The organism is Nocardioides aquiterrae (assembly GCF_039526625.1).
Lineage (GTDB): Bacteria > Actinomycetota > Actinomycetes > Propionibacteriales > Nocardioidaceae > Nocardioides > Nocardioides aquiterrae.
On sequence record NZ_BAAAJE010000006.1, the window covers coordinates 154575 to 382808 of the forward strand.

At 71.6% G+C, this 228234-nt stretch carries 222 protein-coding genes and 4 tRNA genes (1 of these 226 cut by a window edge); 138 read left to right on the plus strand and 88 right to left on the minus strand.

Translation table 11 applies throughout. The features are described 5' to 3' along the window. Positions 1-209: 209 nt before the first annotated feature. The 16 genes from ABD086_RS07415 (at position 210) to ABD086_RS07490 (ending at position 17195) form a co-directional block, all read left to right on the plus strand. Positions 210-569, plus strand: a complete 360-nt coding sequence (locus ABD086_RS07415) for an NADH-quinone oxidoreductase subunit A (RefSeq protein WP_343906846.1) — start codon at positions 210-212, stop codon at positions 567-569. Positions 570-583: 14 nt separating this feature from the next. Further along, positions 584-1138: a NuoB/complex I 20 kDa subunit family protein gene (locus ABD086_RS07420; RefSeq protein WP_343906847.1), complete on the plus strand. Its 555-nt coding sequence runs from the start codon at positions 584-586 to the stop codon at positions 1136-1138. 67 nt (positions 1139-1205) lie between these two features. Beyond that, a complete protein-coding gene (locus tag ABD086_RS07425; protein ID WP_343906848.1) occupies positions 1206-1919 on the plus strand; it encodes an NADH-quinone oxidoreductase subunit C in 714 nt (237 codons plus the stop codon). Further along, a complete protein-coding gene (locus ABD086_RS07430; RefSeq protein ID WP_343906849.1) occupies positions 1916-3256 on the plus strand; it encodes an NADH-quinone oxidoreductase subunit D in 1341 nt (446 codons plus the stop codon). Before ABD086_RS07425 ends, ABD086_RS07430 begins: the two co-directional genes overlap by 4 nt. After that, a complete protein-coding gene (gene nuoE / locus ABD086_RS07435; RefSeq protein WP_343906850.1) occupies positions 3253-4002 on the plus strand; it encodes an NADH-quinone oxidoreductase subunit NuoE in 750 nt (249 codons plus the stop codon). The genes ABD086_RS07430 and nuoE overlap by 4 nt, the downstream gene beginning before the upstream one ends. Further along, on the plus strand, positions 3995-5305 hold the full coding sequence (gene nuoF / locus ABD086_RS07440; protein ID WP_343906851.1) for an NADH-quinone oxidoreductase subunit NuoF: 1311 nt from the start codon (positions 3995-3997) through the stop codon (positions 5303-5305). The genes nuoE and nuoF overlap by 8 nt, the downstream gene beginning before the upstream one ends. Beyond that, complete coding sequence (locus tag ABD086_RS07445) at positions 5302-7716, plus strand: NADH-quinone oxidoreductase subunit G (RefSeq protein WP_343906852.1); 2415 nt, start codon at positions 5302-5304, stop codon at positions 7714-7716. Before nuoF ends, ABD086_RS07445 begins: the two co-directional genes overlap by 4 nt. Further along, positions 7716-9008 (plus strand): NADH-quinone oxidoreductase subunit NuoH, encoded by a 1293-nt coding sequence (gene nuoH, locus ABD086_RS07450; protein WP_343906853.1) that lies wholly within the window; start codon positions 7716-7718, stop codon positions 9006-9008. The genes ABD086_RS07445 and nuoH overlap by 1 nt, the downstream gene beginning before the upstream one ends. Then, positions 9008-9583, plus strand: a complete 576-nt coding sequence (gene nuoI / locus ABD086_RS07455) for an NADH-quinone oxidoreductase subunit NuoI (protein ID WP_343906854.1) — start codon at positions 9008-9010, stop codon at positions 9581-9583. Before nuoH ends, nuoI begins: the two co-directional genes overlap by 1 nt. Positions 9584-9609: 26 nt before the next feature. After that, positions 9610-10404 (plus strand): NADH-quinone oxidoreductase subunit J, encoded by a 795-nt coding sequence (locus ABD086_RS07460; protein WP_425571590.1) that lies wholly within the window; start codon positions 9610-9612, stop codon positions 10402-10404. Then, a complete protein-coding gene (gene nuoK, locus ABD086_RS07465) occupies positions 10404-10703 on the plus strand; it encodes an NADH-quinone oxidoreductase subunit NuoK (RefSeq protein ID WP_343906856.1) in 300 nt (99 codons plus the stop codon). Before ABD086_RS07460 ends, nuoK begins: the two co-directional genes overlap by 1 nt. Positions 10704-10716: 13 nt before the next feature. After that, positions 10717-12648 (plus strand): NADH-quinone oxidoreductase subunit L, encoded by a 1932-nt coding sequence (nuoL, locus tag ABD086_RS07470; protein WP_343906857.1) that lies wholly within the window; start codon positions 10717-10719, stop codon positions 12646-12648. Beyond that, positions 12645-14186 carry an NADH-quinone oxidoreductase subunit M gene (locus tag ABD086_RS07475; RefSeq protein WP_343906858.1) on the plus strand — a complete coding sequence of 514 codons (1542 nt, stop codon included), beginning with the start codon at positions 12645-12647 and terminating at the stop codon, positions 14184-14186. Before nuoL ends, ABD086_RS07475 begins: the two co-directional genes overlap by 4 nt. Further along, positions 14186-15784 (plus strand): NADH-quinone oxidoreductase subunit NuoN, encoded by a 1599-nt coding sequence (gene nuoN, locus ABD086_RS07480; RefSeq protein ID WP_343906859.1) that lies wholly within the window; start codon positions 14186-14188, stop codon positions 15782-15784. The genes ABD086_RS07475 and nuoN overlap by 1 nt, the downstream gene beginning before the upstream one ends. Next, positions 15781-16785, plus strand: a complete 1005-nt coding sequence (locus tag ABD086_RS07485; protein ID WP_343906860.1) for a polyprenyl synthetase family protein — start codon at positions 15781-15783, stop codon at positions 16783-16785. Before nuoN ends, ABD086_RS07485 begins: the two co-directional genes overlap by 4 nt. A gap of 104 nt (positions 16786-16889) precedes the next feature. Next, on the plus strand, positions 16890-17195 hold the full coding sequence (locus ABD086_RS07490; RefSeq protein WP_343906861.1) for a hypothetical protein: 306 nt from the start codon (positions 16890-16892) through the stop codon (positions 17193-17195). A 3-nt stretch (positions 17196-17198) separates the two neighbouring features. Here ABD086_RS07490 and rarD read toward each other — a convergent pair whose 3' ends face one another. After that, positions 17199-18110 carry an EamA family transporter RarD gene (rarD, locus tag ABD086_RS07495; protein ID WP_343906862.1) on the minus strand — a complete coding sequence of 304 codons (912 nt, stop codon included), beginning with the start codon at positions 18108-18110 and terminating at the stop codon, positions 17199-17201. 112 nt (positions 18111-18222) lie between these two features. Between rarD and ABD086_RS07500 the strand changes: the two genes are divergently transcribed. Further along, positions 18223-18603 (plus strand): hypothetical protein, encoded by a 381-nt coding sequence (locus tag ABD086_RS07500; RefSeq protein ID WP_343906863.1) that lies wholly within the window; start codon positions 18223-18225, stop codon positions 18601-18603. 7 nt (positions 18604-18610) lie between these two features. Here ABD086_RS07500 and ABD086_RS07505 read toward each other — a convergent pair whose 3' ends face one another. Further along, positions 18611-19696, minus strand: coding sequence for a 2-oxoacid:ferredoxin oxidoreductase subunit beta (locus ABD086_RS07505; RefSeq protein WP_343906864.1), 1086 nt, complete (start codon positions 19694-19696; stop codon positions 18611-18613). After that, the gene (locus ABD086_RS07510) at positions 19693-21639 is read right to left on the minus strand and encodes a 2-oxoacid:acceptor oxidoreductase subunit alpha (RefSeq protein ID WP_343906865.1); all 1947 of its coding nucleotides are present in this window, start codon (positions 21637-21639) and stop codon (positions 19693-19695) included. Before ABD086_RS07510 ends, ABD086_RS07505 begins: the two co-directional genes overlap by 4 nt. A gap of 284 nt (positions 21640-21923) precedes the next feature. Here ABD086_RS07510 and ABD086_RS07515 point away from each other — a divergent pair, with 284 nt between their 5' ends. The 4 genes from ABD086_RS07515 to ABD086_RS07530 are packed head-to-tail and all read left to right on the plus strand — an operon-like array spanning position 21924 to position 25610. Continuing rightward, a complete protein-coding gene (locus ABD086_RS07515) occupies positions 21924-22949 on the plus strand; it encodes a sulfate ABC transporter substrate-binding protein (RefSeq protein ID WP_343906866.1) in 1026 nt (341 codons plus the stop codon). 3 nt (positions 22950-22952) lie between these two features. After that, complete coding sequence (gene cysT / locus ABD086_RS07520) at positions 22953-23801, plus strand: sulfate ABC transporter permease subunit CysT (RefSeq protein ID WP_425571568.1); 849 nt, start codon at positions 22953-22955, stop codon at positions 23799-23801. Beyond that, positions 23794-24633, plus strand: coding sequence for a sulfate ABC transporter permease (locus tag ABD086_RS07525; RefSeq protein ID WP_343906867.1), 840 nt, complete (start codon positions 23794-23796; stop codon positions 24631-24633). The genes cysT and ABD086_RS07525 overlap by 8 nt, the downstream gene beginning before the upstream one ends. Next, positions 24630-25610, plus strand: coding sequence for a sulfate/molybdate ABC transporter ATP-binding protein (locus tag ABD086_RS07530; protein WP_343906868.1), 981 nt, complete (start codon positions 24630-24632; stop codon positions 25608-25610). The genes ABD086_RS07525 and ABD086_RS07530 overlap by 4 nt, the downstream gene beginning before the upstream one ends. A gap of 104 nt (positions 25611-25714) precedes the next feature. On the opposite strand, the gene ABD086_RS07535 is transcribed toward ABD086_RS07530, so the two are convergent. Continuing rightward, complete coding sequence (locus ABD086_RS07535; protein WP_343906869.1) at positions 25715-26206, minus strand: YajQ family cyclic di-GMP-binding protein; 492 nt, start codon at positions 26204-26206, stop codon at positions 25715-25717. 90 nt (positions 26207-26296) lie between these two features. Between ABD086_RS07535 and ABD086_RS07540 the strand changes: the two genes are divergently transcribed. Further along, positions 26297-26378: transfer RNA gene (locus ABD086_RS07540), tRNA-Tyr, on the plus strand. Positions 26379-26520: 142 nt separating this feature from the next. On the opposite strand, the gene ABD086_RS07545 is transcribed toward ABD086_RS07540, so the two are convergent. Further along, a complete protein-coding gene (locus ABD086_RS07545) occupies positions 26521-27273 on the minus strand; it encodes an IclR family transcriptional regulator (RefSeq protein WP_343906870.1) in 753 nt (250 codons plus the stop codon). An 80-nt stretch (positions 27274-27353) separates the two neighbouring features. On the opposite strand from ABD086_RS07545, the gene ABD086_RS07550 reads away from it, so the two are divergent. The 12 genes from ABD086_RS07550 (at position 27354) to ABD086_RS07605 (ending at position 40637) form a co-directional block, all read left to right on the plus strand. Beyond that, the gene (locus ABD086_RS07550; RefSeq protein WP_343906871.1) at positions 27354-28160 is read left to right on the plus strand and encodes a 2-keto-4-pentenoate hydratase; all 807 of its coding nucleotides are present in this window, start codon (positions 27354-27356) and stop codon (positions 28158-28160) included. A 59-nt stretch (positions 28161-28219) separates the two neighbouring features. Beyond that, positions 28220-29200 carry an acetaldehyde dehydrogenase (acetylating) gene (locus ABD086_RS07555; protein WP_343906872.1) on the plus strand — a complete coding sequence of 327 codons (981 nt, stop codon included), beginning with the start codon at positions 28220-28222 and terminating at the stop codon, positions 29198-29200. Continuing rightward, the gene (gene dmpG / locus ABD086_RS07560) at positions 29197-30222 is read left to right on the plus strand and encodes a 4-hydroxy-2-oxovalerate aldolase (RefSeq protein WP_343906873.1); all 1026 of its coding nucleotides are present in this window, start codon (positions 29197-29199) and stop codon (positions 30220-30222) included. Before ABD086_RS07555 ends, dmpG begins: the two co-directional genes overlap by 4 nt. A 231-nt stretch (positions 30223-30453) precedes the next feature. After that, a complete protein-coding gene (locus ABD086_RS07565) occupies positions 30454-31179 on the plus strand; it encodes an IclR family transcriptional regulator (protein WP_343906874.1) in 726 nt (241 codons plus the stop codon). A 106-nt stretch (positions 31180-31285) separates the two neighbouring features. Continuing rightward, positions 31286-33679 (plus strand): xanthine dehydrogenase family protein molybdopterin-binding subunit, encoded by a 2394-nt coding sequence (locus tag ABD086_RS07570; protein ID WP_343906875.1) that lies wholly within the window; start codon positions 31286-31288, stop codon positions 33677-33679. Continuing rightward, a complete protein-coding gene (locus ABD086_RS07575; protein WP_343906876.1) occupies positions 33676-34542 on the plus strand; it encodes an FAD binding domain-containing protein in 867 nt (288 codons plus the stop codon). Before ABD086_RS07570 ends, ABD086_RS07575 begins: the two co-directional genes overlap by 4 nt. Next, on the plus strand, positions 34539-35051 hold the full coding sequence (locus tag ABD086_RS07580) for a (2Fe-2S)-binding protein (protein WP_343906877.1): 513 nt from the start codon (positions 34539-34541) through the stop codon (positions 35049-35051). Before ABD086_RS07575 ends, ABD086_RS07580 begins: the two co-directional genes overlap by 4 nt. 159 nt (positions 35052-35210) lie before the next feature. Beyond that, the gene (locus ABD086_RS07585) at positions 35211-36257 is read left to right on the plus strand and encodes a sugar ABC transporter substrate-binding protein (protein ID WP_343906878.1); all 1047 of its coding nucleotides are present in this window, start codon (positions 35211-35213) and stop codon (positions 36255-36257) included. Beyond that, positions 36254-37789: a sugar ABC transporter ATP-binding protein gene (locus tag ABD086_RS07590; protein ID WP_343906879.1), complete on the plus strand. Its 1536-nt coding sequence runs from the start codon at positions 36254-36256 to the stop codon at positions 37787-37789. The genes ABD086_RS07585 and ABD086_RS07590 overlap by 4 nt, the downstream gene beginning before the upstream one ends. Further along, positions 37783-38808, plus strand: a complete 1026-nt coding sequence (locus ABD086_RS07595; RefSeq protein WP_343906880.1) for an ABC transporter permease — start codon at positions 37783-37785, stop codon at positions 38806-38808. The genes ABD086_RS07590 and ABD086_RS07595 overlap by 7 nt, the downstream gene beginning before the upstream one ends. 85 nt (positions 38809-38893) lie before the next feature. Next, positions 38894-40000, plus strand: a complete 1107-nt coding sequence (locus ABD086_RS07600) for an alcohol dehydrogenase catalytic domain-containing protein (RefSeq protein WP_343907380.1) — start codon at positions 38894-38896, stop codon at positions 39998-40000. Positions 40001-40034: 34 nt separating this feature from the next. Then, positions 40035-40637, plus strand: a complete 603-nt coding sequence (locus ABD086_RS07605; RefSeq protein ID WP_343906881.1) for a cysteine hydrolase family protein — start codon at positions 40035-40037, stop codon at positions 40635-40637. Positions 40638-40686: 49 nt separating this feature from the next. Here the strand turns inward: ABD086_RS07605 and ABD086_RS07610 are convergent, their stop codons facing one another. Continuing rightward, positions 40687-41298 (minus strand): PadR family transcriptional regulator, encoded by a 612-nt coding sequence (locus tag ABD086_RS07610; RefSeq protein WP_343906882.1) that lies wholly within the window; start codon positions 41296-41298, stop codon positions 40687-40689. Positions 41299-41388: 90 nt separating this feature from the next. Here ABD086_RS07610 and ABD086_RS07615 point away from each other — a divergent pair, with 90 nt between their 5' ends. The 4 genes from ABD086_RS07615 (at position 41389) to ABD086_RS07630 (ending at position 44581) form a co-directional block, all read left to right on the plus strand. After that, complete coding sequence (locus ABD086_RS07615) at positions 41389-42126, plus strand: SDR family NAD(P)-dependent oxidoreductase (protein ID WP_343906883.1); 738 nt, start codon at positions 41389-41391, stop codon at positions 42124-42126. Between the two features lie 25 nt (positions 42127-42151). Beyond that, positions 42152-42694 (plus strand): cupin domain-containing protein, encoded by a 543-nt coding sequence (locus ABD086_RS07620; RefSeq protein WP_343906884.1) that lies wholly within the window; start codon positions 42152-42154, stop codon positions 42692-42694. A gap of 11 nt (positions 42695-42705) precedes the next feature. Then, complete coding sequence (locus tag ABD086_RS07625) at positions 42706-43653, plus strand: DODA-type extradiol aromatic ring-opening family dioxygenase (protein ID WP_343906885.1); 948 nt, start codon at positions 42706-42708, stop codon at positions 43651-43653. Between the two features lie 67 nt (positions 43654-43720). Then, positions 43721-44581 carry an alpha/beta fold hydrolase gene (locus ABD086_RS07630; RefSeq protein WP_343906886.1) on the plus strand — a complete coding sequence of 287 codons (861 nt, stop codon included), beginning with the start codon at positions 43721-43723 and terminating at the stop codon, positions 44579-44581. Positions 44582-44851: 270 nt separating this feature from the next. Here the strand turns inward: ABD086_RS07630 and ABD086_RS07635 are convergent, their stop codons facing one another. From ABD086_RS07635 to ABD086_RS07650, 4 genes are all read right to left on the minus strand, one after another. Next, entirely contained in the window at positions 44852-45502 is a 651-nt protein-coding gene (locus ABD086_RS07635) for a histidine phosphatase family protein (RefSeq protein WP_343906887.1), read from the minus strand. After that, positions 45493-45804: a hypothetical protein gene (locus tag ABD086_RS07640; protein WP_343906888.1), complete on the minus strand. Its 312-nt coding sequence runs from the start codon at positions 45802-45804 to the stop codon at positions 45493-45495. Before ABD086_RS07640 ends, ABD086_RS07635 begins: the two co-directional genes overlap by 10 nt. 537 nt (positions 45805-46341) lie before the next feature. Continuing rightward, positions 46342-47373 (minus strand): thiamine pyrophosphate-dependent enzyme, encoded by a 1032-nt coding sequence (locus tag ABD086_RS07645; RefSeq protein WP_343906889.1) that lies wholly within the window; start codon positions 47371-47373, stop codon positions 46342-46344. Between the two features lie 5 nt (positions 47374-47378). Beyond that, positions 47379-48368 carry an alpha-ketoacid dehydrogenase subunit beta gene (locus ABD086_RS07650; protein WP_343906890.1) on the minus strand — a complete coding sequence of 330 codons (990 nt, stop codon included), beginning with the start codon at positions 48366-48368 and terminating at the stop codon, positions 47379-47381. A 146-nt stretch (positions 48369-48514) separates the two neighbouring features. Between ABD086_RS07650 and ABD086_RS07655 the strand changes: the two genes are divergently transcribed. The 4 genes from ABD086_RS07655 to ABD086_RS07670 are packed head-to-tail and all read left to right on the plus strand — an operon-like array spanning position 48515 to position 52172. Further along, positions 48515-49033 (plus strand): pyridoxamine 5'-phosphate oxidase family protein, encoded by a 519-nt coding sequence (locus ABD086_RS07655; RefSeq protein ID WP_343906891.1) that lies wholly within the window; start codon positions 48515-48517, stop codon positions 49031-49033. A gap of 42 nt (positions 49034-49075) precedes the next feature. Further along, positions 49076-50251 (plus strand): FAD binding domain-containing protein, encoded by a 1176-nt coding sequence (locus ABD086_RS07660; protein ID WP_343907381.1) that lies wholly within the window; start codon positions 49076-49078, stop codon positions 50249-50251. A gap of 20 nt (positions 50252-50271) precedes the next feature. Next, a complete protein-coding gene (locus ABD086_RS07665; RefSeq protein ID WP_343906892.1) occupies positions 50272-51021 on the plus strand; it encodes a GntR family transcriptional regulator in 750 nt (249 codons plus the stop codon). Between the two features lie 17 nt (positions 51022-51038). Then, a complete protein-coding gene (locus ABD086_RS07670) occupies positions 51039-52172 on the plus strand; it encodes a DUF3500 domain-containing protein (RefSeq protein WP_343906893.1) in 1134 nt (377 codons plus the stop codon). Between the two features lie 108 nt (positions 52173-52280). On the opposite strand, the gene ABD086_RS07675 is transcribed toward ABD086_RS07670, so the two are convergent. Continuing rightward, on the minus strand, positions 52281-54500 hold the full coding sequence (locus ABD086_RS07675) for a (Fe-S)-binding protein (protein ID WP_343906894.1): 2220 nt from the start codon (positions 54498-54500) through the stop codon (positions 52281-52283). Continuing rightward, on the minus strand, positions 54497-54958 hold the full coding sequence (locus ABD086_RS07680; protein ID WP_343906895.1) for a hypothetical protein: 462 nt from the start codon (positions 54956-54958) through the stop codon (positions 54497-54499). Before ABD086_RS07680 ends, ABD086_RS07675 begins: the two co-directional genes overlap by 4 nt. Before the next feature lie 383 nt (positions 54959-55341). Between ABD086_RS07680 and ABD086_RS07685 the strand changes: the two genes are divergently transcribed. The 8 genes from ABD086_RS07685 (at position 55342) to ABD086_RS07720 (ending at position 63934) form a co-directional block, all read left to right on the plus strand. Then, positions 55342-56505: a substrate-binding domain-containing protein gene (locus ABD086_RS07685; RefSeq protein ID WP_343906896.1), complete on the plus strand. Its 1164-nt coding sequence runs from the start codon at positions 55342-55344 to the stop codon at positions 56503-56505. 152 nt (positions 56506-56657) lie between these two features. Next, on the plus strand, positions 56658-57374 hold the full coding sequence (locus ABD086_RS07690; RefSeq protein WP_343906897.1) for an SDR family NAD(P)-dependent oxidoreductase: 717 nt from the start codon (positions 56658-56660) through the stop codon (positions 57372-57374). A gap of 93 nt (positions 57375-57467) precedes the next feature. Then, positions 57468-58859, plus strand: a complete 1392-nt coding sequence (locus tag ABD086_RS07695; RefSeq protein ID WP_343906898.1) for a YhfT family protein — start codon at positions 57468-57470, stop codon at positions 58857-58859. A gap of 126 nt (positions 58860-58985) precedes the next feature. Beyond that, positions 58986-60614: a GMC family oxidoreductase gene (locus ABD086_RS07700; RefSeq protein WP_343906899.1), complete on the plus strand. Its 1629-nt coding sequence runs from the start codon at positions 58986-58988 to the stop codon at positions 60612-60614. Next, positions 60611-61072: a hypothetical protein gene (locus ABD086_RS07705; protein ID WP_343906900.1), complete on the plus strand. Its 462-nt coding sequence runs from the start codon at positions 60611-60613 to the stop codon at positions 61070-61072. Before ABD086_RS07700 ends, ABD086_RS07705 begins: the two co-directional genes overlap by 4 nt. Next, positions 61069-62169 carry an Ldh family oxidoreductase gene (locus tag ABD086_RS07710; protein WP_343906901.1) on the plus strand — a complete coding sequence of 367 codons (1101 nt, stop codon included), beginning with the start codon at positions 61069-61071 and terminating at the stop codon, positions 62167-62169. The genes ABD086_RS07705 and ABD086_RS07710 overlap by 4 nt, the downstream gene beginning before the upstream one ends. Beyond that, entirely contained in the window at positions 62166-63254 is a 1089-nt protein-coding gene (locus ABD086_RS07715; RefSeq protein ID WP_343906902.1) for a mandelate racemase/muconate lactonizing enzyme family protein, read from the plus strand. The genes ABD086_RS07710 and ABD086_RS07715 overlap by 4 nt, the downstream gene beginning before the upstream one ends. After that, a complete protein-coding gene (locus tag ABD086_RS07720) occupies positions 63251-63934 on the plus strand; it encodes an HAD family hydrolase (protein WP_343906903.1) in 684 nt (227 codons plus the stop codon). Before ABD086_RS07715 ends, ABD086_RS07720 begins: the two co-directional genes overlap by 4 nt. Before the next feature lie 10 nt (positions 63935-63944). Here the strand turns inward: ABD086_RS07720 and ABD086_RS07725 are convergent, their stop codons facing one another. From ABD086_RS07725 to ABD086_RS07750, 6 genes are read right to left on the minus strand one after another with little or no spacing between them, the layout of a single operon-like run. Next, positions 63945-64346, minus strand: coding sequence for a thioesterase family protein (locus tag ABD086_RS07725; RefSeq protein WP_343906904.1), 402 nt, complete (start codon positions 64344-64346; stop codon positions 63945-63947). A gap of 41 nt (positions 64347-64387) precedes the next feature. Next, complete coding sequence (locus ABD086_RS07730; protein ID WP_343906905.1) at positions 64388-65299, minus strand: cyclase family protein; 912 nt, start codon at positions 65297-65299, stop codon at positions 64388-64390. A 2-nt stretch (positions 65300-65301) separates the two neighbouring features. Further along, a complete protein-coding gene (locus ABD086_RS07735) occupies positions 65302-65730 on the minus strand; it encodes a MaoC family dehydratase (RefSeq protein WP_343906906.1) in 429 nt (142 codons plus the stop codon). Continuing rightward, positions 65727-67373 carry an AMP-binding protein gene (locus ABD086_RS07740; protein ID WP_343906907.1) on the minus strand — a complete coding sequence of 549 codons (1647 nt, stop codon included), beginning with the start codon at positions 67371-67373 and terminating at the stop codon, positions 65727-65729. Before ABD086_RS07740 ends, ABD086_RS07735 begins: the two co-directional genes overlap by 4 nt. Continuing rightward, positions 67370-68350 (minus strand): aldo/keto reductase, encoded by a 981-nt coding sequence (locus ABD086_RS07745; RefSeq protein ID WP_343906908.1) that lies wholly within the window; start codon positions 68348-68350, stop codon positions 67370-67372. The genes ABD086_RS07740 and ABD086_RS07745 overlap by 4 nt, the downstream gene beginning before the upstream one ends. A gap of 8 nt (positions 68351-68358) precedes the next feature. After that, complete coding sequence (locus ABD086_RS07750) at positions 68359-68667, minus strand: NIPSNAP family protein (protein ID WP_343906909.1); 309 nt, start codon at positions 68665-68667, stop codon at positions 68359-68361. A gap of 194 nt (positions 68668-68861) precedes the next feature. On the opposite strand from ABD086_RS07750, the gene ABD086_RS07755 reads away from it, so the two are divergent. The 7 genes from ABD086_RS07755 to ABD086_RS07785 all read left to right on the plus strand — a co-directional run bounded on the left by ABD086_RS07755 (position 68862) and on the right by ABD086_RS07785 (position 75292). Next, positions 68862-69830, plus strand: a complete 969-nt coding sequence (locus ABD086_RS07755) for a sugar kinase (RefSeq protein WP_343906910.1) — start codon at positions 68862-68864, stop codon at positions 69828-69830. Continuing rightward, the gene (locus tag ABD086_RS07760; RefSeq protein ID WP_343906911.1) at positions 69827-70567 is read left to right on the plus strand and encodes an IclR family transcriptional regulator; all 741 of its coding nucleotides are present in this window, start codon (positions 69827-69829) and stop codon (positions 70565-70567) included. Before ABD086_RS07755 ends, ABD086_RS07760 begins: the two co-directional genes overlap by 4 nt. Further along, positions 70567-71193, plus strand: a complete 627-nt coding sequence (locus ABD086_RS07765) for a bifunctional 4-hydroxy-2-oxoglutarate aldolase/2-dehydro-3-deoxy-phosphogluconate aldolase (RefSeq protein ID WP_343906912.1) — start codon at positions 70567-70569, stop codon at positions 71191-71193. The genes ABD086_RS07760 and ABD086_RS07765 overlap by 1 nt, the downstream gene beginning before the upstream one ends. Positions 71194-71488: 295 nt before the next feature. Then, on the plus strand, positions 71489-72229 hold the full coding sequence (locus ABD086_RS07770) for an electron transfer flavoprotein subunit beta/FixA family protein (protein ID WP_343906913.1): 741 nt from the start codon (positions 71489-71491) through the stop codon (positions 72227-72229). Next, a complete protein-coding gene (locus tag ABD086_RS07775; protein WP_343906914.1) occupies positions 72229-73167 on the plus strand; it encodes an electron transfer flavoprotein subunit alpha/FixB family protein in 939 nt (312 codons plus the stop codon). The genes ABD086_RS07770 and ABD086_RS07775 overlap by 1 nt, the downstream gene beginning before the upstream one ends. Before the next feature lie 41 nt (positions 73168-73208). Continuing rightward, entirely contained in the window at positions 73209-74837 is a 1629-nt protein-coding gene (locus ABD086_RS07780; protein ID WP_343906915.1) for a GMC family oxidoreductase, read from the plus strand. Then, positions 74834-75292 carry a hypothetical protein gene (locus ABD086_RS07785; protein ID WP_343906916.1) on the plus strand — a complete coding sequence of 153 codons (459 nt, stop codon included), beginning with the start codon at positions 74834-74836 and terminating at the stop codon, positions 75290-75292. Before ABD086_RS07780 ends, ABD086_RS07785 begins: the two co-directional genes overlap by 4 nt. Positions 75293-75344: 52 nt before the next feature. Here the strand turns inward: ABD086_RS07785 and ABD086_RS07790 are convergent, their stop codons facing one another. Next, the gene (locus ABD086_RS07790; protein WP_343906917.1) at positions 75345-76286 is read right to left on the minus strand and encodes a phosphotriesterase family protein; all 942 of its coding nucleotides are present in this window, start codon (positions 76284-76286) and stop codon (positions 75345-75347) included. Positions 76287-76336: 50 nt separating this feature from the next. Here ABD086_RS07790 and ABD086_RS07795 point away from each other — a divergent pair, with 50 nt between their 5' ends. Continuing rightward, positions 76337-77269, plus strand: coding sequence for a shikimate dehydrogenase family protein (locus tag ABD086_RS07795; protein ID WP_343906918.1), 933 nt, complete (start codon positions 76337-76339; stop codon positions 77267-77269). A 14-nt stretch (positions 77270-77283) separates the two neighbouring features. Here the strand turns inward: ABD086_RS07795 and ABD086_RS07800 are convergent, their stop codons facing one another. Next, entirely contained in the window at positions 77284-78096 is an 813-nt protein-coding gene (locus tag ABD086_RS07800) for a GntR family transcriptional regulator (protein WP_343906919.1), read from the minus strand. Positions 78097-78222: 126 nt separating this feature from the next. Between ABD086_RS07800 and ABD086_RS07805 the strand changes: the two genes are divergently transcribed. From ABD086_RS07805 to ABD086_RS07835, 7 genes are all read left to right on the plus strand, one after another. Further along, on the plus strand, positions 78223-78615 hold the full coding sequence (locus ABD086_RS07805; RefSeq protein WP_343906920.1) for a DUF2620 family protein: 393 nt from the start codon (positions 78223-78225) through the stop codon (positions 78613-78615). Positions 78616-78619: 4 nt separating this feature from the next. Beyond that, on the plus strand, positions 78620-79051 hold the full coding sequence (locus ABD086_RS07810) for a PRD domain-containing protein (protein ID WP_343906921.1): 432 nt from the start codon (positions 78620-78622) through the stop codon (positions 79049-79051). A 14-nt stretch (positions 79052-79065) separates the two neighbouring features. Next, positions 79066-80250 (plus strand): phosphopentomutase, encoded by a 1185-nt coding sequence (locus ABD086_RS07815; protein ID WP_343906922.1) that lies wholly within the window; start codon positions 79066-79068, stop codon positions 80248-80250. Then, entirely contained in the window at positions 80235-81446 is a 1212-nt protein-coding gene (locus tag ABD086_RS07820) for an alanine racemase (protein WP_343906923.1), read from the plus strand. The genes ABD086_RS07815 and ABD086_RS07820 overlap by 16 nt, the downstream gene beginning before the upstream one ends. Then, on the plus strand, positions 81443-81721 hold the full coding sequence (locus tag ABD086_RS07825) for an HPr family phosphocarrier protein (protein WP_343906924.1): 279 nt from the start codon (positions 81443-81445) through the stop codon (positions 81719-81721). Before ABD086_RS07820 ends, ABD086_RS07825 begins: the two co-directional genes overlap by 4 nt. After that, positions 81718-83400, plus strand: coding sequence for a phosphoenolpyruvate--protein phosphotransferase (gene ptsP, locus ABD086_RS07830; RefSeq protein WP_343906925.1), 1683 nt, complete (start codon positions 81718-81720; stop codon positions 83398-83400). Before ABD086_RS07825 ends, ptsP begins: the two co-directional genes overlap by 4 nt. Positions 83401-83534: 134 nt before the next feature. Continuing rightward, positions 83535-84413, plus strand: a complete 879-nt coding sequence (locus ABD086_RS07835) for a DUF3626 domain-containing protein (protein WP_343906926.1) — start codon at positions 83535-83537, stop codon at positions 84411-84413. 257 nt (positions 84414-84670) lie between these two features. Here the strand turns inward: ABD086_RS07835 and ABD086_RS07840 are convergent, their stop codons facing one another. Genes ABD086_RS07840 through ABD086_RS07855 form a run of 4 tightly spaced genes read right to left on the minus strand, consistent with a single transcriptional unit; the run spans position 84671 to position 88833 of the window. Beyond that, positions 84671-85615, minus strand: coding sequence for a phosphoglycerate dehydrogenase (locus tag ABD086_RS07840; RefSeq protein WP_343906927.1), 945 nt, complete (start codon positions 85613-85615; stop codon positions 84671-84673). After that, positions 85612-86193 carry a glucose-6-phosphate isomerase family protein gene (locus ABD086_RS07845; protein WP_343906928.1) on the minus strand — a complete coding sequence of 194 codons (582 nt, stop codon included), beginning with the start codon at positions 86191-86193 and terminating at the stop codon, positions 85612-85614. The genes ABD086_RS07840 and ABD086_RS07845 overlap by 4 nt, the downstream gene beginning before the upstream one ends. Positions 86194-86219: 26 nt before the next feature. Beyond that, entirely contained in the window at positions 86220-87455 is a 1236-nt protein-coding gene (locus tag ABD086_RS07850) for an aminotransferase class V-fold PLP-dependent enzyme (protein ID WP_343906929.1), read from the minus strand. Continuing rightward, on the minus strand, positions 87445-88833 hold the full coding sequence (locus ABD086_RS07855) for an aminotransferase family protein (RefSeq protein WP_343906930.1): 1389 nt from the start codon (positions 88831-88833) through the stop codon (positions 87445-87447). The genes ABD086_RS07850 and ABD086_RS07855 overlap by 11 nt, the downstream gene beginning before the upstream one ends. A gap of 133 nt (positions 88834-88966) precedes the next feature. On the opposite strand from ABD086_RS07855, the gene ABD086_RS07860 reads away from it, so the two are divergent. From ABD086_RS07860 to ABD086_RS07890, 7 genes are all read left to right on the plus strand, one after another. Then, positions 88967-90031, plus strand: a complete 1065-nt coding sequence (locus ABD086_RS07860) for an SIS domain-containing protein (RefSeq protein ID WP_343906931.1) — start codon at positions 88967-88969, stop codon at positions 90029-90031. 94 nt (positions 90032-90125) lie between these two features. Continuing rightward, entirely contained in the window at positions 90126-91676 is a 1551-nt protein-coding gene (locus ABD086_RS07865; RefSeq protein WP_343906932.1) for a sugar ABC transporter ATP-binding protein, read from the plus strand. Continuing rightward, entirely contained in the window at positions 91673-92665 is a 993-nt protein-coding gene (locus ABD086_RS07870; RefSeq protein WP_343906934.1) for an ABC transporter permease, read from the plus strand. Before ABD086_RS07865 ends, ABD086_RS07870 begins: the two co-directional genes overlap by 4 nt. Before the next feature lie 94 nt (positions 92666-92759). Next, on the plus strand, positions 92760-93545 hold the full coding sequence (locus ABD086_RS07875) for an SDR family NAD(P)-dependent oxidoreductase (RefSeq protein WP_343906935.1): 786 nt from the start codon (positions 92760-92762) through the stop codon (positions 93543-93545). Between the two features lies 1 nt (position 93546). After that, positions 93547-95604 (plus strand): oxidoreductase, encoded by a 2058-nt coding sequence (locus tag ABD086_RS07880; RefSeq protein WP_343906936.1) that lies wholly within the window; start codon positions 93547-93549, stop codon positions 95602-95604. A 5-nt stretch (positions 95605-95609) separates the two neighbouring features. Then, the gene (locus ABD086_RS07885) at positions 95610-96374 is read left to right on the plus strand and encodes an electron transfer flavoprotein subunit beta/FixA family protein (protein ID WP_343906937.1); all 765 of its coding nucleotides are present in this window, start codon (positions 95610-95612) and stop codon (positions 96372-96374) included. Continuing rightward, complete coding sequence (locus tag ABD086_RS07890; RefSeq protein WP_343906938.1) at positions 96371-97345, plus strand: electron transfer flavoprotein subunit alpha/FixB family protein; 975 nt, start codon at positions 96371-96373, stop codon at positions 97343-97345. The genes ABD086_RS07885 and ABD086_RS07890 overlap by 4 nt, the downstream gene beginning before the upstream one ends. 13 nt (positions 97346-97358) lie before the next feature. Here the strand turns inward: ABD086_RS07890 and ABD086_RS07895 are convergent, their stop codons facing one another. The 3 genes from ABD086_RS07895 to ABD086_RS07905 are packed head-to-tail and all read right to left on the minus strand — an operon-like array spanning position 97359 to position 100468. Continuing rightward, positions 97359-98450: a Gfo/Idh/MocA family protein gene (locus ABD086_RS07895; protein ID WP_343906939.1), complete on the minus strand. Its 1092-nt coding sequence runs from the start codon at positions 98448-98450 to the stop codon at positions 97359-97361. Further along, entirely contained in the window at positions 98443-99603 is a 1161-nt protein-coding gene (locus ABD086_RS07900; RefSeq protein ID WP_343906940.1) for a levoglucosan dehydrogenase, read from the minus strand. The genes ABD086_RS07895 and ABD086_RS07900 overlap by 8 nt, the downstream gene beginning before the upstream one ends. 31 nt (positions 99604-99634) lie before the next feature. Then, entirely contained in the window at positions 99635-100468 is an 834-nt protein-coding gene (locus ABD086_RS07905; protein ID WP_343906941.1) for a sugar phosphate isomerase/epimerase family protein, read from the minus strand. Between the two features lie 294 nt (positions 100469-100762). On the opposite strand from ABD086_RS07905, the gene ABD086_RS07910 reads away from it, so the two are divergent. Together ABD086_RS07910 and ABD086_RS07915 are read left to right on the plus strand one after the other, a co-directional pair. Continuing rightward, complete coding sequence (locus ABD086_RS07910) at positions 100763-102016, plus strand: ROK family protein (RefSeq protein ID WP_343906942.1); 1254 nt, start codon at positions 100763-100765, stop codon at positions 102014-102016. Next, complete coding sequence (locus tag ABD086_RS07915) at positions 102013-102300, plus strand: putative quinol monooxygenase (RefSeq protein WP_343906943.1); 288 nt, start codon at positions 102013-102015, stop codon at positions 102298-102300. The genes ABD086_RS07910 and ABD086_RS07915 overlap by 4 nt, the downstream gene beginning before the upstream one ends. A 16-nt stretch (positions 102301-102316) precedes the next feature. Here ABD086_RS07915 and ABD086_RS07920 read toward each other — a convergent pair whose 3' ends face one another. From ABD086_RS07920 to ABD086_RS07940, 5 genes are all read right to left on the minus strand, one after another. After that, a complete protein-coding gene (locus ABD086_RS07920; RefSeq protein ID WP_343906944.1) occupies positions 102317-103564 on the minus strand; it encodes an ROK family protein in 1248 nt (415 codons plus the stop codon). Between the two features lie 69 nt (positions 103565-103633). After that, positions 103634-104260 (minus strand): bifunctional 4-hydroxy-2-oxoglutarate aldolase/2-dehydro-3-deoxy-phosphogluconate aldolase, encoded by a 627-nt coding sequence (eda, locus tag ABD086_RS07925; RefSeq protein WP_343906945.1) that lies wholly within the window; start codon positions 104258-104260, stop codon positions 103634-103636. Positions 104261-104354: 94 nt separating this feature from the next. Then, positions 104355-104549 carry a ferredoxin gene (locus ABD086_RS07930; protein ID WP_343906946.1) on the minus strand — a complete coding sequence of 65 codons (195 nt, stop codon included), beginning with the start codon at positions 104547-104549 and terminating at the stop codon, positions 104355-104357. Next, positions 104546-105517 (minus strand): alpha/beta hydrolase, encoded by a 972-nt coding sequence (locus ABD086_RS07935; protein WP_343906947.1) that lies wholly within the window; start codon positions 105515-105517, stop codon positions 104546-104548. The genes ABD086_RS07930 and ABD086_RS07935 overlap by 4 nt, the downstream gene beginning before the upstream one ends. A gap of 12 nt (positions 105518-105529) precedes the next feature. After that, positions 105530-107014: a fatty acid desaturase gene (locus tag ABD086_RS07940; RefSeq protein ID WP_343906948.1), complete on the minus strand. Its 1485-nt coding sequence runs from the start codon at positions 107012-107014 to the stop codon at positions 105530-105532. 179 nt (positions 107015-107193) lie between these two features. On the opposite strand from ABD086_RS07940, the gene ABD086_RS07945 reads away from it, so the two are divergent. After that, positions 107194-107649, plus strand: coding sequence for a TY-Chap domain-containing protein (locus ABD086_RS07945; RefSeq protein ID WP_343906949.1), 456 nt, complete (start codon positions 107194-107196; stop codon positions 107647-107649). Here the strand turns inward: ABD086_RS07945 and ABD086_RS07950 are convergent. From ABD086_RS07950 to ABD086_RS07985, 8 genes are read right to left on the minus strand one after another with little or no spacing between them, the layout of a single operon-like run. After that, positions 107640-108281, minus strand: coding sequence for a hypothetical protein (locus ABD086_RS07950; protein ID WP_343906950.1), 642 nt, complete (start codon positions 108279-108281; stop codon positions 107640-107642). The two genes, ABD086_RS07945 and ABD086_RS07950, sit on opposite strands and share 10 nt — an antisense overlap. Then, on the minus strand, positions 108271-108750 hold the full coding sequence (locus tag ABD086_RS07955) for a hypothetical protein (protein ID WP_343906951.1): 480 nt from the start codon (positions 108748-108750) through the stop codon (positions 108271-108273). The genes ABD086_RS07950 and ABD086_RS07955 overlap by 11 nt, the downstream gene beginning before the upstream one ends. Next, positions 108728-109066 carry a hypothetical protein gene (locus ABD086_RS07960; RefSeq protein WP_343906952.1) on the minus strand — a complete coding sequence of 113 codons (339 nt, stop codon included), beginning with the start codon at positions 109064-109066 and terminating at the stop codon, positions 108728-108730. The genes ABD086_RS07955 and ABD086_RS07960 overlap by 23 nt, the downstream gene beginning before the upstream one ends. Positions 109067-109074: 8 nt before the next feature. Further along, a complete protein-coding gene (locus ABD086_RS07965; RefSeq protein WP_343906953.1) occupies positions 109075-110289 on the minus strand; it encodes a hypothetical protein in 1215 nt (404 codons plus the stop codon). Beyond that, positions 110286-110585 carry a hypothetical protein gene (locus ABD086_RS07970; protein WP_343906954.1) on the minus strand — a complete coding sequence of 100 codons (300 nt, stop codon included), beginning with the start codon at positions 110583-110585 and terminating at the stop codon, positions 110286-110288. Before ABD086_RS07970 ends, ABD086_RS07965 begins: the two co-directional genes overlap by 4 nt. Before the next feature lie 41 nt (positions 110586-110626). Next, complete coding sequence (gene uvrA, locus ABD086_RS07975) at positions 110627-112990, minus strand: excinuclease ABC subunit UvrA (protein ID WP_343906955.1); 2364 nt, start codon at positions 112988-112990, stop codon at positions 110627-110629. A 20-nt stretch (positions 112991-113010) separates the two neighbouring features. Continuing rightward, positions 113011-114624: an FMN-binding glutamate synthase family protein gene (locus ABD086_RS07980; RefSeq protein ID WP_343906956.1), complete on the minus strand. Its 1614-nt coding sequence runs from the start codon at positions 114622-114624 to the stop codon at positions 113011-113013. Positions 114625-114648: 24 nt separating this feature from the next. Then, positions 114649-115974 carry a wax ester/triacylglycerol synthase family O-acyltransferase gene (locus tag ABD086_RS07985; RefSeq protein ID WP_343906957.1) on the minus strand — a complete coding sequence of 442 codons (1326 nt, stop codon included), beginning with the start codon at positions 115972-115974 and terminating at the stop codon, positions 114649-114651. A gap of 122 nt (positions 115975-116096) precedes the next feature. Between ABD086_RS07985 and ABD086_RS07990 the strand changes: the two genes are divergently transcribed. Genes ABD086_RS07990 through ABD086_RS08000 form a run of 3 tightly spaced genes read left to right on the plus strand, consistent with a single transcriptional unit; the run spans position 116097 to position 118516 of the window. Continuing rightward, positions 116097-117416, plus strand: a complete 1320-nt coding sequence (locus tag ABD086_RS07990; protein ID WP_343906958.1) for a wax ester/triacylglycerol synthase family O-acyltransferase — start codon at positions 116097-116099, stop codon at positions 117414-117416. After that, positions 117413-117784 carry a hypothetical protein gene (locus ABD086_RS07995; RefSeq protein WP_343906959.1) on the plus strand — a complete coding sequence of 124 codons (372 nt, stop codon included), beginning with the start codon at positions 117413-117415 and terminating at the stop codon, positions 117782-117784. Before ABD086_RS07990 ends, ABD086_RS07995 begins: the two co-directional genes overlap by 4 nt. A gap of 24 nt (positions 117785-117808) precedes the next feature. Continuing rightward, positions 117809-118516: an acyltransferase gene (locus ABD086_RS08000; protein WP_343907382.1), complete on the plus strand. Its 708-nt coding sequence runs from the start codon at positions 117809-117811 to the stop codon at positions 118514-118516. Here the strand turns inward: ABD086_RS08000 and ABD086_RS08005 are convergent. Genes ABD086_RS08005 through ABD086_RS08015 form a run of 3 tightly spaced genes read right to left on the minus strand, consistent with a single transcriptional unit; the run spans position 118467 to position 120565 of the window. After that, complete coding sequence (locus tag ABD086_RS08005; RefSeq protein WP_343906960.1) at positions 118467-119150, minus strand: ZIP family metal transporter; 684 nt, start codon at positions 119148-119150, stop codon at positions 118467-118469. The two genes, ABD086_RS08000 and ABD086_RS08005, sit on opposite strands and share 50 nt — an antisense overlap. 7 nt (positions 119151-119157) lie before the next feature. Then, on the minus strand, positions 119158-120087 hold the full coding sequence (locus ABD086_RS08010) for a metallophosphoesterase (protein WP_343906961.1): 930 nt from the start codon (positions 120085-120087) through the stop codon (positions 119158-119160). 4 nt (positions 120088-120091) lie between these two features. After that, a complete protein-coding gene (locus ABD086_RS08015) occupies positions 120092-120565 on the minus strand; it encodes a nitroreductase family deazaflavin-dependent oxidoreductase (protein ID WP_343906962.1) in 474 nt (157 codons plus the stop codon). Positions 120566-120664: 99 nt separating this feature from the next. On the opposite strand from ABD086_RS08015, the gene aceB reads away from it, so the two are divergent. Genes aceB through ABD086_RS08040 form a run of 5 tightly spaced genes read left to right on the plus strand, consistent with a single transcriptional unit; the run spans position 120665 to position 127741 of the window. Beyond that, positions 120665-122263, plus strand: a complete 1599-nt coding sequence (gene aceB / locus ABD086_RS08020) for a malate synthase A (protein WP_343906963.1) — start codon at positions 120665-120667, stop codon at positions 122261-122263. After that, entirely contained in the window at positions 122260-123717 is a 1458-nt protein-coding gene (locus tag ABD086_RS08025) for an FAD-linked oxidase C-terminal domain-containing protein (protein WP_343906964.1), read from the plus strand. Before aceB ends, ABD086_RS08025 begins: the two co-directional genes overlap by 4 nt. After that, the gene (locus ABD086_RS08030; protein WP_343906965.1) at positions 123717-124799 is read left to right on the plus strand and encodes an FAD-binding oxidoreductase; all 1083 of its coding nucleotides are present in this window, start codon (positions 123717-123719) and stop codon (positions 124797-124799) included. The genes ABD086_RS08025 and ABD086_RS08030 overlap by 1 nt, the downstream gene beginning before the upstream one ends. Beyond that, positions 124799-126049 (plus strand): (Fe-S)-binding protein, encoded by a 1251-nt coding sequence (locus ABD086_RS08035; RefSeq protein ID WP_343906966.1) that lies wholly within the window; start codon positions 124799-124801, stop codon positions 126047-126049. Before ABD086_RS08030 ends, ABD086_RS08035 begins: the two co-directional genes overlap by 1 nt. Before the next feature lie 24 nt (positions 126050-126073). Then, entirely contained in the window at positions 126074-127741 is a 1668-nt protein-coding gene (locus tag ABD086_RS08040) for an L-lactate permease (RefSeq protein ID WP_343906967.1), read from the plus strand. Here the strand turns inward: ABD086_RS08040 and ABD086_RS08045 are convergent. The 5 genes from ABD086_RS08045 to ABD086_RS08065 all read right to left on the minus strand — a co-directional run bounded on the left by ABD086_RS08045 (position 127738) and on the right by ABD086_RS08065 (position 133461). After that, positions 127738-128985 carry a GNAT family N-acetyltransferase gene (locus ABD086_RS08045; RefSeq protein ID WP_343906968.1) on the minus strand — a complete coding sequence of 416 codons (1248 nt, stop codon included), beginning with the start codon at positions 128983-128985 and terminating at the stop codon, positions 127738-127740. The genes ABD086_RS08040 and ABD086_RS08045 overlap by 4 nt on opposite strands. Beyond that, on the minus strand, positions 128978-130291 hold the full coding sequence (locus tag ABD086_RS08050) for an FAD-dependent monooxygenase (protein WP_343906969.1): 1314 nt from the start codon (positions 130289-130291) through the stop codon (positions 128978-128980). Before ABD086_RS08050 ends, ABD086_RS08045 begins: the two co-directional genes overlap by 8 nt. Positions 130292-130635: 344 nt before the next feature. Continuing rightward, positions 130636-131406, minus strand: coding sequence for a phosphotransferase (locus tag ABD086_RS08055; protein ID WP_343906970.1), 771 nt, complete (start codon positions 131404-131406; stop codon positions 130636-130638). A gap of 34 nt (positions 131407-131440) precedes the next feature. Next, positions 131441-132619 carry a fumarylacetoacetase gene (gene fahA, locus ABD086_RS08060; protein ID WP_343906971.1) on the minus strand — a complete coding sequence of 393 codons (1179 nt, stop codon included), beginning with the start codon at positions 132617-132619 and terminating at the stop codon, positions 131441-131443. After that, positions 132616-133461, minus strand: a complete 846-nt coding sequence (locus tag ABD086_RS08065) for a hypothetical protein (protein ID WP_343906972.1) — start codon at positions 133459-133461, stop codon at positions 132616-132618. Before ABD086_RS08065 ends, fahA begins: the two co-directional genes overlap by 4 nt. A 65-nt stretch (positions 133462-133526) precedes the next feature. Between ABD086_RS08065 and ABD086_RS08070 the strand changes: the two genes are divergently transcribed. Further along, the gene (locus ABD086_RS08070) at positions 133527-134726 is read left to right on the plus strand and encodes a homogentisate 1,2-dioxygenase (RefSeq protein WP_343907383.1); all 1200 of its coding nucleotides are present in this window, start codon (positions 133527-133529) and stop codon (positions 134724-134726) included. Positions 134727-134733: 7 nt separating this feature from the next. Continuing rightward, on the plus strand, positions 134734-135600 hold the full coding sequence (locus ABD086_RS08075) for an aldo/keto reductase (protein ID WP_343906973.1): 867 nt from the start codon (positions 134734-134736) through the stop codon (positions 135598-135600). A 9-nt stretch (positions 135601-135609) separates the two neighbouring features. On the opposite strand, the gene ABD086_RS08080 is transcribed toward ABD086_RS08075, so the two are convergent. Beyond that, on the minus strand, positions 135610-136140 hold the full coding sequence (locus tag ABD086_RS08080) for an RDD family protein (protein ID WP_343906974.1): 531 nt from the start codon (positions 136138-136140) through the stop codon (positions 135610-135612). Between the two features lie 98 nt (positions 136141-136238). Here ABD086_RS08080 and ABD086_RS08085 point away from each other — a divergent pair, with 98 nt between their 5' ends. Continuing rightward, positions 136239-137210, plus strand: coding sequence for a pirin family protein (locus tag ABD086_RS08085; RefSeq protein WP_343906975.1), 972 nt, complete (start codon positions 136239-136241; stop codon positions 137208-137210). Between the two features lie 3 nt (positions 137211-137213). Here the strand turns inward: ABD086_RS08085 and ABD086_RS08090 are convergent, their stop codons facing one another. Continuing rightward, entirely contained in the window at positions 137214-137654 is a 441-nt protein-coding gene (locus ABD086_RS08090; protein WP_343906976.1) for a CHRD domain-containing protein, read from the minus strand. 67 nt (positions 137655-137721) lie between these two features. Here ABD086_RS08090 and ABD086_RS08095 point away from each other — a divergent pair, with 67 nt between their 5' ends. Then, a complete protein-coding gene (locus ABD086_RS08095; protein WP_343906977.1) occupies positions 137722-138279 on the plus strand; it encodes a DNA-3-methyladenine glycosylase I in 558 nt (185 codons plus the stop codon). Here the strand turns inward: ABD086_RS08095 and ABD086_RS08100 are convergent. Genes ABD086_RS08100 through zwf form a run of 3 tightly spaced genes read right to left on the minus strand, consistent with a single transcriptional unit; the run spans position 138263 to position 142526 of the window. After that, positions 138263-139108, minus strand: a complete 846-nt coding sequence (locus ABD086_RS08100) for an alpha/beta fold hydrolase (RefSeq protein ID WP_343906978.1) — start codon at positions 139106-139108, stop codon at positions 138263-138265. The two genes, ABD086_RS08095 and ABD086_RS08100, sit on opposite strands and share 17 nt — an antisense overlap. 56 nt (positions 139109-139164) lie before the next feature. Continuing rightward, positions 139165-141033: a phosphogluconate dehydratase gene (edd, locus tag ABD086_RS08105; RefSeq protein ID WP_343906979.1), complete on the minus strand. Its 1869-nt coding sequence runs from the start codon at positions 141031-141033 to the stop codon at positions 139165-139167. Then, positions 141030-142526: a glucose-6-phosphate dehydrogenase gene (gene zwf, locus ABD086_RS08110; RefSeq protein ID WP_343906980.1), complete on the minus strand. Its 1497-nt coding sequence runs from the start codon at positions 142524-142526 to the stop codon at positions 141030-141032. The genes edd and zwf overlap by 4 nt, the downstream gene beginning before the upstream one ends. 88 nt (positions 142527-142614) lie before the next feature. On the opposite strand from zwf, the gene ABD086_RS08115 reads away from it, so the two are divergent. From ABD086_RS08115 to rpmG, 6 genes are all read left to right on the plus strand, one after another. Next, complete coding sequence (locus ABD086_RS08115; RefSeq protein WP_343906981.1) at positions 142615-143826, plus strand: ROK family protein; 1212 nt, start codon at positions 142615-142617, stop codon at positions 143824-143826. Positions 143827-143835: 9 nt separating this feature from the next. Beyond that, on the plus strand, positions 143836-144198 hold the full coding sequence (locus ABD086_RS08120; RefSeq protein WP_343906982.1) for a DoxX family protein: 363 nt from the start codon (positions 143836-143838) through the stop codon (positions 144196-144198). A gap of 19 nt (positions 144199-144217) precedes the next feature. Then, positions 144218-145618 (plus strand): amidase, encoded by a 1401-nt coding sequence (locus tag ABD086_RS08125; RefSeq protein ID WP_343906983.1) that lies wholly within the window; start codon positions 144218-144220, stop codon positions 145616-145618. 106 nt (positions 145619-145724) lie between these two features. Then, positions 145725-145797, plus strand: a tRNA-Thr gene (locus ABD086_RS08130). 53 nt (positions 145798-145850) lie between these two features. Continuing rightward, positions 145851-145924, plus strand: a tRNA-Met gene (locus ABD086_RS08135). Between the two features lie 42 nt (positions 145925-145966). Beyond that, positions 145967-146137 carry a 50S ribosomal protein L33 gene (rpmG, locus tag ABD086_RS08140; RefSeq protein ID WP_343906984.1) on the plus strand — a complete coding sequence of 57 codons (171 nt, stop codon included), beginning with the start codon at positions 145967-145969 and terminating at the stop codon, positions 146135-146137. A 176-nt stretch (positions 146138-146313) separates the two neighbouring features. Here the strand turns inward: rpmG and ABD086_RS08145 are convergent, their stop codons facing one another. Then, complete coding sequence (locus ABD086_RS08145) at positions 146314-147258, minus strand: hypothetical protein (RefSeq protein ID WP_343906985.1); 945 nt, start codon at positions 147256-147258, stop codon at positions 146314-146316. Between the two features lie 32 nt (positions 147259-147290). On the opposite strand from ABD086_RS08145, the gene ABD086_RS08150 reads away from it, so the two are divergent. From ABD086_RS08150 to ABD086_RS08160, 3 genes are read left to right on the plus strand one after another with little or no spacing between them, the layout of a single operon-like run. Beyond that, complete coding sequence (locus ABD086_RS08150) at positions 147291-147689, plus strand: FAS1-like dehydratase domain-containing protein (protein WP_343906986.1); 399 nt, start codon at positions 147291-147293, stop codon at positions 147687-147689. Then, positions 147686-148084 carry a MaoC/PaaZ C-terminal domain-containing protein gene (locus ABD086_RS08155; protein ID WP_343906987.1) on the plus strand — a complete coding sequence of 133 codons (399 nt, stop codon included), beginning with the start codon at positions 147686-147688 and terminating at the stop codon, positions 148082-148084. Before ABD086_RS08150 ends, ABD086_RS08155 begins: the two co-directional genes overlap by 4 nt. Beyond that, complete coding sequence (locus ABD086_RS08160) at positions 148077-149102, plus strand: UDP-N-acetylmuramate dehydrogenase (protein ID WP_343906988.1); 1026 nt, start codon at positions 148077-148079, stop codon at positions 149100-149102. The genes ABD086_RS08155 and ABD086_RS08160 overlap by 8 nt, the downstream gene beginning before the upstream one ends. Positions 149103-149112: 10 nt before the next feature. Here ABD086_RS08160 and ABD086_RS08165 read toward each other — a convergent pair whose 3' ends face one another. Genes ABD086_RS08165 through ABD086_RS08175 form a run of 3 tightly spaced genes read right to left on the minus strand, consistent with a single transcriptional unit; the run spans position 149113 to position 151864 of the window. Continuing rightward, positions 149113-149598: a DUF4190 domain-containing protein gene (locus ABD086_RS08165; protein ID WP_343906989.1), complete on the minus strand. Its 486-nt coding sequence runs from the start codon at positions 149596-149598 to the stop codon at positions 149113-149115. Next, on the minus strand, positions 149595-150641 hold the full coding sequence (locus ABD086_RS08170; RefSeq protein WP_343906990.1) for an adenosine deaminase: 1047 nt from the start codon (positions 150639-150641) through the stop codon (positions 149595-149597). Before ABD086_RS08170 ends, ABD086_RS08165 begins: the two co-directional genes overlap by 4 nt. A gap of 5 nt (positions 150642-150646) precedes the next feature. Further along, positions 150647-151864 (minus strand): pyridoxal phosphate-dependent aminotransferase, encoded by a 1218-nt coding sequence (locus ABD086_RS08175; RefSeq protein ID WP_343906991.1) that lies wholly within the window; start codon positions 151862-151864, stop codon positions 150647-150649. Positions 151865-152004: 140 nt separating this feature from the next. On the opposite strand from ABD086_RS08175, the gene ABD086_RS08180 reads away from it, so the two are divergent. The 25 genes from ABD086_RS08180 to ABD086_RS08300 all read left to right on the plus strand — a co-directional run bounded on the left by ABD086_RS08180 (position 152005) and on the right by ABD086_RS08300 (position 180067). Beyond that, positions 152005-152077: transfer RNA gene (locus ABD086_RS08180), tRNA-Trp, on the plus strand. A gap of 46 nt (positions 152078-152123) precedes the next feature. Then, complete coding sequence (gene secE, locus ABD086_RS08185; RefSeq protein WP_343906992.1) at positions 152124-152360, plus strand: preprotein translocase subunit SecE; 237 nt, start codon at positions 152124-152126, stop codon at positions 152358-152360. A gap of 28 nt (positions 152361-152388) precedes the next feature. Then, the gene (nusG, locus tag ABD086_RS08190; protein WP_425571575.1) at positions 152389-153309 is read left to right on the plus strand and encodes a transcription termination/antitermination protein NusG; all 921 of its coding nucleotides are present in this window, start codon (positions 152389-152391) and stop codon (positions 153307-153309) included. A gap of 190 nt (positions 153310-153499) precedes the next feature. Beyond that, positions 153500-153928, plus strand: a complete 429-nt coding sequence (gene rplK, locus ABD086_RS08195; RefSeq protein ID WP_343906993.1) for a 50S ribosomal protein L11 — start codon at positions 153500-153502, stop codon at positions 153926-153928. 60 nt (positions 153929-153988) lie between these two features. After that, positions 153989-154711 carry a 50S ribosomal protein L1 gene (gene rplA, locus ABD086_RS08200; protein ID WP_343906994.1) on the plus strand — a complete coding sequence of 241 codons (723 nt, stop codon included), beginning with the start codon at positions 153989-153991 and terminating at the stop codon, positions 154709-154711. Positions 154712-155276: 565 nt separating this feature from the next. Continuing rightward, positions 155277-155972 (plus strand): 50S ribosomal protein L10, encoded by a 696-nt coding sequence (gene rplJ / locus ABD086_RS08205; protein ID WP_343906995.1) that lies wholly within the window; start codon positions 155277-155279, stop codon positions 155970-155972. Positions 155973-156052: 80 nt separating this feature from the next. After that, a complete protein-coding gene (rplL, locus tag ABD086_RS08210) occupies positions 156053-156445 on the plus strand; it encodes a 50S ribosomal protein L7/L12 (RefSeq protein ID WP_343906996.1) in 393 nt (130 codons plus the stop codon). Positions 156446-156712: 267 nt separating this feature from the next. After that, positions 156713-157666 (plus strand): ABC transporter ATP-binding protein, encoded by a 954-nt coding sequence (locus ABD086_RS08215; protein WP_343906998.1) that lies wholly within the window; start codon positions 156713-156715, stop codon positions 157664-157666. 8 nt (positions 157667-157674) lie between these two features. Next, a complete protein-coding gene (locus ABD086_RS08220; RefSeq protein ID WP_343907000.1) occupies positions 157675-158460 on the plus strand; it encodes an MlaE family ABC transporter permease in 786 nt (261 codons plus the stop codon). Positions 158461-158465: 5 nt separating this feature from the next. Then, the gene (locus ABD086_RS08225; RefSeq protein WP_343907001.1) at positions 158466-159293 is read left to right on the plus strand and encodes an MlaE family ABC transporter permease; all 828 of its coding nucleotides are present in this window, start codon (positions 158466-158468) and stop codon (positions 159291-159293) included. A 15-nt stretch (positions 159294-159308) separates the two neighbouring features. Beyond that, positions 159309-160586, plus strand: a complete 1278-nt coding sequence (locus tag ABD086_RS08230; RefSeq protein ID WP_343907002.1) for an MCE family protein — start codon at positions 159309-159311, stop codon at positions 160584-160586. Then, positions 160583-161617 carry an MCE family protein gene (locus ABD086_RS08235; protein WP_343907003.1) on the plus strand — a complete coding sequence of 345 codons (1035 nt, stop codon included), beginning with the start codon at positions 160583-160585 and terminating at the stop codon, positions 161615-161617. The genes ABD086_RS08230 and ABD086_RS08235 overlap by 4 nt, the downstream gene beginning before the upstream one ends. Further along, the gene (locus ABD086_RS08240; RefSeq protein WP_343907004.1) at positions 161614-162597 is read left to right on the plus strand and encodes an MCE family protein; all 984 of its coding nucleotides are present in this window, start codon (positions 161614-161616) and stop codon (positions 162595-162597) included. The genes ABD086_RS08235 and ABD086_RS08240 overlap by 4 nt, the downstream gene beginning before the upstream one ends. A gap of 61 nt (positions 162598-162658) precedes the next feature. Beyond that, positions 162659-163795: an MCE family protein gene (locus ABD086_RS08245; protein ID WP_343907005.1), complete on the plus strand. Its 1137-nt coding sequence runs from the start codon at positions 162659-162661 to the stop codon at positions 163793-163795. Further along, entirely contained in the window at positions 163792-165201 is a 1410-nt protein-coding gene (locus tag ABD086_RS08250; RefSeq protein WP_343907006.1) for an MCE family protein, read from the plus strand. Before ABD086_RS08245 ends, ABD086_RS08250 begins: the two co-directional genes overlap by 4 nt. Continuing rightward, positions 165198-166472 carry an MCE family protein gene (locus tag ABD086_RS08255; protein ID WP_343907007.1) on the plus strand — a complete coding sequence of 425 codons (1275 nt, stop codon included), beginning with the start codon at positions 165198-165200 and terminating at the stop codon, positions 166470-166472. Before ABD086_RS08250 ends, ABD086_RS08255 begins: the two co-directional genes overlap by 4 nt. Beyond that, on the plus strand, positions 166469-167047 hold the full coding sequence (locus ABD086_RS08260) for a hypothetical protein (protein ID WP_343907008.1): 579 nt from the start codon (positions 166469-166471) through the stop codon (positions 167045-167047). The genes ABD086_RS08255 and ABD086_RS08260 overlap by 4 nt, the downstream gene beginning before the upstream one ends. Beyond that, complete coding sequence (locus ABD086_RS08265; protein ID WP_343907009.1) at positions 167044-167778, plus strand: DnaJ domain-containing protein; 735 nt, start codon at positions 167044-167046, stop codon at positions 167776-167778. The genes ABD086_RS08260 and ABD086_RS08265 overlap by 4 nt, the downstream gene beginning before the upstream one ends. Before the next feature lie 231 nt (positions 167779-168009). Beyond that, positions 168010-171474, plus strand: coding sequence for a DNA-directed RNA polymerase subunit beta (gene rpoB, locus ABD086_RS08270; RefSeq protein WP_343907010.1), 3465 nt, complete (start codon positions 168010-168012; stop codon positions 171472-171474). A gap of 115 nt (positions 171475-171589) precedes the next feature. After that, positions 171590-175462 (plus strand): DNA-directed RNA polymerase subunit beta', encoded by a 3873-nt coding sequence (locus ABD086_RS08275; protein ID WP_343907011.1) that lies wholly within the window; start codon positions 171590-171592, stop codon positions 175460-175462. A gap of 317 nt (positions 175463-175779) precedes the next feature. Further along, positions 175780-177096 carry a phospholipase D-like domain-containing protein gene (locus tag ABD086_RS08280; RefSeq protein ID WP_343907012.1) on the plus strand — a complete coding sequence of 439 codons (1317 nt, stop codon included), beginning with the start codon at positions 175780-175782 and terminating at the stop codon, positions 177094-177096. Between the two features lie 89 nt (positions 177097-177185). Continuing rightward, positions 177186-177689, plus strand: a complete 504-nt coding sequence (locus ABD086_RS08285) for a DUF4232 domain-containing protein (protein WP_343907013.1) — start codon at positions 177186-177188, stop codon at positions 177687-177689. Next, positions 177686-177907, plus strand: a complete 222-nt coding sequence (locus tag ABD086_RS08290; protein WP_343907014.1) for a hypothetical protein — start codon at positions 177686-177688, stop codon at positions 177905-177907. Before ABD086_RS08285 ends, ABD086_RS08290 begins: the two co-directional genes overlap by 4 nt. Positions 177908-177944: 37 nt before the next feature. After that, positions 177945-179195, plus strand: a complete 1251-nt coding sequence (locus tag ABD086_RS08295; protein ID WP_343907015.1) for a geranylgeranyl reductase family protein — start codon at positions 177945-177947, stop codon at positions 179193-179195. Next, the gene (locus ABD086_RS08300; RefSeq protein ID WP_343907016.1) at positions 179195-180067 is read left to right on the plus strand and encodes an NUDIX hydrolase; all 873 of its coding nucleotides are present in this window, start codon (positions 179195-179197) and stop codon (positions 180065-180067) included. The genes ABD086_RS08295 and ABD086_RS08300 overlap by 1 nt, the downstream gene beginning before the upstream one ends. A 3-nt stretch (positions 180068-180070) precedes the next feature. Here ABD086_RS08300 and ABD086_RS08305 read toward each other — a convergent pair whose 3' ends face one another. The 9 genes from ABD086_RS08305 to ABD086_RS08345 all read right to left on the minus strand — a co-directional run bounded on the left by ABD086_RS08305 (position 180071) and on the right by ABD086_RS08345 (position 191414). Then, the gene (locus tag ABD086_RS08305) at positions 180071-181348 is read right to left on the minus strand and encodes an SIR2 family protein (RefSeq protein WP_343907017.1); all 1278 of its coding nucleotides are present in this window, start codon (positions 181346-181348) and stop codon (positions 180071-180073) included. A 44-nt stretch (positions 181349-181392) separates the two neighbouring features. Next, on the minus strand, positions 181393-182409 hold the full coding sequence (locus ABD086_RS08310; protein WP_343907018.1) for a hypothetical protein: 1017 nt from the start codon (positions 182407-182409) through the stop codon (positions 181393-181395). Further along, on the minus strand, positions 182406-183845 hold the full coding sequence (locus ABD086_RS08315) for a substrate-binding domain-containing protein (protein WP_343907019.1): 1440 nt from the start codon (positions 183843-183845) through the stop codon (positions 182406-182408). The genes ABD086_RS08310 and ABD086_RS08315 overlap by 4 nt, the downstream gene beginning before the upstream one ends. Beyond that, positions 183842-185065 (minus strand): hypothetical protein, encoded by a 1224-nt coding sequence (locus ABD086_RS08320; protein WP_343907020.1) that lies wholly within the window; start codon positions 185063-185065, stop codon positions 183842-183844. The genes ABD086_RS08315 and ABD086_RS08320 overlap by 4 nt, the downstream gene beginning before the upstream one ends. Continuing rightward, the gene (locus ABD086_RS08325; RefSeq protein WP_343907021.1) at positions 185062-185988 is read right to left on the minus strand and encodes a hypothetical protein; all 927 of its coding nucleotides are present in this window, start codon (positions 185986-185988) and stop codon (positions 185062-185064) included. Before ABD086_RS08325 ends, ABD086_RS08320 begins: the two co-directional genes overlap by 4 nt. Continuing rightward, a complete protein-coding gene (locus ABD086_RS08330) occupies positions 185985-187652 on the minus strand; it encodes a hypothetical protein (RefSeq protein WP_343907022.1) in 1668 nt (555 codons plus the stop codon). The genes ABD086_RS08325 and ABD086_RS08330 overlap by 4 nt, the downstream gene beginning before the upstream one ends. Next, positions 187649-189796: a glycosyltransferase gene (locus ABD086_RS08335; RefSeq protein ID WP_343907023.1), complete on the minus strand. Its 2148-nt coding sequence runs from the start codon at positions 189794-189796 to the stop codon at positions 187649-187651. The genes ABD086_RS08330 and ABD086_RS08335 overlap by 4 nt, the downstream gene beginning before the upstream one ends. Then, a complete protein-coding gene (locus ABD086_RS08340; protein ID WP_343907024.1) occupies positions 189793-189999 on the minus strand; it encodes a hypothetical protein in 207 nt (68 codons plus the stop codon). Before ABD086_RS08340 ends, ABD086_RS08335 begins: the two co-directional genes overlap by 4 nt. 236 nt (positions 190000-190235) lie before the next feature. Further along, positions 190236-191414 carry a cellulase family glycosylhydrolase gene (locus tag ABD086_RS08345; protein ID WP_343907025.1) on the minus strand — a complete coding sequence of 393 codons (1179 nt, stop codon included), beginning with the start codon at positions 191412-191414 and terminating at the stop codon, positions 190236-190238. Between the two features lie 46 nt (positions 191415-191460). On the opposite strand from ABD086_RS08345, the gene ABD086_RS08350 reads away from it, so the two are divergent. From ABD086_RS08350 to ABD086_RS08385, 8 genes are all read left to right on the plus strand, one after another. Continuing rightward, entirely contained in the window at positions 191461-192687 is a 1227-nt protein-coding gene (locus ABD086_RS08350) for a hydroxyacid-oxoacid transhydrogenase (protein WP_343907026.1), read from the plus strand. 1 nt (position 192688) lies between these two features. After that, positions 192689-195373: an FAD-binding and (Fe-S)-binding domain-containing protein gene (locus ABD086_RS08355; protein ID WP_343907027.1), complete on the plus strand. Its 2685-nt coding sequence runs from the start codon at positions 192689-192691 to the stop codon at positions 195371-195373. Positions 195374-195458: 85 nt separating this feature from the next. Further along, entirely contained in the window at positions 195459-196655 is a 1197-nt protein-coding gene (locus ABD086_RS08360; RefSeq protein WP_343907028.1) for a class I SAM-dependent methyltransferase, read from the plus strand. After that, positions 196655-197428: a hypothetical protein gene (locus tag ABD086_RS08365; RefSeq protein ID WP_343907029.1), complete on the plus strand. Its 774-nt coding sequence runs from the start codon at positions 196655-196657 to the stop codon at positions 197426-197428. Before ABD086_RS08360 ends, ABD086_RS08365 begins: the two co-directional genes overlap by 1 nt. After that, positions 197412-198416, plus strand: coding sequence for a DNA topoisomerase IB (locus tag ABD086_RS08370; protein ID WP_343907030.1), 1005 nt, complete (start codon positions 197412-197414; stop codon positions 198414-198416). The genes ABD086_RS08365 and ABD086_RS08370 overlap by 17 nt, the downstream gene beginning before the upstream one ends. A gap of 4 nt (positions 198417-198420) precedes the next feature. Next, complete coding sequence (locus ABD086_RS08375) at positions 198421-198912, plus strand: macro domain-containing protein (protein ID WP_343907031.1); 492 nt, start codon at positions 198421-198423, stop codon at positions 198910-198912. Continuing rightward, a complete protein-coding gene (locus tag ABD086_RS08380; RefSeq protein ID WP_343907032.1) occupies positions 198909-199355 on the plus strand; it encodes a hypothetical protein in 447 nt (148 codons plus the stop codon). The genes ABD086_RS08375 and ABD086_RS08380 overlap by 4 nt, the downstream gene beginning before the upstream one ends. A 55-nt stretch (positions 199356-199410) precedes the next feature. Continuing rightward, positions 199411-199821, plus strand: coding sequence for a P-loop nucleotide/nucleoside kinase family protein (locus tag ABD086_RS08385; protein ID WP_343907033.1), 411 nt, complete (start codon positions 199411-199413; stop codon positions 199819-199821). 30 nt (positions 199822-199851) lie between these two features. Here ABD086_RS08385 and ABD086_RS08390 read toward each other — a convergent pair whose 3' ends face one another. The 7 genes from ABD086_RS08390 to ABD086_RS08420 all read right to left on the minus strand — a co-directional run bounded on the left by ABD086_RS08390 (position 199852) and on the right by ABD086_RS08420 (position 208744). Next, complete coding sequence (locus ABD086_RS08390) at positions 199852-201018, minus strand: HNH endonuclease signature motif containing protein (protein WP_343907034.1); 1167 nt, start codon at positions 201016-201018, stop codon at positions 199852-199854. Positions 201019-201236: 218 nt separating this feature from the next. Beyond that, positions 201237-202181, minus strand: a complete 945-nt coding sequence (locus tag ABD086_RS08395) for a formylglycine-generating enzyme family protein (protein ID WP_343907035.1) — start codon at positions 202179-202181, stop codon at positions 201237-201239. Further along, positions 202178-202729, minus strand: a complete 552-nt coding sequence (gene ribA, locus ABD086_RS08400) for a GTP cyclohydrolase II RibA (RefSeq protein ID WP_343907036.1) — start codon at positions 202727-202729, stop codon at positions 202178-202180. The genes ABD086_RS08395 and ribA overlap by 4 nt, the downstream gene beginning before the upstream one ends. A 65-nt stretch (positions 202730-202794) precedes the next feature. Next, positions 202795-204630 (minus strand): WD40 repeat domain-containing protein, encoded by a 1836-nt coding sequence (locus ABD086_RS08405; RefSeq protein ID WP_343907037.1) that lies wholly within the window; start codon positions 204628-204630, stop codon positions 202795-202797. Continuing rightward, a complete protein-coding gene (locus tag ABD086_RS08410; RefSeq protein WP_343907038.1) occupies positions 204611-205888 on the minus strand; it encodes an MFS transporter in 1278 nt (425 codons plus the stop codon). The genes ABD086_RS08405 and ABD086_RS08410 overlap by 20 nt, the downstream gene beginning before the upstream one ends. Then, positions 205878-207782, minus strand: a complete 1905-nt coding sequence (locus tag ABD086_RS08415; protein ID WP_343907039.1) for a hypothetical protein — start codon at positions 207780-207782, stop codon at positions 205878-205880. Before ABD086_RS08415 ends, ABD086_RS08410 begins: the two co-directional genes overlap by 11 nt. 185 nt (positions 207783-207967) lie before the next feature. Continuing rightward, a complete protein-coding gene (locus tag ABD086_RS08420; protein WP_343907040.1) occupies positions 207968-208744 on the minus strand; it encodes a flavin reductase family protein in 777 nt (258 codons plus the stop codon). Between the two features lie 130 nt (positions 208745-208874). On the opposite strand from ABD086_RS08420, the gene ABD086_RS08425 reads away from it, so the two are divergent. Next, positions 208875-209009 carry a hypothetical protein gene (locus ABD086_RS08425; RefSeq protein WP_343907041.1) on the plus strand — a complete coding sequence of 45 codons (135 nt, stop codon included), beginning with the start codon at positions 208875-208877 and terminating at the stop codon, positions 209007-209009. Here ABD086_RS08425 and serC read toward each other — a convergent pair whose 3' ends face one another. Continuing rightward, on the minus strand, positions 209010-210131 hold the full coding sequence (gene serC / locus ABD086_RS08430; RefSeq protein WP_343907042.1) for a phosphoserine transaminase: 1122 nt from the start codon (positions 210129-210131) through the stop codon (positions 209010-209012). 97 nt (positions 210132-210228) lie between these two features. On the opposite strand from serC, the gene ABD086_RS08435 reads away from it, so the two are divergent. Both ABD086_RS08435 and ABD086_RS08440 read left to right on the plus strand, forming a co-directional pair. Beyond that, positions 210229-210510 carry a hypothetical protein gene (locus tag ABD086_RS08435; protein WP_343907043.1) on the plus strand — a complete coding sequence of 94 codons (282 nt, stop codon included), beginning with the start codon at positions 210229-210231 and terminating at the stop codon, positions 210508-210510. Next, positions 210503-210991, plus strand: a complete 489-nt coding sequence (locus tag ABD086_RS08440) for a GNAT family N-acetyltransferase (protein ID WP_343907044.1) — start codon at positions 210503-210505, stop codon at positions 210989-210991. The genes ABD086_RS08435 and ABD086_RS08440 overlap by 8 nt, the downstream gene beginning before the upstream one ends. On the opposite strand, the gene ABD086_RS08445 is transcribed toward ABD086_RS08440, so the two are convergent. Then, positions 210961-211557: a class I SAM-dependent methyltransferase gene (locus ABD086_RS08445; protein WP_343907045.1), complete on the minus strand. Its 597-nt coding sequence runs from the start codon at positions 211555-211557 to the stop codon at positions 210961-210963. The genes ABD086_RS08440 and ABD086_RS08445 overlap by 31 nt on opposite strands. A 67-nt stretch (positions 211558-211624) precedes the next feature. Here ABD086_RS08445 and ABD086_RS08450 point away from each other — a divergent pair, with 67 nt between their 5' ends. Both ABD086_RS08450 and ABD086_RS08455 read left to right on the plus strand, forming a co-directional pair. Continuing rightward, a complete protein-coding gene (locus ABD086_RS08450; protein WP_343907046.1) occupies positions 211625-212191 on the plus strand; it encodes a hypothetical protein in 567 nt (188 codons plus the stop codon). Positions 212192-212208: 17 nt separating this feature from the next. Next, positions 212209-212757: a VldE C-terminal domain-containing protein gene (locus tag ABD086_RS08455; protein ID WP_343907047.1), complete on the plus strand. Its 549-nt coding sequence runs from the start codon at positions 212209-212211 to the stop codon at positions 212755-212757. A 12-nt stretch (positions 212758-212769) separates the two neighbouring features. Here the strand turns inward: ABD086_RS08455 and ABD086_RS08460 are convergent, their stop codons facing one another. Then, positions 212770-213876, minus strand: coding sequence for a citrate synthase 2 (locus ABD086_RS08460; RefSeq protein ID WP_343907048.1), 1107 nt, complete (start codon positions 213874-213876; stop codon positions 212770-212772). A gap of 130 nt (positions 213877-214006) precedes the next feature. Here ABD086_RS08460 and pdxH point away from each other — a divergent pair, with 130 nt between their 5' ends. From pdxH to ABD086_RS08480, 4 genes are all read left to right on the plus strand, one after another. Next, the gene (gene pdxH / locus ABD086_RS08465) at positions 214007-214645 is read left to right on the plus strand and encodes a pyridoxamine 5'-phosphate oxidase (RefSeq protein ID WP_343907049.1); all 639 of its coding nucleotides are present in this window, start codon (positions 214007-214009) and stop codon (positions 214643-214645) included. Positions 214646-214710: 65 nt separating this feature from the next. Continuing rightward, the gene (locus ABD086_RS08470) at positions 214711-215295 is read left to right on the plus strand and encodes a TetR/AcrR family transcriptional regulator (protein WP_343907050.1); all 585 of its coding nucleotides are present in this window, start codon (positions 214711-214713) and stop codon (positions 215293-215295) included. Then, the gene (locus ABD086_RS08475; protein WP_343907051.1) at positions 215295-217031 is read left to right on the plus strand and encodes an ABC transporter ATP-binding protein; all 1737 of its coding nucleotides are present in this window, start codon (positions 215295-215297) and stop codon (positions 217029-217031) included. The genes ABD086_RS08470 and ABD086_RS08475 overlap by 1 nt, the downstream gene beginning before the upstream one ends. Further along, entirely contained in the window at positions 217028-218986 is a 1959-nt protein-coding gene (locus ABD086_RS08480) for an ABC transporter ATP-binding protein (RefSeq protein ID WP_425571577.1), read from the plus strand. The genes ABD086_RS08475 and ABD086_RS08480 overlap by 4 nt, the downstream gene beginning before the upstream one ends. Before the next feature lie 342 nt (positions 218987-219328). Here the strand turns inward: ABD086_RS08480 and ABD086_RS08485 are convergent, their stop codons facing one another. The 12 genes from ABD086_RS08485 to ABD086_RS08540 all read right to left on the minus strand — a co-directional run. Next, positions 219329-219571, minus strand: coding sequence for a hypothetical protein (locus ABD086_RS08485; protein ID WP_343907052.1), 243 nt, complete (start codon positions 219569-219571; stop codon positions 219329-219331). 1 nt (position 219572) lies between these two features. Next, on the minus strand, positions 219573-221624 hold the full coding sequence (gene flhA, locus ABD086_RS08490) for a flagellar biosynthesis protein FlhA (RefSeq protein WP_343907053.1): 2052 nt from the start codon (positions 221622-221624) through the stop codon (positions 219573-219575). Between the two features lie 7 nt (positions 221625-221631). Continuing rightward, positions 221632-222780, minus strand: coding sequence for an EscU/YscU/HrcU family type III secretion system export apparatus switch protein (locus ABD086_RS08495; protein WP_343907054.1), 1149 nt, complete (start codon positions 222778-222780; stop codon positions 221632-221634). 7 nt (positions 222781-222787) lie between these two features. Beyond that, positions 222788-223549 carry a flagellar biosynthetic protein FliR gene (locus ABD086_RS08500; protein WP_343907055.1) on the minus strand — a complete coding sequence of 254 codons (762 nt, stop codon included), beginning with the start codon at positions 223547-223549 and terminating at the stop codon, positions 222788-222790. Between the two features lie 13 nt (positions 223550-223562). After that, entirely contained in the window at positions 223563-223832 is a 270-nt protein-coding gene (fliQ, locus tag ABD086_RS08505) for a flagellar biosynthesis protein FliQ (protein ID WP_343907057.1), read from the minus strand. After that, positions 223829-224569 carry a flagellar type III secretion system pore protein FliP gene (gene fliP, locus ABD086_RS08510; RefSeq protein WP_343907058.1) on the minus strand — a complete coding sequence of 247 codons (741 nt, stop codon included), beginning with the start codon at positions 224567-224569 and terminating at the stop codon, positions 223829-223831. Before fliP ends, fliQ begins: the two co-directional genes overlap by 4 nt. Continuing rightward, entirely contained in the window at positions 224566-224982 is a 417-nt protein-coding gene (locus ABD086_RS08515; RefSeq protein WP_343907059.1) for a FliO/MopB family protein, read from the minus strand. Before ABD086_RS08515 ends, fliP begins: the two co-directional genes overlap by 4 nt. A gap of 2 nt (positions 224983-224984) precedes the next feature. Further along, entirely contained in the window at positions 224985-225770 is a 786-nt protein-coding gene (gene fliN / locus ABD086_RS08520; protein WP_343907060.1) for a flagellar motor switch protein FliN, read from the minus strand. After that, positions 225767-226720 (minus strand): flagellar motor switch protein FliM, encoded by a 954-nt coding sequence (locus ABD086_RS08525; RefSeq protein WP_343907061.1) that lies wholly within the window; start codon positions 226718-226720, stop codon positions 225767-225769. The genes fliN and ABD086_RS08525 overlap by 4 nt, the downstream gene beginning before the upstream one ends. A 69-nt stretch (positions 226721-226789) precedes the next feature. Beyond that, entirely contained in the window at positions 226790-227233 is a 444-nt protein-coding gene (locus tag ABD086_RS08530; protein ID WP_343907062.1) for a flagellar basal body-associated FliL family protein, read from the minus strand. Further along, entirely contained in the window at positions 227230-228069 is an 840-nt protein-coding gene (locus ABD086_RS08535) for an OmpA/MotB family protein (protein ID WP_343907063.1), read from the minus strand. Before ABD086_RS08535 ends, ABD086_RS08530 begins: the two co-directional genes overlap by 4 nt. A gap of 2 nt (positions 228070-228071) precedes the next feature. Next, positions 228072-228234 carry the final stretch of a motility protein A gene (locus ABD086_RS08540; protein WP_343907064.1) on the minus strand. The gene runs 602 nt beyond the window's last position, so only the last 163 of its 765 coding nucleotides appear in the window; its start codon lies beyond the right edge, outside the window; its stop codon occupies positions 228072-228074.

Sequence of the window (228234 nt, forward strand, 5' to 3'; positions counted from 1 at the left end):
CCGCACGCACCCGAATTACGGCACGCTGGCGTCGCGGAAATGCCCAGGTCAGGCGTGACTTCCGGGCCGGGCGGAGCTCGGTGCCGACAACGGCCACCCCCGGGTGCGAGCCTGTTCCGGGAGTGGTTAGATGTGTCCTGGACCACTTAGTGATTCAGTTCACAAAGTCACAAAGCAGCTCTCGAGTTCGCTCGGAAGAGAGGCGAGGCATGGAGCTCTACACGCCGGTTCTGGTGCTGACGGCCCTGGCCGCGGCGTTCGCGGGGTTCTCCGTGATCATGAGCACCGCCGTCGGGCCGCGGCGCTACAACCGGGCCCGGCTCGACTCCTACGAGTGCGGCATCGAGCCGACGCCGCAGCCGGTCGGCGGCGGCCGGTTCCCGGTGAAGTACTACATCACCGCGATGCTCTTCATCATCTTCGACATCGAGACCATCTTCTTGTACCCGTGGGCCGTCCATTTCGACGCGCTCAAGATGTTCGGCCTGGCCGAGATGGTCGTGTTCATCGCCACCCTGTTCGTCGCCTACGCCTATGTATGGCGCCGCGGCGGCCTCGAATGGGATTGAGAGGAAACGCCTAGATGGGCATCGAGGAGAAGCTCCCGAGCGGCGTCCTGCTGACCACGGTCGAGGGCGTCGCCGGCTACATGCGCAAGGCGTCGTTCTGGCCCGCCACGTTCGGCCTCGCCTGCTGCGCGATCGAGATGATGACGACCGGCGGTCCGAAGTACGACCTGGCCCGGTTCGGCATGGAGGTCTTCCGCGCCAGCCCGCGGCAGGCGGACCTGATGATCGTCGCCGGCCGGGTCAGCCAGAAGATGGCCCCGGTGCTGCGCCAGATCTACGACCAGATGCCGAACCCGAAGTGGGTGCTGGCGATGGGCGTGTGCGCGAGCAGCGGCGGCATGTTCAACAACTACGCGATCGTGCAGGGCGTGGACCACGTCGTGCCCGTCGACATGTACCTCCCCGGCTGCCCGCCGCGCCCCGAGATGCTGATCGACGCGATCCTCAAGCTCCACGACCAGGTGCAGCACGCCAAGCTCGGCAGCCACCGCGAGGCCGAGATCGTCGAGCAGGAGGCCGCGGCCCTCAAGGGCCTGCCCACCTCGAACATGATGGGCCAACTGCGTTGAGCACCCCACGAAATTCTGCGACTCCTCCGCTGCGCTCCTCCGTCGAACAATTCCGAGGGGACCCCGCATGACCGAGAACGACCACACCGACAAGACCCCCGAGAACGTCCCGTCCCCGACCGGCGAGGTGCACCAGGTCGGGGTCCGGCAGGGCATGTTCGGCGTCCACGGCACCGGCGACACCAGCGGGTACGGCGGCCTGACCCAGGCGATCGCCTACCCCGGCGACGCCCGGCGCCCCTACGGCGGCTGGTACGACGAGGTCGCGGACGCGCTGGAGTCCGCGCTGCAGGGCGGCGAGCTCGAGGTCGCCGTGCCGCGGGTGGTGATCCACCGCGGCGAGATCACCTTCCACGTCCGCCGCGAGGACCTGCCGGCCGTGGCCAAGGTGCTCCGCGACGACGAGCGGCTGCGCTTCGAGTTCTGCTCGGGCGTCAGCGGCGTGCACTACCCGGAGGACACCGGGCGCGAGCTGCACGCGGTCTACCACCTGCTCTCGATGACCCACAACCGCCGGATCCGCCTCGAGGTCACCGCGCCCGACGCCGACCCGCACATCCCGTCGATCGTCCCGGTCTACCCCACGAACGACTGGCACGAGCGCGAGACGTTCGACATGTTCGGCATCGTCTTCGACGGCCACCCCGCGCTCACCCGCATCCTGATGCCCGACGACTGGCCGGGCCACCCCCAGCGGAAGGACTACCCGCTCGGCGGCATCCCCGTCGAGTACAAGGGCGCCGACGTCCCGCCGCCCGACCAGCGGAGGTCGTACTCATGACAACCGACCAGGATCTCTACGCCGGCAGCACCGAGACCACCGAGGGCCGGGTCTTCACGGTCTCCGGCCAGGACTGGGACTCCGTCGTCGACGGCCTCGCCGAGGACGCCGACGAGCGCATCGTCGTCAACATGGGCCCGCAGCACCCGTCGACCCACGGCGTGCTCCGCCTGATCCTCGAGCTCGAGGGCGAGACGGTCACCGAGGCCCGCTGCGGCATCGGCTACCTGCACACGGGCATCGAGAAGAACATGGAGTACCGCTCCTGGACGCAGGGCGTCACGTTCTGCACCCGGATGGACTACCTCTCGCCGTTCTACAACGAGATGACCTACGTGCTCGGCGTCGAGCGCCTGCTCGACATCGAGGACGACATCCCCGAGAAGGCCCAGGTCATGCGGGTCCTCCTCATGGAGCTGAACCGCATCTCCTCGCACCTGGTCTGCATCGCCACGGGCGGCATGGAGATCGGCGCGCTGACCGTGATGACGATCGGGTTCCGCGAGCGCGAGCTCGTGCTCGACCTGTTCGAGCTGATCACCGGCCTGCGCATGAACCACGCGTTCATCCGCCCCGGCGGCGTCGCGCAGGACCTGCCGCCCGGCGCGCTCGACGAGATCCGCGGCTTCATCTCGCTGATGCGCAAGCGGCTCCCGGAGTACGCCGACCTCTGCAACGCGAACCCGATCTTCAAGGCCCGGCTCGAGGGCGTCGGCCACCTCGACCTCCAGGGCTGCCTGGCGCTCGGCCTGTCCGGCCCGGTGCTGCGCGCCACCGGCTACCCGTGGGACCTGCGCAAGACCCAGCCGTACTCCGGCTACGAGACCTACGACTTCGACGTCCAGACCTGGGACACCGCCGACGCCTACGGCCGGTTCCGGATCCGGCTCAACGAGATGTGGGAGTCCCTGCGGATCGTCGAGCAGGCCGCCGACCGGCTCGCGAAGCTGGACGGCGCCCCGGTCATGATCGGCGACAAGAAGATCGCCTGGCCGAGCCAGCTCGCGATCGGCAGCGACGGCATGGGCAACTCCCTGGACCACATCCGCCACATCATGGGCGAGTCGATGGAGGCGCTGATCCACCACTTCAAGCTGGTCACCGAGGGTTTCCGGGTCCCGGCGGGCCAGGCGTACGTGCCGGTCGAGTCGCCGCGCGGCGAACTGGGGGCGCACGTCGTCTCCGACGGCGGCACCCGCCCGTTCCGGGCGCACTTCCGCGACCCGTCGTTCACCAACCTCCAGGCCACGAGCGTGATGAGCGAGGGCGGCATGGTCGCCGACGTCATCGTCGCGATCGCGTCCATCGACCCGGTGATGGGAGGGGTCGATCGATGACCCTCACTCAGGAGACGTACGGCGAGCTGCGCGAGATCGCGGCCCGCTACCCGGAGCCGCGCTCCGGCCTGCTGCCGATGCTGCACCTGGTGCAGTCGGTCGAGGGCCGGGTCACGCCCGAGGGGATCGAGGCGTGCGCGGAGATCCTCGGCCTCACGGCCGCGGACGTCAGCGGCGTCGCGACCTTCTACACGATGTACAAGCGCCGCCCGGTGGGCGACTACCACGTCGGCGTCTGCACCAACACGCTGTGCGCGGTGATGGGCGGCGACGCGATCTTCGAGCGGCTCAAGAGCCACCTCGACGTCGGCAACGACGAGACCACCGAGGACGGCAAGGTCACCCTCGAGCACGTCGAGTGCAACGCGGCCTGCGACTTCGCGCCGGTGATGATGGTCAACTGGGAGTTCATGGACAACATGACCCCCGAGTCGGCCGTCCAGCTCGTCGACGACCTGCGGGAGGGCAAGGAGGTCCGCTCCACCCGCGGCCCGCGCGTCGTCACCTGGCGCGAGGCGGAGCGGGTGCTCGCCGGGTTCCCCGACGGGCTCGCGGACGAGGGGCCGGCCGCGGGGCCGGCCTCGCTCGTCGGGCTCGGGATCGCCCGCGAGCGCGGCTGGACCGCGCCGCCGGACGAGGCGGACGCCGGCAGCGGCCGTACCGCCGACACCAAGCGGGAAGCGGTGGAGCAGGCCGACACGGCCCGCGCCGAGACGGAGACCGAGCAGGAGGAGAGCGATGCCTGACGTCCTCACCCCCGTCCTCACCGACAACTGGGGCGACGAGCGCAGCTGGACACTCGCGGCGTACCAGGCCCGCGGCGGCTACCGGGCGCTGGACAAGGCCCTCGCGATGACGCCCGACGCGATCATCGAGGAGGTCAAGGAGTCCGGCCTCCGCGGCCGCGGAGGCGCCGGCTTCCCGACCGGCATGAAGTGGGGCTTCATCCCGCAGGACAACCCCAAGCCCAAGTACCTCGTCGTCAACGCCGACGAGTCCGAGCCGGGCACCTGCAAGGACATCCCGCTGATGATGGCCAGCCCCCACACGCTCCTCGAGGGCGTGATCATCAGCAGCTACGCCATCCGCGCGAACAAGGCGTTCATCTACGTCCGCGGCGAGGTCCTGCACGTCATCCGGCGGGTGCAGCGCGCCGTCGAGGAGGCCTACGAGGCCGGGCTCCTCGGCACGGACATCCACGGCTCCGGGTTCGACCTCGACGTGGTCGTGCACGCCGGCGCCGGCGCGTACATCTGCGGCGAGGAGACCGCGCTGCTCGAGGGCCTCGAGGGCCGTCGCGGCCAGCCCCGCCTGCGGCCGCCGTTCCCGGCCGTCGCGGGCCTGTACGCGAGCCCGACGGTGATCAACAACGTCGAGTCGATCGCGTCGGTGCCGAGCATCATCGAGCACGGCCACCAGTGGTTCGCCTCGATGGGCACCGAGAAGTCCAAGGGCTTCGGGATCTTCTCGCTCTCCGGCCACGTCCAGCGGCCCGGCCAGTACGAGGCGCCGCTCGGCACCACCCTGCGGACGCTCATCGACCTCGCGGGCGGCGTCCGCGAGGGCCACGAGCTGAAGTTCTGGACGCCCGGCGGCTCGAGCACCCCGATGCTGACCGCCGAGCACCTCGACGTGCCGCTCGACTTCGAGGGCGTCGGCGCGGCCGGCTCGATGCTCGGCACCCGTGCGCTGCAGATCTTCGACGACACCACCTGCGTGGTGCGGGCGACGCTGCGGTGGACCGAGTTCTACAAGCACGAGTCCTGCGGCAAGTGCACGCCGTGCCGCGAGGGCACCTGGTGGCTGGTCCAGGTCCTCACCGCGCTCGAGAAGGGCCAGGGCAGCGAGGCCGACCTCGACCTGCTGCTCGACCAGTGCGACAACATCCTCGGCCGGTCGTTCTGCGCCCTGGCCGACGGTGCGGTCAGCCCGATCGCGAGCTCGATCCAGTACTTCCGCGACGAGTACCTCGCGCACCTCACGAACGGCGGGTGCCCCTTCGACCCGGCCGCTTCCACCCTCTTCGCCCCCGAGGGAGCCACGGCATGACGACCACCCCGGAGAAGACCGACCTGGTCACGCTGACCATCGACGGCGTGCAGGTCAGCGTCCCCAAGGACACGCTGGTGATCCGGGCCGCCGAGCAGGTCGGCGTGCAGATCCCGCGGTTCTGCGACCACCCGCTGCTCGCGCCGGTCGGCGCCTGCCGCCAGTGCCTGGTCGACATCCCCGACGCCGGCAACGGTCGCGGCTTCCCCAAGCCGCAGGCCTCCTGCACGCTGCCGGTCGCCGAGGGCATGGTCGTCAACACCCAGGCCACCAGCCCGGTCGCCGACAAGGCGCAGCAGGGGATCATGGAGTTCCTGCTGATCAACCACCCGCTGGACTGCCCGGTCTGCGACAAGGGCGGCGAGTGCCCGCTGCAGAACCAGGCGATGTCCAACGGCCGCGGCGAGACCCGCTTCCACGGGATGAAGCGGACCTATCCCAAGCCGATCAGCATCTCCGCCCAGGTGCTGCTGGACCGCGAGCGGTGCGTGCTGTGCGCGCGCTGCACCCGGTTCTCCGAGCAGATCGCCGGCGACCCGTTCATCGCGCTGGTCGAGCGCGGTGCGCTCCAGCAGGTCGGGATCTACGAGCGCGAGCCGTTCGACTCCTACTTCTCCGGCAACACCATCCAGATCTGCCCGGTGGGCGCGCTGACCAGCGCCGACTACCGGTTCCGGTCCCGCCCGTTCGACCTGGTCTCGACGCCCGGCGTCGCCGAGCACGACGCCTGCGGCTCCGCGATCCGCGTCGACCACCGGCGCGGCAAGGTGATGCGCCGCCTGGCCGGCAACGACCCCGAGGTCAACGAGGAGTGGATCACCGACAAGGACCGGTTCGCGTTCCACTACGCCAGCCAGTCCGACCGGCTGACCTACCCCCAGGTCCGCGACGCCGACGGGTCGCTCCGGCCCGCGTCGTGGCCCGAGGCGTTCGAGGTCGCGGCGCGCGGGCTGCGGGCGGCCGGTCCGGCCGCCGTGCTCACCGGCGGCCGGGTGACGGCCGAGGACGCCTACGCGTACAGCAAGTTCGCCCGCGTCGCGCTCGGCACCAACGACATCGACTTCCGGGCCCGGCCGCACTCCGCCGAGGAGGCGTCGTTCCTCGCGAGCGAGGTCGTGCTCCGGATGCCGGTCACGTACGCCGACCTCGAGCGGGCGTCGACCGTGCTGCTGGCGGGCCTGGAGCCCGAGGACGAGGCGGCCACGATCTTCCTGCGGCTCCGCAAGGCGTCCGGCTCTGCTCGTCCCGGGGGAGGCACCCGCGTCGTGTCGATCGCGCCGTACGCCTCCCGTGGTTTGGAGAAGATGCACGGCCGGCTGGTCCGCACCGCTCCCGGCGACGAGGCCGCGGCGCTGGAGGCCCTGGTCGACCACGCCGAGCACGGCATCGACGAGAACGCCGTGATCCTCGTCGGTGAGCGGCTCGCGACCGTCCCGGGTGCGCTCACCGCCGCCGCCGGACTGGCCGCGAAGACCGGCGCCCGGCTGGCCTGGGTGCCGCGCCGCGCCGGTGACCGCGGCGCGGTCGAGGCCGGCTGCCTGCCGAACCTGCTGCCCGGCGGCCGCCCGGTCGCCGACCCGGCCGCCCGGGTCGACGCCGCCACCACCTGGGGCGTCGACGGCCTGCCGGCCGCACCTGGCCGCGACGCGGACGCGATCGTGGCCGCGCTGGCCGCCGGCGAGCTCGGTGGCCTGGTGATCGGCGGCGTCGACCCCGACGACACCAGTGACCCCGCCGCGACCCGTGCCGCGATCGAGGCGGCGTCGTTCATCGTCGCCCTCGAGCTCCGCGAGACCGAGGTGACGCGGGCCGCGGACGTGGTCTTCCCGGTCGCGCCGGTGGTCGACAAGGCCGGCACGTTCGTGACCTGGGAGGGCCGGCCGCGACCGTTCGAGGCGACGTTCGTGAGCACCACGTCCCTGCCCGACCTGCGGGTGCTCGCCGGCATCGCCGAGGAGATGGCGCTGCTCGGGCAGGGGCGCGCGCTCGGCTTCCGCACCGTCGCCGAGGCGCGGGCGCAGATGGAGGAGATGGGTCCGTGGGACGGCGAGCGTGCCACCCACGGTGGTTTCGAGACGGTTGCCGGGGCCACCTCCTCAGCCACCGACGGGACGTTCGCCCTGGCGACGTGGAAGCTGCTGATCGACAACGGCTCGATGCAGGACGGCGAGAAGCACTACCGGGCCACCGGCCGGGTGCCGGTCGCGCGGATGAGCCAGGCGATGTACGACGCCCACGGCCCGACCGTCACCCTCACCGGTGACCGCGGGTCGGTCACGCTGCCCGCACAGGTGGCCGACCTCGCCGACGACGTGGTGTGGGTGCCGGCCAACTCGTTCGGCAACGGGGTGCTGGCCGACCTGGCCTCGCCCGGCAGCCGGGTGACCGTGACGAAGGGAGCGGACCGGTGATGTCCCCCGTGGTCCCGATGGTCGACGACCTCTCGGAGTTCGGCCAGGACGCCTGGTGGGTGATCGGGCTCAAGACCCTCTTCATCTTCCTGATCCTCGTCCTGCTCACGCTGTTCAACATCTGGTGGGAGCGCCGCGTGGTGGCCCGGATGCAGCACCGCATCGGCCCCAACGTGCACGGCCCGTTCGGGCTGCTCCAGTCGCTCGCCGACGGCGTGAAGCTGGCGCTGAAGGAGGACATCGTCCCGAAGGCCGCCGACCGCGTGGTCTTCATCCTCGCGCCGGTGATCTCCGCGACCACGGCGTTCGTGACGTTCGCGGTGATCCCGTTCGGGCCGGTCGTGAACTTCTTCGGCGAGCGGACGCCCCTGCAGCTCACCGACATGCCGGTCGCCGTGCTGTTCGTGATGGCGATCGCGTCGGTCGGCATCTACGGCATCGTGCTGGGCGGCTGGTCGAGCGGCTCGACGTACTCCCTGCTCGGCGGCCTGCGCTCCAGCGCCCAGATGATCTCCTACGAGGTCGCGATGGGCCTCGCCCTGGTCGCGGTGTTCCTGTACGCCGGCTCGATGTCGACGTCGGAGATCGTCGCGGCGCAGGGCGACCTGTGGTTCGGCCTGATCCTGGTGCCGTCGTTCGTGATCTACCTGATCGCGATGGTCGGCGAGACCAACCGGGCGCCGTTCGACCTCCCCGAGGCCGAGGGCGAGCTGGTCGGCGGCTTCCACACCGAGTACAGCTCGCTGAAGTTCGCGCTGTTCTTCCTCGCCGAGTACATCAACATGGCGACGGTTTCCGCGCTTGCGACCACGCTGTTCCTCGGCGGCTGGCACGCCCCGTTCTGGATCGACCACGTGTGGGCGGGCGCCAACCAGGGCTACTGGCCGCTGCTGTGGTTCTTCGGCAAGATCATGTTCTTCGTCTTCATCTTCATCTGGCTGCGCGGCACGCTGCCCCGGCTCCGCTACGACCAGTTCATGGCGTTCGGCTGGAAGCGGCTGATCCCGGTCGCGCTGGTCTGGATCGTCGCGGTCGCCACGATCCGGGCGATCTCGCTCGACGGTGGCCTCGACCGTCGGTACCTGCTGATCGGCATCGGCATCCTCGCCGTGCTGTTCCTGGTGCTGTTCTTCGTCGGTGACAACGCCGAGCCCGAGGAGACCGCCGAGCCGGCCGCCGGCACCCCGGGCGGCTTCCCGGTGCCCCCGATGCCGGCCGGCGGGCCGGTCCGTGGCGCCGCGCAGCCGCTCACGTTCCACACCAGCTCCACCGTCACGGGAGGCGACGCCTGATGGCCGACGACCAGTCCAAGAGCCTCAAGGAGCAGTTCTGGGACCCCGTCGCCGGCTTCGGCGTCACGTTCCGGACCATGTTCAAGAAGGTCGTGACCGAGCAGTACCCCTTCGAGAAGAACCCGACGGCGCCGCGCTTCCACGGCCGGCACCAGCTGAACCGCTGGCCGGACGGCCTCGAGAAGTGCGTGGGCTGCGAGCTGTGCGCCTGGGCCTGCCCGGCCGACGCGATCTACGTGGAGGGCGCCTCCAACACCGAGGAGGAGCGGTTCAGCCCCGGTGAGCGGTACGGCCGCGTCTACCAGATCAACTACCTGCGCTGCATCCTCTGCGGGCTGTGCATCGAGGCCTGCCCGACCCGGGCGCTCACGATGACCAACGAGTACGAGCTGGCCGACGACAACCGCGCCGACCTGATCTACGAGAAGCAGGACCTGCTGGCCCCGCTGCTGCCGGGCATGGAGCAGCCGCCGCACCCGATGCGGCTCGGCGACGACGAGGGTGCGTACTACCGCGGCGAGTTCGCCGCTCCCGCCCCGGCGAGCGCCTCGGACCGCAAGGAGGCCACGTCGTGATCGCGTTCTGGATCCTCGCGCCGATCATGACGATCGCCGCGCTCGGCATCCTGTTCGTCCGCAAGGCGGTGCACGCCGCGCTGCTGCTGGCCGTGGTGATGATCAGCCTGGCGATCCTGTACGCCGTGCTGGACGCGCCGTTCCTGTTCGCGGTGCAGATCATCGTCTACACCGGCGCGATCCTGATGCTCTTCCTGTTCGTGCTGATGCTCGTCGGCGTCGACTCCTCCGACTCGCTCGTCGAGACCATCCGCGGCCAGCGGGTCGCCGCGATGCTCGGCGGCCTGGCGCTCGGCCTGGTGCTGGTCGTCGGCCTCGGCCAGATCTCGCTGGGCACCGCCGTCGGGCTCGACGTCGCCAACGACAAGGGCAACATCCAGGCGCTCGCGAGCATCCTGTTCTCCCGCTACGTCTTCGGGTTCGAGGTCACCAGCGCGCTGCTGATCACCGCGGCGGTCGGCGCCATGGTGCTCGCGCACCGCGAGCGGCTCACGCCGAAGCCGGGCCAGGCCGAGCAGGCGGCGCAGCGGGTGCGTGACTTCGCCGAGAAGGGCACCCACCTCGGGCCCCTGCCGCCCCCCGGCGTCTACGCCCGCCACAACGCCGTCGACACCCCGGCGCTGCTGCCCGACGGCACGCCGGCCGAGGCGTCGGTCTCCCGGGTGCTCGCCGCGCGGGGCACGGTGCGCTCGGCGCCGGCCCTCGCCGACGACATCACCGAGATCGAGAGCCAGATCGGCGGCGCGACCCACGCCGGCCGCGAGAGCGAGGCGCCGGCCAGCACCACCGAGCAGACGCCCCCGACGGGAGGTTCCCACTGATGAACATCACGGCGTACGTCGTGCTGTCCGGCATCCTGTTCACGATCGGCTGCGTAGGGGTGCTCACCCGTCGCAACGCGATCGTCGTGTTCATGTGCGTCGAGCTGATGCTCAACGCCACGAACCTCGCGCTGGTCGCCTTCGCCAAGCAGCACGGCAACCTCGACGGGCAGATCGCCGCCTTCTTCGTGATGGTGGTGGCCGCGGCCGAGGTGGTCGTCGGGCTCGCGATCATCATGACCATCTTCCGGACCCGTCGCTCGGCCTCGGTCGACGACGCCAGCCTCCTGAAGTACTGAGAGGTACACGCAGATGTACGCACTCCACGGAGGCGAGTCGATCCCGGTCGTCGACCCGACGGCGGCCGACGGGGTCTTCTCCCTGCTCTGGCTGGTGATCGCGCTGCCGCTGGCGGGCGCGGCGATCCTGCTCGTCGGCGGCCGGTACACCGACAAGTGGGGACACCTGCTCGGCACGCTGCTGCCGATCGGCTCGTTCGTGCTGTCGCTGATCATGTTCGTCACGGTGCTCGGCCGCGACGAGAGCGACCGCCAGGTGATGCAGCACCTCTACACCTGGATCGAGGCCGGCCACCTGAACGTCGGCATGGACCTGCTGTACGACCCGCTGTCCGCGCTGTTCCTGCTGCTGATCACCGGCGTCGGCTCGCTGATCCACATCTACTCGATCGGCTACATGGCGCACGACCCGCGCCGGCGCCGGTTCTTCGGCTACCTCAACCTGTTCGTGGCCGCGATGCTGATGCTGGTGCTGTCCGAGAACTACCTCGGCCTGTTCCTCGGGTGGGAGGGCGTCGGCCTGGCGTCGTACCTGCTGATCGGCTTCTGGCAGCACAAGCCGTCCGCGGCGGCCGCCGCGAAGAAGGCGTTCGTCATCAACCGGGTCGGTGACATGGGCCTGTCGCTGGCGATCATGATGTTCTTCGTCCTCTTCGGGTCGACCAGCTTCTCGGTGATCAGCGCCGCGGCCGGCAACGCGTCCGAGACCCAGATGACGATCCTCGGCCTGCTCCTCCTGCTCGGTGCGTGCGGCAAGTCCGCCCAGTTCCCGCTGCAGGCCTGGCTGCTCGACGCGATGGAGGGCCCGACCCCGGTGTCGGCCCTGATCCACGCGGCGACGATGGTGACCGCCGGTGTCTACCTGGTCGTGCGGTCGAACTTCGTCTTCGAGCTCGCGCCGGACGCCCAGACCGTGGTGGTCGTCGTCGCGGTGATCTCGCTGCTCTGGGGCGCCTGGATCGGCTGCGCCAAGGACGACATCAAGAAGGCGCTGGCCGGCTCCACGATGAGCCAGATCGGCTACATGATGCTCGGCGCGGGCCTCGGTGTCGCGGGCTACGCCTTCGCGATCTTCCACCTGCTCACGCACGGCTTCTTCAAGGCCAACCTGTTCCTCGGCGCCGGCTCGGTCATGCACGGCATGAACGACGACGTCGACATGCGCCACTACGGGGCCCTCCGCAAGGCCATGCCCGTCACGTTCCTGACCTTCGCGATGGGCTACCTCGCGATCATCGGGTTCCCCGGGTTCTCCGGCTTCTGGTCGAAGGACAAGATCATCGAGGTCGCGCTGACCCAGAGCCCGGTGGTCGGCATCCTCGCGCTGCTGGGCGCCGGCATCACCGGCTTCTACATGACCCGGATGATGCTGATGACGTTCTTCACCGAGAAGCGCTGGGAGAAGGGCGTGCACCCGCACGAGTCGCCGGCCGTGATGACCGGTCCTCTCGTCGTCCTCGCGGCGCTCTCGGTGCTCGGCGGCGTCATGCTGGCCGGCAACTGGATCGTCGGCTTCCTCGAGCCGGTCACCGGCGTCGCGGAGCACGAGGACCCGCCGATCCCGGTGCTCGCGGTCAGCGCGCTCACCGTCGCGGTGGTGGCCGTCGGCGTCGCGCTCGCCTGGTTCCTGGTCGGCAAGCGCGAGGTCCCGCGGACCGCCCCGCAGGACGTGTCGTTCGTGACCCGTGCCGGTCGCGAGGAGGTGTACGGCAACAAGATCAACGACACGCTCGTCGTGAACCCGAGCCGGCGCCTCACCGCCGCGCTGCTCGTCACCGACCGGCGCGTCGTCGACGGCGTCCTCACCGGCGGTCCGGTCGCGATCGGCGCGATCGCCTCGGTCGCCCGGCGCGCGCAGAACGGGTTCGTCCGCTCCTACGCCCTGTCCCTCCTCGGCGGTGTCCTCATCGTCGTCCTGGCCCTCCTGGCGGTGAATCTGGCATGAGCGAGTTCCCCTGGCTCACCGTCCTCTGGGCGGTCCCGATGGTCGGCGCGGTGGTCACCGCGTTCGTGCCGAAGGCCCGCGGCGAGGTGCTGCCCAAGCAGGTCGCGCTCGCGTTCTCGGTGCTGACGCTCGCGGTCGGCGTCGCGATCGCCGCGCAGTTCGACGCCGGCGACGGCATGCAGCTGACCGAGACCCACGACTGGATCTCGGCCTTCGGCGTCCACTACGCGCTCGGCGTCGACGGCCTCGGCCTGCTGCTGATCCTGCTGACCGTGGTGCTGGTGCCGATCGTGTTCGTCGCCTCGTGGCACGAGGCCGACGGCCGCCACCCCGCGGCGTTCTTCGCCTGGGCGCTGGCGCTCGAGGCGTTCGCGCTCGCCGTCTTCGCCGCCACCGACGTGTTCCTCTTCTACGTGGTCTTCGAGGCCACGCTGATCCCGGCGTACTTCCTGATCGGCCGGTTCGGCCGGGAGGGCCGGGCGTACGCCGCGCTCAAGTTCCTCATGTACCAGCTCGGCGGCGGCCTGGTGCTGCTGGCCGCGGTGATCGGCCTGTACGTCGTGTCCGCCGACGCCGGCACCCCGTCGTACCTGCTCTCCGACCTGCAGAACCTCGACATGAGCACGACCTGGGAGCGCTGGCTGTTCGTCGGCTTCATGATCGCGTTCGCTGTGAAGGCGCCGCTGTTCCCGCTGCACACCTGGCTCGCCGACACCACCGAGAAGGCCACGCCCGGCACGTCGGTGCTGCTGGTCTGCATCCTCGACAAGATCGGCACCTTCGGGATGCTGCGGTTCTGCCTCGGGCTCTTCCCGGAGGCCTCGCAATGGGCGACGCCGGTCGTGGTGACGCTCGCGCTGATCTCGATCGTGTACGGCGCGTTCCTCGCGATCGGCCAGGACGACATCCTGCGGCTGATCGGCCTCACGTCGCTCAGCCACTTCGGCTTCATCACCCTCGGGATCTTCGCGCTGACCACGCAGGGCGGCTCCGGCTCGATCCTCTACATGGTCAACCACGGCGTCGGGACGGCCGCGCTGTTCCTCATCGCCGGGTACCTGATCCGGCGCAAGGGCACCTCGCTGATCAGCCAGATCACCGGCGTCGAGAGCAGGGCGCCGGTGCTGGCCGGGCTGTTCCTGGTCGCCGGCCTGGCCACGCTCGGCCTGCCCGGCCTGAGCCAGTTCGTCTCCGAGATCATGGTGATGATCGCGGCGTTCGACTACCACTGGTGGGTCGGCGCCGTCGCGGTCACCGGCATCGTGCTGGCCGCGGTCTACGTGCTCTGGCTCTACGAGCGCACGATGACCGGTCCGCCCGTCCCCGGTGACGAGGCCCTGGTCGACCTGAACCGGCGCGAGCTGGTCGCCGTCGTCCCGCTGGTCGCCGCGCTGCTCCTGTTCGGCTTCTGGCCGATGCCGATGCTGGACGCGGCGAACCCGACCGTCGACTCCCTGCTCCAGCACGTCGGCGTCACCGACGACGAGCCGATGGTGCCCGCGGAACCCGGTCTCGACTTCCACGAGGAAGGTCACTGATGGACTTCGTGAAGCCCACCATCGAGTACAGCCAGATCTGGCCGATGCTGGTCGTGTTCGGCGTCGCGTGCGTCGGCGTGGTGATCGAGGCGTTCGTGCCGCGCGGGCTGCGGTTCCGGGTCCAGGCCGTCCTCGCCGCGCTGGGCCTGCTGGTCGCCCTCGGCGGCACCATCTGGGTGGCGTCCCGGCTCGACGAGCTCGGCGGCGGCGTCGCCCGGGGCTCCATCGACGTCGAGGGCTCCCTGGTCGTCGACGGGCCGGCGGTGTTCCTGTGGGGCATCATCCTGCTGTTCGCGATCGGCGGCGTGCTGCTGTTCGCCGAGCGCCGGCTCGAGGGCGGCGTCTCGGCGTTCGCCGGCCAGGCGGCGGCGCTGCCCGGCACCGAGGCCGAGCGCCAGGCGTCGACCCAGGGCCTGGAGCACACCGAGGTCTACCCGCTGCTGATGTTCTCGGTCGGCGGCATGCTGCTGTTCCCCGCCGCGAACGACCTGATCACGTTGTTCGTCGCGCTCGAGGTCCTCTCGCTGCCGCTGTACCTGCTGTGCGGCCTGTCCCGCCGGCGCCGGCTGCTGAGCCAGGAGGCGGCGCTCAAGTACTTCCTGCTCGGTGCGTTCTCCTCCGCGTTCTTCGCCTACGGCGTCGCGCTGACCTACGGCTTCGCCGGGTCGATGGGCTTCGCCGAGATCAACGAGGCGGTCCGCAACGACACCGCGAACGGCACGCTGCTGCTGATCGGCCTCGGCATGGTGTCGGTCGGCCTGCTGTTCAAGATCGGCGCCGCGCCGTTCCACTCCTGGACCCCGGACGTCTACCAGGGCGCCCCGACCGCGGTCACGGCCTTCATGGCGGCCGGCACCAAGATCGCCGCGTTCGGCGCGATGCTGCGGCTCTACTACGTCGCGTTCGGCTCCGAGCGGTGGTCCTGGCAGCCGATGCTCTGGGTGATCGCGATCCTGACGATGGTCGTCGGCGCGGTGCTGGCGGTCGTGCAGACCGACATGAAGCGGATGCTGGCCTACTCCTCGGTCGCGCACACCGGCTTCCTGCTGACCGGCATCCTCGGCGTGCAGCAGGCCTCGGAGCTCTCCGACGGCCAGGTCACGTCGCTCCAGGCGGTGCTCTTCTACCTGGCGACGTACGGCTTCGCAATCGTCGGCGCGTTCGCCGTGGTCACGCTGGTGCGCGACTCCGGCGGCGAGGCCACGACCTTCGCGCGCTGGCAGGGGCTGGGCCGGCGCTCGCCGCTGGTCGCCGGCCTGTTCGCGTTCTTCCTGCTGTCGATGGCGGGCATCCCGCTGACCGCGGGCTTCGTCGGCAAGTGGGCGGTCTTCACCGTCGCGCTGTCGGCCGGCGCGTGGCCCGTGGTGATCGCCGCGATCGCGTGCAGCATCATCGCGGTGTTCTTCTACGTGCGGGTCATCGTGCTGATGTTCTTCGTCGACGGCGACGCCGGAGAGGGCGAGGTCGCGGTGGTCACCAAGCCGTCGCTGCTGACCTCCGGCACCATCCTCGTCGGGGTGGCCGCGACCCTCGTCCTGGGCATCGTGCCCGGCCCGGTGCTCGATCTCGCGGCGAATGCGGGACAATTCGTCAGGTGACCACGAGTACACCGGCTCTGGCCCTCCCCGTCACGGACGAGGCGTTGGCCTCGCGCCTGCGCGAACGGCTCGCCGTGGTGGAGGAGGCGCTGGCCGGGCACGTGGTGAGCAGGGCGGGTTTCGTGACCGAGACCGCCAGCCACCTGATGTCGGCCGGGGGCAAGCGGTTCCGGCCCCTCCTGGTGCTGCTCGCCGCCGAGACCGGTGACCGCGCGGACTCCGACGAGGTCGTCACGGCGGCATGCGTCGTCGAGCTGACCCACCTGGCGTCGCTGTACCACGACGACGTCATGGACGAGGCCGAGCTGCGCCGCGGCGCCGACGCCGCCCACTCCCGCTGGGGCAACCACGTCGCGATCCTGACCGGCGACTGGCTGTTCTCCCGGTCCTCCGAGCTCACCGCCCGCCTCGGTCCCGAGGCGGTCCGCATCCAGGCGGAGACGTTCACCCGGCTGGTCGAGGGACAGATCCTCGAGACCGTCACGCCGGGACCGGGGGAGGACCCGCTCGCGCACTACCTCGAGGTCGTGGCGGGCAAGACCGGCTCGCTGATCGCGACCTCCGCCCGGTACGGCGCCCGGTTCGGCGGGGCGACACCGGAGGTCGAGGAGGCACTCACGGCGTACGGCGAGATCGTCGGCTCGGCGTTCCAGCTCTCCGACGACATCCTCGACATCGCGTCCGACTCGGGGGAGTCGGGCAAGACCCCCGGCACCGACCTGCGGGAGGGCGTCCCCACGCTCCCGGTGCTGATGGCCCGCGCGGCGAACGACCCCGCCGACGCCCGCCTGATCGAGCTGCTCGACGGCGACCTCACCGACGACGACCGGCACGCCGAGGTGCTCGACCTGCTGCGCAAGCACCCCGCCCTCGACGAGGCCCGCGCGTACGTCGTCACCCGCGCCCAGGAGGCCAAGGCCCAGCTCGCGGTCGTCCCGCCGGGCCCGGTCCGCGACGCCCTCGAGGCGTTCGCCGACATCGTCGCCGTCCGCTCCACCTGACGGTCGACTCGGCTGACGAAAGTCTCGATTCAACGGCGAGTGGCATAGGACACACCCCCAGGGGGTACGTCGGCGGCATCGTCGTCGGGTTCCGGGAGGTCGTCATGGTGTCGGTGTCGTTCAACGCGCGGGAGCGACGGCTCGTCCTGGACGGGACCTGCTGGCCCACGGATGCGGAAGGCGTCTCCGACGCGATCCGCGCGGCAGCCGACCCGAGCCGCGGGCTGGTGCTCGACCTGACCCGGCTCACCAGCCTGCCGCACGAGGTCGCGGCCGCGACCACCGCGGCGTGCTGCGCGGCCGAGGCCGACGGCTGCCGGATCCGCGTCTGGACGCTCCCGGGCTCGGCCACCGAGCTCGCCCTGGCGGCGGCGTCGCGCGGCGAGGCCGCGCTCGCGCCGACCTCCTGAGCCTCAGGCCGCGGTGGTCGCCTCCACCGTGAGCCGCAGCTGGCGGCGCCGGTGGTTGACCGCCTCGACGGTGAAGATCGCCAGCGCGATCCAGACGAGCACGAAGCCCACCCAGCGGCCGGCCGGCATGTCCTCGTGGAAGTACAGGACGCCGAGCCCGAACTGGATGATCGGCGCGAGGTACTGGAGCAGGCCGAGGGTGACCATCGAGACCCGCGTCGCCGCCGCGCCGAAGCAGATCAGGGGGATGGCGGTCACGATGCCCGTGCTCACGAACAGCAGCGCGTGCCCGGCGCCGTGGCTGGCGAAGTTCGACTCGCCGGCCTGTCCGAGCCAGAGCAGGTAGCCCGCAGCGAACGGCGCGATCACCACCGTCTCGTACGACAGGCTCTCGGTGGCGCCGACGTTCGCGGTCTTCTTGCACAGCCCGTAGCTGCCGAACGAGAACGCGAGCACGAGCGCGACCCACGGCAGGTGACCGTAGTCCAGGGTCAGCACGACGACCGCGCCGAACGCGAGCCCGAGCGCCATCCACTGCAGCGGGCGCAGCTGCTCGTGCAGGATGACCACGCCCATCAGCACCGTCACCAGCGGGTTGATGAAGTAGCCCAGCGACGTCTCGACCACGTGGCCGTTGTTCACGCCCCAGATGTAGGTCGTCCAGTTCACCGTGATGACCACGGCGGCCAGCGTCAGGAGCAGCCGCACCCGCCGGTCGCGCCAGATCGCGCGGAGCTGCGCCCGACGGCGGAGCGCGACGATGAGCACGCCCATCGTGAGGCACGACCAGAGCACCCGGTGGGCGAGGATCTCGAAGGCGCCGGCCGGCTCGAGGAGCGGCCAGTAGAGAGGGAACGCGCCCCACATCGCGTACGCCGCGACGCCCAGCAGGAACCCCCGGCGAGCATCTGGCACCTCGACATTCTAGGAGGGGGTTTCACCCAGCCGTCGCCGGGGGATGGTCCGGCGCAACGGGGTCGCTCCGACGCCCGCGTTCTCGGAGGGAGACCGGCGGATGCGCCGTACCATGTCCACCCTGATCGCCGCCCTCGCCCTGCTGCTCGCGAGCCTGCTCGGACCGGCGACGGCCCACGCCCAGACCGCCGGCGACAAGCCGACGCGGCACCTGCACGACGCCATCGTCAAGAAGCACGGGAAGCTCTTCTTCCAGGGTCGCGTCGAGCCCGGCCACGGGCCGGTCTACGTCCAGAAGAAGGACTGCGCCAAGCAGCGCTGCAGGTGGCACAGCTTCAAGCGGGTGCGCACGCACGGGCCCCAGGAGAGGTGGAGCGTCCGGGTCTACGCTCCCAAGCACGGCAACTGGTACTGGCGTGGGTACGTGAAGGCGTCGGGCGACTACGCCACGTCGTGGACGCACGTCTGGAAGACGTACACCCGCCGCTACTGACCCGCGATCAGGCCACGGTCCAGGTGTCCCCGCCGCCGATGAGCGCCGCGAGGCGGTCGGAGCGGTCACCGGGCGCGGCCGTCTGGGCGGTGACGACCTGGCCCCGCGCCTGGTCGTCGTACGTCGGCCGCTCGACCTGCCGGAAGATGCCGATCGGCGCCTGGTGCAGGTAGTCGGCGGCGGTGAGCCGCGAGAGCGCGAACGCCGTGGTCGGGTCGGGGTTGTGGGCGTCGTGGACGAGGATCGCGTCCTCACCGACATCGGCCACCTCGACCACCTTCACGCCCCCGGTGTCCCGGTCGCGGACGACGCCCTTGGCCCCGCCGGCACCGAAGCGGATCGGCTCGCCGTGCACCAGCGGGATGATCGCGTCGGCCTTGGTGTCGTTGTTCTTGATCGCGTCGAACGCGCCGTCGTTGAAGATCGGGCAGTTCTGGTAGATCTCGACCAGCGAGGTGCCCCGGTGCGCCGCGGCGGCGGACAGCACCGAGGTGAGGTGCTTGCGGTCGGAGTCGATGGTCCGCGCGACGAACGAGCCCTCGGCGCCCAGCGCCAGCGACACCGGGTTGAAGGGGTGGTCGACCGAGCCCATCGGCGTCGACTTGGTGACCTTACCCGCCTCCGACGTGGGGGAGTACTGACCCTTGGTGAGCCCGTAGATCCGGTTGTTGAACAGCAGGATCGTCATGTTCACGTTGCGGCGCAGCGCGTGGATCAGGTGGTTGCCGCCGATCGAGAGCGCGTCGCCGTCGCCGGTGACGACCCACACCGACAGGTCCTCGCGCGCGGTCGCGAGCCCGGTGGCGATCGACGGGGCCCGGCCGTGGATGGAGTGCATCCCGTAGGTGTCGAGGTAGTACGGGAACCGCGAGGAGCACCCGATGCCCGAGACGAACACGATGTTCTCCCGGCGCAGGCCGAGATCGGGCAGGAAGCCCTGCACGGCCTTGAGCACCGCGTAGTCACCGCAGCCGGGGCACCAGCGGACCTCCTGGTCGCTGGTGAAGTCCTTGCCGGTCTGCGTCTGGTCGGTGGTCGGGACGAGCTCGACTCCGGAGTGGAGGCCCGGGAACGGCAGCTCGGTGGCGGTCACGTGTTCGCCTCCTCGGCGATCGGGGTGGTGGTCAGGTCGACGTTGACCTGGTGCGGGGAGATCCCCTCGGCGTCGGCGACCAGGCCGCCGATGGCCTCGGCCAGCTCGGCCGCCTTGAGGGGAAGGCCCCGGACCTGGTTGTAGCCGACGGCGTCGACCAGGTACTTGGCGCGGATCAGCAGGGAGAGCTGGCCGAGGTTCATCTCCGGGACCAGCACCTTGTCGTAGCGCTGCAGGATCTCGCCGAGGTCGCGGGGGAACGGGTTGAGGTGGCGCAGGTGGACCTGCGCGACGTGGTAGCCGGCCTTGCGGACCCGGCGCACGCCGGCGCCGATCGGGCCGTACGTCGAGCCCCAGCCGAGCACGACGACCTTGGCCTGGCCGGACGGGTCGTCGACGTTCAGCGGGGGCAGCGACTCGGCGATCCGGTCCACCTTCGCCTGGCGGGTGCGCACCATCAGGTCGTGGTTGGCGGGGTCGTAGGAGATGTTGCCGGTGATGTCGGCCTTCTCAAGGCCGCCGATCCGGTGCTCCAGGCCGGCGACGCCGGGTGGCGCCCACGGGCGGGCGAGTGTCTCGGGGTCGCGCGCGTACGGCTCGAACGCTGGGGTCTTTCCATCGGGGCCCTCGGCCAGCGGCTGCGCGAAGGCGGGGTCGATGGTGGGCAGGTCGGCGATCTCCGGGATCCGCCACGGCTCGGAGCCGTTGGCCAGGTAGCCGTCGGACAGCAGCATCACCGGGGTCCGGTACGTGATCGCGATGCGCGCGGCCTCGAGCGCGGCGTCGAAGCAGTCGCCCGGCGACTGCGGGGCGACGATCGGGACCGGCGCCTCGCCGTTGCGGCCGAACATCGCCTGCAGCAGGTCGGCCTGCTCGGTCTTGGTCGGCAGGCCGGTGGACGGGCCGCCGCGCTGGACGTCGACGACGATCAGCGGCAGCTCGGTCATCACCGCCAGCCCGATGGCCTCGGACTTCAGCGCGATGCCCGGGCCGGACGTCGTGGTGACGCCGAGGGCGCCGCCGAAGGAGGCGCCGATCGCGGAGCCGATGCCCGCGATCTCGTCCTCGGCCTGGAACGTCGTCACGCCGAACGCCTTGTGCTTGCTCAGCTCGTGGAGGATGTCCGACGCGGGGGTGATCGGGTAGGAGCCGAGGAACACGGGGAGCCCGGACTGCACGCCCCCGGCGACCAGGCCGTAGGCGAGCGCGAGGTTGCCGGTGATGTTGCGGTAGGTGCCGGGGGCCATCGGCGCCGGCTTGATCTCGTACTGGACCACGAAGGTCTCGGTGGTCTCGCCGAAGTTCCAGCCGGCCTTGAACGCGGCGATGTTGGCGTCGCGGATGTCCGGGATCTTCGCGAACCGCTTCTCCAGGAAGGCGATCGTCGGCTCGGTCGGCCGGCCGTACATCCACGAGAGCAGCCCGAGGGCGAACATGTTCTTGGCCCGCGCCGCGTCCTTGCGCGACAGCCCGAACTCCTTGACCGCCTCCACGGTCATCCCGGTCAGGTCCACCGGCTGCACGTTGAACTCGCCCAGCGCGTCGTTCGCGTCGCCCAGCGAGTCCAGCGGGTTGGCGTCGTACCCGGCCTTGGCGAGGTTGCGCGGGGTGAAGTCGTGGGTGTCGACGATGATCGTGGCGCCGCGCGGCAGGTCCGGCAGGTTCGCCTTCAGCGCGGCCGGGTTCATCGCGACCAGCACGTCGGGGGCGTCGCCCGCGGTGAGGATGTCGTGGTCGGCGAAGTGCACCTGGAACGATGAGACACCGGGCAGCGTGCCCTGGGGCGCCCGGATCTCCGCGGGGAAGTTCGGCAGGGTCACCAGGTCGTTGCCGAAGACCGCCGACTCCTGCGTGAACCGGTCGCCGGTGAGCTGCATGCCGTCACCGGAGTCGCCCGCGAACCGGATGATCACCCGGTCGAGCTGCTTGACCTGCTTGGACACGCCCACTCCCTCGTCCGTGTAGTGCGCACCGGAATCGTAGGTGCGGGACGGCCAGCACTGGAACACGTTCCAGTTTGCCGGACCGGACCACCGGCGCGGTTCTCCACGATAGTCCGGCGTGCCGGGGCGCCGAAGCCGTCTCTCCCTCCGGATGTGTGACGCGAGACACGACCCGATTTTGCTGTGTTGATTAGCCATTGACTTACTAAAGTCGAGTAGTCTGCTAAGCATTACGTAGATAGGCGTCCCCCGACCGGGGCGGCGCGCGAACAGGAAGAGGCACGATGAACAGGACGCTCAAGGTTGCGGCGGCTGTGTCGGTCGCTGGGGTGCTGGCCTTGACGGGATGCTCCGGCGACTCGTCCGCGAACAGTGGTGACACCGTCAACGTCGTCGGCTACTCGGTGCTCGAACAGGCCAACAAGAACGAGATCTTGGCCTTCAACGACACCGACGCCGGCAAGGACGTCGACATCAAGGGGACCTACGGCGCCTCGGGCGACCAGAGCCGCGCGGTCGCGGCCGGTCTCGACGCCGACGAGGTCCACCTCTCGCTCGAGCCCGACGTCACCCGGCTGGTCGACGCCGGCATCGTGCCCAAGGACTGGAAGGACAACGACACCAACGGCATCTGCACGCAGTCCGTGGTCGTCTTCGTCGTCCAGAAGGGCAACCCGAAGGGCATCTCGACCTGGTCCGACCTGGTCGAGCCGGGCATCGGCATCGTGACCCCGAACCCCGCCTCCTCGGGGTCCGCCAAGTGGAACCTGCTGGCGGCGTACGGCTCGGTCATCGCCGACGGCGGCGACGAGGCGGCCGCGAAGGACTACATGACGAAGTTCTTCGGCAACGTCGCCGCGCTCCCCGACAGCGGCCGGGACGCCACCACGGCGTTCACCGGCGGCACCGGCGACGTCCTGCTCTCCTACGAGAACGAGGCGATCCTCGCGCGCCAGAGCGGCCAGGACTTCGACTACATCGTCCCGGACACCACGCTGCGCATCGACAACCCGTGCGCGCTCTCCACGGACGCCTCGAAGCCCGCCCAGGACTTCCTCGACTTCCAGAAGTCCGAGGAGGGCCAGAAGCTGTACGCCGAGACCGGCTACCGCCCGCTGGTCGACGTGGGCGACGTGACCGTCGAGGGCGCCAACGACCCCGCCAACGCGTTCCCGGAGCCGCAGACGCTCCTCACCATCGACGACGACTTCGGTGGCTGGGACGAGGCGAACGGGAAGTTCTTCGGTGACGGCACCGACGGGGAGCCGATGGGCATCCTGACCCAGGTCCAGGCCGACGCGGGCCAGTAATCCATGGCCACCGCATCGCTTGCGGTCGAGAGCCGGCCGGCGCGCACGCGCCGGTCGGCTTCGGCCGGCGCACTGACACCCGCGTCCGGGCTCGGCCTGGGCGTGGCCATGGTCTGGTTCAGCCTGCTGGTCCTGATCCCCCTGTCCGCGATCATCGTCAAGGCGAGCGGCGGCGGCTGGTCGACGTACGAGGCCGTGCTCACCAGCCCGAACACCCGGGCCGCCCTGCAGCTCACGATCGTCTCGGCGCTGATCATCACCGCGCTCAACATGGTGATGGGCACGGTCATCGCCTGGGTCCTGGTCCGCGACCGGTTCCCCGGGAAGGCCGTCCTCGACCTGGTCATCGACATCCCGTTCGCGATGCCGACGATCGTCGCCGGCCTGGTGCTGCTGTCGCTCTACGGGCCGCAGAGCCCGATCGGCGTCACGGTGAACGGGACCCGCTGGTCGGTCCTGCTCGCGATGGCGTTCGTGACGCTGCCGTTCGTGGTGCGCACCGTGCAACCGGTCCTCGAGGAGCTCGACACCGACGTCGAGGACGCCGCCGCGTCGCTGGGCGCGAGCCGGTTCACGACGTTCCGGCGGGTCGTCCTGCCCGCGCTGGTGCCGGCGATCTTCGCCGGCGCGGCGCTGGCCTTCGCCCGCGGCATCAGCGAGTACGGCGCCCTCGTGCTGATCTCCGGCAACCTGCCGCGCAAGACCGAGGTCGTCTCGGTCCGGCTCTTCTCGTTCCTCGAGGGCGGCAACACCGAGGCGGCCGCGGCCGTGGCGACGATCATGCTGGCCGTCGCGCTGCTGGCGATCGTCGCGCTCGACGTGATCCAGAGGCGGGTGGCCCGCCGTGGCTAGCACCAGCAGCACCGCCGTGGGCACCGGCTCACCGGTCGTGAAGTGGGCGCTGCGACTCGTGGTCGTCGGCTACCTGCTGATGCTGGTCGCCTGGCCGACGGCGTACGTCGTGAGGCACACGTTCGCCGACGGCCTGACCGGCATCCAGGAGGCGCTGGCCGACCCCGACGTCGTGCACGCGCTGAAGCTCACCGCCGAGGTCGCCGTGATCTCGGTGCTGATCAACACGGTGTTCGGCATCGGCATGTCGCTGCTGCTGGTCCGGCACAGCTTCCCGGGGAAGCGGGCGCTGTCGGTCCTGATCGACCTGCCGCTGTCCGTCTCGCCGGTCGTCGTCGGCCTCGCGCTGGTGCTCGTCTACAACGGCCGGTTCGGCTGGTTCGGGCCGTGGCTCGAGGACCACGGCCTCCAGGTCGTGTTCGCGCGGCCGGGCATGGTCCTGGCGACCTGCTTCGTGATCCTGCCCCTCGTGATCCGCGAGATCGTGCCCGTGCTCGAGGAGCTCGGGGACGACCAGGAGCAGGCGGCGCGCAGCCTCGGGGCGAACGCGCGCCAGACCTTCTGGCGGATCACCCTGCCCGGCATCAAGTGGGCGGTCGTGTACGGCGTGGTGCTCAGCCTCGCCCGCGCCCTCGGAGAGTTCGGGGCCATCAAGGTCGTCGCCGGCAACGTCGGTGGCGAGACGCAGGTGGCCACGGTGCTCGTTCAGCAGAAGTACCAGAACTTCGAGCAGCAGACGGCGTACTCGGTGGCGTTCATGCTGGTCTTCGCGGCCGTGCTGTGCCTGGTCGTCGTCGCGCTGCTCCGCCCGAAGGAGAGCAAGGAAAAGTGAGCATCGAGGTCAGGGGAGTCAGCAAGCGGTTCGGTGACTTCGTCGCCCTGGACGACGTCAACGTCTCGCTGCCCACCGGGCAGCTCACGGCGCTGCTGGGCCCGTCGGGCGGCGGCAAGTCGACGCTGCTGCGCATCATCGCGGGGCTGGACTCCGCCGACAGCGGGTCGGTCACCATCGAGGGGACCGAGGCCACCCACCTGCCGCCGCAGAAGCGCAACGTCGGGTTCGTGTTCCAGCACTACGCGGTCTTCAAGCACATGACCGTCGCCAAGAACGTCGCGTTCGGCCTGGAGATCCGCAAGCGGCCCAAGGACGAGATCGCGGCCAAGGTCGACGAGCTGCTCCGGCTGGTCCACCTCTCGCAGTTCGCGCACCGGCTGCCCTCGCAGCTGTCGGGCGGCCAGCGCCAGCGGATGGCACTGGCCCGGGCGCTCGCCGTGGAGCCGAACGTGCTGCTGCTCGACGAGCCGTTCGGCGCGCTCGACGCCAAGGTCCGCAAGGAGCTGCGCGAGTGGCTGCGCCGGCTGCACGACGAGGTGCACGTGACCACGGTCTTCGTCACCCACGACCAGGAGGAGGCCATGGAGGTCGCCGACGAGATCGTGGTCATCAACGAGGGCCGGGTCGAGCAGGTCGGCACGCCGGACCAGCTGTACGACGAGCCGGCGAACGCCTTCGTCATGGGCTTCCTCGGGGAGACGACGACCCTCAACGGGATCACGCTGCGCCCGCACGACGTGCACGTCTCGCGCACCCCGCAGCTCGCGGGTGCGGCCGAGGGCACGGTCTCGCGGCTGCTGCGGGTCGGGTTCGAGGTGCGCGTCACCGTCCTCACCGACGACGGTGAGGTCGTGAACGTCGTCCTCACCCGGACGCACGCCCGCCAGCTGGAGCTCGAGGAGGGCGCCCGCGTCTGGGTCACCCCGGCGACCGGCGCGATGGCAGTGTCGGCCATGTCGGCCGCCGCCGGCTGAGGGCGATCGCCCCGGACGTCGCCGGGGTGCGGTCGCAGGACGTCATACGGACAGTGGAGGGGGACACACTGTCCGTATGACGTCCCGGCGAAGCGGTCGCGCCCTCAGCGGTAGTTGGTGAACTGCACCGCGAAGTCGTAGTCCTGCTGCTTGACCAGCGCGATCACGGCCTGCAGGTCGTCGCGCTTCTTGGAGGACACGCGGAGCTCGTCACCCTGGATCTGCGCCTTGACGCCCTTGGGGCCCTCGTCGCGGATCAGCTTGGAGATCTTCTTCGCGTCCTCCGACGAGATGCCCTCCTTGAGCGCGATCGAGATCTTGCTCTGCTGGCCGGACTGGCGCGGCTCGGAGGCGTCGAGCACCTTGAGGCTCACGTCGCGCTTGACGAGCTTGGTCTTGAAGACGTCGAGGACGGCGGTCGCCCGGTCGTCGGCGGACGCGGAGATCTCGATCGCGTGCTCGCCCTGCCACTCGATCGACGCGCCCGTGCCCTTGAAGTCGAACCGGGTGGCGATCTCCCGGGCGGTCTGGCCGAGCGCGTTGTCGACCTCCTGGCGGTCGATCTTGCTGACGATGTCGAACGACGAGTCGGCCATCTGCACTCCTCCGGTCTGGTTTTCGCGTGCCACGCGGGCTGCGCTATTCTTTCGCCTTGTTGCCGCGGGGCCAAACCGCGTGCGACACCCGGCAGGTTGCCCGAGCGGCCAATGGGAGCGGACTGTAAATCCGTCGGCTTTGCCTTCGAAGGTTCGAATCCTTCACCTGCCACTGGATGGAACTTCCACCAGGCGCCGGACCCCCACCACGTGTGGGGGTCTCGTGCATGTGGTGAAGATGGTCGGCTACCCACCGTTCACGAGAGTCTCGGCATCGTGCGACCCACCCACGACGTCGACATCGTGCTGCACAGTCAGCGGAGGCGCCGCGCGACCACACTGCCCAGCGCCTGAGCGGCGGTGCGCACGGCGCTCGTGTGCGCCTCCGGACGGAACCTCCCGACCGGGCCAGTCACGCTGATCGCGGCCACGGCGGTCTGGCCGTCGACCCCGAGCGCCGGCGACGAGACGCAGAGCAGCCCGAGCGTCGACTCCTCCCGCTCGAACGCGACGCCGTTCTCGAGCACGCCGTCGAGCTGGCTGCGCAGCAGGCCCGGCGCCACGACGGTGTAGGGCGTCCGACGCTCCAGCGGCCCTGCCAGCACCCGTCGCTGCAGGTCCGGGTCGGCGTAGGCGAGGAGTGCCTTGCCGATGGCGGTGCAGTGCAGCGGCATCCGGCCCCCCGGTCGCGACGGGGCGCGCGCCTGTCGGTGGCCGCCGATCTTGGCGATGTAGACGACGGCGCCGTCGTCGAGCACCCCGAGGTGGACGGTCTCGTGGGTGCGCTCGTAGAGGTCCTGCAGGAACGGCATCGCCAGCTCGAGCAGCGTGCGCTCGGCGGCGGCCAGCATGCCGAGCTCGAAGAGCCCGCCCGAGAGCCGGTAGCCGCCGGTACTCCTGTCGAGCAGGCGATGCGCGACCAGATCGCCGGCCACCCGGTGCAAGGTGCCTTTCGGCAGTCCGGTGCGGCGCACCAGCTCGGCGAGCGAGAGGACGGTGTCGTCGGCCGTGAAGGAGCGCAGGATCGCGACGGCCTTGCCGAGCACAGTGTCGAGGTCGCCGGTCACGGCGCGACGGTACCTCGACACGTTCCATTGAATGGAACGCGGCGGTGGTCCGGTGCCGACGGGCCGGTGAGGCTGGCCCCATGACAGAGACTCCCACGCAGGTGGACGAGGCCGCGGTCACCGAAGCCGCGGCCCGGTTGCGCGAGGCGGCCGCCGGGCGTAGGCCGGTCCCGCCCGTGCGCGAGCTGATCGGCCGTGACGACGTCGCGGCGGCGTATGCCGTACAGCAGCTCAACGTCCGGGCACGGCTCGACGCGGGCGCCACGGTCGTCGGCCGCAAGATCGGGCTCACCTCGCCGGCCGTTCAGGCCCAGATCGGCGTGGACCAGCCCGACTTCGGCGTGCTGTTCGATGACATGGCCTACGCCGACGGCGACACGATCCCCGTCGACGCGGTGCTCCAGCCCAAGGTCGAGGCCGAGGTCGCCTTCGTCCTGAAAGAGGACCTGGCCGTGGGCGAGCTCGACCACGAGCAGGTCCGTGGCGCGATCGACCATGCCGTCGCCGCCATCGAGGTGTGCGGGAGCCGCGTGGCCGACTGGGACATCAGCTTCGGTGACACCGTCGCCGACAACGCCTCCGCAGGTGTCTACGTCCTGGGCGCCGAGCGTCGCACACTCGACGAGGTCGAGCCCGCCGAGGTGACCATGTCGATGACGGTCGACGGCGAGGTGGTCTCGACCGGCAACGGTGCCGCCTGCCTCGGCGACCCGCTCAACGCCGTCGTCTGGCTGGCGCGCACAGCACGCGAGCTGGGCGAGCCGCTTCGCGCTGGGCAGGTCGTGCTCTCGGGCGCGCTCGGCCCGATGCGGGTCGTCCACCCGGGCGCCGACGTCACCGTGACGATCTCCGGGCTGGGCAGCGTCTCGGCCTCGTTCTCCGCGTGACCAACCCGGCTGACCGCGGATCCGGTTCCCGGATCCCACCCCGACGAAGGGCTCCACAGATGACAAGGACCAAGGTCGCGATCATCGGCTCGGGCAACATCGGCACCGACCTGATGATCAAGATCATGCGCACCGCGCAGCACCTCGAGATGGGCGTCATGGTCGGCATCGACCCCGCCTCCGACGGCCTGGCCAGGGCGGCCACGTTCGGCTTCGAGACGACCGCCGAGGGCGTCGACGGCCTGCTGGAGTCGCCGCAGATCGACGAGATCGGCATCGTCTTCGACGCCACCTCCGCCGGCGCGCACAAGTACAACGACGAGAAGCTGCGCCCGCTCGGCATCCGGATGGTCGACCTGACCCCCGCCGCGATCGGCCCCTACGTCATCCCCGCGGTGAACCTCGAGGAGCACATCGACGCTCCCAACGTGAACATGGTGACCTGCGGCGGGCAGGCGACCATCCCGGTCGTCGCTGCGATCAGCCGGGTCGTCCCGATGGCGTACGGCGAGATCGTCGCCTCCATCGCCTCCAGGTCCGCGGGCCCGGGCACCCGGGCGAACATCGACGAGTTCACCGAGACCACCTCGGCCGCGATCGTCCAGGTCGGCCGGGCACAGCGCGGCAAGGCGATCATCATCCTCAACCCGGCCGAGCCGCCGCTGATGATGCGCGACACCGTCTTCGCGCTCGTCTCGCTGCCGGACGGCCCCGACGCCGATACGGTCAAGGCCCAGATCACCGACTCGATCCAGAAGATGGTCGCCGAGGTGTCTGCCTACGTCCCCGGCTACCAGATGGTCCAGGACGTCCAGATCGCCGAGATCCCCGCCGACCAGCCGGTCGAGACGCTGCTCGCCGCCGGCGAGACAGTCCGCCCCACCCACCAGGTGTCGGTCTTCCTCGAGGTGGAGGGGGCGGGCATGTACCTCCCGGCCTACGCCGGCAACCTCGACATCATGACGTCGGCCGCTGTCCAGATGGCCGAACAGATGGCCGCGAACGGCAACCCGCGTCTGGCCGAGGAGGCCGTCAAGTGAGCACTCCGATCTTCGTCCAGGACGTCACCCTGCGCGACGGCATGCACGCCGTTCGACACCGGATCAGGCCCGACGACGTCAGGCGCATCGTCACGGCGCTCGACGAGGCCGGCGTCGACGCCATCGAGGTCGCCCACGGCGACGGGCTCGCCGGCGGATCGCTCAACTACGGCCCCGGCTCGAACACCGACTGGGAGTGGATCGAGGCGGCCGCGTCGGTCCTCCGCCATGCCCGCCTCGCCACGCTGCTGCTTCCCGGGGTCGGCACCATCCATGAGCTGAAGCGCGCCTGGGACCTGGGCGTGCGCTCGGTCCGGGTCGCCACGCACTGCACCGAGGCCGACGTCTCCGCCCAGCACATCCAGACCGCCCGTGAGATCGGGATGGACGTGTCCGGCTTCCTCATGCTGTCGCACATGGCCCCGCCGGAGGAGCTCGCCAAGCAGGCGAAGCTGATGGAGTCCTACGGTGCCCACTGCGTGTACGTCACCGACAGCGGCGGCCGGCTGACCATGAACGGCGTGCGCGACCGGGTGCGTGCCTACCGCGACGTGCTCGACCCACGGACCGAGATCGGCATCCACGCGCACGAGAACCTGTCCCTGTCGGTCGCGAACTCAGTGGTTGCGGTCGAGAACGGCGTGTTCCGGGTCGACGCCTCGCTGGCCGGTCACGGCGCCGGTGCCGGGAACTGCCCGATCGAGGCGTTCATCGCCGTCGCGGACCTGTCCGACTTCAAGCACGGTTGCGACCTCTTCAGGCTGCAGGACGCCGCCGACGACATCGTCCGCCCCCTGCAGGACCGGCCCGTTCGTGTCGACCGCGAGACCCTCACGCTCGGCTACGCCGGCGTCTACTCGTCCTTTCTCCGCCACGCGGAGACCGCGGCCGACCGCTACCACGTCGACGTCCGCGACATCCTCATGGAGTGCGGCCGCCGCCGGCTCGTGGGCGGCCAGGAGGACATGATCATCGACATCGCGCTCAACCTGGTCGGCGAGCGGGAGTCCCGGCCCGTCTGAGCAGCTCGAGCCGAGCGTCGCCGTCATCTCCCCGGGAGGGGCCGCGGGTCACGACACCGTGGGCCGTGTCGCCGGGGAGCACCAGCACGACGGCGGCAACCAAAGATAGTGTTCGATCGTGATCGAGCTTTGCGAATCTCTTGCCGCCGGGGACAGGAATCGCTGTAGCGGACTGGGGCGGCGGTGAGAGATCCGAAGGTCGCGTCCGAGCCGAAGCATCCGATCGGGTCGGTGGACAACGCCCTGAGACTGCTGCTGCTCCTGCGCGATCGGCCGTCGATCCGGGTCTCGGAGGCGAGCGAGGAGCTGGGCATCGGCCCGTCGACGGCCCACCGACTGCTGGCGATGTTCGAGCACTACGGCCTGGTGCAGAAGAACCCCCAGGCGAAGACGTACTCGCCCGGACCGACCCTCGTGACGCTCGGTCTCTCGGTGGTGCGGCACGACCTACGCGCCCAGCTCAGCCCCATCCTCCGTTCCCTCGTGGAGCAGGCCGACGAGACCTGCAGCCTCCTGGCGCTGGAGGGGAGCGACTCGATCTTCCTGGACGCGGTCGAGTGCGATCGGCCCGTCCGTACCACGTCCCGCGTGGGCCTCGTGCGACCGGCGCACTGCACCTCGGGCGGAAAGGCGCTCCTCGCCGAGCTATCGACCGAGGAGATCATGCGCCGCTATCCCCGCGAGGAGCTCTCGGGCGTCACGGAGCTGTCGATCGGCTCGCGCACCCAGCTCCTGGCGGAGCTGGCCAAGATCAGGGAACAGGGATATGCGGTCGCCGACCGTGAGAACGAGCCGGACATCTGGGCCATCGCCCGGGTGGTCCGAGGACCGGACGGCTCCAGTCTGTGCGCCCTGTCGCTCTCGTGTCCCGTGCAGCGATACACGCCCGAGAAGGAGGCGGAGCTCGCTCGGCTGCTCTCCGCCGCCGTGGCGGACGCTCAGCAGCTCGGGCGCTAGAAATTTCCGCTATGGAGAATGTTGATTCTTGACACTGGTGACGTGACGCCCGTTACTCTCTGTCCAGAATCGACGTTCTGCAGGGTGGAAGATAGGCGAAACCTCGGTGACAGTTCAGGCGGATCCCCGCAGCGAGGCGCGGGCGTTCACGGGTCAGTCGCTGCGGCGGCACGACGGCGATGACTACGTCGCCGGACGCATCGCGTACACCGACGACCTGACGCTGCCGGGAACCACGCACGTGGTCCTCGTGCGCAGCGAGGTACCGCACGCCCGGATCAGCGTCGACACCGACGTGGCTCTCGCCCGCCCCGGGGTGCTCATGGTCGCGACCGGCCGCGATCTCGCCGAGCACGTGGGGCCCATTCCCAACGCCATGGATCCCGCGCCCACGGGCGGGCAGGCGCTCGAGCTCCGGGTCCTGCCGAACGACAAGGTCGTCTACGTCGGGCAGCCGCTGGCCGCGGTCGTCGCCGAGACCATGCAGGACGCGCTGGAAGCGGCCGCCCTGGTGAAGGTCTCGTACGAACCACTGCCGCACGTGCTCGAGGCCGAGGACGCGCTGGCCGACGACGCGCCGCTGCTGTACGAGAGCTGGGGATCGAACGTCATGCTGGCCGGCACCGCCGGCCACGGGGACGTCGAGGACCTGGACACGCGGTCCGCAGGTGTCGTCCGCGGCACGCTGCGGACCGGGCGCGGAGCGCCCGCACCCATGGAGCCTCGGGTCTACGTGGCCGACTGGAGCACGCGGTCGCGGCGGCTGACGTGGTACGGCACCACGCAGGCTCCCCACCCGCTGCGGCACTCGATCGCGCAGTTCCTCGGGCTCCGCGAGCGTGACGTGCATGTCGTCGCGCCGCCGGTCGGCGGATCCTTCGGGTTCAAGAACTTCGGGCACCCCGAGGAGTACCTCGTGTGTGTCCTCAGCCGCCTCCTCGGGCGCCCGGTGAAGTGGGTCGAGGACCGCGCCAGCACCCTGCGCTACGGCGCCCGGGACAGCCGGATCCACTACACCGCGTCGTTCGACGCCGACGGGCGCGTCACCGCGGTGAGCTGCGACCTGCTCGCGAACCACGGCGCGGCCTCCGCCACCGGCGCGTTCGGCATGGCGTTCGCCGGCTCGCTGGCCATGCCGAGCGGATACGACGTCGCCCACTTCCGCTGTGACTGGCGCGTCGTCGTGACGAACAAGGGGCCGTGGAGCCCCTTGCGGCCGTTCGGCAAGGAGGCCGGCGCCCTGCTCATGGAGACCGTCATGGACGCCGTTGCTCGAGAGACCGGCCTGGACCCGCTCGAGGTACGCCGGCGCAACTGGGTCAAGGCCGACCAGTTCCCCTTCGTCACCGCGACCGGCCTCGAGCTGGACAGCGGCGACTACGAGGGCCTCCTGGACAAGGCGCTCACCGTTCTCGACTACGAGAACGTGCGGCGCGAGCAGGAGCTCGCCCGCCAGGAGGGCAGGTACATCGGCATCGGCATCGGGTTCGAGGTCCTGCCCGAGGGTGCCGACATCCCCGGCGCGCTGATCGGCGCCTCGGACATCTCGACCGTGCGGATGGACCCGTCCGGCGACGTCACCGTCCTCACCGGCGTGACGAGCCCGGGCAACGGCAACGACACCGCCATCATCCAGATCGTCGCGGACCGGCTGGGCGTCCCGATGGACGCGGTCTCGATCGTCCAGGGTGACACCGACCTCTGCCCGTTCGGCTTCGGCAACGTGAGCAGCCGCGGCATCCTCACCGGGGGCGGCTCGGCGGCGCTGGCGGCCGAGGACGTCGCCGCCAAGCTGCGGGGTGTCGCCGCGGGGATGCTGGGCTGCGAGAGCCCCGACCGGATCGTCCTCCACGACGGCCTCGCGTCAGTCGTAGGGGAGCCCGAGCGGGCGCTGCCCGTTGCCGCCGTGGCCCATGCTCTCTACACCGTGGGCTACATCGTCGCGCCGGACGTGGAGCCCACGCTCGAGGCGACCCGTACGTTCAAGATGGGCAACATCCGGCACCACGCGGACGAGGAGGGCCGGATCATGCCCTTCTCGACCTTCTCCAACGGCATCTACCTGTCCGTCGTCGAGGTGGACATCGAGACCGGGATCGTCGACCTCAAGCGCCACGTCATGGTTCACGACTGCGGGGTGATGATCAACCCGCGATTCGTGACCGGCCAGTTCACCGGCGGGGTGGTGCAAGGGATCGGCGCCGCGCTCACCGAGGAGGTGCTGCATGCCGGGGACGGGTCCCAGGCCAGCTCCGGCTTCAAGACCTACCTCCTGCCGCGGGCCAACGACGTCCCGGCCTTCGAGATCCAGCACCAAGTGACCCCGAGCCCCTTCACCCCCCTCGGGACCAAGGGCGCCGGGGAGGGCGGAGTTGCCTGCACCATGGCGTCCCTGTTGAACGCGGTCAACGACGCCCTCAGTCCGTTGGGGGCGAAGGTCGAGGAGCTCCCGGCCGTTCCGCACCGCGTCCTGGAAGCGATCCGAGGTGTCGGCCGATGATCGGGCATCCGTTCACGTACCGGTCGCCGGAGTCCGCGGCGGAGGCTGTCGAGCTCGTCTCGGCCGCGCCCGCCCGGACCCGCGTGCTCGGTGGAGGCACCTGGGTCGTGCCCGAGTGCAACCGCGGTGAGTCCGCTCCCGACCTGCTCGTCGACCTGCGGCGCGCCGGCCTGGACCGGATCGAGCTGGTGGACGACGTCGTACACGTCGGTGCGACCACCACCTACACCGCGCTCATGTCCTCCGCGATCGTGCTCGGCCACCTACCGATGCTCGCCGCCATGGCGCGGGGCATCACCGGCGGAGCGCAGGTCCAGTCGCAGGGCACCATCGGCGGGTCGGTGGTGGCCGCGCGGCCGCAGTCGGATGCCCCTGCTGTCGTCGCCGCCCTGGGCGCGACGCTCGTGATGGCCGGCTCGCAGGGCGAGCGCCGCGTGTCGGGGGAGGCGATGTTCGAGGCCGCCTCACGCTCGTGCGTGCGCCCGGACGAGATCCTGACTCGGCTGGAGATCCCGGTCCAAGGTGCCGCGCGCTGGGGCTACTACAAGCTGAAGCGTTCGGCCAGCAGCTGGCCCATCGCCACGGCCGCCTTCGTCGTCGACCAGCACGGCTCGGGGTCGGTGACCGATGCCCGGCTCGTGCTCGGCGGCGTCAGCGGCACGCCGGTGCACGTCGACGTCCGCTCCGTGCTCGTCGGAGGCCCGCTCGAGCCCGGCCGGGTCGATGAGGCGGCTCGCCTGGTCGCTGCGTCGGTCCACTCGCCGTGGGAGGACGAGCTGGCGCCCGGCTCCTACCGGCTCGCTGTCACGCACCCCGTCGCCCGCCGCGCGATGGAGATGGCCATGCAACAGGAGGACTCATGACCGGCACGGAACCCGTCGAGGGAACCACGATCCGACTGAACCTGACCGTGGACGGGCAGGACCGCTCGGCCGCCGTCGACTCCCGTTCGCTGCTGGTGGAGGCCCTCCGCGACGGGTTCGGAGTCACCGCCCCGAAGGTGGGCTGTGCCACCGGCGACTGCGGAGCCTGCACGAGCCGGGTCGACGGCCTCATCACCAAGACCTGCATGAGGCTGGCGGTCTCCGCCGAGGGCAGTCAGGTCGTCACCACCCAGGGACTGGCCGAGGACGGCGAGCTGAGCTTCGTCCAGGAGGCCTTCTGGAGCGAGCAGGCCTTCCAGTGCGGCTACTGCCTCCCGGGGATGATCTTCGCCGCCACCGAGCTCCTGGCCAGGGATCCGGATCCCACCGACGATGACATCCGCTGGGCGCTCAGCGGCAACCTCTGCCGCTGCACCGGCTACGAGGCCATCGTCGCCGCAGTGCGCACGGCCGCGGCGCGACAGCGAGAACACCTGCAGCGCGACTGAACCGACGCCCCGCTGCGGCACACCTGGCGCGTGCGCCCCGCGGGCGTACTCACCTCACCGAATCAACCGACTCGCCGGTTCCGTCCCGGCGCGGTTGCGCACGCCCAAATCCTCGGGGTCACCACCACACATCCGCTCCACCGACAACCAAGGACGACCATGGACACGAGACTTCTCCTCACCGGCCTGACCCTGACCAGCGTGCTGGCACTCGCCGGGTGCGGCGGGGACACGAGCGCCGACGCCAAGCCCGCCGCCGCGGCGGACCGGCCCACGGCGTACGACGGTCCCGCCAAGGACCTTCCCGAGAACTTCCCGGTTCCGAAGGACACGGGCGAGGACATGACCATCGGGTACCTCCAGATCTACGGCGCGCTGCCCACGCTCGCCGTCCAGCAACGCGGTGCCGAGGCCAGGGCCGAGGAGCTCGGGGTCGAACTGATCGTGAAGGACGCCGAGCTGAACCCGCAGAAGCAGGTCTCCCAGTTCGACGAGCTGCTCGCCGAGGGTGTCGACGCCATCGTGGTGTATCCGGTCGTGCCGGAGTCGCTGGGCCCCGCGCTCGCCAAGGCGGAGGAGGCCGGCATCCCGGTCATCGCCACCAACGCGAACCCGGACGTGAGTCAGCCGCTCGGCGAGGGGTACGACGCCGACCTCGAGGCCCCCATCGACCGCGAGGCCTACGCCATGGCGGAGTTCGGAGCGGATGCCCAGCCGGGCGGCAAGTTCGGCATCATCGGCAACGCCGCGCCCATCGCCGCGCTCAAGTACATGGCCGAGCGGGAGCAGTACTGGGGCGAGCGGTTCGGGCTCGAGTTCGTCGGTCAGGTCGACGCCAAGGAGGACACCGCCGCCGGCTACGGCCCGGCAGTGAGCGAGCTGATCGCCAAGAACCCCGACATCGACCAGATCTGGGTCTACAACGACCTCGTGGCGCTGACCGCGTCCACCGTCGTCAAGTCCTCGGGCATGGACGACGTCAAGATCATCTCCAACTCGGGCGCCGGCGAAGCGGTCCTCGCTGCCATCAAGTCCGGAGACATCGCGATGTCGTACCAGCTGCCGTGGGCGGACCAGGGCGAAGCCCTGATCAACGCCGCCTACGGCTCGGTGACCGGCCAGCACCTGCCGCTGCCGGAGATGGTCTCCCTGCAGGGAATCGCCATCACCGCCGACAACGTCGACGACGCGACACCCACCGAGTGAGCGTCGTGGTCGACGGTCATCCTGCGCCGCTCCTGCGTCTCGAAGGCGTCCAGAAGACCTTCGGCCCGACGCGAGCCCTGAAGGACGCGAACCTCACCATCCCCACCGGCGGAGTAGTGCACGTCCTGATCGGCGAGAACGGCAGCGGGAAGTCCACCCTGCTCGGTGTCCTCTCGGGACAGATTCGGCACGACGCGGGGACGGTCTCGCTCGAGGGCAGACCCGTACGCTTCGGCAGCCCCGTGGCGGCCCTCCGCCACGGGGTGGCCATGGTCTCCCAGGAGATCGCCGTGGCGCCGGACCTCAGCGTGGCGGAGAACGTCCTGCTCGGCCGCGGGCAGGTCCGGCGCTGGGCCGGGATCAGCCGCTCAGCCAGTCGCTCCAAGGCGCAGGGTGTGCTCGAGCGCCTCGACTTCGACGTGGACCCGGACTGTCCGGTGCGGCGGCTTCGGCCGGACCAGCGGCAGATGGTGGAGATCGCCCGGGCGCTCACCGCGGAGGCGAGGATCCTCATCCTCGACGAGCCGACCAGCTCGCTCACCGACGACGAGGTCGGAAGCCTGTTCGCGACCGTACGCAGGCTGAAGGCTCAGGGCGTCGCCATCATCTTCGTCTCGCACCGGATGCAGGAGCTCTTCGAGATCGCCGACGACATCACGGTCCTGCGCGACGGCGTGACGGTTGCCGAGGGCTCGGCCGCCTCCTTCACTCCCGAGTCCCTGGTGTCGGCGATGCTGGGAGAGGATCCGCCCGCCGGTCGCGAGGGAGGCTCCGCCGCCTCGGCGGGCGTGGGATCGGACGACCCTGTGGCGCTGCGCGTCTCCGGGCTGGTCGTCCCCGGCTCGGTCGAGGACTTCCGTCTCGACCTTCGCCGGGGCGAGATCGTGGGGCTCGCCGGCCTCGTCGGTGCCGGCCGTAGCGAGGTGCTCGAGTCGATCTTCGGAGCGCGTGGCCACGCGGCCGGGACGTTCGAGATCCACGGGAAGCCGTACGTGCCGCACGGCCCCCGCCGGGCCATCGCCCATGGCATCGGCTTCGTCCCGGCGGACCGCAAGGCCGACGGCCTGGTCCTCGGGATGAGCGTGGGCGCCAACATGACGATGGTCGACACGCACGACGCCCCGCGGCTGGCGCCTCCCGCCCGCGGGCGCGGGGCGGCGACGGTGGCGCGTGTGGCCGCGTCCCTGCGGCTCAACCCGCAGCTCGCCGAGACCGGCACCGCGCGGTTGAGCGGAGGGAATCAGCAGAAGGTCGCCGTGGCGAAGTGGCTCGTGCGCCGGCCCGGCGTCCTGCTCCTGGACGAGCCGACCCGGGGCGTCGACGTGATGGCCAAGGCGGACATCCACCAGGAGCTGCGCGCCATCGCCGCGGCCGGTAGCGCCCTGCTCGTCAACTCCTCGGAGATCGACGAGCTGCTGACGCTCTGCCACCGCGTCCTGGTGATGTTCCGCGGCCGCGTGGTCGCCGATCTCGCCGTACCCGACACCGATGATTCCGAGATCCTGAAGTTGGCCGGAGGTCAGCCATGTTGAACCCCTTGATCCGTCGCGCCTGGGCGTCGACCTCGCAGTTCCGGTTGGTGCTCCTGCTCGTCGTCGCCATGTTCGCCTTCTTTGCGCTCACGCAACCGGCCTTCTCGACAAGCACGAACGTGCAGAACCTCGTGGCCAACTCCTCGCTCCTGTGGGTCGTGGCGATGGGCATGACGTTCGTGCTGCTCTCCGGAGGGTTCGACCTCTCCGTAGGCGCCACCGCGGCGCTGACCGGGATCCTGATGGCCAAGTCCCTCGAGCTGGGCATCCCTGGACCACTCGTCGTGGTCCTCTGCGTGGCCGCGGGTGCCCTGGTCGGCGGCCTCCTCAACGGTGTCGCCGTCGGGAAGGTGGGCCTGTCGGTCTTCGTGGTCACCCTGGCGACGATGACCAGCTTGACCGGCGTGGTCAGCCTTTGGTCGGGCAGCAACTCCTTCCTGGTCACCGCACCCGCCGCGAAGTGGCTCGCCACGGAGCGGTTCCTCGGCCTGCCGATGCCGATCTGGATCATGGCCGCGGTCTTCCTCGTGGCGCTCTACGTCCAGAACCGCACCTACTTCGGGCGCGATGTCTACGCGATCGGCGGGAGCGCCACCGCGGCGCGGCTGTCCGGCATCCACGTCCCCCGGACCCTGATCATCGTGTACGCCGTCGCCGGCGCCTGTGCCGCCCTTGCCGGGACGATCGGCGTGGGACGTGTCGGTGCTGCCGTGCCCACGGTCGACTCCACACTCGCCCTGCAGGCGATCGCGGCCGTGCTGCTCGGCGGTACCGCGCTGACCGGCGGGTCGGGCGGCGTCGGCGGCACCGCTCTCGGCGTGCTGTTCATCGCGATCCTGCAGAACGGGCTCAGTCTCGCGGGTGTCGCCAGCGACTGGCAGAACGTCGTCACCGGGGTGATCCTCATCGTCGCCGTCGCCGGCGACCGGATCGACCCCCGGCTCATCACCCGGCGCCGCAGCCCATCCAGCACGGCCGTCGACCGGGCCACCCTCTCGGCCTCATCGCGAGGGGCCTGAAGGTGACCGTCATCCGTGTCGGCAGCTCGTCCCAGATCGTCGGGCCGACCGGCCCGCAACCCGTAAGGAGTTCCATGTGACAACGATGAGAGCGGCCCGGCTACACGAGGTCGGCGGTGCCTTCCAGATCGACGAGGTCCCCATGCCCGTCCCCGGGGAGCTGGACGTCGTCGTCCGCGTCGAAGCGGCGCACATCGTGCCGAACCTCCGCAACGTCATCAACACCTACCCGAGCCAGAAGCCGTTCCTGCCGCTTCCTGAGCTGCCGGCGATCTTCGGGATGGACAGTGCAGGCGTCATCACCGAGGTCGGCGCCCGGGTGCGCAACCTGAAGCCGGGAGATCGCGTCTACATCAACCCCGGCCTCGACACGGGCGACTCCTGGGCCGCTCGCAACGGCGAACCGATGAACGACCCCGCCTACACCTTCGAGGGTTACTTCGGCTTCGGTCCGGACTCGGCGGTCATCCACAAGGACTATCCGTACGGCGGCCTCGGTCAGTACGTGAAGGCTCCGGTCAAGAACATCGTCTGCATCCCGGACAACGTCTCCTTCGACCACGCCGCTCGCTTCGGCTACCTGGGCACGTCCTACAGCGGCCTCCGCAAGGGTGACGTCCGGGCCGGCAGCAGCGTGCTCATCCACGGCGCCACCGGCACGCTCGGCGTCAACGCTGTCCTTCTCGCCCTGGCGATGGGCGCGACCCAGATCTTCGGTGTCGCCCGCGACGAGGGCCGCCTCGAGCGGCTGCGGCAGATCGACCCCAGCCGGATCCAGGTGCTCTCCTACGGCGATCGCGATGTCTCCGAGTGGGTCCGAGAGCACACCGACGGGCGCGGCGTGGACGTCTTCCTCGACGCGACCAGCTCCAGCGCCACCGCCGACGTCACGATGGCCGGCATCTGGGCGCTGCGCCGGGGCGGCCGCATGGTGAGCATCGGTGCGATGCCGGAGGACCTGCCGGTCCCGATGTACCGGCTGATGACGCTGCACATCAGCCTTCTGGGGTCGCTGTGGTTCACCACGGCGGAGGGCGAGGACATGGCGCGCATGGCGGGCGCCGGGACGCTCGACCTCAGCCATCTCACCGCCCGGCACTTCACGCTGGACGAGGCCAATGCTGCCGTCGAGGCGGCTGCCACCGACAGCGGCGGCGGCTTCACCAGTGTCGTCGTCCGTCCCCACGAATAGCCACCGACAGCCACGAAGAGCAGGGAGAACACTCGTGTCAGATCTACTCGGTCAGTCGACCGCGTTGCTGGTCGTCCATCTGCAGGAGGACATCGTCGCCGAAGGCACCGCCTTCGGGTCGATCTTCGCTGCGGAGGCGGCAGCCAGGGACGTCGTCGAGCACACCAACGTCGCGATGCGGGCGATCCGGGACCACGGCGGCCTCGTGGTCCCGCTGCGCATCGCGTTCGCGTCCGACCACTCCGACCTGCGACCGACGCTTCCGCTCCTGCAGATGGTGGAGCAGGCTGGATGCCTGAAGGACGGGACCACCGGAGCCGAACTCGTTGCGGACCTCGCCGTCGAGGATGACGACGTCGTTCTCACGCACAAGCGGCCCGGCCCCTTCACCGACTCCGACCTCGAGGAGGTGCTCCGCAACCGCGGGATCGAGAACGTCGTCGTCTGCGGAGTGGCGACGAACGCCTCGGTCGAGGGTGCGGTACGGCAGGCAGCCGACCTGGGCTTCCACGTGGCCGTCCTGACGGACGCGACCTCGGCCGCGGATGGCGGGAGCCACGAGGCCTCACTCGCCTCCATGGGTCTGTTCGCCACCTTGGTGACGGTCGAGGAGCTCGCCGCCGGCATCTCCCGATGAGTGCGGGATGCCCGAGCCGGGCCGGCCAGCCTGACGTCCACCGGCTGGTTCAGCCGGCGCGTGACTCCTCGGGGTGTCGCCGTTCGAAGTCGTCGAGCCAGGCGAGGCACTCGCGGGCCCAGTCGATCTCGAGCTCGGCTCGTCGGAGATCTCCCGCGTACGCCATCGTGCGCACCGCCAGCGGGATCTCCTTGAGCGCCTCCGTCGGTGCGTCGGCGATGCGTTGCTCGATCCGCTGGTGCTTCCTGCTCGTGACGCTGTCCAGGAACTCCTGGAGGTTCGCCTTCCGCTTCTCGAAGCGGTCCAGGTGTGTCTCGAAGTGTCGCCGCATCGCCTTCGTGTCGCCGTGATCTCCGAAGATGAGGCGGAGGCGCTCACTGTCACGGTTCGGCGGGTACGTCGGCGGCTCGCTCGCCCAGGCGCTCACCGCGGCACGCCCCGCCTCGGTGATCGAGTAGACGCGCTTCTCCAGCTTGGTGCCGACCGTGACCGGCTCCGAGGTGATCAGGCCGCGCTCCTCCAGCACCTTCAGGCGCGGGTAGATCTGGGCATGCGAGGCGCCCCAGAACCAGCTCAGGCCGACATCCATCTGCCGGACCAGGTCGTAGCCCGAACCGGGACCAGTGCTCAGCCAGCCCAGGATCGCGTAGTCGAGAGACATGGCCGGATCCTAGGCGGCGCGCGTCTGCACATGTATAAACTGTCATGTAAAAAGTTACATGATTCCCTCTATCGAACTTAGGTTGTCGTCATGTCACAGACCCCCGTCTCGCTCATCGTGGGCGGCACCTCCGGCATCGGCGCAGCGGCGGCGCGGAGCCTCGTGGACCGTGGGAGCGCCGTCGTCATCTCCGGCTCCCGAAGCCCGGAGGAGGCGGCTCCGCTGCTCGACGAACTCGTCGGCGCCACCTATGTGCAAGCCGACATGCAGGATCCGGCGAGCCCGGCCCGCCTCGTGTCGCTGGTGCTCGAGAAGCACGGTCGACTCGACAACGTCGTCTACTCGGCCGGCGCGACCGTGAAGCTTCCGCACGCCGACATCGACGCCGTCTCCGACGAGATCTGGGACCGGATCCTGGGGATGAACGTCGTGGCACCGTGGCGCCTGGTGCAGGCGGCCGCACCCGGGCTGCGCGCCAGCGGCAGGGGCACCTTGACCTTCGTCGGGGCGCTCGCCGGCGTCGACGTCGGCGGGAGCTCGATCCCCTACGCCGTCAGCAAGGCCGCCCTGCAGCACATGGTCAAGCTGCTCGGCGCGGTCGTCGGCCCCGAGGTTCGGATCAACGCGGTCGCCCCGGGCCTGATCGACACTCCGTGGACCGATGGTGAGGGCTTCGACGCGCTCCGCGCGATGTGGAGCGAGAAGGCGCCCCTGAAACGCACCGGCGGTCCGCACGACGTTGCCGAGGTGATCCTCGGACTCATCGACTTCGGCTACGTCACCGGCCAGACCGTCGTGATCGACGGCGGCTTCTCGCTTGTCCCGTGATCGTGCTCTCGTAAGGAGAACCCCCATGTCCGCAGCCACCGAGCACAACGTCCAACTCGGCGCCGGCGTGCCCCCGCACGATGGCTTCCGGCGTTTCCGGCGCCTCGTCACCGGGGTCGATGCCGAGGGCAGGGCCGTCTTCCTCGAGGACGGTGAGACGTCCTCGATCCAGACGGTTGCCAACACCCCGACGTTCGTCGTCACCAACCTCTGGCAGCACACCGAGGTGCCGGTCGACAACGACGGCCCCGTCGACGACGGCCTCGGTGGAGACGTCGCACTCAGCCCGCCGCCCGGCGGCTCCGTCTTCCGGATGGTCGAGTTTCCGCCCGACACCGACTGGAAGGCCAACGGCGTCGCCGACCAGGTCCACGCCACCCCCTCCCTCGATTACGCCCTCGTTCTCGAGGGCGAGATCTGGGCGGTCCTCGACGAGGAGGAGCGGCTGATGAAGCCGGGCGAGGTCCTCATCCAGCGCGGCACCCGCCACGCCTGGTCGAACCGGTCCGAGCAGCAGGCGGTCGTCGCCTTCGTGCTCATCGGCGGCACGATCCCGGCCGGACACTGAAGGAGAACACGATGAGCCAGGTCGTCGGAAGCATCAGCCTCTCGCACTCGCCGCTGTGGAACCTCGCGCCGGATCCGGCCCCAGGAGAGGAGGGGGGCACGTTCGTCCACGAGGTCGACCGAGCCCGCGGCATCGTCGAGCAGCTGCGACCGGATGCGATCGTCATCTTCGGGCCCGACCACGCGCGGGGCGTCTTCTACGACATCCTCCCGCCGTTCACGATCGGTATCGAACGGGTCGAGGGAGTGGGCGACTACCACACCCCGAAGGGAGAGCTGCCGCTCGCGAAGGCACTCGCCGGCGCCATCCACGCCGGGGCCATGGCACGCGGCTTCGACCCGGCGATCTCGCTCGACATGCGGATCGACCACGGGCTCACGCAGGTGTACGCGCGGCTGGTGCCGGACCTCGACATCCCGATCGTGCCCGTCATCGTCAACTCAGGCTGCTCACCGCTGCCGACCTTCGCCCGCACCTTCGACTTCGGTACCGCGGTGGGCGAGGCGATCCGCGACTTCGTCGGCCCGGAGCGGGTGCTCGTCATCGGCTCGGGCGGGATGTCCCACTGGCCGGCGTCGACCGATGCGTTCGACCCCAGCATCACGCCCGAATGGCGCGACTTCTTGATCCATGGCCGGCCACGGGTGGACGAGATGGAGGCGGGCCGCGTCGCGAAGGCACAGGCGCTCGCCGACGGCGACGCCACCGGCCGTGTCGAGGCGGGCTGGGACCAGGGCCTCCTCGCCCGAGTCCTCGCCGACCCCGGGGTCTTCCGCACCCTCGACGAGGAGGACGTCATGCACCTCGGTGGACCCGGCGCCCACGAGATCCGCACCTGGGCAGCCGCCACTGCTGCATGGGGCGGGAAGCTGGAGTGGAGCGCCTATGAGCCGGTGCCGAAGTGGATCACTGGCATGGGCATCGTGGCGAGCACGGCTCCGGCGCCGCCCGCCCCCTGACACCTGCGCACCGGCGCGGCCAGTTCCGGCGGGAGCGTCCCGCCTCGATATCACAGGAGATGACCTGATGCTCGGCACCACCGACTTCCACACCGACCCCTTCTTCCAGTTGGACGATGTCTGGCTCCCGACGGCGGACGGCGAGATCACGCACTTGCACGACATGGGGGAGGGGGTGCCGGTCGTATTCCTGCACGGATCGGGCACCGGTGTGTCGGCCGCGGCCAACTGGTGGCTCACACTCCCCGCCGTGGCGGGTTCCGTGCGCGCGATCGCCCTGGATCTCATCGGCTTCGGCGCGACCATCACCGCCCCCGAGACCGCGTACGGGATCCGCGAGTGGGCCGACCACACGCTGCGCGTCCTGGATGCGCTCGGCATCGGAGACGCGTGGTTCGTCGGGAACTCGCTCGGCGGCTGGATCGCCCTCCAGCTGGCCATCGACCATCCGGACCGGGTCCGCGGCGTGATCTCCATGGGCACGGGAGGCAGTGCTCCAACGGCCGCGATCCGGGCCCACGCCACGCCCGACACGAGCTTCGAGGGCCTGCGCCGCTCCTTCGAGGGCTTCGTCACCAATCACGGCCTCGTCGCCGACGCCATGGTGTCGGCACGTCAGGCCATTGCCGAGTACGAGGTCTCCTCGGGCCGGCTCGATCGAGTGATCGAGGCCCGCGAGCGTGACCGCGCGGCCCTCCCGCTGGACGACGACGCCTTGGCGAAGCTCACGATCCCCGTACTCCTCGTTCACGGCCTCGCCGACCAGGTGATTCCTCCCGCGCGGACGTGGGAACTGGTCAACGTGATCCCGACGGCGGATGCCGTCATCTACCAAGGTTGCGGGCACTGGTCGCAGATCGAGCGGGCCCAGTCCTTCTCGCGGCTGGTCGTCGACTTCACCGCGGGGAGGTGGCGCGACCGGTCATGACCGGAGACGTCGCCCGGCGTGGTTCGCTCTGGTCTGGCGACGAGTTTGTCGGGATCCGGGTTCGTTGAACCGGATGACCTGTCGCCTCGACCTGGGGTGGACGTGGGTCTCGAGCGTGAAGCCGGCTGCCGCAGAGCCCGAGTGGGGTCATGGCGGCCACCTGCCATTGGATGGCCCGGACACCAGGCGCGTGACCCCCACCCCGTGTGGGGTCTCGAGCAGGTGGCGAGCACGTGCGGAAGGTCGGCCCGCACCGCTCTTGCCGCTGCCTCAGACGGGGTCCGGGTCCCCCGTGGGGTCGATCGCGATGTCATCGGCGAGATGGGAACCGCCGAGCGGGTCTCGGGACCAGTGGGTGACGGTCCAGCGCCCGGTCGGTGCGCCGTCGAGGACGACCGCGCCGGTGTTGAGCAGGCGCCCGTCCCGGGGGCCGCCGTGCCGAGCGGCAAAGGTACGAATCGCCGCACCGTGGCTGAACGCCACGACCGTGGCGTTCTCGGCGTGGCCGGAGGAGAGCGCGCGCACTGCACCGTCGAAGCGCGCGACGAACGCATGACCGTCGCCCCCGCCCGGCATCGTGGCGTCGAGGTCCCCGGCGATCCAGGCTGCGACTGTGTCGGCGTACGCGTCGATGGAGGCGGCCGACGTGTGCATCTCGAGCGCGCCGGCCGAGATCTCCTCCAGGCCCTCGGTCACCCGCACCTCGAGCCCCAGTGCCGCGGCGAGCGGGGCGGCGGTGAGCTGGGTGCGCACGAGCGGCGACGCGTGCACCGCCGCGACTGGCTGGTCGGACAGGACCGGTGGGATCGCCGCCGCCTGCCGGTGCCCGAGCGCAGTGAGCGTCGCTCCGGGTCGGGCGGTGTCGAGCGCGCCCATCACGTTGGACGGCGTCTCGCCGTGCCGGACGAGGATCAGGCGCATGTGGCGGGCTCCGTCCAACCCGCGGCGGGGCCGATCGGGTCCGCGCATCGCTCGATCCCCGTCGCGGCGACGAGCAGGCAGGCCAGGACGACACAGCAGAAGACGAGGACCGCGGTGGTCTGGCTCAGGGCGTCCGACAGGACGCCGGTGAGGACCACGGGCACGACGATCCCCGCGAAGGCGACGATGAAGTAGTGCGTCGCGGCGCGACCACGGGAGGCGGCATCCGCGAAGCGATTGACGATCGCGAGACTCGTCATGAACAGACCTCCGGCTGCCGGTCCCAACAGCACCACACCCACGGCGGCGACTGGCGGAGAGCCTACGACCAGGCCCGCCGTGGTGAGGAGCAGGGCCGATGCTCCGAGCGCGCCGCTCGTCCTGCACGCCTCCCGATCGCTCAGCTGCGCCCACCCTGGCTGGTTGAGACCCGCCCCGCCGAGAGTCGCCAGGACCGCGCAGGCCCCGAGGGAGAGCGGGTTGATCGTCGTTCCCACCACGGAGCCGACCCGCCCGGTGGTGCGGATGAATCCACCAGCACCGCGTTGCTGGCGTTGACGACCGGGCAGGAGGCAACTCCCGTCAGCAGCCGCGCCGGTGCCACCCACAGCGGTGAGAGCGCACGGAGGAGAAGGACGGAGCTCTGGCCGGCTCCGAGCGCTGGTACGACCGGCCGATCACCTCGAGGCCCGCGGCCGTCGTGGCGTCGGGGAAGGTCCCGCCTGCTCGACCGAGGGCCGCGTGTGTGAGATCCAGGTCTGCCTCGACCGCGGCTCGCGGGCGTGCGGTCCGCGGATCGGGCGAGGCGCCGGCCAATCCGTAACCGGGACGTCGCGGCGTCAGTCCGAGAAGACGTGCCGGAAGATCTCCTCGGGACCCGGTGCCGGGTAGGACAGGGCCAGGTCGAGCGCGGCCGCCACCTCCGCCCGGACCTCGGCCTCGACCACGTCGATCGCGTCCGGCGTCATCAGGCCCGCACCGGTGGCGTAGGCCACCAGTCGCGCCACCGGGTCGCGGAGGCCCGCCTCGGCCTCCTCGCTCGGGTCTCGGTAGAGGGACGGGTTGTCCGAGGTGTTGTGGAAGCTCATCCGGTAGGTGACCGCCTCGATCATCGTCGGGCCTCCACCGGCGCGGGCGCGCTCCACGGCCTGGCGAGTGACCTCGTGCACGGCGAACAGGTCGTCGCCGTCGACGGCCACCCCGGGGAAGCCGTAGCCGCGGGCCCGGTGGGCGAGGCGGATGGCGCGCGTCTGCCGCGAGACGGGTGTCGAGATGGCGTACTGGTTGTTGATCACCACCAGCACCAGCGGGACGCCCATCACCCCGGCGAGGTTGCAGGCCTCGTGGAAGTCGCCCTCGGAGGTGGCTCCGTCCCCGCAGTAGGCCAGGGTCACGCCGTCCAGCCCCCGGATCGCCGTGGCCCAGGCGATGCCGGCCGCGTGGGGCAGCTGGCTCGCGATCGACTGCTGGCGGGGCAGCATCCGCACGTGGTCCGGGATGCGCGCCGCATCGATGCGGCCGAGCAGGGACGCCAGCAGCCGGTCGAGCGGCCACCCGTGGCGCAGCATCGCCGGCTGCTCGCGGGATGCGGGAACGAGCCAGTCCGTCGCCGGGTCGATCGCCAGGTGCGAGCCCACGACGGCGGCTTCCTGTCCGAGCACCGGGGCGTACAGCCCCAGCCGGCCCTGGCGGTGCAGGCTCGTGCACTTCTGGTCGAGCGCGCGGGACAGGAGCATGAGTCGCAGCGCTTCGCCCAGCAGGTCGTCGGGCGGCCGAGGGAGGTCCGGCCGGACGAGCCCGCCGTCCGGCCCCAGGAACCGCAGGGGCTCGCCGTCGCCGGCGGCCCACTCGGCCGCCCAGTCGGTCGACATCTGCGTCATGCTCGGTCCACCACCCTGAGTGCGGCCTCGACGATCTTCTCCTGCGACGGGAGGTACGCGTCCTCGAGCCGCCCCGGTGGGTAGGGCGTGTCCGGGGCGGTGACCCGCAGGATCGGGAGCGAGACCGTGTCGTAGAGGGCCTCCTGCAGGCTCGCGACGACCTCGGCTCCCAGGCCGGCGCTGCGCACGCCCTCGTGGACCACGACGACGCGCCGGCGGGCCGCGGCCTCCTGGTGGAGGCGGGCGTGGTCGATCGGGCTGAGGAACCGCAGGTCGAGGACCGCGGACCGCACGGCGTGGCGCTCCTCGAGCTCGGCCGCGGCGGCCAGGCAGGTGTGGACCGACGGTCCCCAGCTCACCAGCAGCAGGTCGTCTCCGGGACGGCGCAGCCGGGCGCCGAAGTCCCCGTCGTCGGCGCCGTCGGCCGGGAGCGGACCGCGCACGGACCGGTAGAGGCGTTGCGGCTCCAGGAACAGCACCGGGTCCGGATCGCGGATCGCGGCACGGAGCAGGCTGTAGGCGTCCTCGGGGAAGGCCGGCGCGACGACCTTCAGCCCGGGGACGTTCGCCAGCTGGGCCTCCAGGGAGTCCGGGTGGAACTCCGGCATCCGCAGGCCGCCGCCGTACGGCGCCCGGATGGTGACCGGCAGGTGGAAGCGGCCCCGGGTCCGGAACCGGTACCGGGCCAGCTGCTGGGTCACCTGGTGGAAGGCCTGGTGGAGGAAGCCGAGGAACTGGATCTCGGCCACGGGCACCAGCCCGCCCATCGCGAGCCCGATCGAGGAGCCGACGATCCCGCCCTCGGCGAGCGGGGTGTCGAAGACCCGGCCCGGGAACCGGGCGTACAGCCCCTCGGTCGCGCGGAACACGCCGCCCAGGCGGCCGACGTCCTGCCCGAGGAGGACCACCCGGTCGTCGTCCGCCATGGCGTCCGAGAGGGCGGTGCGGACCGCCTCCAGCAGGGTGACGCCCGACTCGCCGCTCACTCGACCACCCTCAGAAGTGATGACACTTGGCACTGCTCAAGCGACCCGTCCCGTCGAACTGCGGCGAGATGAGTCTGGACGGATTGTGACTGCCGTCACTACCATCTGACAACTGTCAACACTCTGTCATGGAACAGGAGCAGCTCATGCCGATCAAGGTCGCGAAGTTCCTGGACGTCGCCGAGGGCACCCAGCCCGGGCAGTTCACCGTCGGAGACCACGAGGCGGTCCAGTCGCTCGCAGACCTGGACCCCGTCTACAAGCGGCTCCTGGACGAGCCGATCACCGCCGTCGTCGCGGTGATCAGCCCGTCCGGACGCGCCAACCTGACCCCGGTGTGGTTCGACTACGAGGGCGACACCGTGCTCCTGAACCTCGCCACGCATCGCAAGAAGGCCGAGTGGCTGCGCCAGCACCCGCAGGCGACCTTCCTGCTGATGAACCCGGAGAACGCCTACCACTGGCTGAGCATCAAGGCGACCGTCGCGCGGGAGGTCTCCGAGGACGACGCGGTCGAGGGCAAGCGGGTGACCGAGCAGCTCAACCGGATCTTCCACAAGTACACCGGCGGCGAGGAGTACTCGCTGCGCGACCCCTCCTTCGACGAGCGTCGGGTGCTCTTCGAGCTCACGGTCGACTCGATTGCGACGTTCGGTCGACCCTGACCGGCGCTCTCGGCGCGTGGAGAGGACCGGTCCGTCGTGACCATGCCCGCGGTCGCGGTCGTCGGCGGATCGCTCGGGGGCCTGACCGCCGCCCTGCTGCTGCGGGACGCCGGGTGCGACGTCACCGTCTACGAGCGCTCCCAGGCCGCCCTCGAGGCGAGGGGAGCGGGAATCGCGGTCCTCGACCAGACCCTGCGGTATCCCGTCGAACGGCTCGGCCTCGCCCCAGAGGAGATCAGCACCCGGACGGATCGGGTCCGGTTCCTGGAGCGCGACGGATCGATCGCGCTCGAGGAGCGGCGCCCGAACCGGTTCTCGGCATGGAACACCATCTACCGGGTGCTCCACGAGGCCTTCCCGGCGTCGAGCTACCTCCTCGGCTGGGAGCTGACGGCCTTCGCGGCCGAGGACGGTGGCGTGCGGCTGACGTTCGGCAACGGTGAGGTGCGCCGAGCCGACCTGCTGGTATGCGCGGACGGGATCAGCTCCGCCTCCCGTCTTCGGATGTTCCCCGAGGTGGCGCCGGGCTACGCCGGGTACGTCGGCTGGCGCGGGACCGTCCCGGAGGCGACGTTGAGCGCGGCGACCTTCGAGGCGCTGCACGACGCCATCACCTACCAGGTGCTGCCCGACAGCCACATCCTGGTGTACCCGATCCCGGGTCCGAGCGGGTCCGTCGAGACGGGCACTCGGCTGATGAACATGGTCTGGTACCGCAACGTCCCGGCGTCCCAGCTGCCGGCCTTCCTGACCGATCGCGACGGCGTACGCCGGGAGGTGTCCCTGCCTCCGAGCCAGGTGCGCCCGGAACAGGTCGACGAGATGCGGCGCTTCGCCGAGCGCAACCTCGCGCCGCCGATCGCCGAGATGGTCACCTCGGTGGCCGAGCCCTTCGTGCAGGCCGTCTTCGACATCGAGGTGCCGCGGATGGCGGTCGGCCGCACCTGCCTGGTCGGCGATGCCGCGTTCGCGGTGCGGCCGCACGCGGCGGCCGGCACCGCGAAGGCGGCCGAGGACGGCTGGGTGCTGGCCGAGGAGCTGGTCGGAGCAGGTGGTCAGGTCGACCTCGCCCTGCCAAGGTGGGAGCGGCGGCAGCTCGCCCTCGGAGCCCGCCTGTTGGCGCGGACGCGCGAGATCGGCGACAGCTCGCAGTTCGGGCACGACTTCAGACCGGGCGACCCGCGGCTGGTCTTCGGGCTCTACGGGCCCGGTCGGTAGGGATGGAGGCATCGGTCATCGTGACGGAGACGTCGGCCCCGGCCGTACCCACCGGGGCGCCAGGAGGAGGGGGCCGCGACAACGTGCCCGTGATCCGCGAGCGCCTGCGAGCCGACATCCTGGGGGGTCGCCTCCTGCCCGGCGCGCAGATCAGCCAGGCCGGGGTCGCCGCCGAGTTCGGGGTCAGCCGGGGTCCGGTCCGAGAGGCGTTCCGCCTGCTGGAGCGGGACGGCCTCATCGAGGCCCGGGTCAACCACCGAGCCCGGGTCACGGGCCTGTCGGTCCACGAGCTCGAGCACCTCTACACCCTGCGGGTCGTCAGCGAGTCGCTCGCGGTGTCGGTCAGCGTGCCGGCGTTCACCGGCGACGAGCTCGACGAGCTCGACCGGCTCGGCGAGGTCCTGAGGACGACCGACACGGCGACCTTCGACTTCGACACGTGGGACGAGGTCCACCAGCGCTTCCACATGCTGCTGCTCGCTCACAGCGGCGCGCAGATGCTCGGCACGGCCGCGGAGTGGGCGGCGCACACGCAGCGCTACCGTCGCGTGTTCGCCGAGGAGGGCCGTGGCCTGCCGCCGGGGGCCGGCGAGCACGCCGTTCTCGCGCAGCTGTGCCGCGACGGGGACGGCGCGGCGGCCGCCCGGTTGCTGGCTCTGCACCTCTCGCGCGCCGCGCTGACCCTGATCGCGCAGATGGCGCCGACCTATGATCCCGTCCTGCTGCGCGCCGGCATCCGTCAGGTGCTCGGCGCCGAGAGTCGTCCCTGAGCACGGAGGAGGAGCTCGTGCTGGTGCCCGAGGTCGGCCGGTCGAGAGCCGAGATCGCCGAGCGGATGAGCGCTGCCGCGCAGGCCTGGATCGACGCGTTGACGGCAGAGCAACGAGCGACCGGGTGCTGGGCCGGTCCGGGCGGCGGCGCGGCCGAGGGCGAGCGGCTCCGGTGGTTCTACACGCCGACCGACCACGGCGGCCTTCCCCTCGGCGAGCAGCGCCCCGCGCAGCAGCGGCGCGCCATGCAGCTGCTTTCGACCGGCCTGTCCACGGCCGGGTACGTGACGGCCGCGACGATCATGGGCTGGGAGAACGTCCTCGACCTGGTGGAGGGCTTCTCGGCCACCTGGGGACGCGAGCGGGCCCGGGACCCGGGCATGTACTACCTGCGGGTGTTCGGGGAGCCGGCCGCGGATCGGATGTGGGCCTGGCGGTTCGGTGGACACCACCTCTCGCTGAACTATCTCGTGGTCGACGGCGAGGTGCGCGCCGTCACCCCGTGCTTCCTCGGCGCGGACCCCGCCAGCGGCCCGGGGCTCGGGGGAGCGCTGATCCGGCCGCTGGCGCAGGTCGAGGACCTCGCCCACGAGCTGGTCGGCTCGCTCGACCCCGACCAGCGGCGCCGGGCGCTGCTGCTCGACAAGGCCCCGACGGACATCGTCGGCGGCAACCGCAGCCGGCTGGCCGACGGCGACCGGATGATCCGACTCCCGGACGTGTGGCGGGGCCACTTCGCCGACCCGGAGCTCGCCCGCAAGGTGAACCAGGTCAGCGACGCCGCCGAGGCTGCCGCGGGGCTCACCGACGCCGACCATGACCGGCTGGCGCTGACGCGGGCACCCCAGGGGCTGGCCGGCGCGGACCTCACGCCGTCCCAGCGCGAGCTCCTCGGCGCACTGGTGTCGACGTACACCGGCCGGGTGCCGTCGGCGCTGTCGCCCGAGGTCCCGCTCGACGACCTCCACTTGGCCTGGGCCGGCTCGCTCACTCCCGGAGAGCCGCACTACTACCGCCTCCAAGGGGCGCGGTTCCTCGCGGAGTGGGACAACACCCAACGCGGTGCGAACCACGGCCACTCGGTCTGGCGGGACCTCGCCAACGACTTCGGTCTCGACGTCCTGGCGGCGCACCGGGCCGCGCATCACTGACCGGTCGGCTGCTCGCGGCCGGCCTGTCTCGCCCGTGAGAGACGCGAGCGGGGGGCTCAGCTGCAGAGCCCCCCGCTCGCCTCGCCCGTGACCGAGCGACCAGCGACCTCAGCTCGAGGTCGCCGGCTCGCCCTTGACCGAGGCGAGCAGCATCTGCGCGACGTCGAGGACCTCGACCTCCGCGCGGGCCTCGCCCCTGGTCTGCTGGGCGGTGAGTCCGTCGGAGAGCATCACGCGGCAGAAGGGGCAGCCGACCGCGATCTGGTCCGCGCCGGTGCCGACGGCCTCGGCGGTGCGGTTCTCGTTGATCCGCGAGCCGAGGGTCTCCTCCATCCACAGGCGGGCGCCGCCGGCGCCGCAGCAGAAGGACCGCTCGGAGTTGCGCTCCATCTCGACGTACTCGGCGCCGGGGAGCACCTGGAGGAGTTCGCGCGGCGGGGTGTAGACGCCGTTGTGGCGACCGATGTAGCAGGGGTCGTGGTAGGTGATCGAGCGCTTGTGGGCGCCCGCACCTTCGCGGACCGGGGTCAGCTTGCCCTCGCGCACCAGCCGGTTCAGCAGCTGGGTGTGGTGCACGACCTCCAGCTCGATGCCGAACTCCTTGTACTCGTTCTTGAGCGTGTTGAAGCAGTGCGCGCAGGTCGAGACGACCTTCTTGACCTGGTACTCCTGGAACGTCTCGACGTTCTGCAGGGCGAGCTCCTGGAACACGAACTCGTTGCCGGCGCGGCGGGCCGGGTCGCCGGTGCAGGTCTCGCCGTTGCCCAGGACGCCGAAGGACACGTCGGCGATGTGCAGCAGCTCGGCGACCGCGCGGGTGGTCTTCTTGGCGCGGTCCTCGTAGGCGCCGGCGCAGCCGACCCAGAACAGCCACTCGACCTCGTCGAGGGACTCGATGGAGTCGCCGACGACCGGGACGTCGAAGTCCAGGTCCTTGGCCCAGTCCATCCGGGCGCTCGGCGACATGTTCCACGGGCTGCCCTTGGTCTCGAGGCGCTTGAACAACCCGTTGAGCTCGGCCGGGAAGTTGGACTCCACGAGCACCTGGTACCTGCGCATGTCGACGATGTGGTCGACGTGCTCGATGTCGACCGGGCACTGCTGCACGCAGGCGCCGCAGGTCGTGCACGACCACAGCACGTCCGGGTCGATGACCGCGGAGCCGTCCTCGGGCATGTAGAACCACTCGTCGCCGGTCTCGCCGACCAGCGGCCGCTCGACCTCCTTGACCAGGGTGTCGTTGCCCTCGAGCAGCGCGGGGCGGGCGTCCTCGGCCGCGTGGAGGTACGGCGCCTTCGCGTACGTCGCGTTGCGCAGCGCGGTGATCAGCAGCTTCGGCGACAGCGGCTTCTCGGTGTTCCAGGCCGGGCACTGCGACTGGCAGCGGCCGCACTCGGTGCAGGTGGTGAAGTCGAGGATGCCCTTCCAGGAGAAGTCCTCGACCGCGCCGACACCCAGCCGGGCCTCGTCGTCGAGGTCGTCGACGTCCTCCAGCGTGATCGCCTTGCCGTGGGAGGTCAGCGGCTTCACGGCGCCCAGCGCCGGGTTCCCGGTGGGCTCGCGGCGGAACCAGACGTTGAAGAACACCGTGAACCGGTGCCAGGCCACGCCCATCGTCGGGTTGAGCGAGATGGTGATCATCCAGGTGAAGGAGATGACGATCTTGACCATCGCGACCAGGAAGATCAGGCCGGCCAGGGAGCTCTCGGACATGCCGTCGAGGAGCGAGCCGATCCACGCGGTGGTGGGGAAGTGGAACAGCGTCGAGTGGCCGGGGTCGTCACCGAAGCGCCCGATGGCGTACTCGGCTCCGCGCAGTAGCACGATGCAGACGCCGACCCCCAGGATCACCAGCTCGACGAAGTAGCCCTGCCACATCGTCGAACCGAAGAACCGGCCCCGGACACCCCGGGTGCGCTCCTTGGGCCGCGTCGCCCGGTAGGCGAGGAAGCCGACGATCGCGACCAGCATCGCCCACGTGAAGACCTCGGTGGCCCACTCGAAGAGGAAGAACGTGCCCAGGGCCGGGATCGCGAAGTGCGGGTCGAAGAGCTGTCCGAACGCCGTGACCAGCGTGAAGAACAGCAGCCCGAACCCGACGAACACGAACCAGTGCGCGATGCCCACGAGCGTCCACTGGAGCATCCGGGTGTGCCCGAGGGTCTCCTTCAGCATCGTCGTCGTGCGCAGGCCGGCGCGGTCGGTCCGGTTCAGCGCCGGACCTCCGACCCGCACCGTCGCGAGGATGTGGCGGATCGCCCGGACGAAGAGGACGACGCCGACCGCGGCGATGGCCAGCGAGACGGCGATCGCGAGGACCTGGATCACGAGGCAGGCACCTCCGGCCACGGCATCGGGCTACGGCCGGTGTCGACGTACCCGAAGTCCGCGTCCTCCGGACCGGAGTGGCGCAGGCGGAGCTGCTGGTCGCCCAGCGGCAGGAAGCGGTGCTCGGCGCCCCGGTTCACGAGCAGGTCGCCGGCGGTCAGCACCACGCCGACCGGCCCCTCCGCGGTCCAGAACTGGAACAGCCCTCGACCGGAGTTGAAGGTGTGCGCCTCGACGACGCCGTTCGTGTGCCAGGCGCAGTGGGCGAGGTGCTCCTCGCCGGCGGCCGGGGCGGTGGCGTCGAAGGTGCCCCGCACGTGGCGCTCGCCCTCGGCGAGCACGGCCTCGACCACGCGGGCCTCCTCGGCGCTACCCTCCTGCCCGATCTGGTGGATCTCCGTGCCGACGCTCGCGAGCAGGGCGCGTCCGCGATCCTCGTCGATATCGATGAACTCCATGGGTCCTCCGTGGTTCAGCCACGCTTCCGCTCGGCGCAGGCGTGCGCTAATCTGCAGTTTGTGCAATCAGAATGCACTATATGCACAGCACGCAGCGGCGTCCAGCATGGCATCTCTCATGCTGACCGTGCCGCGGTCCCGGGTGTTTTGCATGCCAACAACAAAACGTTGCGGTTCTCTAGACGAATATGCCGCCGATGTGCGCATACTTCTCTCCGTGACAGGCGTCACACACGTCTAGCGCACGTTGTGAGTGCTGCATAGCGACTGCACATGATGAACAACGGAGGACCTTCCTGCGCGGAAGACCTCGACCCAGCCTCACACCGGGGCCGACCTCAAGGAGTCCAGTGACCATTAAGAAAAGGCGCATCTCCGTCGCCATGGCGTCGACGGCCGCGGTGCTGCTGCTCACCGCGGCCTGCAGCTCGGGATCCTCGGAAGGTGGCGGCGCCGGCGCCGTCACCGACATCAATGCTGACAACCCCGCGTGCGCGACCGACGCGGCCACCGCAGTGCCCGCCCTGGAGCCGGACAGCATCGTCGGTGAGGGGCCGAACGGCGAGCCGGCGGCATCGCCGGACGACGTGGCGATCTCCGACGAGGACGCCCAGAAGATCAAGGAGGGCAACTTCAAGGTCGCCCTGGTCTTCCAGTTCGCTGGCGACTGGCCCAACGGCCAGACCCGCGGCCTGACCGACGAGTTCAACAAGTACGGCGTCGAGATCATTAGCAACACCGAGGCCAACTTCAAGGTCGACAAGCAGATCGCGAACATCCAGAACGCGATCCAGCTGCGCCCCGACGGCATCGTGAGCATCCCGGTCGACGACGTCGCGACCGCCCCCGCCTACAAGAAGGTCGGCGAGGCCGGCATCAAGCTGGTCTTCATGGACAACGCGGCGAAGGGGCTCACCGCCCCCGACGACTACCAGTCGGTGATCTCGGCGGACAGCCAGGGCAACGGCCAGATCGCCGCCGCCAAGCTGGCGTGCTACATCCCCGAGAACGGCACCATCGGCATCATCGACTTCGGCATCACGTTCTTCGTCACCAACCAGCGCACGAAGGGTGTGAAGGACTGGTTCGCCGAGAACCGTCCCGACGTGAAGATCAAGGAGGCGGCGTTCACCGACCCGAACCAGGCCGGTGACGTGGCGGCCAACTTCCTCACGGCCAACCCCGACGTCCAGGGCGTCTTCGCGGTCTGGGACGGCCCGGCGGCCGGCGTGATCGCTGCGCTCCGCGCGCAGGGCCGGGACATCCCGGTGACCACCATCGACCTGGGAGACCAGGCGGCCACCGACATCGCCACCGGTGAGTACCTCAAGGGCATCGGCGCCCAGCGCCCGTACGACCAGGGTGTCGCGGAGGCTCGGGCGATGATGCTGTCGCTGATCGGCAAGGAGGTGCCCGCGTGGATCGGCGTGCCGTCGCTGGCGGTCATCCAGAGCAACCTGACCGAGGCCTACGACGCGGCGTGGAAGAAGGAGCTCCCGCCGGCCGTGGCCAAGGCGTGCGAGGACGCGGCGCCCGACTGCAAGTGACGCGGGAGTCGTAAGCGCTCTGCAGCGCGTGGGCCGGGGCCTGGTGCCCCGGCCCACGTGCGTGTCCAGGGACAGGGACGGGCTGGACGTGACGGTGGTCATAACGTCATGATGTTTCCATCCGACACTGAAGGAGAGAGATGACGCAGCGCATGACGGGACGGACCGTGCTCGTGACCGGCGGGGCCGGCGGAATGGGAGTGGCCAGCGTCCGCGCGCTCGCCGCCGAGGGCGCCCACGTGGGCGTCGCCGACATCAACGCCGACGCGGTCCGCGCGGTCGCGGAGGAGGTCGGCGGTACGCCGCTGGTCCTGGACGTGACGTCACCGGACGACGTCGAGCGCGTGGTCGACGGCTTCGCCGCCGAGCGCGGTGGGATCCACGCCCTCGTCAACTTCGCCGGCATCGTCGACCCGCGGCCGATGGACGAGATCGACCCCGAGTCGTGGAGCCGGGTCTTCGACATCAACGTGCGCGGCACCTGGCTGATGTGCAAGGCGGTGATCCCGCACATGCCGCACGGTGGCTCGATCGTCAACATCGGGTCCCGCGCGGGTCTGGTCGGCGGCACCACCAGCGGCGCGAGCTACGCCGCATCCAAGGCCGCGGTGATCTGCCTGACCAAGTCGGTCGCGAAGTTCGCGGCGGCCCAGGGCATCCGCGCCAACGTCATCAACCCCGGCTGCATCGAGACCCCGATGCTCGACAGCTTCGCGCCCGAGGTCCGGGCGGCGATGCCCGGACAGGCTGCGCTGGGCCGGCTCGGCCGGCCCGAGGAGATCGCCGACAGCGTGCTGTTCCTGGCCGGCGACGAGTCGTCGTTCATGACCGGCGCGCAGCTCAACGTCAACGGCGGCAGCCACATGTGACGGGCCCCCGCCCGTGACTTCCGCGGGGCGCCCGCCCCCAGGCCGAGCTCCGGCCGACCATCGACAGAGAGGTGAACCGTGCTGGGATCCGACGTGAACCTGCCCATCCCGCTGCTGCCCGCCGTCCCGCTGTTCGCGGCCATGGGGGCACTGTCCACGGTGCTGGTCAACCGGAACGTGAGCGTGTTCCACGACGGCCTGCGCCCGATCATGCCCTCGCTCCGATCGGGCGAGATGAGCAGGCGCGAGGTCGCCAAGATCTCGTTCGCGCTGGCCCTCGCCTTCATCTGGGCGTTCGGCCTGCCCTACTCGGTGGGCTTCGTGATCCCGCTGATCTACCTGATCTACATCGCCACCGACTGGATCGGCGTGTCGCTGCCCGCCGACCTCGAGCGGCGGTGGTGGCAGGGGGGCACGAACCGCGCCGGCATCCTCGGCTCGATCCTGCTCGGTGGTGCGTGGGGCGCGGGCCTCGCCCTGGCGCTGCACTTCCTGGCGAGGGGGATGGACAGCCTTCCGGTCCCCCTCGCGGAGGGTACCCGGCTGTTCACCGAGCCCGTCGTCCAGGCCTTCTTCCTGTTCCCGGTCCTGACGATCTGCTACCACTACGGCCTCAAGGCCGGCATGTGGGCCTTCGGCCTGAGCACCGTGGTCTGGTTCGTCGCGACGGAGCTCGAGCTGACCCGGCCGTCGGTGTGGGCGTTCGGCGCAGCGCTGCTGCTCATGCTGGTCTTCCTGGTGCGGGAGGCGCGCGCCTCCGGGAGCGCCAACGACCAGGTGCCGGCCGGCTGGCTGGAGGAGCCCTCGGCCGCCGGGGACGCCCCGGCCTGGGCGACCGAGGACGAGGACGACGACGCCGAGGACGAGTCGGCGATGTTCGCCCGCAACGTGCGGCGGATCAAGCGCAACCTGCCCCTCATCGTGGTCCTCGCCGGGCTGAGCGGTGCGGCGTACAACGCCGGTGTGGTGGCGATGGACCCGTTCAGTGCGCACCTGTACGCCGTGCACCTGGTCGTCCCGGCCGCGCTGGTCATGTTGATGTGGGCCTTCGCGTTCCTCCCGATGAAGTTCACCACCGCGGTGGTGACCGGGACGATGGCGACCGGCACGTTCCTCGAGCCGGTCGTGGCGCTGCCGATGCCCAACCCGTACGTCGCCGCGGCCGCGGTCGCCGTGCTGCGCATCGTCGAGGTCTACTGCCTGCTGCTGGTGATCGGCTGGATCGAGCGGTGGCCGAACATCCGCGAGGTCGCGGACGTGATGCGGACGGCGATCTTCCAGGTCATGGAGATCGGGTTCCTCGTGGGCGGGGCGCTCGCCGCCGCGGCCTGGGCGGGCCAGTGGGGCGTCGCCGCCGTCGTCGCCGCGTGGTTCTTCAACATCAAGGCCAAGGCGCCCGTGATGCCGATGTCGCTGGGTGCGATCGCGGCGCTCGGCGTCGGTGTGGTCGTCAACGTCTTCGCCGCCATCGGCCTGAACCTGTAGCAGGCGTCGGGGTCGGCAGACCCTTGTCGACGGCCGCCTCGGCTCGTTGACAGCGGAGCCGCGCACTCGTTAGGGTTGTGCAACATACGCGATGTGAATGCATATATTGCACAAGGAAGGGAAGCCATGACTGTGTCGCCCACCGCCGACGTCCTCATCGTGGGAGCTGGTGCGTCGGGCGCCACCGCTGCCAAGCACCTGGCCGCGGCGGGCTTCAGCGTCGTCGTGCTCGACCAGGGCGGCTGGACGAGTCAGAGCGACCTGCCCGGCGACAAGCCGGAGTTCGAGCTGCTCTGGGGCAACCACCAGTGGCACCCGGACCCGAACATGCGCTCCCGGGCCGAGGACTACCCGACCAACCTGGACGACTCCGAGCAGCCGGTCTACATGTACAACGGCATGGGCGGCAGCACGGTGTTCTTCGCCGGGGTGTGGAGCCGGCCGATGCCCTCGGACTTCCGGGTCCGCACCCTCGACGGCGTGGCCGACGACTGGCCGATCTCCTACGAGGACCTGCTGCCCCACTACGAGGCGACGGACTACGACATGGGGGTCTCCGGCCTCGCCGGGAACCCGGCGTACCCGCCCGGCGGGGCGCCGCCGCTGCCGGCCCACCCCATCCACCTGACCGGTCGCAAGATGGCCGAGGGGCTCAACCGCCTCGGGTGGCACTGGTGGCCCGGGTACTCGGCGATCCCGTCCCGCGCGCACGGCCGCCAGGCGCAGTGCGAGCGGCTCGGCGTGTGCCGGACCGGCTGCGTGATCGGTGCCAAGGGCTCGGCGGACGTCACCCTGCTGCCCGAGGCCCTGCGGCACGGGGCCCGGCTGGAGACCGGTGCGCGAGTCGCCCGGATCACCCTGGACGAGAACGGCCTGGCCAACGGGGCGGTGTACTTCCAGGACGGGCAGGAGAAGTTCCAGCCGGCCAAGGTGGTGCTGATCGGCGCGAACGGCATCGGCACGCCCCGGCTGCTGCTGATGTCGGAGTCGGCGCGCTTCCCGAACGGGCTGGCGAACAGCTCGGACCTGGTGGGCCGGCGGCTGATGCTGCACCCCTTCGGCTCGGTGGTCGGCCTCTACGAGGACGACCTCGAGGACTGGATGGGCCCCGCCGGCACCCAGATCGAGTGCATGGAGTTCTACGAGACCGACGCCTCGCGCGGCTTCGTCCGCGGGAGCAAGTGGCACGTGATGGGCACCGGCGGACCGCTGGAGATGGCCACCCGCTGGCAGATCGGCGAGGGGGTCTCCGAGGAGCCGTTCTGGGGTGAGCAGTTCACCGCCAAGATGAAGCAGGCGGTCGGTCACTCCATCGACTGGATCGTGCACGCCGAGGACCTGCCCGAGGAGCACAACCGGGTCACGCTCGACCACGACCTCCGCGACGCCGACGGCCTCCCGGGGGCGAAGATCAGCTACACGACGTCGGAGAACACCCACCGCATCCTCGACTTCGGGCTGAACCGGGCGCTCGAGGCCCACGAGGCCGCCGGTGCGACGAAGGCGTGGATCACGTTCCGCAACTTCTCCTCGGGCCACAACCTGGGCACCGCGAAGATGGGCGACGACCCGGAGACCTCGGTGGTGAACCGGTGGGGGCGCACGCACGACGTGCCGAACCTGTACGTGATCGACGGCAGCGTGTTCACCACCTCGACCGCCACGAACCCGACGTCGACGATCTGTGCGCTGGCGCGGCGGACGGCGGAGTACCTGGTGGAGAACCGGCGTGAGCAGGAGGTGTCGACGGCATGAGCATCACCAACGTGACCATCCAGCCGGCCGCTGCGCCGGCGTTGACCCCGCGGGAGCGGGAGCGGCTGGCGCTGCTGGCGGACCGGCTGATCGCCGGCGGGGCGGGGCTGCCCTCGGCCAGTGGCGCGGAGGTGCACACGCAGTGGATCGACCGGGCGATGGCGGTGCGTGCCGACCTCGACGGTGCGGTGCGCGCGGTGCTGGCGCTGGAGGGTGACCCGGCCGAGGTGGTCGAGCGGCTGCAGGCCGAGGACCCGGCGCTGTTCGGGTCGTTCGCGATGGCGGTGGCCGGTGCCTACCTGATCAACCCGCGGATCCGGCGGGAGCTGGGCTACCCGGGTCCGGCGCCGATGAAGAACGCCGCGCTGCCCGACGAGGCCGAGTCCTACCTCGAGGACGGGATCCTCGACGTGGTCGTCGCCCGCGGCCCGATCTACCGCCCCACCCCGGCCTCGTGAGCGAGTCCGCGCCGGCCGGCGCGCTCGTCGACTGGACCACGCAGGTGCTCGTCCGCACCGGGCTCGGCACCGAGGAGGCGGCGACCGTCGCCGACAGCCTCGTCTTCGCCGACCTCCGCGGGGTCAGCACCCACGGCGTCCTCCGCCTCCCCACGTACGTCGAGCGGTTGCGCGCCGGGGGCATCAACGTCAGCTCCCGCCTCAGCGTCGTGTCGGACGCCGGCGCCCTGGTCGTTGTCGACGCCGACGCCGGACCGGGCGCCAGCACCGGCGCCACCGCCGCCGACCTGGCCGTCGCCCGGGCGCGGGTGTACGGCATCGGCTGCGTGATCGCGCGCAACGCCAACCACTTCGGGGCGAGCGCCTACTTCACCAACCGGATCGCCGACGCGGGGATGGTGGGCATCGCCGCCTGCAACACCGAGCCGGTGATGTGCGCCCCCTTCGGCGGCGCCCCGGTGCTCGGCACCAACCCGATCGCGGTGGCGGTGCCCGCGCCGTACGAGCGGCGCCCGCAGCTCGACATGGCGACCACGGTGACCAGCCAGGGTCGGCTGATCATGGCCCAGCGCGCCGGCGAGGACATCCCGCTGGGCTGGGCGGTCGACGGCGACGGCCGGGCGACCACCTCCGCGGCGGCCGGCCTCGACGGCGCCCTGCTGCCGGTCGGCGGTCCGAAGGGCTTCGGGCTCGCCTTCGCGGTCGACGCGCTGCTCGCCGTGGGCGGCGCCGGGACCAGTCCCGACGTCCTGGCGCTGTCGGGCGATCCGGCCACGCCCCAGCGCCTCGGGCACCTGTTCATCGCGGTCCGCGCCGACGTGGTCGCCCCCCTGGACGACTACCGCGCGCGCATCGACGCCCTGGTCGCCGCGGTCCACGCGAGCGGGGGAGAGCTGGACGTGCCGGCGCCCCTCGTCCCGGGCGAGCCCGAGGTGCGCCGCGAGCAGGCGGCCGGCCGCCGGGTCGAGCTGACCGCGGCCGTCCTCTCCGACCTCCAGCGGGTCGCCGACGCTGTCGACGTCCCACTCCCCACCTCCCTGACCGGTGCACCGGCGCCGGTACCTCCCACCCTGGCAGAACAAGGCGGACCCACGTGACGACCATCCAGTCCCTCCAGACCGACTACTTCCTGGTCCCCCTGGAGACCGTCCTCAGCGACAGCACCCACGGCACCATCCCGCACTTCGAGCTGGTCACCGTGCGCGTCGTGGACAGCGACGGCGCCGAGGGGATGGGCTACACCTACGCCGTGAACTCCGGTGCCCGGGCGTTCCACGCCCTCATCGAGGACTACCTGAAGCCGGTCGTCATCGGCCAGGACCCCGACCAGGTCGAGAAGATCTGGCAGGACATGTGGTGGGCGGTCCACTACTCCGGCCGCGGCGGCCACGCCACGTCCGCGATCTCCGCCGTCGACATCGCGCTGTGGGACCTGCGCGGCCGGAAGGCGGAGCTGCCGCTGTGGCGGCTCTTCGGCGGCTACGACCCGAAGGTCCCGGTGTACGCCGGTGGCATCGACCTCGACTTCACCATCCCCGAGCTGCTCGAGCAGGCGGACCGGTTCCAGGAGCAGGGCTACCGCGCGATCAAGATGAAGGCCGGCCGGGCCAACCTGCGCGAGGACGTCGACCGGGTGCGGAGCATGCGCGAGCACCTCGGTGACGACTTCCCGCTGATGGTCGACGCCAACATGAAGTGGAGCGCCGACCAGGCGATCCGGGCCGCCCGGGCCCTCGAGGAGTTCAACCTGCTGTGGATCGAGGAGCCCACGATCCCCGACGACGTCGCCGGACACGTCCGCGTCGTGCGCGAGGGCCGGACCCCGGTGGCGACCGGCGAGAACCTGCACACGCTCTACGAGTTCCACACGCTGATGGCGGCCGGCGGCCTGACCTACCCGGAGCCGGACGTGACCAACTGCGGGGGGATGACGACGTTCCGCAAGATCGGCGCCCTGGCCGAGGCGCACAACCTGCCGCTGACGTCGCACGGTGCGCACGACCTGACCGTGCACCTGCTGGCCGCGGCGCCGAACCGGACCTACATGGAGTCGCACGGCTTCTCGCTGGACCGCTACCTGGCCCACCCGATGGAGATCGTGGACGGCTACACCATGGCTCCCGAGCGACCGGGGCACGGCATCGAGCTGGACTGGGACGCGCTCGAGGCGCACCGCCGGTGACGGCGACCGAGCGCCGGCTGGTCCTCTGGGACATCGACGGCACCCTGATCTCCAACGACGACAACGAAGAGGTGCTCTTCGTCCGCGCCCTGGAGGCCGTGGTCGGCCCCGTCGCGGAGGTGGTGCACCCCTACCGGCACGGCAAAACCGACCTCCAACAGGTCACCGAGTACCTGCTCGCCAACGGCGGGTCGGCGGACGACGTCGCGGCCGGGAGCCGGTCGCTCGTCGAGGTCTCCGAGGCGCACTTCGCGACCCCGGGGGAGCGGATCGTCCAGCCCGGCGTGCGCGAGCTGATCGCGGCCCTGGCCGAGGCCGGCCACGTGAACGCGCTGCTCACCGGCAACGGGCCGGTCCGGGCGCGGCTCAAGCTGCAGTCGGCGGCCCTGGACGCCGGCGACTTCGACTTCGAGCGCAGCTTCTTCGGGGCGGAGTCCGCGGTCCGGCCCGAGCTCGCGCACGCCGCTGCGGCGCTCGCGGCGGAGGAGGGCCTGGTTCCCGTGATCATCGGGGACACGGCGGCGGACGGACGCGCGGCCGCCGACGCGGGCATCGGGTTCGTGGGCGTCGCGACCGGGGTGTACGGCGTGGACCAGCTGCGCGAGGTGCCGCACCTGGTCGTGGTGGAGGACCTGGCCACCGGCGCGGCGGCGGTGTTGTCCGCGCTCGCCGGCCGGTGACCCCGGGTCGTCAGCGGGTGGCGACCTTCTCGGCCTTCTCGGCGAGGCGAGCGCCGAACTTCTCCAGGTCGACCACGAAGCGCTCGTGCTTGCCCGTGCAGACCGTGTCGAACTCGTCGGTGGCCACGATGTCGAAGACCACGCGCCGGCGGTCCACCTCGCTGACCGTGGCCGTGCAGGTGACCGTCTGACCCTTGAGGGTCGCGGCGGAGTGGGCGATGTCGATGGTCGTGCCGACGCTCGACTGACCCTCGGGAAGGTGCGGGGCCAGGGCCTCGATCGCGGCCGCCTCGAGCAGCAGCACCAGGTCCGGGGTGGAGAAGATCTGGTAGTCGCCGCGGGTCGTGCAGTACTCCTCGGTGATGAGACGCTCCAGCGTCCCGGTGGTGCCGACGGTGATGTCTTCGAGCATGGTGGTCCTTCGCAGGTGGGTAGCGGGCAGTGACGGGGTGATCAGAGGATCGCCAGCGGGTTCACCGGTGAGCCGGTCCCGCCGGGGATCCGGAGCGGCGCCAGGACGAAGAGGAAGTCCCACCGTCCGGCCGCGGAGCACGCCACGGCGGCGTCCTCCAGGTTCAGGTTGTCGATGAGCGGCATGCCCATCGCCGTGAGGGCGAGCGCGTGGATCGGGCTCTCGACGCCGTCGACGCCGCTCGGCCGGGCGTCGCTGTCGCCGTCACTGCCGAGCACGACGGTGTCGGTGGCATGCAGCCACGCCATCGCCTCCGGGGCGAGGCCGGCGCTGAGGTTGGACGGGTCCCACGCCCCCAGCTCGGCTCGGCGGCGGCGGTGTCCGGTGCGCACCAGGACGACATCGCCCGGTCGGCGCTCGGTGCCTTGCGCGGCGAGCGCGGCGACCAGGTCGTCGGGCCCCGCTGCCGTGCCCGGCTCGAGCCAGCCGACCCCGGCGGCGCGCGGCAGGTCGATGAGGACACCGCGGGCCACGACGCCGTCGCGGAGCTGGTCGACCGTGCCGAAGTGCCCGCCGCGGCTGTCCACGGAGTCCGCTGATCCGACGCCGTTGTAGAGGCGGCCGCGGAAGCTGCAGTGGCACAGCGCGTCGAGGTGGGTCACGGACTTGCCGTGGAAGTCGAAGCCGACGAAGTCGGTGTTGACGCGCGGCTCACCTCCGCCGACGTCGGCCTGCTGCGTCATGTAGTGCAGCGCCGGCCGGCCGTTGTCCGGCCCGCTCACCGTGTCCAGGTCGTGGGCGAGGCTCACGACCTGACCCGAGCGCGCGGCGGCGGTCGCCTCGAGGCGTCGGCCGTCGTCGAGCAGGTTGAGGGTGCCGCGCTGGTCGTTCGCGCCCCACCGTCCCCAGTTGCTGACCCGCTCGAAGAGTGCGTCGAACGTCGTCGCGTCCACGGTCAGGGCGTCCAGTCGACGGGGAACATGACGAGCTCCGCCTCACCCTCGACGACGACCTCCCCGCCGTTCTTGGACACCGTCGTGTCGACGTAGACGCGGCGCCGGTCCTCGTCCTTGCCGGTGACCACGGTCTCCACGGTGATCCGGTCGCCGATGCGGACCGGGCCGCGGAAGCGCAGGTTCTGGGAGACGTAGGCGCTGCCGACGCCCAGCAGCTGGGCGAGCGTGGCGCCGATGTAGCCGCCGCACTGCATGCCGTAGGCGATGCGGCCCCCGAAGCGGGTGGAGGCGGCGAACTCCTCGTCGAGGTGCAGCGGCCCGCGGTCGCCGATGAGCCCGCCGTACATGACGACGTCGGCGTCGGTGATCGTCCGGGTCCAGACCTCGCGGTCGCCGACCTGGACCTGCTCGACGGTGATGACCTTCACTGCTCGACCTCCTGGAGGACACTGCGGAGAGAGATGCCGGCGGCCTTGCGGTCCCAGGTGTCGTCGGTGACACCCTCCCCGCGCAGCTGGACCTTCTGCGGCTTGCCGGTCGGCGTCCGGGGGAGCGCCTCGAGGTAGCGCAGGTAGCGCGGCACCATGAAGTGGGGGAGCTCGGCGGCGAGGTGCCGGATCAGCTCGGACTCGTCGGGCCGGCTTCCCGGGACCGGGACGACGCACAGCAGGACGTCGTCGTCGCCGTCGAACTCCGACGGGACGCCGACGGCCGCGCACTCGGCGACGCCGGGGTGGGCCACGCCGGCGATCTCGATCTCGAACGAGGAGATGTTCTCGGCGCGCCGCCGGATCCGCTCCTTGACCCGGTCGACGAAGTAGACGTAGCCGTCCTCGCCGAGGTAGCCGAGGTCGCCGGTGTGGAACCACAGGTTGCGCCAGGTCTCGAGGGTGACCTCCGGCATCCGCAGGTAGCCCTGCATCATGGTGAACGGCCGCTTGGGCCGCAGCACCATCTCGCCGGTCCGGCCGAGGGGCATCTCCTCGTCGGTGTCGGGGTCGACGATGCGCAGCTCGAAGTGCTCGTCCCGCAGGCGCCCGCAGGACCCCAGGCGCAGCGGCTCGTCGAACGGCTGCCAGATCGGGATGGTGACCTCGGTCATGCCCCAGGTCTCGATGCCCCTGATGCCGAACCGCCGCTCGAAGTCCACGGCGAGGTGGGCGGGGAACGGCGAGGCCATGATCCGGGTGATCGGGTTGTCGGCGTCGTCGGGCGACTCCGGCAGCTGGTAGAGCATCTCCACCAGCGGTCCGTGCAGCAGGGCGATCGTGCAGCCGTGCTGGCGGGCTCGCGGCAGGAACGCCTCCACCGCGAAGCGGGTGTCCAGGACCACCCGACCGCCGGTCATCATCGAGCCCATGATCCCGATGAACTTGCCCGCGACGTGGAAGAGCGGGATGAAGCAGTAGAACGCGTCGTCGGCCCCCATGCGGGCGCCTTCGACGCCCAGTCGGGAGAAGAGCCGGATCTGGCCGTGGGGCATCATCACGCCCTTGGCCGGCCCGGTCGTGCCCGACGTGTAGACGACCGAGGCGATGTCGTGGGGACCGACCGGCACCTGCGGGTCGGTCTCGTCGCCGAGGAGGTCCTCGAAGTCGACGACCGTGCAGCCGGGCACCTCCAGGGTGGCGGCGGTGCCCGGGGCGCCGTACACGACGACCGTGGTGAGGTGGCTGAGGGACTCCCGGATCTCGACGAGCCGGGGGAGCAGCTGCGCCTCCACGAACGCCACCCGGGCCTGGGAGTTCTGCATGACGTGCTCGAGCGAGTGGCCGCGGTACCCGGTGTTGATCGCGACCTCCACCGCCCCGGCCAGGGAGATCCCGAGCCAGGTGCAGATCGAGTCGGGGGCGTTGTCGGCCATGATCACGACCGACTCGCCCCGCGTGACGCCGGTGGCGATCAGGCCGTTCGCGACCGAGCACGCCCGGGCGTAGGCCGCGGCATAGGTCATCGACCGGCCGTCGACGTCGCGGACGAACTCCCGCGCGCCGTCGGCGCCCGCCCGCCGGCGGAGCAGGTCGGGGAGCAGGTCGTCCAGCGCCGGCTCCGGCGCGTACCCGGCGGTCACAGGTTCACGGCCGACATGTCGGCGTACCGCTCGCCCGCGACGGCGTCGGGCGGCACGATCTCCTCCAGGCGGGCCACGTGCTCGGGGGTGAGCCGCAGCCCGGCGGCGGCGACGTTCGCCTCGAGGTTGCGCACCCGCTTGGTGCCGGGGATCGGGACGACGTCCTCCCCGCGCGCGAGGACCCACGCCAGCGCGAGCTGGGCCAGGGTGCAGTCCAGCTCGGCGGCGATCTCGCGGCACGCGTCGACGAGCGCGAGGTTGTGGTCGAGGGCCTCGCCGTTGAACCGCGGCGAGGTTCGGCGCCAGTCGTCCTCGGGCAGGTCGGCCGCCGAGGTGATCGCGCCGGTGAGCAGCCCGCGGCCCAGCGGGCTGTAGGCCACGAAGCCGATGCCGAGCTCGCGGCACACCGGCAGCACCTCGGCCTCGACGTCGCGGCTCTGCAGCGAGTACTCGCTCTGGACGGCGGTGATGGGGTGCACGGCGTGCGCCGCGCGGATCGTGTCGGGACCGGCCTCCGACAGGCCGAGGTAGCGCACCTTGCCGGCGGCCACGAGCTCGGCCATGGCGCCGACGGTCTCCTCGATCGGGGTGTCCGGGTCGACGCGGTGCTGCCAGTAGAGGTCGATGTGGTCGGTCCCGAGGCGCTGCAGGGACAGGTCGCAGGACTGCCGGACGTACTCGGGCCGCCCGGACACCCCGTGGTTGCGGCCGGTCGAGTCCCGGACGAAGCCGAACTTGGTGGAGAGCACGACGCGGTCGCGAACGGCCGCGAGGCCGTGGCCGACGACGGCCTCGTTGGCGAAGGGGCCGTACACGTCGGCGGTGTCGAAGAGCGTCACGCCGAGGTCGACGGCCCGGTGCAGCGTGCTGCGGGACTCTGCGTCGTCGAAGTCCGTGCCGTAGGTACCGGACATCGACATGCACCCCAGGCCGACGGCGCCGACCTCGAGCTCCGGACCGAGCTTGCGGGTCTCCATCGGGTCGCTCACCCCTCCGCGGGGAACGCGCGCTCGACCTCGCGCACGTTCATCGACTCGATGAAGGCCTTGGGGCGGTCGCCCACCAGCCGCTCGCGCTCCTCGGTCGCGCGGTACGCGGCCTCCTGCTCCTCGGCCGTGCCCTCTCCGGTCAGCTCCCGGACCCAGGTGAACGTGTTGGTCTCCCGATCGACCCAGGCGGTGCGCACGGGGAGGCCATACTTCTCGTGCAGGGGCACCACGGCCCCGTGGAAGAGCTCGAGCCACTCGTCCATCACTCCGGGCTTGATCTGGTAGGTCCGCAGCTGGAAGACCACGTCGTTTCCTTCCGGGTCGGGGGCGGATGCCCGCCGTGTCGCGGGCGTCTCGGGGTGGTGCAACATATGCAGGAACGTTGCACAGTACGCAATTTGAGCGTATCTTTCGGGTGCGGAGCCCGTCAAGGCGCGTCGGGCCGGCAGGCTTCCGTCGGCGCGCCGCCCTGCGAACGGGCCCCGGACAAGGAGGGAACGTGAGCGCGCTGGCCTCGATGAACCGGCTGGTGACGATCGGCGAGACCATGGCGGTCTTCATCCACGACCCGGCGGGTCCCGCCCACAGCTACCGCCTGACCGCCGCGGGTGCCGAGAGCAACGTGGCGATCGCCGCGGCGCGGCTCGGCCTCCCCGCTCGCTGGCTGTCCCGCCTCGGCGAGGACGAGCTGGGCACCTTCGTCCGCGACTTCGTCGCCGACCACGGCGTCGACGTCGTCGTCGACTGGGACCCGTCCCGGCCGACCGCGGCCTGCGTCAAGGAGGTGCGGCCGTTCAACACGCGGATGCGGTACTACCGCAACACCAGCGCCGCCCGCCGCCTCGACCTCCTCGACCTCGCCCTGGTGGAGGACACCGACCACCTGCACCTCACCGGGGTCACGGCCGCGCTCTCGCCCGAGGACCGGCAGCTCCTCGAGACGCTCCTGCGTCGGCGGCGAGGCCTCGGGCGCACCAGCTTCGACGTCAACTACCGGGCCCAGCTGTGGTCCGGGCCGACCGAGGCGGCCGCGTGTCTGCTGCCCCTCGCCGAGGCCGCCGACCTGGTGTTCATCGGCGACGACGAGGCGCGCTCGCTGCTGGGCACCGACGATCCCGCCGAGGTGGCGGCCGCGCTGGTGCGGAAGGCGGGCGACGAGGTCGTCCTGAAGGCCGGTGGTGGTGCCGCGCTGCTGCTCGCCACGGACGGGGTGGTCGCCGCCGAGCCCGCCCGGACCGTCGAGGTCGTCGACCTCACCGGAGCCGGCGACGCGTTCGCGGCGGGGTACCTCGTTGCCCGGTCCTGGGGATGGTCGGTCCGTGGCAGACTCCGGTTGGGCCACCTGGTCGCGTCTCGGGCGATCGGCGTCGCTGGAGACATCGGCCCCGACGTCGACGACGCCGAGCTCGTCGAGCTGGCCCGCACCACGGAGGAGTCTCTCCCGGAGACCATCGGAGGACGAGCATGAGTCAGACTCTCGACCGCGCGCTGCAGGTGCTCGAGTTCGTGGGGGAGCGGCCGCGACGCATCGGCGACATCGCCGCGAGGCTCGACGTCCACCACTCCACGGCGCTCCGCTTCCTGCACACCTTGCGCAAGCACGGGTTCGTCCAGGAGCTGCCCGACCACAGCTACCGACTCGGCCCGACGATGTTCCGGCTGGGCTACCAGGCGCTGGAGGGCATCGAGCTGCGCACGATCGCACGACCGGCGATGGAGACCCTGCGCGAGGCGACCGGCGAGACCGTGCACCTCGGCTCGCTGGAGGACGGCACCGTGCTCTACGTCGAGAAGGTGGAGGCCAGTCACCCCGTGCGGATGCACTCGCGCATCGGCGCGGTCGCCCCCCTGCACTGCACCGGGGTCGCCAAGGGCATCATCGCCTTCCTGCCGCAGGACGAGCGCGATGAGCTGCTCGACCACTACGAGCTCACCAGGATGACCGACGCCACGATCACCGACCGGGCGGCGCTGGAAGCCGACCTGGCCCTGAGCCGGGAGCGCGGGTACGCGCTGGACGCCGAGGAGAACGAGCCCGGCATCCACTGCATCTCCGCTCCGGTGTTCTCCGGAGAGGGCCGGGTGGTCGGCGCCTTCAGCGTCACCGCCCCGGCCTCCCGCGTGGACCGCGCCACCCTGCTCGGGTTCGCCCCGGCGCTGGTCGAGGCCACGCGCGAGACCTCGCGGCAGCTGGGGTGGCAGTGATGGCGGCGGCTGAGGTCCCGCTGCGGACCGTCTCGATCCTGCGGGGCTTCGAGCCCCAGCGTTCGCGAGACCACGCCGAGGAGTGCTGGGCGGCGGGCATGGACCTGGTCGAGGTGCCGGTCCAGGGCGAGGCCGGCTGGGCGTCGCTGGCCGCCGTGGCCGAGATTGCCGACGGCCGGCTGTTCGGCGCCGGGACCGTGCTGATGCCCGAGGACGCCCGCCGGGCGCTCGACCTCGGGGCGACCGTGGTCATCTCCCCCGGGGTGAACCCGGACGTCGTCGACGTGGCGGCCCGCGCGGGTGCGATCCCGCTGCCCGGCGTGCTGACGCCGTCCGACGTGGGGACCGCGGTGCGGCACGGCGCGCGCACGGTCAAGCTGTTCCCCGCGTCGGTGGTCGGCTCCGGCTGGCTCCCCGCGCTGCGGGGCCCGTTCCCCGGGGTCGGCGTCGTGGCCGTCGGCGGCATCGGCCTGGACAACGCGGCCGAGTACCTGCGCGCCGGGGCGGTCGGCGTGGGCTTCGGCGGCTCGATCGTCGACGTGCTGCGCAGCGCCGACCCCGCCGGAGCCGTCGCCGAGCTGCACGAGCTCGCCGACCTCAGCCGGCAGCGGCTGGCCTCGCCCTGAGCCCGGTCGGACCCGGGTCCGACCTCGGTCCGGTGCCGGTCCGGTGCCGCTCGCGACGCCGGTTCGACCCTGGGCGACTCCTGGGCGACTCCTGGGCGACTCCTGGGCGACCCGGTCGGAGCGGCTGCGCCTTCCGGCATCCGAGGCGCGGCATGCGACTCGACGTGATGACGTCATGATGTGCCTTGACGGTGCGACGGACACCACATAGAGTCTGCAATATGCGCGTAAGCACTGCATATTATGCAATGACGATGGAACGGGTGGTGGCGGTCTCGTGAAGGTGCTGGTCTGTGTGACCCAGGCGCTGGAGGTCTCGGCGTACCTCGAGTTCACCGCCGACGGCACCGCCGTCGACGAGGCGTTCGTGACGACCAGCCTCAACGAGGCGGACCAGAACGCCGTCGAGGAGGCGCTCGCCCTGGTCGAGGCCGCGGGCGACGGCGAGGTCGTCGTCGTGAGCGCCGGCGGGGACGAGGCCGAGGAGGCGCTCCGCGCGGGGCTGACCATGGGCGCCCACCGGGCGGTCCGGGTCGACGTCGCGTCCGTGCTGCTCGCCGACACGCGCACGCTCGCCGCGGCCCTGGGACAGGCGGTCGCCGCCGAGCAGCCGGACCTCGTCCTCACCGGCGTCCAGGCGTCCGACACCGGCAGCCAGTCGGCCGCTCCCGCGCTCGCCGCGGTCTGGGGCGTGCCCGCGGTGTCCGTGGCCAGGTCGCTGGCCCTCGGTGGCCGCACGCTGACCGCCCGGCGCGAGTTCGAGGGTGGTGTGTCCGACGAGGTCGAGGTCGACCTGCCCGCGGTCGTGAGCGTCCAGGTGGGTGCCAACGAGCCGCGCTACGGCACCTTCAAGGACAAGATGCGTGCCAAGAAGGCCGAGATCCCGGTGCTGACGCCGGTCGATCTGCCGGCCGCTCGGGTGGTTCTCACCCAGATGTCCGCCGACCACGCCGGTGGTCGGACCGTGCAGATGGTGCAAGGCGGCCCCGCCGAGGTGGCCGCCCGCATCCTGACCATCGTTCGTGAGGTGCAGTGATGACCCGCTCGCTCGTGGTGGCCGAGATCATCGACGGGGCCCTGTCGCCGTTGACCGCGGAGGCCGTCTCGGCCGCTGCCGGTCTCGGTGACGAGGTCGTCGTGGCGGTCGCCGGCTCCGACGCCGCGGCGCTCGCCGACCAGGTGGCTCTCGCCGGCGTCACCGAGATCGTCACCGTCACCGTGCCGGGGAACGACCGCGACCACGACCAGATGATGCAGGTCGTCGAGGCGCTCGTCGCCGAGGTCGCGCCGCAGGTCGTGCTCGCGCCGTTCACCATCCGCTCGACCGCCTGGGCCGCCGCCGTCGCCGAGCGGCTCGACCTCGCCTACACCCCCGACGTGGTCGCGCTCGGCGCGTCCGGCGAGGGCCTGTCCGCCGAGCGGTCCATCTACGACGGCCGGGTCCGGGCGCAGTACTCCTTCCCGTCCGACCGGCCGGTGCTGGCGCTCGTCCGCGCCGGCGCCTGGACTCCGGCCGAGCCCGGCGGCGCTCCGGCGACGCGGGCGCTCGACGTCGCGCCGACCCCGTCGCGGGTCCGGCTCGGCGAGGTCCGCCGCCCCGCGGGCGGGGTCGACCTCACCACCTCCGACGTGATCCTGGCCGTGGGCCGAGGAGTGGGCGGGGAGGAGAACATCGCCGCGTTCGCCGACATCGCCGAGCGGATGGGCGCCGCCCTGGCCGCGTCGCGGCCGGTGGTCGACGCCGGCTGGCTGCCGGCCGTCCACCAGGTCGGCCAGACCGGCGTCACGGTCAAGCCGAAGGTCTACATCGCGCTCGGCATCTCCGGTGCCCTGCACCACCTCGCCGGCATGCAGACCAGCAAGACGATCGTCGCGGTCAACACCAACGCGGACGCGCCGATCTTCGGGTACGCCGACGTCGGCGCGGTCGCCGACATCCACGAGGTCGCCGAGCAGCTCAAGGCGCTCCTCTAGCAGCACCAGGATCGATCGAACGCGGGACCAAGGGAGAACTCGTGAGCACAGACGTGGCGGACGTCCTCATCATCGGCGCCGGCGCCTCGGGCGGGGTCGCGGCCAAGCACCTCGCCGAGAACGGCTTCGGCGTCGTCGTCCTCGAGCAGGGAGACTGGGTCAACCAGAGCGACCTGCCGGGACTGCGACCGGAGTACGAGCTGCTCGGCGCCGGGCCGTGGCACCCGAACCCCAACGTCCGCCAGCGCCCCGAGGACTATCCGATCAACCTCGAGGACTCGAGCGCGGTGATCGGCATGTTCAACGGGGTCGGCGGCAGCACGGTGCTGTACGCGAGCTGCTGGTGCCGCGCGAAGCCGTCGGACTTCCGGGTCCGCACCCTCGATGGCGTGGCCGACGACTGGCCGCTGACCTACGAGGAGCTCGAGCCCTTCTACCGGCAGGTCGAGTTCGAGCTCGGCATCTCCGGCAAGGGTGGCAACCCGGCGTACCCCCCGGGCTACGACCCGCCGCTCCCGAGCCTCCCGATCAACATGTCGGGCCGCGTGATGGCGGAGGGCATGAACCGGCTCGGCTGGCACTGGTGGCCCGGCTACAACTCCATCGCCTCCCAGGACCACCGCCACCAGAAGCGGTGCGAGCGGTACGGCGTGTGCATGTACGGCTGCCCGCAGGGCGCGAAGGGCTCGACCGACGTCGCGCTCTTCCCGGACGCCCTGGCGCACGGCGCCCGGGTCGTCACCGGCGCCCGGGTCGCCCGGATCACCCTGGACGAGAACGGCCTGGCCAACGGGGCGGTGTACTTCCAGGACGGGCAGGAGAAGTTCCAGCCCGCCAAGCTGGTCCTGATCGGCGCGAACGGCATCGGCACCCCCCGGCTGCTGCTCATGTCGGCCTCCTCGCAGCACCCCGACGGCCTCGCGAACAGCTCCGGGCTGGTCGGCAAGCGCTTCATGACCCACCCGTTCGGGACGTCGGTCGGGCTCTACGAGGACGACCTCGAGGACTGGGTCGGCCCCACCGGCGAGGCCATCGAGTCGATGCAGTTCTACGAGACCGACGCCTCGCGCGGGTTCGTGCGCGGCAGCAAGTGGCACATCATCCCGAACGCCGGCCGCCCGCTCGGCATGATCAACCGGTTCACGCTGGGCGAGGGCGGAGTGGCCGACGAGCCGTTCTGGGGCGAGTCGTTCACCGAGCGGATGAAGTCGTCGGTCGGACACATGATCGAGTGGATGATCATGCCCGACGACCTGCCGGAGGAGCACAACCGGATCACGCTCGACGACAGCATGACCGACTCCGACGGCCTCCCGGCCGCGAAGGTCGCCTACGTCACGGGTGAGAACACCCGCCGGCTCGTCGACTGGAACCTGCAGCGCAGCCTGGAGGCCCACGAGGCCGCGGGTGCGACGAAGGCCTGGATCACCAACCGGAACAACCCGTCGTGGCACAACATGGGCACGGCGAAGATGGGCGACGACCCGGCGACCTCGGTGGTGAACCGGTGGGGACGCACGCACGACGTGCCGAACCTGTACGTGATCGACGGCAGCCAGTTCCCCACCGCCACCGGGGTGAACCCGACGGCGACGATCTGCGCGCTCGCCAAGCGCACGGCGACGTACCTGGTGGAGAACCGGCGTGAGCAGGAGGTGTCGACGGCATGAGCATCACCAACGTGACCATCCAGCCGGCCGCTGCGCCGGCGTTGACCCCGCAGGAGCGGGAGCGGCTGGCGCTGCTGGCGGACCGGCTGATCGCCGGCGGGGCGGGGCTGCCCTCGGCCAGCGGCGCGGAGGTGCACACGCAGTGGATCGACCGGGCGATGGCGGTGCGTGCCGACCTCGACGGTGCGGTGCGCGCGGTGCTGGCGCTGGAGGGTGACCCGGCCGAGGTGGTCGAGCGGCTGCAGGCCGAGGACCCGGCGCTGTTCGGGTCGTTCGCGATGGCGGTGGCCGGTGCCTACCTGATCAACCCGCGGATCCGGCGGGAGCTGGGCTACCCGGGTCCGGCGCCGATGAAGAACGCCGCGCTGCCCGACGAGGCCGAGTCCTACCTCGAGGACGGGATCCTCGACGTGGTCGTCGCCCGCGGCCCGATCTACCGCCCCACCCCGGCCTGAACGACGTCGAGCCCCGGCCGCCCGTGCGGCCGGGGCTCACGCGCGTCCGGGCTCAGGCGGGGGGTGCCCAGGTGAGCAGCCGGGCCGGGTTGGCGACCGTGAGCAGGTGGATGGCGTCGTCCGGGACGCCGCCGCGCCGCAGCCACGGCACGAACCGCCACGGGATGTAGCTGTAGCCGGGGCCGCCGCCCCACGACACCCAGGAGCTGCGCCGGGCGAGATCGCCCGAGAGCACCACGTGCTCGCCCAGGCCGTCGTCGACGAGCCGGGCGATCGTCTCCACGCGCTTGGCGTCCGGCTCGTACCAGTCCTTGGAGATGCAGTCGAAGCCGAGCCGGAAGCCGTCGCGCGCGAGCGCACGCAGCTCGGCGTACACCAGCCGGCGGTCCAGGTGGCCGAGGCAGGTGCGCCGGGGGTCCGCGCCGGCCGCCAGGAGGATCCGCGCCTGCTCCGGTGCCATCGTGCCCGCGGTCGTGTGCGTCGTGATCGGCGAGCCGGTCAGCTGCTGCGCGCGTCCGGCGGCGGTCAGCACCCGGCGCTCGGCGTCGGTGACCTCGTCGCGGGAGCTGCCCGCCTTGATGATCCCGGCACGGACGGTGGTGCCGTCCACGCCCTCGGTCAGGTCCGTGGTCATCTCGTCGACCAGCTCGTCGACGGACATCGCCGGGACGTCGATCACGCCGTCCCAGTAGTCCACCGACACGTGGCCGGTGGTGCACACGACGTGCACGCCGCTGGCTTCGGAGACGCGCTGCAGTGCCGGGGCGTCCCGGCCGAACTCGGCGACCGTCAGCTCGATCAGGGCGCCGCCGCCCGCCTGGCGGAAGATCGCGAGCTCGGCGGTCGCGCGGTCCGGATCGTCGAGCAGCAGGTCGTCGCCGTCGCGCAGGCGGGGCGCCGGGGCGGTGACCAGGTGCTCGTGGCACAGGGTGAGACCGAGGGCGTCGGGGGAGACATCGCCGAGGACGGTGCGGACGAACGGTTGACCGGGCATGATGGATATCATAACGTCATAACAAGATGACGTCAGAGAAGGAGGTTCGGGTGCGTCGCCTCTACTTCGTCGGTGTCTCCACGACCCAGTCGAGCATCATGAAGATCTTCCCGGCCTGGGCCGAGGTGCTGGGTCTCGATGCCGAGATGCGGGGGGTGGACCTGCCGCTGCACGCTCCGCTCGCCGACGTGCGCGACGCCGTCGCCGCGGTGCGCTCCGACCCGCAGGCCGCCGGCGCCCTGGTCACCACCCACAAGGCCGCGGTCCACGATGCCGCCGGCGCGTGGTTCGACGAGCTCGACGAGGCCGCGCGGCTGTGCCACGAGGTCTCGTGCATCGTGCTCCGCGACGGGCGGATGCTGGGCTGGGCCAAGGATCCGATCACCTCGCGTCAGGCCTACACCCAGCTGCTGGGTCCGGAGCCGTGGCGCGACGGCGCGAGCGACGTCGTCTGTCTCGGCGCGGGCGGCGCGGGACTGGCGCTGCTGGTCGCCGTGCTCGGTGAGGAGCACCAGCCGGGACGGTTCGTGCTGACCGACCGTGACCCCGAGCGGCTCGAGCTCGCCAACCAGGTCCTGTCGCGGCTGACGCCCCGGGCCGAGGTGGAGCTGTGCCGCACCGCCGGCACGTCGGACACCGACCAGGTGGTGACCTCCGCCGCGCCCGGCTCCCTGATCGTCAACGCGACCGGCATGGGCAAGGACTCGCCGGGCTCGCCGATCAGCGATGCGGCGGTGTTCCCGCGCGGCGCGGTCGCGTGGGACATGAACTACCGCGGGGACCTCGACTTCCTCCGGCAGGCTCGGGCGCAGGAGTGGGACCGCGGCCTGACCGTCGCCGATGGTTGGCGATACTTCCTGCACGGCTGGACCGAGGTGATCGCGGAGGTCTTCGACGTGCCGATGCACACCACGCGCTTCGCCGAGCTGGCCGCCGTGGCCTCCGAGGTGACCGGTCGCAGGGTCGCGGGGACGGCGCCGTGACCGCGCCGACCTGCTCAGACGCGGGCCTGGGCGAGCAGCGCTCCGCCCGGACGCTTGTCGCGCACCACGTCCATCTCGACGCGCATCCGGTCGGCCCGGTGCCAGGCGCGGAAGCACTCGATGACGCCGCCGATGGCGTCGCGACCCACCGACTCGACGTACAGGAGCGGGTCGCCGGGGCCGACGCCGAGCAGCCCGGCCATCATGCCGGAGGCGGTCGTCGCCTCGATGGAGCGGTGCCCGCTCTCGATGCGCAGCCCGAACGAGTCCTCGAGGATGCGGTAGAGCGAGCCCTTCGACAGGTCCGCCGCCCGCAGGTGCTCGAGCAGCTGGAGGTCGTCGCGGTTGACGTAGGACTTCGTGAAGGCGACGACCTCGTCGTTGACGGCTCGCTGGCGGACGATCTCCAGGCAGTACGCGCCCGCGTCGGTGCCCATCAGCTCCCGGATGCGGCCCGCGACCTCGACCCGGTCGATGGAGAGCACCGTGCTGGACACCGAGTGCCCATGACTGGTCATGTCCTCGAAGAAGCCGACCGTGCTCTCCATGAACTGTTCGGAGAGCTTGGGCCGCGCGACGAAGGTCCCCTTGCCGCGCATCCGGTGCAGGACGCCCTCCGTGACCAGCTCGCCGACGGCCTGGCGGACCACGGTGCGCGACACGCCGTACCGGGCGCACATCTCGGTCTCCGACGGCAGCAGGTGCCCGGGCTCCAGGCCGTTCTGGGCGATCTCGCGCAGGATCAGTTGCTTGAGCTGCTCGTAGTAGGGCAGTCGCGCGTCCCGCTCTATCCCGCCTTGTTCCACGATCCGGACGCTATCACCCATGATGAGGTGATGACGGGATGACGAGCGCCACACAGCCCGGGCCGAGCCCCTCGCCCCGTCCTTGCGACAGTCGGCGTCACTGAACGCGTCGCACCAGCACATCCAGCACCCCACGAAAGGTCTCCGATGAACGAGCCCCGTCCCATCCGTGTCGTCGCCGCCGGCGTCGACGCCCCCACCATGGCCAAGATCGCGCAGGACGCCGGCGGCGGGCGCGTCGAGGCGGCGGCCCTCGGCGACATGCAGGGCGCCCGCCTGGTCAAGAAGGGCCAGGCCGACTACTACATCGGCACCTGCTGGTCGGGCGGCGGCGGGGCGCTCGCCGCGGCGACGGCGATCCTCGGCGCCAAGCAGGTCGGGATCGTCGGTACCCCCGGCATGGTCGTCACCGAGGAGCGGGTCCGCACGATGGTGGGGGAGGGGCGCATCGCGTTCGGTTTCGCCTACGAGCAGACCACGACCGCGATCCCCTTGATCATCAAGGAGATCCTCGCCCACCGCGACGCGCGGGGCGAGTGATCCGATGACGAACGATCTCACTGCCGACGGTCCGGTGCAGGCCCAGATCGCCGAGGAGTTCTCCGACCGCCTCGACATGCTCGAGGAGTCCGGTCAGGTCAGCAAGCTGGCGCGCCGGCTCACCGAGATGGCGCTCGCGGACCTGGCGACCGACCTGGGCGTGCGCTTCACCGAGGACGACTCGGCGCAGTTCGTCACCCACCTGGCCATCGCCCTGACCCGGATCAACCGCGGGGACCCCGCGGTCGAGATCTCCGCGGTGACCGAGGAGGAGATCGCGGACCGCGTCCGCGAGCGCGAGGCGGTGTCCCGAGTGATGCGCGACTGCGCCCCGGTGCTGGAGCGGGCGGTTCCCGAGCCCGAGATCAGTTACATGACCCTGCACCTGTGCGGCATCGTCGACGTGCAGGCCGAGCGGACCGGGCAGGACGGGTGAAGGGTCGCGCAGTAGTGGTCGTCCTCGACGGCTTCGGCGTCGGGGCCACCCCGGACTGCCCGCCCGCCGAGGCCGACCGCCATACGCTCCGACACGTGGCCGGCGACGGTCCGCTCGCCCTGCCGACCCTCGCGTCGCTGGGGCTGCACCGGCTGGCGCCCGACGCCGTCGACGAACAGCCGCTGCGCGGCGCCCATGGGCGGCTCGCGCCCATGCACCCGGGCGCCGACACCTACCTCGGCCACCAGGAGCTGATGGGCGGACTGCTGTCCCGCGTGGAGCTCAAGCTGATGGAGGACGTCGGCGACACGGTGCGTGACGCCCTGGTCGCCGCCGGGTACCGCGTCGAGCCGCTCGTCGACGGGCAGTCGATGCTGCTGGTCGACGGGGTCGCCGTCGTCCACGACAACATGGAGGCGCGGGCGCGGCTCAACATCAACGTCACCGCCTCGCTGGACGACATCGACTTCGACGCGCTGAGCGAGATCGGCTTCGCCGTGCGCCGGGCGGTCAACGTGTCGCGCGTGATCGTGGTCGGCAGCCGCGGCTACGACGTGGACGACATCCGGGCCCACATCGTCGACCGCGGCGAGGGCCAGATCGGCGTGGACACCCCCGGGCTCGGCGTCTACAACGAGCACTACCAGGTGCGCCACCTCGGCCTCGACTTCCCCGCCGAGCAGCAGCTGCCCACCCGGGTGGCCGACGCGGGCGGCGAGGTCGTGCTGCTCGGCAAGGCCGCCGACGTCGTCCGGTGCGAGGGCGCCGTCCGGGAGAACCTCGTCCCCACCGCGGAGGTGCTCGGGGCGGCGGTGCGTCACCTCGAGACGATGGAGCGCGGGCTGATCGTGGCCAACGTCCAGGAGACCGACCTCGCGGGCCACGAGCAGGACCGCGACCGCTACCTGTCCGTCCTGCAGCTGGTCGACGCCGGGCTCCCTGACCTGATCGACCGCCTCGGTCCCGAGGACTTCCTGTTCATCACCGCCGACCACGGCAACGACCCCACCTCGGGCAGCAGCCGGCACACCCGGGAGCACGTCCCGCTGCTGGCCTACGGGGAGTCGTTCGCCGCCGTGGACCTCGGCACCCGCTCGTCCCTCGCCGACGTCGGCGCAACCGTGGCCGAGCTCCTCGGCGTGGAAGCGCCAGAGTCCGGCGACTCGTTCGCAAAGGAGATCTTGTGTTCATCGACGTGACCCGACGCCGCAACCCGCGCCTCATCGAGGCGGCGGTGGAGCTGCACCAGGCGGGCCGCATTCCGTCCAACTGCTACGTGATCGACCTCGACACCGTGGCCCGCAACGCCGGGATCGTCGCTGCGGCGGCCGCCTCCCACGGGCTGACGCCGTACCAGATGACCAAGCAGTTCGGCCGCAACCCGCTCGTCGCCCGAGCAGTCGCCGACGCCGGCATCGAGAAGGTGGTGGCCGTGGACTTCGAGGAGGCACGGCTGCTGCACGCCCACGGGCTGCGGATGGGCCACGTCGGACACCTGGTCCAGGTCCCCGAGCACGAGCTCGGGCTGGCCGCCGACATGGAGTCGGACTTCCTGACGGTCTTCGGCTACGACCAGGCCGCCCGGATCAGCAAGGTCATGGAGGAGCGCGGCCGGGTCCAGGACCTGACCCTGCGCGTGGCCGAGCCGGGCGACACGTTCTACCCGGGCCAGCGCGGCGGGGTGCCGCTCGACGAGGTCGTGGACGTCGCCACCCGGATCGACGCCCTGCCCGGGGTGCGGCTGCGGGGCGTCACCAGCTTCCCCGCGATCTTGTGGGACGAGGCGAAGCGCGCCTTCGGTCCGACCCAGAACCTCGAGACGCTGCGGGCCGCCTCGGAGGCGATCAACGCCGCGGGCGTCGACGCGCCGGTGCGCAACACGCCGAGCGCCTGCTGCTCGGCGACGTTCCCGATGAAGGCCGCCGCCGGCGCCACCCACGTGGAGCCGGGCAGCGTGCTGACCGGGCAGACGCCCCTGCACGCCGTCTCCGACGAGCCCGAGCTGCCCGCGATGATCTACGTGTCGGAGATCTCGCACACGACGGCCGACGCCGCCTATTCCATCGCCGGTGGGCTCTACCCCCGGTCGCGGGCGAACACCGCCCTGGTCTACGACCGGGCGGGCGCCGAGCCGGTCGAGACCCGCGTCGAGCTGGACCCGGCCGAGGCGATCGACTACTACGGGACGCTGCGCCTGGACGACCCGAGGTCGCTCCGGGTCGGGAGCACGGTGGTGTACGCGTTCCGTGCCCAGGCGTTCGTCAGCAAGTGCTTCGTCGCCGTCGTCAGCGGGATCGGCTCCGAGCCGGCCGTCGAGGGCATCTTCACCAGCACCGGATTCCGCCTCGGGAAGGACCTCCTCCCCGTCGGCGACGAGGGAAGGACCGCGTCGTGACCGCGACCCGTACTGTGACCATCGCCGACCCGCTCGGCCTGCACGCCCGACCGGCTGCGGAGTTCGTCAGCGCCGCGCGCGGCTACCAGTCCGACCTGGTGATCCGCGTGGGTGACGCGACCGCGAACTGCAAGAGCCTGCTGTCGGTGCTCAAGCTCGGCATCGCCCACGGAACCGTGGTGGTGGTCGAGGCCGACGGCGAGGACGAGGACAGCGCGGTGGAGGACCTCGCCGCCCGCCTCGAGAACGAGGTGCAGGACGCGGCGTCGTCATGATCCTCCAGGGAATCGCCGCGTCCGGCGGCTGCGCGATCGGCCCGCTCGCGCTGATCGAGCAGGCGGCCGCGGAGATCGACGTCACCGCGACCAGCACCCGCCCGGTCGAGGAGTCGCTGGCGCGCCTGACCGCAGCGGTCGAGGCCAGCCGCGAGGACATCGAGCTGATCGCGGCGACCGCGCGCGAGCGGATCGGCGCCGAGAACGCCGCCATCATCGAGGCCCAGCTCCTGGTGCTCGACGACCCGGAGTGGCACGAGCCCGTCGTGGAGGCGATCCACGAGGGCGCCACGGCCGAGGGCGCCGTGTGGCGGGTCAGCCAGGAGGTGGCCGCGATGCTCGCCGCCCTCGACGACCCCTACCTCTCCGAGAGGTCGGCCGACATTCTCGACGTCGGCCAGCGCGTGGTCGGACACCTGACCGACCGCAGACGGCAGGTCCCGACCGCGGGAGCCGCGCGCGACGTCATCATCGGCGCCTACGAGCTCACGCCGACCGACACCCTCGACCTCGACCTCGAGGTCGTGCGGGGGATCGTGACCGAGGTGGGCTCCCGCACGGCGCACGCGGCGATCATCGCGCGTCAGCTGGGCATCCCCGCCGTCGTGGGTGCGAAGGGTCTCCTCGACGCGGTGTCGTCGGGCGACCTCGTGCTCGTCGACGGCGACCGCGGCACCTGCACGATCCGCCCGGGCGAGGACGAAGCCGACCGGGCGCGGGCGTCGACCGCCGCGCGCGCCGCACGGGAGGTCGTCGTCGACCCGGTCAGCACGCGGGACGGCGTCGCCGTCCAGGTGCTGGCGAACGCCGGCAGCCTCGCCGACGTCGAGCGTGCGGTCGCGTGGGGCGCCGACGGGATCGGACTCTTCCGCACCGAGTTCGTCTTCATGCAGGCGGCCACCCCGCCGGACGAGGACGAGCAGGCCGCCCACTACGCCGCGATCGCCGAGGCCGCCCAGGGCCGCCCGGTCACCTTCCGGACCCTCGACATCGGGGGCGACAAGCCCGTCCCCGGCCTGCACGTCGAGGCCGAGGCGAACCCGTTCCTCGGGGTGCGCGGGGTCCGTCTCACGCTTGCCAACGAGGACCTGTTCGTCGCCCAGCTGCGGGCGCTGGCCCGGACGGCGGCGGCCTTCCCCGGGATCAAGGTGATGGTGCCGATGGTCTCGGGGCTCGAGGAGCTCGACCAGGTCCGCGCGCTCCTGGCGGAGCACGCCCCGGACGCGGCGTTCGGCTTCGGGACGATGGTCGAGGTGCCCAGCGCCGCGACGATCGCCCCCGAGCTCGCCGAGGAGGTGGACTTCCTCAGCGTCGGCACCAACGACCTCACGGCGTACGTGCTCGCGGCGGACCGCGGCAACACCGGGCTGGACTACCTCTACGACGAGTTCCACCCGGCGGTCCTGCGGACCCTGCACCAGATCCGCTCGGGTGCCGGCGCGACGCCGGTCAGCATCTGCGGGGAGCTCGCCGGTGAGCCGCGGGCCCTCGCGCTGCTCGTCGGCCTCGGCTACCACCAGCTCAGCGTCTCGGGGCCCCTGGTGCCCGAGGTCAAGAGCGCCGTGCGCGAGCTCACCGCGGCCGCCACGGCCGAGGGGGTCGCGGCGGTCCTGCGCGCCCGCCGGCGGTCCGAGGTCGACGCGGCGCTGGACATCCTGGCCCAGCTCGGGATGCGCTGACCTGGTCGGCAGCACCCCGGCTCTTCGGAGTCGGGGGTGCTGTCCTCGTCATCAGCGGGGGCCGAGCACCCGAGCTTCGGCGCGTCGCGTCGTGGTGGAGCTCGAGACGAGCACTGCTTGGCACCATGTGGACCGTGACGAGCGGGGCGAGCGCCTGGGCGGAACGTGCGGTCGAGCACGTGACCCGCGCCGCGTCCGGCCCACCGCTGGACCGCTCACTGCGCGTGACCCTGAACTTCCACCCCGACCGTCTGTCGGCCGGTGACACGGTGCTGGAGCGGCTGGCGCGCGACGGCGTCTACCGCTCGCAGTTCGAGACCGGCACCAGCAACGGCGGACTCACCGCCCATCCCGGCGGTGCACGGTGGCGGTGGGAACAGCGCATCTTCGGGCACGCGTACGACGACGCCCCGGCCGCGGAGCGGCCGAAGTACGGGGCGCTCAACCATCGCCGCCGGTGTATCGGCGCCGCGCCCAGGTTCGGGTCGGCGCAGCTACGACTCACCGAAGCCGTGCTCGCGCGCAGCACCTTCTGCTTCCCCGACTCGGTGTTCCAGCCGTCCGCGATGGCGACCGCCGCCCGCTTCGACTTGTTCCCCCTCGTCGAGCAGTTCGATGCTCGAGAGCTGTCCGACGGCGTCGAGGCGACCGAGGGCGGGCTCCTGGACGACTACATCGAGGCCCACGTGCACGGCACGGTCGACCTGGCCGTCGACGTCGAGGCCGTGGTGCTCGACCCCTGTTTCCGAGGCACGCCCATCGAGGACCAGGCCGGGTCGCTCGGCGTGCTGCTGGAGTGGCACGAGGGTCGACTGCTCCCGGTGGAGACCCTCGCCGCCCACCCGCAGTTCCGTGGGCCGCACATCGTCGAGGTCGGTCGCCGCGTCGCCCGAGACGGCGTGCTCGACGCCGCCATCATCGGCCGGGCAGCGGGCGCCGGCGACGAGGACCCCCAGGACCTGAAGAAGGTCTGGCACCACGTCGCCCGGTTCGGGAGCCCGACCGAAGGGTGAGCGACCCGCCGCAACACTGGGCGTCCTGACCCACCTCGGGACGCGCTGATCCAGTGGGCCCACTCCGGCGGCCGGCGGCCGGCGGCCGGCCCACCGCCGGCCTCGATCCGCCAGCCGAGAACCAGCCCTCGGTCAGCTCAGTGTCCGGTCGAACGCGGCGAGCAGCCGGCGCTGCGCACCATCGCGCGGGATGGCGCAGCCACCGGCACGGCGGTCATGTCCCGAGTGTGCGCGAGGCTCCGCCCGCGCGTCAGCGCTCAGCCCGCGGGCCGGACCTCGAAGAGGAGCGGCGCCCCGTCGAGACCGCGGACCAGCTCCTCGACGGCGAGCACGCCGGCGCGCTCGACGGCCTCGACCGTGGAGGCCCCGGCATGCGGGGTCAGGATGACGTTCGGCAGGTCGCGCAGCGGGCTGTCGGGGCCGAGCGGCTCCTCCTCGAAGCTGTCGAGCGCGGCCGCGTGCAGGGGACCCTCGCGGAGGGCGACGGCCAGCGCCGCCTCGTCGACGATGCCGCCCCGTGCGGTGTTGACCAGGATGCTCGCGGGCCGCATCCGGGCCAGGACCCCGGCGTCGAAGAGATGCCGGGTCGTGTCGGTCAGCGGGGCGTGGAGCGAGATGACGTCGGCGCGCTCGATCAGCTCGTCGAAGCCCACCATCTCGATGTCCGGAGGCGCGGCCACCGGGTCGTGGCCGATCACCGCCATGCCGAGGGCCCGGGCCCGGACGGCGACCTCGTGGCCGATCCGGCCGATGCCCACCAGGCCCAGCGTCCGGCCGGACAGCTCCAGCGCGGCGGGTCGCGACCAGGACCCCGACCGGATCGACCGGTCCAGGGCCGGGATGCCCCGGGCCGCGGCCAGCATCAGGCCGACGGCGAGCTCGGCCACCGACGTGGTCGTGGCCCCGAGCGTCCGGCTCACCCGGATGCCCTCCGCCTCGGCGGCGTCGAGGTCGACGCTGTCCAGGCCGATGCCGAACCGGACCAGCACCTTCATGCCGCTGCCGACCAGGGCCTCCGCCGACGCGTCGTCGACGCCGAGGATCGCGCCGTCGCACCCGTGCAGCAGCTCACGCAGCTCGGCGGCGGTCAGCGGCCGCTCCTGGGTGGGGTAGCGCACCTCGCACCCGAGGGCCGCCAGCAGGTCGTGATGCCGCCCCGGGGTCTGCCGGAAGCCCCGGGGCGTCACCGCGATGGTGGTCACCGGCCGGTGTACCTCGGGTTCGGCACGACCTCCGGGCCGTCCTCGCCCTCGACGACGATCACCGGGAAGCCCTGGTCGGCGATGGTGGCGTAGTCGTAGCCGGCGTCGCCGATGTAGACGGCGTAGAAGACCAGGGGCACGTCGCCGGTGTTCACCGACCGGTGCGCCCAGTGCCCGGGGACGTAGTTGACGATGCCCGGGCGCATCTCCTTGGTCTGGGTCGTGCCGTCCTCGAGCGCCATCACCAGCAGGCCCTGGCCCGACAGGGTCAGGTAGATCTCCGCCCGGTCCCGCGTGGCGTGGAAGTGGCCCTTCGTCATGAAGTACTCGCCGCCGACCGTGCCCGGCTGCAGGACCGTGGTCGAGGACAGCAGGTTGTTGTTGGTGGCGGGCACGCGGATCTCGTGCACCGCGTACATCTCGTCCTCGCCGGGCGCGTCGGACTCGTTGACGAAGTAGCCCGCGAGGTCCGCGTGGCTGCGTCGCAGGATGACCGGGTCCGGCGTCAGGGCGCCGGACTGGAAGTCGACGTGGACGGCGAAGGGCACCATCACGTCGGCGGGCAGGTCGGTGGTCATGTTGGTCTCCAGAGGTGATGGGGCGGTCAGGCGGAGGCCGCTGCGGCGCGGAACTCGGGGTCGGCCAGGGCGTCCCGGAGGACACGCAGGACCGTCTCCGGGCCGCCGCGCATCGGGTTCACGCGGACGGCGTACCGCTCCAGCCCCGGTGAGGACTTCAAGAACGTGCTGGTCAGGTAGGTGAACAGCGGGAGGAACTCGAACTGCGCCTCCTCGCCCACCGACTGGCTCGGCGAGCCGTTGCGCCAGGCCGACCGCAGGAACTCCTCGGCGACCGGGCGGTCGAACAGGAGCACCGTGCACCGGATGCCGGGCTGCGCGGCGAAGGCGCCGGCGAGGTAGGGGTAGTCCCCGCTGCCCGCCTCGGCGTTCACGGTGGCCGCGACGTCGAGCACCGTCTGGTTCTGGACCGCCAGCGCGACCGGTGCGAAGACCAGGGCGCGGAGCGCGGCCATGGCGTGCGGGCCCTGGATCTGGCAGCCGGCCGACGACAGGTCGCGGCGGATCTGGCCGACGCGCTCCGAGTCGGCGAGCACGGCGCCGATCGGGTGGGGCGACAACAGCTTGAACAGCGACAGCGCCGAGGCGTCCGCCCCGAGCTGCACGCCGATCCGGGGCGACCGCATGACCGCGTAGTTGTCGTCGACGAGGACGCGGACGTCGTCGCCGCACACCTCGCGGACCAGCGAGATCACCTCGCCGAGGTCGTGGTTGTCGCCCAGCCGCTGGGGGACGTGCTGGAGGTAGACCGACTGCGGTCGCTTCTCGCGCAGGGCCGACTCGAGGCCGGCCCGGTCGTCGAAGCTGGAGTAGACGACGTCCAGCCCCATGTGCCGCATCGCCGGCAGCGTCGTCTTGTAGGGGTGGGCGTCGTGGACGAGGATCCGGGTGCCCGGCTCGACCACGCCGTTGAGCATCGCGCGGATCGAGCCGGTGCCGGCACCGTGGATCAGTACGGCGTCCTCGGCCTCGAAGAACCGCGCGAGCACCTCCTCGACCCGGGCGGTCGCGCGCGGCCGCCCGCCGCCACCGAAGCCGACGGTGGCGAGCTCGCGCACCTGGCCGTAGTCCTCGACGAAGACCTCGTCGGAGCCCATCACCTGGGCGGCAGCCTCGACGAGCCGGTGCTGCATCCGGACGGCCTCGTCCAGCGAGACGTGCTCACGCACGACCGTGCTGCGCAGCGCGTCGGCGAAGGAGGCGACCAGCTCCGCGCGGTCGCCCGTGCCGGAGCCCGCCGGGGCGTCGACCTCAGAGCTCACCGAGCACCTCGTCGATCGCCCGGCAGGTGGCCGCCACCATGTCGTCCGCGTCCTGCTGCGTCGTGACCAGGGCCGGGAACAGCGTGATGACGTCGCCGGTCGCGCGGAGCATGAAGTTCTGCTCCATCGCGCGGTCCATGACCCGGCGCCCGACCGCGAGCTGCTTGGCGAACGGCGCCTTGGTGCCCGCGTCCTCGACCAGCTCGATACCGATCAGGAAGCCCTTGCCTCGGACGTCGCCGACGTTCGGGTGCCCTGCGTAGCGGGACCGGAAGGCCTCGATCATGCCCTCGCCGATCCGGGCGGTGGACTCGAGCAGGTGCTCCTTCTCGATCGCGTCCAGGACGGCCAGGCCGGCGGCGCAGGCGGTCGGGTGGGCCGCGTAGGTGTGGCCGGAGACCTTCGCCTGCGTCGCCGCGCCGTCGCCGTAGATGGTCTCCATCACGCGCCCGGTCGCGATCGCCGCGCCCAGCGGCACGTAGCCGCCGGTGATGCCCTTGGAGGAGGTGACGATGTCCGGCGTGACCCCGAAGTGCTCGAAGCCGAACCAGCGGCCCGTGCGCCCGACCCCGATGAACACCTCGTCGTCGATCCACAAGATGTCGTAGCGGTCGCAGATCTCGCGCAGGCGGCGCAGGTAGTTGGCCGGCGGGACGAGCACGAGGGCGGCCGGGATCGACTCCGCGAGGATGCCCGCGATGGTCTCCGGGCCCTCGGCCAGGATCGTCGCCTCGATCGCGTCGGCGCAGGCGTCGCCGTACTCCTCCTCGGTCATCCCGTCGGGACGCCGGTAGGGGTAGCACGCGTCCAGCTCCACGAAGCCCGGCGCGAGGGGCGCGAACCAGGTGCGGAACTCCTGGTTGTCGCTCGCGCTGGCCCCGACCAGGGTCGTCCCGTGGTAGCCGGTCTTGCGGTAGAGGAACTTGGTGCGCTCGGGGTTGCCCTTCGCGCGGTGGTAGCTCTTCGCCAGCTGGGTGGCGCTCTCGACGGCCTCGGAGCCGGAGGAGACGAAGAAGCTCGTCTGGAGACCCGCGTCGGTGAGCCCCGCGATGCGGCGGCCCAGCTCGATGGAGGGCTCGTTGATGAAGGTGCGGAGCGAGACCCAGTGCAGCGTGGTCATCTGGGCGTGGACGGCGTCCGCGACGTCGACGCGGCCGTGGCCGAGCGTCGCCGCGGCCGAGCCGCCGGACAGGCCGTCGAGGTAGACGCGGCCATCGGCGTCGGTCACGTGCACGCCGGACGCGGAGACCGCCAGCGGTCCACGGGCCTCACGGGTCGCGGCGGCGGCTACGCCGTGTCGCCATACGAACCGGATGGAATCCTCGACGAGGTCCCCAATAGGGTTGTGATGTGCTTCATATTTGTTGGTCACAGACACTTGACCTTCTCGTGAGTCGTCGTAACATCATTACCACCCTACGGGCCGGTCTCGGTCGCTGACAACACACGACGGCCACGGGTTCTCGGATGAAGCCACCGACGCCGTCGTGGCCGCCAAGAAAGAGGAGTGCGTGAACGGGACGACCGCCGCGACGATGCCGGGACACCGGATGCGAGCCGAGATGGCCGAGCAACCCGAGCGGGTGCGCGCGGCGCTGCGCGGGGCTCTCGAGCGCGCGGACGACCTCGCGCCGCTCGTGGCCGCGGCCCGGCAGGTGCTGCTGCTCGGGCGCGGTTCGTCACGCTCGGCCTCCACCTACGCCGCCGAGGCCTTCCGGTCGCTCGCCGGCGTGCCGGCCTGCGTGATGTCGCCGGCCCACCTGGCCTGGTCCGCCTCCGGCGACCTGCACGGCTCGCTCGTGGTCGCCGTCTCCCAGTCCGGTGAGAGCACCGAGATCCTGGCCGGCGCCCAGGCCGCCGTCGAGCGGGGCGCCGACCTCGTGGTGGTCACCAACTCCCCGGACTCGACCCTGGCCGGGCTGGTTCCCGAGCAGCGCCGGCTGCTGTTCCTGGCCGGACGCGAGGTGGCCGTCCCGGCCACGAAGAGCTTCACGACGTCGCTGGCCTGCCTGCTGGGCATCGCCGCCGCGGGCCGACCGGAGCTGCTGAGCGAGGCGGCCGACGCCGTCCCCGACCTGATGTCCACCGTGCTCGACGACGAGGCGAGCCGCATCGACGTCGCCGCGGCGTCGGACTTCGTGTGCGCGGGCGAGGGCTACGCGGAGGCGGTCGGCGAGGAGGGCGCCATCAAGCTGCGCGAGACCCTGAGCCGGCCGGTCGCGGTGTTCGAGACCAGCGAGTTCCTCCACGGCAGCGTCAACTCCGTCAGCGACCGCACAGCGGTGCTGCTCGCGGCGTCCGACCACGTAGGCGAGCGGCTCGGTGAGCAGGCCGTCACGGAGGCCGCGCTGCGCGGGGCCCACACCGTCACGGTGTCCGCGGCGGACCGCAGCACCGCGGCGCAGCACGTGCGGCTCCCGGCGACGCCGTCGCACTGGGCCCCGTTCCTCGCCGTCCTGCCGCTCCAGCGCGCGGCGCACGACGCCGCGCTGGCCCAGGGTGCCGACCCCGACACCCCGGCGGGACTCACCAAGGTGACCCGCATCGCCAGTGTCGCGGGCGCAGGGGCGTCGTGATCTCCCGCCTGCCGCACCGCTCCGGTGCACACACCCCGCCCGTGCCTCATGACGACCATGTCCACCACCCCCTCACGCCTATGGGAGACCGCTGATGACAGCGCAGCAACCACTCGTCGACCTGCGAGACATCACCGTCAGCTTCGGGGCGGTCAAGGCCCTGCGCGGTGTCAGCTTCGACCTCCGGCCCGGTGAGGTGCACGCGCTCCTCGGCCAGAACGGCGCCGGGAAGTCGACCCTCATCAAGGTGCTGTCCGGCGTCAACCAGCGCGACGGCGGCGAGGTCCTGATCCATGGCAAGGAGACGAACTTCCGCTCCGCGCAGGACTCCCGCGACAGCGGGATCGCGATGGTCTACCAGGACCTGAGCCTGATCCCGTCGATGAGCGTCGCGTCCAACCTGTTCCTCGGGCGGGAGCCGCACGTCGGCGCCGGCCTGGTGCGGCACCGGACGATCCATGCTCAGGCGCAGAAGTACCTCGCCGAGCAGGGCTTCCCGATCAAGGCCAGCGCTCGCGTCGACTCCCTCCCGTTCGCCTACCGGCAGCTGACCGAGATCGCCAAGGCCCTCATGGGGGACATCAAGATCCTGGTCCTCGACGAGCCCACGTCGGCCCTGTCGGCCGGCGAGGAGGAGATCCTCTTCAAGACCGTCGCCGAGGTGACCAAGCGGGGCGTCGGCGTCATCTACGTGACCCACCGTCTCCAGGAGGTCTTCCGGATCAGCGACCGCGTCTCGGTGCTGCGCGACGGCCGGAACGTCGGCACCCACAACACGTCCGAGATCACCATGGAGAAGCTGGTGAGCGAGATCGTGGGCCCGGGCCACGAGCGGATGGCCACCGACACGCTCAGCGTGGAGGAGGGGGACCGGCGCAGCGCGTTCCAGGACGACGCCAGCGTCCGGTCGACCGCGGCGCCCGTGGTCGAGCTGCGCGGCGTGCGGAACTCCCGCCTCAACGGCGTGGACCTCAAGGTGCGTCCGGGAGAGATCCTCGGCCTCGCCGGGATGGTCGGCAGCGGACGCACCGAGATCCTGGAGACGATGTTCGGTCTGCGCAAGGCCGACGAGGGCGAGGTGCTGTTCGAGGGCAAGAGCGTCCGCTGGCGGACTCCGCACCAGGCCATCGCCGCCGGGGTCGCGCTGGTGCCGGAGGACCGTCACCTCGAGGGGCTGGTGCTCGAGGACACGATCGCCGCCAACATCGCGATGCCGCGACTGCCGCACCTGACCCGCGCCGGGCTGTTCTCCAAGGGCGAGGCACAGCGACGCGCCAAGAAGGCCGTCGCCGACCTGAACGTCAAGGCACCCGGGATCCACACCCGGCTGCAGAATCTCTCCGGCGGCAACCAGCAGAAGGTGGTGTTCGGCAAGTGGCTGACGCCCGAGCCGCGGCTCCTGCTGCTCGACGAGCCGTCCGTCGGCGTCGACGTCGGCGCCCGTGACGAGATCTACGGAATCATCCGCCGATTCGCCCGCAACGGCTGCGCCGTCGTGGTCGTCTCCTCGGAGCTCGTCGAGCTCCAGCTTCTCTGCGACACCCTCGCCGTCGTGCACGACGGCCGCGTCACCACCTGCGTCCGCTCGTCCGAAGTCCAGGGCGAAGAGCGCCTCCACCACCTTGTACAGGAGCCCGCAAGATGAGCACTGCCACGTCATCGCCAGCACCCGCCTCCACCGGCGACAACAGCAGGCGCACCGCCGTACGCGACCTTCTCTCCAGCGACCGCCCGTACGGCGTCCTGCTGGCGCTGATCGCGCTGGTGATCTTCTTCTCGATCAAGTCCGACGTGTTCTTCACGGGCGCCAACCTCGAGAACATCGGCCGCCAGACCACCCTGGTCACGATCATGGCCGTCGGGATGACCTTCATCATCATCTCCGCCGAGATCGACCTGTCGGTGGCGTCGATCCTCAAGCTGTCCTGCGTGTCGGCGGCGCTGTTCATGAACGACTTCTCCGACAACTGGGCCCTCGGCGCGCTGGTCGGCATCGGTGTCGGCGCCCTCATCGGCCTGGTCAACGGCCTGCTCACGACCAAGCTGGGGATCCCGAGCTTCCTGGTCACCCTCGGCATGCTGGGGGTGGCGAAGGGCATCGCGTTCGTCATCACCGACACCGCGCCGGTCCTCGTCGACAACCGGACGTTCTGGGCGGTCTTCTACGAGGGCACGATCGCCGGCATCCCCGTGCCGATCGTCTGGACCCTCATCGCCCTGGCGATCGGCTCGGTCCTGCTGCACCTGTCGACGTTCGGGCGCAAGGTGTACGCCACGGGCGGCAACGCGACCGCAGCCCGGTACAGCGGCATCAACACCGACCGGACCAAGATCCTCTGCTTCGTCCTCACCGGGGTCCTCGCCGGTCTCGCGTCCCTGATCTTCACCGCCCAGGGCCACGCGGCACGACCCGACTTCGCGGACGGCCTCGAGCTGGACGTGATCGCCGCCGTCATCCTCGGCGGGACCAGCCTGTTCGGTGGCCGCGGCACGATCATCGGCACCCTGATCGGGTCCCTGATCATCGGCGTCCTCAACAACGGGCTCGTGCTGATCGGCGTGAGCTCGTCGTGGCAGATCGCCGTCAAGGGCTTCATCATCATCCTCGCCGTGGCCCTCTCGAAGCGGCGCTGAGCAGCCGGGTCGGGCGGCCCGCGTGCCTCGACCCCGGCCGCCCGACCCGGCGTTCCACCCCGATCCCCGACCAGCCCTCCCACCAGGAGCACCCGTGACCCAACGCCTTGCCGGCAAGACCGCCATCGTCACCGGCGGCGGCCGCCAGATCGGCTTCGCCATCGCGTCGCGCTTCGCGGCCGAGGGTGCCTCTGTCGTCCTCGCCCAACGCAGCGAGGCCGAGGGCGCCGAGGCGGAGGCCGCGATCCGGGCTGCGGGCGGCACCGCCACCGCCGTGTCCTGCGACGTCGCCGACGAGCAGTCCGTCGCGGCGCTGGTCGACAGGGCCGTCGACCTCCACGGCGGCGTCGACATCCTGGTCAACAACGCCGGCACGGGGATCGCCGAGCACATCACCGACCTGGACTTCGCGGAGTACCGCCGGGTCATCGACATCAACGTGGGTGGGGTGCTCCTCGCCACCAAGTACGCCGTGCGCGCGATGAAGACCGCGGCACGCGGCGGCAGCATCATCAACATCTCGTCGATCCAGGGCGTGCTGCCACTGCGCCAGTCGGCGGTCTACGCAGGGTCGAAGGGTGCGGTCAACCTGATCACCCAGCAGACCGCCGCGGACCTGGGCGAGTTCGGCATCCGGGTGAACGCGATCGCCCCGGGCTACATCGACAACGAGATGATGCACGGCTACCACGACCTGGTCAGCACGACGCCCGGCGAGGCGATCGCCGCCGCCAAGCGCTCCATCGCGCTCGGCCGGCTCGGCTCGCCCGAGGACGTCGCCCGCGCAGCCCTGTTCTTCGCGTCGGAGGACTCGTCCTACGTCACCGGGACGCTGCTGCTGGTCGACGGCGGGTCGCAGTGCCACGGGGCGATCGCCTGACATGAGCGGGACCACGCCGGGGGCCGGCTTCCCCGCCCTGTTCTCGCCCCTGCGCATCCGGGGCGTCGAGCTGCGCAACCGGCTGGTGTTCCAGCCGCACTTCAACGCGCTCGGTGACGTGCACGGTATGCCGACCGAGGACGTCACCGCCTACCTCGAGGAGCGCGCCTGGGGCGGTGTCGGCCTGGTGGTCGACGGGTCCATGGCGACCATGCCCGAGGGCCAGATGTCGCGGAAGTACGTCGCGGCGTGGGACCCGGCGACGATCCCGTTGAACCGCCGCACCACCGACGCCGTCCACGCCCACGGTGCGCGGATCTTCGCGCAGCTCAACCACGGCGGACACACGTCGCTGGAGCACCCGCCGCCGGTCCTGTGGGCGCCCACCCAGATGCCCGAGCCGTCCAGCCCGCACACCACCAAGGCGATGGACCGCCGCGACATGCTGCGCGCGATCGAGGGCTTCGCGGCCTCGACGCGGAACCTGGTCGAGGCCGGGTACGACGGGATCGAGATCAAGATCGCGCACGACGGGCTGCTGCGCAGCTTCGCGTCGCCGTTCTTCAACCACCGGACCGACGCGTACGGCGGCAGCTTCGAGAACCGGATGCGCTTCCCGCTCGAGTGCGTGGCGGCGGTCCGCGAGAACCTCCCCGACGACCGGGCGCTGGGCATCCGGATCTGCCTGCACGAGTACACGCCGTTCGGCTACGAGCTCGACTACGGGCTGCGGATGGCCGAGTGTCTCGAGGCCAGCGGGCTGGTCGACTACTTCAACTGCGACGCCGGCTCCTTCTCGAGCTTCTGGATGGAGATCCCCCCGGCCGCGGTCGCCCAGGGCTACTTCCGGCCGCTCAACCAGGCACTGAAGAAGCAGTCCGACCTGCCCGTGGTCGCCTTCGGTCGGATCAAGGACGGCGCCCTCGCCGAGCACATGCTGGCGTCGGGCGAGGCCGACCTGGTCGGCATGGCCCGTCAGCTGATCGCCGACCCCGAGACGCCGCGCAAGCTCGAGGAGGGCCGGGCGGTCGAGGTGCGCGCCTGCATCGGGTGCAACGACGGCTGCCTGCACGCGGTCGCGCAGGAGAAGCCGATCCGCTGCGTGCAGAACCCGGCCGCCGGGCAGGAGCGGTTCTGGAGCGAGAGACTGCTCGTGCGGGTGGCCGAACCGCGGTCGGTGGTCGTGATCGGAGGCGGAGCGGCCGGCCTCAAGGTCGCCGAGATCGCCGCCCGGCGCGGGCACCGGGTCACGCTCTTCGAGCGCGCCGAGCACCTCGGGGGCCAGGTGCGGCTCGCGGCGCGCCAGCCGCACCACGAGGAGGTCGCGGAGGTCACGCACTACCTGGAGGCCGCCGTGCGCAGGCTCGGCGTCGAGGTGTGGACCGGCGTGGAGGCGACGGCGGACGACCTGCTGGAGCTCGACCCCGACGTGGTCGTGGTGGCGACCGGGTCGCAGCCGAACCTGCCGCCCGCGCACCGCCAGTCGCAGGACGACCCCGACGCCGCCGCGATCGCGCGCGGCCGGGGGCTGCAGCTGCTCCCGGAGATCCCGGGGCTCGAGCTCGACTGCGTCTACTCCGTCGACGAGGTGCTCGCCGGGGCGCCGCTCCCCGAGGGCCGGGTCCTGGTCGTCGACGCGCAGGGCCACTGGGAGGCCGCGGGCACCGCGGAGTACCTGGCCGATGCCGGGCGGCAGGTCACGATCGTCTCCTCGCGGACGGTCGTCGCCGGAGAGCTCGAGGGCACCAACATCGCGATGTTCCTCCAGCGCGCCGCGGCGAAGGGCATCGCGCTGCGGCCGATGACGACGCTCCTGCGCGTCGAGCCCGGCCGGGCGCTGCTTCGTGACGACGCCACCGGTACCGAGGAGTGGTGGGAGACCGGGGCCGTGGTCCCCGTGTACGCGCGGCGCTCGCGCGACGACCTCTACCACCGGCTCTGCGACCTGGTGGAGGAGTCGGGCCGCGACGTCCAGGTGGAGCGCGTGGGCGATGCGGCCGCGGCTCGACTGATCCAGACGGTGCTGCTCGAGGCGCACCAGCTCGCGGCCTCGGTGTGACCCCGATGCGCATCGTCGTCTGCGTGAAGCCGGTGCCGCCGGAGCCCACCCTCGACGACGCCGGGCGGCTCGACCGCTCCGGCGGCGCCGCCCTGACCGGGGTGGACGAGAGCGCCGTGGAGACCGCGCTGCGGGTCCGGGACGGCGTCGGGGGAGAGGTCGTCGTCCTGGCGATGGTGCCCCCGGACGCCGCCGACGCGCTGCGTCCGGCGCTGGCGATGGGGGCGGACCGAGCCGTCGTCGTCGCCGGGGATGCGCTGGCGGGTGCCGACCTCCTGGCGACGAGCTCCGCACTGGCGGCCGCCCTCCGCGGGCTGGGCCCCGACCTGGTCGTCCTCGGGGCGGCGAGCGGGGACGGCAACGGCGCCCTGCTGTGGGCTGCCCTCGGCGAGCGCCTGGGGCTGCCGGTGCTCTCGCGTGCGGTGGAGGTGACGGTGGCGGACGGCCGCGTGCGCGCGACCCGCCAGACCGAGAGCGGCCTCCACCGGGCCGAGGCCGAGCTGCCCGCGGTGTTGGCGCTCTCCGGCGAGGTCTGCGTGCCCCGCTACCCCTCGTTCCGCGACGTCATCGCCGCCAAGAAGGCGGTGCTCGAGACGGTGACCCCGGCAGAGCTCGGCGTCCCGGAGTCCGAGCTCGGGGCCGCCGGCTCGCGGACTCGCGTGCTCGCCGCCGCGCCCGCGCCCGCGCGGGGCGAGGCCGAGATCATCGAGGACGACGGCGACGCGCACGAGCGCGTCGTCGACTTCCTCGCCCAGAGGAGGCTGCTGTGACCCGTCGTGCGCTGCTGGTCGCCGAGCCGCGGTCCGGGGCCCTGTCCGCGGGTCAGCTCGGCGTGCTCTCCGCGCTGGCCGGGGTGGCCCAGACGGTCGAGGTGCTGCTCCCGGTCGAGGCCGAGGGCGACGCCGCGGGCCTGACCGGTGTCCTCGGGCGGTACGGCGCCGGTGTGGTGCGGGTCGTCACCGGGCTGCCGGCCACCGCCGCGCCCCGGGTCGCCGTCGTCGCCGCACTTCACCGGGAGCAGCCCTACGACCTGGTCGCCTTCGAGAACTCCTCGCTGTCCGCCGACGTCGCCGGCGCCCTCGCGGTCCGCCTGGGGGCGGGGGTGTGCTGGGACCTCGTCGGGCTCGACGACGTGGCGGGCGAGCTGGTCGGACGGTGCCTCGCGCTGGGCGACTCCACGGCCGTGGACGTGGGCTGGGTCGGTGGTCCCGCCCTCGCCCTGTTCCGGACCGCGGCCCTGGACGCCCAGGAGCTGCCGGTCGCGGGCACGCCCGAGCTGGTGGCGGTGCCGCCGCCGGTCGAGGTCGGACCCGACGTCTCGGTGTCGGAGCCGGACGGGGCCGGCGAGACCGGCCGCTCGGGGCTCGACACCGCCGAGATCGTCGTCGCCGGCGGCCGCGGGCTGGGCAGCGCGGACAACATCGCGCTGCTCGAGGAGCTCGCGCAGGTGCTCGGTGGCGCGGTCGCGGTCAGCATGCCCGTGGTGGACCGGGGCTGGTACCCCTACGCGCACCAGGTCGGCCAGACCGGCCGGACGGTGCGGCCCCGGCTCTACCTCGCCTGCGGGATCTCCGGGGCGGTCCAGCACCGGGTCGGCATGTCGCACTCCGGCACCGTGGTCGCGATCAACACCGATCCGCAGGCCCCGATCTTCGACGTCTGCGACCTCGGCGTCGTGGGCGACCTGACGTCGCTCGTGCCCCGGATCACCGCGCTGGTGCGCGAGCGATCCGGGGCCTGAGTCGAAGCGACGCTCAGCCGACCGGCACCCACGACTCGGTGGCGACCGAGTCGAGCACCGCCTGGGTGATCCGCGCCGCGCGGACCCCGTCGGCGAAGCCGGGCAGCTCCTCGGGGGCGCCCGCCGAGCCTGAGGAGACCGCCTGGTAGAGGTCCCCGACGAGCGCGTTGAAGCAGTCCTGGTAGCCCTGCGGGTGCCCCGGGGGCAGCGGCTCGAGGAGCGGGTTGGCCGAGCGCCGCGGCGTGACGCCGCGGGGTACGACGGAGGCGTGGGCCCGCGAGCCGACCCAGAGCGTCTCGGGGTTCTCCTGGTCGAAGGACAGCGACTGCTCGGCGCCGTCGAGGGAGAACCACAGCCGGTTCTTGCGGCCGGGGGAGACCTGGCTGACCACCACCGAGCCCACGGCGCCCAGGTCGGTCTCGAACTGCACGGTCGCGATGTCCTCGGTGCTCACCTGCTCCGCGGACTCCCGGCTGGCGATCGCGGTCTTGCGCTGCGCCGACAGCCGGACGATCCGGTGCCCGGAGACGAACTCGACCAGGTCGCACCAGTGCACGCCGATGTCGGCGAACGCCCGGGACGCGCCCCCCAGCGACGCGTCGACCCGCCAGTTGACGTCCGAGCTCGTCGACAGCCAGTCCTGCAGGTACGAGCCGTGCAGCAGCCACAGCTGCCCGACCTCGCCGCTGCGCACCCGGGCGCGTGCCTCCAGCACCGACTGGTAGTAGCGGTACACGAACGGGACCGCGGTGACCGAGCCGTGCTCGGTGGCCAGGGCCCCGATCTCCTCGGCGTCGGCGAGGGTCGTGGCGAGCGGCTTCTCGCACACGACCGCCTTCCCGGCCCGCAACGCCAGCCGCGCCAGGGGTGCGTGCAGGTGGTTGGGCGTGCAGATGTGCACGACGTCGACGTCGTCGGCCTCGATCAGCGCCTCGGCGGACTCGGCGGCAGCGCGGGCGCCGAGCCGCGCCGCGCCGCCCTTCGCCGCCTCGGGGGAGTGGTCGGCCACGGCGACGAGCTGCCCACCGGCGGCCCGCACGGCGTGCGCGTGGACACCTCCGATGAAGCCGGCCCCGATGATGCCCGAACGCAGGCCATCACCCATCGATCGTGATCCAGTTCCCCGACTCCGACGACGCGAGGATCGCGTCCGCGATGAGCGAGATCCGCCACCCGTCGTGGAAGTTCGGGTCCGCCTCGGTGCCCTCGACGATGCACTTGACCAGGTCGTAGGCCTCGATGATCTTGGTCTCGCCGTAGCCGATGCCGAGCGCCGGGATCGGCCACAGGCCCTCGCCGTACGGGTGCGCCGGACCGGTGTAGACGGTGCGGAAGCCGCGGCGGTCGCCCGGGTCGTCGGCGAAGCACACCTGCAGCTCGTCGCGCCGCTCGTAGTTGAAGTACAGCGAGCCGCGGGTTCCGTGCACCTCGACGGTGATGAAGTTGTTGCGGCCGTAGCCGTTGCGGGTGGCCTCGATCGAGCCCACCGCCCCGTTGGCGAACCGCACCATGGTGAGCATCTCGTCGTCGACGTCGACCGGGCCGAGCTCGCCGCCGGAGCGGGAGGTGCCGAGCGCGTCGCGACCGCCGCTCTGCTTCGGCCGCTCGGGGACGATGGTGCGGGCCAGGCCGTTGACCGCGGTGATCTCGCCGGCCAGGTAGCGCGCCAGGTCGACCACGTGCGTGCCGATGTCGCCGATGGCCCCGGAGCCGGCGATCTCCTTCTGGAACCGCCAGGACAGCGGCGACTCCGGGTCGGCGCTCCAGTCCTGGAGGTAGGTGCCGCGGAAGTTCACGATCTCGCCGATCGCGCCCTCCTCGATGTACTTCTTGGCCAGCGCGATCGCCGGGGTGCGGCGGTAGTTGAACGCCACCATGTTGACGACCCCGGCCTTCTGGACGGCGTCCAGCATGGTCTTGGCCTCGGCCGCGGTGCGAGCCAGCGGCTTCTCGCAGATGATGTGCTTGCCCGCCTCGGCGGCCGCGATGGCCATCTCCGGGTGCAGGTGGTTGGGCGTGGCGATGTCGACGATGTCGATCGTGGGGTCGTCGATGACCCGGCGCCAGTCGCCGGTGCTCGACTCGAATCCGAACCGGGCCGCGCCCTCGGCGGCCAGCTCCTCGGTCGCCTCGGCGATGACGGCGCGGACCGGGATGGCCGGGGCCGGCCAGAAGAACATCGGCATGGAGGCATAGGCCATCGAGTGGGCCTTGCCCATGAACCCGGCCCCGATGAGACCGACGCGTAGCTGTCGCATGGTGTGCTCCGTTTCTGGTGTGGCGGTCGGCTCAGGCGATGCCGAGCTCGGCGAAAATGGCGTCGAGGTGCGCCTTCGAGATGCGCGCGGCATCCACGGGCGCCCCGTCGTACTCGTCGAGCTCGACCATCAGCCAGCTGTCGTAGCCCACCTCGGTCACCGCCCGCACGATGTCGGTGAAGTCCAGGGTCCCCTCGCCGAGCGGGGTCCAGGAGAACGGCTCGGGCACGACGTCCTTGAGGTGCACGTGCTTGACCCGGTCGCCGTACTGGCGGATCAGGGCGGCGGGGTCGCCGCCGGCCGCGGCCAGGTGACCGGTGTCGGGGCAGAAGCCGATGCTGGACAGGTCCATGATCCGCGCCAGCTCGTCGGGGTTCTCGACGATCGTCGTCAGGTGCGGGTGGTACGTCGCCACGAGCCCGTGGTCGGCCGCCATCTCCGAGACCCGGTCCAGCCCACGGCCCAGCGCGACGTAGTCCTCGTCGGTCGTGCCGGCCGCCCGGCGCGCGCCGCCGCCGACCACCAGGCGCTCGGCGCCGAACTGGACGGCGAGGTCGATGGCCCGGCGGATCTTGTCCATCTCGTCGGGGAGGATGTCCGCATAGATGAAGTTGGCGCCCGTGTAGACGCTCACGAGGTCCAGCCGGTTGTCGTCGAGGATCGCCCGCAGCACCTCGGGGCGGTCGGCGTACTTCGCGACGTCGCCGTCGAACATCTCCGTGCCCGTGTAGCCCGCCGCGGCGATGTCGCGCGCGGCGTCGGCCATGTCGCCGACCCCGGTGTAGAACAGGTCCTTCACGCTCGTGACGCCGACGGGGTGTCCGAGGACCCCACCCCACGTGATCGAGCAGTAGCCGAGCTTCATCAGATGACTCCTGGTCTGGCTTGGGACGGCCGATCGCCGCCGTGGATAGGGAGGTGCCGCACCCGGGGCGGCGTCAGTGCGCGGTCACCGGAGAGACGGTGCGGCGAGCGACCTCGTCGACCGCGTCGTCGATGATCGAGTCCGGACCCAGGGCGGGCAGGCACGCGGTGAGGAAGCCCAGCTTCATGCCACTCCTTGGTCGGCGAGACGGTGCTCGGACTCTAATGTCTCTGATCGACAGAATAAAGATCGCCAGAGAAAAAAACACCGGCGTTGGCCGCTAATATGCGCCGCATGGCCGAACTGGATCCCCCGCCCGATGTGCTGGCGGTCGTGCGGCGGGTTCGGGCCCTGGGCGCCACGACCCGGGCCGACCTGGGGCGCAGTCTCGGCGTGGGCCGGGGCGTCGTCAACCAGCGACTCGGGATCCTCCGCGAGCTCGGACTGGTCGAGGAGGGCGGCGTCCGGTCGTCCTCGGGCGGCCGCGCGCCGCGCGAGCTGCGGTTCCGGGCGGCCGCCGGTCACGTCCTCGTCGCCGAGCTCGACGCCCTGTCGTTCGCCGCGGGCGTCAGCGACCTGACCGGTGAGATCGTGGCGCAGGAGGAGCACGCGGTGGATCTGGCCGACGGGCCGGTGGCCGTGCTCGATCGCCTCGGCGCTGTCTGGGAGCAGCTGTGCGCACGGTCCGGCGTGCCCGCCGACCGGGTCTGGGGCATCGGCCTGGGCGTTCCGGGGCCTGTCGAGTTCGCCAGCGGCCGGCCGACCGCGCCGCCGATCATGCCGGGCTGGGACGGGTACGACGTGCGGGGGCACCTGGCCGGGCGCTTCGCCGTACCGGTGTGGGTCGACAATGAGGTGAACCTCGAGGCCCTCGGGGAGGCCCGGGCCGGCTCGGGCGTCGGGGTCGCCGACATGGTTTTCGTCAAGCTCGGGGTCGGGATCGGCTCCGGCGTCATCTCCGGCTCGCGCCTGCACCGTGGCGCCCAGGGAGCAGCGGGGGACATCGGCCACGTCGCGGTCGTCGAGCACGACGAGCCGTGTCGCTGTGGCAACGCCGGCTGCCTCGAGGTCGTCGCCGGTGGCGGCGCGCTGGTGCGGCAGGCGATGGAGCGCGCCGCCGCGGAGGCCGGCCCCCACCTCACGAGCACGATCGCGGCCACCGCCTCCCTCGAGATCGCCGACATCGTCACCGCCGCCGCCCAGGGGGACCAGCTGGCGCTGGACCTGCTGACCCGGTCCGCGCGGCTCGTCGGCAGCACCCTGGCCAGCCTCGTGAACTTCTTCAACCCCTCCCGGCTCGTCATCGGCGGCGGCCTGGTGGAGGGCTCGGACCTGGTGCTGTCCACCATCCGCGAGGTCGTCTACGGACGGTCCCTCCCCCTGGCGACGCGGAGCCTCGCGATCGGTCGGAGCACGCTCGGTCCCACCGCAGGTCTGGTCGGGGCCGCGGCCATGGCCGTCGACGAGCTCCTCGCCGACCGGCGCTTCCATGCCTGGGCGCCCCATCGTTCCCCGTACGGCCGACCCGAGATTGCGAGCCTGTCATGACCCTGCACGTCGTCGCCCACTTCCACGCCCGACCGGACAGCGGAGCCGCGCTGCGGCTGCTGCTCGAGCCGCTGGTGGCGGTCACCCGCACCGAGGACGGCTGCCTCGCCTACCGTCTCTTCCAGGACGAGGCCGACCCCGCGCACTTCGTCTTCGTCGAGGAGTGGCGAGACGCCGCCAGCCTCGAGGTGCACCTGGCGCTGCCGCACCTGGCCGCCATGGTGGCCGACGCCCAGCCGTTGCTCGCGCGCCCGATCGAGGTGACGCGCCTGCAGGAGTGTTGAGGCCGCGGCCCCGCGGTCAGGTGGCGGTGGGGAGGAGCTGGGGCGTCGAGCGCCGGCCCGCCCAGTCGGCGAAGTACTCGGGGCGGAAGACCTCCTCCAGCGCCAGCGCCGCCGCCCCGTGCAGCGCCGCCTCGCTGCCGAGACCGACCTTGCCGATCACGAGCTCGCGGGTCGCGAGGGGGAGCGACCGCGAGTAGACGATGTTGCGCACCGTCGCGAGGTAGGCGTCGCCGGCGGCCATCAGCCGGCCGCCGAGGAGGACCAGCGCCGGGTTGTAGAAGTTCACGACCAGCGCGAGCGTGTCGCCCACCAGTCGGGCGGAGTCGCTCATCAGCTTCATGCACAGGTGGTCCCCGCTGATCGCCCCCACGACCACGTCGTCCCCGGTCACCGCGCGACCGGCCGTCCGCTCGACGAGGAAGCTGCTCTCGCCCCGGTCGACCAGCTCCTGCCCCTGCCGGCCCAGTGCCCAGCTGCTGGCCAGCGCCTCCAGGCACCCGGTGTTGCCGCACCGGCAGACGATCGTCGGGTCGTCGCTGACCTTCACGTGGCCGATGTCGCCGGCCGACCCCTGCGCGCCCCGGTGGAGCACCCCGTTGGAGATCAGGCCCGCGCCGATGCCGGTGCTGAGCTTGACCACCACGACGTCGCGCTGGTGCCGTGCGTTGCCGACGTTGAGCTCGCCGAGCGCCATCACGTTCACGTCGTTGTCGACCCAGACCGGGACGCCGTACTGGTCCTGCAGGCGGCGGCGTACGTCGAGGTCTCCCCACCCGGGCATGATCGGCGGGCTCACCGCGAGGCCGGTCGAGTGCTCGATCGGACCCGGCACCCCCAGCCCGATCGCCCACACCTGGAGATCGGTGTCCTTGGCGCGGGCCAGGATCTTGTCGAACTCCTCGCAGAGGGCCGTCAGCGTCTGCTCGGGGCCGAGGCTGATGTCGTGCTCCACGCTCACGTGGTCGACGATCCGGCCCCCGAGGTCGGAGAGCCCGACGAACATGGATCGGGCGCCGATGTCGGCGCAGAGCACGTGGCCGCGACCGGTGTTGAAGTGGAGGCCGCGCGGGGAGCGACCCCGCGGGACCGGAAGGAGATCACCCTCGGCGACGAGGCCCAGGTCGAGGAGCTGCTCGAGACGACTGGTGACGACCGCGCGACCGAACTGCGTGGCGCGGGCCAGGTCCGGCCGCGTCAGCGCCTGGCCCGAGCGCACCAGCTCCAGGATCTGGAGGAGGCTGCGGGCCTGATCGTCTTCGAGCACGGGCGCACGATATCGCGGTATCGCGCCGACGACGGAGGGTCGGATCGCGCGGAGGGGCGGGGCGAGGCGTCAGCCGGCGACCGCGAGGCCGGTGGTCGCGGCCGCGAGCGTGCTGACCCGGGTCCAGTCGCGCTCGGCCAGGGCGTCGGCGGGGGTCAGCCAGGAACCGCCCACGCACCCGACGTTCGGCAGCGCCAGGTACGTCGCGGCGCTCGCCTGGGTGATGCCGCCCGTCGGGCAGAACCGGGCCGCCGGCACGGGGGCGTGCAGCGCCTTGAGGAACGGGACGCCGCCGGCCGCCTCGGCCGGGAAGAACTTGAGCTCGCGGTAGCCGCGCTCGATCAGGGCGAGCGTCTCCGACACCGTCGACACGCCGGGGAGGTGGGGCAGGCCGGTCTCGGCCATGGCGTCGAGCAGCCGGTCGGTGCTGCCGGGGGACACCAGGAACTGGGCGCCGGCCGCGGCGGCCTGGGCCGCCTGGTCCGGGGTGACGACGGTCCCCGCGCCGACCACGATCTCGGGCACCTCGGCGGCGATCCGCCGGATCGCCTCGAGCCCGACGGGGGTACGGAGCGTGAGCTCGATGACCGGCACGCCCCCGTCCACCAGGGCGCGGGCGACTCCGACCGCCTCGTCGGTGTCGTGGACGACGACCACCGGGATGACGGGGCTGAGGTCGAGGAGGGATTCGATCACGGTCCCGAAGGCTAGCAACGCCGGCGGTGCGCCGGGGCGCCGTCTCGCGATCGTGAGACCCCGGCGGTGCCGCTCGCGCGGCCGGTCGGCGGGGTCAGTCCTCGGCGATCGACAGCGCGTGCACGGGGCACGCCCAGACCGCGCGCTCGGCGGCGGCCGCCTGGTCCGGCTGGGGCGAGGCGTCCAGGACCTCGACGAAGTTCTCGTCGTTGATCGCGAACAGCGCGGGAGCCGCGGCGACGCACTCGCCGTACGCCTCGCAGACGTCGACGTCGGCCTCGATCCTCATGACTCCTCCTTCTCCCCGCGGGCGGGGCCCGCGGCGCTCAGGTACTGCCGCACGTGCGCGGCGATCTCGTCGTACAGCTCGGAGGCCGCGTCGAGATGCCGGGTCATCCCGTAGAACGCGTGGATCATCCCGGGGTAGCAGGTGTAGCTGACCGGGACGCCGTCCTCGCGCAGGCGTTCCGCGTACGCCGCGCCGTCGTCGCGCAGGACGTCGTACTCCGCCGTGACGACGAGCGCCGGCGGCAGTCCCGCGAGGCTCGGTGCGGAGAGCGGTGCCGCGTAGGGATGCTGGGCGTCCGCGGGATCTGACAGGTAGTGGCCGGCGAACCAGCGCATGTCGTCGGCCTCCAGGAGGAGACCGGTCGCGTTGTCCCGCATGGACGTGGTCTCCACCCCGAACTGGGCCGGGATGTGCACGAGGACCTGCGTGGCGATCGCCGGACCGCCCTCGTCGCGCGCCTTCAGGCACACGGCGGTGGCCAGGGTCCCGCCGGCGCTGTCACCGATGACCCCGACGCGAGCGGGGTCGATGCCCAGGTCCTCGGCGTTCTCCACCACCCACCGGGTGGCGGCGTAGGCGTCGTCGAACGGGGCCGGGAACGGGTGCTCGGGCGCCTTCTGGTAGTTCACGGCGACGACGACGCACCCCGTGCGGTTCGCCAGGGCGCGGCTGGGCGTGTCGAAGATCCCGATGTTGCTGATCACGAAGCCGCTGCCGTGGAAGTACACGAGCGCGGGGGCGGGACCGTCGCCCGCCGTGTCCGGCCGGTAGACCCGCACCGGCAGGTCGGCGGTGGGCCCGGGCACGAAGCGGTGCTGGACCGAGCGGACCGGGTCCGGCGGACCGAACAGGTCGAGGAAGCCATAGGCGCCGCGGCGCGCCTCGGCCACGGTCTGCTGGCTCAGGGGCGGTCCGCCGGCCGCGGCGAGCGACTCCAGGAGCGCGGCGGCCTGGGGATGCAGGGTCATCGCGGGCGCCCGTCAGGAGCCGGCCGCGGCGGGCTGGGGCCCGGAACCACGCAGCGCGACCAGCAGGCGACCGTCGACGACCTCGACGGGGTAGGTGGCGAGCGGGATCTTGGCCGGGCGCCGTACCGGCTCCCCGGTCAGGACGTTGAAGCGCCCGTTGTGCTTGGGGCACTCGATGATGCAGTCGTCCAGGTGCCCGGTCGAGAGGTCGGCGCTGCCGTGCGTGCAGATGCCGTCGGTGAGGGCGTACGCGTTGCGCCGGGTCCGGTACAGCGCGTAGGTGTGGTCCTCGATGTCGATGCGGGTGACCTGACCGGGCATCACGATGTCGGCGGGGCCGAGGTCGGTGCGCGACTCCAGCCCGGCGGCCACGGCCATGCTCGTGGCCAGGCTCCGGGAGGACGCCCTCGTGCCGTTGATGCGGTAGCCGGCGTCCTCGGGCACCTCGCGTCCGGGGATCTCCCAGTCGGGGTTGCGACGCTGCATGCGCAGGGCCAGCACGATCTCCTTGTAGGCGTCGAACATCGACGTCTTCGGCGCGGGGAGGTGCTGCTTGACCTCCTCGTGCAGGGCGGGCAGCGCGTGGTAGGGCACCGAGGGGAACAGGTGGTGCTCCAGGTGGTAGTTCATGTTGAGGTACAGGAACCGGAAGACCGGGTTCATGTAGACGGTGCGGGTGCTGTACCGGTGGTCGAGGACGTCCTCGTTCAGGCCCGCGTGCTGGGTGATCGCGAAGAACCACACCAGCCAGACGCCGTAGAACGAGGGGAGGCCGACGAACAGGAGCGGGACGATCGACACCGTCGCCAGGCACCAGACCACGACCGCGCCGAGGATCACCACGAAGACCCGGGCCTCGCGGACGACGCGGGGCAGCTCCTCCTCCGGGACGAACTCGCGGGTGTCCTCGTCGATCCTGCCCAGGGCGTGCTGGCCGATCCGGAGCAGCATCCGGGGCCCGCTGATCAGGTTGAGGTAGTTCGGCAGCACCGAGCGGAACCGGAACGGCCGCGGGAAGCTGATCTCGGGGTCCCGGCCCACGATGATGGTGTCGGAGTGGTGCCGGACGTGCGACCAGCGCCACAGGGTCGGCTCGCGCAGCAGCATGAACGAGGCCAGCGCGTAGACCACGTCGTTGGGCCAGCGGGTCTTGAACGCGGTCCCGTGACCGTTCTCGTGCCAGCGGGGGTCCGCCGCCCCGCCGTACAGCGCGCCGTACACCGCGAAGGCCGGCACGGCCCACCAGCTGCCCAGGGCCAGGTAGGCGAGCACCCCGCTGGCCACGAGCAGGGCGAGCCAGAGCGCGGTGTCCCGGATCGCGGGACCGTTGCGCCGCGTCATCAGCTCGCGGAGCCGGTCGGGGTCGATCGGCGGGCGGTACCACTCGGCGTCGGTGAGTCCGAGCCGGACCGCCTGCTTGGCCCGTTCGCCCGTGAGCCGGTAGTCGCGTCCGACCGGGTCTCCCGCGCTCGCTATCGATGCCTGCCCGGTCTTCATCGAGATCCCTCCGGATCACTCGGGGTGTCGGGACGACTTTTAGTCGGTAGCCGCAGAAAATATGTAGGTCACAGACATATGTCAACCAGTAGCCACCGCCCTCGGCGGGGGAGACGAGGTGCTCGCCCGTGCCGAAGTCGTCGGAGCGCCGGGACCCGCGAAGCCGGTACCGTCGCCTGGTGGGCGCTGGGTGGAGCGAGGCCGACCGGGACGCCGTGGTCGCGCGCCTGCGTGCCACGATCGAGGAGCTGGCCGACGGCGAGTTCCTCGTCGTCGGCGAGCCCGCGCGCCCGGTCGACACCCCGCGCCGCAGGTTCGGCCGCCGGGCGACTCCGCCTCCGACCCGCTACGTGCAGTTCCGGCTCGCGGACGAGTGGCTGTACGCCGAGTGCGTGGGTGCGCAGGGCTTCGGCGGTGACTGGCCGGCGACTGCCGAGCAGGTCGCCGCCATCCGGGCGGCCGGCTGGCTCGCCCCGGGCGATGCGGACCCGACCGGCACCCAGCCGGGCTACCCCAACTTCTGGCGGACGGTACCGGCCGCCGGCGCGGGAGAGCTGGCGGCGATGGGCGCCGCGGCCCTCGAGGCGCTGGGAGTCGACGCCGCGACCGTGGAGGTCCAGCGCGGTCAGGCCTGACCCGGCGGCGGGACCACCGTGGACAGCACCCGGTAGATGGCGGTGCTGGTGGTCGGCTCGAACGTGCCGGTCTCCGGCACGTGGACGCGCACGCCCGACCGGCCGTCGACCACGGTGAGCGTCGCGCCGTCGGGGCCGCGCAGCTGCCACGCGTAGCCGGCGTCGAGCCGGTCGAGCGCGACGCGTCGGGTGCCGGGATCGGGGGCGAGGAGCGCCCGGACCGTGCCGTCGTCGGCGGGCGCCGAGGTGGGCTCCGCGCTCCGGCGGCGGGGGCGGAGGCGGGCCAGCCGGACCAGGGCCGCGGTGAGGAACGCCGGGTCGTGCGGGACCAGCTGGAACAGGTCCTCGTGGACGCCGAGGAGCAGGGCGCACCCGGACCCGTTCAGCCAGGCGCGGTGCACCAGCCTGGTGTCGGGGCCGGCGACGGTCAGGACGAAGGAGACGAGCGGCGCGGCGGCCACGGCGAGGGCGCGGTCCAGCGGCCCGCCGGCCATCGCCGTGAGGACCGACCGCACGTCCGGTGCTGCGTCCTGGAGGGAGTCCGGGGGCGAGGAGTGGGCCGCCAGGAGCGCGCCGAAGCCGGCGCCGTCGGTGCGGAGCAGGTCGGCCTCCGCGGTGAGCTCAACGAGCATCGGCGCCCCGCGGCAGCGCCGGCCGCCAGGTGCCCGCGGCGGTCGCGGTCACGTCGGCGAGCTCGTCGTACCGAGCGGTCTCGACGGTGGCGGTCAGCGTGTGCCCGATGCCCTCGTGCAGTACGAACCACTGCTCGAGGGTGAGTGCCTCGTCGTGCGGTCCGGTGTGGTGGGCCAGGCGGCGGCCGCCGGGCAGCCCGTCGATCTGGAGGCGCTCGAGGTCGACCAGGAGGTAGTCGGTGAGCGCGCGGTCGAGGATCTCGTCGCTGCCCGCCTGCCAGTCACGGAAGTCGAGGCCGCCGGTCGGGACCGCGGTGACCACGAGGTTCGAGCGGAACGGCGCCCGGTCGCCCGCGGCCGGGGCGCGCTCGGGCTCGAGCGCGACCAGCGCGACGCCTGCGGCCGGCCGGTCGACCACCTCCCACCCCGGCGGGACGACGAGCCGGTCAGCCGGCGACGGGTCGCTCATCGCGGCTCCAGTGGGGCTGGATCGCCCGAGGGACCGGCAGGGGCAGGAGGAGGTAGCCGGCCAGGACGAGCAGGCAGCCGCCCGTGGCCAGGCCGAGAGGGACCGCGGCGGGAGTGTCGGCGAGGAGGACCGCGAGGCCGCCGAGGATCAGCACCGCGGCGATGAGCGGCCGCACCACCAGCACCGAGCGCCGCTTCCAGGTCCCCTGCATGCTGCGGGTCCAGGCGCGGGCGGCGGGGGTGCGCCCGGCCCGCTGCCAGGCGTTCCAGGCCACCAGGAGGACGCCTCCGGCCACCATCAGGATGGGGGTGAGCACGGGTCCTCCTAGTCCCAGAAGGTGGCGGCGTCGACCAGGTCGCCGCCGGTGTCGCTGGCCCAGTCGCCGACGTCGCTCGCCGCGTCGCCGATGAAGTCGACGGTGGCGTCGGTCGCGTCGCCGATCGCGCCCATGGTCGCCTGGCCCACCTCGCTGCCGACGAACCCGCCGACCGCGCCGCCCACGAGCCCACCCGCGACCCCGCCGATCGCGGTCCCCACGCCCGGGCAGATCGCGGTGCCGATCGCGCCGCCGGCCCAGGCGCCGGCCTCCGCGCCGGCCCACGCGCCGGCGGCGGTCGAGACGCCCACGGTCCCGGCGCGGGCGCCGCGCTCGGCGTCGCTGAGCGACGGGTCGTCGGCGTCGGCCTGCCACTGGTTCCAGGCGGCGAAGCCCGCGGTGAGCGCCGTGCCGCCGTACCCGGACACCTTGCCCGCGGTGCCCCACCAGTTCCGGGCTCCCGCGCTGTAGGGCCGGGCGTGGAAGCTGTCCGACGAGGTGCCCGCCCGGAGCCGGTCCCAGAAGTCCAGCCCCGCCGGGCTGGTGAACCCGCCGTTGACGCGTGGCTGGAAGACGCCGTACCGGCTCGCGACCAGGTAGCTGCTCGCCGCGCCGAACCCGAGCCCGCCGAGGCCGAGCAGGTACGACGCGATGTCGTCGCCGTCCGCGAAGTCCGGCGGCAGCAGGCCGAGCCGCTCGAGCAGGTCCTCGAGGATGCCGTCGCCGGTGCTCTTCGAGATCGCGTCGGCGAGGTTCTGGTGCGCCTCGGCCTCCTTGGTGCGGGCGGCGTCGGCGATCTCGACGGCCTCGTTCCACGCATCGACCGTCCGGTTGTAGGCGTCGACCTGGCCCTGGCTCAGGGCGGTCGGCGCGACCGGGCGGTGGACGTCGGTCCCGGAGACCGCGACACCGCCCGCGGCGGCGACCGATCGCGCGTGCGCCATCCGCTCCTGCACGACGGTGAGCTCCCCGGCGAAGTCGGTGAGCCCGTCACCGAGCGCGGTGAGCCGGTCGGCGACCTTGGCCAGGTCGCGGATCGTCGCGTCGACCTGCGCCTCGAAGGCGCGGCCGGTCTGGCCCTGCCACCGGCCGGCGAGCGAGCGGGCCCGCGTGCCCGCGGTCTCGGCGTCCTGGACGGCGCCGCTGACGGTCGCCGCCGCGGACGCCGCGGCCGTGCAGGCGCCCGGGTCGCCGTACACCTTCGTGTCGAGCAGGCCGCTCACGGGCCCACCAGCCCCTGGCCCTCGATGAACCGGCCGCCGACGACCTGGTCGGTGCCGGTGAACAGCGCGCTGACGGCGCCGGTGCTCTCGGCCAGCGTGCCGAGGTGGTCGGCGAGCGCGGCGACGGCGGTCGAGAGCACGGCGAGCGCCTTCGCGACCTCGTCGGTCGAGCTGCCGGCGTCCGGGGTGGTCTGCAGGTCGGAGGCGCGCGCGAACAGCGCGCTGCCCGCCGCGTCGAGCACGTCGGCGATCTGCGTGAGGTCCTCCGGGTGGACCTCGAGCTCCGGCTGCGGCACCTCACCTCCCGAGTCCGTGCGTGTCCGCCTTCCGTCACCGGTTACCCGCCCGGCGCGGGCTCCGAAACGTGGCCGGTGAGCTCGAGCCGCGCGGCGAGGTACGGCGCGGTGGCGCTGCCCGCCGCGCGGGCGACCTCGGCGGGTGGGCCGGTGGCGACCACGCGACCGCCGGCGTCACCGCCGCCGGGGCCGAGGTCGATCACCCAGTCGGCGGAGGCGATCGTGTCCAGGTCGTGCTCGACCAGCACGACCGTGTTCCCGGCGTCGACGAGACGGTGCAGCTGGTCCAGCAGCAGCCGGATGTCGGCGGGGTGCAGGCCCGCGGTGGGCTCGTCGAGCAGGTAGAGGGTGTGGCCGCGCCGCGCCCGCTGGAGCTCGCTGGCGAGCTTGATGCGCTGCGCCTCGCCGCCACTGAGCTCCGTCGCCGGCTGCCCCAGCCGCAGGTAGCCGAGCCCCACCTCCTGCAGCGTGGCGAGGCTGCGCGCGGCGGCCGGGACGTCGGCGAGCAGCTCCGTGGCCTCGTCGACCGACATCGCCAGCACGTCCGCGACCGTCCGGCCGCGGTAGGTGACCTCGAGCGTCTCGGCGTTGTAGCGGGCGCCGTGGCAGGTCGGACACGGGGCATAGGTCCCGGGCAGGAACATCAGCTCGACCTCGACGAAGCCCTCGCCCTGGCAGGTCTCGCAGCGGCCCTCCGGCACGTTGAACGAGAACCGGCCCGCGGTGTAACCGCGCGCCCGCGCCTCGTCGGTCGACGCGAACAGCTTCCGCACCGCGTCGAACATGCCGGTGTAGGTCGCGAGGTTGGAGCGGGGCGTGCGCCCGATCGGCCGCTGGTCGACGATCACCACGCGGTCGAACGACTCCTGCGCAGCAGGGTCCTCGGCGAGCACCTGGGACACGAGCGTCGACTTCCCGGACCCGGAGACGCCGGTCACCGCGGTGAGCACGCACAGCGGCACGTCGACGTCCAGGTCGCGCAGGTTGTGGCGGGTCACCCCCCGCAGCTGCAGCCGGCCCTGGGGCTCCCGGCCGCGCGACCGGACGGGCTCGGTCCGGCCGAACAGGTACCCGCTCGTGACCGAGTCGGCGACCTCCTCGAGGCCGGCGACCGGCCCGCTGTAGAGCACCCGGCCGCCGCCCTCGCCGGCGCCGGGGCCGATGTCGACGACCCAGTCGGCCCGGCGGACGACGTCCAGGTCGTGCTCGACCACGAACAGCGAGTTGCCCGACGCCTTGAGCCGGTCGAGCACGTCGAGCAGCGGCTCCGCGTCCGCCGGGTGCAGGCCCGCGGACGGCTCGTCGAGCACGTAGACGACGCCGAACAGCCCCGAGCGCAGCTGGGTGGCGATCCGCAGCCGCTGCGCCTCGCCCGGCGACAGGGTCGTCGACCGGCGGCCCAGGCTCAGGTAGCCCAGGCCGAGGTCGAGCAGCACCTCGATCCGGCTGACCAGGTCGGTGCAGATCCGCACCTCGACCTCGTGGGTCTCCGGGGGCAGCTCGGCCACCGGCCGCAGCACCGTCACCAGCTCGGCGAGGGACAGGCCGTTGAGCTCGGCGATCGACCGGCCGGCGAACGTCACCGCGAGCGCCTCCGGGCGCAGCCCGCTGCCGCCGCACTCCGGGCAGGGGACGCTGCGGACGAACCGCATCGCCCGCTCGCGCATCCGCTCGCTCTTCGAGTCGGCGAGCACGTGCATGACGTGCTTCCGGGCGCTCCAGAACTTGCCGTAGTAGCCGTAGTCGATCCGGTCGCGCTCCGGCTCGACGAGGACCGACGGCTGCTCGTCGGTGTAGAGCAGCCAGTCCCGGTCCTTCTTCCGCAGCCGCCGCCACGGGCGGTCGATGTCGATGCCGAGGCCGGCCACCACGCTGCGCAGGTTGGCGCCCTGCCAGGCACCCGGCCACGCGGCGATCGCACCGTCGCGGATGCTCAGCGACGGATCGGGGACCAGCAGGTCCTCGGCGACGTCGTGGACCTCGCCGAGACCGTGGCAGCGGGGGCAGGCGCCCGCCACGGTGTTGGGCGAGAACGCCTCGGCCGGCAACTGCGGAGCGCCGGGCGGGTAGGTGCCCGCGCGGGAGTAGAGCATCCGCACCAGGTTGGACAGCGTGGTGATCGTGCCCACCGTCGACCGCGAGCTCGGTGCGCCGCGGCGCTGCTGCAGGGCCACCGCCGGCGGCAGCCCGGTGATCTCCTGCACGTGCGGTGCCCCGACCTGCTGCAGCAGCCGGCGGGCGTACGGTGCGACCGACTCGAAGTACCGGCGCTGGGCCTCGGCGTACAGCGTGCCGAACGCGAGCGAGGACTTCCCGGACCCGGAGACGCCCGTGAAGACGACCAGCGCGTCCCGCGGGATGTCGACGTCGACGTTGCGCAGGTTGTGCTCGGCGGCGCCGCGCACCTGCACGACGCTCCCGGGGCTCAGTGGGTCACCTCCTCGCCCGCGAGGTCCTCGCTGGGCCGGCCGTCCTCGGCCGACTCGGGCGGTCCCTCGGTCCTGCTCTCCTCCTCGTCGACGGCCGCCATGATCGCGGCGATCTCGGCGCGGTCGCGGGCGGACGGGTAGCCCCAGCCGGGCTCGTAGCCGTAGAGCTCGTCGAGGAGCGTGCCGTGGCTGAGCGTGTCGAGGACCTCGACGCTGTCGGGCCCGAGCAGGGCGGGGTGCTCGACGCCGCACGTCTCCGCGACCTTGAGCAGGTCGCGGCGCAGGGTCTTCACGTAGTTCTCGACCCGGATCGCCTTGTCGAGGGGGTCCAGGCCGTGGGCGAGCCAACGGTTCTGAGTGGCGACGCCGGTCGGGCACTCGCCGGTGTGGCACTTCTGCGCCTGCACGCAGCCGGCGGCGAGCATGGCCTCGCGGGCGACGCTCACCAGGTCGGCGCCCAGGGCGAACGCCACCACCGCGTTGTCGGGCAGGCCGAGCTTCCCGGACCCGATGAAGGTGACGTCCTCGTGGAGCCCCCGCTGCGCGAACATCCGGTACACCCGGGCGAACCCGAGGCGGAACGGCAGGGACACGGCGTCGGTGAAGATGAGCGGCGAGGCCCCGGTGCCGCCTTCCCCGCCGTCGACGGTGACGAAGTCGACGCCGCGCTCGCCGTCCTCCATCGCGTCGGCGAGCTCCTGCCAGAACCCGAGGTCGCCGACGGCCGACTTGATGCCGACCGGCAGCCCGGTCTCGTCCGCGAGCAGCTCGACGAAGTCCAGCAGCGAGTCGACGTCGTGGAACTCGGCGTGCCGGGACGGGCTGAGGCAGTCCTCGCCCTCGGGCACTCCGCGCGTCCGGGCGATCTCGGGGGAGACCTTGGGCGCCGGGAGCACCCCTCCGAGCCCCGGCTTGGCGCCCTGGCTGAGCTTGATCTCGAGGGCCCGGATCGGGGCGCTCTCGACCAGCTCCTTCAGCCTCGGGAGGCTGAACCGGCCGTCCTCGTCGCGGCAGCCGAAGTAGGCGGTGCCGATCTGGAACACCAGGTCCGCACCCTTGCGGTGGTACGGCGAGACCGCGCCCTCACCGGTGTTGTGCAGGCAGCCCGCGGCGGCGGCGCCCCGGTTGATCGCCTCGACGGCGTTGCCGGAGAGGGACCCGAAGCTCATCCCGGAGATGTTCACCACCGACGCGGGGCGGAACGCGTGCCGTCGTCCGCGTGGCCCGCCGAGCACCTTGGCCGACGGGAGGCGGGCCTCCTGCCCGACCGCGCCGTGCGTCGGATAGGCGCGGCCGAACGTGCGGTGGTGCACGATCACGTTGCCGTCGCTGTGCTCGAGATCGTTGTCGGTGCCGAAGCCGAAGTAGTTGTTCTGCAGCTTCGCCGAGGCGTAGACCCAGCGGCGCTGGTCGCGGCTGAACGGCCGCTCCTCGTCGTTCGCGGCCACGATGTACTGGCGCAGCTCCGGGCCGATGCTCTCCAGCCAGTACCGCGCGTACCCGACGACCGGGAAGTTGCGGAGGATCGAGTGCCGCCGCTGCAGCAGGTCGCGGGCGGCGACCGCTCCCAGCGCGGCAGCGGGGAGGGTGACGGCGAAGCTCTTCCTCATGCCTCCCGATGTACCCAGCGGGCCTCATGCTGATCCGGTGGCCGTCGCCCTCGCGTGCACGGGCCGGCCGTCGAGGATCGCCCGCCAGGACGCCGCCACGTGCTCGGCCAGGGCCTCGACGTCCGGTGTGCTCGCCGCGTCGGCCGTGATGCCGAACGCGAGCCGGTCGGCGTAGCTGAGCACCGCGAACCCCACGCGCACCCGGTCGGCGATCGGCACGACCGGCAGCAGCTGCCGCACCGGCCGGCCCAGGCACGTCATCGGGGTGCGGGGGCCCGGCACGTTGGTCGTCACCGTCGAGATCTGCTGCTGCGGGAGCCGCAGGGTCCACCGCATCCCGCGGCTGAGCACCGGGAAGGGGACCAGGCCGGCCAGCGCCTGCAGCACCAGGCCCGCCTCGGGCTCGTGGGAACGGCGCAGCGCGGCCACCCGCTCGTGGACGCGCAGGACGCGCTCGACGGGCTCCTCGACCTCCACGGGCAGCATCGACAGCATCAGCGTCACCTGGTTGTCGGGCCGCCCGGCCGTGCCGGGCGCGCGGGACGAGACCGGGAGCAGCGAGCGCAGGGCGTGCGGGTCGGGCTGGCGGCCGCGCTCGAGCAGCAGCTCGCGGAGCCCGCCGGCGATCGCGGCGAGCACCAGGTCGTTGAGCGTGACGCCGAGCTCCCGCCGGACCGCCGCGGTCTCGGCGATGCCGACCTCGGTCCAGGCGTACCGGCGCTCCTCGTCCAGGTGGCCGAGCAGCCCCTCGCGCCGCACCGGCCACATCGCCGCGCCCAGGGCGAGCGCGCCCCGCACCGCGGCCGTCGCGGTCGCGAGGCCCTGCCACGCGACGCCCGGCGCGGTTCCGGGCGGCGTGGGGGGTGGCTCGGTCACGCCCGCCTCGGAGTCGAAGACGATCCGGTAGAGGCCGGTGCCGGACACGCCGTCCGCGAGCGTGTGGTGCACCCGCGACAGCAGCCCCCACCCGCCGCCGGGCAGGCCGGCGCAGACGGTCAGGTCCCACAGCGGCCGGTCGCGGTCCATCCGCTCCGCCATCGTCTCGGCGACCAGGGCCGCGAGCTCGGCCCGGCCCCCGGGCGCCGGTACGGGGCGCTCCCGCACGTGCTGGGCGAGGTCGAGGTCGGGCGCGTCCTGCCACGCCGGAGCGCGCAGGCCCAGCCGGCTCGGCACGACCCGTTGCGTGTACCGCGGGATCGACGGCAGCCGGGCGGCGACCAGCTCCCGGAGCACGTCGGCGGACGGGGCCGGTCCCTCGAGCACCGCCATCGAACCGATCACCAGGCAGGCCGTCGGGTCCACGTCCTCGGCCGCGAGGAACGCGTAGGCCAGCGGCGTCAGGCGCTCCATGGGACCACCTCCTGCGGCCCAGTCTGGTGTCGCGGGCGGCTCCGGCGGCGGGGCCGCAGGGCCCCCGGCCGCCATGACTTCCGGCCCTGCCCGGCACCCGCGCGCCGCGACAGCCTGACCGCATGGCAGGTGCACGTCATCCCGTGCGGCCGGTCGACGACGTCTGGCTGGCGATGGACCAACCCGACAACCTGATGGTCGTCGAGGGCCTGATGGTCGTCGACGGTGAGCTCGACCGGGACACGTACGCCGAGCTGCTGCGCGAGCGCGTCGTCGACCGCTTCCCCCGGTTCCGGCAGCGGGCGACCCGGGCGCTGCTGCCCTGGCCCGGGCGGTGGTGGGAGGACGACCCCGACTTCGACCTCGACCGGCACGTCCACGAGGCGACGCTGGCGGCGCCGGGCGACGACGCCGTGCTGCAGGAGCACGTCTCGGGGTTCCTCTCCCGCGCCCTCGACCGGCAGCACCCGCCGTGGGAGGCGCACCTGCTGCACGGCTACCAGGGCGGCACGGCGATCTACACGCGGCTGCACCACGCGCTGGCCGACGGCACCGCCCTCTTCCGCGTGGTGCTGTCGCTCGCCGACGAGGACCCGGCCACTCCGGCTCCCACTGCGGGCGGCGGCTCGGCGCTGGTCAGGACCGCGCTCTCCACGCTGCGGGCACTGCCCGCCGCGGGGCGGCTGGTGACCGCGCCGGTGGTGGCCGAGCACCTGGTGGTCGCCCGGCGTCCGTCGTCCCCGCTCTCGGTCCCGCCGCACCACGCGAAGCGCGCCGTGTGGGCGGATCCCATCGACGTCGCCGACCTGCGCGCCCTGCGCCGCGCGACCGGGACCACGGTCACCGACGTGCTGATGTCCGCGCTGTCGGGGGCGCTGCGCCGCTGGCTGCTCACGCACGGCGCGGACCCGGCCGACGACCTGCCGACGATGGTGCCGGTCGACCTGCGCGGATCGGCGGCGCTGCGCCCCGACGACCTCGGCAACCAGTTCGCGCTGGTGCTCCTGGACCTGCCGGTCGCGGTCGACAGCGCGCTCGGCCGGCTCACCGAGACCGCGGCGCGGATGCGGGCGATCAAGGAGTCCCCCGAGGCGTGGGTGACCTTCGGACTGCTCGAGGCGATGGGGCTGATGCACCCGCGGGTCCGGGTGCTCGCCACCGACTTCTTCGCGCGGAAGGCCACCGGTGTCACCACCAGCGTGCGCGGGCCGGACCGGCCCCTGCACCTCGCCGGGCTGCCGATCACCCGGCTGTGGGGCTGGGCCCCGATGTCGGCCGACCAGACCGTGTCGACCTCGATCGTCGGGTACGCCGGCCAGGTCCACGTGGGCTTCAAGGTCGACGCCACCGCCGTACCCGACCCCGAGGTGCTGGTCGCGGGCCTGCAGGACGAGATCGCCGAGCTGACCAGGCTCGCGCCCTCCGCCGGGGGACGGCGATGACCCGCGCGGGGGAGGAGCTCCGGCACGTCGCCGGCTCGGCGTTCGGATGGACCCGCGCCGCGGTCGGCGCGCTCGACGCCGCGGTCGTCGACCAGCTCGACCACCTCCCGGCGCCGCTCGCCGCCGCCGGGCACCAGGCCCGCGAGCTGGTGACGGCCCTGGTCCGGATGCCGCTGCCGACCGCCGAGGTCCAGGCGCTGGTCGAGCAGCTGCACGCCCAGCGCCGCAGCATCCAGGCCATGGAGGCGCAGCTGGCCGCGCTGGACCACCAGCTGAAGCTGCTCGAGGACTCGCTCCACCCGGTCGAGGTGTGGGTGGGACAGGTCCAGTCCCTGCGCGACGCCGTGGGGCAGACCGAGCCGGCCTGACGGCGCTACCCTCCCCGCGTGGGCATGAAGCGGCTCCTGAACGCCGGCGTGCTGGCCGGCTGGCACTGGCTGGACCGGGCGGGGGAGATCACCCCGGGCACGCGCGCGGCCGCGCGGTTCGGCAGCTTCGGAGCGGGCACCTCGATCGGCTTCCCCGCCGCCACGCTGATGGGCACCCGGTCGATCCACCTCGGCAGCGGGACCATCGTCGGGCGGCAGGCGACGCTCGCAGTCGGCTACGGCCCCGACGACCCGAACCTGCCCGAGCGCGGCCTGGTCGTCGGGGACCGGTGCGTGCTCGGTGCGCGGGTCACGATCGTCGCGCACGCGTCGGTCGAGATCGGCGACGCGGTCTGGTTCGGCCAGGACGTGTTCGTGTCCGACGCGGGGCACGGCTACCAGGACCCCGACCTGCCGATCGGCCACCAGTTCGGCGGCCACGACCCGGTGCGGATCGGGTCCGGCTCCTGGCTCGGCCACGGGTCGATCGTGCTGCCCGGTGCGCAGATCGGCCGCAACGTCGTGGTCGCGGCCGGCTCGGTCGTCCGGGGCGTCGTGCCCGACCACAGCGTGGTCGGCGGCGCGCCCGCGAAGGTGCTGCGCCGCTACGAGCCCGGTGTCGGCTGGGTGAGCACGCGCGGCGACGTACGGCCCGTGGCGGTCGGGCACTTCGGCGGCGGCCTCACTGCAGCGACGACAGCACGCCCGCGACCAGGAAGCCCAGCACGGTGAGCAGGCCGGCGACCCGGCCCGCGCGCTCGTAGGACTCCGGGACCATCGAGTCGGCCAGCATCGTCAGCACGGCGCCGCCGGCGAAGGCGCTGGCCAGCTCACCGGCCCGGTTCAGCTCGTCGGCGATCAGGAAGCCCGCCATCGACACGACGCCGCACACGACGGTCAGCGAGGTCCACATCAGCGTGACCCGCCGCTCGCCGACGCCGGCGGCCCGCATGTCCACGGTCCCAGCCAGCCCCTCGGGGATGTTCGAGAGCAGCACCGCGGCCAGGAACGCCACGCTGATCGAGCCGCCGAGCGCGAGCCCGAGGCCGAGGATGAACGACTCCGGGATGCCATCGAGGAGCGCGCCGAGGAACAGGGCGACGCCGGAGCTGCCGCCACGGTCGACGAGCCGGGCACCGGCGTAGTAGACCAGCGCGCCGAGCAGGAAGGCGGCCCCCACCTCCCAGCCGAGCTCGAGGTTGACCTCGGGGATCAGCTCGTACCCGACCGCGCTGATCAGGGTCCCGGCGCCGAACGCCATCATCAGCCCGACGGTGCGCTTCGCCCGAGCGAGCGGCGACGCGAGCAGCTGGCCGACCAGCAGCGAGCCGGCGGCGAGCAGTCCCCAGAGCAGCGCGGCGATCATCGGGCCATCACAGGCGCCCCGGTACCTCGATGCCGCCGGTGTACACCGGCGAGTCCGTGCGGGAGAGCAGCTCGCGCCGCTCCTCGGGGCTGAGCGCCTCGACCTGGGCCCGGACGTCGGACGGGAAGCCGCTCACCTCGGGCGCCTCCGCGACCGGGACGATCGTGTGCACCACCCGGTCGGCGTACACGTGCACCATCGTCACCGCCTGGTGGCCGTCGACGCCGGACACGAACCGCTCCAGCGGCGCCGGGTCGGAGGTGTAGCAGGTCGCGGACGCGACCGAGACCGGGATGCCGGCGAAGGTCGAGTACGTCGAGTAGTGCAGGTGGCCGCCGAGGATGCACCGGACGTCGGTGCCGCGCAGGACGTCGGCGAGCCGGTCCTGGTCGAGCAGCTCGATGATCTCGGCGGCGCGCATCATCGGGACCGGGACCGGCGGGTGGTGCAGCGCGAGCAGCGTGCCGTGCGGCGCCGGTGTGCTGAGCACGTCTGCCAGCCAGTCGAGCTGGGCGCCGGTGAGCTCGCCGTGGTGGTACGCCGGGACGCTGGTGTCGAGCGAGACGATGCGGAGTCCGGCGACGTCGTGCACCCGGTCCTGGGTGGCGTCACCCTCCTCGCCGAACAGCTCGCGCGCGTACGCCGTCCGCTCGTCGTGGTTGCCCATCACCCAGACGACCTGGGCCCCCATCGCGGCCGCGGCCGGCTCGACGATCTCGCGGAGCCGCGCGTACGCCGCCGGCTCGGCCTTGTCGGCGAGGTCGCCGGTGAAAACCAGGGCCTGCGGCACGGGGTCGAGCCGCGCCAGGCGGGCCAGGGCCAGCTGCAGCCCCGCCTGGGTGTCGATGACGCCGTACTGCCGGGAGCCGGCGAGCAGGTGCGGGTCGCTCAGGTGGGCGACCACGTGACCGGGGTCGGGGTACTGGCCGTACTGCACGACTTCAGGCTAGCGACGGGCTCAGCTCGAAGACCGGGATCAGCCGGTCGGTCCGCTCCTCGTACCTGGCGAAGTTCGGCCAGGTCCGCAGCATCACCTGCCAGAGCGCCGCCCGCTCGTCGCCGTCGACCTCGCGGGCGGTGACCGGGATCCGCTCCCGGTGCCAGGTGATGGCGGCCGCGCCGGCCGCGCGCAGGTTGTGCACCCACACCGGCATGTCCGGTCCGCCGAAGTAGGAGCCGGCGATCAGCCAGGTCTCGCCGTGCGGCACGCACAGCAGCGGCGTGCTGCGTGGGATCCCGCTCTTGCGCCCGACGACGGTGAGCGTGAGGTTGGGCAGCCCGGCGACGTCGAGGATGCTGACCCGCCCACGGGTGAGCCGCTGGAGCCGCCGGTCGCACCAGACGATCTGGGGGAGCAGCTTCGGCATCCACGAGATCGCCCCGATCCGGATCGCGAGCGGTGTCAGCAGGCCCATGGGCGCAGTCTGTCCCGCTTCCGGGGTTTCCACGCGGGTGACGCGGGTCACTCTCCGTGCGAGGCTCAGTGACAGTTGGCGACGAAGATGGAGACAGAGATGCCCGACGGAGTCGAGATCACCGGACCGATGCACGCGCGGTTCGACGAGATCCTGACGGACCAGGCCCTGGAGCTGGTGGCGCTGCTGCACCGGGAGCTCAACCCGCGTCGCGAGGAGCTGCTCGCGCGGCGGCGCGAGCGGGTGCGCGCGATCGCCGACGGCGGCGGGCTGGGGTTCCTCGAGGAGACCCGGGCGATCCGGGAGGACGACTCGTGGCGGGTCGCGGACCCGGCGCCGGGGCTGGTCGACCGGCGGGTCGAGATCACCGGGCCGACCGACCGGAAGATGACGATCAACGCGTTGAACTCCGGCGCCAAGGTGTGGCTCGCCGACCACGAGGACGCGAACACCCCGTTGTGGGAGAACGTCGTCGGCGGCCAGCTCAACCTGCGCGACGCGATCACCGGCCAGATCGACTTCACCAGCCCCGAGGGCAAGGAGTACCACCTCAACGACGGCGAGCACGCGACGATCGTCGTGCGCCCCCGCGGCTGGCACCTGCCCGAGAAGCACATCGAGGTCGACGGGGAGCGCACCTCGGGCAGCCTCGTCGACTTCGCGCTCTACCTCGCGACCAGCGGGCAGCTGCAGATCGACCGGGGCCAGGGCCCGTACTTCTACCTGCCCAAGATGGAGTCGCACCTGGAGGCCCGGCTCTGGAACGACGCATTCGTGCTGGCGCAGGACTTCCTCGGCATCCCGCGCGGCACGATCCGCGCGACGGTGCTGATCGAGACCTACCCGGCGGCGTTCGAGATGGAGGAGATCCTCTACGAGCTGCGCGAGCACTCGGCGGGGCTGAACGCCGGACGCTGGGACTACATGTTCAGCGTGATCAAGTGCTTCCGCACCCGTGGCGACGACTGGGTGCTCCCCGACCGGAACTCGGTCACGATGACCGTCCCGTTCATGCGCGCCTACACCGAGCTGCTGGTCCGCACCTGCCACAAGCGCGGGGCGCAGGCGATCGGCGGCATGGCGGCGTTCATCCCGAGCAAGGACGAGAAGCAGAACGAGTTCGCCTTCGCGAAGCTCACCGAGGACAAGACCCGCGAGGCCAACGACGGGTTCGACGGCTCGTGGGTCGCTCACCCCGGCATGGTGGAGGCCTGCCGCGCGGCGTTCGACCAGGTCCTCGGCGACCGGCCCAACCAGCGCGACCGGCTGCGCGAGGACGTGCACGTCACCGCGGAGGACCTGCTGAACGTGCGGGACACGCCGGGCGACGCGACCGAGCAGGGCCTGCGCAACAACGTCGCGGTCGGGTTGCGCTACCTCGAGTCGTGGCTGCGCGGCTCGGGCGCCGTCGGCATCTTCAACCTGATGGAGGACGCGGCGACCGCGGAGATCTCGCGCAGCCAGGTGTGGCAGTGGCTGCACAACGGCCAGGTGCTCGCCGGCGGCGAGAAGGTCACCCGCGAGCTGGTCGAGGGGATGATCGAGGAGGAGCTCGCCAAGGCCCGCGAGGAGGCGGGCGGCCGGGAGTCGGAGTCGGGTCGCCGGTGGGACGACGCCCGCGCGCTCTACGCCGAGATGGCGCTCTCCGACGAGTACGCCGACTTCCTCACCCTCCCGGCCTACGAGCGGATGCCGTGACGGTGGAGGCCGTCGCCCGGCGGGCCCGCGAGGTCCTCCCGGCCGACGCGGTCATCGACGACCGGGCCCGGTTGCGGACCTACGAGTGCGACGGGCTCGCGCACTACCGCGTCGTCCCGGCGCTGGTGGTGCTCCCCGAGAACGCCGACCAGCTCGCGTCGATCGTGCGGGCCTGCGCCGAGCACCGGGTGCCGTTCGTCGCCCGCGGTTCGGGCACCGGCCTCTCGGGTGGCGCGCTGCCGCACGCCGAGGGCGTGCTGGTCGTGACGTCGAAGATGCGGACGATCACCGAGGTGCGCCCGGAGGACCAGCGGGCGGTCGTGGAGCCCGGCGTCGTCAACCTCGACGTGACCCGGGCCGCGACGCCGCACGGCTACTACTACGCGCCCGACCCGAGCAGCCAGCAGATCTGCTCGATCGGCGGGAACGTGGCGGAGAACTCCGGCGGCGCCCACTGCCTGAAGTACGGCTTCACCACCAACCACGTGCTCGGCGCGGACTTCGTGACCGCCGGCGGCGACGTCGTACCCCTCGGCGGGGCCGCGCCGGACGCGCCCGGCTACGACCTGCTCGGCGCGGTGATCGGGTCCGAGGGCACCCTGGGGATCGTCACGTCCGTGACCGTGCGCCTGACCCGGCTCCCCGAGGAGGTGCGCACCCTGCTGGTCGGCTTCGCGTCGACCGACGCCGCCGGCGAAGCGGTGTCGGCGATCATCGCCGCGGGGGTCGTGCCCGCGGCGATCGAGATGATGGACGCGCTCGCCATCGAGGCCGCCGAGGAGGCGGTGCACTGCGACTACCCGGAGGGCGCCGGCGCGGTGCTGGTCATCGAGCTCGACGGGCCGGCCGCGGAGGTCGCCGCGGAGTACGACGAGGTCGAGCGGCTGTGCCGCGAGAACGGGGCGTTCGAGCAGCGGCTGGCCACCGACCCCGTCGACCGGGCGCTGATCTGGAAGGGGCGCAAGTCGGCGTTCGCCGCCGTGGGCCGGATCAGCCCGGACTACATCGTCCAGGACGGCGTGATCCCGCGGACCGCGCTGCCGGAGGTGCTGCGCGCGATGGGGGAGCTGTCGGCCGAGCGCGGGGTCCGGGTCGCCAACGTCTTCCACGCCGGCGACGGCAACCTGCACCCGCTGGTGCTCTTCGACGAGTCCAGGCCGGGCGAGGCCGAGGCGGCCGAGGAGGTCAGCGGCGCGATCCTCGACCTGTGCATCCAGCACGGTGGCTCGATCACCGGCGAGCACGGCGTCGGCATGGACAAGGCGAAGTACCTGCCGCGGATGTACACCGACGAGGACCTCGACACCATGCAGCTGGTGCGTTGCGCGTTCGACCCGGACGGGATCTCCAACCCCGGCAAGGTGTTCCCGACGCCCCGGCTGTGCGGGGAGGTGCCCGGCAAGCACCAGGGTGTCCACCCCGCGCAGGCGGCCGGGCTGGCGGAGGTCTTCTGATGCAGGTCGCCTTCCCCTCGTCGACGGCGGAGGTGGCCGCCGTGCTGCGCGACGCGGCGGCGCAGCGGCTCCGGGTCGTCGCCCAGGGGCGCGGCACCAAGCGGACCTGGGGCCTGCCGGTCACCGCCGACCTGCTCGTGGACCTCGGCGGCATGGACCGGGTGCTCGACCACCAGGCGGGCGACCTGATCGTCGACGTGCAGGCCGGCGCCCGGCTGGCCGACGTGCAGGCGCACGTCGGCAAGGAGCGGCAGCGGCTCGCGCTCGACGAGACCGTGCCCGGGGCCACCGTCGGCGGCACCCTGGCCACCAACGCCTCCGGCCCGCAGCGGCTGCTGGCCGGGACCGCGCGCGACCTGCTCATCGGCGTCACCGTCGTGCGGGCCGACGGCGTGGTCGCCAAGGCCGGCGGCCGGGTGGTCAAGAACGTCGCGGGCTACGACCTCGGCAAGCTCGTCGTCGGCTCCTACGGCACCCTCGCGGTGATCACCGAGGCCGTCTTCCGGCTGCACCCCGAGCCCGAGGTGCGCCGGTGGGTCACGGTCGAGCCCGACGACCTCCACCACGCCGTGCACGCCGTGGTGCACTCGCAGGCCGTGCCCTGGGCGGTGGAGGTGGACGGGACGATGCTCTCGGTGCTGCTCGGGGGCCGGCCGGACGGCGTCGCGGCGCGGGTCGAGGCGATCCGCGCGCTCGTCGGAGGCACCGTCTCCGAGACCCCGCCGGACGGCTGGGGCACCTACCCCTGGCGGCCCGGCGACGTCGGCCTCAAGGTGACCTGCGTGCTGTCCGGGCTGCGCGAGGTGCTGGCCGCGCTGGCCGACGCCGGCGCCCGCGTCCGCGGGTCCGCGGGGACCGGCGTCCTGTACGCCGCACTCGACGTACCCGACGCGCTCCCGGCGCTCCGGGAGGTGGCCGCCCGCCACGGTGGCACGGTGGTGGTCGTGGACGCGCCCGACGACGTGAAGGCCTCGGTCGACGTGTGGGGGCCGGTGCCGGCGCTCGCGCTGATGCGCCGGGTCAAGGACCAGTTCGACCCGGAGCACCGGCTCGCGCCGGGCCGGTTCGTGGGAGGGATCTGATGGCCGACCTCGAGGCGAGGACCGAGCTCCTCGACGACTGCGTGCACTGCGGCTTCTGCCTGCCGACGTGTCCGACCTACGTGCTCTGGGGCGAGGAGATGGACAGCCCCCGCGGCCGGATCCAGCTGATGCAGCAGGCCCTCGAGGACGACGTGATCACCGACGCGATGGTCGGGCACTGGGACGCGTGCCTGGGCTGCATGGCGTGCGTGACCGCGTGCCCGTCCGGCGTGCAGTACGACCGGCTCATCGAGGACACCCGCGCCGAGGTCGAGCGCGTGCACCGGCGGTCGCCGGCCGACCGGGCGCTGCGCGGGCTGATCTTCGCGGTGTTCCCGCACCCGAAGCGGCTGCGGCTGCTCGCCGCCCCGCTCCGCGGCATCCAGCGCACGGGGCTCGACCGGGCCCTGCGGCGTACCGGGCTGCTGGAGCGGGTCGCCCCGTCGCTCGCCGCGATGGAGCGGCTCGCGCCCCGGCTGGCGAAGACCGAGCCGCTGCCCGAGCGGCTGCCGGCGACCGGGACCCGGCGGATGACCGTCGGCCTGCTGACCGGCTGCGTGCAGGGCGCGTTCTTCCCGGCCGTGAACGCCGCGACGGCGCGGGTGCTGCAGGCCGAGGGCTGCGACGTCGTGATCCCACCCGCGCAGGGGTGCTGCGGCGCGCTGTCGGTGCACAACGGGCGCGCCGAGGAGGCGCAGGGGTACGCGCGCAAGCTGATCCAGGTCTTCGAGGACACCGGCGTCGACCGGATCGTGGTCAACGCGGCCGGTTGTGGGTCCTCGATGAAGGAGTACGCCGAGCTGCTCGGCCCCGAGGCGCAGGCGTTCCAGGACAAGGTCCGCGACGTCAGCGAGGTGCTCGACGAGCTCGGCCCGGTCGCCGAGCGGCACCCGCTCGAGGTGACCGTGGCCTACCACGACGCCTGCCACCTCGGGCACGCGCAGGGCGTGCGGGCGGCGCCGCGCCGGCTGCTCGAGGGCATCCCCGGGCTCGAGCTGCGCGAGGTGGCCGAGCCCGAGCTGTGCTGCGGGTCGGCGGGCATCTACAACATCCTCCACCCCGAGCCCGCCCGCGAGCTCGGCGACCGCAAGGCCCGCAACATCGTGGCGACCGGCGCCGAGGTGCTGGTGACCGCCAACCCCGGCTGCCTCATGCAGGTGGCCACCGCGATCGAGCGCTCGGGCCACCCGATGCGGCTCGCTCACACCGTCGAGGTGCTCGACGCGTCCATCCGGGGCCGTGCGTTGTAGACCCCATCCATCTCGGGAGTTCAGATGTTCCAGCAAGACCTGGAGGCGGTCGGCGACTCGCTGGCCCTCAGCGCGTTGTGCGGCGCCATCCCGCTGCTGACGCTGTTCGTGCTGCTCGGCGGGCTGAAGGTGCGCGCCTGGGTGGCCGGCTTGGTGGCGCTCGTGGTCGCGCTCCTCGTCGCGGTGGTGCTCTTCGGGATGCCGGCCGGGCCGGCGCTGCTCGCGGGCAGCGAGGGTGCGGCGTTCGGGTTCTTCCCGATCCTGTGGATCGTCATCAACGCGATCTGGGTCTACAACCTGACGGTCGCGACCGGGCACTTCGACGTGCTGCGCCGGTCCTTCGAGAAGGTCAGCGCCGACCAGCGGATCCAGGCGATCATCATCGCCTTCTGCTTCGGCGCCCTGCTGGAGGCGCTGGCCGGGTTCGGGACGCCGGTGGCGATCACGGTCGTGATGCTGATGGCGCTCGGGTTCGAGCCGCTCAAGGCCGCGGCGGTGGCGCTGATCGCGAACACCGCGCCGGTCGCCTTCGGGGCGCTGGCCACCCCGATCGTCACCCTCGGCACGGTCACGAGCGGCGCGAGCGACGACCCGCGGTTGAACGTGGACACGCTCGGGGCGATGGTCGGGCGGCAGACCCCGATCCTCGCGGTGGTGGTGCCGCTGATCCTCGTGCTCGTCGTGGACGGCCGACGCGGGCTCCGCCGTACCTGGCTGCCGGCGCTCGCGTGCGGTGTCGCCTTCGGCGCGGCACAGTTCGTCGCCGCCAACTACATCTCGGTGCCGCTCGCCGACATCGTCGCGTCGCTGTTCGCCGCCCTCGTCGTCGTGCTCCTCCTCCAGGTCTGGTCGCCGAGCGAGGAGCTGCGCTCGACACCGGCCACCGGCGAGTCCCCCAGCGGCGGTGGGGGAGTGGCGGTCGCCGCGCCGCCGCAGGTCGACACCCGCAGCGAGGTGGTGAAGGCCTACGCGCCGTACGCCGTGATCATCGCGATCTTCTCGATCACGAACATCACCGCGGTGAAGGCGGCGCTGGCGGAGGAGCCGTGGACCTACCTCTTCTCCTGGCCCGGCCTCGAGGTGCTCAACCCGGCGGGCGACGCGGTCGCGACCACGACGTTCACGCTGAACTGGCTGCCCGCCGCCGGCACCCTGATGATCGTCGCGGGCATCGTCACCTCCGCGATCCTGCGGATCTCGCCGGCCACGGCGGCGCGCACCTACGTGCGGACGTACGTCGAGCTGCGGTCCGCGATCGTCACCGTGATGGCCGTCCTCGCGCTGGCCTACGTGATGAACCTGTCCGGGCAGACGTCGTCGCTCGCGGCCTGGCTGGCCGGCGCCGGCGGCGCCTTCGCGATCCTGTCGCCGATCCTGGGCTGGATCGGCGTCGCGGTCACGGGCTCGGACACGTCGTCGAACGCGCTGTTCGGCGGCCTCCAGGTGCAGACCGCGGCCAAGGCGGGCCTCGACCCGCTGCTGATGGCTGCCGCGAACTCGTCGGGTGGCGTGCTCGGCAAGATGGTCAGCCCGCAGAACCTCGCGATCGCCGCCGCCGCGGTCGGCATGGCCGGCCGCGAGGGCGACATCTTCCGCAAGGTGCTCTTCTGGAGCCTGGTGATGCTCGCGTTCATGTGCCTGGTCGTCGGGCTGCAGTCGACGCCGGTCCTGGGCTGGATGGTGCCGAGCTAGAACATCATCGAGCCGGCCGGAGGCACGTCCGTCCGCATCGCCCGCCACAGCTCGGCGGCCGCGCCGGGGCGTGCCTCCTGGGCCAGGCCGGCGCGGGCCAGCGCGGCGAGGTTGCCGCCGCCGAGGTACGCCGAGCCGAGCGCCTCGACCGGCAGCCGCAGGTCGGCGTCGGCGACGGTGCGCTCCGCGACGGCCGCACCGTCGGCGTCCGCACGGATCCGCCAGGTGCCGTCGTTCCACGGCGCGTGCCGGTCGGCGACCTCGACGACGACGTCGCAGGGTGCGCTCCAGGTGCGGGCCGCGAACGCCGCGGGCAGGTCGACGACGCGGACCCAGAGCCCGTCGTACGTCTCCACCCCCGCGGTGGCTCGCGGCCCACCCGCCCAGGCGACGACGAGGTCGTCGGCGCTGCCGCTGCGCAGCCGGACGCTCCCGATCAGGTCCAGGTCGACCAGTCGGCGCAGGAGGGCGAGGCGGACCGCGGGCTCGCCCACGAGGAAGTGGACCTCGACCGTGCCCGCCGGGCGGGCGTCGTCCCACTTCGGCGTGCGCCGGAACATCGCGAAGCCGGCGTCCCGGCCGTCCCGCCGCGCGAACAGGATCCGCCAGGGCTCCTTGTCGCGCAGCCACTCGGGGAACTGCAGGCAGACCCGCTCGTAGAACTCCGGAGCGCCGACGACCGCGCCGGCGTCGACCACGGCGCGGTGGCAGTCGTACATCCGGCGGGCCACGTCGGCGTCGGTGACCGTCGCCAACCGGGTGGTGACCGTGCCGGCCTGCTCCTCGAGTCCGGGTGCGGTCAGGGTGGTGCCGCGGGACAGCGTGACCGTCAGCTCGACCGACGCGAGCCCGTAGCCGTAGCGGCCGTAGATCGCCGGCTCGCTCGCGTGCAGGGCGGAGACGTGGGTGCCGGGGGTGTCCCGGACCTGCTCGAAGTGGTGCCGGAGCATCGCGGTGAGGACGCCGCGGCGCCGGTGGTCGGGGTGGACGCCGACCCAGGTGAGGCCCGCGCAGGGGACGAGCCGGTCGCCGGGCACGGCGAGCTCGAGCGGGTAGACGCCGTAGATCCCGGGGTACGCCGTCTCGTCGGCGCCGTCGACCTCGGCCGCGAAGCGCTGGTCCGCCGGCAGCCCGAGCAGCTGCGTCTCCGCCGGAGCCGCCAGCATCTCCTGGAACCAGACGACGGTGTCGGTGCGCAGGAAGCGCTCGGGGTCGGTGGCCGGGCCCACCTCGATGTCAGTCACGGACCAAGCCAACAACGTGGCCGTCGGGGCGGACAACCAGATTGTCGTGGGTGAGGAACTCACCGGAGGTCCGCCGGGCCGCCGCCCGGACGGTGTGGTCGGGGTGCAGCGCGCCGACCACGGGGTTCGGGTCGTCACCGTACCGGAAGGGGGCGTAGAGCTTGCCCGAGTCGATCTGCGCCTGCGCCGCGGGATCGGACAGCGCGCGCTCGAGCACCGCCCGTCGGTGTGCCCAGCCCTGCTCGGACTGCGGCACCAGGAAGTCCATCGTCCGGCTGGTGATCGCCAGGTTGTCGCGCGCGGCGGCCCGCCGCTCGCCGTCGTACTCGTCGACGACCCGCGGATCCGCCCAGCCGTGCAGCGCCCACGCGATCCGCCACGCGGCGTTCTCCGCGTCGGCGACACCGGAGTTGAGGCCGCGGGCGCCGAACGGCGCCATCAGGTGCGCGCAGTCGCCGGCGAGCAGCACGCGCCCCCGGCCCATGGTGGTGGCGCAGCGGGAGTGGAACCGGTAGACGGTCGCCCAGACGACCTCGTAGTCGCTGGCGCCGACGATCTGCCGGATCCGCCGGTCCAGGTCGCCGTTCGCCAGCTCGCGGTCGAGGTCGAACCCGGGCGCCACCTGCCAGTCGATGCGGTACGTCGAGTCCGGGCACGGGTGCATCAGGACCTGGCGGCCCGGGTTCCACTCGGGGTCGAAGTAGAAGCGGCGCTCGAGCTCGCGGTCGGGCAGGGCGCACCGGATGTCGCAGATGAGGAACCGGTCGCCGAAGCTGCGTCCCTCGAAGGTCGCGCCGACCGCGTCCCGGGCGACGTCGCCGTGCGCGCCGGCACACGCGACGACGTACGGCGTCTCGAGGGTGCCGTTCGTGGTCTCGACCGTCGCGCCGTCCTCGGTCTGGGTGATGCCGGTGACGGTCGTGCCCCACCGGACGTCGACGAGCGGCGCGTCCGCGATCCGCTCGTCGAGCAGCTGCTCGACCCGCGCCTGCCCGATGTTCACCCACGGCGGGAACGGGCTGGCGCTGGAGTCGGCGAACTCGACGTGGAACAGCTCGTGCCCGCGGTAGTAGGTCCGCGCCACCCGCCAGGTCACGCCCTCGTCCGCGATCGCCTTGCCCGCGCCGACGGTGTCCCAGATGTCCAGGGTCTCCCGCTGCTGGCAGATCGAGCGCGAGCCGACCACCTCGCGACGCTCCTGCGCGTCGACGACCACGGTCGGGATCTCCCACCGGGCCAGCAGCAGCGCTGCCGTCTGCCCCACCGGCCCGTTCCCGACGACCACCACGGGCGGCCCGCCGTACATGGGGGCAGCGTAGACCCGATCGGCGGGTGCTGGTCGAGGTTCGTCGAGGCCCCGTTGGTCGAGCTCGTCGAGACCTCGGGAGCCGATCCCGTTGGTCGAGCTCGTCGAGACCCCGGAAGCCGGCTGACTGCCGGCGTCTTGCGGGTTGCTGGGGGTTGCGACCGCGATGGCAGCGAACGGGGGCGGTGGGTGGGTGGTTGCGGTCGGCTGCCGGCTCCCTGGCCGCCACTTTCGGGTCGTGTGCCTGAGAACGCGCTATAGCGCGTTCTCAGGCACACGACCCTGCAATCACACCGTCATGTCCAGTGCTCAGAACGGCGGGCCGCACGGCGGCATCGGGCAGCTCAGTGCGGAGACGTCGGCGCGACCGCTCGCCCCCAGTCACGAGCGTGCTGGTCGATGTATTCCGCCGTCGCGAGCCAGTGCGGGCCGTGGCCGTCGACGTACAGCGATCCCCACGGCTCACGGCCGGTCTCGTGCGATCGCTTCAGCAGGTCGTGCATCGCTGCAGCCCGCTGGACCATGGCCGCCGGTAGCGCAGACCGCAGGGCGGGATCGGCCCGGTATCCGTCCAGGAGAGCGGTGAGTCGGGCCGCCGAGGCCTGGGCGTCCGCGTCGGGGAAGAGGTGACCGAAAGCGATCGCTGCATAGGCGAGGTCCCACAGCCGCGTCGAGGGCCCCGCGCCGTCCCAGTCGATGAAGACGAGCCGGTCGCCGTCGATGACCAGGTTCCAGGGGGCCAGGTCGTTGTGGCACAGCAGGTCCGGTTGCTCGGCTGGGAGCAGCACGTCCCAGCCGTCCGGGATCGGGAGGCCGGCGCTGGCGTCATGGATGGACCGCACCAGCGCCCCTACGGCCTGGACCACCTCGACGTCCACGGGTGCGTCGTCCATCGCGAGGACGCCGGGGACGAAGTCGAGGGTCAGCCGGCCTTGCTCGTCGCGCCCGTGGGGCTCTGGGACGTCGATGCCCCGCTGCCGCAGCGCGCGCAGGTACGCCACCGTGTGCTCAGTCGTCGCGAGCCACGGCTTTCGCACCGTGTTGCCGACCCGCACGACAGCGGCTGCCGAGTTGCCTCCTGCCAGGCGTTCTTCGGCGCCTGCGCCAGAGTCCATGCCGTCACGGTACGGGCTCGAATGCGCCCGTTCGTCAGCCGCGGGCGGGCTCGACCCGGCCGGTGACGTCGCCGAGCGCGATCCGGCCGCCGCCGGTGCCCGGTGCGGTGTACCGCAGCGTGACCTCGTCGCCGTCGGCGAGGAACGCGGTCTCCTCGCCCCAGCCGATCTCCAGCAGCGAGCCGCGCTGGTCGGGCTCGGGGCCGCTGATGGTGCCGGACCCGTACAGGTCGCCGGTGCGCACCGAGGCGCCGTTGACGGTGAGGTGGGCGAGCATCTGGGCGGGGGACCAGTACATCGTCCGGTACGGCGGCCGGCTGATCACGTCGCCGTTCACGACGATCTCGACGTCGATGTCGAGCCCCTTGGTCTCGCCGGGACCGAGGTAGGGCAACGGCTCGGGGTCCTGGCCGGGCAGGTCCACCCAGGCCGCGTCGAGCGCCTCGATCGGCGTCACCCAGGGCGAGACCGAGGTGGCGAACGACTTGCCGAGGAACGGCCCGAGCGGCACGTACTCCCAGGCCTGGATGTCGCGCGCGGACCAGTCGTTGAGGCCGACCACGCCGAAGACGTGGTCGGCGAACGCGTGGTAGGGCACCGGGGTGCCGAGCTCGGAGGCGGTGCCGACGACGAAGCCCAGCTCCGCCTCGACATCGAGCCGTGCCGAGGGGCCGAACCCGCCGCCGGGGCGCTGGCCGGTCGGACGGACGACGGGCGTGCCGGACGCGACGACGGTGCCGGCGCGGCCGTGGTAGCCGACCGGGAGGTGCTTCCAGTTCGGCAGCAGCGCCTCGCCGTCGGGCCGGAAGATCCGGCCGACGTTCGTGGCGTGGTGCTCGGAGGCGTAGAAGTCGACGTAGTCGGCGACCTCGACCGGCAGGTGGAGGGTGACGTCGGTGAGCGGGACGAGGTGCGGCTCGACCAGGTCGCGTTCCGGATCCTCGGTGAGCAGGCCGGTCACCCAGCGCCGCACGGACTCCCGGACGGTGCGGCCCTCGGCCATCAGCGCGTTGAGCGAGCGCTCCTCGAACACGTGGTGCACGTCCAGCATCTCGGCCGCCGCGACCGGCGCGAGGTCGAGGACGAAGTCGCCGACCCGCACGCCGACCCGCGGCTCCTCGCCGGGCTGCGAGAACACGCCGTACGGCAGGTTGTCGACGTCGAAGTGGGAGCCGGCGGCTCCGGGGACCCAGGTCGTCAGGGGAGTCTTCACGGCTTCTCCAGCAGTCCGAGGGCGATCAGGTCGTCGAGCGGCTCGGTCACCGAGCACGAGCCGAACGACGTGAACCACCGTCGTGCCCGATCCAGCTCGTCGGCATCCCCCAGCAGCAGCGCAGCGTCCCGCTCCTCCAGGATCGCCGCGACGTCGGCCACGGGTGCGCCGTCGAAGGCCCGCCGGGTCGCGACCAGCACGTTGAGGAAGCCGTGGTGCTCGAAGCCGTCGGCACCGGTGTGCCGGACGGCGCGGTGCAGGCCCGCCGTGCACTTGAACGGCGTCTCGCGGTCCAGCGCGGCGTCGATCCAGCGGGCCAGGGTGCCCGCGGTCGGGAAGGCGGCCGCCTCCAGCCCGCCGGTGCGGAGCTTGAGCCGGAACTCATGCGCGGCGACCTCGTCGGCGGCCGCCAGCCAGGACGGCTCCGAGGAGGACGCGGGGATCTCCACGAACACCGGCACGTGGTCGTCGAGCCGGCCGTCGGCGCGCGCGGCGTCGACCGCCGCGGCCACCCGGCGCGCGGCTCCGGCCGGGTCGGCGGGGTCGCGGAGCGCGACCTCGAGACCCTCGACCGCGATGTGCAGCTTGCGGGCCAGCGCCGCCGTGCCGGCGATGTTGCCGGCGCCGCCGGTGACGACGACCGACAGCGCGAGCGGCGTGGCCTTCAGGTCCGGCAGGTCGGTGTCGCGGGCCACGAAGGTGCCCACCAGGTCGGCGTACGGCGCCGCCCGACGGGCCTGGTGCGCGGCCGCGGCGGCGGCCAGCGGCACGTCGCCGGGCGGGAAGATCGCGGCGTCGTCGACGAGGCCCCGCCACCGCGGCGGGAGCGGTTCCGTTGACACGCTGGCTACTCTAACCATGAGGCAGATAGCGGACGAAGGTGTTCGATAGCCGAACGGAGGCCACGATGGCGCACTACCGGCGGGTCGGCGAGGTGCCCCCGAAGCGGCACACCCAGTTCCGGGACGGCGCGGGGCGGCTCTACTACGAGGAGCTGATGGGCGAGGAGGGGTTCTCGTCCGACTCCTCGCTCCTCTACCACCGCGGCGTCCCGTCAGCGATCGTCGCGAGCGAGGTCTGGGAGCTCCCCGACCAGAGCCGCACCCCCAACCACCCGCTCAAGCCCCGCCACCTCCGGCTGCACGACCTCGAGACCGGCACCGACCCGGTCACCGACCGACGCCTGGTGCTCGGCAACAACGACGTCCGCATCGGGTACGTCGTGACCGGGACCGAGGCGTCGCCGTACTACCGCAACGCCATCGGCGACGAGTGCGTGTTCGTCGAGAGCGGCACCGGGGTCGTCGAGACCGTCTTCGGCGTGGTCGGCTACCGCGCCGGCGACTACGTCGTGATCCCGCGCGCCACCACGCACCGCTGGGTCCCGGCCGAGCCGAGCCGGCTCTACCCGATCGAGGCGAACAGCCACATCGCGCCGCCGAAGCGCTACCTCTCCCGCTACGGCCAGCTGCTCGAGCACGCGCCGTACTGCGAGCGCGACCTCTACGGGCCCGAGCAGCCGTTCACGGTCTCCCCGGAGTCCGGGGGCGGCGAGGGCGTCGAGGTGCTGGTCAAGCACCGGACCAGCGCCGGCGTCGTCGGCACCCGGATGACCTACGCCACCCACCCGTTCGACGTGGTCGGCTGGGACGGCTGCCTCTACCCCTACACGCTCAACCTCGAGGACTACATGCCGATCACCGGCAAGATCCACCAGCCGCCGCCGGTGCACCAGGTCTTCGAGGGCTGGAACTTCGTGATCTGCAACTTCCTGCCCCGCAAGGTGGACTACCACCCGCTGGCGATCCCGGTGCCGTACTACCACTCGAACGTCGACAGCGACGAGGTGATGTTCTACGTCGCCGGCGACTACGAGGCACGCAAGGGCTCGGGCATCGGGCTCGGCTCGATCTCGCTGCACCCCGGCGGCTACGCCCACGGCCCGCAGCCGTCGGCGATCGAGGCCTCCCTGGGTGCCGAGTACTTCGAGGAGACCGCGGTGATGGTCGACACCTTCGCCCCGCTCGACCTCGGCGAGGGCGCGCTCGCCGTCGAGGACGACGCCTACGCGTGGACCTGGAGCCGCAGCACCCCCGCCGGGGGATAGTGGGGGCATGGAGACGCGCAGGCTCGGCCGGCTGGAGCACCGGAGCTCGGTGCTGATCTACGGCGCCGCGGCGCTGTCCGACGTCACCCAGGACGTCGCCGACCGGGCCATCCAGGACGCCCTCGACGGCGGGATCAACCACCTCGACGTGGCCGCGGACTACGGCGACGCCGAGCTGCGGCTGGGCCCCTGGATGCCGGAGATCCGCGACCGGGTCTTCCTGGCGACCAAGACCGGCCGGCGGGACCGGGAGTCCGCGTGGCGCGAGATCAACGCCTCGCTCGAACGACTGCAGACCGGCCGGGTCGACCTGCTCCAGCTGCACGCCGTCGGCGACCTCGCCGAGCTGGACCGGGCGGTCGGCCCGGGCGGCGCGCTCGAGGCCGCGCTGCGCGCCCAGGACGAGGGACTGGTCGGCGCGGTGGGGATCACCGGCCACGGCGACCAGGCGCCGGCGACCCACCTCGAGGCGCTGCGGCGGCACCCGTTCGCGACCGTGCTCACGCCGCTCAACCCCGTGCTCTGGCGCGACGAGCGCTACCGGGCTGACTACCAGGCGCTCGTCGCGGAGGTACGCCGCCAGGACGCCGGCCTGATGACGATCAAGACCGTCGCCCGGCGCAACTGGCTGCCGGACGCGGAGCGTGACCGCACCACCTGGTACGAGCCGTACGAGGACCAGGCGCGCATCACCGCCGCGGTGTCCTGGGTGCTGGCCCACGACGAGGTCACCGGCCTCGCCACCGCCGGCGACGTGGGCCTGCTCGGCCTCCTGCTGGAGGCCGAGCAGCGCCGGATCGATCCGGCCGAGGCGGAGCGCCGGCTGGCCGCCGACGCCGAGTACGCCTCGCCGTTCGTCGCGATGCCGTTCTGAGGCGTCCGGTCAGCCGATCTTGACCACCCGGGTGCCACCGGCGAAGCGGTCGTGCCAGCCCTGCCGGTTGACGGGGTCGCTGCTGATGTTCACCGCGATCATGATCACCGCGACCAGGCTGGCGAGGCCACCGATGAGCGAGCCGACGATCGGCACCACCCCGGCGATCCCGAACGCCGTCCAGATGTTGCGGCGCAGCGCCTGCTCCTGGGTCGGCAGCGACGTGCCGTCCGGCCCGAAGACCCGGAGCTTGAGCACCTGCTTGCCGATCGTCGCGCCCCGGCTCGACTCGAGGATCGTGAAGTACGCCAGGTAGCCGACCGAGCTGATCACCGCGGTGAGGAACCAGTAGAGGTAGCCGTTGAAGACCGCGCTGATCACCCCGGCGACGATCCCGAACGTGACGCCGAGGATGACGCCGTCGATCAGCCGGGCGAGGAACCGCTCGAGCAGCTCGCCCGGGCGGGGCACGCCCGGCGGGGCCGGCGGGGGCGGGAAGGACTGCGGTTGGTCGGGGGGCGGGGGAGCGTTGCCGGACATGGGACCTCCTCGATGCGACGGGCACTCGCAAGGTAGCGCCGCACGACGGGCTCCGACAGGGGCGAACGGACTATTGCCGCTCGGCGCAGAATGGCCTCGTGAGCAACCTGGAGGACCGCCCGGACGAGGTCACCGCGGAGGGCGCCGTGACCGCCGGCGTGGAGATCATGACGCCGCGCGACGTGCCGCTCGGCGGCCCGCGCGCGATGCGGGTGCGCCGGACGCTCCCGCAGCGGCACCGGTCGCTGATCGGCGCCTGGTGCTTCGTCGACCACTACGGCCCGGACGACGTCGCCGACACGGGCGGCATGCGGGTCCCGCCGCACCCCCACACCGGCCTGCAGACGGTGAGCTGGCTGTTCACCGGGGAGGTCGAGCACCGCGACAGCGCCGGCCACCACGCGATGGTGCGTCCCGGCGAGGTGAACCTGATGACCGCCGGCCGCGGCATCAGCCACTCCGAGGTGTCGACCCCGGCGACCACGACGCTGCACGGCGCCCAGCTCTGGGTGGCGCTCCCCGACCGGGACCGCCACACCGACCCGGGCTTCGCCCACCACGTGCCCACCCCGGTGACCGGGCCCGGCTGGGAGGGGCGGGTGTTCCTGGGCTCGCTGCTCGGCGACACCTCGCCCGTGCCGACCTACACCCCGCTGCTCGGCGCCGAGCTGCTGCTCGGTCCGGGGACCACCCTGGACCTCGAGGTCGACCCCACCTTCGAGCACGGGGTGCTCGTCGACACCGGGGTGCTCGGCGTCGCCGGCGTCGACACGAAGCCGAGCGACCTCGCCTACGTCCCGCCGGGCCGGGACACGGTCACGCTGACGTCGTACGACGAGCCCGTGCGGCTGCTGCTGCTCGGCGGCCCGCCGTTCGGCGAGGCGATCGTGATGTGGTGGAACATCGTGGCGCGCACGCACGAGGAGGTCGTCGACTGGCGGGACCGGTGGCAGGCGCAGGTCACCGACGCCGGCCTGGTCGACGGGTGGTTCGGGATCCCGGTCGGCGACGAGCTGCCGCCGATCCCGGCGCCGCCGCTGCCGAACGCGCGGCTGCGGGAACGGCGCTGAGGGTCACCGGGTCAGCGTCCCCTGGATCGCACCCGCCGGGTACGTCGGGTTGTGCACGTTGAAGTAGTACCGCTCGGGGTGTGCGAGCAGCTTCTTGATCACGCGCTTCGAGACGCCGGTGCGGCACTTCGAGCCGCCCGTGACCGCGCCGGACAGGTCGACGACGATGCCGCCGTCGGATGTCCGGTGGATGTGCGCGGAGTCGGGCTGCTCGATGTTCTGCCAGGTGACGGTGGCACAGACCTTCTTGCGGGCCTTGTTGAGCGTGAAGTGGGCCTCGCCCGACCCGTCCGGGTCGCCGCTGGGCCGGAGCGTGGCCTCCAGCCGCTGGACGGAGGCCCGGGGGGCGGGGGAGGCATCGGTGGGAGCGCTGACGAGGGTGCCCGCGGCCGTCAGCGCGAGGCCGCTGACGACGGCGAGGACCCGGTGCGTGGAGGTCGACATGCCCTCGACACGGTTCCCGGCCCGCGGTGGTTCACCCGGTGTCGGCGTTCTCATGAAGGATGTCGGCATGGGACCGGTGACAGGCGAGGACGGCGTCGCCCGCTGCCCGTGGGCCGGCGGCCCCGGCGTGATGCGCGACTACCACGACACCGAGTGGGGCAACCGGGTGAGCGGGGAGTCCGCGTACCTCGAGCGGCTCACGCTGGAGGCGTTCCAGTCCGGGCTGTCCTGGTCGACGATCCTCCACAAGCGGCCGGCGTTCCGCGAGGTGTTCCACGGCTTCGACGCGGACGCGATCGCCGCCTTCGGCCCGCCGGACGTCGAGCGGCTGATGCAGGAGCCGCGGATCGTGCGCAACCGGCTCAAGATCGAGGCCGCGGTCACCAACGCGCGGGCCACGGTCGCGCTCCGCGAGGAGGACGGGCTCGAGGCCTTCGTGCTCTCGTTCGCGCCGGACCGGCCGCCGACCGAGCACGCGACCACGTCCGCCGAGTCGGTCGCGCTCTCGAAGGGCCTGAAGAAGCGCGGGTTCGCGTTCGTCGGGCCGACCACGATGTACGCCTTGATGGAGGCGATCGGGGTCTTCGACCCGCACGTCGTGGGCTGCTTCAGGAGAGGAAGCTGAGGATCGACGCCGCGACCTTCTCGGGCTGCTCGAGCTGGAGGAAGTGCCCGGCGCCGCCGACGGTCGTCGCCCCGGCGACCCGGGCCACGCCGGCCTCCAGGCAGCGGTCGTCGGCTCCGTGCAGGACCAGCAGCGGCCGCACCGGCTCGGCCAGCGCGGGCGCGATGCCGGTGCCGAGCAGCGCGCGGTAGTAGGAGACGACGGCCCGGGCGTGCGCCCGGTCCGGTACGGCGTCGCGCAGGTGCGCGAGGTCCTCGGCGGCGTCGTACCCCGGCGACCAGGACCGCCACAGCCGGGCCGCCAGCCAGGGGAACCGGCGCTCGGCCAGGCCCGGCACCTGGTTGAACGCGAGGTACCAGGAGTGCCACGGCTGCCGCGCCATCGCCGCGGCCCAGGTGGTGGCCGTGCGGAGCGACGGGCTCATCGCGGGGAACGGCGGCACCGCCAGCGACACGTGCTTGGCGTACGGCGACGCCGCGTCGCCCGCGACCGCGTTGGTCGTGATCGCGCCCCAGTCGTGGCCGAGCAGCACCGACCGCGCGTCGCCGTGCAGCAGCTCGTGGAACGCCACCGCGTCACCGGCCAGTGCCCGCACCGAGTAGTCGCCGTCGTCCGGGATGCCGGACGGCGCGTACCCCCGCGAGTACGGCGCCGCGACCCGCCAGCCGGCGCCGGCCAGCAGCGGCGCGAGCCGGCGCCAGGTCAGGGCGGTGTCGGGGAAGCCGTGCAGCGCCACCACGAGCGGCCCGTCCTCCGGCCCCCACTCGAGGACCCGCACTACGTGGGTGGGCAGGGCGACGTCGTACCGCCGGTCGGGGAGGGTGCGCACACCTCAGCGAAGCAGAGCGGCGGCGTCCGCGGCGAGCGCCGGACCCGACGGCCGGGTCAGGCGGGCTGGACGACGGGCGCTTCCTGACCCGGAGCACCGACGCCGGGGAAGACGCTGGCGCCGGCCTCGGCCGACCCGACGGTGGCGCGGAACGCCGCGAACAGCTCGCGGCCGGTGCCCGACCACTCCGCGCCCTGCGGCGCGCGGCCGGTGGCCGGCCGGCGCACGAACGACTCGTGGTCGACGTGCAGGTCGAGCAGGCCGCCGTCGGCGTCGACGGTGATCAGGTCGCCGTCCTGCACCCGGGCGAGCGGCCCGCCGAGCGCGGCCTCGGGCGTCACGTGGATCGCGGCCGGGACCTTGCCGGACGCGCCGGACATCCGGCCGTCGGTGACGATCGCGACCCGCTGGCCGCGGTCCTGGAGCACGCCGAGCGCGGGCGTGAGCTTGTGCAGCTCGGGCATCCCGTTGGCGGCCGGGCCCTGGTAGCGGATCACCGCGACGAGGTCGCGGCCGTCCAGCCGCCCGGCGGCGAACGCCTCGAGGAAGTCGTGCTGGTCGTCGAAGACGACAGCGGGCGCGGTCACCAGCCGGTGCTCGGGCTTGACCGCCGACGTCTTGATCACCGACCGGCCGAGCGGCCCGCGCAGCACCCGCAGCCCGCCGTCCTTGCTGAATGGCTCCGACGCCGGGCGCAGGACCGACGTGTCGAGCGTCTCCTTCGGACCCTCCTCCCACGTCAGGTCCTCGCCACGCAGGACGGGCTCGCGGGTGTAGTGCGTCAGCCCCGGGCCGGCGACCGTGCGCACGTCCTCGTGCAGCAGGCCGGCCCGCAGCAGGGTGTGCACGAGGAACGCGATGCCGCCGGCGGCGTGGAAGTGGTTCACGTCCGCCTCGCCGTTCGGGTAGATCCGGCACAGCAGCGGCACCACGGCCGAGAGGTCGGAGAGGTCGTCCCACGTCAGCGCGATCCCGGCCGCGCGGGCGATCGCGACGAGGTGGATGGTGTGGTTGGTCGAGCCGCCGCTGGCCAGCAGCGCGACGCAGGCGTTGACGATCGCCTTCTCGTCGACGATCTCGCCGATCGGCGTCGGCTCGCCGCCCTGCCGAGTCAGCTCGGTGGCGCGGCGGCCGGCGGCGCGGGTCAGCGCGTCGCGCAGCGGGGTCCCCGGGTTCACGAACGACGACCCCGGCAGGTGCAGGCCGAGCACCTCCATCAGCAGCTGGTTGGAGTTCGCCGTCCCGTAGAACGTGCAGGTGCCGGCCGAGTGGTACGACGCGGCCTCGGCCTCGAGCAGCTCGTCGCGGTCGACCTTGCCCTCGGCGTACAGCTGCCGGACGCGCGCCTTCTCGCTGTTCGCGAGCCCGGACGCCATCGGACCGGCTGGGACGAACACCGTCGGCAGGTGGCCGAACGACAGCGCGCCGATCAGCAGTCCCGGCACGATCTTGTCGCAGACGCCGAGCATCAGCGCGCCGTCGAACATGTCGTGCGAGAGCGCGATCGCGGCCGACATCGCGATCACGTCGCGGCTGTAGAGCGAGAGCTGCATGCCGTCGCGGCCCTGGGTGATGCCGTCGCACATCGCGGGCACGCCGCCGGCGACCTGGGCGACGCCGCCGGCCCGCACGACCGCCTTCTTCAGCGCGTCGGGGTAGTCGCGGTACGGCTGGTGCGCCGAGAGCATGTCGTTGTACGACGTCACGATCGCCAGGTTCGGCTTGGCGCGCCCGCGCAGCGCGCGCTTGCCGTCGGCGTCGGACGCCGCGAAGCCGTGCGCGAGGTTGGCGCAGGCCAGTCGGCCGCGCGCGGGTCCGGCGTCACCGGCGGCCCGGATGCGGGCGAGGTACTCGCCGCGGGCGGTCGCGCTGCGCTCGGCGATGCGGGCGGTCACCTCGGCGACCGTGGGGTGGAGGCTGTTCACTGGTCGGGCTCCTGCCAGGTTCGGCCGTCGCGCTCGAGGAGCGTCGCGGCGGCGGTGGGTCCGTCGGTGCCCGCGGCGTACCGCTTCGGGCGGTCGGGCGAGCTCGCCCAGCGCTGGAGGATCGGCTCGGTCCAGGTCCACGCGGCCTCGACCTCGTCGCGGCGCATGAACAGCGTCGGGTTGCCCCGGATGACGTCCATGAGCAGCCGCTCGTAGGCGTCGGGCAGCCGCACGTCGAACGCGGCGGCGTAGCGGAGGTCCAACGACACCGGGCGCAGCCGGTACCCGCCCGGGCCCGGCTCCTTCGCGGTCAGGTGCAGCCGCATGCCCTCGTCGGGCTGGACCAGGATGTGCAGCCGGTTGGGCGGGGTCGCCCCCTCCGCGCCGGGGAACATCGAGTGCGGCGGCTGCTTGAAGACCACGACGATCTCCGAGACCCGGCGGTCCATCCGCTTGCCGGTGCGCAGGTAGAACGGCACGCCCGCCCAACGCCAGTTCTGGACCTCGGTCTTGAGAGCGACGAACGTCTCGGTCCGCGATCCGGAGTGGCCCAGGTCGTCGGAGTACGACGGGACCGGCTCGCCGTCGACCAGGCCGGCGGCGTACCGGCCGCGGACCGTGTCGTGGTCGACGTCCGTGGGCGTCATCGGCTTCAGCGCCTGCAGCACCTTGAGCTTCTCGTCGCGGACGGTCTCCCGGCCGACGTACGTCGGTGGCTCCATCGCGACCAGGCAGAGCAGCTGGAGGAGGTGGTTCTGCACCATGTCGCGCAGGGCGCCGGCGTGGTCGTAGTAGGCACCCCGGCCGCCGACGCCGACGGTCTCCGACACCGTGATCTGCACGTGGTCGACCCAGTGCGAGCTCCACAGCGGCTCGAGGAAGGTGTTGGCGAAGCGGGTGACCAGGAGGTTCTGGACGCTCTCCTTGCCGAGGTAGTGGTCGATCCGGAAGATCCGGGACTCCTCGAAGACCCGGCCGACCGCGTCGTTGACCTCGCGCGCGGAGGCCAGGTCGTGGCCGATCGGCTTCTCCAGCACCACCCGGGCGTGCTCGTCGACGACGCCGATCTCGTCGAGGCGCTGGCAGATCGCGCCGAAGAGCCGCGGCGCCACCGCCAGGTAGAAGACCCGCACCGCGGCCTCGGGGTTCGGGCGGTCCTTGAGCAGCGCGTGCAGCCGGTCCCAGTCCTCGGGGTTCTGCGCGTCCAGCCTCAGGTGGTGCAGCCGGCCGAGGAAGCGGTCGATCGCGCCGTCGTACAGGTCGGTCGGGTCGACGTGGGTCCGCAGGGCGGCGCGCACCTGGTCGCGCCAGCCGTCGGCGTCGAGGTCGGACATGGAGACGCCGAGGATCCGGTAGTCGCCGGGCAGCTGGCCCTCGAGGTCGCGGTGGTAGAGCGCCGGCAGCAGCTTGCGGAGCGCGAGGTCGCCGGTGCCGCCGAAGACCGTGAAGTCGCACGTGTCCGGGAGCACGTGCGGAGCGGCCGGGATGTCCATGTGAACCACCGTAGGAACGAGTTAGGAGTGATGCAAGCACAACATAAGTCTTTTTCGGATCAAAGAAGAGCGGTTTATGCTCACCCGCGTGATCCAGGTGGTGGAGACCCGCGAGACCGCGGCGCCGGCGACGGCCGGCGAGCTGCTCGAGCTCGTGCGCACCGGCCGCGCCGCGACCCGCTCCCAGCTCCGCGCGCTGACCGGCCTGTCCCGGACCGCGGTGACCGCCCGGGTCAGCGCGCTGACGAACGCCGGCCTGCTGCTGATCGGCGAGGAGCTGGCCTCGACCGGCGGCCGCCCGCCGGGAGCGCTGGTGTTCAACAAGGACGCCGGGGTCGTGCTCGCGGTGGCGATCGGCCGGTCCCGCAGCCAGCTGGCCGTGCTCGACCTGGACGGCCAGGAGCTGGCCGCCGACTCCCGTGACCACGAGGTCGGGGTGGGCCCCGACGACCTGCTCCCCGACGTCGCGCAGCGGCTCACCGGCCTGTTGGACGCCGCGCAGGCCGATCGGGGGGAGCCGCCGGTGCTCGGCATCGGCCTGAGCCTGCCCGGCACCCTGGACTCCGTCCGCGGCCTCTCCATCGGCTCGCCGGTGATGTCGGGCTGGGACGGCGTCGAGCTCGCGCCGTACTTCGCCGGCGTCGCCGACGCCCCGCTGTTCGTCGCCAACGACGCCGACGTGCTGGCCCGCTCGGAGCTGCTCGGCGGAGCCGGTGGCCTCGACGACGTGCTGGTCGTCAAGGCCTCGACCGGGCTCGGCCTCGGGATCATCGCCGACGGCCGGGTGCTCAGCGGGCACCTGGGTGCCGCCGGCGAGATCGGGCACACGGTCGTGGACGCCGCCGGCGACCTGGCCTGCCGGTGCGGCGCGACCGGCTGCCTGGAGACGATCGCGGCCGGCTGGGCCCTGGTCACCCGGATGGCCGCCGAGGGAGACCAGGGCGTGCCGGTCGAGCACGTGCGCGACCTGGTCGCGCTCGCGCTGCAGGGGGACTCCTTCGCCCGGGGCCTGCTGCGCGACAGCGGCCGCGAGCTCGGGGAGGTGCTCGCGGTCGCGATCAACCTGCTCAACCCGGCCGCCGTCGTGATCGGCGGCGACATGGCCGCGGCGTTCGAGTTCTACCTCGCGGGCGTGCGGGAGAGCGTCTATCGGCGCTCCGCTCCGCTGGCCACCCGCGACCTCCAGTTCCTCCCGGCGGTCCACGGCGACCGCGCCGGCGTGGTCGGCTGCGGCGCGCTCGCCCTCGACCACGTGCTGGCCCCGGTGGCGGTGGACGCACGCCTCGCCGCCCTGGCCTAACCTCCAGCCGTGGATGCGAACACCTGGCTCTGGATCCTCGCCGGCTTCCTGGCGGCGGTCTTCCTCGGCACCGGCGCGCTCAAGCTGACCCGCTCCCGTGAGGAGATCGCCACCGCGGGCATGCCGTGGGCGGCGGACTGGTCCGAGCGCGCGCTCCGGCTGCTGGGCGGGGCCGAGGTGGTCGGCGCGCTCGGCCTCCTGGTCCCGTACGTCGCTCCGTTCGCGGCGGTCGTCCTCGCCGCGGTGACGGTGCCGGAGCTGGTCACGCACGTCCGTCGCGGAGAGCTCTTCCCCGAGGTGCTGCGCACGCTCGCGCTGGTCGCGCTGTGCGTGCTGCTCGCGTACTACCGCTTCGGCCCGCAGGCGTTCTGAGGAGCACTAATCTCGGGTCGTGACCCGAGTACACGCCTTCGACGACGACGCCCTCGGCGACCGCGACGCGGTCGGCCTGGTCCACGCGATCCAGGAGGGGGAGGTGTCGATCCCCGAGGTGATCGAGGCGGCCATCGCCCGGACCGAGCGCCTCCAGCCCGAGCTCAACGCCCTGTCCTACGTGGCCTACGACCGCGCCCGCGCCGAGGCGCGCGACCCGCGCGGCGGGTTCTTCGCCGGGGTCCCGACGTACCTCAAGGACAACGTCGACGTCGCGAACATGCCGACGCAGCAGGGCTGCGACGCCTACCGCGGCCGGCCGGTCCCGCGGGACGGCGACTTCGCCCGGATGTTCCTCGCCACCGGGCTCGTCCCGATCGGCAAGACCCAGCTCTCCGAGTTCGGGTTCAGCCCGTCGGCCGAGCACCCGCGGCTGGGCCCGGTCCGCTCGCCGTGGAACCCCGCCCACACCGCCGGGGCGTCGTCGGCCGGGACGGGGGCGCTGGTGGCGGCCGGCGCCGTACCCCTCGCGCACGGCAACGACGGCGGCGGCTCGATCCGCATCCCCGCGGCCGTCAACGGCCTCGTGGGCCTCAAGCCCACGCGCGACCGGCTCGCCCAGGACAAGCTGAGCCGGCAGATGCCGATCCGGATCGTCTCGGACGGCGTGCTGACCCGGTCCGTGCGCGACACGGCCGCGTTCCTCCGCGAGGCCGAGCACGTCTACCGGGCGCTCCAGCTCCCGCCGATCGGCGACGTCACCCGCCCGGGCCGCACCCGGCTGCGGATCGCCGTCCACACGTCCGGCATCGGCCGCGCCGCGGAGCCGGAGGTGGTCGACCTCACCCTCAAGACCGCGAAGCTGCTGGAGGAGCTCGGCCACGAGGTCGAGCAGGTGCCGCACCCGGCGCCGGCGACCGTGCCCGACGACTTCCTCCTGTACTGGGCGATGCTCGCGATGATGATCGTGCGCACCGGCCGGCGCACGCTGGGGCCGTCGTTCGACCGCACCCGCCTCGACAACCTGACCCTGGGCCTGGAGCGGCACTGCCGGACCCGGCTGCACCGGCTGCCCGGCGCGATCAGCCGGCTGCGCCGGCTCCCGCGGATCTCCGCCGACTTCCACCGGCGGTACGACGTGGCGTTGACGCCCACGCTCGCGCTCACCACGCCCCGGGTCGGCCACCTGGACCCGAGCAACGACTACGAGACCGTGATGGAGCGGATCCTCGACTGGGTCGCGTTCACCCCGTGGCAGAACGCGACCGGCGACCCGGCGGTGTCGCTGCCCCTCGCGACCACCGCGTCCGGGCTCCCGCAGGGGATGATGTTCTCCGCCGGCGCCGGCCGGGAGTCGACCCTCCTGGAGCTCGCCTACGAGCTCGAGGAAGCGGCTCCCTGGGCCTCGATCGCGGGCTGATCGCGGGCTGATCGCGGGCTGATCGGGGGCTGATCGGCGGGCGGAATCGGGCGCCCCGGCCTCGATTTCTCCATCGCCGAGGGGCTGTGTATTGTTCTCCGTCGTTGCCCCTTTAGCTCAGTCGGCAGAGCGTCTCCATGGTAAGGAGAAGGTCTACGGTTCGATTCCGTAAAGGGGCTCTGGGCAGGACGCTGGGCGGACCGGATACTCTGGTCTGCGCAGCCGTGCCCGTGGCGGGGTAGCTCAGGTGGTTAGAGCACACGGCTCATAATCGTGGTGTCGCGGGTTCGAGTCCCGCCCCCGCTACTCAGAATCAGCGACACCTGTACCGACTACCAAGGACTTCCCGTGGCCAGCAAGAGCTCCGACGTTCGCCCCAAGATCACGCTCGCCTGCGTCGAGTGCAAGGAGCGGAACTACATCACCAAGAAGAACCGGCGGAACGACCCCGACCGGCTGGAGATGAAGAAGTTCTGCCCGCGGGACCGCAAGCACACCCTGCACCGCGAGACCCGCTGAACGTCCGCTGATCATCCTCTGATCGCAGCTTCGTCGAAGCCCGCCGAGCACGCTCGGCGGGCTTTCGTCATGTCTGGGAGCCGGTCGTTCGAGCGCAATTGAACGCCCAGCCTTGGTTACCGGCGGGTCCGGGCAGTCTGATCGTTCAATTGCGCACGAGCCGCCGCCCGGGCGGCTCAGACGCTGCACTGCGGCCGCCGCCAGGACCCGAAGTCGGAGACGTCCAGCCGCAGCAGCTGCGGTACGACGGGCCGCCCGCCCAGCTGCTGGTAGTGCCGGGTGCCAGACTCGCTGACCACCCAGAGCGAGTCGCCGACCAGGTCCATGCCCTCCGCGCCCGGCACGAAGGCCCGGCGGCGGGCGCCGTCCGGCCCGGCGAGGATCCCGCACCGGGTCACCGACTGCGCGAACCACGCCGCGGCGGACCGGCCACCCAGCGCCGCCCACACCGCGCCCTGCGTCGCCCGGGGGGCGGCCGTGTGGCCGGACGACATCGCGGGCGTGATGTCGAGGACCGTGCTGGACGCGATCGCGCCGGGGTCGAACCAGTCCACCTGCGCGGGCCGGTGCGGGTACCACCGGCCGATGCCGATCCGGCCGCGCCCGTCGATGAGCGAGAACGAGCCACGCAGCGGCGGCGCCAGGGCCCACACCCGCTGCACCTCGAGGGTCTCGGGGTCGATCAGCCACAGCCGGCTGGTCTCGACGAGCCACAGCCCGTGCTCGTCGCGCACCAGCCCGCCGCCGTGCCGGCACTTCAGCGGGTCGCGGTCGCCGACCTGTCCGGCCACGGGGTCGAGCCGGTCGAGCCGCTCACCGGTGCGGACGTCGTACCGCTCCACGATGCAGTAGCGGTAGTGCAGCGGCGCGTCACCGTCGAAGCCGCTCACGAACGCGGTCCGGCCCTCGACGACCACCCCCTGCGGCACGAAGCCGTGGCCGGTCCGCAGCCACACGCCGGCGCAGACCGCGTGGTCGTTGGGGAACCGGTCCAGCTCGTCCCGCTCGAGGTACGTCGGGGGCGTGCCGCGGACGTCGTCGAAGGAGATCGGCCCGCAGCCGGACCGCCGGTCGGGACGCGGGCCCGGGTCGGCGGCGGTGCAGCCCGCGGCCAGCAGCACCAGCGCCAGCAGCCACCCGATAGTTTGGGTGCATGCCAGTCGACCAGTCCCTCGTCGGCCGGGTCTTCCCACCCACCCGACCCTATGCGGTGACCGAGGAGAACATCGGGAGGTTCGCCGCGGCCATCGGCGGCACGTACGACGGCGGCCCGGCGCCCGCGACGTTCCCGATCGTGCTCGCCTTCGACGCCATGAACGCCTTCCTCGAGGCCGAGTCGCTCGACCTGTTCCGGATCGTGCACGGCGACCAGCGGTTCACCTACGAGCGGCCGATCGTGCCCGGCGACGTCCTCACCGCGACCCTGACCGTCGCCAGCCTGCGCCAGATCGCCGGCAACGACATCATCGGCACCACCAGCTTGATCACCGACGAGTCCGGCGCCCCGGTCTGCTCGACCGGCGCCACGCTCGTCCACCGGGGCGCCGCATGACGGCGCCCTCGGGCCTGGAGACCCAGACCTACACGATCACCCGCGCCGACCTGGTCCGCTACGCCGAGGCCAGCGGCGACCACAACCCGATCCACCAGGACGAGCAGGTGGCCGCCAGCGTCGGGCTCCCCGGCGTGATCGCGCACGGCATGTACACGATGGCGCTCGCCGCCCGTGCGGTCGAGACGTGGTTCCCGGGTGCCGAGGTCGTCAGTCTGGGGTGCCGGTTCACCAACCCGGTGGTCGTCCCCGCCGAGGGCGGGGTCGAGGTGGAGGTCGCCGGCGCGGCCTCCGAGGCCGACGGCCTCACCACGGTGGCCCTGACCGTCACGTGCGCCGGCGAGAAGGTGCTCGGCATGCCGAAGGCCGTCGTCCGTGCCGCTGCCGATGGCTGAGCGGCTCGCCGACCACACCACGCTGCGGCTCGGGGGCCCGGCCGCGCACTGGGTGCGCGCGACCACCGAGGAGGAGCTGGTCGCCGCGGTGTCCGCGGCCGACGCGGCCGGCGAGCCGGTCCTGGTCCTCGGCGGCGGCAGCAACCTGGTCGTCGCCGACGCGGGCTTCGACGGCACGGTCGTGGAGGTCGTGACCCGGGGGGTGAGCCCGGACGTCGAGGACGGCGTCTCCTGCGGTGGGGTGCTGGTCACCGTGGCGGCGGGGGAGGGCTGGGACGACCTGGTCGCGCTCGCGGTCGAGAAGGAGTGGGCCGGCGTCGAGGCGCTGTCCGGCATCCCCGGCTCCGTCGGCGCGACGCCGATCCAGAACGTCGGCGCGTACGGCCAGGAGGTCAGCCAGACCATCGCCTCGGTCCGGGTCTGGGACCGCACGCTGCGCGGCGTGCGCACCTTCGCGAACGCCGACTGCGGCTTCGGCTACCGCACCTCGCGCTTCAAGGCCGACCCCGGCCGGCACGTCGTCCTGTCGGTCACCTTCCAGCTGCGGCAGGGCTCGCTCGGTGGCCCGGTGGCGTACGCCGAGCTCGCGCGCGCCCTGGGCGTCGCGGTGGGGGAGCGGGCCCCGCTCGCCGAGGTCCGCCGGGCGGTCCTGGCGCTGCGCGGCGGCAAGGGCATGGTCCTCGACCCGGCCGACCACGACACGTGGAGCGCGGGCTCGTTCTTCACCAACCCGGTCGTCGCCGCCGACGCCGTACCGGACGGGGCGCCCGCCTGGCCGCAGCCCGACGGCACCGTGAAGACCAGCGCCGCGTGGCTGATCGAGCACGCCGGGTTCGCGCGGGGTCACGGCACCGACCGCGTCGCCGTCTCGGGCAAGCACACGCTGGCGCTCACCAACCGGGGCGGCGCCACGACCGCCGACCTGCTGGCGCTGGCGCGGGAGGTCCGCGACGGCGTCGAGGCGCGGTTCGGCATCCGGCTCGTCAACGAGCCGGTGCTGGTGGGCTGCGCGCTCTAGCGGGCTCCCGCTAGTAGGTCGAGTAGGTCGTCGACGTGTCGCTGACGACCACCAGCGCGACGACGGCGATGATGGCGATGATCCCGAGGATCAGCAGGATCGTGCCGATGATGCCCATCACCTTGCCGGCCGACGCCGCGCTGCGGCCGCCGTACATCGTGGGGTTGGCGTCGATCTCGCGGACCGCCTTGCTCCCGATCGCCCACGCGAACGGCGCGAGCACGAGCGTCAGGCCGCTGCACGTCACGATGCCGGCCAGCGCGATGATGCCGAGCACCATCGCCGTGTTCGCCGACGGGTGCGCCGGGGCCGGGGGCGTGTAGCTGTACGGCGCTGCCGGGTACTGCGGCTGGCCGTAGCCGGCGGGCTGCTGCTGGTACCCGTACGGCTGCTGCGGCTGCTGACCCTGCGGGTAGTAGGGGTTCTGCTGCTGCGGGGGCTGCGGGGGCTGCTGCGGCTGGTACGGGTTCGGGCCCGGGGGCTCGGCGTCGCTCATGGCCCCATCTTCGCAGGCTGACCCGGACCCGGTGGAGCCGCCAGCCAGACGTCGATGTCCCCGAGGATCGCGGCCTGGACGTCGTCGGGCGCCCGGGACGCGCGCACCGACATCCGGGCCAGCTCGGCCAGCTGGGCGTCGGAGAGCTCGTGGGCGGCGCGCATGGTCGCGTACTGGCCGGCGAGCCGGGATCCGAACAGCAGCGGGTCGTCGGCGCCCAGGGCGACCGTGGCGCCCGCGTCGAGCAGCGTCGGCAGCGGGACGGAGGTGAGGTCGGAGTAGACGCCCAGGGCGACGTTCGAGACCGGGCAGACCTCCAGCGCGACGCCCGCCGCCACGATGCGCTCCAGGAGCGCGGGGTCCTCCGCCGCACGGACACCGTGGCCGAGTCGCTGGGCGCCCAGGTCGTCCAGGCACAGCCGGATGTGCTCGGGCCCGCGGAGCTCGCCGCCGTGCGGCGCGAGCAGCAGGCCGCCCCGCTCGGCGATCCGGAACGCCGGCGCGAAGTCGCCGGTGCGGCCGCGCCGCTCGTCGTTGGAGAGGCCGAACCCGACCACCCCGCGCCCGGCGTACTGCACGGCGAGGCGGGCGAGCGTGCGCGCGTCGAGCGGGTGCCGGGTGCGGTTCGCCGCGATCACCACCGCCATGCCGAGGCCGGTCGCGGCCGACGCTTCGCGGACCGCGTCCAGGACCAGGTCGGTGAACGCGGTGACCCCGCCGAAGCGGGCGCCGTACCCGCTGGGGTCGACCTGGATCTCCAGCCACCGGCCGCCGTCGCGCACGTCGTCCTCGGCCGCCTCGAGCACCAGCCGGCGGACGTCGGCCTCGGTGCGCAGCACCGACCGCGCCACGTCGTACAGGCGCTGGAAGCGGAACCAGCCCTTCTCGTCGGCGGCGGACAGCGTCGGCGGCCAGTCCTCGGCGAGCTGGTCGGGCAGCACGATGCCGTCGCGCTCGGCCAGCTTGAGCAGCGTCGAGTGCCGCATCGACCCCGTGAAGTGCAGGTGCAGGTGCGCCTTCGGAAGGGTGTGGAGGTCGCGCACCCGGGCTAGGCGAAGAGCTTCTGGAGCCGCGTGACGCCCTCGACCAGGTCGTCGTCGCCCAACGCGTACGACAGTCGCAGGTAGCCGGGGGAGCCGAACGCCTCGCCCGGCACCACGGCCACCTCCGCCTCGTCGAGGATGTACTCGGCGAGCTCGGCCGACGTCGCGATCATCCGGCCGCCGTGCTCCTTGCCGAGCAGGCCCTTGACCTGGGGGTAGGCGTAGAAGGCGCCGCCGGGCATCGGGCAGACGACGCCGTCGATCTCCTTGAGCATGGCGACGATCGTCCTGCGGCGCCGGTCGAAGGCGGCCTTCATCTCCTCGACCGCGTCGAGGTCGCCCTCGAGGGCGGCGAGCGCGGCGCGCTGCGACACGTTGGCGACGTTCGACGTCGCGTGCGACTGCAGGTTGCTCGCGGCCTTGATCAGGTCGGCCGGGCCGATCATCCAGCCGACCCGCCAGCCGGTCATCGCGTAGGTCTTGGCGACCCCGTTGACGACGACGGTGTGCTCGGCGAGCTCGGGGCACAGCACCGGCAGCGACCCGGTCTCGACCCCGTCATACACGAGGTGCTCGTAGATCTCGTCGGTCAGGACCCAGAGTCCGTGCTCCTCGACCCACGCGCCGATCGCGCGGATCTCGTCCTTCGTGTAGACCGCGCCGGTCGGGTTCGACGGCGACACGAACAGCAGCACCTTGGTGCGATCGGTGCGCGCCGCCTCGAGCTGCTCGACGGTGACCTTGTAGTCCTGGGTCTCGTCGGCGAGCACCTCGACCGGCGTACCGCCGGCCAGCTGGATGGCCTCCGGGTAGGTCGTCCAGTACGGCGCCGGCACGATCACCTCGTCGCCCGGGTCGAGCATCGTCGCGAACGCCTCGTAGATCGCCTGCTTGCCGCCGTTGGTGACCAGCACCTGGGCCGGCTCGACCTCGAGGCCGCTGTCGCGCCGGGTCTTGGCGACGATCGCCTTCTTCAGCTCCGGCAGGCCACCGGCCGGGGTGTAGCGGTGGTTCCGCGGGTCGCGGGCCGCCTCGACGGCCGCCTCGACGATGTAGTCGGGCGTCGGGAAGTCCGGCTCGCCGGCCCCGAACCCGATGACCGGCCGGCCCTCGGCCTTGAGCGCCTTGGCCTTCGCATCGACCTTCAGCGTCGCGGACTCGGCGATCGCGCCGATCCGGCGGGAGACGCGGCGGGAGCGAGGGGAGGTCTCGGGGGACGTCATGGCACCATCGTAGGGCGGGCTCGCGGCGGTCCCGTCAGCCGGTTTGGACTCGGCGTGACGTGACCCCGTAGACTCCACGTTCGGTGGATTCCCACAGGATCAGTCGCGCCCGGAGGCGGGCTGGTCGGGGCCGCCGGCGAAGGGCACTAGCTCAACTGGCAGAGCATCGGTCTCCAAAACCGAAGGTTGGGGGTTCAAGTCCCTCGTGCCCTGCAAGGACGACCAACAGGTCGGCGACGACGAGGAGAGGTGAGAGGACGTGCCGGACAGCAAGGCAGTCCGTGGACCGCGCGGAGGGAGCTCCCAGAAGCGCACCAGTCTCCCGACGTTCTACCGGCAGGTGGTCGCGGAGCTCCGGAAGGTCGTCTACCCGACCCAGGAGCAGCTGGTCACGTACTTCATCGTGGTCATGGTGTTCGTCGTCGTCCTCATGACGATCGTGTCGCTGCTCGACCTGGGCTTCGGCAAGCTCACCTTCGCGATCTTCTCCGGTTGAGTCCGGCCACGCCACCACCCGCAATCTGATGGAGCAGTACGTGTCTGAGCAGGAGAACGACTCGGTCGAGACCGAGGAGACGACCCCCGAGGTCGACAGCCCCCAGGTCGACCCCAGCCTCGAGGACCAGTACGGCGAGCCGAACGACGGCCCCGAGGTCGAGGACGACCCCCGCCTGGACGCCGAGGTCACCGACGAGGACACCGACGAGGACATGGGCCTCGACGACACCGACGACGGCGGCGCCTCGAGCATCGAGATGTCCCACGCCGAGGGCGACGAGGAGCCCTCCGCCGCGGACACCGCTGACGAGGCGGACGAGAACGACCCGCTCGAGGCGTTCCGCCGCGAGCTCTGGGCCAAGCCGGGCGACTGGTTCGTCGTGCACACCTACTCCGGCATGGAGAACCGGGTGAAGTCGAACCTCGAGAACCGCATCATCTCCCTCAACATGGAGGACTACATCCACGAGATCGTGGTCCCCACCGAGGAGGTCGCGGAGATCAAGAACGGCCAGCGCAAGATGGTCAAGCGCACCGTCCTCCCCGGCTACGTCCTGGTCCGCATGGACCTCACCGACGAGTCGTGGGCCGCGGTCCGCCACACCCCGTCGGTCACCGGCTTCGTCGGGCACAGCCACCAGCCGGTCCCGCTGTCGATGACCGAGGTCGAGAACATGCTCGCCCCGGCCGTCGTGGCCCGCGCCGAGGCCGAGGCCGTCGCCGCCGGCACCCCGGCCGCCGCCGGCGGTGGCGCCGCGAAGAAGCCGATCGAGGTCGCGGACTTCGAGGTCTCCGACTCCGTCATGGTGGTCGACGGCCCGTTCGCCACGCTGCACGCGACGATCACCGAGATCAACGCGGAGTCGCAGCGCGTCAAGGCCCTGGTCGAGATCTTCGGCCGCGAGACGCCGGTCGAGCTGTCGTTCTCGCAGATTCAGCGCGTCTGAGGTCTTCGACGGAGTCGTAGACCTCAGAGGGCCGCGCGAGACCGGCGTATCGAGATCCAGAGGACCAGGATTTCGCTTTCCGAGCGGACCGCAGCACAATTGTCAGGTTGCCCCCGGGCGACCACGCAGCAGGTGGCAGAGGCGTACGACGTACGCCTCGTCATGACCACGAGACAGAAAGAGAAGCAGCATGCCTCCGAAGAAGAAGATCGCCGCGCTGGTCAAGGTGCAGCTCCAGGCCGGTGCCGCGACGCCGGCGCCGCCGGTCGGTACCGCCCTCGGTCCGCACGGCGTGAACATCATGGAGTTCTGCAAGGCGTACAACGCCCAGACCGAGTCGATGCGCGGCAACGTCATCCCGGTCGAGATCACCATCTACGAGGACCGGTCCTTCGACTTCATCACGAAGACCCCGCCGGCCGCCGAGCTGATCAAGAAGGCCGCCGGCCTGCAGAAGGGCTCGGGCGTCCCGCACAAGGAGAAGGTCGGCAAGCTGACCAAGGACCAGGTGCGCGAGATCGCCCAGACCAAGCTGCCCGACCTCAACGCGAACGACATCGAGGCGGCCATGAAGATCGTCGAGGGCACCGCCCGCTCGATGGGCGTCACCACCGACTGAACCAGTGGGAGGGCCGCGCTGGCCCGCTAACCACATCTTTCGAGAGAGAAGAGAAAGCTCATGCAGCGCAGCAAGACCTACCGCGCGGCGGCGGAGCAGTTCGACAAGGACGAGCTCTACGCCCCGCTGACCGCGATCAAGATCGCGAAGACCACCAGCAAGAAGAAGTTCGACGAGACCGTCGACGTCGTCATGCGCCTCGGCGTCGACCCGCGCAAGGCGGACCAGATGGTCCGCGGCACGGTCAACCTCCCGCACGGCACCGGCAAGACCGCCCGCGTGCTCGTGTTCGCGAACGCCGACAAGGCCGAGGCCGCCCGTGAGGCCGGCGCCGACGTCGTCGGCGGCGACGACCTCATCGAGAAGGTCGCCGGCGGCTGGCTCGACTTCGACGCCGTGGTCGCGACCCCGGACATGATGGGCAAGGTCGGCCGCCTCGGCCGCGTGCTCGGCCCCCGTGGCCTGATGCCGAACCCGAAGACCGGCACCGTGACGCCGGACGTGGCCAAGGCCGTGTCCGACATCAAGGGCGGCAAGATCGAGTTCCGCGTCGACCGCCACGCCAACCTGCACTTCATCATCGGCAAGGCGTCCTTCGACGAGGTCCAGCTCGCGGAGAACTACGCCGCGGCGCTGGAGGAGGTGCTCCGTCTGAAGCCGGCCAGCTCGAAGGGCCGCTACATCCGGAAGGTCACCGTCTCCACGACGATGGGCCCCGGCATCCAGGTCGACCCGAACCGCACCCGCAACGTCGCGGTCGAGGACGAGGCCGCCTCGGCCTGACCGACCGATCCGCATCCGACCCGTCCGGTCCTCCGGGCGGGTCGGTGTCATTTGGCCGAGTCGGCGCGAATGCAGCTGTGAGGGGTGTCGAGTCGGCGCGAATGCAGCTGTGAGGGGTGTCGAGTCGGCGCGTATGCAGGCGCGAGGGGTGTCGAGTCGGCGCGAATGCAGGTGCGAGAGCGGTTGAGTCGGCGCGAATGCAGGTCGGGCCGCCTGCACTGGCGCCGACTCGGCACCTGTCTGACCTGCACTGGCGCCGACTCGGCACCCCTCACACCTGCACTGGCGCCGACTCGGTACCTGTCTGACCTGCACTGGCGCCGACTCGGCGGGGCGGGGCACTGCCGATTTGGACGCGCTCGTCCCGGCCGCGTAGTGTTCCTCCTGAAACCAGAGACCGCCGGTTGTCTTGCTGTGACTGCAGCTCGACCGAAGGTTCCGCGGAAGCGGACGACCTGCGCAGGGGACAGAGCACGAAGTTCACTTCACGCCCTGAGCCTGCGCTCGGGGCGTTCGTCTTCTCCGGGCTTCTTCGATGCGGTGGTCGACCATCGGAAGGAGACCCATGGCGCGGCCAGACAAGCAGGCAGCCGTCGCGGAGATCGTTGACTCGTTCAACGACGCCGCCGGTGCCGTGCTGACCGAGTACCGCGGTCTCACCGTGAAGCAGCTGCAGGACCTGCGGCGCTCCCTCGGCGAGAACGCCAACTACGCCGTGGTCAAGAACACGCTGGCCAAGATCGCCGCCACCGAGGTGGGCATCTCCGGCTTCGACGACCTGCTGACCGGCCCGACCGCCATCGCCTTCATCAACGGCGACGTCGTCGAGGCGGCCAAGGGTCTGCGTGACTTTGCCAAGGCGAACCCCGCCCTCGTCATCAAGGGCGGCGTCCTGGACGGCAAGCCCCTCGACGCGGCTGAGGTGGCCAAGCTGGCCGACCTCGAGTCCCGTGAGGTGCTCCTGGGCAAGCTGGCCGGCGCGATGCTCGCGTCGCTCAGCCAGGCCGTCTACCTGCTCAACGCCCCGCTCGCCCAGGCCGCCCGTCTCGCGGGTGCGCTGCAGGCGAAGGCCGAGCAGGACCCCTCGATCCTCGCAGGTGGTGCTGGTCAGGCTTCGGCCGAGCCGGCTGCCGCCGAGGAGGCCCCGGCTGCGGAGGCTGACGCCCCCGCCGACGAGGCCCCCGCTGACGAGGCCCCCGCCGCGGAGGCCGACGCCCCCGCCGCGGAGACCTCCGACGAGGGCGACACCGCCGAGGCCTGATCGGCCCGGCGCAACCACCACCTGAAACCCGGTCCGCCGCGCACCGCGACCCGGACCACCGAATGGAAGGAAACGCCACCATGGCGAAGCTCAGCACCGACGAGCTCCTCGACGCGTTCAAGGAGATGACGCTGATCGAGCTCAGCGAGTTCGTGAAGCAGTTCGAGGACACCTTCGGCGTCACCGCGGCCGCTCCGGTCGCCGTTGCCGCGGCCCCGGCCGCTGGCGGCGCCGCTGCCGGCGGCGACGAGGCTGCCGCCCAGGACGAGTTCGACGTCATCCTGGAGTCGGCCGGCGACAAGAAGATCAACGTCATCAAGGAGGTCCGCGCCCTGACCTCGCTCGGCCTCAAGGAGGCCAAGGAGCTCGTGGAGTCCGCCCCCAAGGCGATCCTCGAGAAGGCCACCAAGGAGGCTGCGGAGAAGGCCAAGGAGGCCCTCGAGGGCGCCGGCGCCACCGTCACCCTCAAGTGACGTTCTCCCGGCTGTCACGCAGCTGACGTTCCTCACGGGGGGCGGTCCAACCGAACGGGTGGGCCGCCCCTCGTGCGTTCCGGCGGCGCGCAGGTCCAGACGGGTCGCCGGACAGGTGTACGACGTCCGGAAGTGGGAAGGAAACCGGCGCGTAACTTCGTGACGCCCGTCGCGTTGTTACCGGTCAGTGGGAGACGGGGAGCGTGACAGGCACGCCCGGGAGGTAGATCCGGACGTGCGCGGAGGCGAAGGAGGGGCAGGGCGGACATGGGCGTTGAGATCAAGGTCGAACACCTCACCAAGTCGTTCGGCAAGCAGCTGATCTGGGGCGACGTGACGCTGACCGTGCCCGCGGGTGAGATCTGCGTGATGCTCGGCCCGTCCGGTACCGGCAAGTCCGTCTTCCTCAAGACCCTGATCGGCCTGCTCAAGCCCGACGAGGGCTCGATCGTGATCGAGGGCACCGACATCGCCACCTGCTCCGAGAGGGACCTCTACGAGATCCGCAAGCTGTTCGGGGTGCTGTTCCAGGACGGCGCCATGTTCGGCTCGATGAACCTGTACGACAACGTCGCCTTCCCGCTCCGCGAGCACACCAAGAAGTCCGAGTCCGAGATCCGCGACATCGTCATGGAGAAGATGGACCTGGTCGGCCTGATCGGCGCCGAGGACAAGCTCCCCGGGGAGATCTCCGGCGGCATGCGCAAGCGCGCCGGTCTGGCCCGCGCGCTGGTCCTCGACCCCGAGATCGTCCTCTTCGACGAGCCGGACTCCGGCCTCGACCCGGTCCGCACGGCGTTCCTCAACCAGCTGATCGTCGACCTGAACGCCCAGATCGACGCGACGTTCCTGATCGTCACCCACGACATCAACACCGCCCGCACCGTGCCGGACAACATCGGCCTGCTCTACCACCGGCACCTCGCGATGTTCGGCCCGCGCGAGATGCTGCTGTCGTCCGAGGAGCCCGTCGTCCGCCAGTTCCTCAACGCCCAGCGCGTCGGCCCGATCGGCATGTCGGAGGAGAAGGACGCCGACGAGCTCGAGGCCGAGAAGGACCAGGAGCTGCCGCCGCTCCCGCCGATCCCGCTCCAGCTCGAGCCCTCCAACGGCATCGCGCGCCGCAGCCAGCGCCCGCCGGGTGACTGGTGCCGGCAGAACGGCGTGACCCCGCCGCCCGGGTCGTTCGAGCCCAACATGGCCATGGCCACCGGCGTCTAGGCGGCCCGATGTCCAACCTCACCGCGAGCCGCGCGCTCGCTCCTGTCGGGACCGCGGGGAAGCTCTTCGCGTTCGGTCTCGATGTCGGCCGCGGACTGTTCCGGCGCCCGTTCCAGATGCGGGAGTTCCTGCAGCAGGCCTGGTTCATCGCCTCGGTCACCATCATCCCGACGGCGCTCGTGGCGATCCCGTTCGGCGCCGTCATCGCGCTCCAGGTGGGCGGTCTGGTCAAGCAGTTCGGAGCCCAGTCGTTCACCGGCTCGGCGGCGGTCCTCGCCGTGGTGCGCGAGGCCGGGCCGATCGCGACCTCGCTGCTGATCGCCGGCGCCGGTGGGTCGGCGATCGCCGCCGACCTCGGCGCCCGGAAGATCCGCGAGGAGCTCGACGCGATGATGGTGCTCGGGATCGACCCGATCCAGCGCCTCGTCGTGCCCCGGGTCCTCGCCTGCATGCTGGTCGCGGTCTTCCTCAACGGCCTGGTCAGCGTGGTGGGTGTCGCGGGCGGCTACGTCTTCAACGTGGTGCTCCAGGACGGCACGCCAGGGGCCTACTTGTCGAGCTTCACGGCGTTGGCCCAGCTCCCCGACCTCTGGCAGGGGATGATCAAGGCCCTGGTGTTCGGCCTGATCGCCGCGATCGTCGCCTGCTACAAGGGCATGAACGCCGCCGGCGGCCCGAAGGGCGTCGGGGACGCGGTGAACGAGTCCGTGGTCATCACCTTCATGCTCCTGTTCGTCGTCAACTTCGTGATGAGCGCGATCTACTTCCAGCTCGTCCCACCGAAGACGGGTTAGCGGCCATGGCGAACATCCGGGCCGTGTACGACCGGCCCCTCCGGACGCTCGACAGCCTCGGCGAGGAACTCGCGTTCTTCATCAAGGCCCTCGCGTGGACCCCGCGCACCCTGCGGCGGTACAAGAAGGAGATCCTCCGCATCCTCGCGGAGGTGACCCTCGGGTCCGGCGCGCTCGCCGTCATCGGCGGGACCGTCGGCGTCATCACGGCGATGTGCTTCTTCACCGGCACCGAGGTCGGCCTCCAGGGGTACGCCGCGCTGAACCAGCTCGGGACCGCGGCGTTCTCCGGCTTCGTGTCGGCCTACTTCAACACCCGCGAGATCGCCCCGCTGGTGGCCGGCATCGCGCTCGCGGCGACGGTCGGCTGCGGGTTCACCGCTCAGCTCGGCGCGATGCGCATCTCCGAGGAGGTCGACGCGCTCGAGGTGATGGCGATCCCGTCGCTGCCGTTCCTCGTGACGACCCGCATCATCGGCGGCCTGATCGCGATCGTCCCGCTCTACGTGGTCGGCCTGCTGTCGTCGTACTTCGCGACCCGGCTCACGGTCACCCAGTTCTTCGGGCAGAGCACGGGCACCTACGACCACTACTTCAACACGTTCCTGCCGCCCGGCGACGTGGTGTGGTCCTTCGGCAAGGTGCTGGTCTTCGCCGTGACCGTGATCCTGATCCACTGCTACCACGGCTACACCGCCTCCGGGGGGCCCGCGGGCGTGGGTGTCGCCGTCGGCCGGGCCGTGCGCACCAGCATCGTCGCCATCAACGTCATCGACCTGTTCCTGTCGATGGCGATCTGGGGCGCCTCGACGACCGTCCGGCTGGCGGGATGACGGGGTGGTGATCCAGTGCGTCTGACCGCGTCCCACAAGGTCCTCGGCATCGTCTTCATCCTGATCCTGCTCGCCGGGATCTGGTTCACGTACGCCGTGTTCACCAAGAAGTTCACCGACTACGACCAGGTGAAGCTCCAGACCTCCACCATCGGCCTGCAGCTCCCGAGCCGCGCGGACGTCAAGATCCGCGGCGTCATCGTGGGCGAGGTCCTCTCGTTCGAGTCGAACGCCGAGGGCGCCGAGCTCACCCTGGGCCTGTACCCGAGCAAGATCGACACGATCCCGGCCAACGTGACCGGCTCGATCGTGCCGAAGACCCTGTTCGGTGAGAAGTACGTGTCGCTGGTGGTGCCCGAGAACCCCTCGCCGGACCACATCGAGGCCGGCGCCACCATCACCCGCACCCAGGTCTCCGTCGAGGTGGAGAAGGTGCTCTCCGACCTCTACCCGCTGCTGCGCACCGTCCAGCCCGCCGACATCAACATGACGCTGAACGCGATGGCGACCGCGCTCGAGGGCCGCGGCGACCAACTCGGCCAGAACCTCGAGACCGTCGACAGCTACCTCAAGCGGATCAACCCGCAGATCCCGGCGTTCATGCAGGACCTCCGGATGACCGCCCAGGTCTCCGACACCTACGCCCAGGTGATGCCGCAGATCGCCGACATCCTCGACAACACCGTGAAGACCACCGGCACCCTCGAGGACCGGCAGGTCAAGCTGAAGGCGCTGTTCGACGACGTCGCCTCGTTCGCCGACACCGCCAAGGGCTTCCTCGACGCCAACGGCGACAACATGATCCGGCTCAGCCACGTAGGACAGGAGCAGTTCCGGGTGTTCGCCAAGTACGCCCCCGAGTACAACTGCCTGACCCGCGGCATCGTGAACGCCGGCAAGCTGCAGGCCGAGGCCTTCCGCGGCTTCATGCTGCACATCGTGCTCGAGACGCTGCCGAACCAGCCGCGCCCGTACAACGTCAACGACAAGCCGCACTACGGCGAGGACCGCGGACCGAACTGCCTGCACCTGCCGAACCCGCCCTGGTCGCAGTCCAACCCGGTCCGCCACCAGCCCAACATGGACGACGGCGTCGACGAGCCGACCGGCAAGGGCACCTCGCGGGTCGTGCCGAACCAGTTCTTCCGCACGTCCGTCGGCTCCACGCAGGAGAGCGACCTGCTGCGCTCCCTGCTCGGCCCGGCGCTCGGCGTGAGCGCCGAGGACGTCCCGGACCTCGGGCTGCTGCTCGTCGGGCCGATGGCACGCGGGGCGGAGGTGTCGCTGCGATGAAGATGCTGGACAAGCGCACCGCCGGCGACCTGACGAAGCTGCTGATCTTCATCGTGGTCACCACGCTGGCCACCTCGGTGCTGGTCGCGACGATCGGCAACATCTCGTTCTCGCCGAAGCACGACTTCAAGGCCGAGTTCGTCGACGCGACCGGCGTGGTGAAGGGCGACGACATCCGCATCGCCGGCGTGAAGGTCGGCACCGTCAAGGACGTCTCGATCGTCGACCGCACCCGCGCGCTGGTGACGTTCTCGGTCGAGGACACCGCGCACCTGACCGAGGCGACCCACGCCGCGATCCGGTACCGCAACCTGGTCGGCCAGCGTTACATCGCGCTCACCGACGAGATCGGCGACTCCGCGCCCCTCGAGCCCGGCTCCACCATCCCGGTGTCGCAGACGTCGCCGGCCCTCGACCTGACCGTGCTCTTCAACGGGTTCAAGCCGCTGTTCCAGGCGCTGTCGCCGGCCGACATCAACCAGCTGTCGTACGAGATCGTCCAGGTGTTCCAGGGCGAGGGCGGCAACCTCGAGAGCCTGCTCCAGCACACCGCCTCGGTCACCACGACGCTGGCCAGCCGCGACCAGGTGATCGGCTCGTTGATCGACAACCTCAACGAGGTGCTCGACCACCTCGGCGACCGGGACGTCCAGCTGAGCCGCCTGATCACGACGTTCCGCACCTTCGTCGGCGGCCTCAAGGACGACCGCGAGGCGATCCTCGGCTCGCTGAACCGGATCTCCCAGCTGTCGGTGCAGACCGCCGACCTGGTGTCCGGGCTCCGCCGGCCGTTCGTCGAGGACATCAAGCAGCTGCGGCGGGTGGCCGGCAACCTCGACGCCGGCAAGGGCGAGCTGGACCGCGCCCTCCAGGTGCTGCCGATCAAGCTCAACAAGGTGGGCCGGACCGCGATCTACGGCTCCTGGTTCAACTTCTACCTGTGCCACTTCCAGGGCCGGATCCGGCTCCCCGGCAACCAGTCGGTCCCGGTCGACTACACGACCGGCAGCCCGAGGTGTGATCTCGGATGAGCACCCCGTTCCGTGAGCGCAACCCCGTCGTGGTCGGGGCGGTCAGCCTCGCCGTGATCGCGCTGCTGATCCTCGGCGCGTTCCGCGCCCAGGACCTGCCGCTGATCGGTGGGGGAGACACCTACTACGCCGCGTTCTCCGAGTCCGGCGGGCTCAAGCCGAACGACGAGGTCCGCATCGCCGGCGTCCGCGTCGGCAAGGTCGAGAGCGTCGCCCTCGAGGGCGACCACGTGAAAGTCACCTTCCGGGTCGACACGCCCTCGGAGTTCGGCACCGACACCCGCGCGGCCATCAAGGTGAAGACCCTGCTCGGCGCGATGTACCTGTCGCTCGAGCCGGCCGGCGACGGCCAGCTCTCCGAGGGAGCCGAGATCCCGGTCGAGCGGACCAGCTCGCCGTACGACGTCGTCGACGCGTTCTCCGGGCTCGCCGAGACCTCCGAGCGGATCGACACCGACCGGCTCGCGAAGTCGCTGACGACCCTGGCCGACCTGTCTCGCAACACCCCGGAGGAGTTCCGCAGCGCCCTGGACGGCGTCTCGGCGCTGTCCTCGAACATCGCGGCACGCGACGAGCAGATCAACACACTGCTGAAGAACCTCCGGCGCGTCACGGGCGTCCTCAACGAGCGGGACGACGACATCGTCGGGCTGATGAAGGACTCCGACGTGCTGTTCCGCGCGCTGGTCGCCCGCCGCGAGGCCGTGCACAACCTGCTGACCTCGACGACCCGGCTGTCCAAGGAGCTGACCGCGCTGGTCCAGCAGAGCCGCGCCGACCTCAAGCCGGCCCTCGACCACCTGGAGAACGTCGTCGCCGTCCTGAACAAGAACGAGGACAACCTCGACAACAGCCTGCGGCTGATGGCCCCGTTCTACCGGGTGTTCGCCAGCACCCTCGGCGGCGGCCCCTGGTTCGACACCTACATCCAGAACATGCCGCCGGTGCCGGACGCCCAGAACGGCGGTGGGATCGGATGAGCCACCCCACGAAGTTCTTCTCCTCCGCTGCGCTCCTCCGAACGACGTCGAGGGGACCCCGATGAGCATGCTGAAGCGGGCGATCGTCCCGGCGGTCATCGTGCTGGCGCTGGTCGCGGGCGCGTTCGTCATGTTCCGCGGCGAGGACACCAAGACCCTGACCGCGCACTTCCCGCGCACGATCTCGATCTACGAGGGCAGCGACGTGCGGGTCCTCGGCGTCCCCGTCGGCCACGTCGACAAGGTGACGCCGTCCGGCACCGACGTGGTCGTCACGATGTCGTACGACGCGAACGTGAAGATCCCGGCCGACGCCAAGGCCGTGATCATCGCGCCGTCGATCGTCGGCGACCGGTTCGTGCAGCTCACGCCCGTCTACACCGGCGGGGACGTGATGGCCGACGGCGACACGCTGCCGGTCGACCGCACCGCGGTGCCGCTGGAGCTCGACCAGATCTACAGCAGCATGGACGACCTGACGGTCGCGCTCGGCCCGACGGGCGCGAACCGCAAGGGCGCCCTGACCGACCTGCTGGAGACCACCGCCGAGAACTTCGGCGGGGAGGGTGCGAAGTTCCACCAGACGATCCAGGACTTCGGCAAGCTCAGCCAGACGCTCGACGACAACAAGGACGAGCTGTTCGGCTCGGCCCGGGAGCTGGAGGGCTTCATCGGCACGCTCGCCCGCAACGACAAGACCGTCCGGCGCTTCAACCAGTCCCTCAGCGACGCGTCCGGCATGCTCGCCGGCGAGCGCCAGGAGCTGGCCGCGTCGCTGCGCAACCTCGGCACCGCGCTCGGGCAGGTCTCGACCTTCGTCCAGGAGAACCGGGACGCCCTGGGCCGCAACATCAAGGGCCTCAACCGGGTCTCGCAGGTGCTGGTCAAGCGCCGCGACCAGCTCGACGAGATCCTCGGCACGGCCCCGCTGGCGCTGAACAACCTCTACCTGACCTACAACCCGCAGGCGGGGACGCTCGACACGAATGCGAACCTCGGCGAGGTGTTCCACCAGGTGGAGTCCGACCCGGCGACGTTCCTGTGCGGCTTCCTCAGCCAGGAGGACAACTCGGGGGCGCTGTGCGACCTGGTCCAGCAGGCCCTCAAGCGGCCGGCCACCGGGCCGGGTGGGCGCACGTCGGCGTCCGGTGACCGGTACGACCGGTCCCTCGGCGGGTTCGTGGGGGTGGACCGATGAGGCTGATGCGCGCGTTCGTGGCCCTGCTGGCCGGGGCTCTCCTGCTCACCGGCTGCGACTTCGACGTCTACAAGCTGCCGCTGCCCGGCGGCACCAGCGTCGACAACCCGATGACCGTCAAGGCGGAGTTCGCCGACGTGATGGACCTGGTGCCGAAGTCGACGGTGAAGGTCAACGACGTCAGCGTCGGCCAGATCACCGACGTCGAGCTGGTCGGCCAGCACGCCGTCGTGACGATGGAGATCCCGCGCGACACCGACCTGCCCGACAACTCGATCGCCCAGATCCGGCAGACCAGCCTGCTCGGCGAGAAGTTCGTGTCGCTGAGCCCGCCGCCGGAGAACCCGTCCGCCAACCCGCTGAGCGACGGCGACGTCATCGACCTCGACCACACCGGCCGCAACCCGGAGGTCGAGGAGGTGCTCGGGGCGCTGAGCCTGCTGCTCAACGGCGGCGGCGTCGCGCAGCTGAAGACCATCGCCGACGAGCTGAACAAGGTCTTCGCGGGCCGGGAGGACGTCGCCCGCTCGGTGCTCGACCAGATCCGCCAGTTCATGGGCCAGCTCGACGAGAACAAGCAGAACATCGTCGCGGCGATCGACTCGCTGAACAACCTCGCGATCTCGGTCAAGCAGCAGCAGGGCTCGATCGACGCCGCGCTCGACCAGCTGCCCAGCGCGCTCACCGCGATCGACCAGCAGCGCCAGGACCTGGTCAAGATGCTCTCCGCGCTGAGCCGGCTCAGCGGCGTCGGCGTCCGCGTGATCCAGGCGTCCAAGGCCGGCACCATCGAGACCCTGCGCCAGCTCAACCCGGTGCTCACCGAGCTCGGCAACTCCGGCCAGAACTTCGTGAAGTCCTTCAACGTCTTCCTGACCTACCCGTTCGTCGACGAGGTGGTCGGCCGCGACCCCCAGGTTGCCCGCAACCTGCACATGGGCGACTACACGAACCTGTCCGTCCGGCTGGACATCACCGTCCCGGGGGCCAACCCGACCGACTCGCCGACGCTGGTGCCCTCGGAGATCGACCCGACGGTGATCCTCGACCTGGTGACCCGCTGCCTGCGCAGCGGCGACCTCACCAGCAAGCCGTGCACGAAGCTGCTCAGCACCGCCGAGGGCCTCGCGGAGCTGAAGCAGAAGTGCACGACCAAGCGGTACGAGGACACGGCGGTCTGCCAGGCGCTCAACGCGATCCCGGGCCCGCCGGCCGGCGGCGGTGACGGCGGCGGCCTGCCGACCGGCCTGCCCACGCTCCCGGGCGCCCTGGGCCTCGGCCGGGCCGGGGTCGGGCCGACACCCGACGCGCACGGGCCGACCCTGGGCCAGCTGAGCCGGATGTTCGATCCGGCGCTGGTGCGACTCCTCGTCCCGGGGATGGTGTCCGGAGGTGACCACCGGTGATCACCCGCCGCACCCGCATCCAGCTGCTCGTGTTCGTCGCGATCACGCTGCTCGGCGTCAGCTACGTCGGCGCCCGCTACGCCCGGCTGGACCGGATCTTCTTCGACGACCACTACACCGTGACCGCGCACTTCGCCGACTCCGGAGGCATCTTCGCCGGCGGCGAGGTGTCGTACCGCGGCGTCCAGGTCGGCCAGGTCGGCAAGCTCGTGCTCACCGACGACGGCGTCGACGTGATCCTGGACATCGACAACGGCTACGACGACATCCCGGCCGACACCCTCGCCGTGGTCGGCAACCGGTCCGCGGTCGGCGAGCAGTACGTCGAGCTCCAGCCGCAGACCGACAACGCGCCGTACCTCGCCGACGGGTCGCAGATCGCGATGGACGACACCCGGACGCCGATCCCGACCCAGAAGCTGCTCGCCGACATCTCCAACACCACCGAGTCGGTGAACAAGCAGGCGCTCTCGACCACGGTCGAGGAGATGGGCAAGGCGTTCGCCGGCACCGGGCAGGACCTCCAGCGGATCATCGACACCGGCAACGCCTTCATCGAGGACGCGAACGCCAACTTCGACACCACCACGGCGCTGATCCGGGACAGCAACACCGCGCTGCGCGCCCAGCTCGACTCGGCCGAGGCGATCCGCTCCTTCGCCCGCGATATGAGCCTGTTCAGCGGCACCCTCGCCGGCAACGACAAGGCGCTGCGTGGTGTGATCGACCAGGGCTCGGCGACCGCGACCCAGCTGCGCACCTTCCTGGAGGAGAACCAGGTCGACCTCGGCCAGCTGATCAACAACTCGGTCACCACCGGCGACGTGATCGTCAAGCACCTGCCGGGCATCGAGCAGATCCTGGTGATCTACCCGTACGTCGTCGAGGGCGGCTTCACCGTGGTCTCGAAGTCACCCGACACCGGGCTGTACGACGCCCACTTCGGCATGATCATGACCGACAACCCGGTCTGCCACCACGGCTACGAGAGCACGCGCACCCGGCCGCCGCAGAACGGCGAGAACTGGCCGATGAACACCAAGGCCGGCTGCCGCGAGCCCGCGGCGCAGAGCAACCCGCGCGGCCCGCAGAACCTCTCGCGCGCCGGCGCGGCGTACCGTGCGCCGGTCGCGAGCTACGACCCGGACACCGGGAAGCTGCGCTGGGGCGGCGCGGTCGACCCGGCGCTGGCCCAGCCCGGTACGTTGGCCCCGCAAGCCTTCGGAGAGGAGTCGTGGAAGTGGCTGTTCCTCCAGCCCCTGCTGCCGTGAGCAACGGGACTGACGAGACGCCGCGTTCTGCCACCTTCCGACTCGTTCTGCTGGTCGTGCTCGTCGCGCTGCTCCTCGTGTCCGCGGGCGCGCTGATCTGGCTGCTCGCCGACCGTCGTGGCGCGGCCGAGGACCTCCAGTCCGAGCGGGAGGCGGTGATGTCGCAGACCGAGCAGTTCGTGCTCCGGCTCAACACCTACGGGCCCGACGACGTCGACGACCAGGGGCACCTGACGACGTACAAGGACAGCGTCGCCGAGGTGATCACCCCGAAGTTCGCCAGCGACTTCGAGCAGTCCGGGCTGCCGATCGCCGAGCAGACCGTCCAGCAGGCCGGCTACGGCCGCACCGCCGAGGTCTTCGGGGTCGGCGTCCAGACCATCGACAGCGACTCCGCGGTCGCGATCGTGGCCGCCGGGCTCACCGGCAGCTACCCGGACCCGAAGCACCCCGACGACGCGTCCCAGCGGGTCTCCGGCGGCGAGGACGTGCTGCGCTGGGAGGTCGACCTGGTCAAGACCGACGGGAAGTGGCTGGTCGACAACTACTCGCCGGTGACGGGGGAGGGCCAGTGACCAGCCCGACCTGGTACGACGTCCTGGACGTCAGCCCGGACGCGTCGGCCGACGAGATCCGGGCGGCGTGGCGAGCGGCCATCGCCGACCTGGACCCCACCGACCGGCGCTTCGCGGCGCTCAACCAGGCCGCGGAGGTGCTGCTCGACCCGGAGCGCCGCGCCGCGTACGACGCCGAGCTGGCGCCGCCCGCGCCGGAGCCCGGGCCCGCCGCGCCCGCCGTCGTGGCGCCCGCCGCGGGCCGGTCGCGCGGCGTGATCCCGGCCTGGCTGCTGATCGCGCTCGCGGCCGCGGTCCTGATCGTGGCGGGCGTGGCGACCTACGTGTACGCGACCCAGCCCTCCGACCGGGCCGTCGAGGACGCCACGTCGGCCGCCCAGTCGGCCGCCGAGCGAGCCGTCGTCCCGATCCTGTCGTACGACGCGAAGCACCTCGACGAGTCCCGGGCGGCCGCCGAGCAGTACCTCACGGGCAGCTACCGCAAGGAGTACGACCAGCTCTTCGACGGGATCATCGAGCAGAACGCGCCCTCGACCGGCACGGTGCTGAAGGCGGAGCTGGTCCGCTCCAGCATCGTCCGCGCCACCGAGGACCGGGTCCAGGTGTTCGCCCTGGTCAACCAGGCCCGGACCAACAACAAGCAGAAGACCCCGCAGATCTACAAGAACTGGGTCACGATCACCATGGAGAAGGTCGACGGCGACTGGCTGGTCGCCGGGATGGACACCTGATCCGGGCCGCCGAGCGTCCCTTCTCCACAACTTTCGGCCGCGCTGCTTGACCTGGCCGGGTTCGGCGTTCATCATCGTCGGGCGACGGGTTTGACGCGGCTTGTTCTGCGTGCCCTCGTCCGGTAGGGTGAGAACTTGCGTCTGCCCTCAAATGCTCGTCAGCCTGCCCGGTGGCTGACTTTGTGGTTGGTCGACGCATGACTCGAAGAGCGAATCGTCGAAGGACACCTCTTGGCCGCGCGCACCACCTCTGGTAACTCCCGCCGCATCTCTTTCGCAAAGATCACCGAGCCCCTCGAGCTCCCGCAGCTCCTCTCTCTCCAGACCGACAGCTTCGACTGGCTGATCGGCAACGACAAGTGGCAGGCCGCTGTCGAGCGCCGCCGCGGCGAGGGCGAGGACGTCTCGAGCAAGTCCGGTCTGCAGGAGATCTTCGAGGAGATCTCCCCGATCGAGGACTTCTCGGAGACGATGTCGCTGTCGTTCGAGAACCCGGTCTTCTACGACCCCAAGTACACCGTGGACGAGTGCAAGGAGAAGGACTTCACCTACTCCGCTCCGCTGTACGTCTCCGCGGAGTTCACCAACAACGACACCGGAGAGATCAAGGGCCAGACGGTCTTCATGGGCGACTTCCCGCTCATGACCGACAAGGGCACCTTCATCATCAACGGCACCGAGCGCGTCGTGGTGTCCCAGCTGGTGCGGTCCCCGGGCGTCTACTTCGAGCGCACCGCGGACAAGACCTCCGACAAGGACATCTACACCGCCAAGCTGATCCCGAGCCGCGGCGCCTGGCTCGAGTTCGAGATCGACAAGCGCGACATGGTCGGCGTTCGCCTCGACCGCAAGCGCAAGCAGAACGTCACGGTGCTGCTCAAGGCCCTCGGCTGGACCAACGAGCAGATCCGCGAGGAGTTCGGCGAGTACGAGTCGATGATGCTCACCCTGGAGAAGGACCACACCCAGAACCAGGACGACGCGCTGCTCGACATCTACCGCAAGCTCCGCCCGGGCGAGCCGCCGACGCGTGAGGCCGCGCAGACGCTGCTGAACAACTACTACTTCAACCCCAAGCGCTACGACCTCGCGAAGGTCGGCCGCTACAAGATCAACAAGAAGCTGGGCCTCGTCGAGGCGTTCGACCAGCAGACGCTGACGATCGACGACATCGTCGCCGCGATCAAGTACATCGTCGCGCTGCACGACGGCCGGGAGCAGGTCGAGGCGCCGCAGGGCACCATCGACATCCTCGCCGACGACATCGACCACTTCGGCAACCGCCGCATGCGCACCGTCGGCGAGCTGATCCAGAACCAGCTCCGCACCGGCCTGGCCCGCATGGAGCGCGTGGTCCGCGAGCGGATGACGACCCAGGACGTCGAGGCGATCACGCCGCAGTCCCTGATCAACATCCGCCCGGTGGTGGCGGCGCTGAAGGAGTTCTTCGGCACCTCCCAGCTGTCGCAGTTCATGGACCAGACCAACCCGATCGCGGGCCTGACGCACAAGCGTCGCCTCTCGGCCCTCGGCCCCGGTGGTCTGTCCCGCGACCGCGCCGGCATGGAGGTCCGTGACGTCCACCCGTCGCACTACGGCCGCATGTGCCCGATCGAGACGCCGGAAGGCCCGAACATCGGCCTGATCGGCTCGCTCGCGTCGTTCGGCCGGATCAACCCGTTCGGCTTCGTGGAGACGCCGTACCGCCGCGTGGAGAAGGGCCGGGTCACCGACCAGGTCGACTACCTCACCGCGGACGACGAGGACCGCTTCGTCATCGCGCAGGCCAACGCGCCGCTCGACGACAAGGGCCGCTTCGTCGAGGAGCGCGTGCTGGTCCGCCAGCGCGACGGCGAGGTCTCCGAGATCCTGGCCGAGGAGGTGGACTACATGGACGTCTCCCCGCGCCAGATGGTGTCGGTCGCGACGGCCCTGATCCCCTTCCTCGAGCACGACGACGCCAACCGCGCGCTCATGGGTGCCAACATGCAGCGCCAGGCCGTGCCGCTCATCAAGAGCGACGCGCCGCTGGTCGGCACCGGCATCGAGTACCGCGCCGCGGTCGACGCCGGCGACGTGCTGGTCGCCTCGGCGGCCGGTGTCGTCAAGGACGTCTCCGCCGAGGTCATCGAGACGATGAACGACGACGGGACGTACTCGACGTACAAGCTGTCGAAGTTCCGCCGCTCGAACCAGGGCACCTGCATCAACCAGCGCCCGCTGGTCTCCGAGGGTGACCGCGTCGAGGTCGGCTCGCCGATCGCCGACGGTCCGTGCACCGACGACGCCGAGATGGCGTTGGGCACCAACCTGCTCGTGGCGTTCATGCCGTGGCAGGGCCACAACTACGAGGACGCGATCATCCTCAGCCAGCGCCTGGTGCAGGAGGACATCCTCACCTCGATCCACATCGAGGAGCACGAGGTCGACGCCCGCGACACCAAGCTCGGCCCCGAGGAGATCACCCGGGACATCCCGAACGTCTCCGAGGAGATGCTGGCCGACCTCGACGAGCGGGGCATCATCCGCATCGGCGCCGAGGTCAACACCGGCGACGTGCTGGTCGGCAAGGTCACCCCGAAGGGCGAGACCGAGCTGACCCCGGAGGAGCGCCTGCTCCGCGCGATCTTCGGCGAGAAGGCGCGCGAGGTGCGCGACACCTCGATGAAGGTCCCGCACGGCGAGTCCGGCACCGTCATCGGCGTCCGCGTGTTCGACCGCGAGGACGGCGACGAGCTGCCGCCGGGCGTGAACCAGCTGGTCCGCGTCTACGTCGCGCAGAAGCGCAAGATCTCCGTCGGTGACAAGCTCGCCGGCCGCCACGGCAACAAGGGCGTCATCGCGAAGATCCTGCCGATCGAGGACATGCCGTTCATGGAGGACGGCACCCCGGTCGACGTGATCCTCAACCCGCTGGGTGTGCCGCGTCGTATGAACATCGGCCAGATCCTCGAGCTGCACCTGGGCTGGCTGGCCAAGCAGGGCTGGGACCTCAACCTGAACGACGAGCCCAAGTCCGCGGACTGGAAGCAGCGCCTGATCAAGATCCACGCCGACAAGGCCGATCCCGGCACCAAGGTCGCGACCCCGGTCTTCGACGGTGCCCGGGAGGACGAGATCACCGGCCTGCTCGGCTCGACCATCCCGAACCGGGACGGCGTGCGGATGATCGACAACACCGGCAAGGCGAACCTGTTCGACGGACGCTCCGGCGAGCCGTTCCCGGACCCGGTCTCGGTCGGCTACATGTACATCCTGAAGCTGCACCACCTCGTGGACGACAAGATCCACGCGCGCAGCACCGGCCCCTACTCGATGATCACGCAGCAGCCGCTGGGCGGTAAGGCCCAGTTCGGCGGCCAGCGGTTCGGCGAGATGGAGGTCTGGGCGATGGAGGCGTACGGCGCCGCCTACGCCCTCCAGGAGCTGCTCACGATCAAGTCCGACGACGTGCCCGGTCGCGTCAAGGTCTACGAGGCCATCGTGAAGGGCGAGAACATCCCCGACTCGGGCATCCCGGAGTCGTTCAAGGTGCTCGTCAAGGAGATGCAGTCGCTCTGCCTGAACGTCGAGGTGCTCAGCCAGGACGGCTCGCAGATCGAGCTCCGTGACGCGGAGGAGGACGTCTTCCGCGCCGCCGAGGAGCTCGGCATCGACCTGTCCCGTCGCGAGCCCAGCTCGGTCGAAGAGGTGTGAGTCAGCTGGCCTCGGGGGTTTCGAGACAGGCGCCAGAGCGCCTTCCTCAACCACCGAGGCCGGCCCTCCGCCCCCTACTTATCTTTCCTAGAACTACCGAAGGGTTGCAGCCACCGTGCTCGACGTGAACTTCTTCGACCAGCTTCGGATCGGCCTGGCCACCGCGGACGACATCCGCACGTGGAGCCACGGCGAGGTCAAGAAGCCGGAGACCATCAACTACCGCACGCTCAAGCCCGAGCGTGACGGCCTCTTCTGCGAGAAGATCTTCGGTCCCACCCGGGACTGGGAGTGCTACTGCGGCAAGTACAAGCGCGTGCGGTTCAAGGGCATCATCTGCGAGCGCTGCGGCGTCGAGGTGACCCGCTCCAAGGTGCGCCGCGAGCGGATGGGCCACATCGAGCTCGCCGCGCCGGTCACCCACATCTGGTACTTCAAGGGTGTCCCGAGCCGCCTGGGCTACCTGCTCGACCTGGCGCCGAAGGACCTCGAGAAGGTCATCTACTTCGCGGCGTACATGATCACCGCCGTCGACGAGGACGCCCGCCACCGCGACCTGTCCTCGCTCGAGAGCAAGGTGCAGCTCGAGCGCGAGCGTCTCGAGAAGCGCCGCGACCAGGCCGTCGAGGACCGCGCCAAGAAGCTGGAGGAGGACCTCGCCGCCCTGGAGGCGGAGGGTGCCAAGGCCGACCAGCGCCGCAAGGTCAAGGACGGCGCCGAGCGCGAGATGAAGCAGATCCGCGACCGGTCGCAGCGCGAGATCGACCGCCTCACCGAGGTCTGGGAGACCTTCAAGAGCCTCAAGGTCCAGGACCTCATGGGCGACGAGATGCTGTACCGGGAGATGAAGAACTGGTTCGGCAAGTACTTCGAGGGGCACATGGGCGCCACGGCGATCCAGAAGCGCCTGGAGTCCTTCGACATCGAGGCCGAGGTGGAGTCGCTGCGCGACACCATCGCCAACGGCAAGGGCCAGCGCAAGGTCCGCGCCCTCAAGCGCCTCAAGGTCGTCGACGCGTTCCGCAAGACCGGTAACAAGCCCCAGGGCATGGTGCTGGACGCCGTCCCGGTCATCCCGCCGGACCTGCGCCCGATGGTGCAGCTCGACGGTGGCCGCTTCGCGACCTCCGACCTCAACGACCTGTACCGCCGCGTCATCAACCGGAACAACCGCCTCAAGCGGCTGCTCGACCTCGGCGCGCCCGAGATCATCGTCAACAACGAGAAGCGGATGCTCCAGGAGGCCGTCGACTCGCTGTTCGACAACGGCCGTCGTGGCCGTCCGGTCACCGGCCCGGGCAACCGGCCGCTGAAGTCGCTGTCCGACATGCTCAAGGGCAAGCAGGGTCGGTTCCGTCAGAACCTGCTCGGCAAGCGCGTCGACTACTCGGGCCGTTCGGTCATCGTGTCCGGTCCGCAGCTGAAGCTGCACCAGTGCGGTCTGCCCAAGCAGATGGCGCTGGAGCTGTTCAAGCCGTTCGTGATGAAGCGCCTGGTCGACCTGTCGCACGCGCAGAACATCAAGTCCGCCAAGCGGATGGTCGAGCGCGCCCGTCCGGTCGTGTGGGACGTCCTCGAAGAGGTCATCACCGAGCACCCGGTGCTGCTGAACCGGGCGCCCACGCTGCACCGGCTCGGCATCCAGGCGTTCGAGCCCCAGCTGATCGAGGGCAAGGCCATCCAGATCCACCCGCTGGTCTGCTCGGCGTTCAACGCCGACTTCGACGGCGACCAGATGGCCGTTCACCTGCCGCTGTCGGCGGAGGCCCAGGCCGAGGCCCGGATCCTGATGCTGTCGACGAACAACATCCTGAAGCCGTCGGACGGTCGCCCCGTGACCATGCCGACCCAGGACATGATCATCGGCCTGTTCTTCCTGACGACCGACCGCCCCGACCAGCCCGGTACCGGCCGCGCGTTCTCGTCGCCGGCCGAGGCGATCATGGCGTTCGACCGCGGGGAGATCTCGCTGCAGAGCCCGGTCCAGATCCGCTTCGACGACCTCGTCCCGCCGCTGGAGATCGCCGGCGAGCTCGAGGGCCCGCAGCAGATGACGCTCGAGACCACGCTGGGTCGCGCGATCTTCAACGAGACCCTCCCGGCCGACTACCCGTACGTGAACTACGAGGTCGGCAAGAAGGCCCTCGGTGCGATCGTCAACGACCTCGCCGAGCGCTACACCAAGGTCGAGGTCGCCGCGTCGCTGGACGCGCTCAAGGACACCGGCTTCCACTGGGCCACCCGGTCGGGCGTCACCGTCTCCATCGACGACGTGACCACCCCGAGCGAGAAGGCCGAGATCCTCTCGGGCTACGAGGCCCAGGCGGCCAAGGTGCAGAAGCAGTTCGAGCGCGGTCTGGTCACCGACGAGGAGCGCCGCCAGGAGCTCATCGAGATCTGGACCCAGGCGGCCAACGAGGTCGGCAAGGCGATGGAGACGACGTTCGACCGCGCCAACCCGATCTACATGATGGTCGAGTCGGGTGCCTCCGGAAACATGAACCAGATCCGGCAGGTGGCCGCCATGCGTGGCCTGGTGGCGAACCCGAAGGGCGAGATCATCCCGCGGCCGATCAAGTCGAACTTCCGCGAGGGTCTGACCGTTCTCGAGTACTTCATCGCGACCCACGGCGCCCGCAAGGGTCTGGCGGACACCGCGCTGCGGACCGCCGACTCGGGCTACCTGACCCGTCGTCTGGTGGACGTGTCGCAGGACGTCATCATCCGCGAGGACGACTGCGGCACCGAGCGCGGCCTGCCCAAGCGGATCGGCGAGCGGCGCGAGGACGGCTCCGTGGTCAAGGCGGAGAACGCCGAGACCGCGGCGTACGCCCGCTCCGCGGCCGTCGACATCACCCACCCGGAGACGGGCGAGGTGCTGGCGGTCGCCGGCGAGGACCTCGGCGACGTCAAGATCGGCGAGCTCGTCGCGGCCGGCATCGAGGAGGTCAAGGTCCGCTCCGTGCTGACCTGTGACGCCAAGACCGGTACCTGCGCGAAGTGCTACGGCCGCTCGCTGGCCACCGGCAAGCTCGTCGACATCGGCGAGGCCGTCGGCATCATCGCGGCCCAGTCGATCGGTGAGCCCGGCACGCAGCTGACCATGCGTACCTTCCACACCGGTGGTGTGGCGTCGGCCGACGACATCACGCAGGGTCTGCCGCGTGTGGTCGAGCTCTTCGAGGCCCGGTCCCCGAAGGGTCGCTCCCCGATCGCCGAGGCTTCCGGCCGGGTGCAGATCGAGGAGACCGACAAGGCCCGCAAGGTGCTGATCACCCCCGACGACGGCTCGGAGGTCCAGGAGTACCCGGTCTCGAAGCGCTCGCGCCTGCTGGTCGCCGACGGCGACCACATCGAGGTCGGCCAGATGCTGACCCTCGGTACGCCGGACCCGCAGGACGTGCTGCGGATCCTCGGTGTGCGGCGCGCGCAGGAGCACCTGGTGGACGAGGTCCAGGCCGTGTACCGGTCGCAGGGTGTGTCGATCCACGACAAGCACATCGAGATCATCGTGCGGCAGATGCTGCGCCGGATCACGGTGATCGAGTCCGGTGACACCAACCTGCTCCCGTCCGACCTGGTCGACCGGGTCCGGTTCGAGGAGGAGAACCGGCGCGTGGTCTCCGAGGGCGGCAAGCCGGCCTCGGGTCGCCCGGTCCTCATGGGCATCACGAAGGCCTCGCTGGCGACCGAGTCGTGGCTCTCGGCGGCCTCCTTCCAGGAGACCACCCGCGTCCTCACCGACGCGGCGATCCACGGCCGCTCGGACTCGCTGCGCGGTCTGAAGGAGAACGTGATCATCGGCAAGCTGATCCCGGCGGGCACCGGCCTCGAGCGGTACCGCAACATCCGGGTGGAGCCCACCGAGGAGGCCCGCGCCGCGGCGTACTCCGTCACCGGTTACGACTCCTACGACTACGAGTTCGGCAACGGCTCGGGTCAGGCCGTCGCCCTGGACGACTTCGACTTCGGTTCGTACCAGAACTGAGGGCGGAGCCCTCAGTTCTGGTGTGACGAACCAGGTTGAGGAGCGTCGACGCGGACCGCGCGTAGCGGGGGACGCGTGACGCGTCTCGAAACCGAGTCGGAAGCGAACGAACCGAAGGCCCCATCTCCCGCCCGGGAGGTGGGGCCTTCGGCATCCCCGGACCCACCTCCCCGGAGCGGTCGGGGGCGGTTGTTAGGGTGGTGGACGTTCGAGGAACGTGTTGCGCAGTCGTCTCCGACGGCACCGCCACTCGACCACCGACTCGGGTGTTCTTGCGTTGCGCGTTTCGTTGTGGGGGTGCGACGAAGGGTGCGCGTGTGACGTCGAGGTTCTGGACGCTGGTGCTGGCGCTTGCGCTGGCGGGCTCGCTGCTGGCGGGGCCGACGGAGGGCGGCGCGTCAGCGGCGGCCGCGAAGAAGAGATGGGCGCCGGCCACCGGCGGCTTCTTCAACGACCCCTGGGGCGACACCGACGCGAAGTACCGGATCGAGCGGCAGATCGTGGCCGCGATCCGGCACGCGCACCAGGGCTCGTACATCCGGATCGCCGTCTACTCGTTCGACCGGACCAACGTGGCGAAGGCGCTGATCAACGCGCACCGGCGGGGCGTGCACGTGCAGGTTCTGCACAACGACCACCAGTACACCGAGGCGATGAAGATGCTGAAGCGCGCGCTCGGCACCAACCGCGGCAAGAAGAGCTGGGACTACACCTGCAAGACCGGCTGCCGGAGCGTCCAGGGGGTGCTGCACGACAAGATCTACCTGTTCGAGCACACCGGGTCGGCGCGGGACGTGGTGATGACCGGGTCGCACAACCTCACCCGGAACGCGACCGTGCACCAGTTCAACGACCTGCTGGTCCAGAAGGAGGCGCCGCAGCTCTACGCGATGATGCTGAAGCTGTTCCGGCACCTGAAGAAGGACCGCACCGACAAGCCGCTCTACTGGCACAAGGTGATCAACAAGACCTACCAGCTCTGGGTGATGCCGCACCCGCGCACCACCTCGAGGAACGACCCGATCATGAAGATCCTGCGGCCCGTGGAGTGCCGCGGTGTCCGGGGCGGGACCGGCATCAACGGGCGCACCAAGATCCGGGTGTCGATGCACGCCTGGAACGGCGACCGGGGCACCTACATCGCGCGACGGCTCCGACACCTGTACGCGGAGGGCTGCAACGTCAAGGTGATGTGGGCGCTCGCCGGCTCCGGGATGAAGAAGGTCATCGGCATGGACACCAAGCGCGGCAAGGTGCGGCGGCACGCGAACGGCTACAACACCGACTGCGACCCCGAGCGCGCCGTCGACATGTACAGCCACCAGAAGTACATGACGATCTCCGGCCACTACGGCAAGGACCGCTCCGCCTCGCTGGTGTTCACCGGGTCGAGCAACTGGACCCACTCCGGGATCAGCGGCGACGAGCTGATCCTGCGCGCTCGTGGCAAGAGCCTGGTGACGCAGTGGAACCGGAACTTCGACCACATCTGGACCAAGCGGTCGCGGCCGGTGGGCGCCGGCGGCGGCTTCCGTCCCGACCCGCCGGACTGCCCCTACCAGCGCCCGGCCACCGAGCGCCGCGCGACCGTCCACGGCCTGACCTTCGACGGGCCATACTGGGAAGAGGACTGAGGATCCTGCCGGACTCCTCGAGAACCTGCGGGCCTTCCCGCGCATCCCATGGGTGACGGGCCCGCCGGCGGTCCGGAAGGAGGACACCCATGAGGACGATCAGGTGGGGAGCCGCCGTGGCGGTCGCGGTGCTCGGTGTCATGAGCCTGCCGGCGGTCGCGGCGCCCCGGGGCATCCCGGAGTGCACGAACGCCGAGCTGGTCGCGTCGTACCACCGCACCGATGCGGGGATGAGCCACCGGTACGGCCGGATCGTGCTGACGAACCAGTCGGACCGGCTCTGCAGCATCCGGGGGTACGGCGGGCTGTCGTACGTCGGCCACGGTGACGGCACCCAGATCGGCGCGGCGGCGGACCGCACGCCGAGCCGGGTGCGCACCATCGTGCTCGAGCCCGGCGAGAAGGTGGTCAGCCCGGTGTCCGCCACCGTGGCGAGCGCCTACCCGCGGCGCGAGTGCCGGCCGGCCCACGTGGACGGGTTCCGCGTCTACCTGCCCGACGAGACGCGGTCGCAGTTCGTGAAGCATCCGACCACCGGCTGCCGCAACCACCGGGTTCACTTGCTCAGCCACAAGGCTTACCGTCAACCATGAGCGAATCTCGGGAAGACCAGGCGGGCGAAGGCCGGGCGGACGAGGCGGAGGTCGAGCGCGAGCGCGAGGAGCGACTCGCCCCGGAGAACCGGCCCGACGACGCCGAGGTCGACAACACCGACCGGGACTTCGACGAGACCAAGGGCAAGTTCACCGACACCGAGGGCTACGAGCAGGCCGAGGAGCGGTTCCCGCCGATGGGGGAGCAGGGAGCCTGATTCCGCTCCCGGGCGGCTCGCCTGCGAGAATCGTGGAGTGAGTACTCCCGCCCGGACCGACGTCCTCGTCGTGGGCGCCGGCCCCGCCGGGTCGGCGGCCGCGGCGTGGGCCGCGCGCGGCGGAGCGGACGTCGTGCTCGTCGACGCGGCGACGTTCCCGCGCGACAAGACGTGCGGCGACGGGCTCACGCCGCGCGCGATCGGCGAGCTCCAGCGGCTCGGCCTCGAGGACTGGTTGCGGGCGCACACCGTGAACCGGGGGCTGCGTGCCCACGGTTTCGGCCAGACCCTGCTGCTGCCCTGGCCCGGCCCTGGGAAGTCGGGCACTGGGCTGCCGGACTGGGGCTCCGCAGTCGCGCGCACCGAGCTCGACGACCACCTCCGCACCACCGCCATCAAGGCGGGCGCCGTTGCCGTCGACGGGCACAAGGCCGTCGACGTCCGGCGCGACGGTGACCGCGTCTCGGCCGTGGTCTTCCGGACCCCCGACGGCCCGGTCGAGATCGGCTGCCGCCGCCTGGTCGTGGCCGACGGCGTGCGGTCCCCGCTCGGCAAGGTGCTCGGCCGCGAGTGGCACCGGGAGACCGTGTACGGCGTCGCCGGCCGGTCGTACGTCGCGTCCGGGATGTCCGACGACCCGTGGATCAGCTCGCACCTCGAACTGCGCGGCCGCGACGGGGCGATCCTGTCCGGCTACGGCTGGATCTTCCCGCTCGGCACCGGCGAGGTGAACCTCGGCGTGGGCACGCTCGCCACCGCGAAGCGGCCCGCCGACGTCGCGATCAAACCGCTGATGGCCTACTACGCCGAGGAGCGGCGCGCGGACTTCCAGCTCACCGGCGAGCTGCGGATGCCGACGTCGGCCCTGCTGCCGATGGGCGGGGCGGTGTCGAACGTCGCCGGCCCGAACTGGGCGCTGATCGGCGACGCCGCGGCCTGCGTGAACCCGCTCAACGGCGAGGGCATCGACTACGGCCTGGAGACCGGCCGGCTGGTCGCGGAGGTGCTGGCGGAGCACGCCGACCTGGCGCAGGTCTGGCCGGCCCTGCTGCGCGACCACTACGGCGAGTCCTTCTCGATCGCCCGCCGGCTCGCCGGCCTGGTGACGGTCCCGCGGCTGCTGCCGACGCTCGGGCCGGCCGGCATGCGGTCCGACTGGCTGATGACCCTCGCGCTGCGGTGGATGGGCAACCTGGTCACCGACGAGGACCGCGACCGCGCCGCCCGCGTCTGGCGCTGGGCCGGCCGCCGGTCGATCGCCCGCGACCACCGGCCGCCCTTCAGCTGATGGGAGGGCTCCCCAAGCGGCAGCGGGTCGCGGCGTACGCCGTGATCCTCCGCGACGGCGAGATCCTGCTCAGCCGGCTGTCCGAGAGCGTGACCCCCGACGAGCTCTGGACGCTGCCGGGCGGCGGTCTCGACCACGGCGAGGACCCCCGCGACGCGGTCGTGCGCGAGGTCCACGAGGAGACCGGTCTCGACGCCGTCGTCGGCGAGACCGCGCGGGTCTACTCCGCGCACCTGCCGGGCGCGTGGCGCGAGGGCCGCCGGGTCGACGCCCACGCGCTGCGGATCGTGTACGACGGGTGGGTGCCGGTCGACGCACCGGAGCCGCGGGTCCTCGAGGTGGGGGGCTCCACGATGGCGGCGGCGTGGCACCCGGTCGCCGCCGTGCTGGACGGCACCGTGCCCGTCGCCCCGATGGTGCTGGAGGCGCTGGCCGACCACCGGCCGTTCCAGCGTCAGCGGCTCGCGGCGTATGCGTTCATCACCCGCGGCGACGAGCTGCTGCTGACCCGGATCTCCCCGCGGGGCCACCACAGCGGCTCGTGGACGCTGCCCGGGGGCGGGGTGGAGCACGGCGAGTCGCCGCGCACGGCGCTGGTGCGCGAGGTGCGGGAGGAGTGCGGCGTCGAGGCGACGATCGGCGACCTGCTGACCGTGCACGACGTGCACTTCGAGGGCACGGCGCCGTCCGGCCGCCGGGAGGACTTCCACGGCGTCCACCTGGTCTTCCGGGGCACGATCGACGACGACGCCGAGCCCCGGGTGGTCGAGACCGGCGGCACCACCGATGCGGTGGCGTGGGTGCCGCTCGCCGAGATCGCCTCGGGCGAGCGGCCGGTGCTCGACGTGGTCGTCGAGGCGCTCCGCACCTGACGCCTACGCGAAGATCCTCGCCAGCTCCCGGAACAGCTCCTGCCAGCCGACCGCGACCTCGCTCGCGCCCAGCGAGATCGCCTCGAACCGCTCGGTCGGCGTCACCGGGTGCTGGGACAGCACGACGACCGGCGCGCGGAGGTCCTCGCGGCGCATCGTGGTCAGCAGCGCCTCCGCCACGGGCACGCCGTCGGCGTCGCGGGCCAGGTCGGCGATGACGAGGTCCGCCCGATCATCGCGAAGCCACACGGTCGCCTCGGCGACCGAGCGCGCCTGGACCATCAGGGTCCGCCCGCCGGCGTCACGGGCGGCGTCGTCGAGCACCCGCCGTCCGAACGCGATGTCGTCGGTGCTCGAGTCCACCCACAGCACCGTCCGGTCGGCGAGCGCGGCGCCGAGCTGGGCCCGCGGGTTGGTCGCGTCGTGGATGGCCCGGAGCACCCGGTCGAAGCCCGACCAGTCGGTGCCACCAGCGGTGTCGTAGGAGATCGTGCCGAGCCCCTCGTGGCTGTGCAGGTACCGGGCCTGGTGCGGCGCCACGTCGGGCAGCACGGCGTAGGCGACCGGTGGGTCCTCGTCGCGCTGGTCGATCATCGCCAGCACCTCCGAGCGCAGCTCGTTGAGGTAGGCGTCGGTGAACGAGACGCCGAGGAACAGCACCGTGCTGGTCGCGAACAGCGAGCGGAGGAACGTCATGTAGGCCGGACTGCTGTAGAGCCGCTCTCGGTAGCCGCGCTGCGTGAACACCACCGAGTCGCCGAGCGGCCCGACCTCGCCGTGCAGCTTCACGACCGGTGCGCCGGGGGAGTCGTCGGTCCAGTACCGCGGTTCCCACCAGCGGTGCGGCGGGTCGCGCAGGATCTGCTGGTAGGTCTCCGGACCCGGCACCCGGCCGACGAGGAAGGGGTCGAAGTTGGTCGTCAGGATCGCGTCGAACGGGATGCCCGCGAGCAGCCGCCGTCGCTCCGCGATGGCGTCCGGGCGTCCTTGCGTGGCCAGGATGTCGGCCAGCGCGGGGTCGAACGCGTCGCCCATCGCGGTCTGCAGGACCTGTGCCGCCGCCTCGAGGTCGCGAGAGCCCCCGTTCTCGACGAGGTCCGCCACCCAACCCGACGTGTCGTCGTCGAGGCGGGCGCGCTCGGCCAACCCGCGGAGCAGCATCTTCCAGGCCGGTACGGCGGGCGCGGCGAAGCCCGCTCCCACGAACGCGACGCACCGGCCGTCGACGACCTGGTCGACGAGGTGCTGGGGGACGACGTCGCTGTCCGAGGCGGGGAGCATGCGCGCACGCTAGGCCAGTTTCGGAACCGGTGTCCCGGAAATGCTCAGGGCAGCCGGGCCGCCGCGACCTCGCACAGGTTGAGGTACGGCTTCGCCGTGTTGTTGACGACCATGTAGGACGACAGCACCCACAGCCTCTTCACCCCGCCGACCGACCACCAGATCCGCATCATCCCGTTCGTCGGCAGGTCCACCGGGCCGAGCAGGCCGGTGACCGGGTCCCACCCGAGGTCGGAGTAGTGGTCGACGTGGTCGCTCACCTGGCCCTCGCCCCGGATGTACTCGTAGTCCATGTAGGACTCGGGGTCGTCGGTCCGCAGCGCGACCGTCTGCGCGCCCTGCCGGCCGGTCTCGCAGCGCAGCTGCACCTCGCCGACGCCGGGCAGCTGGGTGTTCGTGGTGCTGCGGAACGCCGCCTCGTCGTCGCCGTGCCAGCTCAACCCGAACTGCTGGTCGGTGTCGGTGCGCAGTGCGAGCGTCATCTTGCAGTACTGGCTGCCGGGGTAGGCGAACCGCTCCCAGTACCACGTCAGCTTGAACGCCGTCGCCGGGAGCGCCACCGGCCCGCCCCCCGGCTGGTTGCGGCCCGGGCGCTGGCTGATCACGCCGTACGCCGAACCCTTCTCGAAGTCCTCGATCGGCGACTTCTGGTTCAGGCCCTCGTGGGCCTGCGGGCCGGTGCCGCCCTTCCCGTCGTCGGCGGCGGTGGCATAGGTGAAGATCCGGACGTTCTTGACCGCGACCCGGTCGCTGCCGTCCTTGGTCTCGAACTTCGCCAGCCACATCTGGGTCTCGGCCCGCCGGTCGTCGGCGTGCAGCCGGATCATCGTCATGTTCGGCTTGCAGACCAGGTCGACCCGGCCGATCCCGGGCACGTCGGCGGTCTTCTGGTACTTCGGCTTCTTCTGGTAGCCCTGCCACTTCACGACGATCCGCTTCTGCTGCTGGACCGACCGCTTCGCCGCAGCACCGCCGCCGGCGTACGTCGTCGGCGCGACGCCGAGCGTCGCGAGGACGAGTGCCAGCGACGCGACGAGCGCGCCGAGGCGGGTTCCGGTCATCGCGCCGGGTTCTCGCTCTGCACCGGCTGCGCCGGGGCGGTGCTCGTGTTGTCGGGCGCGTAGAGGACCGGCGCCTGCTCGCCCGTGAGCCACTTGAGCTCGTTGTTGACGGTGTCGTTCGGGAGCGCGACCAGCCGCGCCTGCTGGGCGAGGTCCTGGGCGCTGCTCAGGTAGTGCTTGAGGAAGTCCTGCACCTCCGACCGCGCGAGCGACCGGGTGGTCGTCGTGATCAGCAGCTGGCGGGCCAGCGGGTACTCGCCGCTGGTGATGGTCCGCTGGCTCGGGAAGATGCAGTTGACCCGGCCGTCGGGGCGGGTGATCTCGAACGGCCGCAGCTGGTCCTCGAACAGCTCGTAGTAGCTGAACCGGAAGTACGCGACGTGGCCGCGATAGGCGAGGAAGCGGTGCCGGGCCAGGTTGATGCCGCTGTACCGGTGGTTGATCTTGGTGTAGCGGTCGAGCGCCGCGTTGAGACGGATCCGGGCCTTGGTCCGGCGCTCGAACGCCGCGTCCACCCGCGCCTGGTCCTTCGCCTTGTCGGCCGCGCTGCGCTTGTCGCGGATGCCCTTGGCGCGCTCCTCGAGCGCGATGGCGAGCTCGTCGCGCGCCGCCTGCATCTCCTGGCGGGCGTCCTGCAGGGCCTGGTCGGCCTGGGCGCGCAGGCGCGCGGCGTCGTCGAAGCGCGCGGCCTTGACCTGCATCCACGGCTTGCCGACCACGAACAGCCGGGCGGCCTCGTCGCTGCTCGCCAGGTAGTAGTCCGAGCGCAGGTCGACCCGCGACGGCTCGGGCGCCCCGAGCACGTAGCGGCCGAAGAACGCGAACCCGCTGTTGTCCGGATTCGGGCCGCCCACCTTGAGCGGGACGTCGTCGTAGCCGAGTGGCTCCTGGCTCCAGTTCGTGAGCGGCGAGCCGGCGCGGTAGAGGTCCCGGACCTGGTCGGTGCTCAGGCAGTCCGCGCCCACGTCGGTCTCGGACTTGATCGCGACCACGATCGCCTCCGCGGCCACCTGGAACTGCACCACGTCGAGGCCGACCGCCTGGCAGGCCTCCCACTCCGCCCGGCTGATCGGGCGGGAGGAGTCGACCAGGTCGATCTGCCCGGCGCACAGCTCCTGGTAGGCCTGGTCGTCCCCGTTGTCGCCGACCCGGACCTCGGCGGCGTTGGAGGTGGCCTCGTAGGAGTCGACCGCCCGCCGGGTCAGCGAGTCCGCGGTCGTGCCGTCGATGTCCACGACGCCGGAGGGACGCTGGGGCAGCGCGGCGTACGCCTTGTCGATGTCGCGGAGCCGGGCCTGTTCGGCCCGGAAGTCGTCGGCCTGGCCCTGGCTGACCTTGTCGGTGGCGTCGTGGGACGGGTCGGAGCACGCGGCGAGCAGGGTCAGCGAGATCGCGGCGGCGGCGAGGCCGCCGGTGAGTCGGGTACGGCGGTTCATTCCGGGGCCCCCTGGTCCGGTGTGCTCGTGGGTGAGCTGCTCGGTGAGGAGCTCGGCGACGCGCTGGGGCTGCCCAGGGCCTGCAGCTCCTGCTCCTCCGGGGGGTAGTGGAACGGCTGGCCCAGCGGCAGCACCTCGAAGTCCTGGATCGTCAGGCCCTGGAGCTCGTTGCCGCGGATCAGGTTGTCCGTGACGTCGCGCTGCGCGTACAGCGTCGGCACGGCGGCCCGGTCGACGACGATCGCGCCGTACGTACGCAGGCAGGCGACGATCGCGTCGGCCAGCCGCTGCTGCTGCTTGGAGAGCTTGATCAGCTTGCCCGTGACCGGGTCGCGCGGCGGCGGCAGCACCACGTCGCGCTTGAGTCGGATTCGCGCGCCCTCCGGGATCGAGGTGCGCCGGCCGGTGCCGTCGGTCGACGACGCCGGCTGCACGAAGACGCCCGCGGCGGGGCCGGGCAGGCTGATCGCGAGCGCGTGCTGGATCTCGCCGGACTCCAGCTCGCCGGGACGGATCAGGCCGGCGAAGAGCGGCAGGCCGGAGCCGCGGGCCCCCTCGGTCCACGGCGGGCTGTACCCGGGACCGTTGAGGTCCCACTTGCGCATGTAGTTGTAGGAAATGGTGTTGTCGCTCTCCCGCCGGGCGCGCCACAGGTCGTAGGCGACCGATGCGGAGGTGTCGAACACGGTGTACCAGCCGTCGTAGCGCGGGTCCGGGTCGACGTCCTCGGGGATGTTCAGCGTGGTGGTGTTCGCGCCGTCCCCGCAGACCAGCTGGCGGCAGACCAGCGAGGTCGGCCGGCCGCCGGCCACCACGGGCACGGTCCAGCGGGTGGTGTTGATGTAGAGGCCGTCGTCCACCAGTGTCCGGTACCGGGTCTGGGCGCCGTTCGGACCCTCGATGACACCGACCCGCTCCTGGGCGTAGTCGATCATGTGCTGCGAGTTCGGGTCGACGCGCACGGTGTCGATCCGCTTGTTCCACGGCGAGCTGTCGTTGAAGAACCGGCGCTCGGGCACCACGACGGTGCCGTTCGCCGTCGGGTTCACGTCCACGACCACGTTGCCGCCGTCGCCGCCGTCGCCGCCGCCGGCGCCGGCGCCGCCGGCGCCGCCGTCGCTGTTGCCGCCGCAGCCGGCCAGCGCCAGGGCCGAGGCCACGGCGAGGACGGCGATCGAGCGGGTGCGGCGACGCACGGGGTTCCTGGTCGTGCCGGTCATCGGTGGTCCTCCCCACGGGTGCGGTTGAGGGAGGAGTCGGTGGCGTCGGCGACCCGGGAGACCGCGTCGCTGAGGACCGAGAGCCGGTGGCCGGTGTCGTCCGGGTCGGCGTCGGCGTCGTCGATCTCGCCGGCGCGCAGCCGCGCGGCCGTCACGATCGCGTGCGCCTCGCGGCGCGACTGGAGCCGGATCAGCTCGGCGTCGAGCTCCGCCTGGGCGGTGACCAGCTCGTAGCGGCGGGTCGCCTCGAGCTCCATCGCGTCGAGGTGCCGCAGGGTGGCCTCCTCGGCGCTGCGCATCCGGGCGATCACCTCGGCCGCGACCTCCTCGACCGCGCGGGCGACCTCGACGGCTCGCTCGCCGGCGACCGGCGCGAGGGCGACCACGGGGGCCGGCTCGGGCTCGGCCTCGGGCTCGGGCTCGACTTCGAGCTCGGGCTCCGGCTCCGGCTCCGGCTCCGGCTCCGGCTCCGGCTCCGGCTCCGGCTCGGTCTCGGCGACGGGCTCCGGCTCCGGCTTCTTGGCGCGGCGGGGCTTCTTCGCCTTGACCTTGGCGGGCTCGGGCTCGGCCTCGGCTTCCGGCTCGGGCTCGGTCTCGGCTTCCGGCTCGGCCTCGACCTCGGCTTCCGGCTTGGCCTCGGCCTCCGGCTCGGGCTCGGCCTCGGCCTCCGGCTCGGCCTCGGGCTCCGGCTCGGCCTCGGGCTCCGGCTCGGCCTCGGCGACCGGCTCGGGCTCCGGCGGCGGCGAGGGCACGTGACCCGTCCGACGCAGGACCGGCTTGGGCGCGGCCACCGGCGGCGCCGGCTCGGGAGCGAGGGCGGCGGTGAAGTCGACCTGCCCGATCCGGCTCTCGTCGGTGATCGCGGACAGCACGTCGTCCACCGACGGCGGCGGCGCGATGCGGGACTGGCGGTCGTCGGTCACGGCGAACCCTGGAGGTTCTGGATCTGCGTGGTCGTGGCGGTCGGCGAGTAGCCCTTCGGGACGCCGACCAGGACGTACCGCGGCGTGCGGTAGACGATCTGCAGCTGGGCGTCGTTGCCGGCGACGGCGTCGGCGTACAGCTTGTAGAGGAGGTCGCCGTTGTCCGAGGTGGAGATCAGCATGTAGTCGACGTACTTCGCCGGGTTGCGGGCGGCGATCTTCCACGGCCCGTCGGACTTGTCGACCCGGTCGAAGAACCGCTCGGGGTGACCGGTCAGCATCATCACCGCGTAGGTCTGGGCGTTGTCGGTGAGGATCGAGTTGTCCCGCGTGACGTTGTTCCGGATGTACTCCGCCATCGCCTGCTCCGAGACGATGCCGACCTTGTCGCCGCTGAGCGTCTCGGCCCCCTCCTGCGACTCGCCGGTCGTGATCGCGGCCGCGAACGGCGCCTCGAGGTTCTGGTACCGGTACGTCTTCATCTGCTCCAGCGTCCAGGGGATGCTGATCAGCAGGCCGACGATCACCAGGCCGGCGACGAGCGTGCTGCCCTCCTCGGCGGACCGGGCCAGCCAGATGGCCCCGACCACGGCGATGAGCAGGATCGGCACCGCGTTGCGCATGAGCATCGGGGAGTCGGTCAGCCGGAGCGCGACCGCCAGCGCCGGCGTCAGGATCGCGGCAGCGAGCAGCACGCCGAGCCAGGTCGCGAACGGGTTGCCGCGGGCGAGGCCGGAGAAGAGCAGCGCGGGCAGCACCACGATCGCCAGCGGCGCGCCGTACAGGACCAGCTCGCCGGTGCCGCGCAGCAGGTCCACCGCGGAGAACACCTCGAGACCGCCGGAGGAGGCGGCGTCGCTGCTGCGGGTGATCCAGGCCAGCGGGTCCAGCAGCAGGACCAGGTTGAGCACGGTCCAGAGCGCGATGACGTACGCCGTGGGCGCGGCGAAGCCCACGACGGTCCCCTCGACCTCGGTGCCGTCCGCACCGAGCCGGGCGAGGATCGCGCCGACCATGATGGCGCTCAGCACGAAGAACGTCAGGGAGGAGTAGCCGGCGAGCGCCGCGACGGCGTACGCGATGCCGGCGAGCATGATGAACCGGACGTCGGCGGTCACGTACCACGCGAACAGGGACCCGAGCGCGGTGACCGCGAACGCGATCCACACGAAGTGCCGGGTGCCGGTCGTCGCGTAGAGCAAGACCAGCGGGTTCGCGCCCAGGGCCAGCAGCAGGGCGTAGCGCAGCGGGCCCACGATCAGCGCCCGGCGCATCATCGTGTTGAGGGCGACCATCGTGATCCCCGCGAAGATCGCCGAGGCGACCGGCACGGCGGCCATCGAGGTCACGAAGCCGCGGAAGATCGCCAGCGGGGCGATCAGCAGCGTGGCGAGCGGCGGGTAGTCGAAGCCGATCGCCGACAGCTTCGCCGGCTCGTTGTGCCACACCATCAGCGCGCGGTTGAGCCGGTCGAGGGCCTCGAAGCCCACGACGTGCATGTCGACCACGACCCAGTAGCCGAACCAGCTGTAGGCGCCGGTGAAGAACAGGAAGACCAGCAGGCTCTCCCACCAGCGGCGCGGGACGTCGTCGGGGCGGCGGCCGACGAGCTGGACGACGCCGCTCAGGCGGTCCTTGGTGTGGACGACGGTGACCGTGCTCATGACGTGCCCGCCGATCCGTCGTCGAGGCCGTGGGTCGTCTTCTCCCAGTAGAACGGGTTCGTGAACAGCTGGATGAAGCCCTTCCAGGCCGCCCAGCTCATCAGGCCCCAGTAGAGCGGCGACAGCAGGGCGGTGCGGGTCAGGCTGAACTCACCGCGCTGCAGGCTGCCGGCCACGCTCAGGTAGACGAAGATGAAGTTGCCGACGAACAGCAGCGCGCTCGCGACGTAGAAGACGATGCCCGGGAACAGCTGCTGGATGAAGCCCGCCTGGGTGAACACGTAGAGCGTGGTCAGGGCCCAGAAGATCGGGTTCAGCAGCAGCACGAACGCCGTGCCCATGGTCAGGTTGAAGCTGAGGAAGCCGCGCAGGCCGGTCGCGGAGAGCAGGTGGAACGGGCGCCGCATGTGCACCAGCCAGGTCTGGATGTAGCCCTTGTTCCAGCGGCTGCGCTGACGGATCCAGTTCGGGACCTGGGAGTTGGCCTCCTCCAGCGTCGTCGAGTCGATCATCGCGGTGCGGTAGCCCTCGCGGTGCAGCCGGATGCCGAGGTCGGCGTCCTCGGTCACGTTGAACGGGTCCCAGGCGCCGAGCTCGCGGAGCTTGCTGGTGATGAAGTGGTTCGAGGTGCCGCCCAGCGGGATCGGCGACTCCGAGGCGCCCATCGCCGGGAGGATCAGCTCGAAGTGCATCGAGTACTCGTTGGCGAACCAGGCGGTCAGCAGGTTCTGGTCCTGGTTGAAGTGGTTGAGCTTGGCCTGGATGCAGACGACGTTCTGGTGGACCCGGCCGAAGGCGATCACGGCCTTCTTCAGCTGGTCGGGGTCGGGCCGGTCCTCGGCGTCGAAGATCACGCAGTAGTCGCCGGTCGCCAGCTGGAGCCCGTAGTTGCAGGCCTTCGGCTTCGTCTTGGGCTGGCTGTCCGGAACGACGACCAGGTGGAAGTGCGGCGGCAGGTCCATCGAGCGGATCTTGTCGACCGTCTCCTGGTCGTCCTCCTCGCACAGGAGCTTCACGTCGAGGCGGGTGCGCGGGTAGTCCAGCGCGTTGATGTCCCGGACCAGGCGCGGCACGATCGCCGCCTCCTTGTACAGCGGGACGAGGATCGTGTACACGGGCAGGTGCCGCTCGTCGACGGCCGCGATCTCCTCGTCGGTGACGTCGGTCTCGAGGTGGGTCCCAAGGGCCCGCAGGGTGAGGCGGAATTTGTAGATCGACACCACGAGGTACAGCAGGCTGCAGAGCGCGACCAGGCCGATGACCGTCTCGACCGGCCAGATCACCAGGCAGACCACGACGACGATCGCGGTGAAGACGAGCGCGGCCTTCTGCCCACCGGAGACGACGATGTGCGCCGACTCCTCCGGGCGGGTCTCCATGAGCAGCCGCGTCGAGACCTCGGCGTAGTGACGGGCGTGCACCCGCTGGATCAGCTGGTCGAGCTCGGTCCGGTTCGCCAGCAGCTGGCGGAACGGCGCCCCGAGCGCCTCCTCGACCTCCGCGGCCTGCTCGGCGTCGAGCGGGCGGGCGACGGCGAGCAGCACCAGGTCCTCCGTCGCCGCGACCGGGATCGCCTGGAACGCCTGGGCGAGCGGCTCGGGCAGCCGGCGGGCGACCTCCATCTCCGGCGCGAAGTCGGCCAGGCCGACCCGCTGCATCTGGTACATCTCGGACAGCGCCGCGACGAGGACGTCCTCGCTGATCGCCTCGTGGGAGACCAGGATGTCGCCCAGCGGGTCGCCGGTCCGGGAGTACTCGAGCATCGCGCGCTGGAGCTGGTCGTCGGTGATCAGCCCGCTCCGCGTCAGCATCTGGGCCATCTGCATCCGGGCGCGCCGCGCCTCGGGCGTCTCGACCTCGGTCTCCTGCGGCGGGTACACCGCGTCGATGGCCGAGACGATCTCGTTGACGGTGTGGCGGACCAGCAGGACCGGACGGTCGATGCGCTCCGCGACGACGTGGGCGGTGATGTTGTCGTCGGCGTCCGCGGCCGCCACCAGGACCGTCCCCTCGACCGCGGCGTACGGCATGACCCGGAACGTGCGGCAGATGCCCTCCGGGATGAGGTACCGCAGGTCCTGGTCGACGCCGTCGGTCAGCCGCGGGTGGCGGCGGGTCTGGGCCGAGCTCTGGGTGGTGGTCATGTCGAGGCGCCCGCCCCGAAGCCGTGGGCCGAACCGGTCCGTCCGGCCGGCGTGCCGGGCGCTGCGGCGGCCGCGGCCTTCTTCCTGCCGCGCGGCCGGATGACCACGTACGCGAGATAGGCGACGGCGAGCGCGACCAGCGGGGCGATGAGGAACGCCAGGAGGACGACGACGAAGACGACCAGCGTCAGCAGGATGTCCACGAAGGCAGCACCGACCGACTTCGTCGCCGGTCGAGATGGGCTCGCCTGCACCGACATCTTGCTCCCCCCTGCTTCGGCGTTTCTGGCACGCCGACCTCGACTCCTCCACCCCCATGGTGGACTCGATCAGAGTCACCGTAGTCGGGTTTGTTCGACTGCCCGGCCCGGTCTGGTCCACCGTTGATGGACTGTTGCCGAGTCGTTGACCGGCCGTGGATCACCTGTTGCCCAGAGCGTCAGCCGGCGTGCCCCGTGAGCCAGTTCCGGGCGGCCGTTCCGTACGCCGTCGGACGGCCACGCTCGTTGGTCACCAGCGCCATCGGATCGGCCGGGTGGTCGGCCCAGACCCAGAACAGCGCGCCGATGTTGTGGGCGTCGGCCCAGTCGAGGTACCGCCCGACGTACCCCTTCTCCGGGTGCTCGGCTCCGAGCTCGGTCGTGAGCACGGGGACGCTGTCGGCGAGCGGGTCGAGGATGCCGTTCCAGCAGTCCTGGTCGGCGCACCGCTTGAAGTCGTAGGAGTGGAACGCCGCGATCAGCTGGTCGTCGTCGGGCGCGAACTCCAGCCAGTGGCTGAGGTCGTTCGCGTAGTCGAGGCCGCCGAGCAGGACCGGCTGCTCGGCGCCGGCGTTGCGGATCGCCGCGACCACGGCGGCCATGCCCTGGACGGCGTACGTCACCTGTCCGGCGGACGCGGTCTGGTCGTCGACGGCGGGTGCCCGGCAGCCGCCGTCGCGCCAGCACTTCCAGGTGAGGTCGAACAGGTAGCGCGTGCCGCCGGCGTTGTAGCGCGAGTAGGGCTCGTTGAACGCGTCGAACAGCACCGACGGGTTGCCGGCGTACTCGTCCGCGACCGAGGTCCAGAACGCGATGGACTCCGAGTCCGGCATCGCGAGGTTGCCGAACTCGGGCTGTCCGATCCGCTTGCGGCTGTGCAGGTCCAGGACGGCGACGATGCCCTCGTCGTTCAGCGCGGCGACGAACTGGTGCACCTCGGAGCGGTAGCCCTCGACGCTGCGCTCCACGTGCTGGTCGCTCACCGGGGCGCCGCGGGTGCCGAGCCAGCAGTCCTGGTTCAGCGGCAGGCGGACGGTGTTCACGCCCCACTTGGCGATCATCTTCGCCTCGGTGGCGTACGGGTCGCGGGCGACCACGTTGTCGAGCGCCGAGTAGCCCCAGCCCTGGGCGCAGGCGTACTCGAAGCTGCTCCAGTTGACCCCGCGCGGCACGAACTCGCGGCCGCTGCGGGCGTCGACGATGCGGTTGCCCTCGACCACGGGATGCGGTGCACCCGTGTCCGGTGAGGCCAGGGAGGCGATCGGAGAGTTCAGCTGCGTGTAGAGCGCCCCGCAGGAGACGAGCACGACCACCACCGCCAGCACGATCCAGCGCGCGTGGCGCAGGACATGACGCATGGAAGCCCCCCCTCCTTCGCTCGGCCCAGCCTAATAGGTTGGTGGGGTGAGCGAGAAGGTATTCACCTATGCCGCCCCCGCGCTGAAGTTCGGCAGCGGCGCCTCGGCCGAGATCGGGCACGACCTCCTGGGGTACGGCGCCCGCCGGGTGCTGCTCGTGACCGATCCGGGCGTGGCCGCCACCGGGCACCCGACGCGGATCGCCGAGCAGGTCGCGGCGCGCGGGCTGGAGGTCACGACGTACGACGGCGTGCACGTCGAGCCGACCGACGAGTCGCTGCGGGAGGCGATCGGTTTCGCCCGGCAGGAGGGCCCGTTCGACGCGATCCTCGCGGTCGGCGGGGGCTCGTCGATCGACACCGCGAAGGCGGTGAACCTGCTGACCACCAACCCGGGCGAGCTGCTGGACTACGTGAACGCGCCGATCGGGAAGGCCCAGGCGCCGAGCGAGCCGCTGCTGCCGCTGGTCGCGGTGCCGACCACGACCGGCACCGGCGCCGAGAGCACCACGATCTGCGTGCTCGACGTGCTGTCCCTGCACGTGAAGACCGGGATCAGCCACCCCGCCCTGCGGCCGACGCTGGCGGTCGTCGACCCGGCCCTCACCGTCACCCAGCCGCCCGAGGTGACCGCCGCCGCCGGCATGGACATCCTGTGTCACGCGCTGGAGAGCTGGACCGCGCGCTGGTACGCCGACTTCGAGGCCAAGCGCCCCGAGCAGCGGGTGCCGTACTGCGGCGCGAACCCGATCGCGGACCTGTGGGCCGAGAGGGCGATGACGCTGCTCGCCGGGGTCTTCCGCGACGCCGTCCGCGACGGCACCGACCTGGCGGCGCGCGAGCAGATGGCGATGGCGGCGACGTTCGCCGGGCTCGGCTTCGGCAACGCCGGGGTGCACATCCCGCACGCCAACGCCTACCCGATCGCCGGCCGGGCGGACCACCTGGTGCCGCACGGGATGGCGGTCTCGCTGACCGCTCCCGAGGCGTTCCGGTTCACCTTCGACGCCGCACCCGAGCGGCACGTGCACGCCGCCCGGCTGCTCGACCCCTCCGTCGCGCCGGGGCCGGACGCGCTGCCGACGGTGCTGACCGCGCTGATGCGCGACATCGGCCTCCCCAACGGGCTGGCGGAGGTCGGCTTCGGCGACGCCGACGTGGACGACCTGGTGGCCGGCGCGGTCCAGCAGCAGCGGCTGCTCGCGACAGCACCGAAGAGTCCCACGGAGGAAGACCTCGCGTCGGTCTTCCGGCGCTCGATGGAACACTGGTGACGTGAGCTCAGCCCCCGACCTGGTCGCAGCCCTGCGCCGCCGGGGGGTCTCGGACGTCGACGACTCGACGCTGACCCGGGCGCTCTACTCCTCCGACGCGTCGCTCTACCGGGTGGTGCCGCAGGTCGTGGTCCGGCCCCGGCACGCCGACGAGCTGGACGCGATCCTCGACGCCTCCGCGGAGACGGGGGCACCGGTCACCATGCGCGGGGCGGGCACGTCGATCGCAGGCAACGCGGTCGGCACCGGCATCGTCGTCGACACGCTCCGCCACCTGAACGGCGTGGTCTCGGTCGACCCGGAGGAGCGCACGGCGGTCGTGCAGCCCGGGGTCGTGCACGCCGACCTCCAGCGGGCGGCGGCGCCGCACGGGCTGCGGTTCGGCCCGGACCCGTCGACGCACACCCGCTGCACGATCGGCGGGATGATCGGCAACAACGCCTGCGGCTCGCGGGCGCTCGGCTACGGCCGGACCGTCGACAACGTGGTCGGGCTGGACGTGGCGTACGGGCCGGGTGCGGTCGACGTGGAGTCGCGGCTGGGCGCGCTCGTGGACGGGCACCTCGCGCACGTGCGGACCAGCTTCGGGCGGTTCTCGCGGCAGGTCAGCGGCTACTCGCTGGAGCACCTGCTGCCGGAGAACGGCCGGTCGGTGGACCGCTTCCTCGTCGGCTCCGAGGGCACCCTGGCGCTGGTCAGATCGGCGACGGTGCGCCTGGTCGACGACCGGGTGGAGCGGCACCTGGTGGTGCTCGGCTACCCGTCGATGATCGACGCCGCCGACGCCGTGCCGGCCCTGCTCGCCGCCGTCCCGACGATGACGGCGTGCGAGGGCCTCGACTCGCGGATCGTCGACCTGGTCCCGGGCGCGCCGGAGCTGCCGCGCGGCGCCGGCTGGCTGTTCGTCGAGGTCCTCGACGCCGCGCTGGTGCCGGCGGTGATCGCCGCGTCGGGCGCCCTCGGGCACCGCGTCGTCGGCGACGGGCCCGAGGCGGCCGCGCTGTGGCGGATCCGCGAGGACGGCGCCGGCCTCGCCGCACGGTCGCTGTCGCGCCCGGCGTACTCGGGCTGGGAGGACGCCGCGGTGCCGCCCGAGCGGCTCGGGGCGTGGCTGCGCGACTTCGACGAGCTGCTGAAGGAGCACGGCCTGGACGGCGTGCCGTACGGCCACTTCGGCGACGGCTGCGTGCACGTCCGGATCGACTTCGAGTTCGCGGACGGTGGCGGGGCGTTCCGGGAGTTCCTGACCGCGTGCGCGGTGAAGCTGAAGGAGCACGGCGGGTCGCTCTCCGGTGAGCACGGTGACGGGCGGGCGCGTTCCGAGCTGCTGGCGACGATGTACGACGAGGAGTCGCTCGGGCTCTTCCGCGCGGTCAAGGACATCTGCGACCCGCGGAACCTGCTGAACCCCGGCAACATCGTCGACCCCGCGCCGCTCGACGCCGACCTCCGGCCGGCCCGGCCCCGGCCCGCGATCCCGCTCGCCGCCGAGGTGCACCGCTGCACCGGCGTCGGCAAGTGCGTCGCGCCGCGGACGGCCGGCGTGATGTGCCCGTCCTATCTCGCCACCCGCGAGGAGAAGGACTCCACCCGCGGCCGGTCCCGGGTGCTGCAGGAGGCGCTGGACGGCGAGCTGGTGCACGGTCTGGCCGACCCGGCCGTCCACGAGGCGCTCGACCTGTGCCTGTCCTGCAAGGGCTGCGCGTCGGACTGCCCGACCGGTGTGGACATGGCGACGTACAAGGCCGAGGCGCTGCACGCGACGTACTCGGGTCCCGGAGCCAAGCGGCGGCCGCGCAGCCACTACCTGCTCGGGCGGCTGCCCACGTGGGCCCGCCGGGCCGCGCCGGTCGCGCCGCTCGCCAACCGGATGATGCGGCTCGGCCCGGTCGCGCGGCTGGCGAAGGCGACGGCCGGCATCGACCAGCGCAGGTCGATCCCGTCGTTCGCGCCGCGCACGCTTCGTCGCACGCTCTACGGATCCCGGGGCGTTCCCGACGTGGTTCCGGACGTGTGGATCTGGGCGGACTCGTTCACCGACCACTTCTTCCCGGCCAGCGCGCTGGCCGCGATCCGTTACCTGGAGTCGGTCGGCGTGACCGCCCGGGTCATCGCGGACGACGCGTGCTGCGGGCTGACCTGGGTGACCACCGGGCAGCTCGACGAGGCGCGCGCGATCATGACGCGGACCGTGCGGACGCTGCGTCCGTACGTCGAGTCCGGCGTCCCGGTCGTCGGGCTGGAGCCGTCGTGCCTGGCGACGCTGCGCAGTGACGTCCCCGAGATGGTGGGGGAGCGCCTCGACGTGCTCACCTTCGCGGAGCTGCTGGAGCGACTCGACGTCCCGCTGCCGTCGCTGGCCGGTGTCGAGGTGGTCGCGCAGCCGCACTGCCACCACGCCTCGATCCTCGGGTGGGCCGCCGACAAGCGGCTGCTGGAGCGCGCCGGGGCGACCGTCACCCAGGTCGCGGGCTGCTGCGGCCTGGCCGGCAACTTCGGGATGGAGAAGGGGCACTACGAGGTGTCGGTCGCGGTGGCCGAGACGCACCTGATGCCGGCCGTCCGCGCCCACCCCGGCGCGGTCGTGCTCGCCGACGGCATGTCCTGCCGGGTGCAGCTCGACGACCTCGCGCAGGTCCCCACGATGCACCTGGCCGAGCTGCTCGCCTCTACGCTGGACGCGTGAACCCCCGCCACCGCCGACTCGTCATCCCGATCGCGCTGGCGGCCCTCCTGGTCATCGTCGTCATCGCGGCGGTGGTGAAGTAGCCATGGCCGAGCCGCTGCTGCGCGAGCTGAACCGGCTGCGCGGGCTGATCCTCGACCCCGACGTGCTGGTGAAGGCGGTGGCCTCCGGCCGGCAGAAGGGGGAGCAGCCGACCTGGCGTCGCGCCGAGCTGCGGTACGTCGACCTCAAGTCCGGCCGGCACCTGCAGATCACGACGTACGACGCCACGCAGGCGCACACGGCCAACCACGCGGAAGGCGACGCGTCCCGGGACGCGGTCGACGCGCTGCTCGACGAGCCGTTCGGCAACTGGCACGTCGACACGACCACCGAGACCCACCAGCTCCGGGTCACCAAGAAGCTCGAGGCGGTCGTGCACACCACCGAGCGCGCGGCGCCGGTCGAGGCCGACCGCGGGCACGACCGCGACAAGTCCCGGCTGCTGCCCGAGGACGACCCGGTGTTCGTCGCGCTCGGGATCTCCGACAAGGACGGGCGGCTCAAGCCGAGCCGGCAGGCCAAGTACCGGCAGGTGGAGGAGTTCCTGCGGCTGCTCGACGCCTCGATCACCGACGCGCTGGACAAGGGCCACCTGCGCCGGCCCACGGCCGAGGACCCGCTGCGGATCGTCGACCTCGGGTGCGGCAACGCCTACCTGACCTTCGCCGCCGAGCGGTACCTCTCGCAGAAGCTCCCGGTGCGGCTGACCGGGGTGGACGTCAAGGACCAGTCGCGCGAGCACAACAGCGCGGTCGCCCGCGACCTCGGCGTCGACGCTGAGTTCGTGGTCGGGACCATCGGCGGCGTCGAGCTCGACCCGGCGCCGGAGGTGGTGCTGGCGCTGCACGCCTGCGACACCGCGACCGACGAGGCGCTCGCCCGGGCGGTCGCGTGGGGCGCGCAGCTGGTGCTGGCCGCGCCGTGCTGCCACCACGACATCGCGGCCCAGCTGCGCAAGGCGCCGACGCCCGCGCCGTACGCCATGCTCACCCGGCACGGCATCCTCCGCGAGCGGCTCGCGGACACGCTGACCGACGGGCTGCGGGCGTCGCTGATGCGGCAGCAGGGCTACCGCGTCGACGTGGTGCAGTTCGTCGAGAGCCAGCACACGCCGCGCAACACCATGCTGCGCGCGGTCCGCACCGGCTCGCCCGTGAAGGGCGGCTCGGTGCGCAAGGAGTACGACGAGCTCGTCGGCACCTGGGGTCTGCACCCGAAGCTGGCCGAGCTGCTGGGCTGATGCTCGCGGACTTCACGTTCCAGGACCCGGCGATCGTCGAGTCCAGCGGCCTGGTCGTGAGCGACGGGCTGTTCGTGACGACCAACGACTCCGGCGACAGCGGACGGATCTTCACGGTCGACGCCACCGGGAGGACCGTGGGCGTGACCTCGTGGTCGCTGCCGCCGACCGACGTCGAGGCGCTCGCGCCCGCGAGCCCGAGCGAGGTGTGGGTCGGCGATCTCGGCGACAACACCGGGTCGCGGCCGTCGGTCACCGTGGTGCGGGTGCCGTTCGGGCCGGGGGACCGGACGGTCACGCCGCCGGCGTACCAGCTCGTCTACCCCGACGGTGCGCACGACGCCGAGGCGCTGCTCGCCGCCCCGGACGGGCGGCTGCTGGTCGCGACCAAGGACCTCTTCGGCGGCACGGTCTACGCGGCGCCGAAGCGGCTCTCGGCCGCGCACCCGAACGAGTTGGAGAAGGTCACCCGCACGATGGGCCTCGTCACCGACGGCGCGTTCTTCCCCGACGGGCGCCACTACGTGCTGCGGGACTACGGCACCGCCGCGGTCTACACCTACCCCGGGCACCGGAAGATCGCGTCCTTCCGCCTCCCGGACCAGCCGCAGGGCGAGGGGATCGCGGTGGACGGTGACGGCTGGGTGCACGTGAGCTCGGAGGGCGCGCACAGCCAGGTGCTGCGGTCGGTGGCCGTGTCGGTGTGGGGCTGGCTGGACGGGTTTGTCACGAGGGCCGCGCGGCTACTTGCCGGCCATGGTGCGGCTGCGTAGGACCTCTCCCGACCAGCCGGGGTGGACCCGGCGGCGGGCCGGGCGCGGCTTCGTCTACCTCGACCAGGACGGCAACCGGCTCCCGGAGGAGGACGCCCAGCGGATCCGGGACCTGGTGATCCCGCCCGCGTGGACCGACGTCTGGGTCACGCCGTACGACAACGGGCACCTGCAGGCCGTCGGCACCGACGACGCGGGCCGGCGGCAGTACCTCTACCACCCGGACTGGCGGGCCCGCCGGGACGCGGAGAAGTTCGACCGGATGCTGCTCTTCGGCCGCGCGTTGACCAAGGCGCGCGAGCTGGTCGTGGCCGACCTCGGGCGCGAGGGGATGCCGCTGGAGCGGGCGTGCGCGGCCGCCGTCCGGCTGCTGGACCTGGGGTACTTCCGGATCGGCAACGACGTGTACGCCGACACCAACGGCTCCTTCGGGCTCACGACGCTGGAGCGGCGGCACGTGCGGAAGCGCCAGAACGCGCTGGTGTTCACGTTCACGGGGAAGTCCGGCGTCGACCACCGGATCGAGATCGACGACATCACCGTGGTGGAGGCGATCGAGATCATGCGGCGTCGGCGCGGGGAGGATCTCCGGCTGCTCGCGTACAAGAACGGCCGCGGCTGGCGGTCGCTGCTCTCCGAGCTGGTCAACGAGTACGTCCGGGCGTCGACCGGTCTGGAGGCCACGGCGAAGGACTTCCGCACCTGGCACGCGACCGTGCTCGCGGCCGCCGCGCTCGCCGAGTCGCCCGAGCCGGGACACTCCGCGGCGTCGCAGAAGCGGGCGGTCGCCGGCGCGATGAAGGAGGTCTCCTCGTTCCTCGGCAACACGCCCACGCTGGCGCGCTCGTCGTACGTCGACCCGCGGGTGATCGACGCCTACACCGAGGGGAAGACGATCTCGCGGGCCACCGGGCGCGAGTACGCGAACCCCGACGAGCGGCAGGCCGCCCTGGAGCGTGCAACTCTCAAGCTGATCCGCGATTCTTGACCCCGTGGACATCACCGTCGTCCAGGGCGACATCACGGCGCAGGACGTCGACGCGGTGGTCAACGCCGCCAACCGGGGCATGCGCGGCGGTGGCGGCGTCGACGGGGCCATCCACCGGGCCGGCGGACCCGCCGTGCTCGCCGACTGCGTCTCCCGGTACCCGTCGGGGCTGGCCACCGGTGACGCCGGCTGGACGACGGCGGGCGACCTGGCCGCGCGCTGGGTGATCCACGTCGTCGGGCCGAACTACCGCGCCGGCGAGCGCGACCGCGCGCTCCTCCTCTCCTGCTACTCCCGCGCCCTCGAGGTGGCCGACTCGCTCGGCGCCGCCACCGTCGCGTTCCCCCTGGTCTCCGCCGGCATCTACGGCTGGCCGAAGCAGGACGCCATCGCCGCCCCCCTCGAGGTCTTCCGCTCCGCCACCACCTCCGTCACCGAGGCCCGCCTCGTCGCCTTCGACGCCGCGACCTACGAGCAGATCCGCGCCGCGCTGTGAGGCTCCTGCTCGCGGCGCTGCTGCTCGCCCTGGTCACCGGCTGCTCGTCCTCGTCGTCCGAACCGACGGATCCGGTGGTCGCTCCCGACTCGTGGCTGGGCCTGGCGCCCGGGAACGCCCGCGCCTTCCACGGCCCGGGCGGCAAGCTGATCCTGATCCCCGTCGACGAGACCTACGCCATCGACGGGGCCAACGCCTCGGCCGTCACCTGGGCGCTCGGCAACCGCTACACCACCGACTACTGGGTCCAGGACGACGACGGCACCCTCTGGTGGTACGGCCGCAAGGGCTCCTGGCGCGCGGGCCGGCACGGCGAGAAGCCGCGCGAGGTGCCGCTCGGCGACGGCACGGCGACGTTCGGCGATCGCACGATCACGCTCGGCGACGACGGCCCGACGCGGCTGGAGACGCCGGAGGGAACCTACGAGCCCGCGGGCCCCTGAGTCGGCACGGCCGCCGGCCAACGGTGCCGCGCCAGTCATCCCAGGTTGCGAGTGGGTGAAGGCCCTCTACGGAGAGGCGAACCCGCCCGAGGCGTCGGACGTCATCGAGGGCCGGCTCATCGCGATTGCGCTCCGCGCACTCCGGCTGGGCATCAACGTCGTCGTCGACTTCGGACTGTGGGCCCGCGACGAGCGGACCGCGCTGCGCCAGGCCGCCGCGGACGTCGGGGCGACCGTGGCGATGCGCTACCTCGAGCTCGACCGTGCCGAGCAGCGCAGGCGTCTGGACCGGCGACAGACCGAGGAGCCGCACACGACCTGGCACGTCCTTCGTGAGTCGCAGCGCCTGCTCCTCGGCTTCGAGGCGGCGTGCGTCCGTCGTCTTCCCGCTACCGGCAGCCCGACGGTGAGGAACAGGGTCGGTGGCGTCGGCATCCCCGCTCCTTTCGTCCGGCCATGCGTGTGACCCCAGCGACCCTAGTCGCTGGGGTCGTGGTCAGCCGATATGTCGGTGGCCGAGCGGTGAGGTCCACTCCCAGCCGAGGCCGGGGATGCGGCGGTAGGCCCAGGCGGTGAAGGTCTTGAGCCGGTGGTGCCCACGGCACGGCGGCGCCAGGTTCGAGGTGGTGGTGGCGCCGGCGGGCCACTCGACGATGTGGTCGTTGTCCGCGTTCGGACCTTGGCGCCACGAGGGGCGGTCGCAGTGCGGGAAGGGGCAGGTCGGCCACCGCAGCCGGGTCTGCTCCTTCTGTCGTTCGGTGGGCTGATAGGAGTCGGTGGTGATCTCCTCGTTGAGGTCGATCACCGGCTTCACGGTCACCGTGGTGCCCGCGGCCTGGCACCACTCCTTCAGGTGCTCGGGAGTGATCACCGACCGGGTGTTGTCCACGTCGACCATCGCCTGGTCGGGGCGCAGGTGGGCGTAGATGGTCACGTCGTGGCCCTGGTCGGTGTCGCCGAGCATCCCGGCGGCGGCCGCGCGGCGTACGTCCAGGGGTAGGGCGGGGTCCAGGGTGGCGGCCTTGGCGGCGATCCGTTCGTTCAGGGCGACCGCGTCGGCCAGGTCGAGCATCCCGGTGACCGGGACCAGCCCGCCGTGGGTCATGTCGCGCAGGTGCACGTCGAAGCGCCGCTTCTCCGCGGCCTTGCGGCGGCGTTCCTCGGCGGCCTCGGGGTCGAACTCGGCGCGGGCCTTGTCGACCTGCCGGTCGATCTCGGCGAACGAACACTTCTTCAGCACGAAGTACAGCGCCCGGTCCACGAACGCCGCACCCTCCTCGGGGAGGGAGCGGGTGGCCTGGGCGACCTTGCGGGCCTTCCACACCGGCACCACCCCGGCGGTGACCTTGGCCCAGATCCGTGGGAGCCGGTGCTTCAGCTCCACCGCGTCGCCGAGGTACAGCCGCCCGGAGTCGGTGGACACCCCGATCGCGAGCGCGAACTCCGCGACCGCGCCCTCGTCGATCGTGGGGGCGCCGTCGCCGGCGATCTCCAGGTCCCGCATCCCCCACGCGATGCTGGTGTCGACCTGGTCGCCGGGGTGCAGCTCCACCCACTCCACCGCCTGCCGCAGCTGCTGGATCTCCAGGTCGGTGATCGCCGCCCGGGTCGTGCGGGCGGCGTCGATCACCTGCTGTTCGCGGGTGACCGACGGGATGCTCATGGGTCTACTCAAGCACTGGCCACCGACAGTGGGATGCGGAGATTCCCCTGTATCCACAGGGAATGTGGCCCACTTCGGGAAATTCGTCAGGCAAAGTTTCGGGCGTTCTCGGGGTGGTGGTTTCATTTCGAGGCTCGGCGCTGGCGCGCCTCGCACCTCGACCACCGTGCGCCCGTTGCCTGGCCAGCCGCGGGACGCGGTGCTCGCGAGGATCCGCGCTACGCGCCGGGTCCCGCGTCCGCGGCCACCCGGAAGCCGGAGGGATACAGCTCGCCCGGATGCGGGCCGTGGCGGCGGGCGCACCGGGCGAGGTCGCCGAAGCGAGAGAAGCTCCCGCCTCGGGTGACGGGGTAGTCGCCGAGCAGCTCAGCCAGGTCGTCCGCGACCCGGACGCCACGGTCGTACGCGTGGTACATGGTGGAGGTGAGCTCCTCGACGTTGCCGGCGAGGTCCCACACCCCGCACCAGGACCGCCCAGCCGGGAACGATCCGATCGGGCTGGTCGTGGTGAGCCCGAACTCGCGCACGTTCGCCGCGTCGGCACGGAACTGCTGGCCCCAGGGGAACTCCCGGCCGTCCGTCCCACGCGCCGCGTACTCCCACTCCTCCTCCGACGGTAGGCGGATCGGGACACCTGTCTGCTCACCGAGCCAACGGCAGTAGGCCTCCGCGTCCGGCAGACTCACCCCGGCGACGGGGTGGTTCGACCGATCCCAGGGGTAGGCACCGAGAAGCCAGGTCGAGGGGCGCGCGCCAGCGTGTCCGGCCTCGTCCAGGAAGCACGCGTACTGGTAGTTCGTCACCGGGTAGGTTCCCAGCCAGAACGTCCCCACCTCCACGACGTGCGCCGGCGTCTCCTTGGCGATCCACGCCCGTTCGACCCCGACGTGTCGCCACGACTCCACGACCGAGTCGACCTCTGACTCGGGAGTCCCCATCCGCAACGACCCACCCGGCACTCGCGTGAGGTGCGGGATCCGAGGCGCTCGGCTGTCGCCGTGGAGGCCGAGCACCGACCCCGCGGCGATCCGCGACCCGGGCGGTCCCGCGTCCGACTCGAGCAGCGCGCGGCACCGGTCGAGCGATGGCGGAGGCCGGAGAACGGGCTGCAGAGCCAAGGGAAGCAGGACCGAGAAGTGGGCTTCACCGGCAGTACTGGTCACGCGGTCTCCCGTCCGAGGGCGAGGCTGTGACCAGCGATCGTCGCCTTCTGCTGCAGGTAGTCGGCGTTCTCCGGCGTGAGGTGGACCCCGGTGGAGCGGACCCTGGCGATGGTGATGCCGGATCGCCGCAGGGACTCGATCTTCGACGGGTTGTTGGTCATCAGCTCGATCTCGTCCAAGCCCAGGGCGCGCAGCATGGTCGCGCACTCCCCGTAGGTGCGCTCGTCGGCCCGACGTCCGAGCGCCTCGTTCGCGGAGAACGTGTCGGCACCGGCGTCCTGGATCAGGTACGCCTCCAGCTTCTTGTACAGCCCGATGCCTCGTCCCTCTTGTCGCATGTAGAGAATTACGCCACCCTTCTCGGCAATCAGCTCCAAGGACTCTCGCAACTGGTCGCCGCAGTCGCAACGGGTTGAACCGAAGACGTCCCCGGTCAGGCATTCCGAGTGCACGCGGACCAGGCACCCTGGTCGAAGGCCGCCGTGCACGATGGCGATGTGCTCGGCTCCGGAGGGCAGGTTGTCGAAGCTGACGATCTCAGCCTCCACGCACAGCCAGGGGCGAGGCTGCAACCGGCACGGGACGCGCGTCCGCACCCCGACTGGCGCCGTACTCACGTCTCGTACCCGAGTGTCGTGGCGGCGGCCACGTGGGGCATCCCGTCGGCCGATGTCTCGTAGCGGCGGATCTGTCGGTCCCATCCGGCCACGACGAACTGGTCGGGCCCGGCAGCCGCGATCGCGGAGACAGCCTGGTGCAGGCTGTCGAACCGGGTCCCTGTCGTGAGCTGGCCGGGCGGACCGCCGCCGAGATCGACCCGCCACACGTAGAGCCCGAAGTCGTAGGACCCAGCGACCACCACCGGTTCATCGGCGGAGCCGATGATCGCGACGGCTTTGATCGACTCGTCCGGGCCGAGCAGCACCTGCGGCCGCGCATCGACGCCCGAGGGCGGCAGCTCTCCGACCCGAACTGTTCGGTCGCGAGAGGCGCTGGCGACGAGGAAGCTGTCGAGCTGCGCCACCGCGTTGACGAGGTTGCCGTGCCGCCAGAGGTCCCGCCGGGTCGGGGCGCGACCGTCCGAGACGGAGACACAGTGATCGGTGGAGGCGGACAGGAGGCGACCGTCACGGAGTGCGGCCAACGACTTGATCGACCCCTCGTGCACAACCTCCCGTCCCACGACCTCCAGCGTGTCGGCGTCGAGGGAGATGAGCTCGCCCCCGTAGCTGCCGACGAACACCCGTCCGCCCACCGCGGCTGCCGACGGGAGAGGCGCGCCGAGTCTCTCGGGGATGACCGACAGCCCCGACGGGGAGAGCCGGAACACCAACCCCGAGTACGTCGTACCGAAGATGCGGTCGCCCTCCGCTGCCAGACCGAGGACGGGGCTGTCGCCGACCTTCACGACCGTCACCTCGGCGAGATCGGCCAACCTGAGGACGACCACCTCTCCGGAGTCGGTCCCGATGGCGACAATCTCCCCGGACACCACGACGGCGTTGGGACCCCGAACCCCTGTCCCCTGCGGGGTGATGGTGGCGGCCGCACCGGCCCGCGAGTAGAGCTGCGGACGAGAGGAGAAGCTGCCCACTGCGACGAGGTCGTCGTGCACGGCGACCGAGCGTGGCCACGCTCGGTCGTTCGAGCTACGTCGCACCGTGCCGGCCTCGCGGTCGATCTGGTAGACGCCGCCGTCGTAGGTTCCCGCGATCAGGTCTCGGTCGCCCGAGCCCCAGGCCACCGATCGCACGGCGCTCGTGGACAGCTCGTAACGCTCGACCGTTGCGAGATCACCCCTGCCGACGATCTCGAGCGAGCCGTCGTCGAGGGCCAGGCCGAGGAGCTCGCCGTCGGCAGACCAGGCACAGCCCTCGATGGAGGAGTCGAAGCTGCGCGCGATCGATCCGCTCCCATCTCCTCCGAGGTCGGCGGGATCGGGCGTGACCCGCACGAGACCGTCCTCCCCGACGCTGGCGATGTCGCCGTAGCAGTTGACGGAGGCGGCCATGCAATGGGCTCGGTGTGCGCCCAGGTTCCCGATCAGCCTGGACGTCGTCGTGTCCCACATCGTGACGTGACCGTCCTCCGACACGCACACCAGACGCCGGCCGTCGGGCATCCAGCTCACGCTGTTGACGTCGTCCGTGTGGCGCGAGAGCACGGCCAGCAGAGGGGTCGACGGCGCAGAGACGTCCCAGATGGCCACGGTCTTGTCGGCGGAGCCCGAAGCCAGGATGCTGGCGGAGATCGGGTTCCAGGCCACCGAGTTCACCAGCCGCCGGTGCCTCAGGACGAGGCGGGACGACCCCGCCGAGGTGGCGTCCGGCCACACGACCACGGTGCCGTCGTAGGACCCGGTGGCCAGGCGGCCGTCGAACCCGAGGGCGACACTCGTGATGGGGGCAGTGTGTCCTACTGCCGGAAGATCAAGCTCGATCGACTTCATGCGAGGTGGGCTCCCTTCCTTGCGACGGGTTCTTGCTCGACGGGCGCGCGAGGAGCATCGCGGCGGCGCTCGTGACGGCCATCAGTGCCAAGATCACGAAGACCGCCGTGGTGCCCAGCCACGGCACGAGGGCCGCTACCGCCAGCGGCCCGAGCACAGCGGGGACACCGTGGATCAGGCGCAGCACCCCGGAAGACCGACCGAACACCTCCTGAGGCACGAAGTGCACGACCATCATCGACTGGGCAGAGCCCGCCGCGCCGCTCAGGAGCATGAGGATGGTCAGGGCGGCCACGACGACCGCCACGACCGGCACGGAAGCGCCCACGAGTGCCAAGGCGGACGCCACCGTGATGATGCTGACCACGCGTACGGGATCGAAGACGCGCCGCTCGGACACGGCCAACGAGCCGACCAGCGCCGCGACGTTCATCACCGCGAAGAGCGTCGCCACCGCGCTCGCGGACACCTGGAGCGTGTCGCGCAGGTGGTACAGGGCAAGCGCGGGGACGGCTGCCGACTCGACGAAGTCGAACGGAAGCATGAGCACGGTGAGTCTGCGCAACCTGGCGTCACCGCGGAGGGTGGCGAACCCCACCCTCATGCCATCGAGGACGATCCCCTTGACCCCTGACTGCCAGGGGCGTGGAGCTGGGCGGATACCGGACGCCTGCACGAGGAGGGGGGCCACGAAGGTCAGGCAGTTGATCCACAGCAGGCCGGAGTAGCCGACCAGGGGCAGCAGGACAGCGACGAGGAGAGGCCCCACGATCGTGGTGGCGATGAACAGGCTGGACAAGGAGCCGCGTGCTCGCACCGGTGACTCCGGGAACATCTCGGGGACACCGGTCATCCAGCCGACGCGATAGACGGCGCCGGCCACCTGGAGGACGACGGCGAGCGCGAGGAACGGGCCCAGGCCCAGGTGGTGCGTCGAGACCAGAGTGCTGAGGACGACGGCGGCTGCCAGCTGGACCACCAGCCCCACCACCAGAAGTCGTCCGGCGCCGCCCTTGTCCGCCAGTGCCCCCAGGGCCGGCCCCAGGAGCAAGGTGCCCGGCGTGAGCGCCGCGACGATGCCCATGACGACGACAGACCCCGTCTGGCCGTAGACGAGGAGGGGTAGGGCGATGTCGTAGATGCCCTCCCCGACGTTGTTGATCGTGTTGCCGGCGGCGAACCAGCGGAACCGCGGGATGCGCCACGGGCTGGGCGCGGCCAGGCCGGTGTCCCGTGCGGGTGCGTCGTCAGGAGGCATGACGCCTGACGGGGTAGCTCGTCGGAACAGACGCGCCGACGTCGCGAAGCCAGGTCGTGGACGTCGGCACCGGAGTCCCGTCCTCCGAGAGTCGGAACGTGGACAGGTAGCCCCCACGGCCCCCGACCACGAGGTGGTCGACCCCCGAGGGGTGGGGAAGGATCGTGAGGGCCTTGGGGAAGTCCGGCAACACTCCCTCGAGGACGCCCAGGAACTCCCCCTCCTCGCGGAACACCGCCAGCTGCGAGTCGTAGGTGACGACGTAGACGAACCCGTGATGGAAGATCGCGTTCTCCGCGGTGTTGGAGAGCGACTCCCTGAAGTGGGCGATCAGCTCGCCGGTCGTGAGGTCGAACTGCCGGATGCCGCCTCCCCCGGTCACCGTGAGCGTCCGCTCGGAGTGCTGCCACATCCGCTTCGGGAAGTCCCCGATCTCGAAGCGGAGACGGACCTGTCGGTCGGGCGTCAGGACGACCGACCTGCCCGCTCTCGTGCTGAGCACGAGGTCCCCGCCGTCGAGGTAGGAGCAGGCCCAGACCGGGGAACCGTCGATGTCGTGGCGCGCGAGCTGCCCACCGTCGGCGGCCCGGAGCTCGAACGCGCCGCAGTTGGCCGCGATGGCAACCCGCGCCTCATCGGCCGACACCGACAGGTCGTGGACGATCCCGCCGACCGGGTGCGCCCACCTGATGCCGCCGTCGCCGTAGCGCGCGACCGTGCCGCTACGGCCGATGACCACCCCGTCGCCGTCGGAGAACGTCCTGACCCGGCGACTGAATCCCAGTCCGGTCTGGAGAGTCGACACGACCGACAAGGTCGGCGGCCCCACCTTGCACGACGTCGGAACGGCGGACACGACGCCGTGGTCGGAGGCGAAGTGCAGGACGGCGTGCTGGTCGGGCCCCGTGGTGATGCGGTCGACGTCCCACAGGCAGTGCGGCGTGAAGTCCAGCTGAGCCAGGACCCTGCCGGCGCCGTCGATCCTGGTGAGGACGCCGTTCTGGCACAGCACGTAGATGCTGCCGTCGTCCGCGAGGGCCAGGTCGGAGACCTGGTGCGAGAACGGACCGATGCATCGCGTCCGTCGTAGCTCGGGCCCGCTGTTGTCGAACTCCTCGATGACGCCGTCGAACCCGGCGGCGTACACCCTCGTGCCGTCCCCAGAGATCTCGAGGCACTCGATGTCGTCGAGCGCGAAACGCTCCTCCTGGTCGACGCGGCCGTCTGGGGTGACGGTGACGACGCCGTTGGAGATCAGGGCGGTCTCGCCACTGCCCTCGTCCTGGATCACCCAGAACCGATGGTGCAGTCGGTCGTAGCGGACCCGATGGAGGTTGGCGTCCTCGTCGAGGCTGAGGGTCGTCGGGAAGCTGTTGGTGCGCAGGTCCCCGAGGTAGAGATTGCCCTGCTTGTCGGTCACCGCATGGACGTCGGGAAGGTCCACGCACATCCACTCGATGGGAACGTCGCCACTGGGTGAGGAACGTACGTCGACGACAGAGAACGACTCGAGGTCCAGGACCACCACCTGCATGAAGCCGTTGTTCGCGTAGATGTTGCCGTCGAGCTCGACGATCCCCCGGGAGATGGTGAGCGATGGCTCCTCGTCCTCCCAGAGCCCCGCCTCGTCACTGGCCGACCTCGTCTCGATCCAGTGCGTCATCTCCAGGGTGCGCACGTCCCAGCGCGCGATGTTCCCGAGCTTGTCGCGTCCGACGACCCAGTCGCCCGCCAGCAGCACGGCGTAGAACGGCGTCGTCGACCGGTTCACCGGCGAGCTCCGCAGCACGTTCAGGTCGGGGTCGAGAAGGTGGATCCTGCCGACCGCATCGGAAGCGACGACATCGCCGCCGGGCGTGCGGAGGATCCGACAGATTCGCTCTGTTACCAGCATGGTGACCACCTCGTGTGTCGCGGCTGGAGGTATCGGAGTGGGGGGTGGCGACGCACCAGGGCGCCGCCACCCCGTGGTTCACCGGGTAGATGTCACGAAGCGGCGCTTCGGCTTGCGCATGGCGATCCCTCCTTCCGCTACTCGTCGGTGACGGTGTTGATCGCGGCGGCGGGGGGTGACCGGGACTAGCCCGACGGGAGCGTCGCGAATCCGGTGTCGTAGCCGGCGCGGCTCACCGCGACGCGGCGGACTGGGCCGGGACCGACCGGAGGCACGGGCAAGAAGCAGTCGAGATCGCCGTACTCGTCCGGGAGGATCGACTGCTTCGCCACCACCTCCCCTCTGTCTCCGAGCAGAGCCACCTCGTACGGAGCCTCGCGGGAGGCGTGGGGGTCGCAGACGGCGCACACCCGCAGGCCGTGGTCCAGCTGCGCGGCGCCGACGGTGACCTGTCGTCGGGATATCGCGTCTCCGAGGGAGTACATCGCGTCGTGCTTGACGAGCGGGGGCGCAGACTCCCGGACACCGTGGACGTGTTCCGCCCGCCCGATGACCATGGTGTAGTGGGGAAGCCCGACCCGCCGCTCGATGGTGCACTCGAGCGCCATCACCCCATCGGCGACCCAGGGCGTGGAGATGACGACCGGGTCCCTGAGCGACAGGTCCTCCGAGGACGTCTTGCGAACGTCCGCCCCGGAGAAGCTCCCGCAGAAGTCGGCCACCCCCGCTTGAGCCTCACTGCACAGCGTGACGCTGAACTCCGAGAGCCCGGCGATCCGCGCGGTGGTCCAGTTCGACTCGTGCAGGACGACGGCGACCATGATCGGGTCCTTGGCGACGAAGTAGGTCCACTCCGCCGCCATCACGTTGACCAGCGATCCGTCGGTGGTGACCACCAGTCCGACGGTGGACGTGGACTTCTTCCAGAGCGGGTCGGCTAACGAAAGATCTGCCATTGTCATCCCCGAGACAGCCGTGACGACCAGATGGTCCCACTGGCCGCGATGCTAAGTCCGCCGGTTCGTCGGTGACAAGGGTCGGGCCGGCGGGCGACCACGTGAGCCCAGGGCGAGGAGCGGGTACCCCGACCCCATGACCCGCGAGCCGTACGGACACGACCAGGACTCCGAGCCGCCGACGCCGGACGGGAAGGAGCCGGACACCGAGCAGCTCGACCCGGACTCGGAGCCGGCGAGCGACCCCGACCCCGATCCCGGTGACGACTGACTACAGGTTCTCGACGACCCAGTCGATGCAGTGCGTGAGCGCCTCGACGTCCGAGGGCTCGACGGCGGGGTACATCGCGATGCGGAGCTGGTTGCGGCCGAGCTTGCGGTAGGGCTCGGTGTCGACGATGCCGTTGGCGCGCAGGGTCGCCGCGACGGCCGCCGCGTCCACCGACTCCTCGAAGTCGATCGTCCCGATCACCAGCGAGCGGTGCGCGGGGTCGGTGACGTACGGGAAGGCGTACGGCGACTTCTCGGCCCAGGTGTAGAGGATGTCGGACGACGAGGTGGTCCGCTCGACCATCGCGGGCAGCCCGCCGGACTGGTTCATCCAGTCCAGCTGCTCGGCCATGAGGAACAGCGTGGCGAGCGCGGGGGTGTTGTAGGTCTGGTTGAGCGCGGAGTTCGAGATCGCCGTCGGCAGGTCGAAGAACGCCGGGATGTGCCGGTCGGACCCGGCGATCTCAGCGGCCCGGTCGAGCGCCGCCGGCGAGAACAGCCCGATCCACAGCCCGCCGTCGGAGGCGAAGCACTTCTGCGGCGCGAAGTAGTAGACGTCGGCCTCGTGCACGTCGACCGGCAGGCCGCCGGCGCCCGAGGTGGCGTCGATCAGCACCAGCGAGTCCGGCCCGGCGCCCGCAGGGCGCACCACCGGCGCCATCACCGCGGTCGAGGTCTCGTTGTGCGCCCAGGCGTAGACGTCGACGCCGTCCTCGGCGACGGCGACCGGGGCGGACCCCGGCTCGGACGCGATCACCGACGGGGCCGCGAGCCACGGGGCCGCGGCTGCGGCCGCGGCGAACTTCGACGAGAACTCCCCGAACGACAGGTGCTGCGACCGCTCCCGGATCAGCCCGAACGTCGCGATGTCCCAGAACGCCGTCGCGCCGCCGTTCCCCAGGACGACCTCGTAGCCGTCCGGGAGCGAGAAGAGCGAGGCCAGCCCCGAACGGACCCGGCCCACGAGTGACCGCACCGGCGCCTGGCGGTGCGACGTGCCCATCAGTGACGTGCCGGTCGCGGCCAGGGCGTCGAGGTGCGACACCTGGATCTTCGAGGGGCCGGCGCCGAAGCGGCCGTCGGCGGGGAGGAGGTCGCGGGGGATCTGCGGTGCGTCGGTCATGACAACCTTCCGTGAGAGCGAGGCGGTGCTTCTGACCACGCTGTCAGTGTGCCTAGTGTGTCATCCACAGCATCGACGACCTCGGGGGATTCGAACCATGACCAATCGCACGACCGGACAGACGCTGCTGATCGTCCTGGGATCGCTGGTCCTACTGGCCGGACTGGTCTGCGTGGCCGTCGGCTTCGCGCAGTTCGCCGACACCGACCCGATGTCCGACGACAACGGCCCGATGTTCCTCTTCGCCGGCGGCGGCCTCGCCGCGGTGATCGGGTTCGGCATCGTCGTCTTCACCCGGGTCGCGACCCTGCGGGCGAACGGCGGCTACCGGGTCACCATCGAGTCGGGACGGCGGCAGGACGGGCCGCCGGTTGGCTGAGCTCGAGATCCGCCGGGTCGGCTACGGGCACCCGGACGCGCTGCTGCTGATCGAGGAGGTCCAGGCCGAGTACGTCGTCCGCTACGGCGGCCGCGACGAGACCCCGCTCGACCCGCTCATGTTCGAGCCGCCCGCGGGCAGCTTCTTCGTCGCGTACGACGGCGGCCGGCCGGTCGCCACCGGCGCCTGGCGGCGGTCCGACGTCGCGGCCCTCGGCAGCGCCGAGGCCGCTGAGGTCAAGCGCATGTACGTCTCGCCGTCGGCTCGGGGTCGCGGCCTCGCCCGCCGGATGCTCGCGCACCTCGAGGCCGACGTGGCGGCGTACGGCGTCGACGTGGTCGTCCTGGAAACCGGCCTCGCCCAGCCGGAGGCCATCGCGCTGTACGAGTCCAGCGGCTACGTGCCGATCCCCGCGTTCGGCTTCTACCAGGACGCGCCGCTCTCGCGGTGCTACGCCCGGCGCCTGCCGACCACGACGTAGCGCTCGTCGTCGATCCGCCCGCCCCAGTAGGCCTCGTCCGGCAACGGCTGCAGTGTCGCCTCCAGCCCGGCGCCCTCGACCAGCGCGACCGTCTCCGCCCCGGTCAGCCCGGCGCCGGTCGACCACGACCCCTCGACGAGGATCATCCGGCCGTCGGGCACCAGCAGGTCCACCCACCGCGACAGCGCGGTCGCGGGGGAGGGCAGCGCCCAGAGCACGTGCCGGCACAGGACCACGTCATACGTCGCGGCCGGGAGCGCGGGTGCGGACGCGTCGCCGATCGCGAACGTGACACCCGGGAAGGTGCCGGCCTTGGCCTGCGCCCGCCGGACCATCTCGGCGGAGAAGTCGACGCCGTCGACCCGGTGCGCGTCCTCCGCCAGCAGCAGGGACAGGCTGCCGGTGCCGCAGCCCAGGTCGGCCACGCGCGACGGGATGGGCGGCAGCAGCGACCGCAGCAGGCTCCGCCAGGCGTCGCGGACGACGGGGTCGTGCAGGCCGTGGTCGGGCTCCTCGTCGAAGGCCGGGGCCTCGGCGTCCCACATGTCACTGTCCCGAGAGCTCACAACCCGACCCTATGTTGGTGTTCGTGCTGCTGCCCCGAAAGTCGCCCACGGCGTCGCCGACGGCTCGGTGACGCTCGCGTTCCGGCGCTGGCGCAGGCAGGACGTGCAGCCCGGCTCGGAGTTCCGCACGGTCGCCGGCGTGGTCCGCGTCGAGGCCGTCGAGGTCGTCGAGGTCGTCACGGACATCACCGACGAGGAGGCCCGGCAGGCCGGCTGGCCGGACGCCGCGCGGCTCCGCACGCAGCTGGACAAGACCCCTCCCGACGAGCGGGGCGGGGAGCTCCCGACGTACCGGGTGACGCTGTCCTGGGCCGGGCCGGACCCGCGGGTCGCCCTCCGCGAGAGCGCCGACCTCACCGACGACGACGTCGCCGCGATCGACGCGAGGCTCGAGCGGCTCGACCGCGCCAGCAGCCACGGCCCGTGGACGATGGCCACCCTCGACCTCATCCGGCGTCGCCCGCACACCCGGGCGCCGGACCTGGCCGCCGAGATGGGTCGCGAGCGCGACCCGTTCAAGGTCGACGTCCGCAAGCTCAAGAACCTCGGGCTGACCCGCAGCTTCGACGTCGGCTACGAGGTGTCCCCGCGGGGGATGAGCTATCTGGAAAAGACCACGCGGGGACTGGTCTAGACCTACGATCTCTTCTCGTGCGTCTCGGAATCCTGACCCTGCTCACCGTCCTGCTCCTCGCCACGCCCGCCACCGCGCAGGCGCCGATCGAGGACTACGCGTCCTACGACCCGTCCTCGACCTGCCACGAGCAGCCCAAGCCCGGTACGGCGTACCTCGCGCACTGGGTCGTGCGCCGGTACGGCAGCTCGGTCGTGAGCACGGGCCGCGCCTGCCACCGGCGGGCGACGTCGGAGCACCAGAACGGCCGGGCCTTCGACTGGAGCGTGGACGCGCGGACGAAGTCGGGCCGCGAGCTGGCCCGCGATTTCCTCGACCGGATCTTCGCCACCGACGCCCGCGGCAACACCGACGCCTGGGCGCGGCGGATGGGCGTCATGTACGTGATCTGGAACGACAAGATGTTCCCGGCGTGGACCGGGTTCGAGCCCGAGCCCTACCTCTCGTCGAGCTGCCGGACGAGGAAGAAGTGCTCACCGACCCTGCGGCACCGCGACCACGTGCACGTCTCGCTGAGCCGGCGCGGCGCCCGCGGCGTCACCAGCTGGTACGACGGCCGCCTCTGAGCGCCGAGTCGCTCAGCCCGCCCACTCGTCGCGCCAGCCGTCGATCTCCGCCGCCGGGCGCGCGGGCGGGCCGGTGTAGACGGCGGACGGCCGGATCAGCCGGCCGGTGCGCTTCTGCTCGAGGATGTGCGCCGACCAGCCGCCGGTGCGCGCGCAGGTGAACATCGAGGTGAACATGTTCGCCGGCACCTCCGCGAAGTCCAGCACGATCGCCGCCCAGAACTCGACGTTCGTCTCCAGCACCCGGTCCGGGCGCCGCTCGCGCAGCTCGGCCAGCGCCGCCTGCTCGAGGGCTTCGGCGACCTCGTAGCGCGGGGCGTCCAGCTCCTTCGCCGTCCGGCGGAGCACCCGCGCCCGCGGGTCCTCGGCCCGGTAGACCCGGTGCCCGAAGCCCATCAGCCGCTCGCCGTTGTCGAGGAGCTCCTTGACGTACGACGTCGCGTCGCCGTCGCGCCGCTCGACCTCCTCGATCATGCCCAGGACCCGCGAGGGGGCGCCGCCGTGCAGCGGCCCGCTCATCGCGCCGATCGCGCCGGAGAAGGCGGCCGCGACGTCGGCGCCGGTCGAGGTGATCACCCGGGCGGTGAACGTCGAGGCGTTCATGCCGTGCTCGGCGGCCGAGCTCCAGTAGGCGTCGATCGCGTGCGCGTGCTTGGGGTCCGCCTCGCCCTTCCAGCGGATCAGGAACTTCTCCGCGAGCGTCTTCCCCTCGTCGACGACCTTCTGCGGCACGACCGGCTGGTTCAGCCCGCGCGCCGACTGGGCGGCGTACGACAGCACCATCACGGCCAGCCGGCCGATGTCCTCGCGCGCCTGCTCGTCGCTGATGTCGTAGGTCTGGCCGAAGCCGAACGCCGGCGCCAGCATCGCCACGGCCGCCTGCACGTCGACGCGGACGTCGCCGGTGTGCACCGGGAGGTTGTACGGCTCCGCCGGCGCGAGGCCCGGGGTGTAGGAGCCGTCGATGAGGAGGCCCCAGACGTTCTCGAACGGCACCCGGCCGACGATCTCCTCGATGTCGACGCCGCGGTACCGCAGCGCCGAGCCTTCCTTGTCCGGCTCGGCGATCTCCGTCTCGAAGGCGACGACGCCTTCCAATCCATGGTGTACGTCAGTCACGCAGGGGAGTCTAGGGCTGCCGGTGGGGAGTCTCGCCGGCCGGGCGTGCTCTGGGACCGCGCAGCGAGGCGGGTGCCCGGGGTGTGCCGGGCCGGCACGGCCTCCTCGCCGGCGGCACTAAGGTCGGGGCGTGGATCTTGCGGCGTTGAGGCTGGAGTACGGCCGGGCCGGGCTCGACGAGGAGGACCTCGCTCCCGACCCGATCACGATGTTCGAGCGATGGATGGGTGAGGCCGTCGACGCCGGCGTGCACGAGCCGAACGGCATGGTGGTCGCCACCGCCGACGCGTCGGGTACGCCGTCGGCGCGGATGGTGCTGCTCAAGGGCGTCGGTCCGGCGGGGTTCGTGTTTTTCACCAACACCGCCTCCCGCAAGGGCGCCGAGCTCGCCGAGAACCCGCGTTGCGCGCTGCTGTTCCCCTGGCACGTGCTCGAGCGGCAGGTGCGGGTCGACGGGGTCGCCACGCCGCTGCCGCGCGCGGACGTCGAGGCGTACTTCGCCTCCCGGCCCCGGGGGTCGAAGCTGGGGGCCTGGGCCTCGCACCAGTCGCAGGTGACCACGCGCGAGGAGCTCGCGGGGGCCCTCGACGAGGCGGAGATCCGGTTCGCCGACCCCGACGTGCCGGTGCCGCCGCCGGAGGAGTGGGGCGGGTACGCCGTCCGCCCGGACGCCGTGGAGTTCTGGCAGGGCCGGCCCGGGCGGCTGCACGACCGGCTGCGCTACCGGCGTACGCCGGACGGCTGGACCACGGAGCGGCTGGCTCCGTAGCGAGGCCGCGACCGGCGTGCCGAAACCCGGTTGTGAGTGAGTGCTCACTCACTTACGCTGGCCGCATGCCACCCCGCGCCCGGCCGATGTCCCCGGAGGACCGCCGCTCCGAGCTGACCGACGTGACCCTGCGCCTGATGCGGGTGCACGGTCGGGACGTGACGACCCGCCAGATCGCCGAGGCGGCGGGGATCGCCGAGGGCACGGTCTTCCGGGCCTTCGGCTCCAAGGACGAGCTCATGGACGCGGCGCTGATCCGTGCCTTCGAGCCCGGGGACGTCGTGACGCGGATCGAGGAGATCGATCCCGGCCTGCCGCTGCGCGAGCGCCTCGTCCTCCTGGTCTCCATCCTCCAGCAGCGGTTCCGTGCGACCTTCGGGCTGATGCAGAAGGTCGGCCTGATGGGGCCGCCGGCCCACCTCCACGACGCCGAGGCGGCCGTGGCCTGGCGGGCCCGCCTCGCCGACCTGCTGGTCGGGGTCGTCGCGGACGACGCCGACCAGCTCGCCGTCCCGGTGGACGAGTTCGTCCACGTGCTCCGCCTGCTCACCTTCGCCGGGAGCCACGAGCACGTGGCGGACGGTCGCCTGCTCACGCCCGACCGGATCGTCGACACCGTCCTGCACGGTCTCGGGAAGAAGGAAGCCTGATGCTGCTCCGACTGCTGCGCGAGCGACTCGCGCCGTACCGGAACTGGATCGCCCTCGTGGTGCTGTTCCAGTTCGTCGCCGTCGTGGCGATGCTCTACCTGCCCAGCCTGAACGCCGACATCATCGACCGGGGCATCGTCACCGGCGACACGGGCTACATCCTGCGCACCGGCGGGGTGATGCTCGCGATCTCGTTCGGCCAGATCGTCTGCTCGGTGCTCGCCGTGTGGTTCGGTGCCCGCACCTCGATGGCGTTCGGGCAGGACGTGCGCGCGGCGCTGTTCCACCGGGTCGGCACGTTCTCCACCCGCGAGGTGCAGGACTTCGGCGCGCCGTCGCTGATCACCCGCAGCACCAACGACGTGCAGCAGGTGCAGATGCTGGTGCTGATGGCCTGCAACATCGCGGTCCAGTCGCCGATCATGATGGTCGGCGGCGTGCTGATGGCGCTGCACGTCGACTCCGGTCTCGGCTGGATCCTCGCGGTCGTCGTCCCGGCGCTGTTCCTCTGCGTCGGCTTCGTGGTCAGCCGGATGGTGCCGAGCTTCCGGGCCATGCAGGCCCGCATCGACGAGGTGAACCGGGTGCTGCGCGAGCAGATCACCGGCATCCGCGTGGTGCGGGCGTTCGTGCGGGAGCCGCACGAGGCGAAGCGGTTCGGCACCGCGAACGACGACCTCACCGAGGTCGCCGTGCGCGCCGGCCGGTGGATGGCGACGATGTTCCCGCTCGTGATGCTCGTGGTGAACGTGTCGAGCGTCGCCGTGATCTGGTTCGGGGGTCACCGCATCGACAGTGGACAGATGGAGCCCGGCGCGATGACGGCGTTCCTCTCCTACCTGATGCAGATCCTGATGTCGGTGATGATGGCGACCTTCATGCTGATGATGGTGCCCCGCGCGGCCGTCTGCGGCGACCGGATCGCGGAGGTGCTCGACACCGAGACGTCCGTCGCGCCACCGGCCGCGGCGGCCGCGCCCGACCCGGCGCTGCGCGGCCACCTGCGGTTCGACGGCGTCACCTTCGCCTACCCGGGCGCCGACGAGCCCGTCCTCAGCGACGTGTCCTTCGAGGCGCGGCCCGGCCGGACCGTCGCGGTCATCGGCTCGACCGGCGCCGGCAAGAGCACCCTGGTCAACCTGGTGCCCCGGCTCTTCGACGCGAGCGACGGTTCGGTGCAGGTCGCGGGCCGGGACGTGCGCGACCTGGAGCCCGACCTGCTGTGGGCGCAGCTCGGCCTGGTGCCGCAGAAGGCGTACCTGTTCAGCGGCACGGTGCGCAGCAACCTGCAGTACGGCAAGCCGGACGCGACCGACGAGGAGATGTGGGCCGCGCTCGAGGTCGCGCAGGGGCGCGACTTCGTCGAGGCGCTCCCCGAGGGCCTCGACGCCCCGGTGACGCAGGGCGGCACGAACTTCTCCGGTGGCCAGCGGCAACGGCTGGCGATCGCGCGGGCGCTGGTGCGCAAGCCGGGCATCTACCTGTTCGACGACTCGTTCTCCGCGCTCGACCTCGCCACCGACGCCCGGCTGCGCGCCGCGCTGCGGCCCGTGACCCGCGCCGCGACGGTCCTGATCGTCGCCCAGCGGGTCAGCACCATCAAGGACGCCGACCTGATCCTCGTGCTCGAGGACGGCCGGGTGGTGGGCCGCGGCACGCACCACGAGCTGCTCGCGGACAACCCGACGTACCAGGAGATCGTCACCTCCCAGATGACCGCGGAGGAGGCGGCATGAGCACCCAGCCGTCGAGCAAGCCGCAGGGCTTCGCGAAGACCGAGCGCATCGAGGCGCCGATGGGCGGGCCCGGCCGCGGCCCGATGGGCGGCGGCATGGTCGGCCAGAAGGCGATGGACTTCGGGCCGTCCGCCCGGCGCCTGGTCGCCCGGATGCGCCCCGACCGGGGCAAGGCCGCGCTGGTCGTGCTGCTCGGCGTCGCCAGCGTCGCGCTGATGTCGGTCGGCCCGCGGATCCTCGGGCACGCCACCGACCTGGTGTTCAACGGGTTCGTCGGGGCGAGGATCCCGCCCGGCACGCCGGAGTCGCGGTGGCCCGACGCGGTCCGGGGCATGGACGTGGTCCCCGGGCAGGGCGTCGACTTCACCGCGGTCGCGCACGTGCTGCAGGTCGTGCTGGCGATCTACGCCGCCGCGTCGCTGCTCGGCTGGCTGCAGGGGTTCATCCTCAACACCGTCGTGCAGAACACCGTGCGCACGCTGCGCCAGGACGTCGAGGTGAAGATCAACCGGCTGCCGCTCGGGTACTTCGACCGGTCGCCGCGCGGGGAGCTCCTGTCGCGGGTCACGAACGACATCGACAACGTCAGCCAGACGCTCCAGCAGACGATGAGCCAGCTGCTGACGTCGCTGATGACCGTCGTCGCGGTGCTGGCGATGATGTTCTGGATCTCGCCGCTGCTCGCGCTCGTCGCGCTGATCACCGTGCCGCTGTCGCTGGTCGTCACCGCCCAGATCATGAAGCGCTCGCAGGGCCAGTTCGTCGCGCAGTGGCGGCGTACCGGCGCCCTCAACGCCCAGGTCGAGGAGGCGTTCTCCGGGCACGCGCTGGTCAAGGTGTTCGGCCGCCAGGCCGAGGTCGAGCGCCGCTTCGCCGAGGAGAACGACGAGCTCGCGAAGGTCAGCTTCGGCGCGCAGTTCGTCAGCGGCCTGATCATGCCGTCGATGATGTTCATCGGGAACCTCAACTACGTGCTCGTCGCGGTGATCGGCGGGCTGCGGGTCGCAAGCGGCCAGCTGTCGCTGGGCGAGGTGCAGGCGTTCATCCAGTACAGCCGGCAGTTCACCCAGCCGCTGACGACCGTCGCCTCGATGGCGAACCTGCTGCAGTCCGGGGTCGCGTCCGCCGAGCGGGTCTTCGAGCTGCTGGACGCCGACGAGGAGCCGGCGGACGCCGGCCTCGCGCCGGCGCCCGGCCGGCGGGGCGAGGTCGCGTTCGAGCACGTGTCGTTCCGGTACGACGAGGACCGGCCGCTCATCGACGACCTGTCCCTCGTGGCCCGGCCCGGGCAGACGGTGGCGATCGTCGGGCCGACCGGCGCCGGCAAGACCACGCTGGTCAACCTCGTGATGCGGTTCTACGACGTCGACGCCGGACGGATCACGCTGGACGGCGTCGACATCGCGGGCCTGCCGCGGGCCGCCCTGCGGGGGCAGATCGGGATGGTGCTCCAGGACACCTGGCTGTTCGCCGGGACGATCCGCGACAACATCGCCTACGGGCGGCCGGACGCGACCGAGGAGGAGATCCTCGCGGCCGCGCGGGCGACGTTCGTGGACCGGTTCGTGCACTCGCTGCCGGACGGCTACGACACGCTCATCGACGAGGAGGGGTCGAACCTGTCGGCGGGCGAGCGCCAGCTCGTCACGATCGCGCGGGCGTTCCTGACCGACCCGGCGCTGCTGATCCTGGACGAGGCGACGTCGTCGGTCGACACCCGCACCGAGCTGCTGGTCCAGCACGCGATGGCGGCGCTGCGGACCGACCGCACGTCGTTCGTGATCGCGCACCGGCTCAGCACGATCCGCGACGCCGACCTGATCCTCGTGATGGAGGACGGCGCGATCGTCGAGCAGGGCACCCACGAGGAGCTGGTCGAGCGGGGCGGCGCGTACGCGCGGCTCTACCGGGCGCAGTTCACGGCCGCGGTCGTCGACGAGGTGCCCGTCGTTTAATCCCTTGAAGCCCACGGGGCGGCGACCTACGGTTGCCGCACACGGGAAAGGAGGTGGTCCGAAGAATGATTTCTTCAAGGACGCGTGAGGTGGCTGCCCGCTAGCAGCCCACTGGCATCACCCGGGGCTGCGATGCCCCGGGACGGCTGCTGGTGAATCCACTGCAGTCACCCGACCCGCAGGCGATCCGGTCATCACGTCCACCGGAGCGGGCTCCGTCAGGAGTCCACGCCTGCGGGTCGCTGCATGTCCGGGGTCGTGCGAGTCGCGGTACGCGCGGGACGTCATACGGATGGTGCAGGGGGACGCACTGTCCGTATGACGTCCCGGCGAGTGCGAGCGTCAGGCGGCGTCGGCGGGCTGCTCCACCTCGACCTCGGCCGGCGCGGCCGCCTCGTTGGCCGCGACCGCGTCGTTGGCGAGCGAGGCCACCACGGAGCAGACCGCCCACACGCCGAAGGCGCAGAGCAGCAGGCGCACCAGGGCGACGTCGGGGGAGAGGGTGTCGGCGACCTGCGCGGCGTACAGCGCGGGGGACCCGACGAGCAGGGTGCCGACGAGGACGGGCCAGGAGAAGGGGTTCATCTCACGCTCCTACGGGGGACAGGCGCTGCTCGGTGCCGACCGTGCCCTCGGACCGGATCTGCTCCGCTCCGACGAGCTCCTGGTAGGACAGCACCGCGAGACGCGGGACGATCGGGTGGATCAGCCGGTGCACGGCGGCGCGCAGCTGCGGCGCGCAGACGAGGACCGGACGCAGGTTGCGGTTCTCGACCTCGGTGACCAGCCCGGCGAGGTTGGTGAGGAGCGCCTGGCTGGACTCGGGGTCGAGCGCGATCGAGTGGCCGAGCTCCGAGGGGCGCAGCGACTCGAGGATCCGCTGCTCGAGCGGCGGGTCGAGGGTGAGGACGTGCAGGACCTTGTCGACGAGGTACGGCGCGGCGATGGCCGGCCCCAGCGCCAGCCGGGCCGCCTCGACCAGCGGGTCGAGCTCCTTCGTACGGGTCGCGCGCAGCGACAGCGCCTCGAAGATGCGGACCAGGTCGCGGATGGAGACGCCCTCGTCGAGCAGCTGCTGCAGCACCCGTTGGATCTCGCCGAGGCTGAGCTGGGCGGGGGTGAGCTCCTCCACGACGACGGGGTGCGTGCGCTTGACGACGTCGGTGAGCATCCGGACGTCCTCGCGGCCGAGCAGCCGCGCGGCGTGCTGGGTGACGACCTCGGCGAGGTGCGTGGTGATCACCGACGCCCGGTCCACGACGGTCGCGCCGGAGAGCTCGGCCTGGCTGCGCAGCTCGGCCGGGATCCACTTCGCGTCGAGCCCGAACACCGGCTCCTGGGTCGGCTCGCCGGGCAGGGAGCCCAGGAACTCGCCGATCGCGAGCACGGTGCCCGGCGGCGCCACGCCGCGGGCGACCTCGATGCCGAACAGCATGATCGCGTAGGTGCGGCTGGGGAGCTGGAGGTTGTCACGGGTGCGGACCGGCGGCGCGACGATGCCGAGGTCGGACGCGATCTTGCGGCGCAGGGACTTCACCCGCTCCAGCAGGTCTCCGCCGCTGCTCGGGTCGACCAGGTCGATCAGGTCGGCGGACAGCTCGAGGCCGAGCGGGTCGACCTGGATCTCGGCGGCGAGCAGCTCCGGGGTGTCGGCCGGCGCCGCCACCCCGCCCGCCACGGCCTCCGCCTCCGGCGCCGCCTCGTCGGAGGTCACGCGGGTCGAGGCGAGCAGCATCGCGCCGCCCGCCAGGATGAACGGGAGCTTCGGCATGCCCGGGATCACGCACAGGCCCAGGGCGGCGAAGCCGGCGACCCGCAGCGGGGTGCGGTACGAGGTGATCTGCTTGAGGATGTCCGAGCCCATGTCGGCCTCGCCGACCGAGCGGGTGACGATCAGGCCGGTGCCGACGGACAGCAGCAGGGCGGGGATCTGCGAGACCAGGCCGTCGCCGATCGAGAGCAGGCTGTAGTGCGTGATCGCCTCGCCGAACGACATGCCCTTCTGGCCCACGCCGACGGCGAAGCCGCCGAGCAGGTTGACCAGCGTGATGATGACGGCCGCGATCGCGTCGCCCTTGACGAACTTCGAGGCGCCGTCCATCGCACCGTAGAAGTCCGCCTCGGCGTGCACCTCGGTGCGCCGGATCCGCGCCTGCTCCTCGGTGATCAGCCCGGAGTTCAGGTCGGCGTCGATGGCCATCTGCTTGCCGGGCATCGCGTCGAGGGTGAAGCGGGCGCCGACCTCGGCCACGCGGCCGGCGCCGTTGGTGATGACCACGAACTGGATGACGAGCAGGATCGCGAAGACGATCAACCCGACGATCAGCGAGCCGCCGACCACGAAGTGGCCGAACGTGTCGATCACCTTCCCGGCGTACCCGTCGAGCAGCACCAGCCGGGTGGCGCTGACGTTCAGCGCGAGCCGGAACAGCGTGAGCACCAGCACGACGGCGGGGAACGACGCGAAGTCCAGGGGTCGGTGCACGAACATGGTGACCATCAGGACCAGCAGTGCCACCGTGATGTTGGTGGCGATGAGCAGGTCCAGCACCATTGCGGGCAGGGGGACCACCAGCATCACGACGATCATCACGATGCCGACGGGGACGCCGAGCTGCGTCAGCCGCTTGAGGGCCACGGTTCTCCTATCGGCCGGCCGCGAGGGCACTTGAGGGGGCGGCGCGCCGGCGTCGGCCGGCGGCGGGGACGTCGGGCAGCTCGGACTCGAGCCGGGGGCTGCGGTGGGCGCCGCCGTGCTGACCGGAGCCGCGCCTGCTGATGACGAACGCGAGCACCTGGGCGACCGCCGCGAACAGCTCCGGCGGGATCTCGTGGCCGACCTGGGTCGACGTGTAGAGCGCGCGGGCGAGCGGCACGTCGCGGACGATCGACACGCGCGCCTCCTCGGCCCGCTCGCGGATGGCCGCGGCGATCACGCCCGCGCCGCGCGCCACGACCCGCGGGGCGCCGCGCTCGGGGTCGTACCGGAGCGCGACCGCGACGTGGGTCGGGTTCACGAGGACGACGTCCGCCTGCGGGACGTCCTGCATCATCCGGTTGCGGGCGGCGGCGAGCTGGCGGGAGCGGATCGCGCCCTTGAGCAGGGGGTCGCCCTCGGACTGCTTGTGCTCCTGCTTGATCTCGTCCTTGCTCATCCGGGTCTTCTTGCCGATCCGGCGGCGCTGGACGGCGTAGTCGACGACGGCGAGCCCGAGGCCGGCCACGGCGACGTCGCGGATCAGGCCGGCGGCGTCGTCGCTGAACGCCGCGATCACGACGGGCAGCGGCACGAGCCCGCCGATCATCGGGACCAGGCCGCGCACCGCGGCGTACGCGAGCCCGGCGACGACCGCGCTGCGGAGCAGCATCTTCAGGCCCTCCCACAGCGCGTGGGGGCCGAAGATGCGCTTGACCCCGCTGATCGGGTTGAGCTTCTTGAACGACGGCTTCACCGCCTTGGTCGCGACGTAGAAGCCGCCCTGGGCGACCGTGCCGACCACGCCGACGACCAGCACGCCGGCGCCGAGCACGAGCACCGCGGTCATCGCGTGCCGCAGCCCGTCACCCAGCAGCTGCACCGCGAGGGGGATGCTGGCGTGGCTCCCGGCGGACAAGCAGCGGACCATCGCCTCCTGCAGGGCGGTCAGCTCCCGGCCGAGGAGTGCGGGCAGGAACGACGCGACCAGGACCAGCGCCGACCACGCCCCGATCTCCGGCGTGCGCGCGACCTGGCCCTCCTTGCGGTTCTCCTTGCGCCGCTTGGGGGTCGGCTTCTCGGTCTTCTCCTCGCTCACCGGACGATCACCCCGCGCCCGAGAGCGCGGACATCGCCTGGGTGGAGAGGTCGACCAGCCGGTCGAGGGCCTGCGGCAGCACCGGGAACGACAGCCCGACGAGCAGCAGCGTGAGCCCGATCTTCGCCGGGAACATCACGTTGATCGCGCTCAGCTGCGGAGCGACCTTGGTGAGCAGCGCGAGCCCGATGTCGGTGAGGAACAGCACCGCGATCATCGGCAGCGCGATCTGCACGGCGGTCACGAAGAACAGGTCGAAGGCCCGCATGAACACGTCCGGTGCGCCGGACAGGTCCGGCGACGTCCCGAGCGGGAGGAAGTGGAAGGTCCGGAGCAGCCCGCCGATCACGATCAGGTAGCCGCCGCTGGCGAACAGCAGCACGGTGGCCAGCATCTGGTGGAACTTGCCGAACACGGTGCTGGAGTTCATGCCGAGGGGGTCGAAGCCCTGGGCCAGCGAGAAGCCGCCGAAGACGTCGATCAGGCTGCCTGCGGCGGCGACCGCGGCGAGCAGCAGGTAGGTCACGAAGCCCATGCCGAGGCCGATCAGCACCTGGGTGCCGACGTTCAGGATCAGCGCGACGGTGCCGAGCGGGATGTGCTGGCCCTCGGGGACGACGGCGAACGCCAGGCCCAGCGAGAGCACCACCTTCACCATCGTCGGCAGGGTGCGCCCGGAGAACGGCGGGACGACGGCCAGCCAGGCGATGATGCGCACCGAGGCCAGCAGGTACGCCACGAGCGGCTCGCCGGCGATCGTCAGGGTCATGGCGGCGGGGTCCTCAGCCGAGCATTCCGGGGAGGCCCGCGAAGAGGTCCTGGGTGAACGAGACCAGCGTGTGCATCATCCAGTTGCCGCAGACCAGCAGGGCGACGCCGACGCCGACCACCTTCGGGACGAACGAGAGCGTGACCTCCTGGATCTGGGTGATCGACTGGAACAGCGACACGGCGAAGCCGATCACCAGCGCGGTGACCAGGATCGGTGCCGAGAGCTTGAGCGCCACGACCATGGTCTGCAGCGCGATCTCGATGATGGCGGTGTCGTTCATCCGTAGCTCCCGATGAGCGACTTCACGACGAGCGCCCAGCCGTCGACCATCACGAACAACAGCAGCTTGAAGGGCAGCGACACCATGACCGGCGGCATCATCATCATGCCCAGCGCCATCAGCGCCCCGCTCACGACGATGTCGATGACGAGGAACGGGATGAAGATGATGAAGCCGATGATGAAGGCCTGCTTCAGCTCGCTCAGGATGAACGCCGGGATCAGCGTCGCCGTCGAGACGTCGTCGCGGTTCGCGGGCAGCTCGCGGTCGGCGACGCTGGTGAGCAGCTCGAGCTCGGAGTCGTCGGTGTTGTCGAGCATGAAGTCGCGCAGCGGCTGCATGCCCTCGGGGATCGCGACGCTCGCGGTCTTGTCGCCGTTCAGGTAGGGCTGGAGCGCGACCTCGTTGATCGTCGACAGCGTCGGCGCCATCACGAACAGGCTGAGGAACAGCGCGAGGCCCGCGAGCACCTGGTTCGGCGGGGTCTGCTGGAGGCCGAGGGCGTTCCGGGTCAGGCCGAGCACGACGAGGATCTTCGTGAACGCCGTGCAGCTGAGCAGGATCGCCGGCAGCAGGGAGATGAGCGTGAGCCCGAGGAGCATGGTCACCGAGCTGCTCGGTGAGTCGGTGAGGCCGCCGAGGTCGATCGTCACCGACCCGCCACCACCGTGGGGGCCGTGCGGTCCGGAGGGGCCGCCGGGCTCGAGGAACGCGGCGACGGCGAGGGCGTGGATCACGACGCCCGCCCGGTGGCGGCCGAGAGCGCCTGGCGCCACGTTGCGGGGGAGAGCACCGAGCCGGTGAGCGGGCCCTGGGACGGGGCGCTGGTGATCACGGGGGCCTCGGCCCGGTGGGCGCCGCGCGGGCGTGCGGCGGGCAGGGCGGCGATCTCCGCCGTCTCCTCCAGCTCCTCGGGATCGAGCTCCGTGAGCACCCGCACCTCGTGCTCCGTGGTGCCGAGGACGAGGACGCGGGAGCCGACCGAGACGACGGTGACCGCGTTGTGGCGACTGATCGGCTGGCGGTGCAGGACGCGCACCATGGCGTCGGACCCACCGCGGAAGCGGCGCGAGCTGATCCGGGCGATGAGCAGCAGCAGGCCGATGACGACGGCCAGTGAGAACACCAGCCGGAGAGTCAGCTCGAGCATGGTCAGCCCGCCGCGGCGTCGACCGCGATCTCCGTGATGCGCAGGCCGAAGTCCTCGTCGACCACGACGACCTCGCCGCGCGCGATCAGCCGGCCGTTGACCAGCAGGTCGGCCGGGCTGCCCGCGGCGCGGTCCAGCTCGAGCACGGCACCGGGCGCGAGGTCGAGCAGCTCGCGGACGGTCATCCGGGTACGGCCGATCTCGACCGTCACCTCCATGTCGACGCCGTGCAGCAGCTCGATGCCGCGCCGCTGCCGGTCCCCGCCGACGGTGGGGTTCGCGTCGGCCACCGGGGCGAGGCCGCGGGCGGCGGCCGGCTCGGCCGGCGGCTCTCCGTGGTCCGAGCGGGCGACCGCGTCACCGAGCAGGGCGTCGGGCAGCAGCAGGAGGGCGGTCGGGGCGGCGCCCTCGAGCGGGACGGCCGTGAACGGGCCGCCGAGGTCGGCGACCACGAGGCCGAGCTCGACCTGGCGTGCGGCACCGGCGCCGCCACCGAGGACGCTCGCGGCGTTGTCGAGCGTGGGCTGGAGCGCGGCCGCCAGGTCGAGGCCGCCGAGCGGGCTGGCGGCCAGCGCGCCGACCAGCTCCGGGCCGACGAGGACCGCGATCCGACCGGAGAGGGGCGCCTCGAGGTCGGCCAGCACGGCGCCCGCGAAGCCCTCGACGGCCGTGTCGGTCCCGGCGACGGGCGTTCCCGCGGCCAGCGGCTCGCCGGAGGGCAGGACTCCTGCCGCCGCGGTCCCGGCCGCGCGGGCCAGCTGGTGCTCGTCGTTCGGCGTGTTGCTCATGCGTTCTCCTTCGGGGTGCCCACGATGAGGGCGGCGAGCCGAGGCCCGCGGGTCCCGGCCGTGGCGTGCGCGAACGTGGTGCCGTCGACGACGACCTCCAGGGGCGCGGCGGCGGGGTGGTCGAGGCGGATGACGTCGCCGACCCCGAGCGTCGCGAGGTCGACGGGGCCGAGCGCGGTGGGTCGGGCCCGGACGGCGACGTCGACCGGCACCCGCTGGAACCCCTCGTTGAGCTGGGCGGCGGCCCGCGCCTGCTGGGCGCGCTCGCCGTCGGAGACCGCCGCCGGGGCCGAGGCGCGCACCAGGTGGGGGAGCAGGCCGCCGAAGGGCAGGCAGACCGTGGTCCGCCACTCGCGCTCGCCGATCTTCAGGTCGAGGACGGCCACGACCATGACGTCGGCGGCGCTCGCGACCTGGGCGAACTGCGGGCTGTACTCCACGCCGGTGACGACCGGCTCGAGCGGGACGACGCCGGCCATCGAGTACCGCATCTCGCCGAGCAGCCGCTCGATCAGGCTGCGGGCGACGGTGGACTCGATGTCGCTGAGCGGGCGCTCGGGCTGGGTGGCGGCCCCGGACCCGCCGAGCATGTGGTCGATGCTGGTCATCACCGCGACCAGCGGGATCTCGAGGACCCCGCGAGCGTGCATCGGCTCGGCCGAGAACAAGGTGAGGTACGTCGAGCTGTCCAGCGAGTCGACGTACTCGGCGTAGGTGCGCTGCTCGACCGACACCAGGGTCACCGAGCAGACCGTGCGCAGCGCGGACGTGAACACGGTGGTCGCCTGCCGGGCGAACCCGTCGAACGCGACCTGCAGCATCCGGGCGTGCTCGCGGGACAGCTGGATCGGCCGCCGGAAGTCGTACGGGACCGGGTTCAGGGCGCGCCGACGCTCCCGACCGGCCGGGGCCGGGTCGGGACGCGAGGGGGCCGCCGCCGAGGAGAGCACGAAGGGGGTATCGGCTCCCAGCGGGCTGACTTGAGGGCTCCGACGTGATTCGTCGGAATCAGCCCGTGGTCACTGGGTCACGAACTCGGTGAAGTACACCCCCATCACCTCGCCGTGGTACCGCTCCTCGAGCTCGCTGCCGAGCTTGCGCTTGAGCGCCTTGCGCGTCTCCTCCTGCGAGATCTCCGTGACGTCCTGCCCGCTGAACAGGTCGATCGTGGCGTCCAGGGCCTTGCTGCCGTCGATCTCGTGAGCGCCCTCGACCATCTGGAGCGCGATCCCGATCTTCAGGTAGTGGCCGTCGGCCAGGTTGATCTGGGTGGACTCCAGCGGCAGCATCTCGCCGGGCTTCGGCTCCTCGGGCGGCGTCGGCCGCAGCACGAACCACCAGGCCGCGGCGCCGACCAGCAGCACGGCGACCAGCACGATCAGCAGCTTCTTCTTGCTGCGCTTCGGCTTGTCGTCGGAGTCCGCCTCGCCCTCGGCGCCCTTGATCTCGGCCACGACGGTCATGACCCTCCCTCCCTTCCGCTACCTGCCCGGCCGGATGTGCCGAGCAGGGCACGTGCCTCCTCCGAGACGGGGGAGAGCACGACGATGTCGACCCGCTTGTTCACCTGCTGCGAACCGGGCTCGTCCGGGTCCACCAGGGGCATCTCGTGCCCGAACGCCGCCACCGAGAGCCGGTCCGCCGGCACGCCGCCGGCCTCGTTGAGGCGGCGCAGGACCGTCACGGCGCGGGCGGCCGAGAGGTCCCAGTCGGTGGCGTAGTACTTGGGGCGCACCTGCACCTGGTTCGTGTGCCCGTCGATGCGGAGGTCGTCGGGGATGGCGCGCAGCACGGGGGCGAGCACGTCGACCACGTGCTGGCCGCGGGGGCTGAGCTCGGCCACGTCCGCCTGGAAGACCACGTGCCGCGACACCAGGCTGATCACCAGGCCGCGGTCGTCGATGTTCATCCGGACGTCCTGGCTCAGCCCGTGCCGCCGGAGCACCTCCTCGACGTGCTTCTGGATCGCCTCGAGCCGGTTGCCCTCGCGGGCCGCCTCGTCCGCCACCGCCTGGTCGGGCGGCGTCGGGGCACGGAAGTCCATGCTCGCGACGACCTCGGGGCTGGTCTGCTCCGGCTGGTCCTGGAGGAAGGAGTCCGAGCCGGCCATGAACGAGCTGGAGGCGCCGAACCCCTCGGCCAGACCCGCCCGGAGGGCGTTGAACTTGGCCTCGTCAACCTGGCTCATCGCGAACATGACGATGAACAGGACCATGAGGAGCGTGAGCATGTCGGCGTACGTCACGAGCCAGCGCTCGTGGGTCTCGGGCTCTTCTTCGTGACGACGGTTGCGCGCCATCCTCAGGCCGCCTCCTCGCGCTGCTCGACGGGCAGCCGGGACCGCAGCCGCTGGGCGACGATGCGCGGGTTCGAGCCGGCCTGCAGCGCCGAGATGCCCTCGACGATCAGCTCCATCCGCTCGACCTCGAGCTCGCCGAGCCGCTTCAGGCGGGCCGCGATCGGC

What these genes read in the sequence shown, in the direction of transcription:
- ABD086_RS07425 (WP_343906848.1), top strand. Translation starts at nt 1,206, where the DNA reads ATGACCGAGAACGACCACACCGACAAGACCCCCGAGAACGTCCCGTCC.
- ABD086_RS07985 (WP_343906957.1), bottom strand. Translation starts at nt 115,974, where the DNA reads ATGGAGCGCCTGACGCCGCTGGCCTACGCGTTCCTCGCGGCCGAGGAC.
- rplL (WP_343906996.1), top strand. Translation starts at nt 156,053, where the DNA reads ATGGCGAAGCTCAGCACCGACGAGCTCCTCGACGCGTTCAAGGAGATG.
- aceB (WP_343906963.1), top strand. Translation starts at nt 120,665, where the DNA reads ATGCCCGACGGAGTCGAGATCACCGGACCGATGCACGCGCGGTTCGAC.
- ABD086_RS08005 (WP_343906960.1), bottom strand. Translation starts at nt 119,150, where the DNA reads ATGATCGCCGCGCTGCTCTGGGGACTGCTCGCCGCCGGCTCGCTGCTG.
- ABD086_RS08305 (WP_343907017.1), bottom strand. Translation starts at nt 181,348, where the DNA reads ATGCTCCCCGCCTCGGACAGCGACGTCGTCCCCCAGCACCTCGTCGAC.
- ABD086_RS08420 (WP_343907040.1), bottom strand. Translation starts at nt 208,744, where the DNA reads ATGACAATGGCAGATCTTTCGTTAGCCGACCCGCTCTGGAAGAAGTCC.
- nuoK (WP_343906856.1), top strand. Translation starts at nt 10,404, where the DNA reads ATGAACATCACGGCGTACGTCGTGCTGTCCGGCATCCTGTTCACGATC.
- ABD086_RS08435 (WP_343907043.1), top strand. Translation starts at nt 210,229, where the DNA reads ATGACCAATCGCACGACCGGACAGACGCTGCTGATCGTCCTGGGATCG.
- ABD086_RS08290 (WP_343907014.1), top strand. Translation starts at nt 177,686, where the DNA reads ATGAGCGAATCTCGGGAAGACCAGGCGGGCGAAGGCCGGGCGGACGAG.
- nuoN (WP_343906859.1), top strand. Translation starts at nt 14,186, where the DNA reads ATGGACTTCGTGAAGCCCACCATCGAGTACAGCCAGATCTGGCCGATG.
- ABD086_RS08310 (WP_343907018.1), bottom strand. Translation starts at nt 182,409, where the DNA reads ATGACCGGAACCCGCCTCGGCGCGCTCGTCGCGTCGCTGGCACTCGTC.
- ABD086_RS07800 (WP_343906919.1), bottom strand. Translation starts at nt 78,096, where the DNA reads ATGGGTGATAGCGTCCGGATCGTGGAACAAGGCGGGATAGAGCGGGAC.
- ABD086_RS07765 (WP_343906912.1), top strand. Translation starts at nt 70,567, where the DNA reads ATGGCGGCGGCTGAGGTCCCGCTGCGGACCGTCTCGATCCTGCGGGGC.
- nuoI (WP_343906854.1), top strand. Translation starts at nt 9,008, where the DNA reads ATGGCCGACGACCAGTCCAAGAGCCTCAAGGAGCAGTTCTGGGACCCC.
- ABD086_RS07415 (WP_343906846.1), top strand. Translation starts at nt 210, where the DNA reads ATGGAGCTCTACACGCCGGTTCTGGTGCTGACGGCCCTGGCCGCGGCG.
- nusG (WP_425571575.1), top strand. Translation starts at nt 152,389, where the DNA reads ATGGAGCAGTACGTGTCTGAGCAGGAGAACGACTCGGTCGAGACCGAG.
- ABD086_RS08030 (WP_343906965.1), top strand. Translation starts at nt 123,717, where the DNA reads ATGCAGGTCGCCTTCCCCTCGTCGACGGCGGAGGTGGCCGCCGTGCTG.
- ABD086_RS07995 (WP_343906959.1), top strand. Translation starts at nt 117,413, where the DNA reads ATGACCCGCGCGGGGGAGGAGCTCCGGCACGTCGCCGGCTCGGCGTTC.
- ABD086_RS08160 (WP_343906988.1), top strand. Translation starts at nt 148,077, where the DNA reads ATGGCTGAGCGGCTCGCCGACCACACCACGCTGCGGCTCGGGGGCCCG.
- ABD086_RS07870 (WP_343906934.1), top strand. Translation starts at nt 91,673, where the DNA reads ATGAGCACTGCCACGTCATCGCCAGCACCCGCCTCCACCGGCGACAAC.
- ABD086_RS08215 (WP_343906998.1), top strand. Translation starts at nt 156,713, where the DNA reads ATGGGCGTTGAGATCAAGGTCGAACACCTCACCAAGTCGTTCGGCAAG.
- ABD086_RS08330 (WP_343907022.1), bottom strand. Translation starts at nt 187,652, where the DNA reads ATGAGCACGGTCACCGTCGTCCACACCAAGGACCGCCTGAGCGGCGTC.
- ABD086_RS08220 (WP_343907000.1), top strand. Translation starts at nt 157,675, where the DNA reads ATGTCCAACCTCACCGCGAGCCGCGCGCTCGCTCCTGTCGGGACCGCG.
- zwf (WP_343906980.1), bottom strand. Translation starts at nt 142,526, where the DNA reads ATGGACATCCCGGCCGCTCCGCACGTGCTCCCGGACACGTGCGACTTC.
- fliN (WP_343907060.1), bottom strand. Translation starts at nt 225,770, where the DNA reads ATGAGCAACACGCCGAACGACGAGCACCAGCTGGCCCGCGCGGCCGGG.
- ABD086_RS08480 (WP_425571577.1), top strand. Translation starts at nt 217,028, where the DNA reads ATGAGCACCCAGCCGTCGAGCAAGCCGCAGGGCTTCGCGAAGACCGAG.
- rplK (WP_343906993.1), top strand. Translation starts at nt 153,500, where the DNA reads ATGCCTCCGAAGAAGAAGATCGCCGCGCTGGTCAAGGTGCAGCTCCAG.
- ABD086_RS08320 (WP_343907020.1), bottom strand. Translation starts at nt 185,065, where the DNA reads ATGACCGGCACGACCAGGAACCCCGTGCGTCGCCGCACCCGCTCGATC.
- ABD086_RS07625 (WP_343906885.1), top strand. Translation starts at nt 42,706, where the DNA reads ATGAGCCAGGTCGTCGGAAGCATCAGCCTCTCGCACTCGCCGCTGTGG.
- ABD086_RS07775 (WP_343906914.1), top strand. Translation starts at nt 72,229, where the DNA reads ATGACCCGCTCGCTCGTGGTGGCCGAGATCATCGACGGGGCCCTGTCG.
- ptsP (WP_343906925.1), top strand. Translation starts at nt 81,718, where the DNA reads ATGATCCTCCAGGGAATCGCCGCGTCCGGCGGCTGCGCGATCGGCCCG.
- ABD086_RS08150 (WP_343906986.1), top strand. Translation starts at nt 147,291, where the DNA reads ATGCCAGTCGACCAGTCCCTCGTCGGCCGGGTCTTCCCACCCACCCGA.
- ABD086_RS07950 (WP_343906950.1), bottom strand. Translation starts at nt 108,281, where the DNA reads ATGCTCGTTGAGCTCACCGCGGAGGCCGACCTGCTCCGCACCGACGGC.
- ABD086_RS07705 (WP_343906900.1), top strand. Translation starts at nt 60,611, where the DNA reads ATGAGCATCACCAACGTGACCATCCAGCCGGCCGCTGCGCCGGCGTTG.
- ABD086_RS07460 (WP_425571590.1), top strand. Translation starts at nt 9,610, where the DNA reads ATGACGATCGCCGCGCTCGGCATCCTGTTCGTCCGCAAGGCGGTGCAC.
- ABD086_RS07610 (WP_343906882.1), bottom strand. Translation starts at nt 41,298, where the DNA reads ATGTCTCTCGACTACGCGATCCTGGGCTGGCTGAGCACTGGTCCCGGT.
- ABD086_RS08415 (WP_343907039.1), bottom strand. Translation starts at nt 207,782, where the DNA reads ATGCTGGTAACAGAGCGAATCTGTCGGATCCTCCGCACGCCCGGCGGC.
- ABD086_RS07880 (WP_343906936.1), top strand. Translation starts at nt 93,547, where the DNA reads ATGAGCGGGACCACGCCGGGGGCCGGCTTCCCCGCCCTGTTCTCGCCC.
- ABD086_RS08515 (WP_343907059.1), bottom strand. Translation starts at nt 224,982, where the DNA reads ATGCTCGAGCTGACTCTCCGGCTGGTGTTCTCACTGGCCGTCGTCATC.
- ABD086_RS08345 (WP_343907025.1), bottom strand. Translation starts at nt 191,414, where the DNA reads ATGCGTCATGTCCTGCGCCACGCGCGCTGGATCGTGCTGGCGGTGGTG.
- ABD086_RS07930 (WP_343906946.1), bottom strand. Translation starts at nt 104,549, where the DNA reads ATGAGGATCGAGGCCGACGTCGACGTCTGCGAGGCGTACGGCGAGTGC.
- ABD086_RS08095 (WP_343906977.1), top strand. Translation starts at nt 137,722, where the DNA reads ATGGGACCGGTGACAGGCGAGGACGGCGTCGCCCGCTGCCCGTGGGCC.
- ABD086_RS07885 (WP_343906937.1), top strand. Translation starts at nt 95,610, where the DNA reads ATGCGCATCGTCGTCTGCGTGAAGCCGGTGCCGCCGGAGCCCACCCTC.
- ABD086_RS08050 (WP_343906969.1), bottom strand. Translation starts at nt 130,291, where the DNA reads ATGTACGGCGGGCCGCCCGTGGTGGTCGTCGGGAACGGGCCGGTGGGG.
- ABD086_RS08075 (WP_343906973.1), top strand. Translation starts at nt 134,734, where the DNA reads ATGGAGACGCGCAGGCTCGGCCGGCTGGAGCACCGGAGCTCGGTGCTG.
- ABD086_RS07790 (WP_343906917.1), bottom strand. Translation starts at nt 76,286, where the DNA reads ATGCCCGGTCAACCGTTCGTCCGCACCGTCCTCGGCGATGTCTCCCCC.
- ABD086_RS08000 (WP_343907382.1), top strand. Translation starts at nt 117,809, where the DNA reads ATGAAGCGGCTCCTGAACGCCGGCGTGCTGGCCGGCTGGCACTGGCTG.
- ABD086_RS08475 (WP_343907051.1), top strand. Translation starts at nt 215,295, where the DNA reads ATGCTGCTCCGACTGCTGCGCGAGCGACTCGCGCCGTACCGGAACTGG.
- ABD086_RS07420 (WP_343906847.1), top strand. Translation starts at nt 584, where the DNA reads ATGGGCATCGAGGAGAAGCTCCCGAGCGGCGTCCTGCTGACCACGGTC.
- ABD086_RS07475 (WP_343906858.1), top strand. Translation starts at nt 12,645, where the DNA reads ATGAGCGAGTTCCCCTGGCTCACCGTCCTCTGGGCGGTCCCGATGGTC.
- fliQ (WP_343907057.1), bottom strand. Translation starts at nt 223,832, where the DNA reads ATGAACGACACCGCCATCATCGAGATCGCGCTGCAGACCATGGTCGTG.
- ABD086_RS07595 (WP_343906880.1), top strand. Translation starts at nt 37,783, where the DNA reads ATGTTGAACCCCTTGATCCGTCGCGCCTGGGCGTCGACCTCGCAGTTC.
- serC (WP_343907042.1), bottom strand. Translation starts at nt 210,131, where the DNA reads ATGACCGACGCACCGCAGATCCCCCGCGACCTCCTCCCCGCCGACGGC.
- ABD086_RS07690 (WP_343906897.1), top strand. Translation starts at nt 56,658, where the DNA reads ATGACGGGACGGACCGTGCTCGTGACCGGCGGGGCCGGCGGAATGGGA.
- ABD086_RS07575 (WP_343906876.1), top strand. Translation starts at nt 33,676, where the DNA reads ATGATCGGGCATCCGTTCACGTACCGGTCGCCGGAGTCCGCGGCGGAG.
- ABD086_RS08035 (WP_343906966.1), top strand. Translation starts at nt 124,799, where the DNA reads ATGGCCGACCTCGAGGCGAGGACCGAGCTCCTCGACGACTGCGTGCAC.
- ABD086_RS07515 (WP_343906866.1), top strand. Translation starts at nt 21,924, where the DNA reads ATGAACAGGACGCTCAAGGTTGCGGCGGCTGTGTCGGTCGCTGGGGTG.
- ABD086_RS07905 (WP_343906941.1), bottom strand. Translation starts at nt 100,468, where the DNA reads ATGAAGCTCGGCTACTGCTCGATCACGTGGGGTGGGGTCCTCGGACAC.
- ABD086_RS08225 (WP_343907001.1), top strand. Translation starts at nt 158,466, where the DNA reads ATGGCGAACATCCGGGCCGTGTACGACCGGCCCCTCCGGACGCTCGAC.
- ABD086_RS08070 (WP_343907383.1), top strand. Translation starts at nt 133,527, where the DNA reads ATGGCGCACTACCGGCGGGTCGGCGAGGTGCCCCCGAAGCGGCACACC.
- ABD086_RS08175 (WP_343906991.1), bottom strand. Translation starts at nt 151,864, where the DNA reads ATGACGTCCCCCGAGACCTCCCCTCGCTCCCGCCGCGTCTCCCGCCGG.
- ABD086_RS07845 (WP_343906928.1), bottom strand. Translation starts at nt 86,193, where the DNA reads ATGACCACCGACCTGCCCGCCGACGTGATGGTGCCCTTCGCCGTCCAC.
- ABD086_RS08425 (WP_343907041.1), top strand. Translation starts at nt 208,875, where the DNA reads ATGACCCGCGAGCCGTACGGACACGACCAGGACTCCGAGCCGCCGACG.
- ABD086_RS07990 (WP_343906958.1), top strand. Translation starts at nt 116,097, where the DNA reads ATGGCAGGTGCACGTCATCCCGTGCGGCCGGTCGACGACGTCTGGCTG.
- ABD086_RS08370 (WP_343907030.1), top strand. Translation starts at nt 197,412, where the DNA reads ATGGTGCGGCTGCGTAGGACCTCTCCCGACCAGCCGGGGTGGACCCGG.
- ABD086_RS08315 (WP_343907019.1), bottom strand. Translation starts at nt 183,845, where the DNA reads ATGAACCGCCGTACCCGACTCACCGGCGGCCTCGCCGCCGCCGCGATC.
- ABD086_RS07805 (WP_343906920.1), top strand. Translation starts at nt 78,223, where the DNA reads ATGAACGAGCCCCGTCCCATCCGTGTCGTCGCCGCCGGCGTCGACGCC.
- ABD086_RS07810 (WP_343906921.1), top strand. Translation starts at nt 78,620, where the DNA reads ATGACGAACGATCTCACTGCCGACGGTCCGGTGCAGGCCCAGATCGCC.
- ABD086_RS07915 (WP_343906943.1), top strand. Translation starts at nt 102,013, where the DNA reads ATGACCCTGCACGTCGTCGCCCACTTCCACGCCCGACCGGACAGCGGA.
- ABD086_RS07940 (WP_343906948.1), bottom strand. Translation starts at nt 107,014, where the DNA reads ATGAAGACCGGGCAGGCATCGATAGCGAGCGCGGGAGACCCGGTCGGA.
- ABD086_RS07600 (WP_343907380.1), top strand. Translation starts at nt 38,894, where the DNA reads ATGAGAGCGGCCCGGCTACACGAGGTCGGCGGTGCCTTCCAGATCGAC.
- ABD086_RS08040 (WP_343906967.1), top strand. Translation starts at nt 126,074, where the DNA reads ATGTTCCAGCAAGACCTGGAGGCGGTCGGCGACTCGCTGGCCCTCAGC.
- ABD086_RS08240 (WP_343907004.1), top strand. Translation starts at nt 161,614, where the DNA reads ATGAGCACCCCGTTCCGTGAGCGCAACCCCGTCGTGGTCGGGGCGGTC.
- nuoE (WP_343906850.1), top strand. Translation starts at nt 3,253, where the DNA reads ATGACCCTCACTCAGGAGACGTACGGCGAGCTGCGCGAGATCGCGGCC.
- ABD086_RS07620 (WP_343906884.1), top strand. Translation starts at nt 42,152, where the DNA reads ATGTCCGCAGCCACCGAGCACAACGTCCAACTCGGCGCCGGCGTGCCC.
- nuoH (WP_343906853.1), top strand. Translation starts at nt 7,716, where the DNA reads ATGTCCCCCGTGGTCCCGATGGTCGACGACCTCTCGGAGTTCGGCCAG.
- ABD086_RS08250 (WP_343907006.1), top strand. Translation starts at nt 163,792, where the DNA reads ATGAGGCTGATGCGCGCGTTCGTGGCCCTGCTGGCCGGGGCTCTCCTG.
- ABD086_RS08360 (WP_343907028.1), top strand. Translation starts at nt 195,459, where the DNA reads ATGGCCGAGCCGCTGCTGCGCGAGCTGAACCGGCTGCGCGGGCTGATC.
- ABD086_RS07865 (WP_343906932.1), top strand. Translation starts at nt 90,126, where the DNA reads ATGACAGCGCAGCAACCACTCGTCGACCTGCGAGACATCACCGTCAGC.
- ABD086_RS07645 (WP_343906889.1), bottom strand. Translation starts at nt 47,373, where the DNA reads ATGTCGACCGACTGGGCGGCCGAGTGGGCCGCCGGCGACGGCGAGCCC.
- ABD086_RS07430 (WP_343906849.1), top strand. Translation starts at nt 1,916, where the DNA reads ATGACAACCGACCAGGATCTCTACGCCGGCAGCACCGAGACCACCGAG.
- ABD086_RS08245 (WP_343907005.1), top strand. Translation starts at nt 162,659, where the DNA reads ATGAGCATGCTGAAGCGGGCGATCGTCCCGGCGGTCATCGTGCTGGCG.
- ABD086_RS08015 (WP_343906962.1), bottom strand. Translation starts at nt 120,565, where the DNA reads ATGGGCCTGCTGACACCGCTCGCGATCCGGATCGGGGCGATCTCGTGG.
- ABD086_RS07700 (WP_343906899.1), top strand. Translation starts at nt 58,986, where the DNA reads ATGACTGTGTCGCCCACCGCCGACGTCCTCATCGTGGGAGCTGGTGCG.
- ABD086_RS07635 (WP_343906887.1), bottom strand. Translation starts at nt 45,502, where the DNA reads ATGCGCCTGATCCTCGTCCGGCACGGCGAGACGCCGTCCAACGTGATG.
- ABD086_RS07980 (WP_343906956.1), bottom strand. Translation starts at nt 114,624, where the DNA reads ATGAGGAAGAGCTTCGCCGTCACCCTCCCCGCTGCCGCGCTGGGAGCG.
- ABD086_RS07445 (WP_343906852.1), top strand. Translation starts at nt 5,302, where the DNA reads ATGACGACCACCCCGGAGAAGACCGACCTGGTCACGCTGACCATCGAC.
- ABD086_RS08535 (WP_343907063.1), bottom strand. Translation starts at nt 228,069, where the DNA reads ATGGCGCGCAACCGTCGTCACGAAGAAGAGCCCGAGACCCACGAGCGC.
- ABD086_RS08155 (WP_343906987.1), top strand. Translation starts at nt 147,686, where the DNA reads ATGACGGCGCCCTCGGGCCTGGAGACCCAGACCTACACGATCACCCGC.
- ABD086_RS08390 (WP_343907034.1), bottom strand. Translation starts at nt 201,018, where the DNA reads ATGAGCATCCCGTCGGTCACCCGCGAACAGCAGGTGATCGACGCCGCC.
- ABD086_RS07490 (WP_343906861.1), top strand. Translation starts at nt 16,890, where the DNA reads ATGGTGTCGGTGTCGTTCAACGCGCGGGAGCGACGGCTCGTCCTGGAC.
- ABD086_RS07955 (WP_343906951.1), bottom strand. Translation starts at nt 108,750, where the DNA reads ATGAGCGACCCGTCGCCGGCTGACCGGCTCGTCGTCCCGCCGGGGTGG.
- ABD086_RS08300 (WP_343907016.1), top strand. Translation starts at nt 179,195, where the DNA reads ATGGGAGGGCTCCCCAAGCGGCAGCGGGTCGCGGCGTACGCCGTGATC.
- ABD086_RS07910 (WP_343906942.1), top strand. Translation starts at nt 100,763, where the DNA reads ATGGCCGAACTGGATCCCCCGCCCGATGTGCTGGCGGTCGTGCGGCGG.
- ABD086_RS07500 (WP_343906863.1), top strand. Translation starts at nt 18,223, where the DNA reads ATGTCCACCCTGATCGCCGCCCTCGCCCTGCTGCTCGCGAGCCTGCTC.
- ABD086_RS08090 (WP_343906976.1), bottom strand. Translation starts at nt 137,654, where the DNA reads ATGTCGACCTCCACGCACCGGGTCCTCGCCGTCGTCAGCGGCCTCGCG.
- ABD086_RS07685 (WP_343906896.1), top strand. Translation starts at nt 55,342, where the DNA reads ATGGCGTCGACGGCCGCGGTGCTGCTGCTCACCGCGGCCTGCAGCTCG.
- ABD086_RS08335 (WP_343907023.1), bottom strand. Translation starts at nt 189,796, where the DNA reads ATGACCACCACCCAGAGCTCGGCCCAGACCCGCCGCCACCCGCGGCTG.
- ABD086_RS07900 (WP_343906940.1), bottom strand. Translation starts at nt 99,603, where the DNA reads ATGCGACAGCTACGCGTCGGTCTCATCGGGGCCGGGTTCATGGGCAAG.
- ABD086_RS08235 (WP_343907003.1), top strand. Translation starts at nt 160,583, where the DNA reads ATGAAGATGCTGGACAAGCGCACCGCCGGCGACCTGACGAAGCTGCTG.
- ABD086_RS08530 (WP_343907062.1), bottom strand. Translation starts at nt 227,233, where the DNA reads ATGACCGTCGTGGCCGAGATCAAGGGCGCCGAGGGCGAGGCGGACTCC.
- ABD086_RS07760 (WP_343906911.1), top strand. Translation starts at nt 69,827, where the DNA reads ATGAGTCAGACTCTCGACCGCGCGCTGCAGGTGCTCGAGTTCGTGGGG.
- rplJ (WP_343906995.1), top strand. Translation starts at nt 155,277, where the DNA reads ATGGCGCGGCCAGACAAGCAGGCAGCCGTCGCGGAGATCGTTGACTCG.
- ABD086_RS07935 (WP_343906947.1), bottom strand. Translation starts at nt 105,517, where the DNA reads ATGACCCTGCATCCCCAGGCCGCCGCGCTCCTGGAGTCGCTCGCCGCG.
- ABD086_RS07555 (WP_343906872.1), top strand. Translation starts at nt 28,220, where the DNA reads ATGACAAGGACCAAGGTCGCGATCATCGGCTCGGGCAACATCGGCACC.
- cysT (WP_425571568.1), top strand. Translation starts at nt 22,953, where the DNA reads ATGGCCACCGCATCGCTTGCGGTCGAGAGCCGGCCGGCGCGCACGCGC.
- ABD086_RS08500 (WP_343907055.1), bottom strand. Translation starts at nt 223,549, where the DNA reads ATGACCCTGACGATCGCCGGCGAGCCGCTCGTGGCGTACCTGCTGGCC.
- ABD086_RS08405 (WP_343907037.1), bottom strand. Translation starts at nt 204,630, where the DNA reads ATGAAGTCGATCGAGCTTGATCTTCCGGCAGTAGGACACACTGCCCCC.
- ABD086_RS08365 (WP_343907029.1), top strand. Translation starts at nt 196,655, where the DNA reads ATGCTCGCGGACTTCACGTTCCAGGACCCGGCGATCGTCGAGTCCAGC.
- ABD086_RS08080 (WP_343906974.1), bottom strand. Translation starts at nt 136,140, where the DNA reads ATGTCCGGCAACGCTCCCCCGCCCCCCGACCAACCGCAGTCCTTCCCG.
- ABD086_RS08165 (WP_343906989.1), bottom strand. Translation starts at nt 149,598, where the DNA reads ATGAGCGACGCCGAGCCCCCGGGCCCGAACCCGTACCAGCCGCAGCAG.
- ABD086_RS07615 (WP_343906883.1), top strand. Translation starts at nt 41,389, where the DNA reads ATGTCACAGACCCCCGTCTCGCTCATCGTGGGCGGCACCTCCGGCATC.
- ABD086_RS07585 (WP_343906878.1), top strand. Translation starts at nt 35,211, where the DNA reads ATGGACACGAGACTTCTCCTCACCGGCCTGACCCTGACCAGCGTGCTG.
- ABD086_RS07785 (WP_343906916.1), top strand. Translation starts at nt 74,834, where the DNA reads ATGAGCATCACCAACGTGACCATCCAGCCGGCCGCTGCGCCGGCGTTG.
- ABD086_RS07680 (WP_343906895.1), bottom strand. Translation starts at nt 54,958, where the DNA reads ATGGAGTTCATCGATATCGACGAGGATCGCGGACGCGCCCTGCTCGCG.
- ABD086_RS08285 (WP_343907013.1), top strand. Translation starts at nt 177,186, where the DNA reads ATGAGGACGATCAGGTGGGGAGCCGCCGTGGCGGTCGCGGTGCTCGGT.
- ABD086_RS08485 (WP_343907052.1), bottom strand. Translation starts at nt 219,571, where the DNA reads ATGAACCCCTTCTCCTGGCCCGTCCTCGTCGGCACCCTGCTCGTCGGG.
- rplA (WP_343906994.1), top strand. Translation starts at nt 153,989, where the DNA reads ATGCAGCGCAGCAAGACCTACCGCGCGGCGGCGGAGCAGTTCGACAAG.
- ABD086_RS07895 (WP_343906939.1), bottom strand. Translation starts at nt 98,450, where the DNA reads ATGGGTGATGGCCTGCGTTCGGGCATCATCGGGGCCGGCTTCATCGGA.
- ABD086_RS07660 (WP_343907381.1), top strand. Translation starts at nt 49,076, where the DNA reads ATGCCCGCGGTCGCGGTCGTCGGCGGATCGCTCGGGGGCCTGACCGCC.
- ABD086_RS07535 (WP_343906869.1), bottom strand. Translation starts at nt 26,206, where the DNA reads ATGGCCGACTCGTCGTTCGACATCGTCAGCAAGATCGACCGCCAGGAG.
- ABD086_RS08055 (WP_343906970.1), bottom strand. Translation starts at nt 131,406, where the DNA reads ATGGACTCTGGCGCAGGCGCCGAAGAACGCCTGGCAGGAGGCAACTCG.
- ABD086_RS07655 (WP_343906891.1), top strand. Translation starts at nt 48,515, where the DNA reads ATGCCGATCAAGGTCGCGAAGTTCCTGGACGTCGCCGAGGGCACCCAG.
- ABD086_RS08410 (WP_343907038.1), bottom strand. Translation starts at nt 205,888, where the DNA reads ATGCCTCCTGACGACGCACCCGCACGGGACACCGGCCTGGCCGCGCCC.
- ABD086_RS07550 (WP_343906871.1), top strand. Translation starts at nt 27,354, where the DNA reads ATGACAGAGACTCCCACGCAGGTGGACGAGGCCGCGGTCACCGAAGCC.
- ABD086_RS08470 (WP_343907050.1), top strand. Translation starts at nt 214,711, where the DNA reads ATGCCACCCCGCGCCCGGCCGATGTCCCCGGAGGACCGCCGCTCCGAG.
- ABD086_RS07725 (WP_343906904.1), bottom strand. Translation starts at nt 64,346, where the DNA reads ATGCTCGAAGACATCACCGTCGGCACCACCGGGACGCTGGAGCGTCTC.
- nuoF (WP_343906851.1), top strand. Translation starts at nt 3,995, where the DNA reads ATGCCTGACGTCCTCACCCCCGTCCTCACCGACAACTGGGGCGACGAG.
- ABD086_RS07745 (WP_343906908.1), bottom strand. Translation starts at nt 68,350, where the DNA reads ATGGAGACCCGCAAGCTCGGTCCGGAGCTCGAGGTCGGCGCCGTCGGC.
- ABD086_RS07630 (WP_343906886.1), top strand. Translation starts at nt 43,721, where the DNA reads ATGCTCGGCACCACCGACTTCCACACCGACCCCTTCTTCCAGTTGGAC.
- ABD086_RS07580 (WP_343906877.1), top strand. Translation starts at nt 34,539, where the DNA reads ATGACCGGCACGGAACCCGTCGAGGGAACCACGATCCGACTGAACCTG.
- nuoL (WP_343906857.1), top strand. Translation starts at nt 10,717, where the DNA reads ATGTACGCACTCCACGGAGGCGAGTCGATCCCGGTCGTCGACCCGACG.